This window comes from Streptomyces xanthochromogenes (genome assembly GCF_014650455.1).
Lineage (GTDB): Bacteria > Actinomycetota > Actinomycetes > Streptomycetales > Streptomycetaceae > Streptomyces > Streptomyces xanthochromogenes.
Map to the genome: position 1 here is coordinate 113,648 of NZ_BMUZ01000005.1, position 230,686 is coordinate 344,333.

A 230,686-nucleotide genomic window follows, 5' to 3' on the forward strand; every position below is an offset into this window, starting at 1 on the left:
GTCGGAGCTGAAACCGGCTCCGCGGCCGTCGGGGCACTCGGCGATGCGCGCCAGCGCGGCCTGGAGGAGGGGGTGGCGGGTCAATTCTGGTTCCCTGACCGTGCGTTGCGGAAGGGGCCCACGCGATTCGGCGGCGGTACGGGCCGGCCGCTTCGGCGGCGGGAGGGGGCCGTCCGGGAGCGGTCGCGGGGTGAACGGCGGGACGGCCCACATCAGCGCGTCACCACGGGCGTGGAGAGGATGAGCGCCCGCTCCAGCTCGCTCGGGGTCGGGTCCCGCAGCGCGTCCGGCGGGACGGCCCACTCCCGGCCGCCGCCGGGCGGCCGGAGGCAGACGCTCCCCGGATGGGTGCCGACCACCTCCCCGATCCTGCCGGATGCGTCCACCTTGTAGCGGGTGCCGTGTGCGGGTTCGTCCTGGACCACGGTTTGCCTCCTCGATCGCTGTCGGTGCTGACGACGCTATGGGCCGCCTGCTCCGGTAGTCCATGAGGTTGCATGAGCTTGCACGCCAACTTGCCTGATTCATAGGGCTGTTGACCATGAACCTGCTGCATAGTGGTGTGTGTGCAAGTATCAGCAAGCGCCCGAACCGAGGAGTCAGCCATGGCTGTTGTGTTCATCGGTATCGACCCCGACACCGACCGGGACCACTGCCCCACCGTGTGGGCGGACGCGGGAACCCAGGAGATCCTGCTCCAGGGATGGGAACCAGACGCCGAGACCCGAGCACGATAAGGCTCTGCTCGACCGCCTTCGAGGCCGTGTGGGAACGTGCGGTCCCGCACCACCTGTTCCACGTCTGACTAGGGTCAGCTCCATGCCGTCGAACCCCTCTTTCCGTATCCAACAAGCCCGTGACATCTTGGCGGGCCGCCTGCGGGACATCCGCAAGGACGCGGGGATCAGCGGCCGGGAGCTGGCTGTCAGGTGCGGCTGGTCGGAGTCGAAGTCCTCCCGGATCGAGAACGCCAGAACCCCTCCCTCCGACGCCGACATCAAGGCGTGGTGCCGTGCTTGCGACGCCGACGACCAGGTCCCCGACCTGATCGCCGCGAACCGGCAGTCGGCGGAAGCCCACGTCGAGTGGCGGCGGCTCCAGCGCGGCGGCCTCCGCCACCTTCAGGCATCCACGGGTGACCTGTACCAGCGCACCACCGTCTTCCGGGTCTACGTGTCCGACGTCATTCCCGGGTTCCTCCAGACCCCTGGTTACGCCACCGCTCTCCTGGGTTCCATCGCCGAATTCCGCGGCACCCCCGACGACGTGAGCGACGCGGTGAACGCCCGCATGAAACGCAACGCGGTCCTGGGGAACGGTGCCCTACGGTTCCGGTTCGTCCTGGAGGAATCCGTCCTGCGGCACCGGCTGTGCGGCGCCGACACCATGGCCGCCCAGCTCGGACACCTCCTGATGACCATGGACCTGCCCCATGTCGTCCTGGGCATCATCCCGTTCGCCCGGCAACGCACGGTGTGGCCGATGCCCACGTTCACCATCTTCGACGACCACCGCGTGCACGCGGACACCCTGGATTCGGCCTCCACCCTCACCCAGCCCAGCCAGATCGAGCTGTACGAGAGGGCCTTCGACCGGCTCACCCGGAATGCGGCACAGGGCTCAGCGGCCCGCGCCCTGGTGGCGGAGGCACTGGCGTCCCTTGGATGACCCAGCGAGGCCGCCCCAGGGGTACGCCACGCGAAGCGCCCCACCCCCGGCGCCCGGACAAGGGCGACAGAGGCGGGGCCGGGACTACACGGTCAACTTGGTCGTCAGAAAAGGCCGTTGTAGATGGACCAGTCCGAGCCGACCTTGGTGCGCGGGGCATAGGGGGCCAGGGGCTGGCCCGTACCCGCGTACAGCCACAGCGCGCCCGCCGCGTCGCGGCCGAGGATGTCGGCCCGGCCGTCGCCGGTCAGGTCGCCGGGGACGAGGAGCGCGTTGTAGAGGGACCAGTTCGTCCCGACCTTGGCACGCGGCGCGTACGGGGCCGAGGCCTTGCCCGTGCCCTCGTACAGCCACAGAACGCCCGAGGCATCGCGCGCCAGCAGGTCCGGGCGCCCGTCCCCGGTCAAGTCACCCTTTCCCGAAAGGGAGTTGTACGCATCCCACCCGGCGCCGATCTTCACCCGGGGGGCGAAGGGGGCCGTGGTGCTCGTGGTGCCCTGGTACAGCCACAGGACGCCCGAGGTGTCGCGGGCCAGCAGGTCGGCCCGTCCGTCACCGGTCAGATCGCCCGCACCCACCAGCGAGTCGTACATGTTCCAGCCGGCGCCGACCTTCACGGGAGCCGTGAACGGGACGGCGTCACCGCCGCCGCGGTAGTACCAGAGCCCTCCGGCGGCATCGCGGGCGACCACGTCACCGGAACCGTGCACGGTCAGGCCCGACAGTGCGGTGAGGGCGGTGTACCCCTGCCATCCGCCGCCGACCGCCACGCGGCCGCGGTAGGGAGCGGCCGCGTTCCCCGTGCCGTCGTAACGCCACAGCGTCCCCTGCGCGTCCCGCCCGAGGAAACGGGTTCCGGTGGGAACGGGGTACGGGCTGTTGACCACGAAGCCCCCCGTCGCCTTCGGGCTGAAGGCGCCCTCGTCCGACGCCTCGAAGCGGAGGTCCGTCTCCACCTGCCAGGCGTCTACGTACGCCCCGGCCGCGAGCGTGTAGGTGATCGTGTGATCGCCGGCCGGCAGGGTGCACGAGACCGCCGGGGACGCGGCGTTGACGGGTCCCGCCGTGCGACCGCAGGCCCCCGCGGGCCCGCCGCTCACCGACGCGACCTTGAGGTCCACCGCGCTCGCGTTCCAGTCGGGCTGCCCGTACTCGGGACGGAACGCGACCGTGAGCCGGCCCGTGCTCTCGGCGTGGACGCGCACGGTGTGGGTGGCCGTCGAGGACACGGCGAGGTCCGCGGTCGTGAGGTCGAGGGAGGTCTGGGTCTGCTCGATCAGGCCAAGCCCGGCGCTTACGTCGGAGGGGTTCGGCGCCGGAACCTGATACCCGCCGACCGCGAGGAGTCGGCTGCCGGGGGTGCCGTCGACGGGGGCGATGTCGTTCAACTCGTAGGAACGGGCGTTGGGTTCCGGCGCGGTGGCACCGGACCGCTTGGTCCATGCGGTTCCGTCGTAGTGCCAGAAGACCGGCGGCCGGTCGAGCGACGAGCCGTCGCTGCCCACGGCCCAGAGCCCGCCACGTCCGTCCGGCCGGATGGCGTTCACGATGAACCCGGCGAGCTCACCCGTGACATCGTGCCAGGCGGACCCGTCCCAGTGCTCGACCCGATTGTGGACCGGCTCCGCCGAGGACTGCCCCCAGCCGGCCACGTACACGCTCGTGGCGGACTCCACCGCGATGTGGGCCATGTTGGTGTCGTCGGGCGCGGACAGCTGCGGCATGAGCGTCCAGGTCGTGCCGTCCCAGTGGTACGTCACCGGGTGGCCGCCGTGCTCGGGGAACTGCATGCCCGTCGCATAGGCGTCGTTCGCGGACAGGGCGTCGATGCCCTGGATGTCCACGCCGTCGGGCAGCGCGAAGGTCCCCCAGGCACCGCTGCCGTAGGTGTAGAGGGCGTCGCCGCCCTTGAAGAGCCTGCCGGGGACCGCCTTGATCGGCACCTCGGGCCAGGACCGGTCGAGGGCGCCCGCGGCCGGTACGACGGTCCACTTCTCACCGTCGAAGTGGACGAGGAACTGCTGGGTGCCGGTCATCCCGTAGGCCCACACGTCGTCGGCCGACGCGGCGCTGATGCCCGACCACTCCATCACCTTCGGGAGCGCGGGGTCCGCGATCGGCGACCAGGTCTTCCCGTCCCACCGCAGGAGCAGGCCGTTCATGCCGTTCGCGTCGCTCTTCCAGCCGGCCGCCCAGGCGTGGTCGGCGTCCACGGAGGACACCGACTTGAGTACGTGCGCGACGGAGCCGCTGCCCGGGGCCAGTGCCCAGTCGGGCGTCGTGACGTGGTGCGGCGACGTGGGCGGCGGCGTCGGCGGTGTGTCGGCCGCCGCCACTCCCCCGGCGCCCACAAGTGCGGTGACCAGGGCGAGACTTGCCGTGCTTATCGCGGCGACGTGTCCGGACCGTCTGAGCCCGCTTGTCTTCATGCTGTTTTCCCCTCCCGAAGGGCGGTTGCCCTGTGCCGCATGGCCGGGTCGGGTCTGCACCACGCACAGTCCACACACAGGTACGGCACGCGCGCCGCTTTCGGCGGCATGGTGCCTGAACTGTGCGGTGTTGCCCCCCTGGCCGCTCCCCTGCGGTTTGGGCAGTGTGCCATATGGGGTTGAGGGGGCGTCCAGTGAGTTTGCCCTGGCGGGGCGGGGCGTCGTGGGGCTTCCGGGGGCGCGGCCCCGAGCCCCGAGAGGCCGCCCTTTCGCCTGCGGGCCGAGCCGGCTGTTCACGCAGTTCCCCGCGCCCCCAACCCCGTCTCCGCCTGCGGACCGCGGCCGCTTCTCGCGCAGTTCCCCGCGCCCCCACCCCCCCTTTTCGGCCTCGGACCGTGGGTGGCTGGTCGCGCAGTTCCCCGCGCCCCTTCACCCCGTCGTCGTCCGCGGACCGTGATCGCTTCTCGCGCAGTTCCCCGCGCCCCTGGCAGTACCGGTGCTGGCCGGCACCAGGCATTTCAGCCTGTCCGGCGATTGAGGACGAGCGCCGTTCAGGCGCGAACGGGGTCCGGGGCGGAGCCCCGAACGGGGGTGCAGGGGGCGGAGCCCCTTGCGGGGGTTCGAGGGGCGCAGCCCCTCAGGGGGTCTGGGGCGCAGCCCCAGGGCTCAGCCGGTCCAACCCGCCGCACGGGCGGGAGGGAGGGCAAACCCCCCGGGGTCTGGGGCGCAGCCCCAGGGGCCGGGACCATCCAACCCCGGGCAACGGGCGGGCGGGTGGGCAAACCCCCCGGGCTACTCCGCCGCGCGGATCGCGACCCGGTACGCCCGCGCAGCAGCCCGCAGGGCCGCCTCGGGGTCGACCCCGGACGCCTCCGCCGCCACCGCAAGCGCGAGCAGGCGATAGCCGACCCCCTCCCCGGAGGGGAGCGGCACGGACAGGCCGGCCGTGCGGGTCCGGGAGGCCAGCTTGGCCGCCAGGGCCAGGGCCGGCTGGCCCAGCGGCACGCCGTCCGTGACGGAGGCCCGCTGCTTCTCGACCGCCTTCATGCGGAGCCAGTGCTCCTTGACCTCCTCCGGCGTATCGGCCCGCTCCGAGCCGAACACATGAGGATGCCGGTGGATCAGCTTCTCCACGATGCCGCCCGCGACGTCGTCGATGGAGAACGGCTCCTCGCCGTCCTCCTCGGCGATCCGCGCGTGGAAGACGACCTGGAGCAGCACGTCCCCGAGCTCCTCGCGGAGCTCGTCCCGGTCACCCTCCTCCACCGCCTCGACGAGCTCGTACGCCTCTTCAAGGGCGTACTTGGCGAGCCCCTTGTGGGTCTGCTGCGAGGACCAGGGGCACTCGCGCCGGATGCGGTCCATGACCTGGACGAGGTCGAGCAGGCGGGCGCCCGGCAGGTCGTAGGAGCCGGGGAGCAGTTCCAGGTCCGGCATCTGGACCCGGCCGGACCCGGCGAGCCGGGCGAGTCCGTCGGTCAGGCGCCGGTCGCCCTCGCCGGAGGGCAGGACGACCACGGTACGCCCGCCCTCGCAGGCCTCGACCAGCTCCTGCGCATCCGGCGCCGAGATCTCCACCGGTACGCCGGCCTCGCGCAGATACGGCAGTTGCGGGTGCCCGGGGTCGGGGCACAGTACGAGGTCGGCGGCGCGCAGGGTCTCCCATGCCGGCCAGGACAGCAGGCCGGGGGCCACCCGGTGGCTCGCGGTGAGCAGAACGATGCGGCCGGGCAGACCGGGCTCTTCAACAGCAGTCACCCCACGAACCTACCCGGCGGCCCAACCGATCGACGGGGTCCCCCGGCTCACCCCTCAGCCCAGCCGGTCGACGGAGCCCGGCCCACCCCGCGGCTCAGCCGGTCGACGCGGAGTCCCCTGGGGCGACCTGCTGGTCCTCGGGCGAGCCCTGCGAGGGCGCACCCTGCGGGGGCGCGGCCTGCTTGGGCTTGGCGAGCCAGGGCGCCTGGTAGTCGGCGAGCTGGATCTGGCTCGCGTTCCAGCTGCCGTAGCGCGGGTTCACATCGACACCCAGGTCCTTGGACGCCTTGACCAGGACGGGCAGCAGGTCCTGCTGCGTACGCGCGCCGATCGCGCCGGCCAGCTTCTGCTCGGTGACCTGGCGCTGGACGTACGTGTCGATCTGGTCCGGGGCGAGCCCGCCGTTGGTCAGGGCCTGCTCGCGCAGCTGGGCCTCCCCGCCGGCCTGCTGGACCATCGCGGCCCGCGCGTCCTGGACCTCCTTGGGGGTCACGCTCACCCCGGCATGCTCGGCGGCGCGCGCGAGAACCCGGTCGAAGATCATGTTGCTGAGCTTCACCTTGCCGAGCTGACCGGAGTCCTTGATCAGCTGGGCGGACTGCGGGGAGTTCTGCTGGGCCGTCCGTACGTCCTTGACCTCGGCCTGGAGCGCGGAGACCTCGATCCGCTGCCCCCCGACGACGGCCGCGGCCCCCGGATGGGCCGTACTGCCGCAGGCCGCGAGCAGTGGGCCCGCGGCGAGCAGGGCGACGGAGACGGAGAGCGCGGTACGACGGCGGCGGTGCAAAGGAGCCTCCCGGCGGAGCAGATACGTGCGGCGTGGCGACGAACCTTGCTAAGACCTTGCGGTGATCGATGTTAGGCAGTCGGCGTGGCCGGGGCCACTGATTCGACCAACGATTCGCGACCCGCATCGGTCGCGGGGGTGAAGCCGGGTGAAGCCGCGCCGTCCATTGCGTGAACTGACGTGCGGGCCCGCTGTGTTGCCACGGCGGGTCCGGCATATTCGACGGCAGCGCACAGCAAAGGACCTCGATGCCGACCCTCGAAGCCGCCCCCGCCCCACCGGTGGCCCCGGTACGCGCCCCGGCCGCCCGCCGCCCCCGTGCCCGGGCCGCCGCCCTCTCCGCACTGATCACCCTGATCTCGGTGTGCGGCGCGGACGCGGTCGCCGGGGTGATCCCGCTCGGCCCGCTCCAGCGGCACACCCGCAGCATCAACGACCTGGGCAACCAGTTCGTCCCCTTCCACGAGCACCTGTGGGACCTGCTGCACGGCCGGGCCGAGGGCGGCCTGCTCCTCAACTGGCAGTCCGGGTACGGGACTTCGTTCCTGCCCGACCTCGGCACCTACCTCAGCAGCCCGTTCGCCCTGCTCATCGGGGTCTTCCCGCGCGACCGGATCGACCTCGCGGTGTACGTGATCACCGTCCTGAAGATGGCCGCGGCGGCCGTCGCCATGACGGTACTGCTGCTCGCCCTGCGTCCGGCCGTCCGGCACCGCTGGGTGGCCGGGGTGCTCGGCGCCTCGTACGCGCTGTGCGGCTGGTCGGTCCTGGAGTCGATCTACAACCCGATGTGGCTTGACGGTCTGATCGCCTTCCCGCTGCTGTGCCTGGTCGGACACTGGGCCAGGGCCGGCCGGCGGCCGGTGCTCGGCCCGCTCGTGGTGGCGCTCGCCTGGATCGCCAACTTCTACACCGCGTACATGGCGACGATCGGGGCCGGACTCGTCCTGCTCCTCCTTCTCTCCGTGGACCGCGGCACGGACGGGCGCGGGCGGGTGCGGGCCGTGCTCGTCGCGGCCCGCTCGGTCGCGATCGGCATCGGGCTCTCGGCGCCCGTCCTGTTCACCGTCTACCTCGGAACCAAGCACGCCCATCCGGGATGGGTGCGGGAGTTCGCGCCGGTGTCCTGGCCCGACTACCTGGCCCGCACCCTGCCCGGCACGTACTCCTTCTCCTCCCCCGCCGTCTTCCTCGGCACCGGCGCGCTGCTGCTCGCCTGCGCCCTCGGTTTCCACCGCGCGGTCCCGCGCCGCGAGCGGTACGCGTGGAGCGGGCTCGCCCTCGCCGTCGCGCTCTCCTTCCAGTGGAAGCCGACCCATCTGGCCTGGCACGCCTTCGTCACCCCCAACGGCAGCCCCTACCGCCAGACGTTCGTGCTGTGCGGCATCCTCGTCATCGCCGCCTGGATCTGCCTCTCGTACGGAATCCCCGGGCGCCGCGCGCTGCTCGGCGGGGGCGGTGTGCTCGCGCTCATCGCGCTGGGCGCGGCCTTCAGCGAGCTGGTCTCGGCGTGGACCTATCCGCTGCTCGCCCTCGGGGTCGCGGCGGCCGTCGGCGGCCTGCTCCTGGCACGGCCCGGCCGACGCGGGCTCAGCCTCCTCGCACTCGTGCTGCTCGCCGGGGCGCAGATCGCGCAGGCCGGTGTGACGGTCGCGTACGGGGACAAGGAGCGGGCCACCCGCATGGACGGCTATCCCGCCTGGGGCGACGAACACACGGCGCGGGCCGCCCTGGAGGCGGACGCCTCCGGCTGGCCCGCCTACCGCACCGACCCCGGCCAGCGCCAGATCACCAACAACGACCCGCTGCTGCTGGGGGGCGAGGGCGGGGCGTACTACTCCAGCCTCACCCCCGAGGTCCTGAACCGTACGATGACCGCGCTCGGCGGCGGGTGGACCTCGCGGGGGCGGGCCCTGCAGAGCCTGGACAACCCGGTGACCGATGCGATCTTCTCCGTGGGGGCGCGGGTCCGGGTCGCCCAGAAGGGCGGCCCCCCGGGGCTGGTCCGGGCCGGTGCGACTCCGCCGCTGGTCACTCTGCGGCCGCCCGGCGCGGAGCCGGTGTACGGCAACAACCCTTTCCGTAACCAGGAGTTGCTGCTCGGCGCGCGGGTCTATACGACCCGCACCCTCGCGCAGGGGTGCCCGGCCGGGACCGACATCTTCCTGTGGGCTCCGGAGCAGTTCGGCACGGCTCGTCTGGGCGACGGGCCCGTGGTCGAGATGCGCGGCGGCGCGCCCAGCCGGCGGGCCCCGCTGATCCCCTTCGGCCCCTCGGCGGGGCCGGGCCCGGCCTCCCGGATCACCCTTGCCCCCGCCAACCGCCATGCGGAGCTCGGCTGCCTCGACCGGGCCGCACTCACCCGGGCGGTGGCGGGCCTTCGCGCCACCGGCGCGACCCGGGTCACCGTCTCGGACAGCTCTGTCCATGCGGAGCTGCCTTCCGGGGCTTCGGGTACGGCGGTGTTCGCGATGCCCCGCATCGCGGGCTGGACGTGCGGGGTGAACGGCTCGGCACCGACCCCGGCGGCCGACCATCTGGGCCTGGTCGCGGTGCCGTTGCCCTCCGGGGCGCGGTCGGTGGACTGCGACTTCCGCCCGCCGGGGCTGCGTTCGGGAACGTGGGTGGGAGGGGCTGCCCTGCTCGCCCTCGTGGGAGTGGCGGGGTGGGGGCGGGTGCGACGCCGCTTCTCCTCGCGGGGGGATTAGCCCCCACCCCGCCCCTCCCCGAGACCCTCCGGGGGTGGTGAACTGGCCAGGGGGGGACCCCCTGACAGGCTGAAAGTGCCCCAGCACCGGAGCTTGAGGGCGCGAGAACCGGCGCGAACACCCCCACGCTCCGCAACCCAAGACGGCCCCCAAGGGGCGCGGGGAACTGCGCGAACGCCCCCCACCGCCCGCGGACGACAGCGGGCTCAGGGGCGCGGGGAACTGCGCGAACGCCCCCCACCGCCCGCGGACGACAGCCGGCTCAGGGGCGCGGGGAACTGCGCGAACGCCCCCCACCGCCCGCGGACGACAGCCGGTTTAGGGGCGCGAGGAACTGCGCGAACGGCCCCCACGGTCCGCAGATCAGGACGGGTTTCAAGGGGCGCGGGGAACTGCGCGAACGGGCACCCCGGGCCGGGGCCGAGGGCGGGCGGGGCCGCGCCCCGTGGGGCGGAACCGTCAGGTGCCCCGGAGTTCGCGTTGGTGGGCCAGCGCCCGCCGCAACTCCGCGGGAAAGGGGTGCTGAGGACCGTAGACCCGCTCCGCGTCCCACAGCAGAGCCTGCCCGTACTGGTGGGCCGCCCCGTGGTCGCCCACCGCGAGCAGCAGATGGCCGATCCGGTGGCGGACCGCGAACGGGCGGGCCGGGTCCGTCACCCCGTACAGGGACTCGAAGCCCGGCAGCACCGCCCGGTACTCGGCGAGGGCGGACGCCGCCTCGCCCAGCTGCTCCAGGCACTGGGCCACGTCGTGGCGGAAGTCCAGCGCCTGGGCGTCCCCGCCCCCCGCCTCCGCCGCGCGGTCCGCGGCGAGCCGGCGGAGCTCGGGCAGGGCGCGCCGGTACTGCCCGTCGTCCATCAGCGTCGCCGCGTACTGCTTGCGCAGAATCCGTACCACCGGCGAGCGTTCACCGTGCTCGGTGGCCGCCGCGGGCAGGATCGAGCCGAGGATGTCGACGGCCTGGGTGATGCGGCCCTCGCCGAGCAGCCGCTTGACCTCGTCGACCGCGCCTGCCACATCGGGCCGCGGCGGAGCGGGCGGAACCGCCGGCACCGGCGGGGCGGTGGTGACCCGGTCCGGCCAGGGCGCGTGCGGGCGCAGGAACGGGCGGGTCGGATCGAGCGGCCGCGTGGGGCCCGGCCCGCCCCGCGCCGGCAGGAGCGGCACCAGCGCCTCGTACACCTCCTGCGCACAACTCGGCCTGTCCTGCGGGTCCTTGGCGAGCAGTCGCAGCACCAGCGCTTCGAGCGGCTCGGGCACCTCGGGGCGCAGCCTGCGGACCGCGACCGGCGGCTCGTACAGGTGGCGGTGCAGCACGCCGAGCGCGGTGGAACCCGCGAACGGGACGTCCCCGCTGAGCAGTTCGTGCAGCAGAACGCCGAGGGCGTACAGGTCGGTGTACGGGCCGACGGCCCCGCCCATCGCCTGCTCGGGCGCCATGTAGGCGGGCGAGCCGATGGGTGAGCCGGTGTGCGTGAGGCGGGTCGTGTCCGAGTCCAGGACGGAGGCGACGCCCAGGTCGAGGACGGTCAGCGTGCCGTCGGGGCGCACCATCACATTGCGCGGCTTGAGGTCGCGGTGGACGATCGGCACCGCGTGCACGGCCGAGAGCACCGCGCACAGCTGGGCGGCGACGGCCACCGTCCACGGCCACGGGTAGGGCTCGTGCTCGGCGAGGTGGTCGGCGAGGTCGGAGCCCTCGACGTGCTGCATCACCAGGTACAGGTCGTCGCCGTCGCTGCCCGCGTCGTGCACGGTGACGAGCCCGGGGTGGTCGACCTGCGCGGTCACCCGGCACTCGCGCACGAAGCGGCGGCGCAGCTCCTCCGCGTCCCCTCCCGCACCCCCGCCCGCGACCCGGTCGGGCCGCAGCAGCTTCACCGCGACCCGGCGGTCCAGGCGTCGGTCGTACGCCGTCCACACTTGACCCATGCCACCCTGGCCGAGCAGCGCCGCCAGCTCGTAGCGTCCGGCGACGACCCGCCCCACGGTCATCGGCCCTCGCCCTGGGTCCCCTTGCGCAGGTACTGCGACAGCTCGTCCAGCTCGGCCCTGACCTGGTCGATCCTGGGCGCTGCCGGGGGGTGTTGGGTGTGCGGCTGCGGCGGAGCCGGGGGCCCGGCCGGTACCGGGGTGTCGGCGTACGGGTTCGCGTAGGGCCCGAACTGCGGGGCCGTGGCGCCCGGTATGTGCGGTGGCGCGTACCCGTGGGGCGGGTAACCGGCGTACGGGTACGGGACGGGCGTCGGCGCGGAGGCGTGCCGGATGTCGGCGTACAGGAAGAACGCGGTGCTGGCCACGGCGAGGCCGAGCAGGCCGGTCATGCCGACGTCCATCCGCCAGTCGTACTCGTCGGGCGCGCTCATGACGTAGCCGAAGAAGAAGACGAACACGGCCAGGGCGACCCAGAACAGCACCCAGTGCGCCCGGCGCCGGGTCACGATCGCGAGCCGCAGCAGTGCCGCCCACGACAGCATGCCGATGCTGAGCAGCGGCAGCAGCGCGAACAGCACGCGCAGCGCGATCTGCCCCGCCCCCGAAGGGCGTGGCTGCGGCGGTCCATAGCCGGGGCCGTGCATCGCTGCTCCTGGAACTGGGACGGGACGGGACGGAGGACATGAGCTCAGTGCCATGAGCGTATACACCGGCGCCGACAACGTCCCCCGCGATCCCCCGGCCGGTATCCAACCGTCATCCCGGGTCGGCCGCGCCCACTGTCCGCACCGTCGTCCCGGGTCGGCCGCGCCCGCCCTTCGCAGGGTCTACCCCCGTCGGCCGCGCCCGCCGTCCGCACCGTCGCCCGGATCGACCGTGCCGTCCGTCAGGCCGTCGTGCAGGCCTTGGACGAGCTGCTCGCCGAGCCGTCCCGCGAGCCTCAACGCGTCCTCGAACGCGGCGAGTTCACGAAAGCGCCTGCCGTAGCGGCGCTGTTCGGCGAGGGGCAGCCGGGGCAGCTGCAGCCTGCGCACATCGAGCCGGGAGGCGGTGGTGGCGTGGCTGCTGGCCTGGCGGTTGTTGGCGGTGCCGCGCAGATATCCGGCGAGGAACCACGGGTCGAGGGCTCCCGGGTCGGGCCGCAGGAGCTGGAGGTTGCGGCCGAGGGCCGCGCCCGCGCCCGCCTCGTCCACGACCCGGGCGACGGTGCCGCCGCCGAGTACGGGCACCACGACATCACCGGCCCGCGTCAACACCGGTTCCTCCGCGGGCCCTTCGGGCAGGGTGCCCGAGGGCGCCGTGCCGGCCAGCACGTCGTGTTCGGTGAGGACGACCGGCCCGGGCCCGGTGCCGGCGCCGCCCGAGCGCAGCACCAGGGCGCCCGCGCGGGCGAGTTCACCGACGGTGGCCAGCTGGCGGCGGGCGCCCTCGCCCGTGGTGGGCGCGGCGGGCGACGGGGTCAGCTCGGCGGTGCGCCGCAGGGTCTCGGCGAGGCGTTCGCGTACGTCGTCGAGCGCGGCGGTGCCGCCTTCGGCTGCGGGCGGCGGCAGATGGCGGGCCGGGGCGAGGTCGACGTCGTCGTCGAGGAGTTCGATGACGGGCACCGACCGACTGACTCCGGGCCGTTCGGCGACCGTGCCGTCGCGGTCGAAGGGGGCCCAGGCGTCGAGCACCGCGGACCGCAGGGCGCCCCAGGGCAGCCGGTCGCGGCCGCCGTCCACCGCGACGCCTTCGATGCCGGCGGTGTCGACCAGGAGCAGTTCGGGGGCGCCGCGCAAGGTGGTGTCCGGCTTGCGCAGCACCCACAGGTGCAGCGGGATGCCGTACGGGGGCGCGGCCCCGGCGGGCAGCGCGACGACCGCGCGCAGCGCGCCCCGGCGCAGCAGGTCGGCGCGGATACGGCGCCCCGAGCGGCGGGACGCGGCGGCGGGCGGCATCAGGAGCACGGCGGTGCCCCCCTCGCGCAGCCGGGCCAACGCGTGCTGCACCCAGGCGAGTTCGGACTCGGTGCGGGCCGGCAGACCGTACTCCCAGCGCGGGTCGTAGGCGAGTTCGTCATGGCCCCAGGCCCGCTCGTTGAAGGGCGGGTGGCACAGCACTGCGTCGGCGGCGAGGTCGCCGAAGGCGTCCGCGCGCAGCGAGTCGGCGGCCTCGGTGCGGATGGCGGCGGAGCCCGCCAGGGCGAGCCGGAGCCCGGTGAGCGCGGCGAGGTCGGGGTCGGTGTCCTGGACGTGCAGGGCGGTGGCGCCCCGCAGTGCGGACAGCAGGGTGCCGGTGCCGCAGGCCGGGTCGAGCACGCTCGCCGCGGGCCCCGCGAGTGCGGCCATCAGCGTCGCGGGGCCCGGCGGCGTGAGCGTGTACTGACGGGGGTTGGCGTCGAGATGGCGGCCGAGCAGGAACTCGAAGGCGGCCTGGGCACCATCCTCGTCGGCGAGCTCGGCGGCGCCGCGCAGGAGGGGCAGGGAGACGGCGAGCCCGACGGCACCGGGGCCGTTCACGAAGTGGCTCCGACCGGCCCGGCCGCCCTCGGCCCCGCCGGAACCGTCTCCTCGTCCGCCGAACCGTTCCCCCAGCACCCGCTCGACAAGCTCGGCCAGGGGCGCGGCGAGGGCCGCGTCGTCGAGCGCGGCCAACTCCCGCCACCGGTGCGGGTGTTGCTGTGCGGCGAGTAGGGCGCACCCCACGTGGACCAGGGCGGTGACGGCTCCCGCGGGGTGACCCGAGAGCTGCTGCCACACCCGTTCGCGCAGCGGCACCTCGGCCAACTTGCCCTGGGCGTGCAGCCATTGCTCGACCTCGTGCAGCGCGAAGGAGGGGCTGGTCTCGGTGCCCCCGACCGGCTTGGGGAAGTCGGCGTGCCTGCGGCGCCAGTTGCTGACGGCGGCGCGGCCCACCCCCGCGAGCCGCGCGATGGTGGCGGCGGTCACCTCTGCTGCGTGCTCCGGCACCTGACTGCTCCCCTCGTTGCCGTGTCACCGACCCTACCGAACAACACCGGAGCACTCCATTCACATCGTGAACGTTCGCAGTTCCGTGAACAGTGTTGACTCGGTTCACGGAACTCTGCTCTGATGTGCCCGGGCCCGCCACCTGCCGGCGCACCCGACCCGCCTCGCTCTACCGCCCTCAGGGGGAGTTCACGCCATGCGCCGCCGCACGATCGCCACCACCACGGCCCTGTTCACCTGTGTCGCCGCCATGGCCCTGACCGCCTGTTCGGGCTCCGGCTCGGGTTCGGACTCCGGTTCGGGTTCGGGTTCGGGCGCGTCCAACGCGCCGTCCGCCGCCAAGACTCCGGCCGCCGCGAAGGGCCCGTACGCCGACCTCACCGGCGGGCAGATAGTCACCAACTCGTTCCGGGCCACCCGGCAGGCCGGTTCGCTGCACCTCAAGGCGAAGATCGCCGACGCCAAGGAGGGCCCCAGCACGATGGACCTCTCCATGGACCACAAGGGGGACTGCACCGGCACCATGGGCCAGGGCAAGGACACCATCAGGATCATCAAGACCGGCAAGGTCATGTACCTGAAGACGCGCGACTCGGGCAACAAGTGGGTGAAGACGGACACGACGTCCGCGGACACCAAGGAACTGGCTTCGTCCTGCGACCTGAACAGCTTCCTGGACAGCTTCAAGGGCGACGACACCGACACCGAGGCCAAGAAGGGCGCGACCACCACGGTCGGCGGCCGAACCGCGATCGCGCTCACCGAGAGCGACGGCGCCGAGCACTACACGATCGACGTGGCCACCACCGGCAAGCCCTACCTCCTGAAGATGGTCACCACGGGCGGCGACAGCCCCGGCACCATGGAGTTCTCCCAGTTCGACCAGCCGATCCACGCGGTCGCCCCGCCGAAGTCCGCCGTCATCGCCGGCTGACACGCAGCTGACGGATCGTCACGCCTTCCGGCGGCTCACCCCGCCGGAAGCTTCTGGTCGCGGCACCCGTCCAGAACCGTCTTCATCGCCGACTTCTCCGCATCGGTCAGCCACACGCCGTACTTCTTCTTCACGGCCACCTGGTCCGCCACGTACGTGCAGCGGTACGCCTTGTACGGGGGAAGCCAGGTCGCCGCGTCGCCGTCGCTCTTGCGGCGGTTGGCGCTCGCGTCGACGGCGATCAGGTTGAGCGGGTCGTTGGCGAAGGCGGCCCTCTTCTGCTTGTCCCACTGCTGGGCGCCCTTCTGCCAGGCGTCCGAGAGCGCCACCACATGATCGATGTCGATCTTGCTGGCGCCACGCTTGAAGGTGATGGACTCCCCCGTGTACGGGTCGTGCACGAGCGTCCCCGACGTCACGTCGCACTTGTCCTTCAGCTTCACGTCCTTCAAGTCCCGCTTCAGTATGTCCTCGCGGGTCTCGCAGCCGTTGTGATCGGTGTCCGTCCAGCCCTTGCCGAACTGGTCGCGGGTGTAACCGGTCTTCGGCGCACGCCCCTTGACGGGAAGCGCGTCGACGGCGGCGAGCGCGGAACCGGCCGCACCCTTGGGGCCGGGGGCACCGCTCTTCCCGGTCCCCACGTCACCCCCGCAGCCGGTGAGCACGAGGGACGCCGCGAGGGCGGTCACGGGCAGGGCAATTCGGTACATACGCATCAAGGCGGGCCGTCCTGGCAGCAGTTGGCGGAACCTCGCAATCGTAGGTACTCCTACCCGGCATGCCGCGGGTCAACGGTCCCGAAAGGGACAGCCCTCCGCCCTTGATCAGCCCGGCTCGACCGGCGCACGGGCCCGGGCGCGGATCCCCGCCGACGGGCGCCGGGAGCGCCCGGACGCGCGAAGGGCGGGCGGCACCGATGGGAGCCGCCCGCCCTTCGCCCCGTACACCTACGCCCGGCTCAGGACCCCGGGATGGTCCCGACGCCTACATCTCAGGACCCCAGGATGGTCCCGACGCCTACGTCTCAGGACCCCAGGATCGTGGCGAGGAACTCGCCGGTCCAGGCGAGCAGCTCCCGTCCGACGACCGGCTTGCCGCCGATCTTCCCGGCGGTCGGGCGCGGCACCAGGATCTGCCGGGCGGGCGCCTTGATCACCGTACGGGGATAGAGCCGCTTGAGGCGGAGCTCCTGCGACTCCCTCAACTCCACCGGAGCGAAACGGATGTTGGGCCCCTGGAGCACGATCTCGCCGACCCCGCAGGCGCGGGCCAGCATGCGAAGACCGGCCACCAGGAGCAGGTTCTCGACCGGCTCGGGCAGCTTGCCGTACCGGTCGGTGAGCTCCTCGCGCACCGCCTTCACGTCCTCCTCGGAGTTGGCCGAGGCGATCGCCCGGTAGGCCTGGAGGCGCAGCCGCTCGCCCGGCGCGTAGTCGTGCGGGACGTGCGCGTCCACCGGCAGCTCGATCTTGACCTCCAGCGGTGCCTCCTCCTGCTCGCCGCCCTCCATCTGCGCCCGGTAGTCGGCGACGGCCTCGCCGACCATCCGCACGTACAGGTCGAAGCCGACGCCCGCGATGTGCCCGGACTGCTCGCCACCGAGCAGGTTGCCCGCGCCGCGGATCTCCAGGTCCTTCATCGCCACGTACATGCCCGCGCCCATCTCGGTGTGCTGGGCGATGGTGGCGAGCCGCTCGTGCGCGGTCTCCGTCAGCGGCTTCTCCGGCGGGTACAGGAAGTAGGCGTAGCCCCGGTCGCGGCCACGGCCGACCCGGCCGCGCAGCTGGTGCAGCTGGGAGAGGCCGAAGTTGTCGCCGCGCTCCACGATGAGGGTGTTCGCGTTGGAGATGTCGATGCCGGACTCGACGATCGTCGTCGAGACCAGCACGTCGAACTTCTTCTCCCAGAAGTCGACCACGACCTGTTCGAGCTGGCTCTCGCCCATCTGCCCGTGCGCGGTCTGGATGCGCGCCTCCGGCACGATCTCGCGCAGCCGGGCGGCCGCCCGGTCGATGGACTCGACCCGGTTGTGGATGTAGAAGACCTGGCCCTCGCGCAGCAGTTCACGCCGGATGGCCGCGCCGATCTGCTTCTCCTCGTACGGCCCGACGAAGGTGAGGACGGGGTGGCGCTCCTCGGGGGGCGTGGTGATCGTCGACATCTCGCGGATGCCGGTGACGGCCATTTCGAGCGTACGGGGGATGGGCGTCGCGGACATCGTCAGGACGTCCACGTTGGCGCGGAGCTTCTTCAGCTGCTCCTTGTGCTCGACGCCGAAGCGCTGCTCCTCGTCCACGATGACCAGGCCCAGGTCCTTGAACTTGGTCTCCGACGAGAACAGCCGGTGCGTGCCGATGACGAGGTCGACCGAGCCGTCCTTGAGCCCTTCTAGCGTCGCCTTCGCCTCGGTGTCGGTCTGGAACCGGCTCAACGCCCTTACGTTGACGGGGAATTGGGCGTACCGCTCGGTGAAGGTGCCGAAGTGCTGCTGGACCAGGAGCGTGGTGGGCACGAGGACGGCGACCTGCTTGCCGTCCTGTACGGCCTTGAACGCGGCGCGCACCGCGATCTCCGTCTTGCCGTAGCCGACGTCGCCGCAGATCAGCCGGTCCATCGGGACCGTCTTCTCCATGTCCTCCTTGACCTCGGCGATCGTGGACAGCTGGTCGGGGGTCTCCGCGTACGGGAACGCGTCCTCCAGCTCGCGCTGCCACGGGGTGTCCGAGCCGAAGGCGTGTCCGGGCGCGGCCATGCGCGCGCTGTACAGGCGGATCAGGTCGGCGGCGATCTCCTTGACGGCCTTCTTCGCGCGCGCCTTCGTCTTGGTCCAGTCGGCGCCGCCGAGCCGGTGCAGCGTCGGGGCCTCGCCGCCGACGTACTTGGTGACCTGCTCCAGCTGGTCGGTGGGAATGTAGAGCCGGTCGCCGGGCTGGCCGCGCTTGGCGGGCGCGTACTCGACGAGGAGGTACTCGCGGGTCGCGTTCTGCACCGTGCGCTGGACCATCTCGATGTAGCGGCCCACGCCGTGCTGCTCGTGCACGATGTAGTCGCCCACCTCCAGGGTGAGCGGGTCGATGGTCTTGCGGCGGCGGGCCGGCATCCGGCCGAGGTCCTTGGTGGCGCTGCGCTGGCCGGTCAGGTCCGTCTCGGTCAGGACGGCCAGCTTGAGCGCGGGGTCGATGAAACCGAAGTCGATGGCACCGCACGTCACATGGACGACGGACGGGACCAGCTCGTCCAGTTCCGCGTCGAGCCGGGCCGCGATGCCCTCGCCGCCGAGCACCTCGACGGTACGGGAGGCCGGGCCGTGCCCCGCCGTCACGTACACGGCACGCCAGCCGTCGGCCAGCCACTGCTTGGTGTCGGCGAGCGCGCGCTGGGTGTCACCCCGGTACGTCTCGGGAGCGTGCATCCCGAGCTTGAGGGTGTCCTCGTCGAAGTCCGCCTCGTCGGCGGCGAACGGGGACACCGACCACCACATCATGCCGAGCTCGCGGGCCCGGTCGCGGACGTCGGCGATGCCCCACAGGGACGCCGCGTCCACGTCGATGGGCGCCTGGCCCCCGCCCGCGCTGGCCGCCCAGGACGCCTGGAGGAACTCCTGGCTGGTGGCGACGAGGTCCGCGGCCCTGGTCCGCACCCGCTCGGGGTCGCAGACCACGGCCATCGAGCCCTTGGGCAATACGTCGACGAGGAGTTCCATCTCGTCGACGAGGACGGGGGCGAGGGACTCCATGCCCTCCACCGCGATGCCCTCGGCGATCTTCCCGAGCAGCTCGCCGAGCTCGGGGTGGCGCTCGGCGAGGGCGGCGGCGCGGGTGCGCACGTCGTCGGTGAGCAGCAGCTCGCGGCAGGGCGGCGCCCACAGGCCGTGCTCGGCGACTTCGAGGGAGCGCTGGTCGGCGACCTTGAAGTAGCGGATCTCCTCGACGTCGTCGCCCCAGAACTCGACGCGCAGCGGGTGCTCCTCGGTCGGCGGGAACACATCGAGGATGCCGCCGCGAACCGCGAACTCCCCGCGCTTCTCGACGAGTTCGACCCGGGAGTACGCTGCGGCGGCGAGCCCCTCGACGACCTCGCCGAGGTCGGCGCTCTGCCCGGTGCGCAGCGCCACGGGGACGAGCTCGCCGAGCCCCTTGACCTGCGGCTGGAGTACGGAGCGGATCGGCGCGACGACGACGCTGACCGGGCCGGCCGAGGGGTCGTCCTTGCTGGGGTGGGTCAGGCGGCGCAGCACGGCGAGGCGGCGGCCCACGGTGTCGCTGCGCGGGGAGAGCCGTTCGTGCGGCAGCGTCTCCCAGGAGGGGTACTCGGCGATCTCCTCGGCGGGCAGCATCGAACGCAGGGCGGCGGCCAGGTCCTCGGCCTCGCGGCCGGTGGCCGTCACCGCGAGCACGGGCCGGCCCGCCTCGCGGGCGAGGGCGGCGATCGCGAAGGGCCGGGCGGCGGGCGGGCCGACCAAGTCGATGTGCATCCGGTGGCCGTCGGTGGCGGCCTTCACCGCTTCGGCGAGCGCGGGGTCTCGTACGACGGCGTTCAGCAGACCGTGCAGGCTCATGAAGGGCTTCCATCCCGGGGAGTGGGCAACGCGAACCGCCCGACACGTCGTACGGGCCGGGGGCTTCCAGCGTACGACGCCCCGACCCCCCTCGCCCCCGGGATACCCCGGGCCCCGCCGCCCCTGCACCCCCCGCCCGGTGAGGCCCGTTCTGCGCAGTTCCCCGCGCCCCTAATCCTTTTTCGTCCGTCCACCGTGCGTGGTTGCTCGCGCAGTTCCCCGCGCCCCTGTAAGTGACCCGGTGTCCCCGGTCGCGCCCACCGCGGCGGAGCCGCGCAATGTCACAGCCCCGCGCCCCTGTAAGTGACCCGGTGTCCCCGGTCGCGCCCACCGCGGCGGAGCCGCGCAATGTCACAGCCCCGCGCCCCCAAATGCCTTGGTGCTGGCCGGCACCAAGGGCATCTTCAGCCCGTCATGGGGGTCCCCCCTGGCCCTTAAGGCCTTGGGGGAGATTGAGGACGAGCGCCGTTCAGGCGCGAACGGGGGTCTGGGGGCGGAGCCCCCAGACGGGCCGGTGCCGGGGGCTGGGAGAAAGTTGGGGGCAGGTGTCAACCGAGCGCGGCACCGGGGGCGTATACCCCGTGAGATCTATCCAGCCACAGGAGCCGCATTGACCGACGACGAGTTCGAGGAGTTCTACGCGCACTCCGTGAAACCGCTGGTCGGCCAGGTGTACCTGATGACCGGCGACCTCCACGAGGCCCAGGACGTGGTCCAGGAGGCCTTCGTCCGGGCCTGGGGCCGCCGCGGCGGGCTCGACAGGGGCGCCGGCCCCGAGGCGTGGGTCCGCACCGTGGCCTGGCGCCTCGCCGTGAGCCGCTGGCGCAGGGGCCGGCGCGCGGCCGAGGCCTGGCGGCGCCACAGCCACGCGCACACCGCCGAGGCCCCCGCCCCGGACCCCGGCACCGTCGCCCTCGTCGACGCCCTGCGCGGACTCTCCGACCGCCAGCGCCGCGTCGCCGTACTGCACTACGTGTGCGACCTCAGCGTGGACCAGGTCGCCCACGAGACCGGCATCTCCGCCGGCACCGTCAAGACGCACCTTTCGCGCGCCCGGGCCGCCCTCGCGCCCCGTCTCCAGGAGGAGGAACACGGTGTCTGACCTCGACGACGTGCATCGGGACGACGAACCCCTCGCCCGCGCCCTGAAGCGGGCCGCCGACGCGGCCGGCCGCGCCACGCTGCCCGAGCCCGCCGCCGTCGTGGCCGCGCGGGGCCTGCGGCGCCGGCGCCGCAACCTGGCCGCGGCCGCCGCCTGTGCGGTGTGCCTGCTCGCCGGGTCCGGCGCCGCGCTCGGCCTGCGCCTCCAGCAGAGCGGGCCCGTGCCGCCCGCCTCCGTTCCCACCTACGGCTCGCCCTCCCCCGCGGACGGCTCCGGCACGCCGTCCTACGCGCCGCCCCCGCCCTCCACCGCCACCCCGTCCGGCTCCCCCACCCCCTCGTTCCCACCCCCGCCGCCGCCCCCGTCCCCCTCCCCCTCTCTCTCCGTCTCCCTCTCCGTCACCCCGACCACTCCCCACCGCTGACCCCAAGGAGCACCACCCGTGTCCGGAGTCCTCCTCGCCCTGCCCGAGACCTCCACCCGGAAGGCGACGGCAGCGGAAAGGCCGAGCAGGAACGGCCCACCCGGGTCGCGAATACGCTTGCGGCCGGCCGCCGATCCCCATCTGCTGGCCGCCGCGCTCTTCGCCGCGTACACCGCACTCAGCGTCCTGCGCTACCGGCGGATGGAGACCCTGTCCTGGGACCTGGGGATCTTCGAGCAGGTCGTCCGCGCCTACGCGCACCTCCAGGCGCCCGTCGCCGATCTCAAGGGGCCCGGCGCCAATGTCCTCGGCGACCACTTCAGCCCGGCGACCGCCCTGCTCGCCCCCGCCTACCGGCTGTTCCCGACGCCCGTCACCCTGCTCGTCGCCCAGTCCGCGCTGTTCGCCCTCGCCGCCGTTCCCGTGGTGCGCGGCTCGGCCCGGCTGCTCGGACGGGGGCCCGGGCTCGCGATCGGGGTCGCGTTCGGGCTCTCCTGGGGGATTCAGCGGGCCGTCGACTTCGACTTCCACGAGATCTGCTTCGCCGTGCCGCTGATCGCGTTCAGCCTGGAGGCGGTGCTGCGCGGACGGTGGGGCGCGGCCCTGCTGTACGCGCTTCCCCTCGTTCTGGTGAAGGAGGACCTCGGCCTGACGGTGTCCGCCCTGGCCGTCGTGGTCGCGGTGCGCGCCCGGCGCGCCTCGCCGCGCGCGACGCGCTGGGCGCTCGTCGTGGCCGCGTTCGGGGCGGTGGCCGTCCTGGTCACGCTCACCCTCGTCATCCCGGCCTTCAACTCCACGGACAGCTACGACTACTGGACCAAGATGGACGGCGGCGCCGGCCCGCTGGCCGCCTGGGACGTCAAGCTCCACACCCTGCTGTGGACGCTGGTCCCGACCACGGGACTCCTCGCGCTGCGCTCCCCGCTGCTGCTCGCAGCCCTGCCCACCCTCGGCTGGCGCTTCCTGTCCTCGGACGACCACTACTGGTCGACGGACTGGCACTACAGCGCCGTCCTGATGCCCGTCCTCGCCCTCGCCCTCGCCGACGCGGTGGCCACCGCCCACACCAGCCCGCGCCCCTGGCTGCGTACGTACGCCCAGAACCTGCCCGCCTGCACGGCCGCCGCGGCCCTCGCCCTGACGACCTCGCTGCCGCTTTCGGCGCTGACCGCTTCGGCCACGTACCGCAAGAGCCCTCAAGTGGCCGCCGTGGAACGGCTGTTGGAGCGCGTCCCGGACGGAGCGACCGTCGAGGCGGACATCGGGCCGATCGCCCGGCTCACCTCCCGCTGCCGGGTCTTCTGGGTGGGCACCGCCCGCCCCGTGGTCCCGCACTACATCGCGATCGACAACTCCGACGGCTGGGCGGGCAACCCGGTCGAGTACGCGACGACCCTGCACCCCGGCGCCGTGTACACGATCACCGGGGTGGCAGGGGGTTACGTCTTGCTCAAGCTCCAGCCGCAGTAGGCCGGCCGCCCGCTCTAGCCGTCCGCGGCGATCGCGTTCAGGACGTTCATCCGGCCTGCCCGCCAGGCGGGTATCAGGGCGGCGAACAGGCCCACGAACGCGGAGCCCACGAACACGGTGAGGATGGTCGGCCAGGGGATCTCCAGGACGCCCATGCCCTCCAGGGCCAGCAGCTTCTGCGCCGTGGTGCCCCAGCCCATGCCGAGCCCGAGGCCGAGCAGCGCGCCGAACAGGGCGATCACCACCGACTCCAGGCGGATCATCCGGCGCAGCTGGCGGCGCGAGAGGCCGATCGCCCGCAGCAGGCCGATCTCCCGGGTCCGCTCGACCACCGACAGGGCCAGGGTGTTCACCACACCGAGCACCGCCACGATGATCGCGAGGGCGAGCAGCCCGTACACGATGTTCAGGAGCTGGCCGATCTGGTCCTTCAGGTCCTTCTTGAAGTCCGTCTGGTCCTGCACCTTGTACTGCGGATAGGCCTTCAGGGACTGCTTCAGGGAGGCGTAGGCGTCCTTGGCCCTCCCGTCGTCGGCCTTGGCGAACATCAGCATGTTCTTGGGCATCCGGTCGGCCGGCAGATACCGCTCGACGGTCGTGATGTTGGTGTACATCGCGCCCTTGTCGACGTTGGTGTCGTCCGAGGTGATCGCCGCGACCTTCAGCCGTGCGGTGGCGCCGCCCTTGAAGGCGACGGTCATCGTGTCGCCGACCTTGACCCCGTGTTCCTTGGCGTACGCGTCGCCGACCGACATCGCGTTCTCGCCGTACGCCGCCGCCAGGTCACCGGCGACGGTCTTGCGCCGCAGGTCGTCCTGGTAGCTGGGCTCGGCGGCGGTGACCTGGTCGTTCTGCGCCTTGCCGTCGGGGGCGGTCAGCTTGGCGTCCACCGGCCTGTAGTCGGTGACGTGCGCGATGCCCGGGGTCTTCCTGATGGCGTCGGCGGCCTGCGGCACGATCGGCTGGCCGGTGCCGGAGGAGACGATGAAGTCCGCGCCGACCGACTTGTCGAGCTCGCTGGTGGCCGAGGCGACCATCGAGGAGCCGACCACCGACAGGCAGGCCACCAGGGCGAGCCCGATCATCAGGGCGGCGCCCGTCGCCCCCGTGCGCCGCGGGTTGCGCAGCGCGTTGCGCTCGGCCATCCGCCCCACGGGCCCGAACATCCGCAGCACCAGCGCGCTGATCACCCGCACCACGAGGCCCGCGAGCAGCGGACCGACGACGACGAACCCGATCAGGGTGAGCACGACACCGAGGCCGAGCAGGCCCGAACCGGTAGCCGCCTTCGCAGCGTTGGCACTGGCGAACAGGGCGGCGGTGCCGACTCCGGTCAGGACCAGGCCGATGGCGGCCCGGATCACACCGGCCTTGCCGTCGGCGGGGGTGCCGGCGTCGCGCAGGGCGGCCATCGGCGAGATCTTCCCGGCACGGCGGGCCGGTACGTAGGCGGCGACGACGGTCACCACGACACCGAGGACCAGGCCGATGACGGGCGTCGTCCACGTGACGGTGAGGTCACCGGTCGACAGCTCCATGCCGATGGAGCTCATCACCTTCATCAGGCCCACCGCGAGGCCCACCCCCGCGCCGACCCCGAGGACCGAGCCGAACACGCCGAGCAGCAGGGCCTCCACGAGCACCGAGCGGTTGACCTGCTTGCGGCTGGAGCCGATGGCACGCATCAGACCGATCTCGCGGGTGCGCTGGGCGACCAGCATCGAGAACGTGTTGATGATGAGGAAGATGCCCACGAGGAAGGCGATCCCGGCGAAGCCGAGCATCGCGTACTTCATCACGTCGAGGAACGAGCCGACGCTGTCGCGGTTCGCGTCCGCCGCCTCCTTGGCCGTCTGCAGTCTGTAGGAGCCCGTACCGAGGGCGGACGTCACGTCCTGCTTGAGCCGTACGTCACTGACGCCGCTCGCCGCGGTGACGTTGATCTGGGTGAACCGGCCGGTGGCGCCCAGGAGTTCACGCTGGGCGGTCGCGGTGTCGAAGTAGACGACGGCCGCGCCGGGGTTGGTCACCTTGAAGGTGGCGATGCCGGTGATCTTCGCGGTGAAGTCGCCGGTGACGGCGATGGTGCGCAGCTCGTCACCGAGCTTGAGGTGGTGCTTGCCGGCGGTGTCGGCGTCGACCATCATCTCGGTCGGCCCGCGCGGGGCCCGGCCCGAGGTGATCTCCATCGCCTTGAGGTCGTTGTCGGTCCAGTTGCCGGCGATGGTCGGGGCGCCGGTGGTGGAGCCCATGTTCTCGTTCTTGGCGTTGACGACCGTGACGCTGCTGCTGCCGACGGCACCCTCGGCCCTGCGCACGCCGGGCACCTTCGCGACCTTGTCGACGAGGGACGCGGGCAGCGACTCGGGCTTGCCGGTCTGGGACGGGGCGCCGTCCCCGGAGGCCGACTTGGGGCTGACGGTCACATCGGCCGAGGTCGCCGCGAACAGCTTGTCGAAGGTGGTGTTCATGGTGTCGGTGAAGACGAGCGTGCCGCACACGAACGCCACCGACAGCAGGACCGCGACGGCCGAGAGCGCCATCCGCCCCTTGTGCGCGAGGAAGTTGCGCAGCGAGGTCCTGAGCACGCTCATGACGTACGCCCCCGCGCGTCGAAGTCCTTCATGCGGTCGAGGACGGCGTCGGCGGTCGGGCGGAACATCTCGTCCACGATGCGGCCGTCGGCCAGGTAGAGCACCCGGTCCGCGTAGGAGGCGGCCACCGGGTCGTGGGTGACCATCACGATGGTCTGGCCCAGCTCGTCCACGGACTGGCGCAGGAAGCCCAGCACCTCGGCGCCCGCCCGCGAGTCCAGGTTCCCGGTCGGCTCGTCACCGAAGATGATCTCCGGCCGGGCCGCCAACGCCCGTGCCACGGCGACGCGTTGCTGCTGTCCGCCGGAGAGCTGGGTCGGCCGGTGCTTGAGCCGCCCGGCCAGGCCCACCGTCTCCACCACGCGCTCCAGCCACCGCGCGTCCGGCCTGCGGCCCGCGATGTCCATCGGCAGCGTGATGTTCTCCAGGGCGTTCAGCGTCGGCAGCAGGTTGAACGACTGGAAGATGAACCCGATCCGGTCCCGGCGCAGCTGTGTGAGCTTCTTGTCCTTGAGCCCGGTGATCTCGGTGTCGTCCAGGAAGATCTGGCCACTCGTCACCGTGTCGAGCCCGGCCAGGCAGTGCATGAGCGTGGATTTGCCGGAGCCCGACGGGCCCATGATCGCGGTGAACTGCCCCCGGGCTATGTCCACATCGACCTGGTCGAGGGCGACCACCCGCGTCTCCCCCGACCCGTACGCCTTCACGACCTGGCGCGCCCGTGCCGCGACCGCCGCACGCCCTCCAGTGCCCTCGTGCCGAGGAATGGTCACAGCCGTAGTCACGGTGATTCTCCTAGGTGTCATTCCGGCCGGTCGCCCGCGAATGCGGCGCCCCCTTCGGCCTGGAACCAAGGTAGGGAACGGGCCACCGGCGCCACGTCCTCCGCCGGAACGAACCCGCCCTCCCCCCAAGTAGGGCCTACCCCCTAGGGGTCTCCACCCCGAGGACCAGTACGTGTCAGGGCCCCTCCACCCCTGCCGCCGCTCCAGCCCCCAGTGAGAAGGTGGGGCCCCCAGATGCATGCACAGTGAAGGGATCTCGGTGAGCGTCTCCGACGGAACACCCCACACCGAAGCGATATCCGGCGCGGCGCCCGCGGCCGTCGCCCCGCGCGGGCGCGGCCCGGTCGTCGCGGCCCTCATGATGGGCATGGCCCTGGCCGCCCTCGACGGCACCATCGTCTCGACGGCCGTCCCCCAGATCGTCGGGGACCTCGGCGGATTCGCCGTCTTCTCCTGGCTGTTCAGCGGCTATCTGCTCGCCGTGACCGTCACGTTGCCCGTCTACGGCAAGCTCTCCGACACCTTCGGCCGCAAGCCCGTCCTCGTCGTCGGCGTCGTCGTCTTCCTCGCCGGCTCCGTCCTGTGCGCGTTCGCCTGGAACATGGCCGCGCTCATCGCGTTCCGCATCGTCCAGGGCCTCGGCGGCGGCGCCCTCCAGGGCACCGTCCAGACGATCGCCGCCGACCTGTACCCGCTGAAGGAACGCCCCAAGATCCAGGCCAAGCTGTCCACCGTGTGGGCGACCTCGGCCGTCGCGGGACCCGCGCTCGGCGGACTCCTCGCCTCCTACGCCGACTGGCGCTGGATCTTCCTCATCAACGTGCCGGTCGGCGCCGTCGCCCTCTACCTGGTCGCCCGGTACTTCATCGAACCCGCCCGCGAAGCCCGCGCCACCCGGCCCCGCATCGACTGGGCCGGCGCCCTGTGCGTCTTCGCCACCGGCGCCCTGCTGCTCACCGCGCTCGTCCAGGGCGGCGTCGCCTGGCCCTGGCTGTCGGCGCCCTCGCTCGCCCTGCTCGCGGGCAGCGCCGCCTGCGCCGCCCTCACGGTGTTCGTGGAACGCCGGGCCGCCGAGCCCGTCATCCCCGGCTGGGTGTGGCGCCGGCGCACCATCGCCGCCGTGAACCTGGCGCTCGGCGGGCTCGGCCTGCTCATGGTCGCCCCCACCGTGTTCCTGCCCACCTACGCCCAGACCGTCCTCGGCCTCAATCCGACCGCCGCCGGATTCGTCCTGTCCGTGATGACGCTCAGCTGGCCGGTGTCGGCCGCCCTCTCCAGCCGCGTCTACAACCGCGTCGGCTTCCGCAACTCCGCGATCACCGGCATCGCGCTCGCCGCCCTGATCCTGGCCGCCTTCCCCCTGCTGCCCTTCCCCGGCCACGCCTGGCAGCCCGCCCTGCTGATGCTGCTCCTCGGCGGCGCGCTCGGCCTCTTCCAACTCCCGCTGATCGTCGGCGTCCAGTCGACGGTGGGCTGGGCCGAACGCGGCACCACCACCGCGTCCGTCCTGTTCTGCCGCCAGGTCGGCCAGTCGGTCGGCGCGGCCCTGTTCGGCGCCATCGCCAACGCCACCCTCGCGGCCCGCCTGGCCCACGCCCCGATGCCGGGCCTGCCCGGCGACCTCGACTCCGTCTCCCGCGCCCTGCACCACCCGGCATCCCTCACCGCGGATGCCGCCGACTACCTGCGCCGGGCGGTCGCGAGCGCCGTCGACCACGTCTACATCGGCGCCGCGATCGCGGCCGTCCTGTCCCTGCTCGTCCTGGTGTTCCTGGCCCCGCGCCGCTTCCCCGTCCTCACCGAAGCCGGAAAGGACTGAACTCCCTTTCCAGTAAAGGGAGTTGAGCTTCAGGCCTCGTTCTCCGCGGAGCGTCCGGTGAGCGTGGCCAGGCTGTTGCGCACATGCGTCATGTGCGCCTGCACCTCCTCGCGGGCCGCCGTGTGCTCACGCAGCACCCGGTCCGTCTCCGCCGCGATCCGGTCCTCGTTCGCCCGCGCCGCCGCCACCAGCTCGGCGGCCCGCGCCTCCGCGTCCTCCTGGCTGCGGTGCGCGTGCTCCTCGACCTCGGCGAACGCGCGCCGCGCCTCGTCGAGCCCCGCCTCCACGGTCGCCGTCAGCTCGGCGATCCGGGCCTCCAGCGCGGCCTCGCGCCCGGCCCGTTCCCGCTCATCGGCGGCGAGCGCATCGGCCCGCTCCTGATCCTGGCCGGCCAGATACGCCTCGCAGCGCCTGCGCATCCCGTCCAGGTCGCCGGCCGCCTCCTCGCGGCGCTCCTTGGCCTCGGTACGGGCCGCGAGCCGCAGCTCGTCCGCCGCGGTGCGGGCCGCGAGCAGCGTCTGCTGGACCTGCGCCTCGGCCGCCGCGAGCAGGGCCTCGCTCCGCTTGCGCGCCGCGTCCCGCAAGGCCCGGCCCGCCTCCTCGGCGGCGAGTACCTCACCGGCCGCCGACTCCTCGGCGCCGGTGCGCACCGCTTCGGCCTCCTCGACCGTCAGCGCGAACAGCGACGCGGCCCCGCCGCCGAGCACCTCGTACGTCTGCGGGGCGAGCGCGCCGACCTGCTCGGCGAGGACGGCCGCCTGGGCGCCCATCTGCTTGGCCAGCACGGTGAGCCGGGCCGCCCGCTCCCACGCCGCGTCCCGCTCCTGCGACAGCCGGGCCAGGGTGCGGTCGACCTGGTCCGTACGGTAGCCGCGGCCCCGGCCGACCCCGAACGGCTGCGCCGCCGGTGGCAACGATGCTGCGCTCATCCCTGAAGCCTCTCTCCCGCACCCACTGGCGCCCGGTACGCGCGTTCTGGCTGCCCGGCGCTCATCCTGGCCGATCGAAGCGAAATGGTCATAACGCGACACTCCGCCCACACGGCACGGTCAAGGATGCGTCAATCGGCGCCAGAACCCGGAATCACCCAGGTGCCACACACCAAAGGCGCCCACCGCGACCCGCACGGTGAGCGCCTCGGCACGGCCAGGGCGGCGCGACGCCACCGCTCAGAGCAGCCCGTCCCACATCTGCTCAAGCAGCACCGACCACCAGCTCTCCGGCGACGCGAGCGCCGCCGGATCGAGGGCCGCGAGCTGCGCCTGGAAGTCGACCGTCCAGCGGCCCGCCTGCTCCGGATTGAGCCCGAACCGCAGCCGCCACATCCGGCCGAGCAGCGCCAGCGAGCGGGCGAACTCGGGCAGCCCCGAGTTCACGAACTGCGGCGGCACCGACTGCCCGCCGGGACCCGCCTCCACCGGCACCGCCACGATGTTCGCGGTGCCGTACTGGACACAGATCGCCCGCCCGAAGTCCGAGCCCATCACCAGGTACGAACCCGCGTCCGCGGCCGGCTGCACCCCGCGCTGCTGCGCGAGCTCCGCCAGCGTCGGCACCGGCTGACCCGGCACGGCCTGCGCCCAGAAGAACGGCCCGAAGTCCACCGGAAGACCCGCCCACACCAGCGTGACCGCCACGGCCTCCGGCACGCCCTGACGCGACACCGCCCGCTGGTCGAAACGGAAGACGCCCTGGGGACCGAACGCGCCCGCCAGCTCGTGCGCCACGCCCTCCGGCGGCAACGCCGGCACCGGCTGCACCGCCGGAATCGGCGCCCGCACCGGCTGCGGCCTGGCCGGGCCGTCCGCGACCTGCGCCAACTCGCCCTGGTGGGTGAGCAGATGCCGGACGCCCTGCCGACGCGAGCCGTGGTCCTTGCCGTACGGGGCGACATGCGTGATCCGCACCTGCGGCCACTGCTCGCGGATCATCCGCGCACAGTAGCCACCCGGCAGCTCGCACGACTCCAGCTCCGTGTGCAGTTCGAGCACATGGTCGGCGGGCACGTTCATCGCCCGCAGCTCGTGGAAGATCTGCCACTCCGGGTGCGCGGTACCGGGCGCCGAGCGACGGATGAGCTGCTGCTCGGACCCGTCGGGCGCGCGGTAGCGCAGCACCGCCTGGTAGCCGGGGCCGACCGTCGGCAGCCCCGCAGGGGGCTGCTGCGGATAGCCGTACGCGGGCGGCGCCTGCGGCCCGGGACCGCCGGGTGCCATGCCGGGGGGACCCGGCGGCATCGGCGCACCGGGACCACCGGGCCCCATCTGCGCGGGCCCCGCCAGCATCGTGGCCGCATGGTGCACCCCGCCACCGGGAGCAGCGGGCGGCGGGCCGGGCTGCCCCGAGGGCATCGGCGCACCGGGGACACCGGGCGGACCCGGCGGCATCGGAACACCCGGGCCGCCCTGGCTCGGCGGGCCCACCCGGTTCGGGTCGGCGAACATCGTCGGCGCGTGATGCACCCCGCCCGGGGGCGTACCTCCGGGCGCACCCGGAGGGCCGGGCGGCATCGGGGCGCCGGGGCCGCCGGGAACACCGGGCGGGCCGGGGGGCATCGGCGCACCGGGGACACCGGGCGGACCCGGCGGCACCGGCGCACCCGGGCCGCCCTGGCTCGGCGGGCCCACCCGGTTCGGGTCGGCGAAGACCGTCGCGGCCTGATGCGCTCCGCCCTGCGCGGGCGGCGGCGTCGGCGGGGCGGCCGGACGCTGCCCCTCGGGGCCGAGCTGCGAGACCAGCTGCGTCGGCAGGTAACCGCCGGCCGGAGCACCGGGAGGCGGCGTCGCACCCGGGGCCGCCGCAGGCACCGGGGCACCCGGGCGGGCACCCGGAGTACCGGGCGCACCGGGCGGTGGCGGAGTCGTCGAACCCCCACCGCGCGCCGCACGCGCGGAGCGCGCACCCGGGGGCGGCCCAACCGCCTTGCTGGTGGCGGCATCCGCGATGTCCCCGGCACCGTCCGGCGCCGCAGGACCCGTCGACGGGACCGGCGCGGCCGGAGCACCCGGCGGCGGGGTCGAACCCTGCGGCGGCCCGGCCTGCGGGTCGTACGCGGGCGCGAGCGCGGTCGGCGGCAGCTGGCTGCCGCCCGCCATCAACGCCGTCTTCGCCTCCGGCAGCGCCCTCGGCGGCGCCTCGTCCTCACCGTCCGCACCGGACAGCGGGGGCGCGAACACCGTCGCGGGAAGCGGCACCGAGCCGTCGTCGGCCCCCGCGTTGGTGTCCGTCCCGGCCCACGGCGTGGCCCCGGCGGGAGCGCCGGCTCCCGCACCCTGGGCCGAGGCCGCGGGGGCGGGGGCGGGGGCGGGCCACGCGGGGGCGGCCGGCTCGGGAACGGGAGCCGGGGCGGGGGCTGCGGGGGCCGGGGCTGCGGGGGCGCTCTGCGACCCTGCGGAACCCGAGCCGGAACCGGAGCCGGATGCGGAACCCGCGGTCGAGGCGGAACCCGAACCCGAACCCGCCGTGGAGTTCTCACCCCGCCGGTCCGGGATACCCAGCTTGTCCGCCGCCTCCTGGAGCCACTCCGGCGGAGTCAGCAGGAACGACGTCTGGTTCAGGTCGATCCGGGCCGGCGGCTCCGGCGCCGGCGGCGCGTCCTCGGGAACCCCGTACTCCTCCTCGTACCGCCGGATCACCTCGCCCACCGGCAGACCCGGCCACAGCGTCGCCTCACCACTGTCCCGGGCGATCACCAGACGCTGCGCACCGCCACCGCCCGAAGGCCCGTTCTCCCGGTCCTCCGCCCACACCACGAAGCCCAGCTCGAACTCCCGCACCCGCACCTCACGGTGCTGGTACGCGGGCACATCGCCATTGATCCACTCTTCGGCACGCTCCTGCGCCTGAGCGAAAGTCACCATCGGCCGGCTCACTCCCCTACCGAGGTCGTCTCGACGGCACGCGCGAAGCCACCGTCCACCATCAGGTTCGCCACGGTCTCCAGCTCCGGCGGATTGCCCGCGAGCCGCGCCAGGAACGCATCGAAATCCTCACCACAGGGCAGCAGCAGCCGCTCCACCCGCTCGTTCACGCTCAGCCCGTCCCGGTCCCGCGCGTCGTCGTACGCGCAGAACCACACCGAACCGACCGCCGAACCCTTCACCTTCACCGCGAGCAGGCCGCCCTGTACGAAGGCGACACCCAGATAGTCCTTGGTGAGGTGGTCCCGCAAACACTTGTTGACATAGACGAGGTCGTTGACCGCCGCCTCGTCCCGCACCGTGAAGAACGGCTGGTCCACCAGAAGACCCAGCTCCGCGTCGAGCGCCGCACCCACCGGGGCACAACCCCCCGCCGCCTTCAGGAACGAACGGTAGGCACCCGGCAGGCGATAGCCCAAGTCCTCCTCCACACCCAGGAGTTGGGACTCCGTCACCGACACCGAGCCCTTCGGCAGACCGAAGTGCGCCGGCCGCGTCTCCTGCAACGGCCGCGTACCGCGCTTGTCGTGCTCGACCTGCGCCGTCGCCAGACCGCCGTAATGCCGCAGCAGCGCCTTCACCTCGACCGGCACCAGCTCCAGACGGCGGCCGCCGGGCACGTGGTGCCACGTCCAGCCGTGCGGCGTCGCCACCGGCGCCACCGTGTCCCACAACTCGTGCCCCGCCGCGGACAGCGCCGCATTCGCCGACACGTAGTCCGTCAGACGGAGCTCGTCCACCCCGAAACCCTCCGGCGGCTCCGCGATCTCCGCCGCCGCACGCGCGTACGCCGAGAAATCCGGGAAGCCGCTCTCGTCCACCCGCACCCCTCTGGGATGCCGGGAGGCCCGGACCGGATCCGGGAAGTGCACGACCTGCCCGGCATAGGCCGCGTTCGGTGGCGCGGCATGCTGCCCGAGCCGACCTGTCGTCATGGCGGTTGCCCCCTGCTGCGTGCTCTGCGTCTGGCTGGTGGGACCAGACTATGCGGTGCCGCAATACCGGCGACCGGCCCCGCAATTCGGTCACCAACCGTCACCCGCATATCACCCTGCGCCCGCGACGCGCGGCTTATCACGCCCCAGCTTCCGTATCAGCGCCCGCATTTGGCAGGCTGTCCCCGCAACTCGGGGGCGCTGACACGTGCGGCTGGAGCCGCCGCCAGTGGGAGGAACACAGCACCATGCACACCGCACCAGGCGAAACATCCGCAACAAGCGCGATAAATGAGACACCCGGCGATCCGCGTCTGCGCTGGAGCGCCACCCCCAGCACCGTCGCGCCCTTACTCAGACACCGCCGCGACGGCATCCTCCCCGCCATCGCCGCCGCCCTCTCCGTCCGCGGCGAAACCCTCACCTGCACCGCGGGCAAGGGCGAACAGCCACCCGCCCTGCACACCCTCGTCCAGGACTACCTGGACACCCTCACCAGCGGCCAACGCGAACGCTTCACCGGCCGCTGCCCCGAAGCGATCCTGCTCTCCCGACACCTGACCGCCGTCGAGACCGCACGCTCCAAACGCGCCCAGCGCAAGCCCCTCACCCACGGCGAAGCCCGCCGCGCCCTCAAACACGCCAAACTCACCGCCCGCCGCATACGCGAGGACGGCGACCCCCTCCACGGCAGCTACGCCCCGCCCTGCCGCTCCTGCACCGCCCTGCTCGACTACTTCGGCGTCCGCAGCGTCGAACCCTGACCCACCCCCACCCCGCCGAACTCACGGAAAGGCCGCGGCCGATGCCGGACGTCTCCACCACCCGCTTCCCCGTCCCCGTCGACGCCGCCCTGCGCACCGCCGGCTGGCAGCCCGGACGCTGGGACATCCGCCAGGCCGAAGCCTGGGCCGACGTCCTGCGCGCCCACACCTCCCCCGCCGGCCACCGCCACACCGTCTTCCCCGCCGCCGTCGAAGCCTGGGCCGAATTCGGCGGCCTGCGCCTCACCGCCCCGGGCCCCGGCCGCCGCAACGCCCCCGCCGCCCTGCGCTTCGACCCCCTCGCCGGCCTCCACCTCGCCCGCACCCTCGCCGACCTCGGCCGCGCCCTCGAAACCGACATCGCGCCGCTCGGCGAAGAAGGCGACCAGCAGGCCGTACTCGCCATCGACGCCGAAGGCCGCGTCTACTCCCTCGACCACACCGGCGACTGGTTCCTCGGCCCCGACATCGACCACGCCCTCAACACCCTGGTCACCGGAACCCAGCCCATCCGCCTCACCTCCGGCTGACCCAGGACCGACCCCTGGCCGCCACCGGCGCCGTCCGCCTCCGCCCGCGGACCGTGCACGGCCCATCGCACGCACGCGGCCGAGCCGCGAACGGCACGGCCCCGCACCCCCGCAAGCGAACCGGCCCGCCGGGAAAGCCCCGGAAATCCCCCGGAACTACGAGGCCACCGGGGCCCGGTCCGGCAGCACCGCGGACACCCGGAAACCGCCCGCGTCCGTCGTACCCGACACGAACACCCCGCCCAGCGCCTTCACCCGCTCCCGCATCCCCACCAGACCATTGCCCCCACTGGGCAACCCCGCATCCGCCGTGACACCGTCCGCCGGACCGTTCTCCACCTGCATCGCCACCTCGGCCTCCCGCCGAGCAAGACGCACCATCACCTTCGCGCCCGCCGCGTGCTTGTGGACGTTGGTCAACGCCTCCTGTACCACCCGGTAAGCGGTCTGCTCCACCAGCGCGTCGTACCCCCGCGCCTCCCCCTGCACCATCAGCTCCACCACCATCCCGGCCTCCCGGGACTGCCCCACCAACGCCTCGATGTCCTCAAGACATGGCCCCTCCTCCGCGGCCGCCGCGGCCGCGGCCGCCGCCGCACCCACCGCGGCCAACGGCACCGCATCCACCCGCACCGCCACCGGCTGCTGATCCGCCGCCCGCAACACCCCGAGCATCTCCCGCAACTCCGTCAACGCCTGCCGGCCCATGTCACCGACCAGCGCCGCGTTCTTCACCGCCTTCTCCGGATCCTTGCGCGCCACCGCCTGCAACGCCGCCGCGTGCACCACCATCAACGACACCCGGTGCGCCACCACGTCGTGCATCTCCCGCGCGATACGCGTCCGCTCCTCCGTACGCGCCCACTCCGCCCGCTCCTCGGCCCGGTCCGCGAGCAGCGACAACTCCCGCTCCAGCGAATCCGCCCGCTCCCGCAACGACTCCATCAACCGCCGCCGCGCCCCTATATACAGCCCGTACAACAGCGGCGGACCCGTGATCCCGAGCGACATCACCGCCGACATCAGCGGCACGTACCAGTACCCCGGGTCGTAATCACCCCGCGCCACGCTCTGATGCAGCCGCACGAACGTGACGATGAACGTCCCCACCACCGACATCCCCGCCAGCGCCGCCGTGATCCGGCGCGGCACCTCCGACGCGGCCAGCGTGTAGAGCCCCACCACGCTCAGCAGAAAACCCATGCTGGCCGGCGTCACCGCGACCGAGACGAGCACCACGGCGATCGGCCACCGCCGCCGCAGCGCCAACGAAGCCCCCGCCACCAGACCGAGCAACACCCCGGCCGGCACGGGCAACCCCGAGTCCCCCGCGAAACCCACACCCTCCAGCGCACACTCCAGCGCGGAGAACACCCCGAGCGAGACATCCAGCACCGCGCTGCGCCTGCGCTCCCACCACCACCAGCCACGGGAGGTCAACCCCGTGGCTTCCTGGTAAGCCCCCGTTGCGGTCATGGCTCCCAGACTAAGGGCGGGCGCGAACGATTTTCCTATGGCTTTCGTCCCGCGCGCGCTGCACAGAATCTCCCCCAACACGCCGCCAACCGGTGCGAATCCTACGATCCGGCGAATCGCCCGGATATTCGAGCGGACATCCGGATGCCGGACGAACGTGTCCGTATGACATCAGCCACACCCGGCAAGTACGCCGACTTCGAGGGCCTGCGGCAGCGGGCGATCGCGCTGCGGCGCGAGGGGCTCAGCCGCCGCCAGATCCGCGACCGCCTGTTCGTCGACAACAACGACCTCCTCAACCGCCTCCTGAACGGCGAGCCCGCCCCCGAGTGGACCAAGCGCCCCAACGCCAAGGACGACCTCCGCGACCGCGCGCGGGAGCTGCGCGCGCAGGGCCTGACATACGACGCGATCCAGGCCGAGCTCGGCTGCTCGAAGAGCTCGATATCGCTCTGGGTGCGGGACCTGCCGAAGCCGGCTCCGCGCACCCGCGAGGAGGCGTCGGCGATCGCCCGACGGGGGTGGGAAGCGACGCTCCAGCGACGGGAGGAGGAGCGGCGGGCGACGAAGGAGGGTGCCGCGAGCGCCGTCGGGAGCCTGTCCGACCGGGAGCTGTTCCTCGCCGGAGTGGTCCTCTACTGGGCGGAAGGCGCCAAGGACAAACCCTGGGACCGCCGGGAGTCCCTGAAGTTCATCAACAGCGACCCGAACGTGATCGCGCTGTACCTGAAGTGGCTGGACCTCCAGGGCGTCGCACCAGAGCGGCTGCGCCTGTGCGTCAACATCCACGAGTCGGCCGACGTCGAGGAAGCCACGCGCTTCTGGACCGAGCTGACGGGCCTCAGCCCGGCGAGCTTCAACAAGCCGGTGATCAAACGGCACAACCCGAAGACGCGCCGGAAGAACACCGGCGAAAGCTATCGGGGCTGCCTCGCGATCTATGTCCGGGATAGCGCCGATCTGTACCGTCGCATGGAAGGTGCCTGGTACGGCATAGTAGGGGCTGTCCTCTCGACCGAAGAGCCTAAACGGACATAGAGGGCAGACCATCCCAGGTCGTCTAATGGCAGGACAAATGGTTTTGGTCCATTGAATGAGGGTTCGATTCCTTCCCTGGGAGCTCAAAAGTTCGGGTCCTGACTGACACCAGTCAGGACCCGCCGCATTTCCCCAGCCCCCACCCCGATTTCATCCGCGAAACCCCCCGGTATCCTTCGGGTGTCCACCCCCCGAAGCCGAAGGGCACCTCCGTGAGCGCAACCCGCCCGGCCGCCGTCGTCGTCCTCGCCGCGGGTGAGGGCACCCGCATGAAGTCGGCCACTCCCAAGGTTCTGCACGAGATCTGCGGGCGCTCGCTCGTCGGGCACGTCGTGGCAGCCTCCCGTGAGCTGGACCCCGAGCACCTCGTCGTGGTCGTCGGCCACGCTCGCGAGCAGGTCTCCGCCCACCTCGGTGCGATCGACGCCTCGGTGCGCACCGCCGTCCAGTACGAGCAGAACGGCACCGGGCACGCGGTGCGGATGGCGCTGGAGGAGCTGGGCCAGTCCATCGAGGGCACGGTCGTCGTGGTGTGCGGCGACACGCCGCTGCTGACCGGCGCGACGCTGGCGGAGCTGACCCGTGCGCACGAGAACGACCGCAACGCGGTGACCGTGCTGACCGCCGAGGTCGACGACTCCACCGGCTACGGCCGCATCGTGCGGGACGACGCCTCGGGCGCGGTGACCGCGATCGTGGAGCACAAGGACGCGACCGAGGCGCAGCGCGCGATCCGGGAGATCAACTCGGGTGTGTTCGCGTTCGACGGCGCGCTCCTCGCGGACGCGTTGGGCAAGGTGCGTACGGACAACAGTCAGGGCGAGGAGTATCTGACGGACGTCCTGGGGATTCTGCGTGAGGCGGGGCACCGGGTGGGTGCGTCGCTGGCGGGGGACTTCCGGGAGATCCTGGGGATCAACAACCGGGTGCAGTTGGCTCAGGCGCGTCGGCTGTTGAACGACCGGCTGCTGGAGCGGGCGATGCTCGCGGGTGTGACGGTGGTGGATCCGGCCACGACGTTCGTGGATGTGCAGGTGACGTTCGAGCAGGACTCGGTGGTGCTTCCGGGTACGCAGTTGCTGGGGTCGACGCATCTGGCTTCGGGCGCCGAGGTGGGTCCCAACGCGCGGCTGACGAACACGGTGGTGGGCCGGGACGCGCGGGTCGACAACACGGTGTCGTTCGACTCCGAGGTGGGTGAGGGCGCGACGGTCGGCCCGTACGCCTATCTGCGGCCGGGTACGCGGCTCGGTGCGAAGGCCAAGATCGGTACCTATGTGGAGACGAAGAACGCGTCGATCGGTGCGGGGACGAAGGTTCCGCATCTGTCGTATGTGGGGGACGCGACGATCGGTGAGTACACGAACATCGGCGCGGCCAGTGTGTTCGTGAACTACGACGGTGAGGCGAAGCATCACACGACGATCGGCTCACACTGCAAGACGGGTTCGGACAACATGTTTGTTGCTCCTGTCACAGTGGGGGACGGTGCTTACACCGCTGCGGGTTCGGTGATCACGAAGGATGTGCCGCCCGGTTCGCTGGCCGTCGCCCGTGGCCAGCAGCGGAATATCGAGGGTTGGGTGGAGCGCAAGCGTCCGGGAAGTGCTGCCGCGCAGGCTGCTCAGGCTGCGGCCGAGCAGTCGGGCGGGGAGAACTGACCGGATTCGGGTGCACCTTTCTCGGGCTACCGTGATAGGTGCACATATTCGGCTGGCTCGCCGCGAAAGGGACCGCGCGGGTGCAGCAGCATCGAACACGTCTGAGGAGACTGTGCTGTGACCGGGATCAAGACGACCGGCGAGAAGAAGCTGATGCTCTTCTCCGGCCGCGCCCACCCCGAGCTGGCCGAGGAGGTTGCGCACCAGTTGGGTGTGGGCCTCGTGCCGACGAAGGCCTTCGACTTCGCGAACGGTGAGATCTACGTTCGTTTCCAGGAGTCGGCGCGTGGTGCGGACTGCTTCCTGATCCAGAGCCACACGGCTCCGATCAACAAGTGGATCATGGAACAGCTGATCATGATCGACGCCCTGAAGCGGGCGTCGGCGCGATCCATCACCGTGATCATTCCGTCCTACGGCTACGCCCGTCAGGACAAGAAGCACAAGGGCCGTGAGCCGATCTCGGCGCGTCTGGTGGCCGATCTGCTGAAGACCTCGGGTGCGGACCGCATCCTGACGGTCGATCTGCACACGGACCAGATCCAGGGCTTCTTCGACGGTCCGGTGGATCATCTGACGGCGCTGCCGGTCCTCGCGGACTACGTGGGCGCGAAGGTCGACCGTTCGAAGCTGACGATCGTGTCTCCGGACGCGGGCCGGGTGCGGGTCGCGGACCGCTGGTGCGACCGGCTGGACGCGCCGCTGGCGATCGTGCACAAGCGCCGTGACAAGGAAGTCGCGAACACGGTGACGGTGCACGAGGTCGTCGGTGATGTGAAGGGCCGTGTCTGCGTCCTCGTGGACGACATGATCGACACGGGTGGCACGATCTGCGCCGCCGCGGACGCGCTGTTCGCGCACGGTGCGGAGGACGTCATCGTGACGGCCACGCACGGCATCCTGTCGGGTCCGGCCGCGGACCGTCTGAAGAACTCCAAGGTGAGCGAGTTCGTGTTCACGAACACGCTGCCGGACCCCTCGGACCTGGAGCTTGACAAGATCACGGTGCTTTCGATCGCTCCGTCGATCGCCCGCGCGGTGCGTGAGGTGTTCGAGGACGGCTCGGTGACGAGCCTCTTCGAGGAGAACTAGCCTTCAGTTGCTGGGAGTTGGGGCCGCGTCCGGTATCGGACGCGGCCCTTCTTCATGCCCGCTCCCGGGTGTTGCGCAGCGCGTCGACGGCGATGCGGGCGGCGCGTCCGATGGCGGCGTCGGCGGCGGGCAGGGTGGCGGCGGTGGAGGCGGCGCGGGTGAAGACGGCGACGGCGTAGCGGCCGCCGTCGGGGTATTCGACGACGCCGGCCTCGTGGCGCTGGGTGGGCAGGGTGCCGGTCTTGCCGCTGACGCGTACGTCGTCGAAGGGGAAGCCGGAGGCGAGGCGGTGGCTCCAGGCCTGGACGCCGAGGACGGTGCGGAGTTCCTCGCCCCAGGCCCCGGCGCAGACCTCGTCGCGCCAGACGGCGGTGAGCAGGGCGGTGATCTCGCGGGGGGTGGAGCGGTTGGTGCGGGCGGGGTCGAGGACGGTGAGGCGGGCGACGGCGGCGGGGTCGACGAGGGCGGCGGGCCCGCTGTCGCCGGTGTCGGCGACCATCGTGGCGTAGAGGCCGGCCTGGTTGTGGACGGCGATGGTGCGGGTCAGGCCGAGGGCGTTCATGGTGGCGTTGACGGTGTCGAGGCCGAGGCGGTCCCAGAGAATGTCGGCGGCGGCGTTGTCGCTGACGGCGACGGCGAGCGAGGCGAGGTCGCGCAGGCTGAGGCGGGCGGCGTCGCGCATGACGGCGAGTCCGGTGGGCCCGGGTGCGCGGGCACCTGCGGGGATGTCGACGGGGGTGGTGGGGTCGAGGCGTCCGGCGGCGGCTTCGCGGTAGAGGGTGGCGACGAGGCACAGCTTGTGGACGCTGGCGGTGGATACGGGGGTGTCGGCGGCCAGGGCGACGGTGGCGCCGGTGTCGATGTCGGTGGCGCAGAGCGCCCCGCCGAGGCCGGCGTCGGTGAGGGCGGCGGTGATGCGGCCGCGTACGGGGGTGTTCACAGCGGGAACTCCGATGCGGGGCGGGGGAACAGGCGCCGCTGGGTGGCGGTGGGGAGGAGCCCGGCGTGTTCGCGCAGGACGTCGTGGGCGGCTTCGGTGAACAGGCGCACGGCGGGCCCGTCGCGTCCGGCGGGCCAGGCGGTGGAGGTGCGCCAGGTGAGGGGGTTGCCGCGCAACGGGCGCCAGGTGGTGCCGGGTTCGGGGGCGGACCGGGGCACGAGGGCGACGACGTGGGTGCCGGACAGGATGAGGGCGCGGGTGAATTCGATGCCGGCGACTTCGCGTACGGCGCTGGGCGTGCAGCCGTGGCGGGCGCAGGCGGTGAGGGTTTCGTCGTGCAGGGCGGGGGCGGTGGGGCGGGGGAAGAGGACGAGTTCGCGGCCGTCGAGGTCGGCGACGTCGATCTCGGGGTGTTCGGCGAGCGGGTCCTGGTCGGCGAGGAGGGCGCCGAGGGGCTGGTGGAGCTGGGGGCCGAAGCCGAGTCCGGTGGCGGGGCAGGGGTGGCGGACGATGCCGGCGTCGAGGGTGCCCGCGGCCAGTTCGGCGGTCAGCTCGGCGGTGGTGAGTTCGCGCAGGTCGAGTTCGCCGCCGGGGCTGCGTTCGCGGTAGGCGGTGAGCAGGGCGGCGACGGTGGCGCCGCCGAGCTGGGGCGGGACGGCGGCGCGCAGGGTGCCGGCGGCGCCGCCCTGGACGCGGCCGACGAGGGTGCGCAGCCGGTCGGCGGCGTCGAGCAGGGCGTCGGTTTCGGCCAGGACGAGGCGGCCGGCGGGGGTGAGGGTGGCGCCGGTGCGGCCGCGGTCCAAGAGGCGGACGCCGAGTTCGCGCTCCAGGCGCTGGATGCGCTGGGACAGGGAGGGCTGGGCGACGCGCAGGCGTTCGGCGGCGCGGCCGAAGTGCTGTTCTTCGGCGACGGTGCGGAAGTACCTGAGGTGCAGCAGCAGGTCCATGAACAGCAAGAATAGGCGAACGCCTATGGGGACGTCTTCGATAAGCGGGCTCGGGCGGCGGCCCGGCGTTGATCCAATTGGGCGGTCGGGGGGTGGCCGGGTATTCTGGGCCAGTTGCTCGGCGAGGGAGGCCGTACCTGAGGTACGGCGGTCCGTTATCGACGCGCTCTTCGTAGCAGGCCAGTCGTGGCCGGGTGACCACCTTTTCTGGATCACTTTTACGAGGAGTGCACATGTCCGAGGTCAAGCTCGCCGCTGAGGTCCGTAACAGCTTCGGCAAGGGCGCCGCGCGCACCATCCGCCGCGAGAACAAGGTTCCCGGCGTCATCTACGGTCACGGCACCGAGCCGGTCCACGTCACCCTGCCGGGCCACGAGCTGCTGCTCGCGCTGCGTACCGCGAACGTCCTGCTGTCCCTGGACCTCGACGGCAAGACCGAGCTCGCGATCCCGAAGGCCGTCCAGCGTGACGCCATCAAGGGCTACCTGGTCCACGTCGACCTGCTGCTCGTCAAGAAGGGCGAGAAGGTCACGGTCGAGGTCGCGGTCGAGACCGAGGGCGACCTGGCCCCGGGCAGCTTCCTCGTCGAGAACGTGCTGAACACGATCTCCGTCGAGGCCGAGGCCACCCACATCCCGACCTCCGTCTCCGTCTCCATCGAGGGCCTTGAGGCCGGCGCGGCGATCCACGCCAAGGACATCAAGCTGCCGGCCGGCACCACCCTGGCCACCGACCCCGAGGCCGTCGTCATCCAGATCCTGGCCGCCCAGGCCGAGGAGCCGGCTGCCGAGACCGAGGACGCCGAGGGCGCCGAGGCCTGAGCAGCACGCTCTGCCTGAGATCCGTGCCGGGCACGGACTCCGACGGGGCGGCGGGCCACACTTGGCCCGCCGCCCCGTTTTCTCTGTGTACGTGGTGTTCCCGCAGCACGTATCCGCGCTGTACATGACCGAGCTTGACGCGACCGAGCTGTACGTGACCGAGGAGACGCAGCCCCCATGACGACCGACGACGCGAACGCCCCCTGGCTGATCGTGGGCCTGGGCAATCCCGGTCCGGAGTACACCGCGAACCGGCACAACGTCGGGTTCATGGTTGCCGACCTGCTCGCCGAGCGGATGGGCGGCCGGTTCAAGGCGCACAAGGCGCGGGCGCAGGTGGTGGAGGGGCGGATCGGTCCGCCGGGCCCGCTGAACCGCCGGGTGGTGCTCGCCAAGCCGATGTCGTACATGAACCTGTCGGGCGGGCCGGTGACGGCGCTGCGCGACTTCTACAAGGTGCCGGTCGCCAACATCGTTGCGATGCATGACGAGTTGGACATCGACTACGGGGTGCTGCGGCTGAAGCTGGGCGGCGGGGACAATGGGCACAACGGTCTGAAGTCCATCACCAAGTCGCTGGGCGCGGACTATCACCGGGTGCGGTTCGGCATCGGGCGCCCGCCGGGGCGGATGCAGGTGGCGGACTTCGTCCTGAAGGACTTCTCCTCGACGGAGCGCAAGGAGCTGGGCTATTTCGTGGACCGGGCGGCCGATGCGGCCGAGGCCCTGGTGATCGAGGGCCTGGAGCGGGCCCAGTCGACGTACAACTCCTGACAACCGCTCCCAAAGGGGCCGCGGCTCGGGCCAGGGTTTGACCGTGCGCGGTCATTACCGCCAGGATCGCGCCCCATGACGAAGCGGAGCCGTACCTTCCTGCTGGTCGTGGTGCGGGCCGCGGCGGCCCTGGTCGCCGTGGTGCTCGTGGTGGCCGGGTTCTGGTCGTCGTGGGGCACCGCGCAGCACGTGATGCTGTCGAAGGGGCGCGATCACGGGCGGCTGACGGTGACGTCCTGTGCGGCCGATGTGTGCACCGGCCGGTACGCGCCCTCGCCCGGGTCCGCCGCGCACGCCCGGGTCACGATCGCGGAGTCGGTGGCGGCGCGGCGGGGCGACGACCTGCCGGTGGTCCTGAAGCCCGGCACGGACGAGGCGGTGCGCAGCGGCCTCGCGGGCCTGCTGTACGCCTGGCTCCCGTTGGCCGGAGCGCTGCTCCTGGCCTCGCTGCTGGTCGCGGGGGGCTTGCGGATGCCGCGGACGGCGTGGGCGGTGGGGCTGGTCGGCGCCGCCGCGATGGCCTGGGCGTTCATCGCCCTGTAGCCCCGCTCGCTCCCGGCCCGGAGCGGCTACCGCCCCCTCGCACCCCGCACACCCCGCGCGGGCCCACCGGATCGCGCAGTTCCTCGCACCCCTGAAACCCGCCTTCGTGCGCGGACCGTGCGTGGCTGATCGCGCAGTTCCTCGCGCCCCTGTAGGTGGACCGGCACCCACCGAACGCGCCCACCGCGGCGGAGCCCCGGGAACGGGCCCGCCCCCTCCCGCATCCCCCGGGGGGAGTGCGGGAAGGGGCGGGGTAGGACGGAGACCCGGGCCCGGGGCGGAGCCCCGAGGGTGGCCCGGGGCCGGGCTCAGCCCGTGTTGCGCAGGCCCGCGGCCACGCCGTTCACCGTGAGGAGCAGCGCTCGGGAGAGGAGCGGGTCCGGGGCCTCGCCCCGGTCGGCCGCCGCGCGCTGGCGTGCGAGGAGCGCGACCTGGAGGTAGGAGATCGGGTCCAGATACGCGTCCCGGATCGCGAACGTCTGCTGCAACGCCGGGCTGGCGCCGAGCAGTTCGTCCCGCCCGGTGATCCGCAGAACCTCCCGCACGGTGAGCTCGTGCTCCGCCTCGATCGCCGAGAACACGTGCTTCAGCTCGTCCGGCACGAGCGTGTCGACGTAGTGCCGGGCGATCCGCAGGTCCGTCTTCGCGAGCGTCATCTCCACGTTGGAGAGGAAGTTGCGGAAGAAGTGCCAGCGCTCGCTCATCTCGCCGAGCACCTCCTCGAGACCCGCCTCGCGCAGCGCCTTGAGTCCGGAGCCGACGCCGAACCAGCCCGGCACGATCTGCCGGGACTGGGTCCAGCCGAACACCCACGGGATGGCCCGCAGTCCGTCGAGGCCCGCACCGGAGTCGGGGCGGCGCGAGGGCCGCGAGCCCAGGTGCAGCTCGGCGAGCTGGTCGACGGGCGTGGACGCGAAGAAGTACGCGGGCAGGTCGGGGTCCTCGACCAGCTTGCGGTACGCCGAGTGCGCGGCGTCGGACACCGTGTCCATCGCCGCGTCCCAGCGCGCGAGGGCCTCGTCGGACTGGCGGGGCGCGGTGTGCAGGGCGGAGGCCTGGAGCGTGGCCGCGACGGTCAGCTCCAGGTTCTCCCTGGCCAGGGACGGGATGAGGTACTTGTCGGAGATGACCTCGCCCTGCTCGGTGACCTTGATCTCGCCTTCGAGGGTGCCCCAGGGCTGGGCGAGGATCGCGTCGTGCGAGGGGCCGCCGCCGCGGCCGACGGTGCCGCCGCGGCCGTGGAAGAGCCGCAGCCGTACGCCGTAGCGGTGGGCGACGTCGCGCAGTCGGCGCTGGGCGCGGTGGATCTCCCACTGGGAGGTGGTGATGCCGCCGAACTTGGAGGAGTCCGAGTAGCCGAGCATGACCTCCTGGACGTCGCCGCGCAGCGAGACGAGGCGCCGGTAGGAGGGGTCGGCCAGCATCTCGTCGAGGATGACGTCGGCGGCGCGCAGCTCGTCGGTGGTCTCCAGGAGCGGCACGATGCCGATCTTGGCCCAGCCGCCGTGCAGGTCGAGGAGGCCGGCCTCGCGGGCGAGGACGGCCGCGGCGAACACGTCGTCGGCGCCCTGGCACATGGAGATGATGTAGGACTCGATGACCTCGGGCCCGAACCGCTCGAAGGCTTCCTTGATGGTGCCGAACACACCGAGGGTCTTCTCGCCGGCCGCGTCCAGCGGGGCCGGCGTCGGGGCGAGCGGGCGGCGCGAGCGGAGCTCCTTGGCGAGGAGCTTCTGCCGGTAGTCGCGCGGCATGTCGGCGTAGCGCCAGGACTCCTCGCCGAGCCGGTCGAAGAGCTGGCCGAGCGCGTGGTGGTGGGCGTCGGCGTGTTCGCGTACGTCCATGGTGGCGAGCTGGAGGCCGAACGCCGCGAGGGTGCGGATCGTGCGGTCCATGCGGCCGTCGGCGAACAGGGCGCCGCGGTGGGCGCGCAGCGAGGTCTGGATGAGCGTGAGGTCGGCGATCAGGTCGGCGGTGCCGAGGTAGTCGCGGCCGGGCTGGTGGGTGGTGCCCTTGGCGAGCCGGTCCTTGGTGTGGACGAGCTTCTGCCGGATGGCGGTGGCCTTGAGCCGGTAGGGCTCCTCGGCGTTGAGGCGCTTGTAGCGGGGGCTGATCTCGGGGAGGGCTTCGAGGTCGGCCTGGAGCGAGCAGAGCAGCTCTTCGGTGGCGCCCGCGTAGCGGATGGAGTTGGAGAGCAGTCCGCGCAGGAAGTCGATCGTGTCGAGCGCGTCGTTGATGCCGTGCTCGTGCTGGAGGATCAGCACGTCCCAGGTGACCTTGGGGGTCACGTTGGGGTTGCCGTCGCGGTCGCCGCCGATCCACGTGCCGAAGGTGAGCGGGCGGGTGCCGGGCGGCAGCTCGACGCCGACGCGCTCCAGCTCGGCCGCGAGGTCCTCCAGTACGTCCCCGACGGCGCCGGCGTGCAGCTCGTCGAGGTAGTAGATGGCGTTGCGGGCCTCGTCGGCCGGTTCGGGGCGCACGACGCGGAGCTCGTCGGTCTGCCAGATCAGGTCGATGTTCTCGGCCAGGCGCAGGTCGTGCCGGCGCCGGTCGGACTCGACGACCGGGGTTTCCAGGAGTTCGGCGATGCGGCGCAGCTTGTTCAGGACGGAGCGGCGGGCGGCCTCGGTGGGGTGGGCGGTGAAGACCGGCCGCACGTTGAGGTTCTTGACGCTCTCGCGGACGTGCTCGGGGTCGCCGTCCTTGAGCATGTCGGCGGTGCGGGCGAGCAGGCTGCCCTCGGCTGCGCGGTGGGCGCGCAGTTCGCGCCCGCGGTGGACCTGCTCGGTGACGTTGGCGAGGTGGAAGTAGGTGGAGAACGCGCGCACCAGCTTGGCGGCGGTCTCGACTTCGGTGCCGCCGAGGAGTTCGGCGGCGGCTTCGCCGTCGCTCCGGGTCAGCGCGCGGACCCGCTCGACGAGCTCCAGGAGCTCGGGTCCCTCCTGTCGGACGAGGGTCTCGCCCAGGAGGTCACCCAGTCGGCGGATGTCGGCGCGCAGCTCGTTGCTGGCGGCGGGAGTCTGGTCGGCACTGCTCACAGGTGCGGCTCCTTGCAGTGTTTGAGCACGTCTGGAGGGTTCTGGAGGCTTGCGGACCGCGCTGTCCGACGACACCCAGGATAGGTGTCCCATTCCGCCCCGCCGTCACGGGCTCTTGTCCCCGGCCACGGCACTGCCATACTTACGTTGCCGTAGGTTACGCATCCGTAGCCAGGCAATTCCGCTCGTTTTCCTCACCCTGCCGGGGGTACTCCCCATGACCACCAGTCCCGATCTGCTTCCCTCGTCGGACGAGGACCCGCTGCCGTCCGCGACGCTGGGCGGCGAGAAAAAACGCAGCATCGAACAGATCGCCCTGCTGCTCTTCATCACCGTCCCCTTCGTGGCGCTCGTCCTCGCGGTGCCGCTCGCCTGGGGCTGGGGAGGGGTCAGCTGGCTCGATCTCGGCCTCCTCGTCTTCATGTACTACCTGGGCTGTCACGGCGTGACGATCGGTTTCCACCGGTACTTCACGCACGGCTCGTTCAAGGCGAAGCGCCCGCTGCGGATCGCGCTGGCGGTCGCGGGCTCGATGGCGGTGGAGGGGCCCCTGGTGCGCTGGGTGGCCGATCACCGCAGGCACCACAAGTTCTCGGACGCGGAGGGCGACCCGCATTCGCCGTGGCGCTTCGGCGAGACGCTGCCCGCGCTGATGAAGGGCCTGTGGTGGGCGCACATCGCGTGGATGTTCGACGAGGAGCAGACCTCGCAGGAGAAGTACGCCCCGGATCTGCTGGCCGATCCCGCGATCCGCCGCATCTCGCGCGACTTCGTGTGGTGGACGATCCTGTCGCTCGCGATCCCGCCGCTGGTGGGGGGTCTGGTCACGATGTCGTGGTGGGGCGCGTTCACGGCGTTCTTCTGGGGCTCGCTGGTGCGGGTGGCGCTGCTGCACCACGTGACGTGGTCGATCAACTCGATCTGCCACGCGGTGGGCAAGCGTCCCTTCAAGTCGCGTGACCGCAGCGGCAACGTGTGGTGGCTGGCGGTGCTCTCGTGCGGCGAGTCGTGGCACAACCTGCACCACGCGGACCCGACGTCGGCCCGGCACGGGGTGATGCGGGGGCAGATCGACTCCAGTGCCCGGATCATCCGCTGGTGCGAGCAGCTGGGCCTGGCGTACGACGTGCGCTGGCCGAGCGCGGCACGTATCGACTCCAAGCGGAACGAAGCCGACCGGTCCCGGCGCAAGGAGAAGGCCGCCGAGGCGGCATGATGGAGGACGTGGCGACCGACTCCAGCACCACCCGTACCACCAGCACCACTGGTTCCTCCCGCTCCGCCGGGGCCTCCGGCTCCGCCGAGAAGCCCCGACGCACCCGCCGGACCCGGATGACCGGGGCCGAGCGCCGGGAGCAGCTGCTGGACATCGGTCGCACGCTCTTCGCCGAAAAGGGCTTCGAGGGCACTTCGGTCGAGGAGATCGCCGCGAAGGCGGGCGTTTCCAAGCCGGTGGTGTACGAGCACTTCGGCGGCAAGGAGGGCCTGTACGCGGTCGTCGTGGACCGGGAAATGCGCTCGCTGCTCGACGGTGTGACGGGTGCGCTGACCGCGGGGCATCCGCGCGAACTCCTGGAACAGGCCGCATTCGCGCTGCTCGACTACATCGAGACGTATACGGACGGATTCCGCATTCTGGTGCGTGACTCCCCGGTCGCCCAATCGACCGGAACGTTCGCCTCACTGATCTCCGACATCGCCACCCAGGTCGAGGACATTCTGGGCCTGGAGTTCAAGGCGCGGGGCTTCGACGCGAAACTGGCGCCGCTGTACGCGCAGGCGCTGGTCGGCATGGTGGCGCTCACCGGGCAGTGGTGGCTGGACGTGCGCAAGCCCAAGAAGGCGGAAGTCGCGGCACATCTGGTGAATCTGGCGTGGCACGGCCTGGACGGTCTCGAACCCAAACCGCGACTTATAGGGCACCGGAAGAGCTGACTCTCTCCACGCGGTCAAGATCAATCAACACCGGCCCCAATTTTCACTTCAACTACACAAGAATCGGCGGTAGTCTTCACCCACAATCCCGGGGGGGATTCCCGCCATTCCTCGCGTGCCAGCACCCATGGCTGCCGTTTGTGCCGCCAAGGTGTACGAGCCGCGCACCCTTTTGCGCGCCCATGCGACGACGAATACGCAGCGACGCGATTCTCCCCGGGTCTACCCGCTTATTCCCATGGGGGGAATTTTGTCCTCTGTGCGCACCAAGCGCGCGAGCCGCCTCGCGGCCTGCACCGCCCTCGTCCTGTCCGCGGGCATGCTGCTCGCCGGTCCGGCCTCGGCCGACTCCACCCCGGCCGGCCCGCACGCCGTCGTGAAGGCACCCAGGCCGGCGTCCGGCCCGACCGACACGCCGTCCCGCACCAAGGCCCCGCTCAAGGCGCCGAACAAGGCGAAGCGTTCCCTGACCGCCGGCGCGGACGCGGCCGGAGTGGCGAAGCCCCGCTTCGACGTGTCCGGCACCGGATACTCCGGCACGCTGATCCGCGACGCCGACAGCAAGCTGTACCTGGAGTCCTGGGACGGCAAGGCCAACCCCGAGTTCACCAACTCCCTCGGGGCCTACAAGGACCTGATCCTGCCCGGCGACCTGGGCGGCGGCAGCGCCCCCGAGGTCCTCGAACTGTCCCCGACCGGCACCCTGACGCTCCACGCGGACACCGACGCCACCGGCGTCGGCTACAGCGCCTGGTACGGGTCCGGCTGGAACATGTTCAACAAGGTCGTCTCGGTCGCCGACGTCACCGGCGACGGCCACAACGACCTGCTGGCCCGCACCCCGGGCGGCGACCTCTACCTCTACGCGGGCACGGGCAACCTGAGCGCCCCGTTCGCGGCAGGCAAGAAGGTCGGGAGCAACTGGGGCATGTTCGACCAGATCGTCGGCGCCAACGACGTGAACGGCGACGGCCTGGGCGACGTCTACGGCCGCACCCCGAACGGCGACCTGTACTTCTACGCAGGCACCGGCAACGCCGCGAACCCGCTGAAGGCCGGCGTCAAGGTCGGCTTCGGCTGGGACATCTACAACCAGATCGTCGCCGTCGACGACCAGAACGGCGACGGGCGCGGCGACCTGATCGCCCGTGACCTGTCGGGCCACATCTGGACCTACTACGGCCAGGCCGACGGCAAGCTCACGGCCCGCGCCGCTCGCGGCCAGGGCTGGTACACCGTCCAGTTCTTCCCGTCCGGCGGCAACCCGACGTACGGCAAGCAGGACCTGTTCGGCCTCGACGGCTCGGGCACGCTCAACTACTACTGGGGCCAGGGCGACGGCTACCTGTCGAAGGTCAATCCCGGCAAGCCGGGCGGCTGGGACGGGGTGCACTACCTGTCCGCCCCCTCCTCGCTCAACACCTCCGAGCGCTGGGCCAGCATCCTGGAGATGGGCTCGGACGGCGAGCTGTACACCAACGGCAACCACGTCGGCGGCGGCTGGAACATCTACAACACCGTCATCGGCGTGGGCGACCTCACCGGTGAGGGCAACGGCGACCTGATCGCCCGTCAGGGCAGCAACGGCCACCTGTACCTGTACCCGGGCAACGGCCAGGCCACCGGCGTCTACTCGCGCATCGACGTGGGCGCGGGCTGGAACGCGTACGACAAGCTCTTCGGCGCCGGCGACATCAACGGCGACGGCCTGTCCGACCTGCTGGCCCGTACGCCCGACGGCACCCTGTACCTGTACGCGGGCACCGGCAACGCCAAGGCCCCGTTCAAGGGCCGGGTCAAGATCGGCACCGGCTGGAACATGTACAGCGCCAACAAGCTCGCCGTCCCCGGCGATCTGACCGGCGACGGCCGCTCGGACATCGTCGCGGTGGACTCCTCCGGCAACCTGTGGCGTTACGACGCCGACGGTTCCGGCGGGCTCAAGAGCCGGGTGAAGATCGGCTTCGGCTGGAACACCTACAAGTACGGCATCTACTAGGCCGACCCCTGCGGTACCGAGCGCCCCGCCCCCTCTTCGCGAGGGGGCGGGGCGTTCCCGTTTCAGGCGAGCGGCTCCAGGAACTCCAGGCGGTTGCCGACCGGGTCCTCGGAGTAGAACCGCCGGTGGCCGGGCAGGTTCTCGTCCCAGACGACCGGTGCGCCGTGTTCTTCGAGCCGCCGGGCGTACGCCTCGATCGAGGTGACCCGAAGACCGGGGTGGGCCTTGCGCGCGGGCCGGAAGTCCTCCTCGATGCCCAGGTGGAGCTGGACGTCCCCGTACCCGAACCAGCAGCCGCCGCGGGTGGCCAGCGGCGGGGGCTTGGGGATTTCGGTCATGCCGAGGACGTCCTCGTAATACGTCCTCAGCCGCGGCTCGCTGCCCGGTGGGGCGGCGAGTTGGACGTGGTCGACAGCGGCGAGCACCGCCGGGCTCCTACTTCTTCCTGGCGACGGCGAAGATCCGGCGGAAGGGGAAGACCGTGCCGTGCGGGCCCGGCGGGTAGGCCTCGCGCAGGCGGTCGCGGTATTCGGCGAGCAGGGCGTCAATGGCCTCCTGGTCGCCGTCGAGGGCGGTCAGGACGGGGCGCAGGGCGGTGCCCTTGACCCAGTCGAGGACGGGGTCGGGGCCGGTCAGCAACTGGCAGTAGACGGTTTCCCAGACATCGGTCTCGCAGCCGAGGTCGGCGAGGCGGGTCAGATAGTCGGCGGGCTCCAGGATGTGGACGTAGCGGCGGCCGTGGTCGTCGAGGCGGCTGCGCCAGCGCGGGGACTCGCAGAGTTCGGCGAGGATCGCGTGGCTGGGCGAGGTGAAATTGCCCGGGACCTGGAAGGCGAAGGTGCCTCCGGGCGTCAGCCCGTCGATCCAGGCCGGGAACGACTCGGGGTGGTTGGGGACCCACTGCAGGGCGGCGTTGGAGACGATCAGGTCGTACGGCTCGCCGGGCGTCCAGTGCGTGGCGTCGGCGACCTGGAAGTCGAGCCAGCCGCCGCCCGCGGTGGTGCCGGCGTAGTCCTTGTCGGCCTGGGCCAGCATCTGCGGGGAGAGGTCGAAGCCGGTGATGCGGGCATCGGGCCAGCGGTCGGCGAGACGGACGGTGACGTTGCCGGGGCCGCAGCCCAGGTCGGCGATCCGGGGCGAGAGGCCGCCGGTCGTGGGCAGGTCGGGTATCCGGGTGAGCAGGTCCAGGAACGGGCGGGTGCGGTGCCCGGCGTGACGCAGATACTGCTGTGGGTCCCAGACCGGCGGCCCGGGTGGTGTGGTCGACGATGAATCGGAATACATGTTCGAGCCCCCTTGCAGGTACGGCTGGGCGAAGCGGAACAGGGTCCCGGCCCCTCCATGCCCAATGGTGGCTCGATATATATCTTGACGTCAAGAGACTTCACATCGAGGGACCCTCTACACTGATCGACATGGAGGACGAGGTCGACCGATTGGTCGCTGCATGGCGCCGAGAGCGCCCGGACCTCGACGTGGAACCACTCGAGGTGCTCAGCCGGGTCAGCAGGCTGGCCCGCCATCTCGACCGGGCCCGCAGACTCGCGTTCGCGGAGCACAGCCTGGAGCCCTGGGAGTTCGACGTCCTGACGTCTCTGCGCCGCGCCGGGGCGCCCTACCAGCTCTCCCCCGGCCAGCTCCTGACGCAGACGCTCGTCACCTCGGGCACGATGACCAACCGGATCGACCGGCTCGCCAAGAAGGGCCTGGTCGAGCGGCTGCCCGACCCCAGCGACCGGCGCGGGGTCCTGGTGCGGCTCACCCCCGAGGGACGCGACCGCGCCGACCAGGCGCTCGCGGGGCTGCTCGATCAGGAGCGGGCCATCCTCGGCGAGCTCAGCCGTCAGCAGCGGGGTGAACTGGCCGCGCTGCTACGCCAGTTGACCGCCCCGTTCGACAACATCCCCGGCTAGGTCGACCGGGCCCACCCCGGCCCGGCGGGCCAGCGCGACCGCCGCGAGCGTGGAGTGCACCCCCAGCTTGCCCAGGACGTTCTGCATATGGGTCCGCACGGTGTGCGGGGACAGGAACAGCCGCTCGGCGACCGCCTTGCGCCCGAGCCCGGCCACCATGCAGCGCAGCACCTCGCGCTCGCGCGGGGTGAGCGACTCCACCAGCCGCTCGGACTCGGTGCGGTGCTTGCGCGCGGCCGTCAGCTCCCGCAGTACGCCGGTGAGCAGCGCGGGCGGCAGGTGCGTCTCGTCGCGCAGTACGCCCCGGATCACGGCGAGCAGCCGCTGCAGCGAGCAGTCCTTGGCGACCCAGCCGCACGCGCCGGCCTGCAGGGCGAGGGCGGCCCGGCGCGGGTCGTCCTTCTCGGCGAGTACGACGGTACGCACCGCGGGCTGGCCCGCACGGACGCCCGCGACCAGCGAGATGCCGTCGACCAGGCCGTCCGCACCACCGCCCTCGGGGACCACACGGGCGACCGGGACCGCGGCCGATGCGCCCAAGTCCGCGTCGACGAGCATCACATCGAATCTGCGGCCCTCGGCCGCGCCCCGCTCCAGGCAGCGCAGCGCCGCGGGGCCGCTGCCGGCCGCGGCGACGTCCACATCGGGCTCCGCGGCCAGGGCCGCGGCGAGCGACTCGGCGAAGATGCGATGGTCGTCCACCACGAGAACTCGGATACGTACCAAGTGACACCCCCAGGGTCCGGTGACGGACCGGTACGGGTACGCCGCCCGGAGCCGGGCGACCGCAGTCGCACGGCCGCCGCCGTGCACTGAGTTCTACCCCACCCCGGGCGACGTACCCGACTGTCTCGCCCCCTGATCAACACCGGCCCCCACCGGTGCTGTGCATCAGCGTAGGGCCGTGAGCTGTGAGCGGAAGGCACTTTGCCGAACTGAGGGAACCCGTCCGGCTACTTGGCGTGTGCGCCTGTTTAGGGTGAGTTCCATGTTTCGTCTTGAGACAGAAGTGGACAAGACCCGTCAGGCGCAGCTGGGGCAGCACCTGCGGAACACCAACACCGAGCGGTCACCGGCCCTGCGGGCCCTGCGGGGGACGCCGGCCGAGAAGGAAGTGCCGCTCCACGTCTGGGGGTTGACCGAGGAGGGCCTGCTGGCCGGGGGGCTGACGGGGCGGACCTGGGCGGGCTGGCTGCACGTCGACCTCCTGTGGGTCGACGCGGGGCTGCGGGCCGAGGGGCTCGGCACCCAACTGCTGGCCCGCGCCGAGGAGTTGGCGCGCTCCGAGCGGGGGTGCGGGTTTGCCCGGGTGGAGACGTGGGACTTCCAGGCGCCGGGGTTCTACCGGGGGCGGGGGTACGAGGTGGTGGCGGTGATCCCCGACTATCCTCCGGGGGCCACGGAGTACACCCTGACCAAGCGCCTCGCCTGACCAACCGGGGCTCCGCCCCGGACCCCTGGGGGGATTTGCCCACCCCCCCCATGACGGGCTGAAATGCCCTGATGTGGCCCAGCGCCGCTTCTTCAGGGGCGCGAGGAACTGCGCGAGAAGCGAGCACGGTCCGCGGCCGAGGACGGGGTTGGGGGCGCGGGGAACTGCGCGAGAAGCGAGCACGGTCCGCGGCCGAGGACGGGGTTGGGGGCGCGGGGAACTGCGCGACCAGCCACCCGCGGTCCGCACCCGAACCACCGGGCCCGGTCCGGGGCGGAGCCCCGGCGCACCCCGGGCGGCGGCCGAACCCACCTCCCCCCGGGCGGAGCCCCGGCGCATCCCGGGCCCGGTGGGTGCAGAGGCACCCTCAGGACAGGCGGTGCGCCCCCCGCGAGGGGACCGCCTCGAACAGTCTCGGGGCCGTCAGCGACGCCCGTTCGAAGGCCACGGCCAGGGCCTTCGAGACCGCGTCCAGCGCCGCCTCCTCGGCCAGGACGATCGCCGAGCCGCCGAAGCCCCCGCCCGTCATCCGCGCCCCGAGCGCCCCGGCCGCCACGGCCGTGTCCACCACCAGGTCCAGCTCCGCGCAGGACACCCGCAGATCGTCCCGGAGGGAGCCGTGGCCCTCGGTCAGCACCGCGCCCACCGCGCGGACGTCGCCCGCCGCGAGCAGCCCCGCCACCCGCGCCACTCGCTCGTTGTCGCTCACCACGTGCCGCACATACCCCCGGACCGCCTCGGAGGACAGCTCCCCCAGCGCATCGGGGAGTCGCGCGTAGGGGAGTTCGCGCAGGGTGCGTACACCCAGCTCCCGCGCGCCCTGCTCGCAGCCGGCGCGCCGCCGGGCGTACGCGCCGTCGCCCAGCGCGTGTTTCACGCGGGTGTCCACCACCAGGAGCCGCAGCCCCTGGGCGGGCAGGTCGAAGGGGATGTGACGCGTCGTCACGTCCCGGGCGTCCAGGTGCAGCACGTGGCCCTCCGTGCAGCACGCGGAAGCCGTCTGGTCCATGATCCCGCACGGCACGCCCGCGAACGCGTTCTCCGCCCGCTGTGCCAGCGCGGCCAACTCCGGCATCGAAAGCGGCAGTTCGTACAGGTCGCGCAGGGCGAGTGCCGTGACCACCTCAAGGGCGGCCGAGGAGGACAGGCCCGCGCCCGTCGGCACCGTCGACGTCAGGTGCAGGTCCGCACCCGGCACCGCGTACCCCGCCTCGCGCAGCGCCCACACCACGCCCGCCGGGTAGGCGGCCCAGCCCGCGCCGGACAGCGGCTCCAGCTCGTCTGCGCGGAGCTCCACGACGGGGCCCTCGACGTCGGCCGAGTGGATCCGCAGGACCCCGTCGGTGCGCCGGGCCACCGCCGCCACCGCCGTGTGCGGCAGGGCGAGCGGCATGACGAAGCCCTCGTTGAAGTCGGTGTACTCGCCGATGAGGTTGACCCGGCCGGGTGCGGCCCACACCCCTTCGGGCTCGTATCCGTACAACTCCCGGAAGGCGGCGCTCACTTCACTCACCGTCGTGCTCCGCCCTCTGGGCGAAGGCCCAGGCATCCGCCACGATCGCGGCGAGGTCGGCGCGCGAGGGCTGCCAGCCGAGACGCTCGTGGGCGCGCGAGGCGGAGGCCACCAGGACCGCCGGGTCGCCGCCGCGCCGGCCGGCGACGACCTCGGGGATCTCGTGGCCGGTCACCTTGCGCACGGTCTCGACGACCTCGCGGACCGAGAACCCGTTGCCGTTGCCGAGGTTGCAGACGAGGTGCTCGCCGGTGGTCGCGGCGTCCAGGGCGAGCAGGTGCGCCTCGGCCAGGTCGGCCACGTGGATGTAGTCGCGGACGCAGGTCCCGTCCGGGGTGGGGTAGTCGTCGCCGTAGATCGAGATGAACTCCCGCCGCCCCAGGGCCACTTGGAGAACCAGGGGGATCAGGTGGGATTCCGGGGCGTGCCGCTCCCCGCGGCTTCCGTACGCGCCCGCCACGTTGAAGTACCGGAGGGACACCGCGGCCAGGCCGTGGGCCGCGCACTCCCCGGCGATCATGTGGTCGACCGCCAGCTTGGAGGCGCCGTAGGGGCTGGTGGGGGCGGTGGGGTCGGTCTCGGTGATCGGGGTCGAGACGGGTTCGCCATAGGTGGCCGCGGTGGAGGAGAACACCAGCGTGCGGACGTCCGCGTCCCGCATCGCGGCGAGCAGTGCCATCGTGCCGCCGACGTTGTTGGCCCAGTACTTCTCGGGGACCACCACCGACTCACCGACCTGCGAGAACGCCGCGAAGTGGAGGACGGCGTCGAAGGACGCGTCGAGCCACTGGGCCGCGTCCTGGATGCGGCCCTCGACGAAATCGGCCCCGGCGGGCACGGCTTCGCGGAAGCCGGTGGAGAGGTCGTCGAGGACGGTCACCGCGTGGCCGGCCTCGACCAGGTGGGCCGCCACCACGCTGCCCACGTATCCCGCGCCACCCGTCACCAGGTACTTGCTCACTTGCTGGCCACCTCTCGCAGTCGCTCGGCCGCGGCCTCCGGCGGCACGTCGTTGATGAACACGTTCATGCCGGACTCGGAACCCGCGAGGTACTTCAGCTTGCCGGAAGTGCGGCGGATGGTGAAAAGCTCGAGATGGAGCCCGAACTCGTCCCGGTCGACGGCACCCTCGCCCCGGAACGGCGCCTGGTGCCAGGCGGCGATGTAGGGGGTGGGCGGCTCGTCGGGGCCGAAGATCCGGTCGAAGCGGCGCAGGAGTTCCAGGTAGATCCGGGGGAATTCGGCGCGCGCGTCCTCGTCGAGCGCGCGCAGGTCGGGCACGCGGCGCTTGGGGTGGAGGTGGACCTCGTAGGGCCAGTGGGCGGCGTACGGCACGAAGGCCACCCAGTGTTCGCCCTCCAGGACCACCCGGTCGCCCTCGGCGAGCTCGCGCCGGACCACGTCGTCGAAGAGGTTGCGGCCGCCGGTGCGCTCGCGGTGTTCGGCGAGCGAGCGGAGCATGAGGGCGGTGCGCGGGGTGGTGAAGGGATAGCCGTAGATCTGGCCGTGCGGGTGGCCGAGAGTGACGCCGATCTCGGCGCCCCGGTTCTCGAAGCAGAACACCTGCTGGACCTGCGGGAGTTCGGCGAGTTCGGCGGTGCGGTCGGTCCAGGCCTCCAGGACGAGGGCGGCCTGGTCCTCGGTGAGGTCGGCGAAGGACGCCTCGTGGTCGGGGGTGAAGCAGACGACCTCGCAGCGGCCGGAGTCGCCGGCGAGCGAGGGGAAGCGGTTCTCGAAGACGACGACGTCGTAGTCGTCCGCCGGGATCTCGCTGTCGCGCCCCTCGCGCGAGGGGCACAGGGGGCAGGCGTCGGCGGGCGGCAGATAGGTGCGGCCCTGGCGGTGCGAGGCGACGACGACCGTGTCGCCGAGCAGCGGGTCGTGGCGCAGCTCGGACGCGGTGCAGACCGGGTCGAGGGGGCGGCGGTCGGTCTCGTCCCGGACGAGGTCGTCCCGCGCGTCGTAGTAGAGCAGCTCACGTCCGTCGGCGAGCCGGGTCGACGTCTTCTTCACCTGCAACCTCCACCATCCAACAGAATCGCACACAACAAACCACAAGCCAACAGCGTGCGTCAATGGGCGCGCAAGCGGCTGCCCCGGCCCCAACGATCACTGCCAGCAAGGACACCGAAACGCACCCTCGATCACAATCAAACAAACAATCTCATCAAAACTGTTCAGTTTCTGAACATGGAGGCGTAGGTTCCCGTCCGGATCAGTAAGCGCGACGAAGCGAGTACGCATGCAATATCTGGCCGCGGGGCTCCGGCTCCCCACCAACGGGCTCGACTACACGATTCTGGCGATCTACTTCATCGTCGTTCTGGGCATCGGCTTCGCCGCCCGCGCCAGCGTGAAGACCAGCCTCGACTTCTTCCTCTCCGGCCGCTCGCTGCCGGCCTGGGTCACCGGCCTCGCCTTCGTCGCGGCCAACCTCGGCGCCACCGAGATCCTCGGCATGTCCGCGACCAGCGCCCAGTACGGCGTGGCGGTCGTGCACTGGTACTGGATCGGCGCGATCCCGGCGATGGTCTTCCTCGGGCTCGTGATGATGCCCTTCTACTACGGCTCGAAGGTCCGCTCCGTACCGGAGTTCCTGCTCCAGCGCTTCGACAGGTCGGCGCACCTGCTCGCCTCGGCGCTGTTCGCGTTCGCCGCGGTCCTGATCGCGGGCGTCAACCTGTACGCCCTGTCGATCGTGGTCGAGGCGCTGCTCGGCTGGCCGCAGTGGGTGGCGATCGTGGTCGCCGGGCTCTTCGTGCTCGCCTACATCACCATCGGCGGCCTCTCCTCGGCGATCTACAACGAGGTGCTCCAGTTCTTCGTGATCCTGGCCGCGCTCATACCGCTGACCATCCTCGGCCTCAAGCGGGTCGGCGGCTGGGACGGTCTGACCAGCTCGCTCAAGACCAGTCACGGCCACAACTTCCTGTCCGCGTGGGGCGGCACCGGCATCGGCCAGTCCAACCCGCTCGGCGCGAACTGGCTGACCATCGTGCTCGGCCTCGGCTTCGTGCTGTCCTTCGGCTACTGGACCACCAACTTCGCCGAGGTGCAGCGGGCGCTGTCCGCCAAGAACCTGAGCGCGGCCCGGCGGACCCCGCTGATCGCGGCGTTCCCGAAGATGTTCATCGTGTTCCTGGTGATGATCCCGGGCCTGGTCGCGGCCGTCCTCGTGCCGAAGATCGGCACCCCGGGCTCGTCCCTCACGTACAACGACGCGATCCCGCTGCTCATGCAGGACCTGCTGCCCAACGGTGTGCTGGGCATCGCCGTGACCGGTCTGCTCGCCGCGTTCATGGCGGGCATGGCGGCCAACGTGTCGTCCTTCAACACCGTGTTCACGTACGACATCTGGGCCAAGTACGTGAAGAAGGACAAGCCCGACAGCTACTACCTGCGCTTCGGGCGGCTGATCACGGCGATCGGGGTGCTCGCCTCGATCGGGACGGCGTTCATCGCCTCCTCGTTCTCCAACATCATGGGCTACCTCCAGACCCTGTTCTCCTTCTTCAACGTGCCGATGTTCGTGGTGTTCGTGATCGGCATGTTCTGGAAGCGGGCATCGGTGAAGTCCGGTGTGTGGGGCCTGTTCGCGGGGACCACGGCCGCGATGGTCAACTACTTCTGGATCTACAAGCAGGGCGTCATCTCGATCCCGACCGACCAGGGCGCCAACTTCGTCTCCGCGATCGTCGGGTTCGTGGCGGGCGCGGTGGTCATGGTGGCCGTCACCCTGTTCACCGCGCCGAAGCCCGCCGCCGAGCTGGCCGGCCTGGTGTACGGGACGAAGTCGCCGGGTGTCGAGGAGCCGCCCGCCGAGGGCGACAGCGCCTGGTACCGCAAGCCCGCCCTGCTCGGCTGGGGCGCGATCGTGCTCGCCGCGCTCTGCTACGTCCCCTACTCGTTCTGACCGGAGGCCAAGACATGTCCGAACTGCAGCGTGAAGTCTCCGAGTTGGAGAAGAAGTCGGCGTCGGCCGCGCGGCTCTTCGACATCCGCCGGATCATCGGCGGCCTGTTCACCCTGTACGGGGTGATCGTCGGCGCGGCGGGGGTCTTCGCCTCCGACGCGGATCTGAAGAAGGCGCAGGGCATCAACATCAACCTGTGGACCGGGCTCGGCATGCTGGTCCTCGGGGTGTTCTTCCTCGTGTGGCTGAAACTGCGGCCCACCGCTCCCCCCGTCCCCGAAGAGGGCTGAGCCCGAGCGGAGCCGGCCCGCGGCACGGCCGGACCCGAGGGCGGCCGAGCGATACCGGGGCGCCCCGGCCGGGGCCCGAAGTGGGGCCCGGCTAGGGCGCCTTGACGTGGGTGGCCCGGTCGAGCAGGCCCGTCCGCGCGGCGAGCGCCGCGGCCTCCAGGCGGGAGCCGACCCCCAGCTTCATCAGGACCCGCTGGACGTGGGTGCGGGCGGTGGAGGGCGCTATGCCCATGCCGGCCGCGATCAGACGGGTGTCCTCTCCGTCCGCGACGCGGACCAGGACCTCGACCTCGCGCGGGGTCAGCAGGCTCAGCAGCCGCTGGCCCTCGTCGTCGGGCTGGGCGGCGGGGTTGAGGAGTTCGGCGAAGGCGCCCTGCAGGAGCTGCGGGGCGACGGCCGCCTCCCCCGCCCTGGCCTTCACCATGGCCCGCTCGACACCCTCGATGCGCTCGTCGTGGCGCACATAGCCGGACGCCCCGGCCGCGAACGCCGCCGCGATCCCGCGCGGGCTCGGCACCGGGCCGAGCACCACCACGGCCACCTGCGGCCGCTCCCGTTTGATCCGCACGATCGGGTCGAACACACCGGGTTCGGCGGGCGCCGCCGTGCCGAGCAGGCACACCTCGGGTGCCCGGCTCACCACCAGGTCGGCGGCCCCGGCGACCGGAGCCGCCGCGGCGAGGACCCGGTGGCCCCGCAGTTTCAGCGCCGAGGCGAGTGCCTCGGCGAGCAGCCGGTGGTCGTCGACCACCATGAGCCGCACGCCCATCGAGCTACCCCCATCCCCCGGCCCCTCTTGCCCCGGCAAGCTACACGCTTGTTCGACGCCGCGCGCCGCTTACCTGTAAGAAGCCCCCAGAATGCCGAATTCTCCTGCATTCAGGCGTGGTTGAGGAAGTGCGAGGAGAGGCGAAACGACAGTCTCGGCCGTTTTCCGACGTCCCGCGCGCCCCCGACCTGCGGCGGGAAGGCCCGGGGAAGGGCGGCGGGAAAGAGGCGGGAAAAGGCGAAAGCCCCGCCGGACGGGAGCGGACTTCCGTCGGCGGGGCCTTCGTCGGGCGGCGGCTCAGCCGGTGCCGGTCGCCATGAACAGGAACTTCTTCTCGGAGTCCGTCGCCGAGTACGGCTTGCTCAGGAGCTGCGCGCCCAGGTACAGGCGGCCGTTGCCGTAGAGGATGTCGGCGTACTTCCCCGAGAACGACGTGATCGCGTCGCGGACGGACCGGTCGGCCGGGTTCTCCAGGAGCACCGTCGACTTGAGGGAGGCGCCGTCGATGCTGACGACCTGGGTGCCCTTGTCGTACGGGGCGTTCTTGTAGGCGATGACGTTGTTGCCGTCCATGCGGAGCGGGAACATCGTGTAGCCGTCGCCCGCGTCCGCCTTGCCGGGCACGGCCTGGCCGGTGGTCAGGTCGAAGGCGAGGATCTCGTTGGTGCGGCCGAGCGAACCGGAGGAGCCGCTCACGGCGTTCTCGTGCTCCTCGGTCGGCACGTACAGCTTGCCGCCGCCGGCCACCACCATCGTGCACTTCTCGACGGAGGTGCTGTCGCAGTCGGCCGAGTACTTGTCGCCGGGAGCCGGGATGCGCGCGAGGAGCTTGCCGGTCTTGTCGTCGACGGAGAAGAAGTCGGAGATGCCGCTGCCGTCGCCCGCGCTCTCACCGACGTCGGCGGCGAGCACCAGCGGCTTGGTGGAGACGATGTGGGCGTAGTCGATGCCGGGCATCATCTTGTACGTGGAGATCGGCTGGCCGCTCTTGGGGTCGAGGGGCTGCACGTTGATGGTGGGCTTGTCGTAGTCGCCGCACTTGCGGACGGCCACGAGCGCGTCCCCGCCGCCGTAGCCGACGTCCTTGCACTGGTCGGCGGTGGTGGTGGGCTTCCACAGTTCCTTGCCGGTGGTCAGGTCCCAGGCCGCGCCGCCGTCGAGGCCACCGGCCGCGACGGTGCCCGCCCCGACGGTGATCTCGTCGAACCTGGTCTTGCGGTCGCCGTTGGCGCCCTTGATGTCGGCCTGCCACAACAGCTTGCCGGTGTTGAGGTCGAGGCCTGCGACCTCGGTGCAGGAGGCGTACTTGGAGCCGCCGTCCTGGCTCTCGAAGGCGAACGCGGTCTTGCCGTCGGCCGAGGTGTGGGTGCTCGCCTCGCAGACGTTGCCGGTCAGCGGCAGCTTCCAGAGCTGGGTGCCCTTGGCGGGGTCGTAGCCGACGATCTCCTTGACGCCGGCCTTGACGTACACCTTGTCGGTGAGCCAGGAGCCGTGCACGGAGGTGAGGTCGGTGACCTTGGGCTGGGGGGTCTGGAAGAGCACCCTGGCGGCGGTGTTGGCGGGTGCCTTCTCCTTGCCGCCGCCCCCGGTCGCGGAGCCGCCGTCGCCCTTGGCCCCGCCGGTGTCGCCCTGGGCGCTGTTCTTGCCGTCGTCCTTGCCGGAGGCGTACCAGATGCCGCCGCCCACGATCAGCGCCACCGCGACGACCGCCGCGATGATGATCGTCAGCTGGGTGCTGGGCTTCTTGCCGCCGGGCTGCCCACCGGGGCCGGGCGCACCCGGCACCCCGTACTGCGGCTGCATCGGCTGGGTCGGGGGCTGGCCGGGATAGCCGTAACCGGCCTGCGCGGGCTGGCCCGGGTAGCCGTAACCGGCCTGCGCGGGCTGGGTCGGCGGCTGGCCCGGGTAGCCGTAGCCCGGCTGCGCGGGCGGTGTCTGCGGGTAGCCGTAGCCGGGCTGCTGCGCAGGTGCCTGGGGGTAGCCGTAGGCCGGGGGGCCGGCCGGCGGCGGGGTGTTCGGGGGGCCCGCCGGGGGCGGCGGGGTGGCGGCGCCGAAGCCGCCTGCGGGGGGCTCCTGGGGTGCTCCGAAGCCGGGGGCCGGGGGCTCCTTGGGGGCGCCGAAGCCCGGGGGCGTGTCCTCGGGGCGCGGGGGCTGCTGCGGTGGCTGGGGTGGCTGGCTCATGCCGGGGAACCTCTGACTGGAAGGCGGGGAAGGGGAGTTGGGGCGTTACTTGCCGAAGGACAGGAGTGCGTTGTCCTTCTTGTCGCCCTTGGGGCTGTTCACCCGCCCGTTGAGGATGAACACGCGTCCGCCCGCCCAGGTGATGCGGGGGCCGAAGAAGTACTCCTCGGTGCCGGCGGCCGCCGAGGGGCTCTGCAGCGTGATCTTAGGAGTGCCGCCGGCGGTGGGCAGGGTCGCGACCGCGGCCCCTTCCTCGTCGATGCCGGGCTCGATGTAGAGCACGACCTTGCCGTCCTCGACGGCGAGCGGCTGCGCCATGCGGCCCGTGGGCGCGGCCGCGTGCCACTTCTCCTTGCCCGTGCCGAGGTCGATGGCGACGATGTCGTTGCTGCGGCCCACCCCGAGCTCGCTGCTGTCCTTGCCCTCGGTGGAGATGTAGAGGGTGTTGGCGTCGGCGGCCGTGCCCGAGCAGTCCTGGAGCTGACGGTCGACGATGCCCAGGCCGCTGCAGTTCGCGGTCAGTTGGGACTTGGAGTCGACCTGCGAGCGGAGCTTGCCGTCAGCGGTGAAGGTGGAGATGTTCCACGACTTCTTGTCCTTGGTGGCGTAGACGACGAGCGGGTCCATCGAGTAGATGCGCTGGATGGACCAGCCCTTCTCGTACTGGAAGTTCCACTTGGTCTTGCCGGTGGCCGGGTCCAGCTCCTGGATGAGCTCCGACTGCGGGGCGTCCATGTCGGTGTTGTTGGGGTCGCGGCAGGTGCCGACGGCGATGAGCCGGGGGCCGCCCGCGAACGAGTCGGCGCCGCAGTTGCCGGTCTTCGGGGTGCCGAAGAGCTGCTTTCCGTCGGCCATGGAGTACGCGCTCGCGTTGCCCATGCGGCCGACGGCCACGGTGTTGCCGCTGATCGCCATGTCGAAGGTCACCATGGCGTCGAAGAGGTTCTCCTTCTTCACCGTGACCTTCCAGCCGGCCTTGGCCGCCGCCAGGTCGACCATCTGGACCTGGTTGCACTTGGCGTCCTTGTCGTTGTTCTCCAGGACGCCGAAGGCGATCTTTCCGTCCGACGTGGTGTCGTGCGGCGCGCCGCAGATGGGGGTGTCCAGGGGCACCTTCCACTTCTGCTTCCCGTCGGCGGCGCCGTAGCCGACGACCTCCTTGTACATGGCCTTCACGACGACGTCGCCGAGGCGCCAGGGGCCGTACTGCTCGGCGCCGTTCTGGGTCAGCGCCGTCTCGTTCTCGAGCAGCCACACCGGCGCCTCGCCGGGTTTGATCCCGCTGTTGATCCCGCCGTCGGACCCGGCGCGGCCGGTGCCCTTGCCGTCGCCCTCGTCGACGGACGGGGAGCCGGAGGGGGCCGCGCCGTGGCTCTTGTCGGCGACGGGCTTCTTGTCGCCGCCGCCGCTCGTCGCCAGGTACACGCCGCCGCCGACGACCAGGAGGCCGGCGACCGCCGCGGCCACGATCAGGGCGGGCCTGCCCTTGAACGGGTTCTTGCCGCCACCGCCCTGCGGCGGCATCGGGGCACCGGGGTACTGCGGCTGACCGGGGTAGCCGTAACCGCCCTGCTGCGTCTGCGCGTACGGGTTGGGCTGCGTCGGGGGCTGGCCCGGGTAGCCGTAGCCGCCCTGCTGGGGCGGGGCCGCCGGGTAGCCGTAGCCCGGCTGCTGCCCGGGAGCCTGCGGGTAGCCGTAGCCGGGCTGCCCGGCCGGCGGGGCCGGGGGCATCTGCGGCGGCTGGGCCGGCGGAGCGGCCGGCATCTGCGGCGGCGTGGCCGGCGGACCCGGCGGCTGCGCGGGCGGTCCCTGGGGCTTGTCCTGCGGTGCTCCGAAGCCACCCTGCGGTGGCTGCGAACTGGGCGGCTGCGTCACAGCGAGATACCCCCGAATTTGCGTCTTTGCGTCTTTACGCCAGTCGAACGGAGCTACTTTCTATCACTCGGAGCAGGACGTGCTACGGGCCGGTCGCCCCTGTTCCCAAGGGAGGACCGGCCCGTAATGCCGCCGTTACTGAGTCCGCACGCCGTCTCTACGCAAGCGCCGCAACACGTCCGCAGGGGCGGGCGTCAGGCGTCCTCGGCCAGTTCGAGCCAGCGCATCTCCAACTCGTCGCGCTCGACGATCAGTTCACGCAGTTCGGCATCCAGTTTCGCCACCTTCCCGAAGTCCGTGGCGTTATCGGCGATTTGCGCGTGCAGATGCGTCTCGCGCTCATTGATCTTGTTGAGCTGACGCTCGACCTTCTGGAGTTCCTTCTTGGCGGCGCGGGCGTCCTGGGCCGAAACGGCGCTCGTGGGCCGGGCGGCGGGGGCCGCGGCCGGCGCGGGCGCGGACTCGATCATCCGCTGCCTGCGCTCCAGGTACTCGTCGATGCCGCGCGGCAGCATCCGCAGCGCGGCGTCGCCGAGCAGCGCCCAGACGTGGTCGGTGGTGCGCTCGATGAAGAACCGGTCGTGGGAGATGACGACCATGGAGCCGGGCCAGCCGTCGAGGAGGTCCTCCAGCTGCGTCAGCGTCTCGATGTCGAGGTCGTTGGTGGGCTCGTCGAGGAAGAGCACGTTGGGCTCGTCCATGAGGAGCCGCAGCAGCTGGAGCCGCCTGCGCTCACCGCCGGAGAGGTCGCCGACCGGCGTCCACTGCTTCTCCTTCGAGAAGCCGAACTGCTCGCAGAGCTGACCGGCCGTCATCTCGCGGCCCTTGCCGAGGTCGACGCGGTCCCGGATCTGCTGGACGGCCTCCAACACCCGCAGCGCGGGCGGGAGTTCGGCCACGTCCTGGGAGAGGTAGGCGAGCCTGACGGTCTTGCCGACGACGACCTTGCCCGCGGCCGGCTGCGCCTCGCCCGCGGTGCGCCAGGCCTCGGTGAGCGCGCGGAGCAGCGAGGTCTTGCCCGCGCCGTTCACCCCGACCAGGCCGATGCGGTCGCCCGGGCCGAGCTGCCAGGTGAGGTGCTTGAGCAGCAGCTTCTCACCGGCCTGTACGGTCACGTCCTCCAGGTCGAAGACGGTCTTGCCGAGCCGGGCGTTGGCGAACTTCATCAGCTCGCTGGTGTCGCGCGGCGGCGGCACGTCGGCGATGAGCTCGTTGGCCGCCTCGATGCGGTAGCGCGGCTTGGAGGTACGGGCCGGGGCACCGCGGCGCAGCCAGGCCAGCTCCTTGCGCATCAGGTTCTGCCGCTTGACCTCTTCCGTGGCGGCGATGCGCTCGCGCTCGGCGCGGGCGAAGACGTAGTCGGAGTAGCCGCCCTCGTACTCGAAGACCGAGCCGCGCTGGACGTCCCACATCCGGGTGCAGACCTGGTCGAGGAACCAGCGGTCGTGGGTGACGCAGACGAGTGCGGAGCGCCGGGCCTGGAGGTGTCGGGCGAGCCAGCTGATCCCCTCGACATCGAGGTGGTTGGTCGGCTCGTCGAGCACGATCAGGTCGGGCTCGCCGATGAGCAGCTTGGCGAGCGCGATGCGGCGGCGCTCGCCGCCGGACAGCGGCGCGATGACGGTGTCCAGGCCCTGCGCGAACCCGGGCAGGTCGAGCCCGCCGAACAGGCCGGTGAGCACATCGCGGATCTTGGCGTTGCCGGCCCACTCGTGGTCGGCGAGGTCGCCGATGACCTCGTGCCGCACGGTGGCCTGCGGGTCGAGCGAGTCGTGCTGGGTGAGCACGCCGAGCCGCAGCCCGCCCACGTGGGTGACGCGGCCGGTGTCCGGCTCCTCCAGCTGCGCGAGCATCCGGATGAGGGTGGTCTTGCCGTCGCCGTTGCGCCCGACGACACCGATCCGGTCCCCTTCGGAGACGCCGAGGGAGACTCCGTCGAGCAGGGCACGGGTCCCGTACACCTTGCTGACTGCCTCGACATTGACCAGGTTGACGGCCATTTCACTCCTGAGCAGGGGGATGGATCGTCGTCCAGAGTAGTCGCCGCGCGGGGGTGGGCGGCCTGCGGTGGGCGATCAAGGGATCGCGCCCGGGCGGGCGCCGGGATATTGGAGGTGCGCATCCGGGGATCAGGGGCTTTGATACGAAATCCTGCGAGGCGGCGCGCGAGGGATGCCGCCGGGTTCCGCGCAGCACGAGAAGCAGCACGTAGAGCAGCACGTAGAGCAGCACCGTAAGCAGTGCCGGACAGCACGCGCAGCGGTGCGGAAAAAAAGGGGCGGGGCTCATGAAGCGGAATGTGATGCGGGGCGCGGCGACGGCGGCGCTGGCAGCGGCGGTCCTGACGGGGTGCGGCGAGGAGGAGAAGGCGAAGCCTGCCGCCGCGCCGGGGGCGTCGAGCCCGGCGCGGCCGTCCACGGCGGCGGGCGGGAGCGTGGGGGCGGCGGGCTCGGCCTGCGCCCTGCCCGCGTCGTTCGACCTGGTGGCGAAGTGGAAGCCGAAGGCGGTGGCGGCCGAGCCGGCCGACTCCCCGCTCGCGGGCCTCGCCCAGCAGGGCCCGTTCAGGATGGCCTGCGAGATCGACGCGAAGCCCGCGGGGAACATCGGCTTCCTGCGGGCGTGGACCGGTACCGCCGCCTCGGGCACGCCCCGCGCGGCCCTTGAGTCCTTCGTCGGCGCCGACAGGACGGCGAGCAGGGCGACGTACAAGGAGACCAGGGCGGGTTCGCTGCCCGCGGCGGAGGTCGTCTACGAGACGTACAGCAAGCTGATGGACGAGTCGAAGCAGGAACACGCCCTGGCGGTCGTCACCCCCAAGGGGACGCTGGTGCTGCACCTGGGCGGCCTGGACACGCAGGAACACCGGGCGATGCTCCCGGCGTACGAGCTGGCCAAGGGGAGCATGCGGCTCGTGTCGTAGGGGCGTACCTCCGCCCGGGCGGACCGCTGTCGAGCACGTCACCCCACCGTCGCCCTTCCTCGTGACGAGCCCGGACGGCGGCGGCGAGCTCCGGCTCAGTCCGTCAGCACCGTCGCCCCCGGGGCCGGGGACGTGGTGGCGCGGGCGGCGCGGCAGGTGCCGGAGGCCGTGAGGGCGGCGGCCACCTGGTGGGCCGCTTCGGCGTCCGCGCACAGGAAGGCCGTGGTCGGGCCCGAGCCCGAGACCAGGGCGGCGAGCGCGCCCGCCGCCGTGCCCGCCGCGAGGGTCTCCGCGAGCGAGGGGCGCAGGGAGAGCGCGGCGGCCTGGAGGTCGTTGGTGAGGGTGGCCGCGAGCGCCTTCGCGTCGCCGGTGCGCAGCGCGTCGAGCAGGGCCGGTGCGGCGGCGGGTTCGGGGGCGTCCGGGGTGAGGCGGTCGAACTCGCGGTAGACGGCCGGGGTGGAGAGCCCGCCGTCGGCGACCGCGAACACCCAGTGGAAGGTGCCGCCGACCTCCAGCGGGGTGAGCTTCTCGCCGCGTCCGGTGCCGAGCGCCGCGCCGCCGACCAGGCTGAAGGGGACGTCGCTGCCCAACTCGGCGCAGATGTCGAGGAGTTGGACCTGGCTCGCGCCCGTGCCCCACAGGGCGTCGCAGGCCAGGAGCGCGCCCGCGGCATCGGCGCTGCCACCGGCCATGCCGCCCGCGACGGGGATGTCCTTGTCGATGTGGATGTGCACGCGCGGCTCGATGCCGTGGCGGGCGGCCAGGAGTTCGGCGGCGCGGGCGGCCAGGTTCGTACGGTCCAGGGGGACCTGGGCGGCGTCCGGGCCGGTGCAGGTGATGCGGAGGTCGTCCGCGGGGGTGACCGTGACGGTGTCGTGGAGGGCGACCGCGAGGAAGACGTTGGCGAGGTCGTGGAAACCGTCCGGGCGGGCGGGGCCCACGCTCAGCTGGGTGTTGACCTTGGCGGGGACGCGGACGGTGACGGTGCGGGGGGTCACGGGGGGCGGGCTCCTTCGGCTGGGGCACCCTCATTTTCCCCCACCCCGCCCCTTCCCGAGACCCTCCGGGGGTTGAAAGGACCCTGGGGGCTCCTCCCCCGGACCCCCGCTCGCGCCTGAGGGGGGCTCGTCCTCAAACGCCGAACAGGCTGAGGACGCCCTGGCCCGGTACCGCTCAGGGGCGCGGGGAACTGCGCGAGAAGCGAGCACGGTCCGCGGACGAACCCGAACCCAGCATCTCCTCACCCACCCCCGGCGGGTTGCGGGAAGGGGCGGGGCGGGGCCAAAACCCGGGGCCCCGGGGCAGAGCCACAGCGCACACACGGCCCGCACCCGAAAGCGCACCCCACCACCCGGCACCCCCCGGAGGGATCAGCCCGGCCGGTGCTCCGCGATCGCGGCGAACTCCTCCACCGTCAGCGCCTCGCCCCGCGCCTGGGGCGAGACCCCGGCCGCGACCAGGGCCGCCTCGGCCGCCGCGGGCGAGCCCGCCCAGCCGGACAGGGCCGCGCGGAGCGTCTTGCGGCGCTGGGCGAACGCGGCGTCGACCACCGCGAACACCTCCGCCTTGGCGGCGGTCGTCACCACGGGGGCCGAGCGGCGGACCAGCGAGACGAGCCCGGAGTCGACGTTCGGCGCGGGCCAGAACACGTTCCGCCCGATCGACCCGGCGCGCTTGACGTCGGCGTACCAGTTCGCCTTGACCGACGGCACCCCGTACACCTTGTTGCCCGGCTTCGCCGCGAGCCGGTCGGCGACCTCCGCCTGGACCATGACCAAGGTGCGCTCGATGCTCGGGAAGCGGTCCAGCATGTGGAGGAGTACCGGGACCGCCACGTTGTAGGGCAGGTTCGCGACCAGGGCGGTGGGAGCCGGGCCCGGCAGTTCCTTGACGAGCATCGCGTCGGAGTGGACCAGCGCGAAGCGGTCGGCCCGCGCGGGCATCCGCGCCTGGATCGTGGCGGGCAGCGCCGCCGCGAGCACGTCGTCGATCTCGACCGCCACCACCCGGTCCGCCGCCTCCAGGAGCGCCAGGGTCAGCGAGCCGAGACCCGGCCCCACCTCGACCGCGACGTCGTCGGGGCGGACCTCGGCGGTCCGCACGATCCGGCGGACCGTGTTGGCGTCGATGACGAAGTTCTGGCCGCGCTGCTTGGTGGGGCGTACGCCAAGCGCTGCGGCCAGTTCGCGGACATCGGCGGGGGTAAGGAGTGCGTCGGGCTCAGTGGTGCTCACCGATACAGCCTACGGCCGCAGTGCGGCCACGGACTCGACCCCCGGCTCACGAAGAGCTTCTTCGCCCGGAACGTCTGCTCGGCGGCCGGTGCCTGCTCGGCCCGCCCGCTGCCGCCGAGCGCGTGCCAGGTGCCGGGGTCGAACTGGTAGAGCCCGCCGTAGGTGCCCGACGGGTCGAGGGCGCCGGGCCGGCCGCCGGACTCGCAGTGGGCCAGGCCACTCCAGTTGAGGTGGTCGGCGCCGCCCACCGAGGACGGCAGCGCCTTGGTGCCGATCCTGACCTGCTGGGTGACCGGCGCGCGGACGATCTCCTCGGCGATCTTCTTCGGCTTCTGCTTGACGCCGTTGACGGTGCGCAGCGCGTACGTGACCTTGCGGGCGCCCTTCTGGCCCTGGCGGACCACGACCTGGGTGCCCGCGAACAGGTTCGCGTCCTTGGCCTTCTCGACCCTGAAGGGGATGGGCTCCTCGCGCACCTCCTTGGTGCCGCTGATCCGCATCACGGTGACGGTCTGCCCGTCGCGCGGGAAGGAGGCGCCGGGCACGGAGGTGGTGTCCTGGCCCTGCAGCGAGATGCCCGCCTCTTGGAGCGCCTCGGCGACGGTGGCCGCGTTGGTGCGCAGGGTACGCTCGCGGCCGTCCGCGAGGAAGGTCACCGAGCGTTCGGTGCGTACGTCGAGGGCGAGACCGGCGCGGCCGATCTCCGAGGAGCGGGACGCCGACAGGTAGGCGCCCTCGGCGCGCACCCCGAGCTGGCGCAGGGCGCCCTCGACGGTGCCGGCCGTCGTCCACACCTGGCGGCGCTGTCCGTCGAGGGTGAGCTGGACGGGGCGGCCGTAGCGGACCACGACCTCGTCGCCGCCGGCCAGAGCGGCGTCGGGGCCGGGCGCCACGATGTCGTGCGCGCCGACCGGTACGTGTTCGTCGGCGAGGAGTTCCTCGACGCTGTCGGCGAAGGTGTGCATGGTGCGGGGCACGCCGTCGACGGTGAGTTTGACGGCCTTGTCGCTGACCAGGAACGCGGAGGTGCCACCCGCCAGGAACGCGACGACCAGGGCCTGCGGGATGAGCCGGCGCAGCCGGTCGGGCCCGGCCGCGGACTTGCGGCGCCGAGCCGCCCGGCGCGCCCCGGCCCGCCCGCCGGTGTCGGCGTCCGGGCCGGGCGCCGCTCCGGACGGCTCGGGGCCGCGCGGCTCGGGGACGGGGGCCACCGGCGCGATCTGGGTCTCGTGGTCGGCGTACACGGTGCCGTAGGGAGGCGGCGCCGTGACGGTCGCGGCGCGGTGGCCGCCGCGTGCGGCACGGTGACTGCCCTGCGAATTGCTCACGACGCTCCGGGGTCCGGTCCGATGGTGCGGGCCGGGACACTAGCGGAGCGACGGTCACTCTCCAAAGCAACTCGACTACGCAGTGTCGTGGCGTTACCCTGCCCGGCACCCCGGACCGGCCCGGGTGCGGCCGGATTCGTTATCGCTCAGTAATCAAATGCCCGCGCGGTGTTGTCGGCGATCGCCGCGGCCAGCACGTCTTCGTGCACACCCTTGACGGCGGCCATGGCGCGCACCGTGACCGGAATGAGATACGGCGCATTGGGCCGTCCGCGGTACGGCGCCGGCGTGAGGAACGGCGCATCCGTCTCGACGAGAACGAGTTCTCGCGGGGCGACCGCGAGAGCGTCCCGCAGCGGCTGGGCGTTCTTGAAGGTCATGTTTCCCGCGAAGGACATGAAGTACCCGGATTCTGCGCAGAGTTCGGCCATTTCCGCGTCGCCGGAATAACAGTGGAAGACGGTCCGTTCGGGGGCGCCTTCTTCGCGCAGAATACGCAGCACATCGGCGTGTGCCTCGCGATCGTGGATGACGAGCGTCTTGTTCTGCCGCTTGGCGATCTCGATGTGCGCCCGGAAGGACCGCTCCTGGGCCGCCTTGCCCTCGGGCCCGGTGCGGAAATAGTCGAGGCCGGTCTCACCGACGGCCTTGACCCAGGGCAGCGCGGCGAGGCGCTCGATCTCGGCGAGGGCCTCGTCCAGGGCCCCTTCGCCGCCGGGGCCGCGCGCGCCCTGGCGCGACCAGCCGTCCCGGTCGCCGTGGACGATCCGGGGGGCCTCATTGGGGTGCAGGGCGACGGCCGCGTGGACCGCCGCGTGCGCCTCGGCGGTGTCGGCGGCCCACTGGGAGCCCTTCACGTCACAGCCCACCTGGACGACCGTGGTGACGCCGACGGCCGCGGCCTTTTCCAGGGCCTGTTCGACCGTGCCGTCCTGCATGTCCAGGTGGGTGTGCGAATCGGCCACCGCCACGCCGAGGGGCTCGGGCAGCGGGGGCGGGGCGTCCTTCTTGGCGGCACTCATGCCGCCGATCCTACGAAAGGGCCCGCGCCCCCGGCGCCCTGGTGCCTACCCCGGCGCCTACTTGCGGTGGAAGGGGTGCAGGAGGTCGGACAGGTGCCAGTGGTGCTCCGGCTTCACGGTGGCGTCGGCCGCGTCCTGGGGCCCGGGCTGGGCCGGCGCGGACCCACGGCGCTGCACCTGCTGCGCGGAGGACACCCGTCCGGCGCGCATGATGCGCACCACGTGGCCGCCGCAGTTGAGGCAGGTGGGGGCGGACAGCGGGGAGGGCACCCGGTCGCCATTGGCCTTGTATATGACGAATGCCTGGCCCGTGGCGTCTACGTGGTGCTCTATCTCGTACGCCTGTTCCCAGCCGTATCCGCAGCGCATGCACGCGAAGGCGTACGCCTCGTGTGCCGTGGTCTCAGCGATCTCACTCATGTGCCGGCTCCTCTTGTCCGCTGGACAAGCTCTTGCGAGCGCTCTTGCGAGCGGGGGCGAAAGGTCCCCCGATCCAGGAGACGCCTTTCGCTGCCAAAACGCATCAGGTGCTGTCGAGAGTTGGCCCGGTCTTGGCCTTTCCTAGGGCTGCGTGCATTTCCCTGCCCCGGTGCGCGGCCTGCGTTTTACTTTTTACGATAGTCCTTTACCGTCCGCGGGGCTCTGACGTGCCGCGTTCTTTGCCGCGACCACCGCGTCGAAGACCTCTCGCTTGGGTAGACCGGTCTCGACGGCGACGGCCGCGATGGCCTCCTTGCGCCGCTCCCCCGCCTCTTCCCGCACCTGTACGCGCCGCACCAGCTCGGCCGCGTCGAGGTCGGCCGGGCCGCTCTCGGGCGCGCCCTCGACCACGACGGTGATCTCGCCGCGCACCCCCTCGGCCGCCCACACCGCGAGGTCCTTCAGCGGGCCGCGCTTGACCTCCTCGTACGTCTTGGTCAGCTCCCGGCACACCGCCGCGCGCCGCTCGGCGCCGAACACCTCGGCCATCGCGGCCAGGGTGTCGTCGAGGCGGTGCGGGGCCTCGAAGTAGACGAGGGTGCGCCGCTCCCCGGCGACCTCGCGCAGCCGCCCGAGGCGCTCGCCGGCCTTGCGCGGCAGGAAGCCCTCGAAGCAGAAGCGGTCCACGGGCAGCCCGGACAGGGCGAGCGCGGTGAGCACGGCGGAGGGGCCCGGCACCGCCGTGACCTTGATGTCCTTCTCGACGCAGGCCGCGACCAGGCGGTAGCCGGGGTCGGAGACCGAGGGCATGCCCGCGTCGGTGACGAGCAGCACCCGGGCGCCGCCTTCGAGCGCCTCGACCAGTTCGGGGGTGCGCGCCGATTCGTTGCCCTCGAAGTAGGACACGACCCGGCCCGTGGTGTGCACGCCGAGTGCCTGGGTGAGGCGGCGCAGGCGCCGGGTGTCCTCGGCGGCGACGACGTCGGCCCGCTCCAGTTCGGCGGCGAGCCGGGGCGGGGCGTCCGCGGTGTCGCCGATGGGGGTGCCTGCGAGTACGAGTGTTCCGGTCACACCGACCATCCTCGCAGCCCGCCGGGGCGGGGGCCGCCGGGCCCGGCCACGGGACTCCCACAGCGCGGTTCCCTACGATGGCGCGGTGACCAGTACTGCGCCACAGACCCTGCCGGGCCCCGAAGCCGGGGACGAGCCGCCCTCCTGGCAGCACCGCATGCGCCGGTTCGGCCATGTCGTGCGGCCGAGAACCGGGCTGCGCGAGCGCCTGGTGCCGCCCTTCGCCGAGCCCGCCGGCCAGCTGTGGACGGTCCTCGGCATCCCTCCCCTGTGGGCGGCGCGCATCGTGCGCTGGTCGGCGTGGGCGGGGCCGCTCCTGGTGACCCTGGTCGCGGGCCTGATGCGGTTCTGGCACCTGGGCTCCCCGCACGCGGTGATATTCGACGAGACGTACTACGCCAAGGACGCCTGGGCGCTCATCAACCACGGCTACGAGGGCGACTGGCCGAAGGACATCGACAAGTCGATCCTCGCCAACCCGGACCTCATCTCGGTGCCCACCGCGCCGGGTTATGTGGTGCATCCGCCGGTCGGCAAGTACCTGATCGGCATCGGCGAGAAGATGTTCGGCTTCACGCCGTTCGGCTGGCGCTTCATGGTCGCCGTCCTCGGCACCCTGTCGGTGCTGCTGATCTGCCGGATCGGGCGGCGCCTGTTCCGCTCGACGTTCCTGGGCTGCCTGGCGGGCGCGCTGCTCGCCGTCGACGGGCTGCACTTTGTGATGAGCCGCACCGCGCTGCTCGACACGGTCGTCATGTTCTTCGTCGTGGCCGCCTTCGGCTGCCTCCTGGTCGACCGCGACCGTACGAGAGCCCGGCTCGCGGCCGCGCTGCCCGAGGGCGAGGACGGGCAGCTGCGCCCGGACGCCGGGATCGCGGCGAGCCTGCGGTTCGGGTGGCGGCCCTGGCGGATCGGGGCCGGGATCATGCTGGGCCTGGCCTGCGGCACCAAGTGGAACGGCCTGTACATCCTGGTCTTCTTCTGTGTGATGGCCGTCCTGTGGGACGTGGGCGCGCGGCGCACGGCGGGCGCGGTCAGCCCCTATCGGGCGGTGCTCCGCCGGGACGCGTTCTGGGCGTTCGTGTCCACGGTGCCGGTGGCGATCGCCACGTACATGGTGTCGTGGACGGGCTGGTTCGCCACCGACAAGGGGTACGGGCGGCACTGGGCGGACGGCCGCGCGGGCCTGTCCCCCGACCACATCAAGCTCCCGGTCATCGGCACGATCAACCACCTGCCGCAGTTCGACCTGAGCTGGGTGCCGGCCTCGCTGCGCAGCTTCTGGCACTACGAGACCGAGGTCTACAGCTTCCACGTCGGCCTCACCGAGGGCCACACCTACCAGTCGAACCCGTGGAGCTGGCTGGTTCTGGGGCGGCCGGTCTCGTACTACTACGAGAGCCCCGGACCCGGCACCGACGGCTGCCCCTCGAACGCGGGCGGCAAGTGCGCGGCGGAGGTCCTGGCACTCGGCACCCCGCTGCTGTGGTGGGCCGCCTGCTTCGCGCTCCTGTACGTCCTGTGGCGCTGGTTCTTCCGGCGCGACTGGCGGGCGGGCGCGATCGCCTGCGGCATCGCGGCCGGATACCTGCCCTGGTTCATGTACCAGGAGCGGACGATCTTCTTCTTCTACGCGGTCGTCTTCGTGCCGTTCCTGTGTCTCGCGCTGGCGATGATGATCGGCGCGATCATCGGGCCACCGCACGTGACGCGCGGCGCGGCCGCGCCGGTGGAGCCGGGGCTTGCCCCCGGGGAACGGCGGCGGGCGGTGGGGGCGATCGGGGCCGGCGTGCTCGTGCTGCTCATCATCTGGAACTTCGTGTACTTCTGGCCGATCTACACCGGTACGCCCATCCCGCTGGACTCCTGGCGCAGCCGGATGTGGCTGGACAGCTGGGTGTGATGCCGGTCGCGTTCCGGTAACCGTTCGGACAACTGCGAGACCCGCTGTCACTCCTGTCCCGTAGAGTCGCCCCCAAGTAACTCCTTGAACACGTTCAAGGAGTTCGGGGGACTCCTGGGGAGGGGAACTGCGGGATGCGCAGTGGAGCGAAGGTCGCCATCGTGGGCGGGGTGTTCGTGGTGGTCGCCGGAGGTGTGGCGTACGGGGGCTACACGCTGGTCGGCGGGAGCGACGACAAGGGCCCCGGCGGTACGCACACGCAGGGCGCGCCCGCCCGCACCGGGCCGCCGGGGGCGGACGAGATCAAGGAGACGTCGACCGCCTTCCTGCAGGCCTGGGCGAAGGGCGACGCGGCGGGGGCCGCCGCCCTCACCAACAACCAGGCGGAGGCCGCCACGGCCCTGTCCGGCTTCAGCGACCAGGCCCACATCACGAACGTGACGGTCACGCCGGGCGCGCCGAACGGGGCGGTCGTCCCGTACACGGTGAAGGCCGACGTCTCGTTCGGGGGAAAGACGGCTCCGCTCGCCTACGCCTCCCAACTGACCGTCGTACGCGGCCAGTCCACGCACAAGCCGCTGGTCGACTGGCAGCCCGCGGTGCTCCACCCGCAGCTGAAGAAGGGCGAGCGCCTGGTGACCGACCAGGCGCAGAACCCGGAGATCCAGGCCGTCGACTACAAGGACCGCCCGCTGACCAAGGAGAAGTACCCCTCGCTCGGGGCGATCCTGGACGGGCTGCGCGAGAAGTACGGCACGAAGGTGAACGGCACACCGGGCGTCGAGCTCCAGATCCAGGGCAACGGCACCCCGGCGCGCACTCTGATCACCCTCCAGAAGGGCACGCCGGGCAAGCTGAAGACGACCCTCGACGCGGATGTGCAGGCCGCCGCCGAGCAGGCCGCGAAGCGCTTCGGTGAGTCCTCGGTGGTCGCCGTCAAGCCGAGCACCGGTGAGATCCGGGCGGTCGCGGACAACCGGAACGACAAGTTCCCCGCCTCGCTCCAGGGCCGGGTGGCCCCCGGCTCGACGATGAAGATCGTCACGGCGACGATGCTGATCGAGAAGGGCAAGGTCTCCGCCGACAAGCCGGCCGTGTGCCCCCCGGACGTGCAGTGGCAGGGCGTCACCTTCCACAACCTCGACAACTTCTCGCTCCCCAGCAGCGACCCCTTCTCGAAGAGCTTCGCCAAGTCCTGCAACACCGCGTTCATCAAGCACATCCGTGAGGTGAACGACGACGGCGCGCTGGGCCGGGTCGCCGCCAACTACTTCGGCCTCGGCCAGGACTGGAAGGTCGGCGTGCCGTCCTTCGACGGCAGCGTGCCCGCCTCGGCCGGGGCCGAGACGGCGGCGGCCTACATCGGGCAGGGCAAGGTCCAGATGAGCCCGCTCGACATGGCGTCGGTCGCGGCGACCGCGAAGTCGGGCCGCTTCCGCCAGCCGGTGATCGTGCCGCAGTCCCTCGACGGCCGCGAGCTGGCCCAGGCCGACCCGCTGCCCGCGGACATCGCCGCCCAGCTGCGCCAGATGATGCACATCACCGCGACCACCTCGTACGGGACCGCGACGGAGGCCATGGCGAGCGTCGGCGGGGTCAAGGGCGCCAAGACCGGCTCCGCGGAGAAGGACGGCCAGAACAAGTCGGACAGCTGGTTCACCGGCTACAGCGACGACCTCGCGGCCGCCGCGCTCGTGCAGTCCGGCGGCCACGGCGGGACCGCGGCGGGGCCCATCGTCGCGCAGGTCCTGCGCGCGGGCTGAAACCGGCCCGCCCGGCCCCTTCGCGCCCTTCGCGCGAGCGGGTCGGCGCCGGGGCCGCCCAGGCGGTCCCGGCCGCCGGGGGCCTCACACGCCGTGGTCCGTGCTCCGGAAGCCGGTGTTGACGGCGAGGATGCCGCCGTCCACGCGCAGGGTGGTACCGGTGATCCAGGACGCGTCGCGCGACGCCAGGAAGGCGACGGCCGCCGCGATGTCGTCGGGCTCGCCGACGCGGCCCAGCGGGTACAGCGCCGACAGCCGCTCCAACTGGGCCTCGCGGTCCCCCCACGCGGGGGTGCGGATGGTGCCGGGGTGCACGAGGTTGACCCGTACCCCGCGCGGCGCGGCGTGACCGGCGAGCGTACGGGTCAGGGAGGCCAGGCCCGCCTTGGCGGCGCTGTAGGCGTGGTTGCCGAAGTCCTGCTCGCCGTTGACCGAGCCGATGCTCACGATCGCGCCACGGCCGGAGGCCGCCAGGTGCGGGAGGGCGGCGCGGGCGCAGCGGTAGGCGCCGGTGAGGGTGACGTCGAGGTCGCGGGCCCACTCCTCGTCGTCCTCGTCCTCGAAGCGTTCGGCGTCCGGGGAGCAGGAGTACGCGTTGTTCACCAGGACGTCGAGCCGGCCGAACTCCTCGACGGCGAAGGCGACCGCGGCCTCCACCGAGGCGCGGTCGGACACGTCGCAGTGCCGGGCGACGGCGCCCTTCAGCCCGGCGGCGGTCTCCTCCGCGCTCGCCAAGTCGATGTCGGCGAGGAGGACTTGGGCTCCTTCGTCGGTCAGTCTGCGCGCGATGGCGGCGCCGATGCCGCGCCCCGCGCCGGTGACCAGCGCGGTGTGTCCTTCGAAACGTGCGGTGCGCGAAGGCAAGTGAGGATGCGTCATACGGTCGAACGTAGCGCCCTTACCAGGGCCTGGGCACGGGGGTCCGCGGTGACGCCCTTCTGCAGCCCGTTGGTCACGTAGCCGAAGGCGAGGCCCGACTCGGGGTCGGCGAAGCCCAGCGAGCCGCCGCGCCCGGGGTGCCCGAACGAGCCGGGGGCGAGCAGCGGGGCGGCCGGGCCGTGCAGCATGTAGCCGAGCCCGAAGCGGGTGTTCACGACCAGCACCCGGTCGGGCCCCGCGCTCTCCTCGGTGCGCGCCAGGGTGAGCGTGGCGGGCGCGAACAGGCGCTGCCCGCCGTCGACTTGGCCGATGGTGGCGGCGTAGAAACGGGCCAGCGCGCGGGCGGTGGAGATGCCGGCGGATGCGGGGAGTTCGGCCGCGCGGTAGGCGGGGTCGTTCTCGTCGGGCATCGGATCGATCGCACCGAACGCGCGGCGGGTCGGCGAGTCCGGGTCCGCGTAGGCCTCGCTGACGCTCCGCTTGGGCCGCAGCCGAAGGCCGCCCTCGCCCTCGGGCGCCTCGACCGGGCCGATGCGGCCCACCCGGTGCGCCTCGGTGTCCGGCACGCCCAGCCAGAAGTCCAGGCCGAGCGGTCCCGCTATCTCCTCGGCCAGCCAACGGCCGACGGTGCGTCCGGTGACGCGCCGGACCAGCTCGCCGAGCAGCCAGCTGTACGTCTGGGCGTGGTAGCCGTGTGCGGTGCCGGGCTGCCAGAGCGGGGCCTGGGCGGCCACGGCCGCGGGGCCGGTCTCGCCGTCGGCAGCCTCGGCGGGGGTGAGCGGACGGTCCAGTGCGGGCACGCCCGCCCGGTGCGCGAGCAGGTGCCGCACCAGGGTGCGCTCCTTGCCGGCCGCCTTGAACTCCGGCCAGTACGTCGACACGGGGGCGTCCAGGTCGAGGCGGCCGCGCTGGTGCAGGAGCAGGGGGACGGCCGCGGCCACGCCCTTGGTGGCCGAGCGCACGATCTGGGCGGTGTCCAGGGCCCAGGGGGCGGTGCCGTCGACGTCCCTGGTGCCGGCCCACAGGTCGACGACCTTCCGGCCGTCGCGGTACACGGCCACGGCCGCGCCGTGGTCGCCCCGGTGCGTGAAGTTCCGCACGAACGCGTCCTTCACCGGTTCGTAGCCCGGTGTTACGGCGCCCTGTACGTCGACCACGATCCGCTCCCCACGCTGCCGGGCACCCCACCGGCACCCCTCCCTATGGTGCCCGAACCCCTCCGGGGGGGCTTGCCCACCCGCCCGCCCGTTGCTCGGGGTTGGCTGGCTCCGGCTCCCTGGGGCTGCGCCCCAGACCCCGGGGGGTTCGCCCACCCGCCCGCCCGTGCGGCGGGTTGGAGCGGCTGAGCCCTGGGGCTCCGCCCCAGACCCCTGCGGGGGCTCCGCCCCCTGCACCCCCGTTCGCGCCTGAACGGCGCTCGTCCTCAAACGCCGGACAGGCTGTAGGTGCCCCCAGCGCCAGTACTGCCAGGGGCGCGAGGAACTGCGCGAGAAGCGACCACGGCCCGCGGCCGACCACGGTTTTTAGGGGCGCGAGGAACTGCGCGAGCAACCACCCACGGCCCGAGGACGTAAACGGGTTTCAGGGGCGCGGGGAACTGCGCAAGAAGCGGGCACGGTCCGCGGCCGACGACAGGTCTCAGGGGCGCGGGGAACTGCGCGAGAAGCGACCACGGTCCGCAGCCGTGAACGGGGCTGGGGGCGCGGGGAACTGCGCGAGCAGTCACCCGCGGCCCGCGGACGACAAAGGGGCGCAGCCCCGACTGCCGCAACCCCATAAGGAAAGCCCCGCGTTACGCGCCCGCCCGCTCCCGCGACGCACCCGTCGACAACGGGTCGAAGCCGAACGGCAGTTCAAGGCGGTGCGCGTGCATCAGGGCTCCGTCGGAGAGGACTTCCGCCGTGGGCCCGTCCGCCGCGATGACCCCGTCGCTGAGGATCACCGAACGCCCGCACAGCTCCAGCGCATAGGGGAGGTCATGGGTCACCATGAGCACCGTGACGTCCAACCCCCGCAGTACGTCGGCCAGTTCGCGCCGCGATGCCGGGTCGAGGTTGGACGACGGCTCGTCCAGGACCAGGATCTCCGGGGACATCGAGAGCACCGTGGCGACCGCGACCCGGCGCCGCTGTCCGAAGGACAGGTGGTGCGGCGGCCGGTCGGCGTACTCGGCCATCCCGACCTGGGCCAGCGCCCCCATCACCCGCTCCTCCAGCTCCGCCCCCCGCAGCCCGGACGCGGCCGGGCCGAAGGCGACGTCCTCGCGGACGGTCGGCATGAAGAGCTGGTCGTCGGGGTCCTGGAAGACGATGCCGACCCGGCGCCGGATCTCCGCGAGGTTCTTCTTGGCGACGGGGAGCCCGGCCACCTTCACCGACCCGGCACCCCCTTCGAGGATGCCGTTGAGGTGCAGGACGAGGGTGGTCTTGCCGGCGCCGTTGGGGCCGAGCAGCGCGACCCGCTCGCCGCGGCCCACCGTCAGGTCGACGCCGAAGAGCGCCTGGTGACCGTCGGGGTAGGCGAAGGCGAGCCCGGACACTTCGAGGGAAGGAACGTTCACGGTGGCCTCAGGAGTGGTCATGGGGGGCCTCAGCGGTCGTGGGGGCCCCGGGGTGAGAGGAGGCCCCGGGGTGCAAGGAGATGCCGGGATGCGGGGGAGTTTCGCGTGGCGCGGTCACAGCGTCCAGCCGAGCAGGCAGACGGCCAGCGCCGTCACGGGCAGGGCGGCGGCCCGCGTCCACTGGGCGCGGGTCGCCGTCACCTCGTCGATCACCGGCATGGACCCGGCGTACCCGCGGCTGACCATCGCGAGATGGACGCGTTCGCCGCGTTCGTAGGAGCGGATGAAGAGCGCGCCCGCCGACTTGGCGAGGACGCCCCAGGAGCGCACCCCGCGCGCCTCGAAGCCGCGCGAGCGCCGCGCGATGGACATCCGCCGCATCTCGTCGGTGATGACGTCCCCGTACCGGATCATGAACGAGGCGATCTGGACGAGCAGCGGCGGCAGCTTGAGGCGCTGGAGGCCGAGGAGCAGGGCGCGCAGTTCGGTGGTGGAGGCGAGGATCACGGACGCGGCGACGCCCAGGGTGCCCTTGGCGAGGACGTTCCAGGCGCCCCACAGCCCGTTCTCGCTGAGCGCGAGACCGAGGACGTGCACCTGCTCGCCGGGCACGACGAACGGCATGAGCACGGCAAACGCGACGAACGGGATCTCGATGAGCAGTCGCTTGAGGAGGTAGCCGGCCGGGATGCGGGCCGCTCCCGCCACGACGGCGAGCAGCACGGCGTACAGCGCGAAGGCCCACATCGCCTCGCGCGGGGTGGACACCACGACGACCACGAACAGGAACACCGCGGCGAGCTTGCAGTGCGGGGGCAGTTCGTGGACCGGCGAGTGGCCGTGCCGGTAGAGCCGGTGGGAGTGGCCCGCTCCCACGTCAGACCGCTTCCGGGGTGCGCTCGGGGGTGTCGGCGCCGCGGCGGCGGCGTACCGCCCAGAACACTCCGCTGCCCACCGCGACGGTGACGCCGACGCCGATCACCCCGGCGAGGCCGCCCGCCAGGCGGGCATCGCCGATGTCCTTGACGGAGTAGTCGGCGAGCGGGGAGTCGGAGGAGGCGTGCTGGGTGGTCTTGGTGTCGATGCCCTTGTCGTGGGCGACCTTCTCCAGGCCGTCGGGGCTGGCCGACGCGTAGAAGGAGACGAACCCGGCGAGCAGCAGGGCGGTGACGATGCCGAAGCCCCACACCTTGCGGGTCGACCCGGTGCGGGCCGGGGCCGGGGCCGCCGCGGGCGCGTCCACGAGTTCGCCCCCGACGCGCAGCTTGAGCGGCGCGGTCAGGCCGCGGGCGCCGTGCACGAGGTCGGGGCGCACCGCGAGGACGGCGCCGACCGTGAGCGCGGTGATGGCGGCTTCGCCGATGCCGATGAGGAGGTGGACACCGACCATGGCGGTGAGCACCTTGCCGATCGGCACGTCGGTGGTGCCGCCGAGCGCGTAGATAGCGGTGAAGACGAGGGCGGCGGCCGGCACCGAGACGAGCGCGGCCACGAAGGAGGCGGCGGTCACCGAGCGGCGGGTGCGGGGCAGCACCTTCACCAGGGTGCGGAACAGGACGTAGGCGACGACCGTGGTCGTGATCGCCATGTCGGTGATGTTGACGCCGAGCGCGGTGAGACCGCCGTCGGCGAAGAGGATGCCCTGCATGAGCAGGACCACGGAGACGCACAGCACACCCGTGTAGGGCCCGACGAGTATCGCGGCGAGCGCGCCGCCCAGGAGATGGCCGCTGGTGCCGGCCGCGACGGGGAAGTTCAGCATCTGCACGGCGAAGATGAACGCGGCGACCAGGCCCGCGAGGGGCGCCGTCTTCTCTCCCCCACTGCTCAATGCGTGGGAGGGGCCCCCAAGCTCGCGCCGCGCCCCGCGCAGACTGACGGCGACGGCTGCGGCGGCGACCACACCTGTGACCGCCGATACAGGTGCGTTGATGAATCCATCGGGTACGTGCATGGGTGGACTCCGATTTCCCGTTGGCGCCCTCTTCCCTGCGCGGTATGCGCAGAACCGTTTGATGATAGTGCCCTGTTGCGAACCTCTTGCAAGAGCGGCCGAGTGACACATGCCAAGCCGACTCGCCGAGGGCTTACCCAAAAATTATGGGACATTGGATAACAAATAACGCGTAACGGTATCCGTCAGCAGCACCCAGCGTGAGGAGCGATCGATGTCCCCCGCAGTCGAGGGCCACACCGAGGGCCACGCCGCCGATCGACCCTCCGTGGAGGATCACGCCCGGGCCAGAATCGTCACGGACGCCCCGCTCTCCAACCCGGTCCCGGTGGCGCTGCGCTACGACGCGGCCGGCTCGCCGGGCGCGGTCTGCTTCGCCTTCCCCGGCGGCAACGAGTGGATCTTCCCGCGCGACCTCCTCGAATCGGGCCTGCGCGCCCCGGCCCGCAAGGGCGATGTGAGCGTCTGGCCGTGCGGCCGGGCCCAGACGGTGCTGGAATTCCACTCGCCGGACGGCGTTGCGGTGGTCCAGTTCGACAGCTCGCCCCTGGTCCGCTTCCTGCGCCACACCTACGCCACCGACGCGCCCGCGGCCACCGCCCCGGCCGTCCCCCGGCGCTGAGCCCCGGGCCGGTCGAGGCCCACGCGAAGGCCCCCCGTGCGCGATGCGCACGGGGGGCCTTCGCGGCACAGGCGGTCCCGTCCCCACAGGCCGCCCGCACCGGCCGGGACCCACGGCCGCTCGGTTCGTGGGGTCCCGGCGTTCAGGGGGCGGGGGTCAGACCCGCGCCAGTTCGCGATCGCCGTCGGCGTCGCCGGCCTCCGTGTGCTTGCGCAGGCCCTCGCCCTCGACGTCGACGTTGGGCAGCACCCGGTCAAGCCAGCGCGGCAGCCACCAGGCCTTCGCACCGAGCAGCGCGAGCACCGCGGGCACGATCGCCATCCGGACGATGAACGCGTCGAAGAAGACCGCGATCGCGAGGCCGAAGCCGATCATCTTGATCATCTGCTCGCTGGAGCCGATGAAGCCGGAGAACACCGCGATCATGATCACGGCCGCGGCCGTCACCACCCGGGCGCCGTGCTTGAACCCGGTGACGATCGCCTGGCCCGGCCGCTCGCCGTGGACGTACGCCTCGCGCATCCGCGTGACCAGGAAGACCTCGTAGTCCATCGCGAGGCCGAAGACCACGCCCACCATGAAGATCGGCATCATCGACATGATCGGGCCGGTCTGCTGCACTCCGAACACCGAGCCGAGCCAGCCCCACTGGAACACCGCGACGACCGCGCCGAGGGCGGCGACCACCGAGAGCAGGAAGCCGAGGGCCGCCTTCAGCGGAACGAGGACCGAGCGGAAGACCACCATCAGGAGCAGGAAGGCGAGGCCGACGACCAGTGCCAGGTAGGGCAGCAGCGCGTCGTTCATCTTCTGCGAGAAGTCGATGTTCATCGCGGTCGAACCGGTCACCAGGAGCTTGGCCCCGGTGTCGGCCTTCAGGGTGGAGCCGGTGTCCCGGATCGAGTGGACCAGGTCCTCGGTCTCGGTGGAGGACGGCTTGGACTTCGGGATGACCGTGATGGTCGCCGTGTCGTTGCCCTTGTCCTTGTTGAACATCGGCGGGAGCACCGGGCCCGCGTCCGGCAGCTTCTTGATCGCGTCGACCGTCCGGTCCGCCGCGGCCTGCGGGTCCTTGCTGCCCTTGCCGTCGACGACGACCATGAGCGGCCCGTTGAAGCCAGGACCGAACCCCTCGGACAGGGTGTCGTAGGCGCGGCGCTGGGTGGTGGACGTCGGCTGCGAGCCGTCGTCCGGCAGGCCCATCTGCAGCGAGCTCGCCGGAAGCGCGATCGCGCCGAGGCCGATGACGCCGGCGAGCAGCACCCACACCGGCTTGCGCAGCACGAAGCTCGCCCAGCGGGTGCCCATGTTGGGCTTGCCCTCGGCGGCCTTCTCGCCCTGCACGTGCGCCTTGCGCGCCTTGCGGCCGAGCACGCGCTTGCCGGCGAAGCCGAGCAGTGCGGGTATCAGGGTGAGCGCGATGAGCACGGCGATGACGACGGTGCCGGCGGCGGCCGCGCCCATCTTGGTGAGCATCGGGATGTTGACGACGGCGAGGCCGACGAGCGCGATGACCACGGTCAGACCGGCGAACACGACCGCGGAGCCGGCCGTGCCCACGGCCCGTCCGGCCGCTTCCTCGCGTTCCCTGCCCTCGGCGAGCTCGGCCCGGTAGCGGGACACGATGAACAGGGCGTAGTCGATGCCGACCGCGAGCCCGATCATCATCGCCAGCGTGGACGTGGTCGAGCCGAGGTCGAGCACGTTGGCCAGCGCCGTGATGGTGGAGACCCCGATGCCGACGCCGATCAGGGCGGTGAGCAGCGGAAGCCCCGCCGCCACGAGCGAGCCGAAGGTGATCACCAGGACCAGGCCCGCGAGGACCACGCCGATGATCTCGCCGGAGCCCGTCTCCGGCATGGCCTGGAGCGCGTCACCGCCGATCTCGACCGTGAGCCCGGACTTCTTCGCCTCGTCGCCGCTCTTCTTGAGCGCGTCGCGGGTGTCGTCGGTCAGCTCCATCGCGTTGGTCTTGTACGAGACCTGGACGTACGCGATGGGGCCCTTGCCGTTCTGGGACACGGCGTTCGCGGTGAACGGGTCGGTGACCGAGGCGATCTGGTCGGAGCCCGACTTCAGGCTCGCGACGGTCTTCTCGACCGCGTCCTTGTTGGCCGGGTCGGCCATCTTCTGGCCGTCGGGCGCCTTGAAGACGATGCGGGCCGTGGCGCCGTCGGCGCTGGCGTTCGGGAACCGCTCCTTGAGCAGGTCGAAGGCGCGCTGCGCCTCGGTGCCCGGGATCGAGAACGAGGAGGAGGTGGCGGTGGTGGCGGAGGCCGCGCCGAACCCGGCGAGGGCGAGCAGTGCCACCCACACCAGGGCGACATAGCGGCGGCGCCGGAAGGCGAACCTGCCTAGGCGGTAGAGGAACGTGGCCACGAGGGCGTACTCCCGGTCAAGTCGTATGGAACAGCAGGGCATGGGGAACCAGCCCGACGACGAGAGCGGCGTGCGTCAGGTGGGGCGGGTACTGCGCGGGGAGCCGGGCGGGATGCCTAGCGCGGGTCGCCGAGGGCGGGGAGGACCACGGCGTCGAAGTAGTCGGCGAGGAAGGCCTGGTCGACCGGGCAGTCCTCGATGAACTGCCGGGCGGCGAAGGCACCGACCATCATGTGTACGACATAGGGAAGGGCGCGGTTGTCCGCGGCGACCTCACCGCGTTCCACCGCGCGCCGCAGCACCGTACCGAGACCGGTGATCTCCGGCTCGATCAGTACCTCGCGCAGCGCCTTGTGGAGCTCCGGGTTGTCATGGACGGCCCGCATCAGACCCCGCATCAGCGCGGAGTCCTTCTCCATCTGGCAGTCGTCCTCGCGGGCGACCATCGCCTGGAAGTCGCCGCGCAGCGAGCCCGTGTCGATCTCGGCGAGACTGACCGGCTTGTTGTGCCGCAGCGCCCGGGCGACCAGCTCCGGCTTGCTCCCCCACTGGCGGTAGAGGGTGGCCTTGCTGGAGCGGGTGCGGGTGGCGACGGCGTCCATGGTGAGGGCGTCGTAACCGACCTCGCGCAGCAGGTCGAGCACGGCTTCGTAGAGCTCCGCCTCGCGTTCCGGGGTGAGCCTGCCTGCCATGATCGACCTCCTCTCCTTCTTCGTACCGTACGAAGGTAACTCCGCCCCGAAGCGAAACGGAACCGTTTCGCTTGTGTCGTCGACCACAGGTGTCGGAGCGGGATAAGTGCGCGTATCCGAATGCGGGGGAAGCGCGGGCCGGAGTGCCGGGGAACCTCCGTACGAGAGCGCGGGGGAAGCGGGCGGGAGCGGAATAAACCCCTCCCACGAGTTGCCGCGCCCCCTCCCCGCGGAAAGCATTGGGGGGTGAGTGACGACGCCGCGTACCTCCGGTTCCCGCATCTGCACGACGACTTGCTCTGCTTCGCCGCCGAGGACGACCTCTGGGTCGCCCCTCTGGTCCCGGCCGGGCACAGCCCCTCGCGCGCCTGGCGGGTCACGGTCGACCGCACCAAGGTCGGCCACCCCCGCTTCTCGCCCGACGGCAGCCACATCGCGTACACGACCTGGCGCAGTCTCGACCCGGAGATCCACCTCGCCCCGGTGACCGGCGGACCGGCCCGCCGGCTCAGCTACTGGGGGTCGTCCGACGCCCGGGTGTGCGGCTGGACGCCCGACGGCCAGATCCTGGCGGTGTCCTCGCACGGCCAGCCGTTCTCGTACTTCTCCTGGGCCTACAGCGTGCCCACCGACGGCTCCCCCGGCGGAAAACTGCCCTGGGGCCCGGTCTCCGACATCGCCGTCACCGATGTCGAGGGCGAGCGGCGCACCCTGCTGCTCACCGGAAAGCCGCCGCACGAGCCGGCCGCCTGGAAGCGCTACCGCGGCGGCGCGACCGGTCGCCTGTGGCTGCACGGCGAGCGGCTGCTGCCCGACATCGGCGGCCATCTGGACGCGCCGATGTTCGTGGACGGCCGCATCGCCTTCCTCTCCGACCACGAGGGCGTCGGCAACCTGTACTCCTGTCTGCCCGACGGCAGCGATCTGACCCGGCACACCGACCACGACGCCTTCTACGCCCGGCACGCCTCCAGCGACGGCCGGCGAGTGGTCTACCAGTGCGCGGGCGACCTGTGGATCGTGGACTCGCTCGCCCCCGACTCCGTACCGCGCAAGCTGGACGTACGGCTCGGCGGGCCGCGCGCCGGGCGGCGCAGCTACCAGGTGCCGGCCGCCAACCACGTCGACTCGCTGTCCGTGGACACCACCGGCCGGGCCAGCGCCGTCGTGGTGCGCGGCAGCCTGTACTGGCTCACCCACCGCGACGGCCCGGCCCGCACCATCGCCGACACCCCGGGGGTGCGGGTGCGGCTGCCGGAGATGCTGGGCAGCAACGGCCAGGTCGCCTACGTCACGGACGCGGACGGCGAGGACGCGGTCGAGATCGCCTTCCTGCCGCGCGCCAGCGGCGAGCGCGAGCCGCGGCGTCTGGCGGCGGGCGAGCTCGGCCGGGTGCAGGAGATGGTGTCCGACCCGGACGGCGAGCGCCTGGCGATCGCCGCGAACGACGGCCGTCTGCTGCTCATCGACGTGACCGAGGAGTCCACCGGCGAGGTCACCGAGCTGATCCGCTCGGTCAACGGGCCGGTCCGCGACCTCGCGTTCTCGCCCGACGGGGCGTGGCTCACCTGGTCGCATCCGGGCATCGGCCGTTCGCTGCGCCAGATCAAGATGGCCCGGATCGCGGGGCCCGGCGGCCGCACGGTCGTGGACGTCACCAACGGCCGCTTCGAGGACGAGAACCCGGTGTTCACCAGCGACGGACGCTATCTGGCGTTCCTGTCCTGGCGCGGCTTCGACCCGGTCTACGACGTGCACACCGGCGACCTGTCCTTCCCGCTCGGCTGCCGCCCCTATCTGGTGCCGCTCTCCTCGGCGACACCCTCACCGTTCGCGCTCTCGCCGGACGGCCGCCCGGCCGCGGGCGGCCTCGACCCGCTGGACGACTCGGGCGACGGCACGGTGACGGTGGAGGTGGAGGGCCTGGAGAGCCGGGTCACCCCATTCCCGGTCTCCGCCTCCAAGTACTCGGCGCTGTACCCGGTCGCGGGCGGCGGCCTGGTCTGGCTGCGCTGGCCCATCTCGGGCGCGCTCGGCGAGACCTTCGCGAACCCGGCCGACACCTCGGGCCGCCCCACCCTGGAACACTTCAACATCTCCAAGGCCCGCAGGACCGAACTCGTCGACCACCTCGACTACTTCGCGGTCAGCGGCGACGGCAGCCGACTGGTCGTGGTGGACGAGGGCGAGCTGCGCGCGGTGCCCTCCACCGAGTCCGGCGACGGCGACTCGACGGTCTACCTCGACCTGCGCCGCATCCTGCACGACGTCGACCCGGCCCTGGAGTGGCGCCAGGCCTTCGACGAGGCGGGCCGCATCATCCGCGCGTACTTCTGGGAGCCCCAGATGTGCGGCATCGACTGGCCTGCAGTCCTGGAGCAGTACCGCCCGCTGGTCGACCGGGTCTCGTCCCCCGACGAGTTCGCGGACCTGCTCCGGGAAGTACTGGGCGAACTGGGCACCTCGCACGCCTATGTCACCGCCGCCCGCCGCAACGAGGGCCCCCCGCACTACCAGCGCGCCCAGGGCCTGCTCGGCGCCAACCTGGTCTGCCGGGACGGGAGTTGGCAGATCCGCCGCATCCTGCCGGGCGACTCCTCCGACTCCAAGGCCCGCTCCCCGCTCGCGGGCGCCGGCATTCGCGAGGGCGCGGTCCTGACCCATGTGGACGGCCGCCCCGTCGACCCGGTCACCGGCCCCTACCCGCTGCTCGCGGGCGCGGGCGGCACCACGGTCGAGCTGACGTTCCGCCCCAGCGAGGGCGAGGGCCGCTCGCGCCGGGTGGCGGTGGTCCCCCTCGTGGACGAACGCCCGCTGCGCTACCAGGACTGGGTGGCCAAACGCCGCGACGTGGTACGGGAGTTGAGCGGCGGCAAGTGCGGCTATCTGCACATCCCCGACATGGGCGGCTCGGGCTGGGCCCAGTTCAACCGCGACCTGCGCCTGGAGGTCAGCCGCCCCGCCCTGATCGTGGACGTGCGCGGCAACGCGGGCGGCCACATCAGCGAGCTGGTGGTGGAGAAGCTCACCCGGCGCATCCTCGGCTGGGACCTGACGCGCAACGCGGCGCCGGTCTCGTACGCGTCAAGTGCCCCACGGGGTCCGGTGGTTGCCCTCGCGGACGAGGCGACGTCCTCGGACGGCGACATGATCACGGCGGCGTTCCGGCTGTTGAAGCTCGGCCCCGTGGTGGGCCAGCGCACCTGGGGCGGGGTCGTGGGCATGACGGGCCGTCATGTCCTGGGCGACGGCACGGTCATCACCGTCCCGATGAACGCGGCGTGGTTCGACGAGTACGGGTGGGGGGTGGAGAACCACGGGGTGGAGCCGGACCTGGAGATCCTGCGGACCCCCCTCGACTGGGCGGAGGGGCGCCACGCCCAGCTGGACGACGCGGTCCAGCTGGCCCTGGACCTGCTTGCCCTCCACCCCGCGTCGACCCCGCCGGGTTACACCACGACCCCCAACCGCCAACGCCCCAAGCTTCCCCCGCGAGCCTTCTGACCCGGGGCACCCCCGGCCCCCCTTCCCGGCGGCTAGCCCTACGGGCGGGCGCCTTTCGTGTGCGGGCGGCACGTGGCTGGTCGCGCAGTTCCCCGCGCCCCTAGCGGTACTGGTGCCGGCCCGCACCGGGCATTTCAGCCCGTCCGGCGTTTGAGGACGAGCGCCCTTAAGGCGCGAACGGGGGTCTGGGGGCGGAGCCCCCGGGGGCCCGGAACCAACCAACCCCGGGCAAGGGGCGGGAGGGTGGGCAAATCCCCCGGGGCCGGGGAGCTCAGGGCCGGGCCGGGCGGGTTGCCCGGGACTGTTCGTCGGCGGAGCCACCCGCGCCGACCAGCCCCCGCGACACCGACCCGAGCCGCGGCTCGAACCGCCGCATCTCCCGCTGCCCCACCGCCCCGATCACCGCGGGCAGATACCCCCGCACGGACTGCATCCCCCGCAACCACCACTGCGCGTACACGTGCGAGGACCGCCGCTCGATCCCCGCGACGATGCGGTCGACCGCGGGCCCGAGCGGATACGTCCGGTTCGAGGGCCACGGCAGCCGCGAGCGGAGTTCCCGCATCACCTCGTCCTGGTCCGCCCCCCGCACCATGTCCGTGTCGGTCCACGACAGGTATCCGACCCCGACCCGCACCCCCTTGTAGCCGACCTCCGCGCGCAGGCTGTGCGCGAACGCCTCGACCCCGGACTTGGACGCGCAGTACGCCGTCATCATCGGCGCCGGCGTGATCGCCGCGAGCGAGGCGATCTGGAGGAAGTAGCCGCGCGACTCCATCAGGACCGGCAGGAACGCCCGCGCGGTGACCGCGCCGCCGATGAGGTTGACCTCGATGACCCGGCGCCAGGCGTCGGGGTCGGAGTCGACGAACGGCCCCCCGGAGGCGACGCCCGCGTTGGCGACGACGATGTCGACCTTCCCGAACCGCTCCTTCACCTCCACCGCGACCCGCGCCATCGCCTCGTGGTCGGTGACGTCCGCGTACCAGGACTCGGCCTCGCTGTGCAGCCGCGCCGCGACCCGCTTCAGCTCGTCCGGTTCGAGGCCGACGAGCGCGACCTTGGCGCCGCGCGCCGACAGCTTGCGCGCGAGCAGTTCGCCGACGCCCCGCGCCGCGCCCGTGACGACCGCGACCTGACCTTCCAGACTGACCCTGCTCATACGGCACGCTCCTCGGCGTCGACGGCGGCCGGGGCGGCGAGATGCTCGGCCACCAGCGCGCGGATCTTCTCGGTGATGAATGCGGGCGCCTCGATGGGCGTCATGTGCCCGACGCCGGTAAGCACGTCGAGCGATCGGCAGTCGGGCAGCAGGGCGGCGAGCCTGCGTGCGTGCACGGGCGGCGTGAGCCGGTCCGCACTGCCGCACACCACTGCCGTCGGCATCGCCAACTCCCTTACCTGTACGCCCAGTTCGAGCTCGGCCAGGACATGGGACCAGGCCCGGCGGACATCGCGCGGGCAGGCGTGCACGATGCGGGCGCAGGCTTCGACCCCGTCCGGGGCGGCTCCGGGCCCCATCGTCGCGTACCGCAGGACCTTCTTGGCGACCGGCGTGACCGGGCCGAGCGGGGCGCCTGATCCCAGGATCCGCCGGGTGAGCCCGGTCCGCAGCCGCCCGGCCCGCAGCGGCACCACCCGCGAGTCGGCGACGAGCTGGGACGCACCGGTGCTGCACAGCAGGACGGCCGCCGCGTGCTCACGCAGCCCCGCGCGTCCGGCGGCCGCCATGAGGGTCATGCCGCCCATGGAGTGCCCGGCGAGCACGGCCCGTTCCCCGGGCGCCAGCGTCGCGGCGAGCACCGCTTCGAGGTCGTCGGCGAGCGCGTCGGTGGAACAGACCTCGGCCGCGGCCGTACGTCCGTGGCCGCGCTGGTCGTAGGCGATGACCCGGCACTCCCCGGCAAGGGCCCGGATCTGCGCGGCCCAGAACGCGGTCGAGCAGGTCCAGCCGTGCGCGAGGACGACGGCGGGCGCGTCGGCCGGCCCGTGCACCTCGACGTGCAGCGGGCTGCCGTCGGCGGAGTGCGCGGTCAGGACGCGGTCCGGCGCGGGCGGCGCGTACCCGCCGTGCCGCACGAACCCGGCCCGGCTCACGCGGACACCGCCGCTTGCTCACCGGCGGCGGGCGCGACGTCGAGCGCGGGCGCCGCCTCGGCGGCCCGGGCCCGTACGACCTCGTACTCGCCGAGGTCCACCTCGCGCGTCAGCCGCCGGAACTCGCCGGTGGTGCCCGGCCAGGCGGTGGTGTTGCGGCCGTTGGCGTCCAGGTACCAGCTGGTGCAGCCGCCGGTGTTCCACACGGTCCGCTTCATGCGCTCCTGCACCTGCCGGTTCCAGGCGCCGACGGCGGACGGCCGCGGGGCGAGCGCGGTGCGGCCGCCGAGCACGTTCAACTGCCGCAGGTAGTCGGCCATGTAGTTGAGCTGGGACTCGATCATCAGGATCATCGAGGAGTTCCCGAGGCCGGTGTTGGGCCCGATGATGGTCATCCAGTTGGGGAATCCGGCCGCGGTCGCGCCGCGCAGCGACTGCATGCCGTCCTTCCACGACTCGGCGAGCGTGTGTCCATCGGCGCCGACGACCCGGTCGGCGATCGGCATGTCCGTGACGTGGAACCCGGTGCCGAAGACGATCGCGTCGACCTCGGTCTCGGTGCCGTCGGCGGCCACCGCGGTGGAGCCGCGCACCTCGGCGAGCCCGGAGGCGACGACGTCCACGTTGTCCTGGGCGAGCGCCGGGTAGTACGTGCTGGACAGCAGGATGCGCTTGCAGCCGATGCGGTAGTCCGGGGTCAGCTTCGCCCGCAGCACCGGGTCCTTGATGGCACGCGCCATGTTGGACTTGGCGAGCGATTCGACCAGGCCGAGCTCGTTGGGCCGCTTGGTGAACGCGCTGACCTGCAACTCCCTGATGCCCCACAGGAGTCCGCGCCGAGCGGCGCCGGTGAAGGGAAGCTGGCGGTGCAGCCAGCGCTCGACTCCCGTGATCCCGCGGTCCATCCGGGGCATGACCCACGGCGGCGTGCGCTGGAGGAGCGTGAGCCGCGCGACCTCGGGCTGGATGGCGGGCACGATCTGGATGGCCGAGGCGCCGGTGCCGACCATGGCGACGCGCTTGCCGCGCAGGTCGTAGTCGTGGTCCCAGCGCGCGGAGTGGAACACCTTGCCGGGGAAGGTGTCGAGCCCGGGGATCTCCGGCATCTTGGGGTCGGAAAGCGGCCCGGTGGCGGAGACGACGACGTCGGCGGTCAGGGTCCGGCCGCCCGCGATCTCGATCTCCCACCACAGCCGTTCGGTGTCCCAGCGCATCATCAGCACCTCGTGGTCGAGGCGGATGTGCGGGCGCAGCCGGAACACGTCGGCGACGTGTTCGAGGTAGGCGCGGATGTGCTCCTGGCCGGAGAAGGTGCGCGGCCAGTCGGGGTTGGGCGCGAAGGAGAAGGAGTACAGGTGCGAGGGGACGTCACAGGCGCACCCCGGGTAGCTGTTGTCGCGCCAGGTGCCGCCGACCGACCCGGCCCGCTCCAGGACGACGAAGTCGGTGATCCCCTCGCGGCGCAGCCGCACCGCCGCGCCGAGGCCGCCGAACCCCGAGCCGATCACCGCCACACGTACATGCTCGTCCTTGGCCATGCCACCGCCTCCACGGTCGGTCCCACAATGTTGCCAGCAATCACTGGCACTGTTGGGAGCGTAGAGCAGTCGCATACCGAGCGGTAGGGGTGCGGACGGGGAAAGTTACCGCCGGTACCACCCGTCGGGCACCGCATAGGCTGAGGCCCGTGGCAGCAGACCAGACAGGTAACGGCGATCCGGGTGTCCGCGAGTACCGCATGGCGGAGCTGGCCCGGGAGGCCGGCATCACCGAACGCACCCTGCGCTTCTACCGCGAGCGCGGACTGATCCCGCCGCCGCGCCGCCAGGGGCGGATCGCCTGGTACGACGACCACCACCTGGCCCGGCTGCGGACGATCTCGGCGCTTCTGGAACGCGGCCACACCTTGTCCGGCATCGCCGACCTGACCTCGGCCTTCGAGTCGGGCCGCGACGCCGGCGAAGAGCTCGGCCTGGTCGAGCCCACCGAGGAGACCCCGGTGCGCCTGACCCCGCAGGCGCTGGCGGACCACTTCGCCGGCCAGGTCACCCCGGAGAACCTGGCGGCGGCCCTCGACCTCGGCTATCTCGCGGTGTCGGGCGAGGAGATCGTCCACATCAGCCGCCGCCTCCTCGACGTCTCCGCCTCGCTGGTGCGCGAGGGGGTCCCGCTCGCGGCGGTGCTCGCGGCGGCACGCGAGGTCCGCGAGCACGCGGACGCCCTGGCCGCCCTGTTCACCGACCTCCTGCACACGCACACCACGGGGAAGGACGCCGACCGCATGCGCCCGCTGGCCAAGGCGGTGGTGGACGCGGAACTGTCCCTGGCCCTGGACCGCCGCCTGTCACAGGAACCCTGACCCGCCCGGGCGGCGTTGGGCCCGGTGAGCCCGGTGAGCCCGGTGAGCCCCTGCCCCTCGGGGCCCCTCGGGCCGTGGCCTAGAGGTCGTAGACCACCGTCACGGGCGCGTGGTCGCTCCACCGCTCGCCGTGCGTCGCGGCCCGCTCAACGAACCCCTTCACAGCCCGCCCGGCCAGACCCGGCGTGGCGACCTGGTAGTCGATGCGCCAGCCCGTGTCGTTGTCGAAGGCGCGGCCGCGGTAGGACCACCACGAGTACGGCCCCTCGACGTCCGGGTGCAGCGCGCGCACCACGTCGACGTAGCCGCCGTCCGCCGCGTCGAAGACCCGGGTCATCCACTCCCGCTCCTCGGGCAGGAAGCCGGAGTTCTTCTTGTTTCCCTTCCAGTTCTTGAGGTCGGCCTCCTGGTGGGCGATGTTCCAGTCGCCGCAGACCACGACCTCGCGCCCGTCGGCGGCGGCCCGCACCCTCAGCTCCTTGAGGTACTCCAGGAACTCCGCCATGAAGCGGATCTTCTCGTCCTGTCGCTCGGTGCCGACCTCACCCGAGGGCAGGTAGAGGGAGGCCACGGTCACGCCGGGCAGATCCGCTTCGAGGTAGCGCCCGCTGTCGTCGAACTCCGCGCTTCCGAACCCGGTCCGCACCCGGTCCGGCTCGCGCCGGGTGAGCAGGGACACCCCGGCCCGGCCCTTGGCGGCGGCCGGTGCATGCACCGCGAACCAGCCCTCGGGCGCGCCGGCCGCGGCGGGCAGCTGGTGCGGCTCGGCCCGCACTTCCTGCAGGCAGATCACGTCCGCCCCGGTCCCCGCGAGCCACTCCACGAAGCCCTTCTTGGCGGCGGCGCGCAGCCCGTTTACATTCACAGAGGTAACAGTGAGCATCCCGGCACCCTACCGACCCGGCAGAGCCCACCCTCCGCATAGAAGTACGATAGAGCGCATGATTATCCAGAACCTCGGCTACGACCACCCCGACGCCGTCAGGCTCAACGACGAGGTCCAGCTCGAATACGCCGAGCGGTACGGGGACGAGGGCGACATCACGCCCTTGGACGCGGCGATGTTCATGCCCCCGCGCGGCCTGTACCTGATCGCGTACGACCCCGAGGGCCGCCCGGTGGCGACCGGCGGCTGGCGCAGCCAGGACGCGAACGAGGAGAACTACCGCGACGGCGACGCCGAGCTGAAGCGCATGTACGTCGTCCCCGAGGCCAGGGGCAGAGGCCTCGCCCGCCGCATCCTGGCCGCGCTGGAAGCCGACGCCCGCGCGGCCGGCCGCACCCGCATGGTCCTGGAGACCGGCACCAAGCAGCCCGAGGCCATCACCCTGTACACCTCGACGGGTTACGAGCCCTGCGAGAAGTTCGGCCACTACCGCACGTACGACACGAGCCGCTGCTTCGCGAAGCCGCTGCGCGATTCCTGAGCGCGCGCCCGCCGCTTCCGGAAGCGGGGGCCCGCCCGGTACATGGGAAGAGCCCCTGCCGGATTTCTCCGACAGGGGCTCTTCCCTGTTGTTGTGGACCTGAGGGGATTCGAACCCCTGACCCCCTCGATGCGAACGAGGTGCGCTACCGGACTGCGCCACAGGCCCTTGCAACGAGTGAAACCTTAGCACCCGGAAGAGGGTGCTTGGAAATCGGTTCCTCGCTGGTCAGCGAGAGGGGGGTCATTCGTTGGCCGCGCGGGGCCGGTCGTCGTCCGCGTACTGGTCGAAGAGCGGCGTACGACGGCGACTTGAGCCCGAGCGCTGTCTGGGCGGCGGGTCGGCGGCGGGCGGCTCGGGGGTCGGCTCCGCCGTCGAGGAACGGGCCGAGGACCAGGTGTCCGGGGCGCCCAGGTCGATGCTGCCCGTCGCGCGCGGGGCGACCGGCGCGGTGACGTACGTCGGCAGCGGGACCGGCACCGGCTCCCAGCTCGCGCCGCGTTCGGGGCCGCGCTCGCGCTGCTGGTCGACCCACTCCTGGTGGTCGGTCTGCTCGACCAGCGCGCGCCGCCCGGCCTCCTGCGGGGACAGCGCGGGGGCGGGCGCGGGTTCGGGCACGGGGGCCGGGTGGTGGGGCTCGGGTTCGTCGTCGGTCTCAGCGCCCGGCGCGGTGGAGCGGGCACGCGGGCGGCTCTCGCGCAGCCGCTGGGCGGCGGCCTCCGCACGGCGGCGGTCCATGGTGAAGGCGAAGCGCCGCCGCTCCTGGATGCGCAGGTGCACGATGTACGCGCTGAGCAGGGCGGCCGGCACGGCCGGTGCCCACAGGAAGCCGAGCCCGCCGACCGCCGCGACGACCGCGCCGAGCGAGAAGGCGAGGAAGAGCACGACGGTGGTGCGCCGGCGCCGGGCGAGAACCGCACTGCGCTGGGCGCGCCGGGCACGCTCCGCCGAGGCGGCGTTCGTGGGACGCGGGCGCTCCTGGCGCTCCGGATGCGGCTCCGGGCGCGCGGGGCGCGGGGAGCGGGCCGGGGGCACGGCGGAGTGCCGGGCGCCCGTGGACTCCCCCGGGGTGTCGAGGGGTTCGGTCAGGGCGTCCGGAGGGGTCCCGGGTCCCGCCTCGGGCGATGCCTCCTCGGTGGCCCGCTGGCGCAGCTCCTTGGCGTACCGGCGCTCCATGGCCGACCGTCCGGACAGGAGCCGGATGGCGGTGCTGAAGCGTTCCGTCGGACGGGCCTCGTTGAGCTCGTCCTGCCTGCGGAGCCACATCGGCACCAAGTAGGCGGCCCAGGCCCCGACGATGACTGCGTAAATGAGGCCGCTGCTGCTCACACATCACACCGTAGAGGGAGGGGCGCGCGGGGATACGCCAATTGAGCCGGTGTGTCGCACGATCTGGCTGATATCACCGGCTTTTTTTGTGATTTCTCAGATCGTTCGATGTTCGTTCGATGTTCTGTCGACGATAGACAGCTCACCGATCCTGATCGAATTCGAACATTTATTTTATTTCTTGTGAGGGGACTGCCGGGCCCGGCGCCACCGGGCGAGCAGCCCGTCGGGCACTTCCTCCGCGGTGAGCGCGTACACCAGGTGATCGCGCCAGGCGCCGTCGATGTGGAGATAGCGCGGGCGCAGCCCTTCCTCGCGGAAACCGAGCTTTTCCACCACCCGCCGGCTCGGGCCGTTCTCCGGGCGAATGCACACCTCCATGCGGTGCAGCCCGACCGCGCGGAAGCAGTGGTCGACGGCGAGCGCGACGGCGGTCGGCATCACACCGCGGCCCGCCACCTCACGGTCCACCCAGTACCCGACGTGGCCCGAGCACATCGAGCCCCAGGTGATCCCGGCGACCGTCAACTGGCCCACCAGATGGCCCTGGTACTCGATGACGAACGGCAGCATGCGGCCCGCGTTGGCCTCGCCGCGCAGATGGCGGACCATCTGCCGGTAGGTGGGGCGCTGGGCGAAGGGCGCGCCGGGCGCGGGCGGCGGGATGGTCGCCTCCCAGGGCCGCAGCCAGTCGCGGTTGCGTCGGTTGACCTCGCGCCAGGCCCGTTGGTCGCGCAGCTTTATGGGGCGGAGGACCACATCGCCCTCCGCCAGCTCGACCGGCCAGGAAGGAACGTTCAGCTCGGGCTCCCCGCGGGTCTGGGGTGGTCGCCGCCGCGGATCTGGTCCACGGCGTGCCGCAGGATCCGCTCCAGGACGGCGATTCCGTCGCGTACGCCACCGGTGGAGCCCGGCAGGTTGACGATCAGGGTGCGGCCGCCGGCCACCCCGGCCAGGCCCCGGGACAGGGCCGCGGTGGGTACCTTGGCCAGGCCCTCGGCGCGGATGGCCTCGGGGATGCCGGGCACCTCGTAGTCGATGACGGACCGGGTGGCGTCGGGCGTGCGGTCGGTGGGCGAGAGGCCCGTACCGCCGGTGGTGACGATCACGTCGTACCCGGCGGCCGCTCCGGCCCGCAGCGCCTGCTCGACGGGGGCGCCGTCGGGCACCACGAGCGGCCCGTCCACGGTGAAGCCGATCGAGGCGAGGCCGCCCGCGAGGAGCGGCCCGCCGGTGTCGGCGTACACCCCGGCCGCCGCCCGGTTGGAGGCGGTGACGACGAGCGCCGCGTACGGCGCGAGCAGTGCCTGGCCGAGGCCTTCGCCGCCGGGCGGGAACGGCACCGCGGCCTGCGGCCCGGGCCGCGGCGGCACCGGGGCACGCTCCGGCTGAGGGGCCGTCATGCTCCGGCCGCCTCGGGCCGGTTCCAGTCGCCGGACTTGCCGCCGGTCTTCTCCTCGACCCGGATGCCGGTGATGACGGCGGCCTTGTCGACGGCCTTGACCATGTCGACGACGGTGAGCGCGGCCACCGACACCGCGGTCAGGGCCTCCATCTCGACGCCCGTGCGGTCGGTGGTCCGCACCGTCGCGACGATCTCCACGGCGTCGTCGGCGACCGACAGGTCGAGCTTCACACCGGACACCGCGAGCGGGTGGCACAGCGGGATGAGGTCGGGCGTGCGCTTGGCGCCCATGATCCCGGCGATGCGGGCGGTGGCGAGCGCGTCGCCCTTGGGGACGCCCTCGCCGCGCAGGAGTTCCACCACGCGCGGCGAGACGAGCACGCGTCCGCTCGCGCGGGCGGTGCGTGCGGTGACGTCCTTCTCGGAGACGTCGACCATGCGGGCCGCACCCGCCTCGTCGATGTGCGTGAGCCTGCCTTGCGTCGAACTCATTCGGTGGCGCTCCCGGTACGGCTTCTGTGGGCAGACACCGTACCCCCACCGGCCCTCGCTCAGCCGAGCAGGACCACTTCCACCTCGCTGTCGGGCTCCGCGGAGGTGGCCTCCTCGGGGATCACGATGAGGCAGTCGGCGAGGGCGAGCGCCGCGATCAGATGCGATCCGGAGCCGCCCACGGGGCTGACGGTGCCGGCCTCTGCGTCGTAGCTGCCACGCAGGAACTGGCGCCGGTCCGCGGGCGAGGACAGCGCCTTGTCGGCCTTCAGGACCGCACGTGCGGTGGGCCGGTTGACGTCGGGCAGGCCCATCAGGGTGCGGATCGCGGGGCGTACGAACAGCTCGAAGGAGACGTAGCTGGACACCGGGTTGCCGGGCAGGGCGAGCAGCGGGGTGTGGTCGGGGCCGATCGAGCCGAAGCCCTGGGGCTTGCCGGGCTGCATCTTCAGCTTGCGGAAGTCGATGCCGCTGCCCGGCTCGTCCGCGTCGCCCACCGAGGACAGCGCCTCCTTGACGACGTCGTACGCCCCGACGCTGACGCCGCCGGTGGTGACCAGGAGGTCGGCGCGGATCAGCTGGTCCTCGATGGTGTCGCGCAGCACCGCCGCGTCGTCCGTGACCGCGCCGACCCGGTAGGAGATGGCGCCCGCGTCCTTGGCGGCGGCCGCCAGGGCGAAGCTGTTGGAGTCGTAGATCTGGCCCTGGCCCAACTGCTCGCCGGGCTGCACCAGTTCACTGCCGGTGGAGAGCACCACCACGCGCGGGCGCGGCCGTACGGTCACGGTGCCGCGGCCGATCGCGGCGAGCAGACCGATCTGGGGCGGGCCGAGCACGGTGCCGGCCCGGAGCGCGAGGTCGCCGGCCTGGACGTCGCTGCCGCGCGCGCGGACGTGGGCGCGGGACTCGGCCCCGCGGTGCACCCGCACCTCGCCGCTCGCCCCTTCGGGCGCCTGGCCCGCCGGACGCATGGCGGTGGCGGCGCCCCGACCGGTCCCGCCGTCGGTCCACTCGACGGGCACGACGGCCTCGGCGCCGGGTGGCAGCGGGGCGCCCGTCATGATCCGGGCGGCCTGGCCGGGGCCCACGGTGGGCAGTTCGCCGCTGCCCGCCGCCACGTCACCGATCACGGTGAGCACGGCCGGGAACTCCTCGCTGGCGCCCGCGACATCGGCGACACGGACCGCGTACCCGTCCATCGAGCTGTTGTCGAAGGGCGGCAGTGCGGCCGGCACCGTGACGTCCTCGACCAAGACACAGCCCTGGGCGTCGGGCAGTTGGAGCTCGATGGGATCGAGCGGCCGGACCGCGGCGAGGATGTCGTCCAGGTGCTCGTCCACCGACCAGATCGTGTTGCTCACGGGGCCTACATCTCCTCGGTGACGTACCGGCGAAGCCAGGCCTTGAAGTCGGGGCCCAGGTCTTCACGTTCGCACGCCAGTCTGACAATGGCTCGGAGATAGTCTCCGCGATCGCCGGTGTCATAGCGACGGCCCTTGAAGACGACGCCGTGCACCGGGCCGCCGATCGACTCGTCCGCGGCCATCTGCTGGAGTGCGTCGGTCAGCTGGATCTCGCCGCCGCGGCCGGGCTCGGTGGTGCGCAGCACGTCGAAGACGGCCGGGTCCAGGACGTAGCGGCCGATCACGGCGAGGTTGGAGGGCGCATCCGCGGGCTCGGGCTTCTCGACGAGCCCGGTGACCCGTACGACGTCGCTCTCGGCGGTGGTTTCCACGGCCGCGCAGCCGTAGAGGTGGATCTGCTCGGGGTCGACCTCCATGAGCGCGATCACGCTGCCGCCCTCGTGCTCCTGGATCTCCACCATCCGCGAGAGCAACTGGTCGCGGGCGTCGATCAGGTCGTCGCCGAGGAGCACCGCGAAGGGCTGGCTGCCCACGTGCGGGGCCGCGCACAGGACCGCGTGGCCGAGGCCCTTGGGGTCGCCCTGGCGCACGTAGTGCATGGTCGCGAGGTCGCTGGACTCCTGCACCTTGGCGAGCCGGTCGGCGTCACCCTTGCGGGTCAGCGCCGACTCCAGCTCGTAGTTGCGGTCGAAGTGGTCCTCCAGGGGACGCTTGTTGCGCCCGGTGACCATGAGGACGTCCGACAGGCCCGCCGCCACCGCCTCCTCCACCACGTACTGGATGGCCGGCTTGTCCACCACCGGCAGCATCTCCTTCGGAGTGGCCTTCGTGGCCGGAAGGAACCGGGTGCCGAGCCCGGCGGCGGGGATGACAGCCTTGGTGATCCGTGGAGGCGACTGAGTCATGCGGGCACCCTATCCGCTGCGTATGTGTGGAAGATTGCCCTCCGGTGAATTCGCTCTCTTTCGCACACATTTGAGGGGTCGGCGCAAGTACGGTGAGTGATCACATGTCCGAAAAGGCGGTCTTGCGGCGCGGGCTGCTCGACGCCAGGAAGCGGCTGTCCGGCGACGAGCTCCTGACCGCGTCCCGGGCGCTTGCCGACCGCGCCCTGGCCCTGCCCGAACTCGCCGCCGCCAACACGGTGGCCGCCTACGTCTCGGTGGGCAGCGAGCCCGGCACCCGCGCCCTGGTCGACTCCCTGCACACCCGGGGCGTCCGCGTACTGCTTCCGGTGCTGCTCCCGGACAACGACCTGGACTGGGCCCCCTACGCCGGCCACGAACACCTGCGGCCGGCCGGGCGCGGGCTGCTCGAACCGGACGGCGAACGCCTGGGTCCGGACGCCGTGACGGCCGCGGACGCGGTCCTGCTTCCCGGCCTCGCCGTGGACGCGCGCGGCATGCGCCTGGGCCGGGGCGGCGGCTCCTACGACCGGGTCCTGGCCCGCATCGGGGCGGCGGGCCGCGCGCCGGCCCTGGTGGTGCTTCTGTACGCGAACGAGGTGGTCGCGCGGGTCCCGGAGGAACCGCACGACCACCCCGTGCAGGCCGTCGTCACCCCCCACGGGGTGACGCGCTTTCCCGCGTGAGCGCCTGTACTACGGCGTGAGCTCGGCTACGGCGTGAGCTTCAGCGTGTCGACGCTCGAACCGTCGACCGCCCGGCCGGTGAACGACCAGTCGAGCAGCTCGCCCTTGGCCCACTTCTCGGTCTGGTCCGAGTAGTGCGCGCTGTAGGCGTGGCCCGAGGCGCCGGTGAGATTGATCCACTTGGACTTGTCGAAGTCCTTGAGGTTCACGACCATCCGCATCGAGGGCACCCAGGTGACGCCGTAGTCGCCGCTCGCCGCGTTCCAGCCGGTCGCGTCCACCGCGGCCTCGCCGCCGCCCAGGTTCCACGGGCCTCGGTTGAGCATGTACTGCAGAACGCCCGGGCCCTCCTTGCCGAGGGTCTGGTTCTTCAGCACCATCTGGTGCAGCCGGCCCCACGACCAGGTCGTGGTGTCCTTGCCGAGCTTGGCGGTCAGCTCCCAGCGGGCGTCCTTCATGGCCCGTGCGAGCAACTGGTCGCGCGTCGCGGTGGCCTTGTCGAGCCGGGTCGCGGGCGCCTTCCACCAGCTGTTGTTCTGGTCGTTGAAGATCTTGCGCACGACCTCGAACCACCGGTCGCCGCCGTCGGGCTGCGCCGAGTCGCCGTCGCGCTCGCCGCATTCCCAGACCTTCTTGTCGGGATCGTCGACCGGTCCGGTGCCGGCCGGCGGCGTCACCAGCAGGCACTCGCCCTTGGGGCGCAGTTCCTTGGGCAGCTTGTTGCCGAAGGCCAGCTTCAGGACGTTGCGCCACACCGAGTTGAAGTAGGCGGCGGCCGCCGAGTCGTTCTCCTGGGTGTAGTCCCAGCCCTCAAGGAGCTTCTGCGCCTCGCGCACCGACGGGTCGGACACGTCGATCTTCAGCAGGGCGGGCGTCAGCAGCGCGGCGATCTCGCTGCTGTTGTCCATCTGCATCTTCTGCATGTCCTCGGTGGAGATCTTCCCGCCGCCCTTGATCTTCGACTCGATGAGGTCATTGATCCGCTGGCTGCGGGCGCCGTAGCCCCAGTCCTTGGTGAGCAGGTACGGGTACTTCTTCTCGTCGACCACGGCCTGGTTGGCGGTGACGATGAAGCCCCGCTTGGGGTCGTACTCGTAGGGCAGCGCGTCGAAGGGGACGTACTTCTTCCACGTGTACTTGGAGTCCCAGCCCGGTACCGGCATGGTGCCGTCCACGCCGTCCGCCCGCACCGGAATCCTGCCGGGCGCCTGGTAGCCGATGTGGCCCTTGGTGTCGGCGTAGATCAGGTTCTGCGAGGGGACCTCGAAGTCCTTGGCCGCGGCCCGGAAGGACTTGAAGTCCTTGGCCCTGTTCAGCTCGAACACCGCGTCCATGGACTTGCCCGGCTCCAGGGCCGTCCACTTCAGGGCGACCGCGTAGCCCGTGCCCCGGTCGGGGGCCGCCGAGTTCACGGGCGCCTTCTGGCCGACCTTGCCCAGCTCGTCGTCGCGGTCGGAGACGAGCGGGCCGTTGTTGCTCTCGCGGACCGTGATGGTCTTGCCGGCCCCGCCGGCCACCTTGATGACCTCCTCGCGGGTCGCGAGGGGCTTCTCCTGGTTGTCGTAGAGGTAGTTGGACCCGGAGATCTTCTCCAGGTACAGGTCGGTCACGTCGGCGCCGAGGTTGGTGAAGCCCCAGGAGACGTCCTGGTTGTGGCCGATGACCACGCCGGGCATGCCGGAGAAGGTGTAGCCCGCCACGTCGTAGTTGCACGTGCTGGAGACCGTCCGGCAGTGCAGCCCCATCTGGTACCAGAGCGAGGGCATCATCGGCGCGAGGTGCGGGTCGTTGGCGAGCAGCGGCATGCCGGTCGTCGTGTACTGGCCCGACACCACCCAGGAGTTGGAGCCGATGCCGCTGCCGCTCGGGCCGAGCAGCGAGGGGATCTTGTCGAGGGTGTCGGACAGCGCGCCGAGCTGGCTCTGCATGCCCTGCAGCGCGCCCTGCGCGGTGTTCGAGGTGCCGTCGGAGGCGCTCGCGGCCCGGCTCGGGTCGAACTTTCCGGTGGCCTTGCTGTACGAGCCCTCGTCGACGATGGGACGGTGGGTGGCCGTCGGGTAGGCCGGGTACAGGTCCTTGATCTGCTGCGGGCCGAGCCGGCTCGTCATCAGGGCGCGGTCGATCTCGTCCTGCATGTTGCCGCGCAGGTCCCAGGCCATCGCCTTGAGCCAGGCCACCGAGTCGACCGGCGACCACTGTTCGGGCTTGTAGTCGTTGGTGAGGTTGAGGGCCGCGTACTCGACGGAGATGTCCTTGCCGTCCTTGCCCTTGAGATACGCGTTCACCCCCGCCGAGTAGGCCTGGAGGTACTTCTTCGTGGCGGGCGACAGCTTGGTGTCGTACTCCTGCTGTGCGACCTTGCGCCAGCCGAGCGTGCGCAGGAAGGCGTCGGTGTCGACCTGGCCGCTGCCGAACATCTCCGAGAGCCGGCCCGAGGTCATGTGCCGGCGGACGTCCATCTCGTAGAACCGGTCCTGCGCCTGGACGAAGCCCTGGGCCATGAACAGGTCGGCGTCGCTGTCGGCGTAGATCTGCGGGACGCCGTAGTCGTCGCGCTTGACCTCGACCTGGCCGGTGAGGCCGGGGACCTTGAGGGTGCCCGTGGTCTGCGGGAAGGAGGCGCGCACGGTACTGACTCCCCAGTACGCGCCGTAGGCGACGCCCGCGACCAGCGCCAGCACCAGGACGAGGACGAACAGCCTCAGTCGGCGTCCCCTCTTCCTGCTCGTCTTGCCGGCCGTCGTACCGGCGGAAGGGGCGGTTGTGGTGGCGGGCATCGCTGTCCTTCGAGGGGCAGGGTGGTCCAGGAGTGCTGGGAGCAACCATAGGCGCAGCCGCTGAGAGCCCCTGACGCGGTGTCTGCGTTCACATACGGGGACGGCGTCCGTGGGAGCTTCCGCGTAAAGAAAGCGTCAAAGATTAGGTAAGGTAACGAAGTACCTTGGGGTGCCGGAACGTTTCATCCGGTGCGTTCCAGGAGTCCCCGGATGCGCACCAGGCGCTTGGGGATGCACGATTTTCAGGGGGTGCCTGGCGGCACCTGAGGGGAAGGATCGGCCACTGACTGTCCACCAGCTCAACGAACTCCTGCTCATCTGCTCGCTCGTCCTGCTCATCGCCGTCGCGGCGGTGCGCATCTCCTCCCGCAGCGGGCTCCCCAGCCTGCTCCTGTATCTCGGCATCGGGATCGCCATCGGGCAGGACGGCATCTTCAACGTCACGTTCAACGACGCCGAACTGACGCAGGTGATCGGCTACGCCGCACTCGTGGTGATCCTGGCCGAGGGCGGCCTGGGCACGAAGTGGAAGGAGATCAAACCGGCGTTGCCGGCGGCCGTGGTGCTGTCGCTCGTCGGCGTCGCGGTGAGCGTGGGCGTCACGGCGGCGGGCGCGCACTATCTGGTGGGCCTGGAGTGGCGGCAGGCGCTCATCATCGGCGCGGTGGTGTCGTCCACCGATGCCGCGGCGGTCTTCTCCGTCCTGCGCAAGGTGCCGCTGCCCTCGCGCATCACCGGCGTCCTGGAGGCCGAGTCCGGCTTCAACGACGCCCCCGTGGTGATCCTGGTCGTCGCCTTCTCGACGCCGGGGCCGGTCGACTCCTGGTACATGCTGGTCGGCAAGATAGCCCTGGAGCTGGCCATCGGCGCCTCCATCGGGCTCGCGGTGGGCTGGCTCGGCTCGTTCGGACTGCGTCACGTGGCGCTGCCCGCCTCCGGCCTCTATCCGATCGCGGTGATGGCGATCGCCGTGTCCGCCTACGCGGCCGGCGCGATGGCCCACGGCTCCGGATTCCTCGCGGTCTACCTCGCCTCCATGGTGCTCGGCAACGCCAAGCTGCCGCACTGGCCCGCCACCCGCGGCTTCGCGGACGGGCTCGGCTGGATCGCCCAGATCGGCATGTTCGTCCTGCTCGGCCTCCTGGTCACCCCGCACAACCTGGCCGCCGACTTCTGGCCGGCCGTGATCATCGGCCTGGTCCTGACCATGGTGGCGCGGCCGCTGGAAGTACTGCTGAGCCTGCTGCCGTTCCGCATGCCGTGGCAGGAGAAGGCCCTGATGTCCTGGGCGGGCCTGCGCGGCGCCGTGCCCATCATCCTCGCCACCATCCCCATGGTCTCCGGGGTCGACGGCAGCGAGAAGGTCTTCAACATCGTCTTCATCCTGGTCGTCGTCTACACCCTGATCCAGGGCCCGACGCTGCCGTGGCTGGCCCGCAAGCTCCAGCTCTCGGACTCCGACGAGGCCGCCGACCTCGGCGTCGAATCGGCCCCCCTGGAGCGGCTGCGCGGCCACCTGCTGTCCGTGGCGATCCCGCCGAAGTCACGGATGCACGGCGTCGAGGTGCACGAGCTGCGGCTGCCGCCCGGCGCCGCCGTCACCCTGGTCGTGCGGGACGGCAAGAGCTTCGTACCGGGGCCCACCACGGTGCTGCGCCAGGGCGACGAGCTCCTGGTCGTCGCCACCGACCCGGTACGGGACGCGGCCGAGTCCCGGCTGCGCGCGGTCGGCCAGGGCGGCAAGCTCGCGGGCTGGCTGGGCACCGGTGGCACGGAGGAGCCCGCCAGGAGCACGAGCAGGAGCGCGACCAAGAACGCGACCAAGAACACGGGCGGGGGCACGGGCAAGAACACGAAGCCCGGAAGAACGGCACATTAAGGCGCGTTGTGCGCTGTTAAGCCGCATGTCGGCCGCATAAACACAGGCCGAAAGTTGGCACTCCGTGCGGAATCGTAGGCACGGAGTGCCAAGACTCTGTATCATGAAGGCACACCACTGATCGACCAACTCTGCCTGACGCAGAGCTGGCGCGACCGTATGGCGGTCGGGGGCTCCCCGCAGCACCCCCGGCATCTACCGCAGTTCCGCGCAAGAGGACAGCTCTCGGCAACGCCCGCACCCACAGATCTGTGCATGGGGCGCGCTACCAGGCGGCAGAAAGGCAAGGGGCCGTGGCATCCACGGTCACTTCTGACAAGCGGCCCGGTTACGGCCAGCTGCTGCGCACACCCGGCGCACTGTCCTTCCTCCTGCCCGGCTTCGCCGCCCGGCAGCCCTTCGCGATGCTCACCATCGGCATCCTGCTCCTGGTCCAGCACACGACCGGCTCCTACGGCGGCGCCGGTGCGGTGGCCGCCTTCACGGGCGTGTCCATGGCGCTGTTCGCCCCGCAGAGCGGCAAGCTCGCCGACCGCTTCGGCCAGCGCGCCGTCCTGGTGCCCGGCGTTCTGGTCCACGCGGCCTCGGTGTCCACGCTGACCACGCTCGCCCTGGCGGGCGCGCCCCTGTGGGCGCTGTTCATCGCCGCCGTGCCCACCGGCGCCTCGGTCCCGCAGGTCGGGCCCATGGTGCGGGCCCGCTGGGCCAGCAAGCTCGACGGCTCGCCCCTGATGGCGACCGCCGCCGCCTTCGAGTCCGTGACCGACGAGTTCACCTTCGTCATCGGCCCGGTCCTCGCCACCGCCCTGTGCACCGGCGTGCACCCGGCGGCCGGCCTGATCGCCGAGGCCTCGCTCACCCTGATCGGCGGCCTGCTGTTCGCGGCCCAACGCGCCACCCAGCCGCCGGTGCGCAGCGCCGCGGAGCTGGAGCAGGCCGAGCACACCTCCGCGCTGTCCATCCCGGGCGTACGCGTCCTGGCGATGGCCTTCCTCGGCATCGGCGCGGTCTTCGGCGGCATGCAGGTCTCGCTCACCGCGTTCGCCGAGGAGATCGGCAACCCGGGCATCAACGGCGTCCTCTACGGCATCTTCGCGGCCGGCAACATGCTGGCCGGCATCGCCTGCGGCGCCATCGCCTGGAAGTCCGCTCCCCGCACCCGGCTGATCGCCGGTTACGCGGCGCTGACGCTGGCGGCCTCCGGCCTGTGGGCGGCGCACTCCGCGCTGCTGCTCGGCGGCCTGGGCCTGATCGTCGGCCTGTGCATCGCACCGGCCCTGATCACCGGCTACACGCTGGTCGAGTCGCTGGTCCCGTCGACCTCGCGCACCGAGGCGTTCACCTGGCTGACCGGCGCGGTCGCGCTCGGCCAGGCCGCCGCCGTCACGGTGGCCGGCCGGCTGACCGACGCCCACGGCTCGACGGCCGGTTTCCTGGTGCCGATGGCAGGCACCGCGCTGGCCCTGGTCACGCTCCTCGCGCTCCGTTCGCGGCTCACTCCGCGCCCGGCTGCACGTACCGTGGCGCGTGGCGTCGGTCACCGTGTTCCCGTCACGGTGGACTGATCCCGGGGAATACGTCACTATGGACCGTCGTTAGCACTCATCGAGTGAGAGTGCCAGGAGGAAGACAAGTGCCGACCTACCAGTATCAGTGCACCGAGTGCGGCGAGGGCCTCGAGGCGGTGCAGAAGTTCACCGATGACGCCCTGACCGTGTGCCCGAACTGCGAAGGACGCCTGAAGAAGGTGTTCTCGGCGGTCGGCATCGTCTTCAAGGGCTCCGGCTTCTACCGCAACGACAGCCGCGGCGCGTCGTCGAGCAGCTCGCCCGCGTCGTCCTCGGCCTCGAAGACCTCGACGTCGTCCGGCTCGGACGCCAAGCCCGCCGCCTCCTCGTCGTCGTCGAGCTCCGGCTCGTCCTCGTCGAGCGCCAGCCCGGCCGCCTGACCCAGCCTTCATTCGGGAACCCCCGCCGTACCACGGCGGGGGTTCCCGCGTTTTCGCCCCCGGTTAGTGTGACCGCCATGGTTAACGCAGAGATCGGCGTCATCGGCGGCTCGGGGTTCTACTCGTTCCTGGAGGACGTCACCGAGGTCCAGGTCGACACTCCCTACGGCTCCCCCAGCGACTCGCTCTTCCTCGGCGAGGTCGCCGGCCGGCGCGTGGCCTTCCTGCCCCGCCACGGCCGCGGCCACCACCTGCCCCCGCACCGCATCAACTACCGCGCCAACCTGTGGGCGCTGCGCTCGGTCGGAGTGCGCCAGGTGCTCGGCCCGTGCGCCGTCGGCGGCCTGCGCCCCGAGTACGGGCCGGGCACGCTGCTCGTGCCGGACCAGCTGGTGGACCGCACGAAGGCACGCGTACAGACCTTCTTCGACGGGCTGCCGCTGCCGGACGGCACGGTCCCCAACGTCGTGCACACCACGTTCGCCGACCCGTACTGCCCCAGTGGCCGCAAGGCCGCGCTGGCCGCCGCGGACGGCCGGGGCTGGCAGGCCGTGGACGGCGGCACCATGGTCGTCATCGAGGGACCTCGCTTCTCGACCCGCGCCGAGTCCCGGTGGCATGCGGCGAGTGGCTGGTCGGTGGTCGGCATGACCGGGCACCCGGAGGCCGTGCTCGCCCGCGAACTCGGGCTCTGCTACACCTCGTTGAGCCTGGTCACCGACCTGGACGCGGGCGCCGAGACCGGGGAGGGCGTCTCGCACACCGAGGTCCTGAAGGTGTTCGGCGAGAACGTGGCCCGCCTGCGCGAGGTGCTCTTCGACGTGGTCGGCGCCCTTCCGGCCACCGAGGACCGCGACTGCCTGTGCACCCACGCGCACGACGGCTGGGAGCTCGGCATCGAACTGCCGTGAGGGGCGGCTGCCGTGAGGGGCGGCTGCCGAGGGGGCGGGGCGGGGCGTTGGACGCCGGGGCGAGTCGGGTGCGTCGGGTCGTCGGGTGCGTCGGGTGCGTCGGGTGCGTCGGGTGCGTCGGGTGCGTCGGGTGCGTCGGGCAGTGAACTCCCCTTTCGGGTGAGCGAGTTGTCCACAAGCCGGGGGTCGTCCACAGGCCCCGGCGCAATCCCGCGGGGCAGGGGATCGTGAGGAGCGTCCGAGCAGCACAGGCTCTCCACGATCGGCAGTGATCGCCATGTCCACAGACCACGCGGCACCCTCCTCGCCCACTCCCCGCCCCCGCCCCTTCCTGCCTCCCGTGCCCGCGCCCGAGCCCGGCGGGGTGCCGTTCTTCCCGCCGCTGCGGGTACGCGGCGGGCGGCACGCCCTGCGCCGCGCGATGCGCAGGCGGCGGCGTGCCGTGGCCGCGGGCCTGGCCGTCACGGCCGCCGCCCTCGTGGTGTCCAGCCCGCAGGCCGCCGAGCGCCCGCATCCGCCCGCGGCCCCCGCGCCACGGGAACGCGGGCCCGCCCGGGAGACCCCGGTGGTGTCCGCGCCGGTACGGATCGCGGACGCCGAGACCGTACGGCTGCTGCGACCCGGCGACCTCGTCGATGTGATCGCCGCCGCCAACTCGCCCTCGCCGGGCGGAGGAGAGGCCCGGGTGCTGGCAACGGGCGCCAGGGTCCGGCGAGTTCCGGGGCCGAGCGCGGCCTCACCGGAGACGGGAGCATTGATCGTGCTCGCCGTGCCGCGCGAAACCGCGAGGGTGCTGGTGGGTGCCGGTACCTCGTCCCGATTGGCGGTGACCCTGTGCTGATTCGCACGGGCGAACGGTCAAGTCACCAGTTCGCGTGCATGGATTGGACAGCGCGACCCTGCCCTGTCCAAGGTGGCGCAGGAGTTTGCCCTACCCCCTGCACATGCGAAGAAAGGCTCATTGGTGAGCGAGGAGAAGACAGGCGTGCTGGCCGGCTTCAAGGCCTTCCTGATGCGCGGAAACGTGATCGACCTGGCCGTGGCCGTGGTGATCGGCGCCGCGTTCACCAACATCGTGAACTCGATCGTGAAGGGCGTGATCAACCCCCTGGTCGGCGCGCTCGGCACGAAGGACCTGGACCACTACAGCTCCTGCTTCAAGGCCCCCTGCACCGGCGACTCGGGGATTCAGATCCTCTGGGGCGGAGTGCTCAGTGCCCTGCTGAGCTTCCTCGTCACCGCCGCGGTCGTGTACTTCCTGATGGTGCTGCCGATGGCCAAGTACCTGGCCCGGCGGGCCCAGCAGCAGGGAGTGAAGGAGACGATGGAGGTCAGCGAGCTGGAGGTCCTCAAGGAGATCCGCGACACTCTGATCGCCCAGCGCGGGCCCGGTACGGGTACGGGCACGGGTGCCGGTCCCGGCAGCGGCCCGGGCACGGGCCCGAGCACTGGTCCGGGCGTGGAGTTCTAGGACCGGCTTCGACGGCTCAGATGTGGTGGGGCGGCTTCTCGTCGAGGAAGCGCGCCAGATCGGCGGCGCTGCCGGCGGACGCGGGCCGCTCGCCCCACCCGCGGTCGGTGTCGTCCGCCGACTGCTGGTCCAGCGGATCGTCGAAGACCAGCCTCGGCTTGGGCTTCGGCTGCTCCTTGGACGCCGATGCGGGCACTGATTCGGGGTCACGCGGTCCGTGGGCGGGGGCGGTGCTCATGCCTCCAGGGTACGGCGGGCGGCGGGGGCGCCCGGCCCGGCCGCGGGGCCGACGACCGGGGGTCCCGGGGTCGGCAGGGCTCGCACCGGCGATCCCGTGGCCGCGATCCGGGCCCCGGCCCAGGCCCAGGCCACGGTCCGGGCGGGCTTCGGCGGTCGGGCGGGGGTCAGCGGTCCTTCGGGTCGATGGCCCAGAGGCCCAGGACCGCCAGGAACGACAGACACAGGAAGCCCGCACCCCACCAGGCGGTGCCGGTATTGCCCCGCATCCATTCGTTGACCACCACGGTCAGCCCCCACAGCTGGCCGATGACCACGGTCATCGCGAGCGTGAGCCGGGCCGTCAGCTTCGAGGAGCGCTCCGGCTCCTGCTCGGTGCCCGCGCCCGGCCCGGGCCCGGTGTGCCGGGTCCGGGGGTCTCCGTAGCCACTGGTCGCGCGGATCTGCGGGTAGCGCTCGTGGACCGGCCGGTTGAGCCGTCGCTGTGCGGAGCCGGGGGTGTACGCGGGCCGCGGGGGAAGGCCGGGGTCATCGCCCGGCCGGGACCCCGCGGCGGGATCCGAGTGCCCGCCGGGTCCGGGCAGGCCGTCGGGACCGGGCGCCCCGCCGAAGCCGCCGTGCCCGTCAGCGCTGCCGTGCACGTCAGCGCTGCCGGGCCTGCCGGGGCCGGGGTTACCGGGGCCGGGGCTGCCGTGGGGGCCGGTCGGCCCGTCGGGGCCCAGGGGCGCACCGCCGTCGGGGGTCATGTCCGCTCGCTCCTCTCGGCCGGCCCGGATTTCGCGGCGGGGCAGCCTAGGCGGGCCGCCAAGTCGGGCCGCGCGTCGGCGAACTGGCGGCACATGGCGGCCTCCTCGCTCTCACCGGAGCGTGCCGTGGCCACCGCCCAGACGGCACCATCGGCCTCCTCGACGAGGAGCACCTTGGGCAGCGGGCGCGGCGGCGGCCCCGCGGTGACCTCCCCGGTACGGGCGTCGAACACGCCCTCGTGGCAGGGGCAGTACAGCTCGCCCTCGGTGCCGCGGTCCTCGCGCCACAGCACCCCGCAGGCCAGATGCGTACAGACCGCGGAGTATCCGACGAGGGTGCCGTCCTTGAGGCGGACGGCGACCGCGCGGTCGTCCTCGCCGGGGAAGCGGAAGGCCACGGACTCCCCGGGCGCGAGCACCTGGGCGACGCGCTTGGCGTCGGGCGGGCCGTCGCTGTCGCCGTGCCGGTGCAGCACTCCTCCGGCCACGGCGAGGCCGCCGACGGCGAGACCGCCCGAGACGGTGGCGACGATGCGCAGATAGTCGCGGCGGGTGGTGAGGGAGTCCGCGGCGATGCGGTCGTGGAGGGCGGCCTGGGCGGGGTCGGCGCCCGGGTCGGGAGCGACGGGGGACTGGTCGGTGACGCTCATCGAGTGACGTCCTTCCCGTCCGCCTGGCGCCCGCCGCCGGCCGTGCCGGAGTTCACTTGGTTCACGGCTTTTCCATTCACCTCGACGATCGGGAGCCCGCCGGGCACCGGCCACTGGACCTTGTCGGCGGGCACGACCATGGCCACGCCGGTGGAGACGACGACATCGCCGAACGTGAAGGAGTCGGCGACCTGGACCCCGGGGCGCTCGGCACGCAGCTCCTCGACGGTCCCGTAGAACAGCGCGCCGGTCGGGCAGACCGTGGCGCACATGGGCGCCAGACCGTAGGCGGTGCGGTCGTAGCAGAGGTTGCACTTCATCTGCAGCTTCGCCTGGAGGTCGATCTTCGGTACGCCGAAGGGACAGGCGTTGACGCAGTTGGCGCAGCCGATGCAGCGGGTGGTGTCGGCCTGCTGCACCACCCCGTCCGCGGTCACCAGGATCGCGTCGGCGGGACACACCTCGGCGCACGGCGCGACCGGGTCCTCGCAGTGCATACAGACGGTCGGAAGGGAGGCGACGGAATGACCCTCGTCGGGATAGTCGAGATGGATCATGGACTTGCCGCGGTGCGAGTCGCACTCGCGGCAGGCCGACACACAGGCCTGGCAGCCGATGCAGCGCCCCGGGTCGATGAAGATCGTTCTGCCCATCATGGCGGACGTCAGCTCCTCTCCGCGGTGCCACGGCCCTGCGGGGACGTGGGCGGCAGGGGGTCGGTGCGCGAGACCTGGGTCGCCGGATACGCCACCTGCCCCGGCGCGGTCGGCGGCGCCGGCACCTCGTCGATCCGCTCGGCGGCCTCGATGCGGCAGGCGCACACCTTGTACTCGGGGATCTTGGAACGCGGGTCGAGGGCGTCGATGGTGAGCGCGTTGGCGGCCGTCGGCACGGGCCAGTGGTACGGGATGAACACGGTGTCGGGACGGATGGCCTCGGTCACCAGGGCGGGAAAGACCTCGCTCCCCCGCCGGGTCACCACCCGCACCGGGTCGCCGTTGCGGAAGCCGTGCGAGGGGTGGACCTCGACCCAAGGGCGCGGGGTCTGCTCGACGAGCGCGCCGAGCCGGCGGGTCTGGTTGCCGGACAGGAAGTGCGCCACCGTACGGCCCGTCGTCAGCGACATCGGATGCTCTTCGTCGTACGGGTCCATCGGCGGGTGCCACTCGACGACCTGCATATGGATCTTGCCGTCCGGGTGCGAGGTCTTGCCGCCCTCGAAGAGGCGGGGCGTGCCCGGATGGTCGGTGGAGGGGCAGGGCCAGGCGATACCGCCGGTCTCCTCCAGACGCTCGTAGGTGATGCCGTAGTAGTCGTTGACCGTCCCGGCCGACGCGATGCGCAACTCCTCGAACACCTCGCGGGAGCCCGGATAGTCGAACTTGTCGCCCACCCCCAGACGCCCGGCCAGCTGACACATCACCCAGGTGTCGGTGCGCACCCCGGGCGGAGGCTCCTGCGCCTTGTTGTGCTTGACCACCCTCGCCTCGGCGTTGGCCATCACGCCCTCGTCCTCGGCCCAGGTGGTGACGGGGAAGACGACGTGCGCGTTGGCCGCGGTCTCGGAAAGGAAGAAGTCGAATTGAGCGTGGAACTCCAGAGTGTCGTAACCGTTCTTGACCGTCGCGTAGTTGGGCAGCGAGACGAACGGGTTGTTGCAGATGCCGATCAGGCCGCGGATCTCCTGGCGCTGCATCTGCCAGACCATTTCCATCATCGAGGTTCCCGCGGGCGGGAGTTCGCTCTCCTCGATGCCCCAGATCTCGCAGATCTGCCGGCGGTGTTCCGGATTCGAGATGGAACGGCCGCCCGGCAGGAGATCGGACTTCTGACCGTGCTCGCGTCCGCCCTGCCCGTTGCCCTGGCCGGTGATGGTGCCGTAGCCGGCGCCGGGCTTGCCGAGGTGGCCGGTGGCGGTGCACAGATTGATGACGGTCAGACAGTTCTCGACGCCCTGCGAATGGTGCTCGATCCCCCGGGCGTGCCAGGCCATCGCCCGCTTGGCGCCCGCGAAGGCCCGGGCCACCTGGACGACCTGCGAGGCGGGGATTCCGCAGATGTCGGCGGCCGTCTCGGGCGTGCAGTCGGCGACGGCGGCACGCACCTCGTCCCAGCCGGTGGTGTGCTCGGCGACGAACTCCTTGTCGACGAGGTTCTCCTCGATGACGACGTGGAGTACGGCGTTGAAGAAGGCCGCGTCGGTGCCGGGGCGCAGGGCGACGTGGATGTCGGCGGTGCGGGCGATGGCCGTCTCGCGCGGGTCGATCACGATGAGACTGGCCCCTCGGTCCCGGGCGCCCCACAGGTACTGGGTCATGACGGGGAAGCACTCCCCCACGTTCGACCCGGCGATCAGCAGGCAGTCGGTGAGCAGGATGTCGGAGAACGGATTGCCCGCCCGGTCGATGCCGAAGGCCAGCTTGTTGGCGCCGGCCGCGGACACCATGCACAGGCGGCCGTTGTAGTCGACGTGCCGTGTCTTGAGCGCGACCCGGCCGAACTTGCCGACCAGGTACGTCTTCTCGGAGAACAGGCTCGCCCCGCCGAGCAGCCCGAACGCGTCATTGCCGTACGCGCCCTGGATGCGGCGGATCTCGGCGACCGTGAAGTCGAGCGCCTCCTCCCAGGAGGCCTCGCGGAACGGCTCGTCGCGGGAGCGGCGCATCAGGGGCGCGGTCAGCCGGTCGGGGTGGTTGATCTGCTGGTAGGCGTTGATGCCCTTGGGGCACAGGCGCATCCGGTTGATGTCGTGGTTGCGGGGCTCGACCCCGAACACCTTGCCCGCCCGGTCGACCCGCAGATACATGCCGCACTGCACCCCGCAGAAGCAGCAGTGCGTGGGAACCAGGGTTTCGCCGTTCTGGTCGGCATGCCACTGGTCGGCGGGGATTCCGCCCGCGTCGCGGAAGTTGCGGGTGCCGGGCGGCGCGATCGAAGGGTCCAGCGGAATGGGGCTGCTCACTTGAAGCCCTTCTTGACGTGGCTGAGGTAGGCGGTGCCGCGCAGCACCCGCTTGCAGCGCGGGCAGTACTGGGCCCATGCGTCGAAGTCGAGCTTCAGATCGCGCATGGTGCCGCGCAGGTTCTCGACGTAGGGGGCGGTGTCGATGGGCTCACCGCAGCGCTTGCACGGGAAGACCTGCTCGTCCTGGCGGGTCGTGTACTTGAACAGCTGCATGCCGACCGCGGCCGGCCGCTGCACGATGTGGAAGAACTTCCCGAACGGGATGTAGATGAGCGTGAACACCACCGACACCATGTGCAGGATCGCCAGGAACTCGTAGCCGCCGCCGTGCAGGAAGATCGACGAGAAGGTGAGGAGGAGCCCGGTCACGGAGATGACGATCAGCGCGATCAGCGGGACGAGGTCGTAGCCGAAACGCTGGCCGGTGATGGCGCCGCGGTCCTTCATCCGCCGCCACAGGAAGTACGAGGCCCCCGGGATGACCAGGACGGCGGCGATGTCCAGACCGTGGAACATCAGCCAGCCGACCACGCTCAGCGCGTCGAACCCGAGGATCTTGAACCCCCAGATCCGCATCTCGTACCCCGGGCCCGAACCGGATCCCGAGGTGAAGGTGAACCAGCCCCAGGTCAGCGGGAACGTGATCGCGGCGGCCAGGATGCAGCCCCAGAAGATGAGCTGGTGGGCGGCCCAGCGGGCGTGCGAGCGGGCGCCGAGGAACTTCTGGAAGCCCAGGTAGGTGGCGATCATCTTCGGCAGGGCAGTGGGTGCCTTGCGGAAGTTGGCCACCGAGAACAGGCTGCGCCACCCCTGCTTGAACAGGCGGCGCGCGCCCGGAGAGGAGATCCACACGGTGTAGCGGTAGGCGACACCGAAGGCCAGGAAGACGGTGGCGACCGCGTACGGAAGGAGCGCGGAGTCGAAGTCCTTGAGCAGCCGGCTGCCGAACACGATGGCCAGGACCAGCAGCACGGAGACGGCCACACCGGCCAGGGTCGCGCGCAGCGCCACGGAACGCGGAGCACGCGCGACGGCAGCGGCCGTCACCGGTGGCGGCACGCCCGGTGAGGTCTCGTCCGGGGGTGCGGCGGGAGGCGCTGGGGGCTCGGTCACCTCCTCACGGTAGGGACATGAAGGGGTGGATCACCTGTTTTAGGGATCAACAGGGTGAGTCGTCGGCCTGGGCGAGTCCTCGGCCCGCGACCGGTCGTAGGCGTCGACGGCAGAGCGCGGACGGCAGTCGGACCGGGTTCTGAGCGGACTCAGACCGCGTTCAGGCCGTGCGAGGTGAAGATCTCGCGGGCCGCCGTCAGCGCGGCCGGGTTCGGTGACGGGGTGTCGTGGAGGGTGAAGTTCATGTCGAGGGCCTGCCACTTGCTCTCGCCCAGCTTGTGGAAGGGCAGGACGTCGACGCGGGACACATTGCCGAGGGAGGCGGCGAAGGAGGCGACACCGTCGACGTTGGCGGGGTCGTCGGTCAGCCCCGGGACCAGTACGAAACGGACGTGGACCTCCTTGCCGAGGTCCGCCAGCCGATGGGCGAAGTCCAGCGTCGGCTGCAGCGGCCGGCCCGTCACCTTCTGGTACGTCTCGCCGTCCCAGGACTTGATGTCGAGGAGCACCAGGTCGACGTCGCGCAGCAGCGCGTCGGTGGCCCGGGTGCCGAGGAAACCGGAGGTGTCCAGGGCGGTGTGCAGGCCCAGGTCGTGCTTGTAGCGGTGCAGCAGCTCGCCGGCGAAGACGGGCTGGAGCAGCGGCTCGCCACCGCTGACGGTGGCGCCGCCGCCGGCCGCCCGGATGAACGTCGTGTACTTGGCGGCCTCGGCGACCACGTCGTCCGCGGTGGTGCGCTTGCCGTTGCGCATCCGCCAGGTGTCGGGGTTGTGGCAGTACAGGCAGGTCAGCGGGCAGCCCGAGAGGAAGGTGACGAAGCGCGTGCCCGGGCCGTCGACGCCGGTCGACAGATCCCAGGAGTGCACCGAGCCGACGATCGGCCGCCGGGTGGCCGCCCCGGCGGGCGTGGTGGCGTCCTCGTCGCAACCGAAACGGGCCGGTCGGCCGACGGGGATCTCCGGGCTGAGCAGAACGGCCATGGCAGGACCTTCCTGGACTGGGACTGGCTGAGGTTGGAGCTGGGGGTGGGGGCGGGGGCGGGGTGGGGTGGGGTGGGGTGGGTGGGCGTGGGGGGGGTGGGGGGGAGGGGGCCCCACCCCCCCACGCCCGTTTTCTCAAAGCCCCCCGTGGAACGTCCGGTTGATGACGTCCAGCTGCTGCTCGCGGGTGAGGCGGACGAAGTTGACCGCGTAGCCGGAGACCCGGATGGTGAGCTGGGGGTAGTTCTCCGGGTGCTGCATGGCGTCTTCGAGGGTGGCCTTGTCGAGGACGTTCACGTTCATGTGGAAGCCGTTGCTGGCCATGAAGCCATCCAGGACCCCGGACAGGTTGTCGATGCGCTCGCGCGGGGTGCGGCCGAGGGCGTCGGGGGTGATGGTGTTGGTGAGCGAGATGCCGTCCTCGGCGTCGTCGTAGGGCAGCTTGGCGACGGACAGCGCGGAGGCGATGTAGCCGTGCTGGTCGCGGCCGTTCATCGGGTTCGCGCCGGGCGCGAACGGGGTGCCGGCCCGGCGGCCGTCGGGGGTGTTGCCGGTCTTCTTGCCGTAGACCACGTTGGACGTGATCGTCAGCACCGACTGGGTGTGGACGGCGTTGCGGTAGGTGGGGTGCTTGCGCACCTTCTCCATGAAGTCGTGCACGATCTTGGTGGCGATCTCGTCGGCGCGGTCGTCGTTGTTGCCGTACGCCGGGTAGTCGCCCTCGATCTCGTAGTCGACGGCGAGGCCCGTCTCGTCGCGGATGACCTTGACCTTGGCGTGCTTGATGGCGGACAGCGAGTCGGCGGCGACCGAGAGGCCGGCGATGCCGCAGGCCATGGTGCGCAGGATCTGCTGGTCGTGCAGCGCCATCTCGATGCGCTCGTAGGCGTACTTGTCGTGCATGTAGTGGATGACGTTGAGCGCGTGGACGTACGTCTTGGCCAGCCAGTCCAGCATCGCGTCGTACTGGGCGGCGACGGTCTCGTAGTCGAGGTGGTCGCCCTCGATGGGGGTGAAGCCCTCGACGACGAGCTTGCCGCTCTTCTCGTCGCGGCCGCCGTTGATCGCGTAGAGCAGGGCCTTGGCGACGTTGACGCGGGCGCCGAAGAACTGCATCTGCTTGCCGACGGCCATGGCCGACACGCAGCAGGCGATGGCGGTGTCGTCGCCGTACTTGGGCCGCATCAGCTCGTCGGACTCGAACTGGATCGCCGAGGTGTCGATGGCGACCTTGGACGCGAAGTCCTTGAATCCGGTGGGGAGTTCGCGGTCCCAGAAGACGGTGAGGTTGGGCTCGGGGGCGGGGCCGAGGTTGTAGAGGGTCTGCAGGGCGCGGAAGGTGGTGCGGGAGACGAGGGGGCGGCCGTCCTCGCCGATGCCGGCCATGGACCAGGTGACCCAGGTGGGGTCGCCGGAGTACAGCTCGTTGTATTCGGGGGTGCGCAGGAAGCGGACGATGCGGAGCTTGATGACGAAGTCGTCGATGAACTCCTGGGCCTGCTCCTCGGTGATGAGGCCGGCCTCGATGTCGCGCTGGAGGTAGATGTCGAGGAAGTTGTCGATGCGGCCGATCGACATGGCCGCGCCGTTCTGCTCCTTCACCGCGGCGAGGTAGGCGAAGTACAGCCACTGGACGGCTTCGCGGCCGGTGGTGGCGGGGCCGGAGATGTCGTAGCCGTAGGAGAGGGCCATGGCCTTGAGTTCGCCGAGTGCCTTGATCTGCTCGGAGATTTCCTCGCGGTCGCGGATGACGGTCTCCGTCGCCCAGGCTTCGCCGAGGCGGGCCTTGTCGGCTTCCTTGGCGGCGATGAGGCGGTCGACGCCGTAGAGGGCGACGCGGCGGTAGTCGCCGATGATGCGGCCGCGGCCGTAGGCGTCGGGCAGGCCCGTGATGATGCCGGAGGAGCGGCAGGCGCGGATCTCGGGGGTGTAGGCGTCGAAGACGCCCTCGTTGTGGGTCTTGCGCAGGTGGGTGTAGACGTCGCGGATCTCGGGGTCGGCCTCGTAGCCGTAGGCGTTGAGGGCGCCTTCGACCATGCGCCAGCCGCCGTTGGGCATGATGGCGCGCTTGAGGGCGCCATCGGTCTGGAGGCCGACGATGAGGTCGTTGTGGTCGGCGGGGGTGCCGTCGATGTAGCCGGGCTTGAAGGCGTCGATGCGGGACGGGGTCTTCACGTCCACGTCGTAGATGCCCTGCTCGATCTCCTGCGGGAACATCGACAGGAGCTTGTTCCAGACGGCGGTGGTGCGCTCGGTGGGGCCGGCCAGGAAGTCGGCGTCGCCCTCGTAGGGCGTGTAGTTCTGCTGGACGAAGTCGCGGACGTCGATGGCGTCGCGCCACAGTCCGCCCTTGAAGCCGTCCCAGGCTGCGCCGTTCTTCGTTGCCTCTGCGGGGGTCGCGGTCATGGCGGGCACCCTTCCGAATCGCCGTTGACGTGTCCTTCTGCGTCGTCGAGCGGTAGCTCTTCGACTGCTTCCATTCCACTCCTTTTGATCGATCAATTGCGGCGGCAGAGGTCACCAGATCCGGGCCGAAAGCCCCCTCCTTCACCTCCCCCATTTCTTGACACTGCCACTGACCTGCACATTCGGCCGGGACCTTGGGCCCTAGTTCGCTTGTGAAAGCATTCACAAGAATTTCCCCGCCGCGCACCTCCGGAACGCGAAGGGGCCCGCACGGAATGTGCGGGCCCCTTCGCCGTCGACCGAGAAGTCGACCGAGAAGTCGACCGAGAACCTGCCGCCTAGCTGGGCGCCTCCGCGCCCTTGCGGGCGTAGAACCACCAGGCGACCACGATGCAGCTGACGTAGAAGGCCACGAAGCCCCACATCGCGCTGGTCACCGCGAAGTTGGCGAACATCGCCGGGATGAAGAAGAAGCCGTACGCGGCGATCGCGGAGGTGAAGCCGGTGACCGCGCCCGCCTCCATCTCGGACTGCTTGAGCGCCTTGGCGTACTCGGGAGTGCCCTCGGTCAGACCCTTCAGGTGCTGGTTGCGGAAGATCACCGGGATCTGCCGGAAGGTCGAGCCGTTGCCGATGCCGGAGAAGAAGAACGCGGCGAGGAAGCAGCCGAAGAAGCCGAAGAAGTTGCCCGAACCCCCGCCGGTGGGAAGGAAGTTGATGACACCGATGATCGCGAGCGCCATGCCGACGAACGAGATGATGGTGACCTTCGCGCCGCCGAGCTTGTCGGCGATCCAGCCGCCGGCCCAGCGGGCCAGTGCGCCCAGGGCCGGGCCCATCCAGGCGTAGGTGGCGACGGAGTACGCCGGGAACGTCGTCTTGATCAGGAGCGGCAGGGCGGCGGCGAAGCCGATGAAGGAGCCGAAGGTGCCGACGTACAGCCAGGTCATCAGCCAGTTGTGCTTGCGCTTGAAGATGACCTTCTGGCGGCTGAACGGGGTGGAGGCGACCTTCAGGTCGTTCTGGCCGAACCAGGCGATCAGGGCGAGGACGATCAGGACCGGGACCCACAGGAACGCGGCGTTCTGCAGGTAGACCGGGGTGCCGTCCTTCTTGTGCTGGGCGGAGCCGATCGCGATGGTCGAGAAGGTGATGACGATCGGGGTCAGGAGCTGGACGACGGAGACGCCGAGGTTGCCGAGGCCGCCGTTGATCCCGGTGGCGTTGCCCTTCTCCTTCTTCGGGAAGAAGAAGCCGATGTTGGCGAGCGAGGAGGCGAAGTTGGCGCCGCCGATGCCGCAGAGCGCGGCGATGATCACCATGACGCCGTACGGGGTCGAGGTGTTCTGGATGGCGATACCGAGCCAGATCAGCGGCACGATCAGCACGACCGTCGACAGCGCGGTGAAGCGGCGCTGGCCGATCATCGGGCCGAGGAAGGTGTAGAGGATGCGGGCGGTGCCGCCGGTCAGGCCCGGTATGGCGGTGAGCCAGAACAGCTGGGAGGTGGAGAAGGTGAAGCCGACGTCCTTGAGGTTGGTCGCGGTGACGGACCAGACCTGCCAGACCACGAAGGCGACGAGCAGGGCGGGGACGGCGATCCACAGGTTCCGGGTGGCCACCTTCCGGCCGACCGACCGCCAGAAGACCTCGTTCTCCGGCTCCCATTCGGTGATGGTGCGGCCGGGACGATAGTTCGCCGGGTCGTACGAGCCTGTGGCGTCGGGGCCGGCGTCGTGCCGGGTGGATGGCTGGAGCGCGGAACTCATGGTGCTTCCCAGGGGGTTGAGACGAGTCCTGACATATCCAGGCTGCGCCTCACGCGCCCTCGCGGTGAGAGGCGAATGCCATGAGTGCGGGCGGCCCTAGGTCCCCGGGGCGGCGGCTGTACGGCCCGCGCCCGCCGCCGGAACCGGAAGCGGAACCGGGCCGGGCAGCCCCGGCCGACGGCCTCCCCGTACCGCCGGCGAACCGGCGCTAGAACCGGGAGACGGGGGCGTCGGCGAGGTCGACGACGGGGAGGCTGACGTCCGGGTCGTCCAGGCAGCGGCCGGTGCGCAGGTCGAACTCCTGCTTGTGCATGGGAGAGGCGACGACGGGGACGCCGTCGCGGCTGCCCATGATGCCGCCCGCGATGACGTCGGCCCCGGAGAACGGGTCGCGGTTGGAGACCGCGTACACCTGCCCCGTACGGGACTTGAAGAGCGCGGCCTCGCTGCCGTCGGGGAGCTTGGCGGGGCGGCCCCGGCCGGGTTCGAGGTCCTCGTGGGCGCCGAAGTCGACGTGGCCGAAGCGGTCGAGGGCGGCGGGGTCGGCGAGGACGGCGGCCCACTCGTCGCGGTAGGCGGCGACATGGCGGTCCATCTGCGCTTCGAGCTCGTCGCAGATGCCGAGGGAGTCGGCGAGCAGGACGTCCTTGAGGTGGTCGAGGCCGCCGTCGATGCGCTCGATCCAGGCCGCGGTGCGCTCCAGGCGTTCGGCGGTGCGCACGTAGTACATGAGGAACCGGTCGATCGTCTTGAACAGGTCGGCGGTGGACAGGTCGGCGGCCAGCAGATCGGCGTGCCGGGGCTGGGCGCCGCCGTTGCCGCAGACGTACAGGTTCCAGCCGCCCGCGGTGGCGATGACGCCGATGTCCTTGCCGCGTGCCTCGGCGCACTCGCGCAGGCAGCCGGAGACGCCGCCCTTGAACTTGTGCGGGGTGCGCAGGCCCCGGTAGCGGTTCTCCAGGTCGATGGCGAGCTGGATGGAGTCGCCCTGTCCGAAGCGGCAGAACCGGGCGCCGACACAGGACTTGACGGCCCGCAGCGACTTTCCGTACGCCTGGCCGGACTCGAAGCCGGCCGCGCCGAGGCGGCGCCAGATGTCGGGGAGCTGGTCGGCGCGGGCGCCGAAGAGGCCGATCCGCTGGGCCCCGGTGATCTTGGTGTAGAGGCCGTAGTCACGGGCCACCTCGCCGAGCGCGATGACCTGCGCGGGGGTGACCTCGCCGCCGGGGACGCGGGGAATGACGGAGTAGGTGCCGTCCTTCTGGAGGTTGGCGAGGAAGAGGTCGTTGGAGTCCTGGAGGGTGGCCTGTTCGCCGTCGAGTACGTGGCCGATGCCGAGTTCGGGGGCGAGGGTGCCGAGCACGTTGCCGACGACGGGCTTGCAGACGGCGCAGCCTTCCCCGCCCTTTCCGTGACGCTCCATCAACTCACTGAAGGACCGGATGTGTTCGCCCTTCACGGCGGCGTAGATCTCCGAGCGCGTGAGCTCGAAGTGTTCGCACAGGCCGCGCGCCTTCACGACGCCGGCGGCGGCGAGTTCGGCGTCGAGGACGGCCTGGAGCGAACCGAGGCAGCCGCCGCAGCCGGTTCCGGCCTTGGTGCAGCGCTTGACCCCGCCGATGTCGGTGAGCCCGTGCTCGGCGACGGCGTCGCGCACCTGCCCCTTGGTGACGTTGTGGCAGGAGCAGACGACGGCGTCGTCGGGCAGCGCGTCGGCGCCCGGCACTTCGCCGCCGGCCGGGGCGATGAACGCCGCTGCCGGGCCCGGGAGTTGGCGGCCGGTGTGCGGCTGGAGCGAGCCGTAGGCGGCGGCGTCGCCGACCAGGATGCCGCCGAGGAGGCGGCCGTCGGGGGCGAGCAGCAGCTTCTTGTAGACGCCCTCGCGCCCGTCGGAGAACAGCACCTCGACGGCGCCGCTCCCCGAGGCCGCGAAGGGGTCGCCGAAGGAGGCGACGTCGGCGCCCATCAGCTTGAGCTTGGTGGAGGTGTCGGCGCCGGTGAAGGTGAGGTCCGCGCCGCCCGCGAGGCGCTCGGCGACGGTCTCGGCCATCTGGTAGCCGGGCGCGACCAGGCCGTACACGCGGCCGTCGACGGTCTGGGCGCACTCGCCGATGGCGTAGATGTACGGGTCGGTGGTGCGGCAGTGCGCGTCGACGGCGACGCCGCCCCGGTCGCCGACGGCGAGCCCGCACTCGCGGGCGAGGCGGTCGCGGGGGCGCACCCCGGCGGAGAAGACCACGACGTCGGCGCCGATGCGGCGGCCGTCGCTGAGGCGCAGCTCGCGCACCCGGCCGGTGTCGTCGAGCTCGACCTCGTGGGCGCCGACGCCGGTGTGCACGGCGACGCCCATGGACTCGATGGTGGTGCGCAGGGCGGCGGCTCCGCCGTCGTCGACCTGGAGCGGCATGAGCCGGGGCGCGAATTCGACGACGTGGGTGCTCAGGCCGAGGGTGCGCAGCGCGCCGGCGGCCTCCAGGCCGAGCAGGCCGCCGCCGATGACGACGCCGGTGCGGGCGCCGTCCTGGGCGTAGCGGGTGAGCTGTTCGACGTCGTAGAGGGTGCGATAGGTGAAGCAGCCGGTGGCGTCCGCGCCGGGGATGGGCGGCACGAAGGGGTAGGAGCCGGTGGCCAGGACGAGCGCGTCGTAGGGGACGACGGTGCCGGAGGTGGTGGTGACCGTGCGGGCCGCCGGGTCGACGGCCTCGGCGGGGTCGCCGAGCCGCAGGTCGATGCCGTGCTGTTCCATGAACTGGGCGTCGGGCAGGGCGAGTTGGCCGGACGTGGCGCCGGTGAACGCGGACGAGAGGTGGACGCGGTCGTAGGCGGGGACGTCCTCCTCGGCGAGTACGGTGACGTGCCAGCCGGGGTCGCCGGGGCGGGCCAGGGCCCCGCGCTCGGCGAGGGCTTCCAGGAGGCGGTGGCCGACCATGCCGTGGCCGATCAGCACGAGGTTCTGCGCGGGCTGCGACATGGCATCGCTCCGGGGCTCGGGCCCGGCCCCTTCGACGGTGCTGGAGGTCCACACGGCGGGACTGGGCGGTCTACCCCCTCGACGCTAGACCGCCCGAACCCGCCCGGGCCCCCGAAAAAGCCCTCGCCACCAGGGACTTGCGGCCCCCGGGGGCGGGCAGTTGGACCCGGACCGTCCCGCTTCTAGGCGGGCGGGTTGAGCTTGCGGAAGTAGGTCCAGCTGGTCTCGTTGGGCTCGCTCCACTTCTCTGGGGCGTGCGCGTACTCCGGGTGGTGCTCGGCGATGTACGCGCGGGTGCGCTCGGGCACCTCGTCGTACGAGCCGAGCTTGCGGCCCCGGCAGTGGTAGGTGAGGCCGCCGGGCCGCTGGCCGCGTGCCATCCAGGGCAGCCACGGCGACATCCGGGTCCAGGACATGGTGGCCGGGACGCTGTCGGCGTCGCCCGCGAGGTCGGTGCGGTCGGCGAAGAACTGGAAGAGCTCCAGCGCCTTGTAGGTGTCCCCGGACGAGTGCAGGGGGTACTGGGCGACGGGCAGCGGCGAGGGGTAGGCGAGCGGGATCTCCAGGCTGAAGCAGACCTGTCCGCCGAGCTCGGTGGCCGGCACGGGGAAGGGGCGCCAGCGCTGGTTGGCCGGGTCGTTCCAGACGTGTACGACGGGCAGGTCCTGCCAGCTCTCCAGGATGTCCCTACTGATCGGGTCGAGGTAGAAGGCGGCCTCACGGGTGAGCAGCTGATACGCGTCCGGGCCTGCCTCGCCGTCCTGGACGAGGCGGGCCACGTTGACCCCCTCGAATCCGAAGAGCCGCGTGTACGGCTCGTCCGGCGCCCAGGAGTACACGTCCCCCGACCACCAGTAGGTGACCTCCTCACCGCCGAGGGAGGCACGGGTGCGGGCGAGGTCGCGGAGCTGCTGTGCGGGTGTGGTCATGCCCCCACTCTGCGCGGCTTCCCCACCCCGGGAAACCCCCACCCCCTTCTCCCCCTCACACCGCACGTGGCCACTCGCGCCCCCAACCCCCTTCTCCCCCTCGCGCCGCACGTGGCCACTCTCGCAGTTCCCCGCGCCCCTCAAACCCGCCTTCATCCGCAGGCCGTGCCCGCTTCTCGCGCAGTTCCCCGCGCCCCTGGCAGGACCGGTGCTGGGGCACCTACAGCCCGTCCGGCGATTGAGGACGAGCGCCCTTAAGGCGCGAACGGGGTCTGGGGCGGAGCCCCAGGGGCCGGAACCAACCAACGCCGGGCCACGGGCGGGCGGGCAAAAACCCCAGGAGGTTGCCCCGGACGAGCACAAAGGCCCCCCACCAGGGGACCTTGGCCGAGCCCGCCGCACGTGGACCCGCGTTAGCGTGAAGACGCCGGGGTGCCACGACACCACCCCGGCACCCACCACCCCCCACGGGAGGCCCGCGATGCTCGTGATCGCCGTACACGGCAGCTCCGCCCCGGGCGCGGGCGCCACCATCGCCCGTCTGGTGAGGGCACTGGACAGGCCCGCCCTGATCGCGCACCTGGACGTGCAGCGCCCCTCCCTCGCCGATGTCCTCGCGAGGAATCCCGGCGCCGTGGTCGTGCCGCTGCTCCTCGGCGAGGGCTACCACCGCCGCGTGGACGTCCCCGCCGTCGCCCGCCGCTTCCACTGCACCGTCACCGCCGGACTCGCGGGCGAGCCGGACGTGGCCCGCGCCGTGCACGACCGGCTGCTCGCGGCCGGCGGCCCCGGCGACGCGGTCGTCGTCGCGGGCGCGGGCTCGACCCGCCCGCACGGAAACGACGGAACCCGCGCCGTGGCAAGGGAGTTGAGCGCCGCCCACCCCGACATCCCCGTCCTCGACGCGTACTGCTCCGCCGCGCATCCCAGCGTCCGCGAGCGGGTCGAACAGCTCAGGGGTGCCGGGTTCCGGCGGATCACGATCGCCACGCACCTGCTGGCCCCCGGCCGCTTCACGCACGCGCTGGACGAGATCCGCGAGGCGATCCCCGGCGTCCACGCCGTGTCGGCCCCGATCGCCGACCACCCCCTGCTCGCGCGCCTTGTGCTGAACCGGTACGAATCCGTGCGCCCGGAAGTGTTGGCCGCCTAGCGCACCGGCCCGTCTGCTGTGCTGTGCGCATGCCCCGCATGACCGCACGCAGCCGCCACGAGGACCACCGCGCCTCGACCCCGCTGGAACTGTTCTTCGACCTGTGTTTCGTCGTCGCCGTCGCCCAGGCCGGCGCCCGGCTCGTCCACGCCCTGGCCGAGGGCCACGTCGGCGCGGGCCTGGCCGGGTACGCCGCCGTGTTCTTCGCGATCTGGTGGGCGTGGATGAACTTCTCGTGGTTCGCCTCCGCGTACGACACCGACGACGCGCTGTACCGGGTGGTGACCCTGATCCAGATCACCGGCGTCCTGATCCTCGCGGCGGGCGTGCCGCGCGCGTTCGACGACGGCGACTTCACGATCGGCGTCATCGGCTACATCGTGATGCGGCTCGCGCTCACCAGCCAGTGGCTGCGGGCCGCGTACAGCTGCCAGGACCCGGCCGAGCGCCGGGCGTGCCTGCGGTACGCGGCCGGGCTCGTGGTGTGCCAAGTCGGCTGGGTCGTCATGCTGTTCGTGCCGGACTCGGCGCGCACCTGGCTGTTCCCACTGCTGGCGCTCGCCGAGCTGAGCGTGCCGCTGGTCGCCGAACGCGACTACTCCACGAGCTGGCATCCGCACCACATCGCCGAGCGGTACGGCCTGTTCACCCTGATCGTGCTCGGCGAGACGGTGTCGGCGGCCACCATCGCCGTACAGGAGGCGCTGGACGAGCACGACGAACTCGGCGACCTCCTGCCGCTGGCGGCGGGCGGCCTGTTGATCGTGTTCGCGGCCTGGTGGATCTATTTCGCGGTCCCCATCCACGACCACCTCACCTCCAACCGGCAGGCTTTCGCGTGGGGTTACGGCCACTACGCGGTCCTCGCGTCGGCGGCGGCGATCGGCGCGGGCATGGAGGTGGCGATCGAGCAGACCGTCGGCAAGGCCCACATCTCGGCGAACGCGGGCGCGGCCGCCGTGACGGTGCCGACGGCCCTGTTCCTGCTGACGGTATGGCTCCTGCACTCCCGCCACTTCAAGCGCAGCACAGCCCAGCAACTGGTGCTGCCCGTCTCGGCGTTGGCTGTCCTTGCCTGCACCTTCACGGGCCACACGGCGGTCCCGCTGGCCGGAGCGGTGGCCGCCGTGACGGTCGCGATCGGCTGGACCCTCAACCGCGCCCGCCCCGAGACCCCCCGACCCGCGACCGCCCGGCCCTGAGACCGGCCGCCGTCAAACGGGCGGCCGGGCGGAACGCCCCCTGCGAGCGGGCAGGTTCTGGGACCAGCCCAGCCGCCTGAGCTCCGCCATGAACGCATACGGGCCCACCGTCATCGCCGTGTCGCAGACATGTGCCCCGTGCTCCTCCGCGATGGCCAGCGCCAGGCGGTACAGCGCGGCCGCCGACTCGTCCTGCGACAGGAATCCGGCGGCGCTCACCTCTCCCCCGCGCGGCTCGGCTCTCCCCGGTGGTCCGGGTGCGCCCGCACCTCGCGGGACGCCTCGTACCGCGCGGTCTGGTCACCGGCCCTCTCCGCCTCGGCGAGCCGCCCCATGGCCCGCGCACAGCCGTCGCACCCCTCGACGGGGTCGGCCTGGTACAGCCACGCGTCCAGGCTCGCCGAGGGCTGCACGGCCCACATCAGCGCTCACCCCCGACCGGGGTTCCGTACATCTCGGCCCGCCGACGCTCGGGCTCGGTGAGCGGCCGAAGCCGGTCCGGCGCCACGGCCCACTCCCTGCCGCCGCCGGGGGGCCGCAGAAACACCGACCCGGCGTGCCGGCTGACGATTTCCCCAACGCTGCCCGTGTCCATGTCGACTGCGTACCGCCCGTGTTGCATAGCGCTCGCCCTTCCCGCGTGCTCAAATCCTCTTCCAGGCAGCAGATTCACATCGGGATCGCTACCATCTGAAGCGTTTCAGCGCCCGACCAGGGATTTGGTCACGGCGGCATATGCCTGAGCAACTGACCTGTGTGCAGCGGACGTTGCCGAGTACGCCCACGACGGCGGGAACGCGAGTGAGATGACTGCCGAGCACGAGCCGGGCGGCGCAGACGCGCGTCGGCGGTTCGCCGAGGAACTGAAAAGCGCTCGGGAGCTCTACTCGGACGGCGCGATCACACAGACGGAAGCCGGCCGCCTCACCCGCACTTCCAAGAGCACGATCAGCCGAGTCGAATCGGGAACGGGGCGCATTCCTGATGAGCTTCCGGCCGCCCTTGACCGGCTGTTCGGGACCGACGGTCGATTCAAGCGCCTGTACGAGGAGGCAATCGCCTCCACCTTCCCCGTCCTGTATCAGCGCCGGATGGCGATCGAGCGGACCGCCATCGAAGTGCGGGAGTGGTCCCAGACGGTGGTTCCAGGACTGCTTCAGACCGCCGAGTACGCTCACGCCATCCTGCGCAAGGGCGACCCGAGGGCAAGCGACAGCGAGATCGCCAAATCCGTCCAGCTCCGGATCGCGCGGCAGGAAGTACTGCACGGGGCCGCACCACCGGTGCTGCGCGTGGTGCTGTGCGAATCAGTCCTGCGACGACAGCTGGCCCCTCGGGGGGTCATGAAGGCCCAGTTCGCGGCCCTGCTGGCCCAGGCCGCCCGGCCCACGACCAGCGTGCGCGTGCTGCCCCTGGACTCCGAGGCCCATTTGCTGCTGGAAGGCTCGGCCAGTTTTCTGACGACGCCAAACCATGTGACCGTGGTCTGTGTCGAGGCTTACCGTACGGCGGGAATCATCGACGATCCCGAACACGTCCGAAGGGCTGAGCACGCCTACGAGGAGATCACGGGTGAAGCGCTCACCAGACGGCAGAGCATGCACCTCATCCAGGCGCAGATGGAGAAGCTGACGTGAACAACCACACCCCCACCGAGTGGATCAAGTCCAGCCACAGCGGCCCCGAAGGGGGCAACTGCCTGGAATGGGCGCCCACTTACGCGCAGGCAACCGGCATCGTCCCCATACGCGACAGCAAGCACGGCCCCCGGGGCGGACCCACCATGACCACCACCCCCGCCGCCTGGGCGGCCTTCGTGACCGGGCTCAAGGCGTAGCGCCACTCGCATCCGCAACACCGAGCGCAGCCAAGGGGTTTCACCCCCCGGGGAGCGGCCGGGAGGCACGTGGTAGGGATGGCCACCATGACGAACCCCGCGCCCATGAACAACTCCCTCACCGACGTGCCCGGCTTCCGCGTCGGCCACGCCGCCGTACCCGGGGCCGACGCGCTGAGCGGTACGACCGTCGTCCTCGCGCCGCCCGGGGGTGCCGTCGCCGCCGTCGACGTGCGCGGGGGCGGCCCCGGCACCCGGGAGACCGACGCGCTCGATCCGCGGAACGTCGTCGAGCGGATCGACGCGGTGGTCCTGACCGGCGGCAGCGCGTTCGGCCTCGACGCGGCGGCCGGGGTGATGGCCTGGCTGGAGGAGAAGGGGCGCGGGGTGCGGGTGGGGCCCGAGCCGCACCAGGTGGTGCCGGTGGTGCCCGCGGCCTGCGTGTTCGACCTGGGACGCGGCGGCGACTGGCGGGCCCGGCCCGACGCCTCGGTGGGCCGGGCCGCGGCGGAGGCGGCCGGGGCCGCCGGTACCGAGGTCGCCCTGGGCAACGTGGGGGCCGGGACGGGCGCGGTGGTCGGCGCCGTCAAGGGCGGGGTCGGCACGGCGAGCGTCCGGCTCGCCTCCGGGGCGACGGTGGCGGCGCTGGTCGTCGTCAACGCCGTCGGCTCGGCGATCGACCCGCACAATGGGGCGCTGTACGGGGAGTACGGTGACGGGTCCCTTCAACTGCCGGGCGCAGAGGCACACTTGAGGGCCCAGGAGCTCATTGCCAGGTCCCGCGAGCGGATGGGGCTGCCGCCGCTGAACACGACGCTCGCCGTCGTGGCCACCGACGCCCCGCTCAGCCGGCCGCAGGCGCAGAAGCTCGCCGGGACCTCGCACGACGGCCTGGCCCGCGCCCTGCGGCCGGTCCATCTGATGCACGACGGGGACACGGTGTTCGCCCTGGCCACCGGGGCGCACGGCGACCCCGCGGACGGCCCGCTCGACTCCGCGGAGCTGAACCACGTCCTCGCCGCCGGGGCGGACGTCGTCGCGCGGGCGATCGCGAGGGGCGTGCGGGCCGCCGAAAGCATCGACGGGCCCGGAGGGACATTCCCCTCTTATCGTGATCTGTACGGGAGTTGAGCTCCCGAAATCCCTCATTGTGACCGCCGTCACAATTGAAAGTCGCAACCGGTTGGCCCATTTGGGTTCTCTATGCCCGTACTGGATTCAATTCGCAGTACATAGCGCAGACATGGAGCAGCCCGTGACACCGCCGGCGTCGGACAACGCAGCGCAGCCTCAGCAGTTCAGCACCCCGCGCACCGCGCGTCCGCTCGCCCGGCGTCGTGTCCGCCTCGTCGCGGGAGCGGCCGGCCTGCTGGTCGGCGCGCTCGCGCTGACCGCCTGCGGCGGCGACGCCAAGGCCAACGACGACGCCAAGAGCGGCAAGGGCGCCGACGCCTCGGCCGCCAAGGACGCCTCCACACTGAAGATCACCATCTCGGCGAAGGACGGCTCCACCAACGCCTCCATCAACGACGTCACCGTCAAGGCCGAGGGCGGCAAGCTCTCCGACGTGACGATGACCGAGGCGCAGGGCGGCAAGGCCGTACCCGGCACGCTGGCCGCCGACGGCCTGTCCTGGAAGCCGACCGGCAAGGTCGAGCGGGGCACCCAGTACAAGATCACCGCGAACGGCAAGGACGACAAGGGCCGGGCCGCGACGGAGAACTCGCAGTTCACCACCGTCTCGGCCAAGGACAGCTTCATCGGCACCTACACCCCGGACGACGGCTCCACGGTCGGCGTCGGCATGCCGGTGTCCTTCAACTTCAACAAGGCGATCACCAACAAGAAGGACGTCCTCTCCCACATCACGGTGACCAGCAGCAGCGGGCAGCAGGTCGTCGGGCACTGGTTCAACTCCCAGCGCCTGGACTTCCGGCCCGAGGAGTACTGGAAGGCCGGCTCCAAGGTGACGATGAAGATCGACCTGGACAAGGTCGAGGGCGCCAAGGGCGTCTACGGCGTGCAGAAGAAGAACGTCACCTTCACCATCGGCCGCAACCAGGTCTCCACCGTCGACGTGAAGACACAGGAGATGACCGTCCAGCAGGACGGCAGGACCATCAAGACGATCCCGGTCTCCACCGGCAGCGCCGAACACCCCACGTACAACGGGCAGATGGTGATCTCCGAGAAGTTCACCCAGACCCGGATGAACGGCGACAGCGTGGGCTTCGGCGGCGAGTACGACATCAAGGACGTGCCGCACGCGATGCGCCTGTCCACCTCCGGCACCTTCATCCACGGCAACTACTGGGGCGACCCGTCGGTGTTCGGCAACGAGGGCACCAGCCACGGCTGCGTCGGCATGCGGGACGTGAAGGGTGCCGCCGGTGACACCACGGCCAAGTGGATGTTCGACCACAGCATGATCGGTGACGTCGTCGTAGTGAAAGGCTCGCCCGACAAGACCATCCCGCCGGACAACGGCCTGAACGGCTGGAACCTGCCGTGGGCGCAATGGACGGCCGACAGCACCTCCTGACCAACTCCCCTTCTGTTGAAGGAACTTCACCGGCCGGTAACCCATGTGTGGGCTGCCGGCCGGAAAAGTTTCGGCCATGCCCGCTGCGCGGAACGCCCCCAGGGGCTACGTTGAGCACCTTCTACGTGACCAACAGCGACGGCCAGGAGAAGCCTTGGTGCTCCATGTGCCCCACCCGCTCGACGGCGAGCGCGGCCCCCATGAGGAATCGGCCCAGGAACAGCTGGCCGCGCTCCTGGGACGGGCCCTGAACTCCTTCGATCTGCCGGACGAACTCGTCGAGCGCCTGGGCCTGGCGCTGGCGCACACCACCTCGCTCCATTCCTCGCTGCACACCTCGGCGGCGGGAACCGGCGGCCACCGCCTGAGCCGCGAGACGTGGCGGCACTGCTATCTGCTCCTGGACGGCACCACCGTCACCCTGTGGGAGCTGACCCACCACGACGGCCGCGAGTACACCCACGAGGTGTACGCGACCGAGGACGACGCCCGACTGGCCGCCGCCCGGCTGCGCCGCAAGGCGCTCCCGACGGCCGGCGCGGACGACGAACTGGACGCCCTGGTGGCCGAGTTGAACGGCATCGGGATCGGACTCGGGATCGGGGGCCCCGACGGGCACCACCAGGACGTCGAGGGTTTGACCGGCGGCTGGGAGGCCGGGCCCGGCCCCGACGCCGCCATCGTCCGGGACCGCACCGCGCCCCCTTCCGGCCGCGCCCCGTACGCCCACGACGACTCGGCGGACCACGCGCGCCGACTGCTGCGGCGCGCCGAGAACCCGGACCGGCCCGACGAGCACGTCACGCTCAGGCTGCGGTCCGCGCACGGGCACCGCATCACCCAGGCCTTCGGCCGGCACTGCCGCACCGGTGGCCGCGACGCCGCGTTCACGCTGTACGAGCACGCGTTCCGGCTGCTCGACGGCGACGAGCTGAGCCTGTGGGAGGTCGAGCACACGGCGACGCCGGACGGCCGCCACATGTGCGAGGTGTACGCCACCGAGCAAGCGGCCCGGGCCGCCATGGAGCGCCGGGCGCACGTGGGTTGAGCCCCGCGCGGGGTCTGGGCGCAGGGCCGGGGAAGCGGTGCGGGACGGTCAGGAGCTGCGCGGGTCGAGCTGGCGGATCAGCCCCGCGAAGGCGTCCCGCTCGGCCTCGGTGAGGGCCACCGCCTCCCGGGCGGGCGGCCCGGCCTGCCGGCCCACCGCGCGCAGCGCACGCATCGAGTGCCACTCGGCCCGGTCGGCGCGCTCGCGGCGCAGTATGCGAACAAGTCCGACGACCCAGGCGACACTCGCCGCAGCGAGGACGGAAAGGCCTATCTGCTGAATGATCGTGATGTTCTGAGCCACGCGCCCCAGTAGACAACACCGGCCGGGACTTGCGGCAGGGGCTGAAGGGACTTTGGTCCTCAAGTGGTACATGTCACGTCATGGCAGCCGAAGACGCCCGGACCCCAAGGGCCGGGCGTCCCGTGCGGAAGGGCCGGGTCTCAGGCGGCCACCGCCACCTCCCGCTTCTCGGCGGAGCCGGCCGCCGCGCCCTCCGGCTCCGGGCGCTGCTTGCGCAGGCCCTTGAGGAGGACGACCAGGGCCGCGCTGACCACCGTGCCGGCCACGATGGCCAGCAGGTACAGGAGGGCGTTGCCGATCAGCGGGACCACGAAGATGCCGCCGTGCGGAGCCCGCAGGGTGCAGCCGAAGGCCATCGACAGGGCGCCGGTGACCGCGCCGCCCGCCATCGCGGAGGGGATGACCCGCAGCGGGTCGGCCGCGGCGAACGGGATCGCGCCCTCGGTGACGAAGGAGGCCCCGAGCACCCAGGCGGCCTTGCCGTTCTCGCGCTCGGTGCGGGTGAACAGGCGCCCCCGTACGGTCGTGGCCAGGGCCATCGACAGCGGCGGGATCATGCCCGCGGCCATCACGGCCGCCATCACCTTGAAGCTGCCCGCGGTGCCGTCCGCGAGCCCGCCGATCGCGAAGGTGTAGGCCACCTTGTTGAGCGGGCCGCCGAGGTCGAAGCACATCATCAGGCCGAGGATCACGCCGAGGACGATCACGTTGGCGCCGTTGAGCCCGTTGAGCCAACTGGTCAGCGCGGACTGGAGCTTGGAGATCGGCTCGCCTATGACGAGGAACATCAGGAAGCCGACCACCGCCGAGGAGATCAGCGGGATCACCACGACCGGCATGATGCCGCGCAGCGAGACGGGGATCTTCACCTTCTGGATCGCCATCACCACGGCGCCCGCGATCAGACCGGCCGCGAGGCCACCGAGGAAGCCGGCCTTGATGTCGAGGGCGATCGCGCCGCCGACGAAGCCGGGCACGAGACCCGGCCGGTCGGCCATCCCGTACGCGATGTAGCCGGCCAAAACCGGGACGAGGAACTTGAAGGCGACGCCGCCGACCTGGAAGAGCAGCGCGCCCCAGCTGCTCGTGTCGGTCCACAGGAAGTGGTCCATGACCGAGGGCGCGTCGCTGACCTTGTAGCCGCCGAGCGCGAAGCCGAGCGCGATGAGCAGTCCGCCCGCCGCGACGAAGGGGACCATGTAACTGACGCCGGACATCAGCCACTTGCGCAGCTTGGTGCCGTAGCCCTCGCCGGGCTCGCCGGCCGCCTCCACGGGGGACGGCTTGGCGCCCGCCTCGGTGATCTCGCCGCGGGCGGCCTTGTCGCGCACCTCGGCGATCAGTTCGGCGGGCCGGTTGACGCCCGCCTTCACGCCGACGTCCACCGTGGCCTTCCCGGCGAAGCGCTCCTTGTCGCGTACGGGCACGTCGTGCGCGAAGATCACGCCGTCCGCCGCCGCGATGACGTCCGGGTCGAGCCGGGTGAACCCGGACGAGCCCTGCGTCTCGACGCTGACCTCCACGCCCTCGGCGCGCCCGGCCCGCTCCAGGGACTCGGCCGCCATGTAGGTGTGGGCGATGCCGGTCGGGCAGGAGGTGACGGCCACGATCCGGAAGGGCCGGTCCGCGGCGGGGGCTGCGGGGGCCTGCGGGGCGGGCGCGGACGTGGGTTCCGGTACCGCCGCCTGCGGCGCCTCGTCCCGGGTGGCCGTGGCCGCCTCCTCGCCTGCGATCAGGGCCGCCGCCTCGCCGGCCGTCGTCGCCGCGCGCAGCGCTGCGGTGAAGTCGGCGTCCATCAGCTGGCGGGCCAGGTTGGACAGGATGGAGAGGTGGGCGTCGTCCGCGCCCGCCGGGGCCGCGATGAGGAAGATCAGGTCGGCCGGGCCGTCCGGCGCCCCGAAGTCGATCCCGGCGGCGCTGCGCCCGAAGGCCAGCGTCGGCTCGGTGACGTGGGCGCTGCGGCAGTGCGGGATGCCGATGCCGCCGTCGAGTCCAGTGGGCATCTGGGCCTCGCGGGCCGCCACGTCGGCGAGGAAGCCGTCGAGGTCGGTGACGCGGCCGAGCGCGACCATCCGCTCGGCGAGCGAACGGGCTGCGGCTTCCTTGGAGTCGGCGGCCCGGTCGAGTTCGAGGTCGACCAGTTCCGCGCTGATCATCTGGCTCATCGCGGGCTCCTTTGCGGGCGGTGAGGGCGGGCGGGGGTCACGGCGCCGGTTCGCGCGGGTTCCGTCAGGGGGCGGTCCGGCGGGGCGGGGGTCATGGCGCGGGTTCCGTCAGGGGCCGGTCCAGCGGTACGTCGTCGGTGACGGTGACGGACGCCGGGTCGAGGTCGCCGGGGGCGGGCATCACACTGCCGGGCAGCTGGACGGCGGCGGCGCCGTGCGCGACGGCGGCGGCGAGCGCCCGGGGTCCTTCGCCGCCCGCCGCGAGGAACCCGGCGAGCGAGGCGTCACCGGCTCCCACGTTGCTGCGGACGGTCGCCACGGGGGCAGAGGCGAAGTACGTACCGGAGGCGGTGACCAGCAGCTGGCCGTCGGCGCCGAGGCTGGCGAGGACGGCGCCCGCCCCCAACTCCCGTACTTCCTCGGCTGCCTTGACCGCGTCGCCGATGGTGGCGAGGGGACGGCCGACGGCCTGGGCGAGCTCCTCGGCGTTGGGCTTGACCACGTCGGGGCGTTCGCGCAGCGCGGCGATGAGGGAGGGCCCTGAGGTGTCGAGGGCGACCTTGGCCCCCGCGGCATGGGCGCGGGTGACGAGCTCGGCGTACCACTGGGGCGCGAGGCCGCGCGGGAGGCTGCCGCAGCAGGCGATCCAGTCGGCCCGGCCGGAGTGTTCGCGCACGGTGTCGAGCAGCAACTCGCTCTCGGCGGAGCCCAGTTCGGGACCCGGCGCGTTGATCTTGGTGAGGGTGCCGTCGGGTTCGGCGACGGAGATGTTGGAGCGGGTGTGCCCGGCCACGGGCACGGGGGCCACCTCGATGCCCTCGGCGCCGAGCAGTTCGGCGACCAGGGCGCCGGGGGCTCCGCCGAGCGGCATGACGGCGACCGTGCGGTGTCCGGCGGCGGCGACGGCGCGCGAGACGTTGACGCCCTTGCCGCCCGGGTCCACGCGTTCACCGGTGGCGCGCAGCACTTCGCCGCGCTGAAGGCCGGAGACCTCGTAGGTGCGGTCCAGGCTGGGGTTGGGGGTGACGGTGAGGATGTTCATACGGTGATCACGTCCGTGCCGGCGGCCTCGATGGCGGCGATGTCTTCGGGCGCGAGCCCGCTGTCGGTGATGAGGAGGTCCACGTCCGCCATGTCGGCGAAGCGGGCGAAGTGTTCCTGGCCGTGCTTGTCGGAGTCGGCGAGCAGCACCACGCGCCGGGCGGCCCCGATCGCGGCCCGCTTGACGGCGGCCTCGGCGAGGTCGGGGGTGGTCAGGCCGTGCGCGGCGGAGAACCCGTTGGTGCCGAGGAAGACGACGTCGGCGCGGATCTCGCCGTAGGCGCGCAGCGCCCAGGCGTCGACCGCGGCCCGGGTGCGGTGGCGGACCCGGCCGCCGACGAGGTGCAGGTCGATGGACGGGTGGTCGGCGAGCCGCGCGGCGACGGGCAGGGCGTGCGTGACCAGGGTGAGACCGCTCTCCAGGGGGAGCACGGCGGCCAGGCGCGCGATGGTCGATCCGGCGTCGAGGATGACGCTGCCCTCGGCGGGCAGTTCGGCGAGCGCGGCCTGGGCGATGCGGTCCTTCTCGTCGGCCGCGGTGGACTCCCGCTCGGCGAGGTCGGGCTCGAAGTCGAGCCGCCCGGCCGGGATGGCCCCGCCGTGCACCCGGCGGACCAGGCCGGCCCGGTCGAGGGCCTTCAGATCGCGCCGCACGGTCTCGGCGGTGACCTGGAACGTCTCGGCGAGCGAGAGCACGTCCACGCGTCCGCTCTCCCGCGCGATCCGCAGGATCTCCTGCTGGCGTTCCGGTGCATACATGTCTGGTTACGTCCGTTTCCCTACCCGAACCGGTGGTTACAGGGCCAGCGTACGGGCGGGCGGGACCCATGTAAATCGATTCGGGTCGATTCGGGCATCATCCGGACACAAACGGGCTTTGGTCCCGGCCCAGCAGAGCCCACCGGCCCCGGCCGAGCAGACCGATGTCCCGTCCCCCCCTCGGGGCTTCACCCCGAACCCCGTTCGCGCCTGAAGGGCGCTCGTCCTCAATCGCCGGACAGGCTGAAGATGCCCATGCGGGCCGGCACCGAGGCTCCTAGGGGCGCGAGGAACTGCGCAACCAGCCACGCACGACCCGCAGCCGAAAGGGGGTTGGGGCGCAGGGAACTGCGCGAAAAACGACCACAGCCCGCACCCGAAAGGGGGGTTGGGGGCGCGGGGAACTGCGCGAAAAGCGACCACGACCCGCACCCGAAAGGCGGTTGGGGGCGCGAGGAACTGCGCAACCAGCCACGCACCGCCCGCACCCGACGAACCGGGGTCCGGGGGCTGCCCCCGGGCACACCGGGGTCCGGGGCGCAGCCCCCGGCCGGGGTGGGGTGCCCGCAGCTCGCAAGGGGCCGGGCACGCCTCGTGCGGGCCCGGGCAAGCCGATGGCCCCGCACCTCGGAAGGTACGGGGCCATCGGGCGCGAGGCGGATCAGACCGGCTGGGCCGACTTCGTGAGGTCGAGCAGCTCGGCCTCGTCGATCGCACCCTCGACGTGCTGCCGCGGCCGGGCCGGCAACGCGAACATGACCACGAAGATCACCGCGAGGACCCCGGCGACGTACCAGAGCGAGTGCTCGAAGCCGTCCACGAACGCCTGGTTCAGCTGCGGCGGCACCAGGCCGTCACCGATCGAGCCGAAGAAGACCACCGACACCAGGCCGAGGCCGAGCGCGTTGCCCATCTGCTGCACGGTGTTGATCAGGCCGGAGGCGGAACCCGAGTGCTCCTTGGGGACCTCGGAGAGCACCGCGTCGGTGAGCGGGGCGACGATGAGGCCCATCCCGAGCCCCATCACGACCAGCGGGAGCGCCATCTGCCAGGAGGAGATGGCCATGCCGTAGTGGTCGGCCTCCCAGATGTAGATCAGCAGTCCGGCGACCATCGTCAGGGCGCCCGCCTGGAGGACCTTGCGGCCGAAGCGCGGGACGAGTTTCTGCACGGACAGACCGGCCGCGACCGACACCGCGATCGAGAAGGGCACGCCGGTCAGGCCCGCGCGCAGCGCGCTCCAGCCGAGGCCTATCTGCATGTAGAGCGTCCACACCAGGAAGAAGATGCCGAGCCCGACGCCGAAGGTGGCCTGCACGGCGATGCCGGCCGCGAAGCTCTTCACCTTGAACAGCGACAGCTCGATGAGCGGGGAGCCGTCCCGCCGCGCCTTCATCCGCTCGTACGCGATCAGACCGCCGAAGACCAAGACGCTGCCGGCCATCGAGAGGTAGCCCCACAGCGGCCAGCCGAGCTCGCGGCCGCGGGTCAGCGGGTAGAGCAGCATGAGCAGGCCGAGGGTCACCAGGACCACGCCCACGAGGTCGAGCTTGAGGGCGCGGGGAGCCTTGGACTCGCTGATGAACTTGGTGCCGAGGATCAGGCCCGCGATGCCGACCGGCAGGTTGATCAGGAAGATCGGGCGCCATTCGAGACCGAACAGGTTCCACTCGGTGAGCAGCGCGCCGAGCAGCGGACCGGAGACCGCGCCGAGCCCGACGACCGCGCCGAACAGGCCGAACACCTTGCCGCGCTCGTGCGCGGGGAAGGTGGCGTGCACGATCGAGAGGACCTGCGGCACCATCATGGCCGCCATCGCGCCCTGCAGGATGCGCGAGGCGACCAGCATCTCGGGGTTGGCGGCGAAGCCGCACAGCGCGGAGGCGAGCGTGAAGCCGCCGATGCCGAGCAGGAAGAGCTTCTTGCGGCCGTGGATGTCACCGAGGCGGCCGCCGGTGATCAGGCCCGCGGCGAAGGCGAGCGCATAGCCGGCGGTTATCCACTGGATCGAGGAGAAGCTCGCCCCGGTGTCCTTCTGGATGGACGGGATGGCGATGTTGACGATGGTGACGTCGACCAGGTCCATGAAGGCCGCGGTCATCACGATGGCCAGGGCGAACCACCGGCGGCGGTCTGCGGCGGCGCTCGCCGCGGTCTCTGGGTTACTGCTGGTCGCTGTGGAGGTCATACGAAGAAAGTTAGACCCCCTATAGGACAGAGCGTGTCCTCTTTCGCCGGGCATCCTGGAGACATGACCGACACCCCGGCACGGCTGCTGCAACTGCTCTCCCTGCTCCAGACCCCGCGCGAGTGGCCCGGCGGCGAGCTCGCCGACCGGCTCGGGGTGTCGCGGCGCACGGTGCGGCGCGACATCGACCGGCTGCGCGAGCTCGGCTATCCCGTCCAGGCGGCCCGCGGCGCCGACGGCGGCTACCGGCTCGTCGCGGGCAAGGCGATGCCGCCGCTGGTCCTGGACGACGAGGAGGCGGTGGCCATCGCGGTCGGGCTGCGGGCGGGCGCTGGCCATGCGGTGGACGGCGTGGACGAGGCCTCGGTGCGGGCGCTCGCCAAGCTGGAGCAGGTCCTGCCCTCACGGCTGCGGCACCGGGTCGCGAGCCTCCAGGCGGCGACGATGCCACTGGCCGGGCCCTGGCGCGGGGACGGCGCGACGGTGGACCCGCGCACCCTGACCACGCTCGCCTCCGCCGTCACCGGCGAGGAGCGGCTCCGCTTCGGCTACGTCTCGGGCGACGGCACCGCCACCAAGCGCCTGGTCGAGCCGTACCGCCTGGTGTCGACGGGGCGCCGGTGGTACCTGGTGGCGTACGACGTGGAGCGCGGCGACTGGCGGACCTTCCGGGTCGACCGGGTCGCCGAGCCGTTCGCGACCGGCGCCCGCTTCGCGCCGCGGGAGCTGCCCGAGGCGAACGCGGCGGAGTTCGTGCGGAACTCGATGAACCGGCTGCAGCCGGTCCTGGACGTGGACGTCACCTTCGAGGCGCCGGCCGACTTCGTGACCGCCCGGCTGCCCGCGACGCTCGGCGCGCCCGAGCCCCTGGGCGCCGGGCGCTGCCGCCTGCGCACCTCGTGCACCGACTCCCTGGAGTGGGTGGCGCTGCGGCTCGCCCTGGTGGACTGCGAATTCACCGTCAACGGGCCGCCCGCCATGACGGGCTATCTGCACGAGCTGGGCGAGCGCCTCACCCGGGCCACCACGGGCAGCGGCGAGGAGTGAGGAGAGAAGAACCCGGACGCGACCGGAGAGGCCGGACGGGACCGGACATGAGAGGGGCCCCGACACCAGGGGGGGAAGGTGCCGGGGCCGGGAGCCCCAGCACCAGGGGGGGGAGGGTGCCGGAGCTCGTCTTTGGGGGCGGGGCCTAGGCCGCCGCGTCGAAGCCCGTGTCGCGGGCCATCTTCTTCAGTTCGAGCAAGGCGTGCTTCTCGATCTGACGAATCCTCTCGCGGGTCAGACCGTGTTCCTTGCCCACCTCTGTCAGCGTACGCTCCCGGCCGTCGTCGATGCCGTAACGCATCTTGATGATCGAGGCGGTGCGCTGGTCGAGCTTGCCGATCAGGTCGTCCAGCTCCTCGCTGCGCAGCAGCGTGAGCACGGACTGCTCGGGCGAGACGGCGGAGGTGTCCTCCAGGAGGTCGCCGAACTGGGTCTCCCCCTGGTCGTCGACCGGCATGTTGAGCGAGACCGGGTCGCGCGCCCAGTCCAGGACGTCACCGACGCGCTCGGGCGTGGAGCCCAGCTCGGCGGCGATCTCCGTGTGCTCGGGGTCCCGCCCGTTCTCCCGGTTGAACTCGCGCTGGACCCGGCGGATGCGGCCCAGCTCCTCCACCAGGTGCACGGGCAGGCGGATGGTGCGGGACTGGTCGGCGATGGAGCGGGTGATGGCCTGGCGAATCCACCAGGTGGCGTACGTGGAGAACTTGAAGCCCTTGGCGTAGTCGAACTTCTCGACCGCGCGCACCAAGCCCGCGTTGCCCTCCTGGATGAGGTCGAGGAGCGGCAGGCCGGCCCTCGGGTACCGCCGGGCGACGGCTACGACCAGGCGGAGGTTGGATCGGATGAACAGGTCCTTGGCGCGCTCGCCGGCGGCGTACAGCGCCTCCAGCTCCTCCGGAGAGGCTCCTGCCGCCTTGCTCTGCACCTCGCCGTCGAGGATCTGGCGTGCGTACACACCGGCCTCGATGGTCTGCGAGAGCTCGACCTCCTTGGCGGCATCGAGCAGCGGCGTACGCGCGATTTCGTCGAGGTACATACCGACCAGGTCGCGGTCGGCGATCTCACCGCTGACTGCGCGGACCCTGCTTCCCGACTCTGAACCGCCGGTGGCGGACTGTCGGCGGGCGACGGCGCGGGTTGCCATGCGTGCTCCCTTACTGAGTGGTCGCGACACCCTCCCGGGTGCCCTGCATCCGATGGAAACAACGGCTGGAATCCGGACAGAATTCCCGTCCCGCCCATCGATTTTCGTGATCATGCAGTACCCTGTGCCGCCACGGGAGGGGGACAGGTGCCGCAGGAACGTACAGAGGTGCAGGTCAGAGCGGGTGTGGAGGGCGACCTGGAGGCCCTCACGGACCTTTACAACCACTTCATCCGTGAGACCGCCATCACATTCGACACGGCCGCCTTCACCGCCGAACAGCGCCGTCCGTGGCTGCACTCCCATCCTGAAGACGGCCCACACCGCCTTCTGGTTGCTCGCGATGACCGATTTGTCGGACCGCGGGGCCTCCTGGGCTACGCGACGAGCAGCCCGTTCCGGGCGAAGCCCGCGTATGCGACCTCCGTGGAGGTGAGCGTGTACTGCGCGCCCGAAGCGACCGGCCGGGGCGTGGGCAGCCTGCTGTACCGCTCGCTCTTCGACGCCTTGGCCGCCGAGGACGTGCACCGCGCCTACGCCGGGATCGCCCTGCCGAACGAGGCCTCGGTCCGGCTGCACGAACGCTTCGGCTTCGCACACGTGGGCACCTACCGCGAAGTGGGCCGCAAGTTCGGCCGCTACTGGGACGTGGCCTGGTACGAGAAGGAGCTCGGGGAGCGCTAGGGGCCGCCCGGCGGGTACGGTCCCGGACATCCGCCCCGGACGCACGCGAGGGGCGCAACTCCCTTGAGCCGCGCCCCTGTTCACCCCGGCCCGCCTCAGCCGTACTGCACCGACCGCTTGGCGAGCCCCATCCAGAACCCGTCGATGACGCTGCGCGCGCCGCCCGGCTCGCCCTCGCTCGCCCCCATCGTCACGAACAGCGGGGCGAAGTGCTCGGTGCGGGGGTGGGCGAGGCGCCCGGCCGGGGCCTTGTGCGCGAAGTCGAGCAGCGCGTCCACGTCGGCGGCGGCGAGCGCCCGTGCCCCCCAGTCGTCGAACTCGGCCGACCAGCTGGGAACTTGGCCGTCGGGATGGCGCAGCGCGGCCAGGTTGTGGGTGAAGAACCCGCTGCCGACGATGAGCACGCCCTCGTCCCGCAGCGGCGCCAGCTTGCGGCCGATGTCGTAGAGCCGCCGCGGGTCGAGCGTCGGCAGGGAGATCTGGAGCACCGGGACGTCGGCGTCGGGGAACATCTCGACGAGCGGGACGTAGGCGCCGTGGTCGAGCCCGCGGTCCGGGATGTCCTGCACCGGCATGCCGGGGGCGCGCAGCAACTTGCGTACGGAGTCGGCGAGTCGGGGCGCGCCGGGGGCGGCGTAGCGCACCTGGTAGTAGTGCTCGGGGAAGCCCCAGAAGTCGTACACGAGCGGCACGGTCTCGGTGGCACCGAGCGCGAGCGGGGCCTCCTCCCAGTGCGCGGAGACCATCAGGACGGCCGTCGGCCGGGGCAGGTCCGCGGACCAGGCCGCCAGCTCGGCGGGCCACAGCGGGTCGTCGGCCAGCGGCGGGGCGCCGTGCGACAGGTAGAGGGCGGGCATGCGCTCGGGGCGGGCGGCGGTCATGGCGACTCTCACGGTGCTCGAACGGGAAGGAATGCTTGAAGTCTCAAGCTTCTTGGGGCAGCCTAACCCGACCTAGTTCAACTTTCAAGAAGTGTCCGTACAGTAGATGCATGACCTCGGCACCTAATTGGCTCAGCGACGAGGAGCAGCGCACCTGGCGCGCCTACCTCCACGCCACCCGGCTCCTCGAAGACCACCTCGACCGCCAGCTCCAGCGCGACGCCGGGATGCCGCACATCTATTACGGGCTGCTCGTGCAACTTTCGCAGGCACCGCGCCGCCGCATGCGGATGACCGAGCTGGCCAAGAACTCCAAGATCACCCGATCCCGCCTCTCGCACGCGGTGACGCGTCTGGAGAAGAACGGGTGGGTCCGGCGCGAGGACTGCCCCTCCGACAAGCGGGGCCAGCTCGCGATCCTCACCGACGCCGGCTACGAGGTGCTGGAGCGGACCGCACCCGGGCACGTGGCCGCGGTGCGGCAGGCGATGTTCGACCGGCTCTCCCCCGTTCAGGTGGACCAGCTCGGCGAGATCATGCGGGTGATGGCCCAGGGCCTCCAGCCCACCGACGCCAAAGCGGACCTGCCCTGGCTCCGCTGAGAACAGCGGGGCCAGGGCAGGTCGTTGCGTCCGGGGTGCTACCGCGGGGTCAGTGCGCGACCACCGGGATGCGCACCTCGTCCTCGGCGTCCTCGCCGGCGCCCGATCCGGAGAGCGAACTCCCGCCCGGGCGGCCGGTGTTGATGAGCGTGACGGCGATGACGGCGGCGGCCGCCAGGATGCCGACGGCCCACCAGATGGCCGCGGTGAAGCCGTGCACCATGGCCTGGAGCTTGAGCAGCTCCGGGTTGGTGGCGCCGAGGGCCAGGTGGCCGGTGACGTAGGCCGTGGTCGCCGAGGCGGCGATGGTGTTGAGCAGGGCCGTGCCGATGGCGCCGCCGACCTGCTGCGAGGTGTTGACCATCGCGGAGGCCACACCCGCGTCGCGCGGCTCGACACCGATGGTGGCGAGCGACATGGCGGGCATGAAGGCGGTGCCCATGCCGAGGCCGAGCAGGATCTGCGCGGGCAGGATCACACCGGCGTACGACGTGTCGATGTCCAGCTGGGTGAGCAGCAGCATGCCGACGGCGGCGGTCAGGAAGCCCGGGCCCATGAGCAGCCGCGGCGGGACGCGGGTCATCAGACGGGCACCGATCTGGGTGGAGCCGGTGATCATGCCCGCGATCATGGGCAGGAACGCGAAGCCCGTCTTGACCGGCGAGAAGCCCTGCACGACCTGGAGGTAGTAGGTGAGGAAGAGGAACAGGCCGAACATCGCGATGATCGCGAGGCCGAGCGAGAGGTAGACGCCACCGCGGTTGCGGTTGGTGATGACGCGCAGCGGCAGCAGCGGGTGGCGCACCTTGGCCTCGACGGCGACGAAGGTCGCGAGCAGCACCGCGGAGGCGATGAACATCGAGATGGTCAGCGCGTCCGACCAGCCGGCCGACTCGGCGCGGGTGAAGCCGTAGACGAGGGCGACGAGACCGGTGGTCGACAGGATCACGCCGGGGACGTCGAGCGGCGAGCGGTTGCGGGTGCCGGCCGGCTCACGGATGACGAGGTAGGCGCCGACGGCCGCGACGATCGCGAACGGGATGTTGACGAAGAAGGTCCAGCGCCAGTTCAGGTACTCGGTGAGGAAGCCGCCGAGGATCAGGCCCACGGCGCCGCCGCCACCGGCGATCGCACCGTAGATGCCGAACGCCTTGGCGCGCTCCTTGGCGTCGGTGAACATCACCGCGAGCAGCGAGAGGGCGGCCGGCGCGAGCAGTGCGCCGAAGGCACCCTGGAGCGCGCGCGAGCCGAGCAGCATCGCCTCGCCGGTGGCGGCGCCACCGAGCGCGGAGGCCGCGGCGAAGCCGAGCAGGCCGACGACGAAGGTGCGCTTGCGGCCCCACAGGTCGGCGATGCGCCCGCCGAACAGGAGGAGACCGCCGAAGGCGAGGGCGTAGGCCGTGATGACCCACTGCTTGTTGGCGTCACTGATGTCCAGCGCGTGCTGCGCGGAGGGCAGCGCGATGTTCACGATGGTCGCGTCGAGCACGACCATCAGCTGGGCCAGGGCTATGAAGGCGAGCGCCTTCCAGCGACTGGGGTCCGGGGTGAGGGAGAACTGGTCCGGCTTGTCCAGACCGACTGTTTTTGACATGGGGGTAGCCACCTTGGGACGCGGTTTACCGACAAAAGTGTTCTAACGGGACTGCAACTACGGTGCGTTAACGGGGAGTTGAGGGCAGTTGAGGAATGAGGACGATCAACTCTTCCGAAGGTCGTCGAGGGTCGCCGCACTGCCCGGCAGCTCGGACCGCGCCGGGGCCTGAAGCCCGTCGAGGAACAGCTGCAGATGACGGTGGACGAACTGGTCGATGTTCGGGCACGGGGTGCCCGGCAGCGGCCTGGTCAGTTGGGAGAGGGCGACCATGAGGTCGCCGACGGCGACATCGGTACGGAGCCGGCCCGCCGCGCGGGCCCGCCCCATGAGCCCCTCGACGTCGTCTTCGAGGCGCTCGCGGGCCGCGTTCAGCTCGGCGTGGTCCTGGTCGAAGGTGTCGGAGAGCATCGGGCAGAGCGCCCCGATCCGCTCGTCGGCCGCCGCGTGCACGAAGCGCCGCAGTGCCTCGAAGGGATCGGACTCCTCGGCCGCGGCGGCCTCGGCCTGCGCCGAGACCCGGTCCATCACGGAGAGCACCACGCTCGTGATGAGCTCGGCGCGGTCCGTGAAGTGCCGGTAGATCGTGGCATTGCCGACGCCGGCCCGGCGCGCGATCTCGTCCAGCGGGCGCTCGGCGCCGTACTCGACGAACATCTCGCGTGCGGCGGCGATGATCCGCTCCCGGTTGCGCAGGGCGTCGGCCCGCGGGCGCGGGGCACGTCGCGGCTCTGCGGCTACGGAGGCGGCGGCAGTCTGCACGGCTCTTGCTCCTTCTGTACGTGGTCGAGCTTGGGCGGGGTCGGTTCTGTACGCAAACGGTTTTACGTGACCGGTTCACCGCCCGGGACCTGACCCAAGCGGGGAAGCACTCCCCGTTTCGCGGGGACGAAGGTTCAAACGGGGAAACCTTCCCCGGTTATTTCCCGGCCACCATGTGACCTGAGTCACACTCGCGCCCTTCGGGGTGGATGTCGGGAAAAACCCACATTTGGTCCACTCAGCGAGCGCACGCGACACGCCCGACACAGGGTGATCAGACGAGCGCAGCCAGGAACCGGCCTGCTGTCGCGTCCCCGAAGGCGAGCGCGTGCGCATGCAGGACGTCAGCCAGTCCCGCCCGGCTCGGGCACCAGGACGCCGGATATGCGGCCGGCGCCGGAACGGTTTTCTCGGCGCCGCCCTCGCGTCGGTCGCCCTCGCGGCACTGACCACCGGTTCCACCACCCTGTCGATCGCCGGCCGCGCCTCCGCGGGCCCGGCCGCCACCCCCGGCGACACCTCGCTCGGCACCTGCCGAATCCCGGCCGGCCTCGGCGTCCAGATGTCGGAGGGCCTGCCGACACCGCCCGGGTACGCGCACTCCACCGGCACGGTCCGGGCACTCACCCTCATGATCGACTTCCCGGACGCCGTCGGGACGGGCCCGGCGCTCAGCCGGTACAAGGAGTTCTTCCCGCAGACCAGCAACTGGTTCCGCAACGCCTCCTACGGACGGCTCGACTACCGCGCCGAGGCCCCGATCCCGAACTGGCTGCGGATGCCGAAGTCGTTCGCGGCATACGGGATCGAGCGCGGCTCCCCCTACGAGCCCGGCTACCACCGCCTGGTCCAGGACATGATCGCGGCGGCCGGACCGCGGGTGAACTTCTCGCAGTACGACCTGGTGAACGTCCTGGTCACACCGAACGCGGGCCCTTCCGCGCTCGACACGGTCCTGTCGGTGACGTTCTCCGGCAACGAGGACGCGCCGTACGCCGACGGGGTGCCGCTGTCCAACACCTCGTTCGTCTACAGCCGCCAGGACGACGGCTCCGGCTCCTACGGGGAGACCGGCTACCGGGTGCTGCCGCACGAGAACGGCCACGTCTTCGGGCTGCCCGACCTGTACACCGCGCAGGGCGGCGGGGCCGTCGGGCACTGGGACATCATGTCCGAGGACTGGGGCGCCAACAACGACATGCTGGGCTGGCACAAGTGGAAGCTGGGCTGGCTCGACAACAGCCAGGTGTCCTGTGCCACGGGCAGCGGGCCCGACCAGTACGTGCTGAGCCCGCTGGCCACCGAGGGCGGCCCGAAGCTGGTCTTCGTGCCGGTGTCGAAGGACAGCGGTTACGCGATCGAGGTCCGCACCCGCGCCGGCAACGACGAGGCGGTCTGCAAACCCGGCGTCCTGATCTACCGGGTGGACGCGACGGTCGACACCGGCCGCGGCCCGGTCAACGTCTCCGACAGCGCCCCCAACTCGGGCGGCTGCACCCGCCGCCCCAACGTCAACGCCGAACTCTCGGACGCCCCGTACGCGACGGGCGAGACGTTCGTGGACCGGGCGAGCGGGGTGCGGGTCGCGGTGACGGGAGTGGACGGGATGGGGAACTACCACGTACGCGTGACCCGCTCATGACGCACCGTCACATGACCTCGGGCCGCACCCCGACCCGGATTTCGGCCTCACACCGCGCGGGGTCACCCGCGCGCTTTCGCGCGCCCCTCGGCAGCATCGGCGCCGGGGCCAACCGGCCCCGGGTCACGGGCGAGCCGGTGGGAAAACGTCCCGGAGCTCCCGCTTCAGCACCTTTCCCGTCGCGTTCCGCGGCAGGGCGGCCTCCCGCACGACCACCCGCCCCGGCACCTTGAACCCCGCGAGCACCGCCCGCACGTGGTCCCGGAGCTCCTCCGGGGACACCGCGGCCCCGGCCCGCACCTGGACCACCGCCGCGACCTCCTCGCCCAGGACCGGATGCGGAACCCCCAGCACCGCCGCGTCGAGTACCGCGGGGTGGTCGTGGAGGACCCCCTCCACCTCCACGCAGTACACGTTCTCGCCGCCCCGGATCACCATGTCCTTGATCCGGTCGACGATCCCGACCCGCCCCGCGCCGTCCCGCACCGCCAGGTCGCCGGTCCTGAACCACCCGCCCTGGAAGGCCAGTTGCGTACCGGCGGGATCGTTCCAGTAACCCCGTACCAGCGACTGGCCGCGCAGCCACAGCTCCCCCACCTCACCGTCGGCGAGCGGAGCCCCGTCCGGCCCGGCGATGCGCACCTCCGTCACCGGCGTCGGCCGCCCCGCACTCCCCGGCCAACTCCGGTATTCCGTACCGAAGTTGGCGAGGACTCCCCCGCTCGTCTCGGTCAGCCCGTACCCGTTGCGCGGCTCGATGCGCGAGCCGTGCCGCGCGGTGAGACCGCCGACGAGGCCGGGCGGCGCCGCCGCACCCCCGGTGTTGAGCGCGGTGAGGCTCTCCAGGGCGTCCCCCGACTGCTCGGCGGCGTCCAGGAGTTGGAGGGCCGTCGAGGGCACCCCGGCGTAGTGCGTGACCCCGTGCTCGCGGATCAGCGCGAGCGCCCGTCCCGCGTCCCACTTGTGCATGAGGACGAGCGTGCCGCCCGCCCCCATCGCCGCGTACACCGAGGTGAAGGCGGCGACATGGAAGAAGGGAAAGGTCATGAGGGTGACGGGGGCGGGCCCCTGCCCCGGCACGACGCCGCGCCCCAACATCGAAGCGGCCGCCTGGAAGCGGGGGTTCATGGCCGCCCCGGCCTGCGCGAGCTGCGTGGCGACGGCACCCTTGGGGCGCCCGGTGGTGCCGGACGTGTAGATGATGGTGGCGTCCGCGTCCGGGGCGACGTCCACGTCGGGCGGCCCGGCCGCCGGGTCGGGCGAGGTGAGCCCGTCGAGGTCGGCGTACCGTTCGAACCCCTCGGGCAGCCCGCCCTCGTGGTGGAAGACCATGCCGCGCGCCCCGTGCGCACGGGCCCATCCGGCGACCCGTTCGAGACGCTCGCCGTCGACGAGCAGCACCCGCGGAGTGCAGTCGTCGAGGGCGTACGCGAACTCCTCCGCCGTCCACCACGCGTTCAGCGGCACCGCCACGAGCCCCGCCAACTGCGCTGCCCAGAAGGCGACTTGCCACTCGGGATGGTTGCGCATGGCGATGGCGGCCCGATCGCCCGGGCGCAGCCCGTGGACGTCGACGAGGTGCCGGGCCAGGGCGCAGGACGCGGCGAGGAACTCCTCGTAGGAGTAGCCGCCGCTCTCGGCGACCAGGAAGGGCCGCTCCCCGAAGGCCCACACCGTCTCGACGAACTCGCGCAGGGTACGTGGCCCGGTCGCGTACTCCAGGGCGCCCGACTCGCCGCGCACGACGGCGAACGGCGCACCTGGCGCGGTGAGCAGCGCTTCGGCGCGGCCCGGCTCGACACCCGCCCCGGCCGATCGCGCCGCGTCCGCCTGCGCCCCGCCCGGGACCGGACCGCCCAGCGGCTCGCGCAGCTGCGCTCCGTCCGGCACCGGTCCACCCGGTTGCGGCCCGGCCGGCCGCGCCGCCGCACCGCCCTGCGCCCCTGTCGTCGCCACGGGTAGCCCTCCTAAGCGTTCGCTCAGTCCAGTGCTCCCCGACGCTATGCGGCGGCCCCGCCGCGGTCAAGGTCGATGTAGAACGCAACCGCCTCCGGGGTCAGCCCGGCTGCACGATCTGGCCGATTCCGTTCGGTCCCGACGCCGTGCCGGTCAGCGCGTCGTCCGGTACCGGCTTGTCCGCTTTCAGCGCGGCCCAGAGCTTCGCCCCCTTGGCCGCGTCCGGCACCAGACGGTCCTCGTCGCCCTGCTCCAGCTGGGCCGGCAGGGTGACCATCTGCACGCTCGCGGCGCCGATCCCCTTCATCGAGTACGCGAGCGACGCCAGGCTGTCGACGCGGGCCAGGGACGAGTCGGTGGTCAGGGACTTCGTCGCGGCGTCGGCGGCCGTGAAGAGCCTGGCCGGATCGGTGAGCACGTTCTGGCCCGACACCTTGCCGATCAGCGCGGTGAGGAACTGGTGCTGGAGCTGGATGCGGCCGAGGTCGCTGCCGTTGCCCACACCGTGCCGGGTGCGGACGAGGTCGAGCGCCTGCTGGCCGTTCAAATGGTGCTTCCCGGCCGCCAGATGGATTCCGCTCTGCTTGTCGTCGATCGGCTTGACCAGGGTGACGTCGGTACCGCCGACCGCGTCCATCAGCTCCGCGAAGCCGTCGAAGCCGACCTCGACGTAGTGATTGACGCGCAGTCCGCCGCTCAGCGCCTCGACCGCGGCCACCGTGCAGCGGGCGCCGCCCGTCTCGTACACGGAGTTGAACATGACCCCCTCGCGGGCCGTCACCTTCTGGCCGGAAGCGGTGGTGCAGGCGGGGCGGTTCACCATGGTGTCGCGCGGGATGCTGACGACCGCCGCCTTCTTGCGGCCGCCGTACACGTGGAGCAGCAGGGTCGTGTCGGAGCGCCCGGTGTCGTCACCGCCGCCCGCCCGCGAGGCGTTCTTCCCGGCCCGCGAGTCCGAGCCGACGACCAGGATGTTGAGGTCGGAGGTGGCGGAGGCCGCCGGGGTGAGCAGCGAGCCGAGCTCGACGCTGCTGATGTTCCGGTTGAGCCGGTGCCAGGTGTACGCGGCGGCGCCGCCGCCCGCGAGCAGCAGGACCCCGAGGAGCGAGCAGAGAAGAATCCGGGCCCTTCGCGACCTACGGGGTATCCGGGAGGCCCCGGACAGCCGGGAGGCCCTGGATGCCCGGGATATCCGCCCCCGGCGGGGTCCGTACGTCATCCTTCGACTCCGTCCGTCGGCGGTCATCGGCGACCCAGAACTCCGCATGCGTACAAACAGGGCGTTACCGCACACTACAAGAGAGGTGCATAACCCCGCATAACGGGCATCGGGGTCGACAGGCCCCCAGAGGGGAGACGTCCAGGTGAGGACCACGTCCACAGGCAAGGGCCGCACGGGCCCGAAGGGCGGCCGCCGCCGCCCCCGCGTCACCCCGCTCCTGGCCCTGTGCGCGTCGGCCGCGCTGGTGCTGGCCGGCTGCTCCTCGGGCGGCGGCGGCAAGGACGCGCCGAGCCCGAGCCCGACGGTGTCGAAGGCTCGGATCACCACGACGCCCAAGGACGGCGCGGACCACGTCGGCATCACCGTCAAGGACGTCTCGGCGAGCGTCACCCAGGGCACCTTCACCTCCGTCACCCTGACGGCCCAAGGCGGCGAGGCGATACCCGGCGGCCTCGACGCGGCCCGCCGCAGCTGGCACCCCTCGGCGAACCTGACCCGCGGCACGGCGTACGTCCTGACGGCCCAGGCGAAGGACGCGGACGGCCGGAGCGCCACCAGGATCGCCCACTTCACGACGGTCTCCCCGAGCAACTCGGCGGTCGCCTTCTACACCCCCGAGGACGCCTCCACGGTCGGCGTCGGCATGGAGGTGTCGTTCAAGTTCGACAAGCCCGTCACCGACCGCAGGGCCGCCGAGTCCGCCGTGCGGATCACCTCCACCGGCGGGCAGCAGGCGGCCGGCCACTGGTTCGGCACCCAGCGCATCGACTTCCGCCCCCAGGAGTTCTGGAAGCCCGGCTCCAGGGTGACCGTGTCCTTCGACTTCGACGGGCTCGAACTGGCCAAGGGAATATACGGAGTTCAGGACAAGACCTTCTCCTTCACGGTGGGCCGCGAGCAGATCTCCACCGTGGACGCGGCCACCCAGGAGATGACCGTCCGGCGGAACGGGGCCGTCCTCAGGAAGCTGCCCGTCTCCACCGGCCAGCCCCAGTACGCCACGTACAACGGCACGATGGTCATCAGCGAGCAGGACCGGCAGACCAAGATGAACAGCACCACGGTGGGCCTCGGCGACGAGTACAACATCCCCGACGTGCCGCACGCCCAACGCCTCACCAATTCCGGCACGTTCATCCACGGCAACTACTGGGCCTCGCCCGCCACCTTCGGCGGCTCGGCCACCAGCCACGGCTGCATCGGCCTCCAGGACACCCAGGGCGGCGGCGACCCGGAGTCCCCCGGCGCCTGGTTCTACGCCAACTCGCTCCTCGGCGACGTGGTGATCGTGCAGAACTCCGCGGGCGGCGGCACGGTCGCCCCGGACAACGGCCTCAACGGCTGGAACCTGCCGTGGACGGCCTGGACCGCGGAAGCCCCGCCCGCCCCGACGCCCTCGTCCCCGCCCTCCACCCCACCCCCGCCCTCGATCCCGTCCTCGATCCCGCCCTCGACCCCGGCCGCGCCCCACCCCACCGCCCCCGCACCGGCGGGCCCGACCGGATAACCCGGGCCCCACCCGCATCCGCTACCCTGTCCAGGTCTGCCACTGGCAGCACGCCTCCGTAGCTCAGGGGATAGAGCACCGCTCTCCTAAAGCGGGTGTCGCAGGTTCGAATCCTGCCGGGGGCACCGAGAGAAGGGCCGGCTCGGGAGGGGTTCCCTCCCAGGTCGGCCCTTCGGCGTTCCGGGCGCCGGGTCACGCCCTGGCCTCATCCGTGGCAGCCCATCCGTGCGGGGCTCTTGTCGCCGTTGTCCGCCGCGGCGACGCTCCTGCCTCCGGTGGGAGATCAGCCGGCACCGAGTAGGCCGGGAGCGCTCAGAAAGCACGGGCCGGGCGGCTCATGGGGCGCTAAATCCCCCCGACCTCCCCGTTGTTAGCATTTAAAGTGATCAGCTACGGGGGGAGGGGCGCAGGTTCCGTCGGTTGTGGGGGGGGTCCCGCCCCGGCCGCTCTCCGATGCACACGTATCGCGCATCGCCTGGAGGGCACATGCACCACTCCGCCATATCGAGCCGGTCCCGCACGCCTCGGGCGTCCGGACGTTCCCGTCGGCTCGTCACCGCCGCGACCGCACTGGTCCTGGCCGTGACGGCCGGCCCGCTCGCCGCTCCCGCCCTGGCCGCGACGCCCGCGAAGCCTGCCGCTCCGGGTGCCCCCGCGGCCCCCGCCGCTCCGGCGCTGAAGATCGCCCCCGACGCGGAGGTCCTCGGTGCGGGCAGGACCGGCTTCCTGTCGATCGTCGGGGCGGGCAGCGCACGCGACGTGCAGTGGACGCGCTACGCGGACGGCGGCACGACGGTGCTGGCGCGGGAGGAGTCCAAGTACGGCCCCACGGAGATGGCCTACGGCGGCGCATCGGACGTCGTCGCGCTGAGCGGCGCCTCGGCCGTGGACGGCTACGCGAAGATCACCCTGCGCGACATGGCCACCGGCTCGTCGAGCGTCGTCGATCTCGGCACGTACGGCTACCGCTACCTGGGCACCCTCGGGTCGCGCATCCTCGCGTCCAAGGACACCGGCCAGGACACGGAGGTCCACGTCCTGGAGGCCGGGGACCAGGGTGGGGACCAGAAGGTGACCGACCGGGTCGTCACCGGCCTGCCCTCGGGCGCGCAGGACGTGACGCTGAAGTCCGGCGCGGGCGACCTGGCCGTGCTGCGGTACAGCCGCGCCCCGGGAAGCCTGGACTTCTGGTACCACACGGCGGCCGACCTCTCCTCCGCCAAGGTGGTCACCGGCAACGGCATGCTGGGCGACTTCGTGGCCCGGGCCGCCGTGTCGCCGACCCACCTGGCGGTCGTCGGCGGAGTGGTCATGGCCGACACCTCGTCGTCGGTGCGCACCAAGGAGCTCGGCGGCGAACAGAAGCAGTGGTCGCGCGAGATCGGCCCCCACGGCGGGGCGAACCTGGTGGGCCTGGTAGGCGGCTGGGCCGTGTACGGCGACCGGCACAGGCTCAACGAGGGCAATGTCTACGCGAGTTCGGCCTTGCGGGCCACGCCGATCGGCGGCGGCGCCGAGCGCAAGGTCATGGACCACGCCAGCTCGATCGCCCCCGCCCCGGACGGCAGTCTCCTGGTGATGGGCGGCACCGTCGCCGACGGCGAGGGCCTCTACCGGGTCTCCGCCGGAGCCGACGGCGCACCGGTCGCCGCACTCGTCGCGACCGCCGGCCACCCCACGGGGCTCGCCCTGGAGGAGTCCCAGGTCCCGCCGGTGGCCGAGCTCGACCAGGGCGCCTGGCAGCCGAAGTGGCGGCTGACCCACAACAACGCCGATGTGACCGTCACCCTGCGCCACACCGCCTCCGGCGCCCAGCGGGAGGTGGAGCTCCGCAACGAGCGCGGTTCGGAGTCCACCGAGCCCGCTTGGCAGGAACTGAAGTGGGACGGCCTGGTCGGCCCCTCGTACGCCCCGGACCGGTCGGCCCCCAACGGCGCCTACACCTGGACGCTGACGGCCAAGCCCCGCAACGGCATCGGCCCCGACCTGGTCGAGACCGGCACCTTCAAGGTGTCCCGCAAGGCCGCCCCGCACGACTACACGGACAACGGCTCCCCCGATCTGCTGCGCCGCAACAGCTGGGGCGACCTGACGCTCGAAGACACCTACCGCGAGCCGGACAAGGGACTCCTGAAGAGCGGGCCGGCGAAGTCCATCGGCACGAACTGGAACATCTACGACCAGGTCACGGCGGTCGGTGACGTGGCCGGCGCCTCCGCCGGTGACGTCGTGGGGCGGGACAGGGACGGCGTCCTGTGGCTCTACCTCGGCAAGGGCGACGGCACGCTCGACTCCCGCGTGAAGATCGGCGCCGGCTGGGGTCAGTACAACCGGATCACCGCCGGAGGTGACGTCAGCGGCGACGGCCGCGGCGACCTGCTCGCCCGGGACGGCGCCGGGGTGCTGTGGCTGTACAAGGGCACGGGCAACTGGCGGGCCCCCTTCGCTCCCCGGGTGCGGGTGGGCGGCGGCTGGGACGGCTACAACGAGATCACCTCGGTCGGTGACGTGGCCGGCGGCCCCGGCGGCGATGTCGTGGCGCGGGACAAGGACGGCGTCCTGTGGCTCTACCTCGGCAAGGGCGACGGCACCTTCGACTCCCGCGTGAGGATCGGCGCCGGCTGGGGCGAGTACGCGCAGATGGTCGGCATCGGCGACTCGGACTCCGACGGCAAGGCCGACCTGTTCGTCACCACGGACAAGGGCGACTCGTACGTCTACCGCGGTACGGGCAGCTGGCGGGCCCCCTTCGCGCCCCGCGAGCTGACCGGTCTGCACAGCACGTGGTCCAGCGGGACCATCAGCTAGTCCCTCCCGACGGGGCGTCCCGGCCGTCGCCATTCAAGCGACTCCCCCGTATCCATCCAACTCCCGTGCCCAGTACGGCAGTTCATGGACGCCCGGCCGGCCCGCCGCGACCCTGCGGCGGGCCGGCCGGGCACCCGCCTCACCCCCTCCACCCCGGCCCCGCCTCACACTCCCCGCCCCCACCCCGTGCGCCACGCGTAACCCCCCGCCCGCCCGGCCCGTGACGGCGGGGAAATCCGGGGTTTCTAGGCTGCTGGTACGTGGTGTCGGGCGAGGTGGGCGGAAGCGGGGTCGTGGTGGACGGCGGTGGAGTGCGTACGGTCTGTTCGTACTGCGGGGTCGGGTGCGGGATCGTGCTCGACGGGCGCCGGGACGCCGAGGCGCGGCGCGGAGTCGGCGAGGCGCCCGGGGACGCCCCCCACCGGAGCATCGAGGTCTCCGGGGACAAGGCGCACCCCGCCAATCTCGGGCGCCTGTGCACCAAGGGGGCGACCAGCGCCGACATGATGGCCGCGCCGGGACGGCTCGGGCGGGCCCTCGTGCGCGGCGAGCGCGGCGGGCGGGCGGTCGAGACGGATGTCGACGAGGCCGTCGCGGACGTCGCCGCCCGGCTGCGGGCCGTCCTGGACGCACACGGCCCCGACGCGCTGTCCTTCTACGTCTCCGGCCAGATGTCCCTGGAGGCCCAGTATCTGGCGAACAAGCTGGCCAAGGGGTTCGTACGGACGAAGCACATCGAGTCCAACTCCCGTCTGTGCATGGCCTCCGCGGCCTCCGGCTACAAGCTGTCGCTCGGGGCGGACGGCCCGCCCGGCTCGTACCAGGACTTCGACCACGCGGACGCGTTCCTCGTCATCGGCGCCAACATGGCCGACTGCCATCCCGTCCTCTTCCTGCGCATGATGGACCGGGTCAAGTCGGCCGGGGCCAGACTCATCGTCGTCGACCCCCGGCGCACCGCCACCGCCGACAAGGCCGACCTCTTCCTGCGGATCAGGCCCGGTACCGATCTCGCCCTCCTCAACGGCCTCCTGCACCTCCTCGTCGCGAACGGGCACACCGACGACGCCTTCATCGCCGAGTTCACCGACGGCTGGGCGGACATGCCCGGCTTCCTCGCGGACTACCCGCCGGACAGGGTCGCCGAGATCACCGGCCTGGCCGAGGAGGACATCCGGCAGGCGGCACGCTGGATCGGCGAGGCCGGCGCGTGGATGAGCTGCTGGACGATGGGGCTCAACCAGTCGACCCACGGCACCTGGAACACCAACGCCCTGGTCGATCTGCACCTCGCGACCGGCGCCATCTGCCGCCCCGGCGCCGGCCCCTTCTCGCTCACCGGCCAGCCCAACGCCATGGGCGGGCGCGAGATGGGTTACATGGGCCCGGGCCTGCCCGGACAGCGCTCGGTGCTCGTCGACGCCGAGCGCGCCTTCGTCGAGGAGCTGTGGCAGATACCCGGGGGCACCCTGCGCACGGACGTCGCGGGCGGCACCGTCGAGATGTTCGAGCGGCTGGCCACCGGGGACATCAAGGCCTGCTGGATCATCTGCACCAACCCCGTCGCCTCCGTCGCCAACCGCCGGACCGTCATCGCGGGTCTCGAAGCCGCCGAACTCGTCATCACCCAGGATGTGTTCGCCGAAACCGAGACCAACGCCTATGCCGACGTCGTCCTGCCCGCGACCCTGTGGGCCGAGTCCGACGGGGTCATGGTCAACTCCGAGCGCAACCTGACGCTCAGCCGCCGGTACGTCGACCCACCCCAACAGGCCCTGCCCGACTGGCAGTTGATCGCCAAGGTCGCCTGCGCGATGGGGTTCTCCGCCGGCTTCACCTACGCCTCGTCCGAGGAGGTCTTCGAGGAGCTCAAGCAGGCCTGGAACCCCAGGACCGGCTGGGACCTCCGGGGCGTGACGTACGAGCGGCTGCGCGGCACCCCCGTCCAGTGGCCCGCGGCGAGCGCCGACGGCCCCGACCGCAACCCCGTCCGGTACGTCAACGACGGGGTCAGCCAGGACCTCCTGGAGCGCCCGGACGGCACCCGGCCCCGGCTCGCCTTCCCCACCGCGAACGGGCGGGCCCAGTTCTTCGCCCGGCCGCACCTTCCGGCGGCCGAACTCCCCGACCGGGAGCACCCGTTCATCCTCAACACCGGCCGTCTCCAGCATCAGTGGCACACCCTGACCAAGACGGGGAAGGTCGCCCGGCTCACCAAACTCGACCCCGGCCCGTTCGTCGAGGTCCACCCCGAGGACGCCGCCGCCCTGGGGGTCGGGGAGGGCGACCGTCTGGAGGTCGTCTCACGGCGCGGGCGGGCTGTGCTGCCCGCCCGGCTCACCGACCGGGTCCGGCAGGGCGAATGCTTCGCCCCGTTCCACTGGAACGACCTGTTCGGCGAGCACCTCAGCGTCAACGCCGTCACCAACGACGCGGTCGATCCCCTCTCCCTCCAGCCGGAGTTCAAGGTGTGCGCCGTCTCCCTGGCCCGCGTCACCGCACCCGTCCCCACCCCACCGGAAGAGCCGGGGGCGGCCACGGCTCCGGGAGCGCCGGAAGGAGGGGCCGTGGCAGCCCAACTCGCCTCTCTTGAGCGCCTGTTCGGCGTCCGCGACGCCACCCCCGCACCGCTCACCGAACCCGAGCGGCGCTATCTGTCCGGCTTCCTCTCCGGGCTCGCCCTCGCCCCGCCCGACGGGCGCGTGCCCGTGCTGCCGCCCGGAGCGCCCCTCGACCCGGACCGGGCGCTGTGGGTCGACGGCGCCCTGGCCGGCCTCTTCTCGCGGGCCGCCCCGGCGGCGAGCGCTCCCCGCGCCCCCGCGGCTCCGTCCCGGCGCCTGCTCATCCTGTGGGCCTCGCAGACCGGCACCGCGGAGGCGTTCGCCGGGGCCGCCGCCGCGCGCCTCTCGGCGGCGGGCCGCGCGCCCGAGCTGCTCCCCATGGCGGAGGCGACCCCCGACCGTCTCGCCGCCGCTCCCGCCCCGGACGTGCTCGTCGTCACCAGCACCTTCGGCGACGGCGAAGCCCCGGACAACGGGGCCGAGTTCTGGCAGGCGCTCGCCGACCCCCAGGCGGCCCGGCTGGACGGAATCCGGTACGCGGTGCTCGCGTTCGGCGACTCCTCCTACGCCGACTTCTGCGGTCACGGCCGCCGCATCGACCAGCGCCTCGACGAACTCGGCGCCGCCCGCCTGCTGCCCCGCGCCGACTGCGAACCCGACTACGCGGAGGCCGCCGAACGCTGGCTCGGCGAGGTCTCGGCCGCCCTCGCCGAGGACCGGGCCACCGGAGCGGCGCCGGCCGCGCGCAGGACCGCGTACACGAAGGCCTCGCCCTTCGCCACGCTCCTGGTCGGCAACAGGCTGCTCAGCGGCCCCGGTTCGCAGAAGGAGGTGCGGCAGTTCGCCCTGGACACCCGGGAGGGCGAGCTCGCCTACGAGGCGGGGGACGCGCTCGGCATCCGGCCGGTCAACAGCCCGGGCCTGGTCGCCGAGTGGCTGGCCCTCACCGGTCTCGACCCCGAGGAGCCGGTGGAGGCCGGCGAGCCGGGCGAGCGCCTTCGGCTGCCGCTCGAAGAGGCGCTGCGCACCCGCCTCGACCTCACCCGGACATCCACCGACCTGCTCCGGTTCATCGTCGAGCGCACCGGCGCCCACGAGCTCAAGCGGCTCCTTCGCCCGGACAACAAGGACGCGCTGGCGAAGTGGAGTTGGGGCCGGCAGGCGGCGGACGTGGTCGGCGCGCACCCGGTGCGCGCGTCCGCGGCCGACTGGACCGACGTCCTCAAACCCCTTCAGCCCCGCCTGTACTCCGTCTCGTCCAGCCCGCTCGTCCACCCGGGCGAGGTGCGCCTGACCGTGTCCGTCGTCCGCTACACCAACGGCCTCGGCCGCGACCGCAAGGGCGTCTGCTCGACCTATCTGGCCGACTGCGCGGACGACGGCCCGGTGCAGGTCTTCGTGCGGCGCTCCGCGCACTTCCGCCCGCCCGCCGACCCGGCAACGCCCATGATCATGGTCGGCCCCGGCACCGGCGTGGCGCCCTTCATCGGCTTCCTCGAAGACCGCGCGGCCCGCGGCCACACCGGCCCCAACTGGCTCTTCTTCGGCGAGCAGCGCGCGGCGACGGACTTCTACCACCGCGAGGACCTGGCGGCGTACGTCTCCTCCGGCCATCTCACCCGGCTCGACCTGGCCTTCTCGCGCGACCAGCGCAACAAGGTCTACGTCCAGGACCGCATGCGCGAACACGGGCCGCGCCTGTGGCAGTGGCTCCGGGACGGCGCCCACTTCTACGTCTGCGGCGACGCCTCCCGCATGGCCAAGGACGTCGACTCGGCCCTCAGGGAGATCGTGGCGCTGCACGGCGGCCTGCCCGAGGACGAGGCGGCGGCGTACGTGCGGCGGCTCGCCACGGACAAGCGCTATGTCCGGGACGTCTACTGAGCGGGCCGCCGCCCACCGTGCCGCGCGCCGCCGGCCGGGCCGCGCGGGCGGCTCAGGGCGCCGCCAGCTCCGGCGGGCAGCCCGTGCCACGGGGGATGCTGTACGGGGCGGCCACGTGGTACGTGCCCGGCTTCGGCGCGAGGAGTTCGGTCCACTCGTCGCCCGAGGCGGTCGGCGCCGACTTGCGCAGGCAGCCGTTCGGGTTGGTGTACTCCTTCCGACCGTGGCCGCGGAGCTTGGACTCCGGGGTCTCCTGCGGCGGCACCACACCGTCGCCCTTGTCGTCGACCAGCTTCAGCCACGGCGAGTACGGGATGCGGATCAGGATCGTGCCCGGCGAGCGGACGTCCACGGTGACCTCGCCCTCGCCGGCGTGCTTGACCGTGGCGGGCGGGTCCGCGAGCGGGGTCGGGTTGTCGACGGCGAAGAGCCGCCAGTGCTCGTTCGACCACACCTGCTTCAGGTACGGCAGCCCCTGCTCGATCAGCTTGCCCTCCTGCACCGCGCCGTTGCGGTCGGCCGGGCCGAGCGGCAGCACCACGTACCGCACCGCCCAGCGGTCCAGCCAGGCGTGGTAGTTGTCCGCGTTCAGGGTGTCGTCGTAGAACAGCGGATTGCGCTGCATGTCCGCCTGGCGGTTCCAGCCGCGGGCGAGGTTGACGTACGGGGTGAACGCGGAGGCCTCGCGATGGCTGGAGGCGGGGACCACTTCGACCCGCCCGGTCGCGGCGTCGAGCCCCTGCAACTGGTCGACCAGGGGAGCCAGATCGCGTGCCCAGGTCGCGGCGGGGGCGGTGTGCACGATGTCGTCCACCGACTTGAAGCCGATCCACCCGTTGAGTCCGACGAAGGCGAGCACCACCGCGTACCACTTGCGGGACTTCGGCACCGTGTACGGCAGCGCGGCCAGGAGCAGCACGCCGGCGAACAGCATCGCGAGCCGGGTGATGTTGGAGCCGATCTGCGAGTTGATCGCGAAGCAGAGCAGCACCCCGACCCCGTACACCAGGGCGGCCGTGCGGACCGTCCGCCAGTCCTTCGGGACGAGGAAGAAGATGAGGGCCGCGAAGAGGAACGGCCCGGAGGTGGTGGCCAGCGACATCGGCTGGGTGCCCGAGAACGGGAACAGCCAGGCCGACAGGGCCACCACGGCGACCGGCGGCAGGCCGATCGCGTACGCGCCGGGGCGACGCTTGTTGAGGAACAGGGCGGCCGCGACGATGCCGAGGAAGAGTCCGGCGACCGGGCTGCTCGCGGTGGCGAGGGCGGCACAGGGCGCGGCCACGGCGGCCTTCGGCCAGCGGTTCTCGCGCTTGTTGTGCGGCCAGCAGAACACCGCGGCCACCGCGCCGAGCGCGAACATGGTGCCGAGCCCGAAGGTCACCCGGCCCGACATGGCGTTGCACAGGAAGGCGAACAGCGCGGCGAAGGAGCAGGCCAGCGGATTGCGGACGGCCTTCACGCGCACCAGGATCAGCGCGGTGAGCCCGGCCGAGACGGTCCCGGCGATCATCATCGTCGTCCGGACGCCGAGCACCGACATGAGATACGGCGAGACCACGCTGTAGGAGACCGGGTGCATCCCGCCGTACCAGGCCAGGTTGTACGCGGACTCCGGGTTGCGGCCGACGAACTCGGTCCAGGCGTCCTGCGCCGCGAGGTCGCCGCCGCTGTTGGCGAAGAGGAAGAACCAGAGGATGTGCGTGGCGGCCGCGACCGCCGTCACGAACGCGACGGGGTGCCGCTTGGGCCAGGAGTCCGGTCCGAGCCGTATTCGCGACAGCCGGGACGTTCCGGCCGGGCCGGAACCGGCGTCGGGTGCGGGGGCGCCGGAGCCCGAGGTGCCCGCGGCGTCCGGCCCGTTGTCGGCGTCCGGCCCGGGCCCGGCGGGGCTCGTGCGCGTACGCGCGCTCGACGTGCTCGTACGCGCGGTGCTGTCGGCGCGGGTGGGCGTCGGCTCAGCGGTGGTCACTGCGGCTCTCCCGGCTCACGCTGTCTCACCTGGCATGCGCGACCCTGTGCAATTGCACACGGTCCGCGCGGGGGCCGTCCGGCCGGCCCTTGCTCATGGATTGCTGGGTCCGGAAGTCTCTCCGGAAATTCTGCCCCGATTCCAAGGACGCCGTCCCCGCGTCCCCAGTTGCCCGAAGCTAGCACGAGGGCGCCCCGCAGGTCGGGGCGCCCTCGACGCGCTCGCGGCGGTCAGCCCAGTCGGGTGAGCTTGTCGCCCGTACCCGGCTCGGCCAGCGCGGTCTTCAGCTGGACCGGCGCGGTCAGCTTTCCGTTGCCGGTGCCGATGGACAGCTCGCCGACGACGTCGCCCGCCTCCGCGGTGTGCGGGACGGGCTTGCCGCCGTTGCCCAGGGCGACCTCGACCTTCAGGCCCGGCCAGCCGACCGCCTTGAGGTCCTTGGCGGCCACGACCGGGGTCTTCCCGCCGAGCCCGTCGTCCACGTACCCGACGACATCGCCCTTCTTGACGACGGTCGCCGAGGTCACGGCGTTCTGCACGGACTTGATCAGCGTGTAGCTGCTGTTGATCGCGGCCTTCAGCTTGTTGTCGAGCGTGGTGCCGGTCCGCTGGCCCATCACGACGCCGTAGATCCGCTGGTTCTTGCCGTCGACGATCGTGTCGGCCGCCCACAGCAGGTTCCCGCCGGCCGGTGTCGAGGAGCCGGTCTTGATGCCGCTGACACCCGGCTTGAGCAGGATCGTGTTGTTGTTGTAGATCATCGAGTCGATGCCCGGGATCTTGATCTGGGGCGTGTTGACGATGCCCCGGAACACGTCGTTCTGCATGACCGCCTGGGCCAGCTTGAGCTGGTCGGTCGGCGTGGAGACCGTGGTCTCCTTCAGACCGCTGGGGTCGGTGTACGTCGTGTTGGTCATGCCGAGCGACTTCGCGGCGTCGTTCATCTTCGCGATGAACGCCTCCTCGCTGCCCGCGTCCCAACGGGCCAGCAGCCGGGCCGCGTTGTTGCCGGACGGGATCATCAGCAGTTCGAGCATCTGCTTCTCGGTGAACTGCTGGTTCTTGCGGATCGGCGCCGTCGACTCGTCGGGCTTCTTCGCGTCGTCCTCGGCCTGCTGGTCGACGGTGATCTTGTCGCCCTCCTGCTTCCCGCTGATCGGGTGGCCCTTGAGGATCACGTAAGCCGTCATCGTCTTGGCCACGCTCGCCAGCGGCGCGGGCTTCTGCTCCCCGTGCGTGCCGATGGTGCCCACGCCGTCCACGGCGACCGCCGACTGGCCCTCGGCGGGCCACGGCAGGTTGAGCGTGCCCCCGTCGAAGGAGTACGTCGCCGACGAGGTGAGGGTCAGCTTCGGGTCGGGCAGCGGACGCATGATCTGTACGACCGCAAAGACGACCAGGAGCAGCAGGACCAGCGGAGTCCAGATCTTGAAGCGCCGCACCGTGGAGCGGACCGCGGTCTGCGCCGGGGGCGGGGTGTTCGTCAGCTCGGCAAGCAGGTCGAGCGGGGGCTTCGGCGGCAGCGGCTGCTGCCGCGTCCGCTCGGCGCGGTCCGGTGCGGGTCCGGTGGCGCTCGGGGCCGGCGCCGCGCCGAAGGCGGCGGGCGGCGGCGGGGTCACCTTGGGCGCCTCGGGCCGCCTGGCGGGGGTCCCGGGCTTCTTCGTGCCGGTCCCCGCGTCGTCCGAGCGCAGCGGCACGAACTGGCTGGTCCGCTCGGCGGCCCGCTCCCCGGTGCGCTCGGCCTCGGGCTCCCGCTGGGGTGCGGGCAGCTTGAGCATGGCCGTCGGCTGGTCGACGGCCGGGGGCTTCGGGGCCTTGAAGACGGCGGTGGGGTGATCGATGCCTTCGCCCGCCCCGGGCTTGTCCGCCCCGGCGGACCCACCGGCCACGGCGGTCCCGGCAGCCTCGGGCGCCTTCGCGGCTTCGGGCACCTTGGGGGCGTCGGCCGCCCTGGCGGCGTCGCTCGTCTTGGCGGCGCCGGACGTCTTCGCGGGCCCGGGCTTGTCCGCCGCGGAGGCCTTGTCCGCTTCGGAGGCCTTGTCCGCTTCGGAGGCCTTGTCCGCCCCGGAGGCCTTGTCTGCCCCGGAGGCGTCGCCCGGCTTCGCGGCGTCGGCCGCCTTCGCCTGTTCGGGCTTGGCGGCGTCCTTGGGCTCGGGCTCGGCCGGGGACTCGGGCTCGGCGGGGCTCGGCGCCGCGGCAGCATCCGTCGCCGCGGCGGCCTTTTCCGGCTCGGCGGAGGCATCCTTCGTCGCGGCGGCCTTCTCCGGCTCGGCGGAGGCATCCGAGGAGCCGCTCTCCTCGTCGGCGGACGCGTCGGCGCCGGAGGTGTCCTCGACCGGGGCGCCGGAGCCCGGCGCGGCCGGGGACTCCTCGGCCTTGCTGCCCGGCTCGGCGGGCTTCGCCGGCTTCTCGGCACCCTCGGCCTCGGCGACAGCGTTGTCCGCCTTCGACTCGCGCGGCGCGGAGTCCGGCGCGGGATCGGCCGTCCTGTCGTCCGCGTCCTGGTCGACCCAGGCCGCGACCGCCGCGCGGAGCCGGGAGTCGCCGTCTTCCTGGCGCGGGGCCCGGAAGACCGCGGTCGCCTGGTCCACGGAACCCGAACCGGCCCCGGAACCGTTGGCCGACCGGGCGGCGTCCTCCCCCGTGCCGGACGAACCCGACGACTGCTGCTGCTCCGACTTGTCGGGGGACTCGCCCGCCACCGATGCCTCCTCCAGACGCCGGGTGGCGTCATTCGAAACTGTCCGAACCATGTACCAGTGTCCCGTGTGCCGGGTAGGCCCCCGCGGCTAGACGAGAACGACATACCTGTCGGTTCCCGTACGAACCGCCCAGGCGCTCTCGACAGATGAATGTGAGAGGGGTCACCCTGTCATTCATCCACGCGGGGAGGCATGGATGGGCAGGAGCCGCAGAACTATTCCGGAAGAGCTGTTGCTGCTCGCTCTGGACCCGGCCACGGGTACCACAGCGCAGCCGCAGTCGCTCGACCTCGGCCTCGCCGGAGCACAGCTAGTGGAGCTGGCTCTGGCAGGACGGATAGCCCCAGACGGGGATCGTATCGCCGTGGTGATGGCACGGCCGACAGGAGATCCGACCTTGGACTCCGCACTGGAACTGCTGCGCAGGCGCGGCAGCCCGGTACGGGCCGTCCACTGGATCGGCGGACCCCGCCTCGGGCTCCGCCAGATTTACCTCGCGCACCTGGAGCGCTGCGGCATGGTCCATGCCGTGTCGGGCCAGATGTGCGGGGTGCTGCCGACGACCCGCTACCAAGCGACGGAGACAGCGATCAGCCGGGACATCAGGGCCCGGCTGGACAGTGCGATCCGCACCGGCGTACCGCCGGACCCGCGGACCGCGGCGCTCGCCGCGCTGGCCCACGCAGTCGGGCTCGGCAAGCACCTGTACCCCGGCAACGAGGGGCGGTCATCGCGCTCCCGGCTAAGGGACCTGATCAGGCACGACCCCATGGGCGGTCTCGTCGCGCACGCCGTGATGGACGTCCAGAACGGTGTGGCCGCTCAGCCGCGCCGCAACGGCCAGGCCGGCACCGCCGCGCCGGACCCCGGGAGTCGCCACGCGGCGGCGGCCGGCGTCCCGATGCAGCCGCATCACGGGGTGATGGCCAGGGCCGTGGCTCACCACTAGCGGAACCGGCACCAGACACCACCGGCACCAGTAGTCGCACCACCGCCGCACCGACGTCCCCATGACCCGGTTCGGGAGCCGCATCCAGGAACGCGCGGGGCTGTCCCAACAGCCCCGCGCGTTCGCATAGTCGCTGTGTGTGGCCATTTTCCAGCGCGTGCCGGGATGTTGGTGGCAGTCTGCTGAGCAGAAGAACAGAAGAGCCGTGAGCCGGAGGTGCGTTACCCGTGGCGTCCAACGTCAATCCCACCGTCAGGCGGCGCCGACTGGGCCAGGAGCTGCGCAGACTCCGCGAGCTGAAGGGCATGACGGCCGAAGAGGTCGCCGAGCGCCTGCTGGTGTCCCAGTCGAAGATCAGCCGCCTGGAGAACGGCCGCCGTTCGATCAGCCAGCGCGATGTGCGCGATCTGTGCGGGGTCTACGAGGTCGAGGACCACCGGATCGTCGACTCGCTGATGCAGATGGCCAAGGACTCCCGCCAGCAGGGCTGGTGGCACGCCTTCGGCGACATCCCGTACAGCGTCTACATCGGTCTGGAGCCGGACGCGGCGAGTCTGCGCGTCTACGATCCGCAGGTCGTGCCCGGGCTGCTGCAGACCCGGCAGTACGCGGAATCCCTCATCGCGGGGGCGCTGCCGGAGACCGCCCCGACCGACGTCGAGAAGCGGGTCAACGTCCGCCTGCGACGGCAGGAGCGGGTGAAGGCGACGGAGAACCCCCTGCGCCTGTGGGTGGTCATCGACGAGGCGGCGCTGCGCCGCAGGGTCGGTGACAAGCAGCTGATGATCGACCAGCTGGAATTCCTCATCGACCAGTCCCAACTCCCGCACGTCACCGTGCAGGTGCTGCCGTTCAGCATGGGCGCGCATCCGGGAATCAACGGCCAGTACGCGATTCTGGAATTTCCGGACGCCTCGGACTCCAGCGTCGTCTACATCGAGGGCGTCACCAGCGACCTCTACCTGGAAAAGGCCAATGATGTCCAGAAATACAGCGTGATGTACGAGCACTTGAGGGCGCAGGCGCTGAATGTGGACCAGACCCGGGAATTCATTACGAAGGTCGCCAAGGAATACGCCGACGGCACGGCAGGCTGATCGAGGCGCGGCACGGTACACCCCACGCGTACCGCGATGGAAGAGCCAACCGGAATATGCCATCCGGTCGAGTGAATGGCCCCCGCACACTACGAGACCTGCGAGTAGCGTCGATCACGTCAACGAAGACCGTTGGGCGGGAACGACCAACTGGCAGGAATCGGAGCGATCATGGCCATTCTTCAGGGCGCCACGGACACTTGGACGAAGTCCTCGTACTCCACCGGAAACGGCGCATGTGTCGAAGTCAAGTCCCCCGAGACGCACGCCATCGCCGTGCGGGACTCCAAAGTGACCGCGGGCCCCTCGATCTCCTTCGCCCCCGGCGCGTGGAACGCGTTCGTGGCCGAGGTGACCCGGGACTCCCTCAGCTGACGACCGCCGCAGCCATCGTGATACCCGTCTTATCGACAAGAGCCCTCTCGACTGGTCCGCCGTCCCGGCCGAGGGGGCTCGGCCATGCCCGCGGCACCGGACCCGCTAGCGGAGTTCGTCCACGTAGCGGTCGGTGCCCGGCACGGTGGGAAGGAACGGCGCCGCCAACTCCAGCCTCCCCAGACCCGTTTCGGCCACCGCGGCGTCGAGTCCGGTGAAGTGGTCCGCCCAGACCTCGCGCGGATCCCGCTCCAGGAACCAGAGGAGCGTGAGCCGGGTGCCGACGCCCTCGACCTGCTTCACATACGTCATGCGGTCGCCCGGCAGCGGGGTCGGCCGGAACACGGTCACCATCGCCGCGGGCCCCCCGGAAAGCCGCCGGGGCAGCTCCTTCGAGCGCAGCCACTCCAGCAACTCCGGCCGGGCGTCGGCGCTTTCGGCGTCGACGACCTGGAGGACCAGGCCCGCGTAGGGGTGGTCGAGGGCGTGGTAGTCGCGCGGGCCGGCCGCGCCGTCGCGGTAGACGGTCGCCTCGTGGTCCTGGAACGCGGTGAAGACGTGGGTGCGGTCCTGATAGACCCGGCCGTCGCGGTTGAGGCGCTTGTTGATGCCGACGGTCCACTTCATGTGCTCGTCGTAGCGCCCGTCGGTGATCCAGTACGTCGAGAGGTAGCAGCCCGCGCCGACCGGCTGGGCGATCGCGGACTTCTCCGGGTAGCGCAGCTCCTGGAGCTCGCGAGTGGCGACCCAGCGGCGTCCCGCGTACATCCAGGGCATGGCCATCGCGCCGGCGTAGTAGTGGTCGTCCTCGTACCAGCGGTTGTAGGCGTACTCGTGCCCCGGGTGCGGCTCCACCATGGTGATCAGCGCGTGCCCCGGGCGCACCCCGTAGGGGCCCACCGACGCCAGCTCCGCGTACGCCCCGGGCCGTGTGTCCTCCGTCATGCCGCATCCCTTCCTTCCGTCACCGGACGCCCTTACTCTGACGCCCCGTCAGAAGATGTGCCAGAGCCGGGAGGCGACCGGATGTTGCTGAGTGGGAAGACCGTCATCGTGTCCGGGGTCGGGGCCGGGCTCGGGCACCAGGTCGCCGCCGCCGTGGTGCGCGACGGGGGCAACGCGGTGCTCGGCGCACGCACCGCGGCCAACCTCGCCAAGTCCGCGGCCGAGATCGACCCGGACGGCACCCGCACCGCCCACCTGCCGACCGACATCACCGACGAGTCCCAGTGCGAGGCGCTCGCCGCGCTCGCCGTGGAGCGCTTCGGCGCGGTCGACGCGGTCGTCCATGTCGCCGCCTGGGACAGCTACTTCGGCGGGCTTCGGGACGCGGACTTCGCCACCTGGCAGCAGGTCATCGACGTGAACCTGCTCGGCACCCTGCGCATGACCCGGGCCTGCCTGCCCGCGCTCAAGGCGCGCGGCGGCTCGGTGGTCGTCATCGGCACGCAGTCGTCGGTGGCGGCGCCCTCCCAGGTGTGGCAGGCGGCGTACGCGGCGTCCAAGGGGGCGCTCACCTCCGCGATGTACTCCATGGCGCGCGAGCTCGGCCCGGACCGGATACGGGTCAACACGGTGCTGCCGGGCTGGATGTGGGGGCCGCCGGTGCAGGCGTACGTGCAGTTCACCGCGCACACCGAGGGCGTGCCGGAGGAGGAGGTGCTCGGGCGGCTCACCGAACGTATGGCACTGCCGGAGCTGGCCACGGACGGCGATGTGGCGGACGCCGTGGTCTTCCTGGCGTCGGACCGGGCCCGCGCGATCACCGGCCAGTCGCTCCTGGTGAACGCCGGCGAGCTGATGCGGTGACCGACGAGCACCGCAACTGATGGACGAACAAAGCCAGTTGGGCCTGCTTTCCCGACCGCACGGGACCCGCATCCCGTGCGGTCGTTCGCGTCTGTACGCGCCGGGGTGGCGGAGTCTGACGAAGCGCCCGCCCATCGTGTGGCTGCCGTCACATGCGCGACAACACCCTCAAGGGTAAAGATGGAGCAAAACCGTTCGGCTTCATGACCGTCGTTCATATCCATGACCGGCAGATGTCTTGACCGGCCCCTCGGGCAAGGGGTTCAATCCCCCAAGTCCCCGCTCCCGCACGGGGCGCCGCTGAACCGGACCACTGACGAAGGCATCCGAGTTCCTCGACGTCGTTCAGCGACGTTCACAAGGCGGACCCCTGGGAGGGGGCACATGAACAGTCTCGACTGGGCCGTGCTCATCGGTTACTTCGGCGTGATGGTCGCGATCGGCATCTGGTCCCACAGGCGGGTCGACAACGTCTCCGACTTCTTCACCGCCGGCGGCAGGATGCCGTGGTGGCTGTCCGGCATCTCGCACCACATGTCCGGCTACAGCGCGGTGATGTTCACCGGTTACGCCGGCATCGCCTACCAGTACGGCGTCACGTCGTTCGTGACCTGGTCCTTCCCGATAGCCGTCGGCATCGGCATCGGCGCCAAGCTCTTCGCGCCCCGGCTCAACCGGCTGCGCTCCAGGCTCCTGGTGGCCTCCCCGCTCGAATACCTCAAGAACCGCTACAACGTCTCCACCCAGCAGGCGCTGGCCTGGTCCGGGCTGCTTCTGAAGATCGTCGACGTGGGCGCCAAGTGGGCGGCGATCGCCACCCTGCTGTCGGTGTTCACCGGCATCTCGATCACCCAGGGCATCTTCATCACGGGCTGCATCACCGCCGTGTACTGCACGGTCGGCGGCCTGTGGGCCGACGCGCTCACCGAACTCGGCCAGTTCGTCATCCAGTTGTTCGCCGGGCTCGCGATGCTGATCGCCGTCATGGGCAAGCTGGACGGCGTCTCCACGCTGTGGACGGTGTGGGACAAGCTGCCCAGCGGCCACGGCCACGCCACCGCCGGCCCGTACACCGTCACGTTCCTGATGGCGTTCCTCTTCATCAAGACCTTCGAGTACAACGGCGGCATGTGGAACCAGGCCCAGCGCTACATGGCCACCGACTCGGCCCGCTCGGCGACCCGTTCGGCCTGGCTGTCCGCGGTCCTGTGGGCGGTGTGGCCGACCGTGCTCTTCTTCCCGATGTGGTGCGCGCCGCTGCTCGTGCACGCCAAGAAGCCCGACGGGTCGGACAGTTACGCCCTGATGACCGAGACGCTGCTGCCGCACGGCATGCTCGGCCTGGTAGTCGTCGGCTTCTTCTCGCACACGATGGCCATGTGCTCGTCGGACGCCAATGCCATCGCGGCCGTCTTCACCCGGGACATCATGCCCGTCCTGTCGAAGTCGGCCCGGGCCTGGAACGCGCGCGCGGGGCTGGTCGCCGCGCGGCTGTCGACGCTCGTCTTCCTCGGCCTGTCGATGACGGTCGCCACCCAGGTCAGCTCGCCCGCGTTCAAGGACATCATCACCGTGGTGATCAAGTGGGTGGCCGGACTCATGGGACCGATCGCGATCCCGTTCATGCTCGGCCTGCTCAAGTCGTTCCGCAGGTCCGGTCCGACGGCGGCGCTCACCAGCTGGGCGGCCGGGCTGCTCGCGTTCTTCTTCGTCAACTACGACCTGGACGGCTCGCAGAAGACCGATGTGGCCCTGCAGTGGCAGGTGTCGGTGCCGCTCGCGATCTCACTGGTCCTGTACGTCGTGGTCGGCCTGCTCAAACCGGAGGACACCCCGGGGCGGGACGCGCTGCTCGCGCTCGTCAACTCCGATGGGGACGGGCCGGGTTCGGGTCAGCCGACGATGTCGGGCTCGTCGTCCGCGGAGCCCGCGCCGGAGTCCGAGACCGAGTCCGCGCCAGAGCCGTCGTCGCCGCCGGTCGCCGGGTAGGCCGCGTCGCGGTGCGGGCCCCAGCGGTCCCACTCGACCTGCCCGTCCTCGTCGCGCTGCGGCGGACAGTGCTGGCCGTCGGCGTCCTCGCGCTCGTCCATCACCATGTCGTCGACGGCCTGCTGGGCGTCCCGGGCGTCGTACGGAGGGAGTTCGTCGCCGCGTGCCGAGGGGTCGGTGAAGGCGGGCTCGTCCTCGTTCTGGACGTACTGGGACTGCTCGGTGTCGTCGGAGGGGGCCGCGTGCGAGGATCCGGCGCCGGTACCGAGCAGCGCGAGAGCGATCAGCGGAGCCGTGAACCAGCGGGCCGCCAGGGGGCGGCGGCCGCACGCGGTGCGGGCGGAGGGAAACGGGGTCATGACGACGACACTGGCGAACCCCCTCGCGTGCGCGCGAGGGACACGCGGCATTTGAGCCATTCCTTCGTCCTTACGAGTGGTTTCAGCCCCTCGGGTAGCGCAGCAGCCAGCCCGCCGTGTTGACGGCGGGACCGTGCAGCGCGGGCCCCTGCGTCATCTCCATCGCGAAGTCGTCGGCGAGTTCGAGCAGCGTCGCGCGGCCTTCGAGCTGGGCGAGCCAGGCGGGCGGCAGCGCGGTCTCGCCGTGCATCGCGCCCAGCAGGCTGCCGCAGACGGTGCCGGTGGCGTCCGAAGGCCCGTCGTGGTTGACCGAGAGCAGCAGGCCGTGCCGGATGTCCTCGCCTACGAGCGCGCAGTACACGCCGATCGCGAGGGCCTCGGGCGCGCTGTGGCCGGTGCCGAGGGTGGCGACCAGGGCGGGGCTCGGCATGCCCTGGCGTACGGCCCCGAGCGCATGCTGGAGCGACTCGGTGACCCGCTGGTGCCCGGGGCGCACCGCGAGCTGGGCCAGGGTGCGCTGGACGGCGCCGTCCATGGACTCGCCCCGGGCGAGCCCGTGCACGATGACGGCGAGGGCGCCCGCCGCCAGGTAGGCCGCCGGGTCGCCATGGGTCTGGGCCGCGCACTCCACCGCCAGCTGGAGCACCAACTGCGGCTCCCAGCCCACCAGGAGCCCGAACGGCGCGGACCGGGTGAGGGCCGCGGGGTCGTCCGCGTTCGGGTTCTTGGGCTGGTCCAGGGTGCCCATGATGTCGTCGCCGAGCCCCACCAGACAGGCCTTGGCCGGGTCGCGGCGGGCGTAGAGCCACTCCTCGCGGGCCAGCCAGCCGTTGTCCTCGCGGCGCTCGTCGGGCCCCCAGTCGCGCTGGGTCGCGGCCCAGCGCAGATGCGCCCGGTGCACATCGGTGGGCGGGTGCCAGGCACCGGTGTCGCGGCGCACCTGGGCGCGTATGAGGCCGTCGACGGTGAACAGGGTGAGCTGGGTGGCCGCGCTCACCGCGCCGGGCCTGCCGTACACGGGGACGAGGTCGCCGAGCGCGTCCGGGCCGTACCGCTCGCGGATCTCGCCCAGTGCGAGGGCGGCGACGCCCGCGCCCAGCGTGTCCCCGATCGCCCCGCCCAGCAGAGCGCCCCGTACCCGGCTACGGAAGTCCTGCTGTTCGGCGCGACCCCAGACGGGTGCGGTGGCTCCGGCTGCTGCGCTCATGCCGCAGCACGGTACCTGAACGGATGCGCCCGTTTAAGAGGGCAGATTTGACCGGCCCGGTACGAGGGCCGATCACTCGCGGGGTGCCGGCCCGGGCTCGGGCCGGCCGGCCGGATAGCCGGGGTCGCCCTCGTCGGCGGGCAGCGGGCCGCGCGGGATGCCCCGGGCCGCGTCCGCCTCGGCGGCGCGCGCCAGGTCGGCGAGCGCGTCCCGCTCCCGGCCCTCGGCGCGGTGCAGCCGGGCCCGCTGCTCGTACGCCCACCGGTAACCCGGCACCAGCGTCACCGCCCGGTCCAGATCGGCGAGCGCCTCGGTGCGCCGGCCCAGCTCGGCGAGCGCCACCGCCCGGCTGCCGAACGCCCACGCGTACCCGGGGTCGAGCGCGAGGGCCCGCCCGTAGGCGGCGACGGCCTCCTCGTAGCGGGCCGCGAACCGGTAGACGTCACCGCGCTCCCCCAGCACCCACGCCCACGAAGGCGACAGCCGCTCGGCCCGGTCGAGGTCGGCGAGCGCGCCCTCGGTGTCCCCCAGCTGCCCCCGCACATGGGCCCGGCGCACCAGCGCCCAGCCGTAGTCGGGATCGATGAGGAGCGCCCGGTCGAAGTCCTCCAACGCCGCTACCGCACGCCCGAGTTGGGCGTGGGCCTGACCGCGGCTGCCGAGCGTGAGGGCGTCGGAGGGGTCGAGCACGAGGGCCCGGCAGAGCTCGGTGACCGCGTCCTCGTAACGGCCCGCGCGCCGGTGGGTCTCGCCGCGCTCGCGGGGCGCACGGGCGCGGCCGGGCTCCAGTTCTTCGAGCCGGTCGAGGTCCGCGAGGGCCGCCGCCCAGTCGCCGACCGCCCGGTACGCCACGGCCCGGCCGTGGTGGGCGTCGGCGCTGGACGCGTCCAGGGTGAGCGCGCGGCGGTAGTCGGCGAGGGACTCCTCGTACGCCTCGGTCCTGAAGTGACCCCAGGCGCGGGCGATGTGCACGGCGACCCGGTCCGCGTCGGTGAGTTCGGGACGGGCCAGCATCATGCCGAGGACGTCGACGCCGTGCCTGCGCTCGGCGGCGAGCGCGGTGAGGCAGGCGGCGCCCCACTTGCGCAGCGCCTCGCGGTTGCCGTCCTCGCCGGCCTCGGCGATCACGCGGGCCCAGCGGCGCGCGGTGACCGTGCCCTGGCGGCAGGCCTCGATGCCGTCGCGCAGCACGTCCTCGAACGCGCCGGCCGGGTCGGCGCACAGCCGGTGGTAGAGCTCCTCCAGGCGCGGCTCACGCCAGGCCTCGTCCCGCCAGCGTCCGCCGGAAGGGCCTTCGGCCGCGGCCCGCTCGCGCCCGTACCAGGCGGCGAGCCGCTCGTGCCCGGCCCGCCAGCGCTGCGGCGACGAGGTGCGCTGGAGGCGCTGCATCGGGGCGCGGACGACCTCGTGGTACTTGATGCGGCCGCCCTGGTCCCGCACGAACGGCAGGGAGCGCAGCCAGTCGAAGAGCCCGGCCGCGTCCCCGGTCACGGCCGCCCGGAAGACGTCCTCGTCGAGGCGGCGCGGGAGCGCGCCTTCGAGCGCGGCGGAGCGGCGCACCGGGTCGGGCTCCCACTTCAGGAACCGCTCCACCGCCGTGGCGCTGGGGTCACCGATGTCGCCCCGGGTCGCGGGACTGCTGCCGGCCAGGGTGCTCACCAGGACCGGCAGCCGCCCGGAGAGGCGCAGCACGTCACGGACCACCTCCTCCTCCAACACCCCTTTGGTGGCGAGAAGTTGGCGCGCCTCGTCCTCGGTGAAGGGTTCGAGCGGCAGGTCGATGGCGTAGTCCGTGGCGGCCGGCCAGCTCAGCGGGTCGGGCCGGCCCTGGCCGGACAGGGTGAGGACGGTGTTGGCGGGCAGCCCGCCGTACCGGTCGGTGGTGACCAGATCGCGCAGCCAGCCGTCGAGGAAGGCGCCGGTGCGCTCGTAGGTGTCGAAGAAGAGGGCGATCCACGGGACCTGGGCGGCCACCCGGCCGAGCTCCTCGACGAACACGGGGGTGAGCACGCGCAGCGGGTCGAGGACGAGCTGCACGTCCTCCTGGCGGCCGAGGCGCGCACTGAGCGCGGCCCTCAACCGCTCGGCGCCTTCGGCGAGTTGGGTCGCGTCCACGGTGGTCGCGAGCACCCCGACCCCGGGCACGAGCCCGATCCCGGCGAGGCTCGCCTGCGCGGCGACGACCGCCCCCGCGGAGGGCCCCGACCCGGTCCCGCCGCCCGCGCCGGCCGCCTCGGCCTCGTAGCGGCGCTGGCGGTAGGTGGCCAGAATGCGATCGAGCGCCTTGAGCGGCCACCCCTGCCGGGCGAACCGGGCACTGATCGCGCCCATGACCTCGGGGACGCCGTCCACGCTCTCGTCGGTGTAGGCGGTCAGCGCCCCGCGCTCGCCGGCCGCCTGCTCCAGCTCCCGGACGAGGAACGTCTTGCCGACCCCGGCGTTGCCGTGCACCCGGAACACGAACCGGTGCCGCTCGTCGTCGACGGGAATGTCGAAGTTGCGCCGGAACAGGGCGAGTTCGGTCCGTCGCCCCACGAACCCGGCGCGCTTGCGCCGCCGGATGAGCTCCTGCATCGAAGGCCGCACGCCCCCCACCTTTCCCCCCGTTCCCGCCGGCCGAGGCCGGGTCGCTCCCCACCTCGACCATATCGGGCGGCGGCGGACCCCACCTGTCCGAAATCAGCCTGGTCCGCGCCGCCCGACCGCGGTCCTCAGCTGTCCAACACCGGCAGCAGCTCCGGCAGATGACCGTCCGAGGTGTGCGCGGCCGACACCCGCTCCCGCGGGACCTCGCCGTACAGCGTGGTGCGCGGACGGGACGGCCGGCCCGCCGCGTCCGCGATGGCGACCAGGTCCTTGACGGAGCGGTAGGAGCCGTAACTGGAGCCTGCCATACGGGAGATGGTCTCCTCCATCAAGGTTCCGCCCAGGTCGTTGGCGCCCGAGCGCAGCATCTCGGCCGCGCCCTCCTGGCCCAGCTTCACCCAGCTGGTCTGGATGTTGGGGATGTGCGGGTGCAGGAGCAGGCGGGCCATGGCGGTCACCGCCCGGTTGTCGCGGGCGGTGGGGCCCGGGCGGGCGATGCCGGCCAGATACACCGGGGCGTTGGTGTGGATGAACGGCAGTGTCACGAACTCGGTGAATCCGCCGGTCTCCTGCTGGATGCGGGCCAGCGTGCGGAAGTGCCCCAGCCAGTGGCGGGGCTGGTCGACATGGCCGTACATCATCGTGGAGGAGGAGCGCAGGCCCAGCTCGTGGGCGGTCTTGACGACCTCGATCCAGGTGGCGGTCGGCAGTTTTCCCTTGGTGAGGATCCAGCGGACCTCGTCGTCCAGGATTTCGGCCGCCGTGCCCGGGATGGAGTCCAGACCGGACGCCTTCGCCTCGGTCAGCCACTCACGGATCGACATCCCGGTGCGGGTCGCGCCGTTGACGACCTCCATCGGCGAGAACGCGTGGACGTGCATGCCGGGCACGCGCTCCTTGACCGCCTTCGCGATGTCGAAGTAGGCGGTGCCGGGCAGGTCGGGGTGGATGCCGCCCTGCATGCAGACCTCGACCGCGCCGACGTCCCAGGCCTGTTCGGCCCGGTCGGCGACCTGCGAGAGCGAGAGCGTGTACGCGTCCGCGTCCGTGCGGCGCTGCGCGAAGGCGCAGAACCGGCAGCCGGTGTAGCAGACGTTGGTGAAGTTGATGTTCCGCGTGACGATGTACGTCACCTCGTCGCCCACCACCGACTTGCGGACGTCGTCCGCGACCTTGCACAGCGCGTCGAGGGCCGCGCCGTCGGCGTGCAGCAGCGCGAGCGCCTCGTCGTCGCTCAGCTTCGTCGGGTCGTCGGCGGCGACCGAAAGGGCCTGGCGCACGTCCGCGTCGATGCGCGAGGGCACCATGCCCGGGGCGGCCGCCTCGCGCAGCGCCGCCCAGTCGCCGTACACGGAGTCGAAGTCCTCGCGGCGGTCGCCGGTGCGGCCCTCGGTGTCGATGGTGCGGTGCAGATCGGTGCGGCCACTGGCGGCGAAGCCCTCGTCGGGCTCCTGCCAGGGCAGCCCGCGAACCTCTGCCTCCTCGTTCGCGAGGCCGGTCTCCGGGTCGGCGAGCGCGCGCAGGTGCGGCAGCAGCCGGGGGTCGAGCCACGGCTCGCCGCGCTGGACGAACTCCGGGTAGATGCACAGGCGTTCGCGCAGCGAGAACCCGGCCGCGCCGGACTTCTCGGCGAGCTCGTCGATGCGCGGCCAGGGCCGCTCGGGGTTGACGTGATCGATGGTGACCGGCGAGACCCCGCCCCAGTCGTCGATGCCCGCCCCGATCAGCCGGCCGTACTCGCCCGCGACCAGGTTCGGCGGCGCCTGGAGGCAGGCCGACGGGCCCATGATGTGCCGGGCGACGGCGACCGTGGCGACCAGGTCGTCGAGTTCGGCGTCGGGCATGCCGCGCATCGCCGTGTCCGGCTTGGCGCGGAAGTTCTGGATGATCAGTTCCTGGATGCCGTGGTACGAGCGCGCGATGCGGCGCAGCGCGAACAGCGAGTCGGCGCGCTCCTCGTACGTCTCGCCGATGCCGATGAGCAGCCCGCTGGTGAACGGCACCGACGAGCGGCCCGCGTCCTCCAACACCCGCAGCCGCACGGCCGGTTCCTTGTCCGGGGAGCCGTGGTGCGGGCCGCCGGGCTCGGACCACAGCCGGGTCGCGGTCGTCTCCAGCATCATGCCCATGGAGGGCGCGACGGGCTTGAGCCGCTGGAAGTCGGTCCACGAGAGCACCCCGGGGTTGAGGTGCGGAAGCAGGCCCGTCTCCTCCAGGATGCGGATCGCCATGGCCCGTACGTAGGCGATCGTGTCGTCGTATCCGTGCGCGTCGAGCCACTCGCGCGCCTCGGGCCAGCGGTCCTCGGGCTTGTCGCCGAGGGTGATCAGGGCTTCCTTGCAACCGAGTTCGGCGCCCTTGCGCGCGATGTCGAGCACCTCGTCGGGGGACATGAACATGCCGTGGCCGGCCCGGCGCAGCTTGCCGGGCACGGTGACGAAGGTGCAGTAGTGGCACTTGTCCCGGCACAGCCGGGTGAGCGGGATGAAGACGCTCTTGGAGTACGTGATGACGCCCGCCCGGCCGGCCGCTTCGAGTCCGGCGTCACGGACGCGGGCGGCGGAGGCGGTGAGGTCGTCGAGGTCGTCGCCGCGGGCCTGGAGCAGCACGGCCGCCTCGGCGACGTCGAGCGCCACCCCGTCCCTGGCGCGTTTCAGCGCGCGCCGCATCGAGTTGGCGGTCGGTGCGGCGGGGGGCCCGGGGGCCACGTCCGGTCCTTCTGCCTGCGGGGGCTGCGCACTGGAAGTCATCCTCCGAGGATACGAGCGCGCCCTCGCGGCGGGGCGCCCGGCGTCACGTCCGACCCTCCGGCACCAGGCAGGGGGCGTTTCCGGCCGATCCCCGCGAAAAGCCCTCAATACGCTGCGCGTTCGCCTGGATACTGGGAGTCGCTCCGGGCCCGAGCGGCGACACCCGTGCAACGACACCCGTGCAAGTCGACGAACTGGAGTGGGACCGACGTGACTTCAAAGGGAACGCAACCGGACGCCGTCATCAGCCTCTACCCGGAACTGGACGAAGGGGCGCTCGCGCAGATCGTCCGGGCGCTGCGCACCGGCGACACCTCGAAGCTCTCCCCCGCGCGGGCGGCGGAGGTCGCCGAGGCACGCGAGGTGGCGACGTTCCAGGACGGGGTGAGGGTGCCGGTCGGCGAAGGCGTGGAGCTGGACGCCGCGTTATGGCTGCACAACGGCGAAGGGCCGCACCCGCTGATCGTGATGCCCTCGCCGTGGGCCAAGCAGGGCTGGACCGTGTACGCGGTGCAGGCGATGCGCTTCGCCCGGCGCGGCTATCACGTACTGGCCTACACCGCGCGGGGCTTCGGCGAGTCCGGCGGCGAGGTCGAGGTGGCCGGCGAGGCCGACATCACCGACGGCATCAAGGCCCTCGACCACCTCATCGAGCAGACCTCGGGCGCGATCGGCCGCGTCGGCTTCCTCGGCGACTCCTACGGCTCCGGCATCAGCCAGCTGGTCGCCGCCGAGGACCCGCGGGTGCGGGCCGTGGTCGCGCTCAGCACCTGGGGCGATCTGGGCGAGGCGTTCTACGAGAACGGCACCCGGCACGTGGCCGCCGTGCGCACCCTGCTCGGCGCGGCCGCCACGGCCCGGCTCAGCGAGCGCACCCAGCAGGCGTTCGACGACGTCCTGGCCAACGAGAACGTCGAGGAGACGCTGCGGTGGGCGGCCGACCGCTCGCCGTTCCACCGCGTCGAGAAGCTGAATGAGCGTCAGGTCCCGGTGCTCTTCTCGCAGGCCTGGCACGAGACGCTGTTCCCGGGCAACCAGACCCTGAAGACGTTCAACGCGCTCAGCGGCCCCAAGCGGCTGCTGTGGTCGATCGGCGACCACTCGGGCCCCGAGATGACCGGCATCCTCGGCCTGCCCAACCGGATCTGGCAGGAGGCGCACCGCTGGTTCGACCAGCACCTCCTGGAGGCGGACGACGACGAGAGCGCGGCCGCCGCCTTCGACGAGACGTCCGGCGCCGAGGACCAGGTGGTCAGCGAGATCATGTGGGGCCGGGCCCTGGAGTCCCGGCCGACCTGGGACGCGGCCACCGGCACCCCCGAGCGCTTCTATCTGACCGGCCCCGCCGAGGGCGGCAAGGACGGCGGGCTCCTGGACAAGCCCACCAACGGCTGGCACACCACGTTCAGCACCGGCACCGACACCCCGGCCACGGTCGCCGACCAGATCCTGGTCACCGGCTACGCCGAGCTGGCCGGCCTGCCCAAGGCGTACCGCACCGGGAAGATCGACCGGAACGCGGCCGGGGTCTGGACGACCGCCCCGCTGCCCTCGCGCCAGCTGCTGCGGGGCGTACCGCGGCTGCGGCTCACGGTGGCGCCGAGCGCGGCGGACTCGACGTTCGTGGCGTACCTCTTCGACGTCAACGCGCTCGGGATCGCCCGCATCGTCACGCACGCCCCGTACACGCTCCTCGGGGCCGCCCCCGATGAGCCGGCCACCGTCGACATCGCGCTCCAGGTCACGGGGTACGACGTGAAGGCCGGGCACCGCCTGATGCTGGTCCTGGACTCGGTGGACCCGTTCTACGGCCCCGCCGCCGAGACCCCCGGCACGATCACGGTCACCTCGCCCGACGAGGACCCGTCGTACCTGGAGATCCCGCTGGGCTGAGCGCGGACCGGGGGCGGTCCCGCGCTCCGGGGCCGCCCCCGCCCCGCTCCCCGCCACGGACGCCGGGCCCTCTACAGGTACCGGGCGTACTCGTCGAGCACCTTCAGCACCGAGGCCTCGTCGGCGGACGGCAGTTGGAGCACGACCTCGTCGATGCCGAGGTCCGCGTAGTGCGCCAGCTTGCCGGCCTCCGGCAGGACCGCGTACGGGACGACCTGGAGGTCGGCCTCCGCGCGCCCGGCGTCCGCCCACACCTGTCGCAGCACGGGCAGCGACTCGCTCAGACCGCGCCCGCCGATGGGCAGCCAGCCGTCCGCGTACTCGGCGATGCCCGCGAACAGCTTCGGCCCCGCGGCCCCGCCGACCAGGGTGCGCGGCGCGCCGCCGCGGTGCGGCTTGGGGTAGGCGTACGAGGCCCTGACCGACCCGAACTCGCCTTCGTACGCGGTCGGTTCATCGGCCCACAGGGCGCGCATGAGCGCCATCCGGTCCCGGACGAGGTCGCGCCGGGTCGTCCACTCGACGCCGTGGTCGGCGGCCTCCTCCTTGTTCCAGCCGTAGCCGAGCCCGAGCGTGAAGCGCCCGCCGGACAGCTGGTCCAGGGTGGCGATCTGCTTGGCGAGGTCGATCGGGTCGTGCTGGGCGACCAGGGTGATCCCGGTGCCGAGACGCAGATCTTCGGTGACGGCCGAGGCCTGGCCGAGCGCGACGAACGGATCGAGGGTGCGCCCGTACTCCGCCGGCAGCTCCCCGCCCGCCGGGTAGGGGGTGGCCCGCTCGACCGGGATGTGGGTGTGCTCGGGCAGGTAGAGCCCTGCGAAGCCGCGCTGCTCCAGCTCGCGGGCGAGGCGGACGGGGGTGACGGTCTGGTCGGTCAGGAAGACGGTGACGGCGATGCGCATCGGCATACCTTCCGGTCGGTCTGCGGTGGGGATCACTTCCTATCCCCACCGCCGCGAGGCCGCAAGGGATGCCCCCGGCCGTGTCCGCGCGGCGCGTGAATCGGACACGGTCCCTCAACTCCAGGACTCCCGCTGTTCACGCGCGGGTACGACAGTGGGCAGGCACCCGGCAGGGGCGTACACCCCCCTCCCCCCTCTCGACCCGTTGGGAGCTCAGCTCATGACCGAGAACGGATCCGGATCCATCGGCAGACGCGGCCTCATCGTGACGGGCGCGGCCACCGCCCTCACCCTGGGAACCGTGAGCTTCGCGAGCGCGGCGCCGAGCGGTGGGGCCGCGGGCGGCCGCCCCGACGAGACCCGGGTGGTGCGCGGCACCCTCCCGGCCGGCTCGCCCGACTTCGTGTACCTCCCGGTCGAAGTTCCGCACGGAGTAAGGGAGTTGGCGGTCTCGTACGCGTACGAGAAGACCCCGGTACCGGCGGGCACCCAGGGCAACGCGCTCGACATCGGCATCTTCGACGAGCGGGGCACGGCCCTCGGCGGGGCCGGGTTCCGGGGCTGGTCGGGCGGAGCGCGCAGCGCGTTCTTCATCCGCGCCGACGACGCGACCCCGGGGTATCTGCGCGGCCCGGTGCGCGCCGGGACCTGGCACATCGCGCTCGGCCCCTACACGGTGGCCCCGCAGGGCCTGCCGTACACGGTGACGGTCACCCTGAAGTACGGCGAGCCCGGCACGACCCCGGCGCCGGTCTACCCGCCGGTCCGGGCCAAGGGCCGGGGCCGGGCCTGGTACCGGGGCGACTGCCATCTGCACTCGGTGCACTCGGACGGCGGGCGCACCCCGGCCGAGATCGCGGCGCTCGCGCGCGCGGCGGGCCTGGACTTCATCAACACCTCGGAGCACAACACGACGTCGGGCCACCGGGCCTGGCAGGGCCTGTGGGGCGACGACCTGCTGATCATGACGGGTGAGGAGATCACCACCCGCAACGGCCACGTGGTCGCCCTCGGCACCGAGCCCGGCCACTTCGTCGACTGGCGCTACCGGGCCCGGGACAACCGTTTCGGCCACTTCGCGCGCGAGGCCCGCGCGGCGGGCGGCCTGGTGGTCCCGGCCCACCCGCACGCCACCTGCGTCGGCTGCGGCTGGAAGTTCGGCTTCGGCGACGCGGACGCGGTGGAGGTGTGGAACGGCCCCTACACCCCCGACGACGAGGTCACCCTCCAGGAGTGGGACAACTCCCTTGCCGTGGCGGCCCGTTCGGGCAAGCCGTGGCTCCCGGCGATGGGCAACAGCGACGCCCACCGCGACCCCGACCGGGTCGGCGGCCCGCAGACGGTGGTGCTGGCCGAGGAGCTCTCCCGCGCGGCGATCCAGGCCGGTCTGAAGGCGGGCCGCTCCTACGTGGCCGAGTCCGCGGCGGTGTCGCTCTCGTTCTCGGTCTCCGGCGGCCACGGCCAGCACGCGGGCATCGGCGAACGCCTGCGGGCCCGCGCCGACGAGCCGGTGACGGCCCGCCTGGAGGTGACCGGCGCCCCCGGCTGCTCGGTGTCCTTCGTCACGGACCAGGGCACTCTGTACACCGCCCAGCTCCCCGCATCGGGCACGGGCACGGCCCAGTGGGAGACCACCCCCTCGTACGCCACCTACATCCGCGCCGAGGTCCGTCACGCCCCCGTGACACCGGGCCTGCCGGGCCCCCTGACGGCGTTCACGAACCCGGTGTTCCTGGTCGCGTCGTAGCCGTGCGGGGCGCGGGCGGTGCGCCCGCCCCCGCCCCGCATGGCCGTGTTCGTACCCGGGGGTCCCATTTGCAACCGAACGGCCCGCCCGGCACGGTAGGGGCATGATCTTCATCGCCGTCAGGTTCACCGTCCGCCCCGAGCACGCCGACAACTGGCTGACCATCGTCGACGACTTCACCCGTGCCACCCGCGCGGAGCCGGGCAACCTGTTCTACGACTGGTCGCGGAGCGTGGACGACCCCCACCAGTACACCCTGCTCGAAGCCTTCGCCGACGACGCCGCGGGAGCGGCGCACGTCGACTCCGACCACTTCCGGGCCGGGATGGAGTCGATGGCCGGTGCCATCGCCGCCACCCCGGACATCATCAACGTCCAGGTGCCCGGGCAGGGCTGGAACAAGATGGCCGAGCTCCAGCCCAAGTAGCCTCCGGGGAGCGGCTAGCCGGGCCAGACGATCGACTGCAGTTCGCTGTACGCGTGCAGCGCGTACGAGCCGACGTCGCGGCCCACCCCGCTCTTCTTGAAGCCGCCGAACGGCGCCTCCATGTTGCGGCCGATGGTGTTGACGCCGACCCCGCCCGCGCGCAGCCGGCGCGCGACGCGGAAGCCGCGGGCCACGTCCCCGGACCACACGTAGTCGAGCAGTCCGTAGTCACTGTCGTTGGCCAGCGCGACGCCCTCCTCCTCGTCGTCGAAGGGGATCACCACGACGACCGGGCCGAAGATCTCCTCGCGGGCCACCCGCATGTCGTTGGTGCAGTCCGCGAGGAGGGTGGGGGCCACATAGAAACCCCGGTCCAGTGGCGGGCGCTCTCCGCCCGCCACGACCGTCGCCCCCTCCTTGCGGCCCAGCTCCACATAGGACTCCACGCGGTCGCGGTGCGCGGCCGAGATCACCGGGCCGACCACCGTGTCCCGCGCGGTCGGCTCGCCGACCTTCAGGTACCCCGCATACCCCGCCAGCTTCTCCACCAGCCGGTCGTGCACACCCCGCTGCACCAGGACCCGGGTCGGGGCGGTGCAGATCTGGCCGCTGTAGAAGGAGAAGGTGGTGCCGATGCCCATGACCGCCGAGTCGAGGTCGGCGTCGTCGAAGACGAGGGCCGCGCCCTTGCCGCCCAGCTCCATCAGCTGCCGTTTCATATGGCGCCCGCACACCTCGGCGATGCGCTGCCCCACGGCCGTGGAACCGGTGAAGGACACCATGTCGACGTCCGGCGAGTCGACCGCGGCCTCCCCCACCGCGGGCGAGGCTCCGGTGACCACGTTCACCACCCCGCGCGGCACCCCCGCCTCCGCCAGCGCCTCGGCCATCTTGAACACCGACAGCGGGTCCTGCGGGGCGGGCTTCACCACGACCGTGTTCCCCATGGCGAGCGCGGGCGCCACCTTGCCCGCCGGGTTGGCCCACGGGTTGTTGTACGAGGTGACACAGGTGACCACCCCCACCGGCTGACGCACGGCGAGCGCACCGAACACCCCGGCCCTGCCCATCGGCCCGGCCTCGTTGATCTGCGGCGCGAGCGGCTGCTCCACCGGCTCGAACGCGCCCTTGGCATAGCGCCGGAACCGCGAAACGCCCACCGCGACCTGCATGCCGCGGGCGGTGGCGGTGGTGGCGCCGGTCTCCGCGCGGGCGAGTTCGGCGTTGGCGACGAAGTCGCGCTGCATGAGGTCGGCGGCACGGTCCAGGATCGCGGCCCGCTCCTCGGGGCGCGTACGCGACCACGGGCCGAAGGCCTCCCGCGCGGCGGCGGCCGCTTGGTGGACCTGTTCCCGGCCCGCCTCGGGCGCGAGCCCGACGACCTCCTCGGTGGCCGGGTCGACGACGGGGTAGTGCCCCCCGTCGGGCGCCACCCACTCCCCACCGATGAACAACTTGCCCTCGGCCGACGTCACTTGGTGCTCACCGTCCTGGTGTCACGGCCCGAACGCAGCACCGTGCCCGGCACGGCCCCCGTCACCCGGTCGTCGCGGAGGGTCTCGACGCCGTTGACCCGGACCGAGACGACGCCGATGGCCTTGGAGTCGAGCCGGGGGCTGTCGCCCGGCAGGTCGTGCACGAGGGTGGCGGGCCCGGCCTCGATGCGCTCGGGGTCGAACAGGACGAGGTCGGCGTGGAAGCCCTCCTCGACCCGGCCGCGCTCGCGGAGCCCGAAGAGCCGGGCGGGATCGTCGGTGAGCATCTGCACGGCCCGCTCGACGGGCACGAGCTTGCGGCCCCGCAGACAGTCCCCGAGGAACCGCGTGGTGTACGGGGCGCCGCACATCCGGTCCAGGTGCGCCCCCGCGTCGGAGCCGCCGAGCAGCACGTCCTCGTGCTCCCAGGTCTCGCGTCGCAGCGCCCAGGTGGCGGGGTCGTTGTCGGTGGGCATGGGCCAAAGAACCGTCCGCAGGCGGTCGTTGGCGCAGATCTCCACGAGGCAGCGGAAGGGGTCGATCCCGCGCTCGGCGGCGATGTCCTGGACCACCCGACCGGAGAGCCCCTCGTTCTCGGCACTGTAGGTGTCGCCGATGACGTACCGCCCGAAGTCGGCGAGGCGGCGGAAGATCCCGGCCTCCTTGCTGTCGGCGCGGCGCAGCATCTCCGCCCGTACGTCCGCGTCGCGCAGCCTGTCGATGCGCTCGGGGACGGGCAGGGCGAGGATCTCTCCCCAGCCGGGGATCAGGTTGAGGGCGCAGAAGGTGCCGAGCGACATGTTCATCGGCGTGAGGATCGGCATCGTCAGGGCGACGATGCGGCCACCGGCCTTGCGGGCGCGCTCGCTCGGGATCAGCTGGCGCGGTACGCGTTCGGGTACGGCGGCGTCGATGGTGAGGACGTTCCAGTTGAGCGGGCGCCCGGCGGCGGCGCTCATCTCGACCAGCAGGTCGATCTCCTCGTCCGCGAACTGGTCGAGGCACCCGGCGACGATGGCTTCGAGCTGGGTCCCCTCGTGCTCCCCGACCGCCCTGCTGAGAGCCAGCAGTTCCTCCGGTGTGGCGTGCCGCGAGGCGACGGGCTTCCCGTCGCCGTCGGAGTGGGTGGAGGACTGGGTGGTGGACAGCCCCCAGGCCCCGGCGTCCATGGCGTCGTGGAGCAGCGCGAGCATGGCGTCCAGCTGCTCGGGGGTGGGCTGCCCGCCGACGGCGTCCGGACCCATGACGTGCCGGCGCAGGGCGCAGTGGCCGACCATGAAACCGGCGTTGACGGCGATCCGCCCGTCGAGCGAACGGAGGTACTCGTCGAAGCTGGCCCACCCCCAACTCACGCCCTCCTCAAGGGCCTTGAGGGCCATTCCCTCCACCTTGGACATCATGCGGCGGGTGTAGTCGGCGTCTTCGGGGCGCTCGGGGTTGAGCGGGGCGAGGGTGAATCCGCAGTTGCCCCCGGCGACGGTGGTGACGCCGTGGTTCATGGACGGGGTGGCGTACGGGTCCCAGAAGAGCTGGGCGTCGTAGTGGGTGTGCGGGTCGACGAACCCGGGGGCGAGCACGAGGCCGGTGGCGTCCTCGCTGCTCGTGGCCTCCTCGGTGACGGTGCCGGGCGCCGCGATGACGGCGATCCGGCCGCCCCGTATCCCCACGTCGGCGCGGCGGGCCGGGGCGCCGGTCCCGTCCACGAGGGTGGCGCCCTTGATCAGGTGGTCGAGCATGGGTTCCCTTTCTCGGTGGGTCCTGCCCCGGGGGTACGGGGTCCGCCCCCGGCCGGAGGCCGCCGCGAATGGCCTCCGGCCCGGGGCGGCTACGGGGCGGCGGTCCGGGAAGACACCGCCCCGCGCCTATCCCCTCCGGGGGGTGGGGTGCTGGGTACGCTTTTCGACCGCGAGCCGGCGGGCCCCTTCGCGCAGTTCCCCGCGCCCCTGAGCCTCTCCCCACCCCGCGGCTGCGGGCCGCGCGCAGCTGGTCACCAGCTGGCCGCGCCCCCTAAATCCGCCTTCATCCGCAGGCCGTGCCCGCTTCTCGCGCCGTTCCCCGCGCCCCTAAAAGCCTCGGTGCGGGGGCACCTACAGCCCGTCATGGGGGTCCCCCCTGGCCCTTGAGGCCTTGGGGGAGTTTGAGGACGAGCGCCGTTCAGGCGCGAACGGGGTCCGGGGCGGAGCCCCGAACGGGGGTGCAGGGGGCGGATCCCCCGCCCGGGGTTCGAGGGGCGGAGCCCCTCAGCGGGTCTGGGGCGCAGCCCCAGGGCTCAGCCGATACAACCCGCCGCACGGGATGGGGGTCCCCCCTGCTCATTAAGAGCTTGGGGGAGGGTGGGCAAACCCCCCGAAGGGCCGGGCCGCAGCCCGTTAAGAGGCTGCGCGGAAGCGGGACGTACGGTGCACCGGATCCGTATCGATCCGCGGAATCACATGCTCCCCGATCAACCGGATCGTCTGCATCGTGTCCTCGAACGGCACCCCGATCGGCAACCCGAACGAGAGCTGATCGGCCCCCGCCTGCTCCCACCGCTTGCACTGCGCGGTCACCTCGTCCGGATCGCCGCAGATCATCAGCTCCTCCGCGATGAGCAGCTCGATGATCTCCGCGTTGTACTCCGGCAGCAGCTCCGGCCACTCCGGAATCCCCTCCGGCCGGGGGAACGTGTCGTGGTAGCGGAACACCAGCGACTGGAGCCGGTTGAGGCCGCCCTCGACGGCGATCCGCACCGCCTCGTCGTGCGTCGGCGCACAGATCGCCGTGGACGTCACCATCACGTTGTCGTTGACGAAGTCACCGATCGGCTCCGCCTCCTGGATCGCCGTCTTGTACTGCTCCAGGACCCACTCCATGTCGGAGACCTTCTGCACGGAGAACCCGAGCACCCCCAGCCCCTTGCGCGCCGCCATGGCGTACGAGGGAGGCGACCCGGCCGCGTACCACATGGCCGGATGCGACTTCCCGTACGGCTTGGGGAAGATCTTGCGCGGCGGGAGCGACCAGTGCTTGCCCTGGAACCCCGGGTACTCCTCCTGGAGCCACATCTTGGGGAACTCGGCGATGGTCTCTTCCCAGATCTCCTTGGTGTAGTTCATGTCGGTGACACCGGGTATGAACCCGAGGATCTCGTGGGAGCCCGCTCCCCGGCCGCTGCCGAACTCGAAGCGCCCCTCCGAGAGGTGGTCCAGCATGGCCACCTTCTCGGCGACCTTGACCGGGTGGTTGACCTGGGCGAGCGGATTGAAGATGCCCGAGCCGAGGTGGATGCGTTCGGTGGCGTGGGCGAGGTAGCCGAGGAAGACCTCGTTGGCCGAGAGGTGCGAGTACTCCTCCAGGAAGTGGTGCTCGGAGGCCCAGGCGTACTTGAAGCCGGACTTGTCGGCCTGGATGACGTACTTCGTCTCCTCCATCAGCGCCTTGTGCTCCGCCATGGGGTCGACCGCGGACCGTGCTGCCGGCACGTATCCCTGCACAAAGAGTCCGAATTCCAAGGGACTTCTCCTTCATGGGAATCACTTGTTTCTGACGCATCGTCAGATTGTGACGAGCTCGACTGTTCCACCGGCCGCGAGGGCCGTCAATACCTGACGCATTGTCAGACAGCGCCCCGGGGGGCCGGGCCCGGCCCGCCTCAGAAGAGCGAGACGCCGGCCAGCCAGCCCCCGTCGATGACGAACGGCTGGCCGGTGATGTACGAGGAGTCCCCGGCGGACAGGAACAGGGCGAGCGCCGCCACCTCCTCGGGCCTGCCCACCCGCCCGAGCGGCACCAGCTTGCGGTAGAGGCCGTCCAGGGCGGCCGAGGTCTCCGCGGCGTCCGCCGTCGGGTCCAGCTGGGCGGGGTTGGACATCGCGGTGTCGATGGCCCCCGGGCACACCGCGTTGACCCGTATCCCCAGATGTGCGAGTTCCATCGCGGCGACCCGGGTGAGTCCGAGGATGGCGTGCTTGGTCGCGGCGTACGTCCCCACCGCGCTCATGCCGGTCAGCGCCGTGTACGAGGCGGTGTTGACGATGGTGCCGCCGCCCGCCGCGCCGATCTCGGGGGCCACCGCCTTGATGCCGAGGAAGCAGCCGACCTGGTTGACCTGGACCACCTGCATGAACTCGTCGAGCGGGGTGTCGACGAGCGCGTTGAACCGCAGGATGCCGGCGTTGTTCACCAGACCGTCGATCTTCCCGAAGGCGTCCTTCGTGGTGGCGACGGCGGCCGCCCACTCCTCCTCCCGGCTCACGTCGAGGTGGACGAAGAGCGCGTTCCGCTCCCCCAGTTCCTTGGCCAGCGCCTCGCCCTGCCCGTCGAGCACATCGGCGACGACGACCTTGGCCCCCTCGGACACGAAGAGCCGGGCCTCCTGCTCGCCCTGGCCACGCGCGGCACCGGTGATGAAGACGACCCGACCATCGAGCTTGCCCATGCGGTCCTCCTGTTCGTCGAGGTGTACTGGACGTGCGTGAGGTGTGTGACCGGCCTGCTCAGTCGTTGAGGTGCGGGGCGACCTCGGCCCCGAACGCGCCCATCTGGTCGACGAGTTCGGGCCGCGAACGCGAACGGAAGCGCACCTGGATCTGGTCCACGCCCATCGCCCGGTAGGCGCGCAGCGACTCGGCGAGGACCTCCGGCTTGCCCGTGAGGGCGCGGCGCCCGGTGTCCCAGCCGGGGTCGCCGACGTACAGCACCTCGGTGATCGCGCCGACGGTGATCGGATCGACGATCCCGGCCTGCTCGCGCAGGGCCTTCAACTTGGCTATTTGAGAGGGGAGTTCACTTCTGGGATCGCCCTGCGGAAGCCAGCCGTCGCCGCGCAGGGCGGCCCTGCGAACGGCGGCGGGGGACGAGCCGCCCACCCAGATCGGCACCTGGCGCTGAGCGGGCCGGGGCCGCTGCCCGAGCCCCTCGAAGGCGAAGCGTTCACCCCGGAAGGAGGGGTACTCCTCGGGCCCGAGCGCGGCCCGGAGCGCATCGATGGTCTCGTCGAGGACGGGCCCCCGGCGCTCGAAGTCCGCCCCGACCGCCTCGAACTCCTCCCGTACGTGCCCGGCCCCGACCCCGAGGATCAGCCGTCCCCCGCTGAGGTGGTCCAGGGTCGCGTACTGCTTGGCGGTGACGAGCGGATGACGCAGCCCGACGACCGCGACGTGGCTCATCAGCAGGACCCGGTCCGTGATGCCCGCGAGGAAGGAGAGGGTGGCGACCGGGTCGTACCAGATGGTGCTCATGGGGCCCGCGAGCCGTCGCGGGACGCCGACGTGGTCGCAGCTCGCGAGGTAGGCGAAGCCGGCCCGGTCCGCGGCCCGGGCGATCTCCGCCAGGTCCTCCGGGCCGGCGTCGGCCTCCCATGCCTCCGCGTAGATGGTGCTCTGCGACTGGACCGGGAGCTGCATCCCGTACACCAGTCGCCCGTTCGGCAGTATCGGCACCGCGCGCCCGCCTCCACCCTGATCTGACGATCCGTCACCTGAGTTGGTGGCCCCATCGTCATAGCTGACGCATCGTCAGGCAAGGGTCGTGCGGGTCGCGGTGGATTCAGCAGGGCGGCGCGAGCGGTCCCGTCGCCGGTCCCGTCCGGAGGCAGCCGACCGCCTCGGTCCGGAACCGGATGCTGAGGAGCCGGTCGGGCGAGCCGGCACCGGCCCTGGTGACGAGGCCCGTCGTGGCCGAGCCGGTCAGGGCGGAGGCGACCTGGGCGGGCCGCGCCTTGGGATGGCCGGCCAGGTAGAGCGCCGCGGCACCGGCCGCGTGCGGTGCCGCCATGGACGTACCCGAGTCGGAGAGGCTCGCGGTGTCACTGCTGTTCCCGGCCGAGGTGATGAACTCCCCGGGGGCGAACAGGTCCAGCGCCGCACCGTAGTTGGAGAGACTGTCCCGGGCGTCACGCTCGTTGGTGGAGCCCACCGTGAGGGCCTCGCGGACCCGGGCCGGGGAGTGCAGGGAGGCGTCCTCGCCGTCGTTGCCCGCCGCGACGGTGTACGTCACCCCGGAGGCGATGGACTTCCGCACGGCCTGGTCGACCACCGCGTCCGCGCCGCCGCTGAGCGACATGTTGGCGACGGCCGGCTTGACCGCGTTCCGCGTCACCCAGTCGATGCCCGCGACGATCTGTTCGGTGGTGCCGGACGCGGAGTCGTCGAGCACCCGTACCGCCACGACCTTCGCCTTCTTGGCGACGCCGTACCGGCTGCCCGCGACGATGGCGGCGACATGGGTGCCGTGGCCGTTCCCGTCCTGGGCGGTGTTGTCGCGATCGACGGCGTCGTAGCCGTTGACGGCTCGGCCGCCGAAGTCCTGGTGGGTGATGCGGACTCCGGTGTCGATGACGTACGCGGTCACACCGGCTCCGGCGCTGCCCGGGTAGGCATAGCTCCGGTTCAGCGGGAGCTTGGCCTGGTCGATGCGGTCCAGACCCCATGAAGGCGGCCGGGCCTGCGTACCGGCGATGTGGAAGGTGCGGTTGGCGGAGACCGACGCGACCGCGGGGTCCCCGGCGAGCCGCTCGGCCTGCGGCCCGGATGCCTGGACCGAGTAGCCGTTGACGGCGTGGCTGTAGGTGCGCCTGATGGTCGCCCCGTACCGGCCGGCCACCGCGCGGCCCGCGGCGGAGTCGGCACGGGCGGCCGAATCCTTGAGGGTGACGATGTAGCTGCCGGGAACGGAGTCGGCGGCACCGGCCTTCGCCACGCGGCTCTGCCCGACGGGGGCGGCCGGGGCCGCGGCCGCGGTGACGGACGGCAGGTTCAGGGTGAACATGCCGAGGGCGGTCAGGCCCACGGCGACACGTCGCGCCCATGGCATGACGGGGTACCTCCTGGATCAGGGAACGGAAAGAGGGCGGGAGCCGCGGAGGACGGGACGCTGGCGGCGGGGCGTCACAGGCGGGACGAGCGGGGACGAGTACCGTTCCCCGGGACGGTTATTGACGCTCCGTCAAGTGTCGGTGACGTCCCTGCGCCGGTACGCCCACAGCCCGACGGCCGCGACCGCCGCCGCATACAGGAAGAACACTCCCGACGCGGCCGGCGTGGACAGATGGGAGCCGACCAGCGCCTGCGCGAAGGGCCGGTCGTCGGCCGCGTACGCCGAGACGTCGGTCAGCATGGCCCGGCCCGCCGCGAACGGCAGCCAGTCGCTCGCCCCGTCCAGACCCGGCAGACGCCCGAGCAGCATGCCTACGAGGCGCTCGCCGAGCAGCGGCCACAGGACCAGGAACAGGACGGCGACGACCCGGCTGCGCAGGACCACGGCCAAGGCCGTGCAGAGCACCGACCAGCAGGCCATCCATCCGACGAACCTCAGCGCCGGCGCCACGACTTCACTCCAGGCGGGCTGAGCGGCGCCGGCCACCGCCAGGGACACCGCACAGGAGACCGACCCGAGGAGCGCGCTCGCGGCCGCCGTGCCGGCGCCGGTGAGGCAGCCGACCAGGCACTTGGCCGCGTAGGCGGTGCCGCGGCCGTTCACGGCCAGCCAGGTGGTCCGCGCGGCTCCCGACACCAGGTCGGTCGAGACCGGCCCGGTCGCCAGCACCAGGGAGAAGAAGCACAAGGTCGGCACCTGCGTCGCCAGCGGGGACCACGCGATCGCGTCGGCCACCGCCACGGAACCGACCGCGTGCCGGGTGTCGAGGTCGAGCAGGACCGTGACGCCCAGGAGCAGGCTCAGCGCCGCCACCACACCGAGCAGGATCCAGGTCGAGCGCAACGCGCCCAGGTGGCGCGCTTCGTAGCGGCAGGCCCGGAAGAACGCCTCGACGGGCCCCACGGACGCCGGGGGCGTCAGCACGGGAGCGGTCATGGGATCGGCGGTCATGAGATCGTGAACTCCTCTTCGGCGATGCCCAGGTAGAAGTCCTCCAGCGAGGCCCGCTCCTCGTGCAGCCAGTACAGGGGCACCCCGGCCTGCAGCGCGAGCGTTCCGACGCGCACGCGGTCCAGTCCCGTGACGATCGCGCTCTGCTCGCCGGTCGGCGTCAGCCGACCGCCCCCATCGCCCAACGCTCTTGCCAACAGGGGCAGATCGGGCGCTTCGAGGGTCAGCGCACGCCGGGCGGCCGCACGCTCCATGACCTCCGCCATCGAGGCCTGTGCAACCACCCGTCCGCGGCTCAGCACCACCACCCGGTCGGCCAACTGCTGCATTTCGCCCAGGAGATGGCTGGACACCAGCACGGCACGGCCCAACGCCGCCTGCCCGCGAAGGAACTCGCGCAGCCACCGCAGGGAATGGGGATCGAGTCCATTGGCGGGCTCGTCGAGGACGAGTACGGGCGGATCGCCCAGGAGCGCCTGCGCGATGCCCGCGCGCTGCGCCATGCCCAGCGACAGCTCGCCGAGGCGCAGCCGGGCGGCGCCGGTCAGCCCGACGGTCTCCAGGAGTTCGTCGACGCGCCCGTCCGGCACCGCCGACCCGGCGGCCACCATGCGCAGATGCGCCCGCAGCCGGTGCCGAGGATGCCCCGCGACGCCTCCGAGCACCGCCCCGACCACGGTTCCGGGGGCGCCATGGGCGTACAGCGGGCGGCCGAGGAAGAGGGTGTGCCCCTCTCCCCGCACCAGACCCAGCATCACATGGATCGCCGTGGTCTTTCCCGCCCCGTTGGCGCCCACGAAACCGGTCACCTCACCTGCCCGCAGGTCGAGCGAGACACCGTCCAGGATGCGTTTGGAGCCAAAGGACCGGCCGAGGCCACGGGCCTCCACCAGCGGGTCGCCCTTCTTCACTGCGTGTTTCCTTCACCTGGCCGGGCGGGGCCGGCCGACGAGCCGAGAGGGTCCGGAAGGCAGCCGTACGTGGGCATCCGGATTCGGGTAGGGTTCCCTTGTGTTATCGCAAGGGGGAGGAAGTCTTCACGGGCGGCCTGAACAGGCGTGGAAACCGAAAGTCCGCCCGCGGACTTCTTCCCCCGATTACGTCATTCGCATTGCACGGCACAATGGGAGTGCCGTACGAATTCCGCACCTTGTTCGGCTATTGCCGCATAAGGGCGATCAACTGCCAGGCCAGTACGGCGTGGACAAGAACGCACATGCCCCATTGCGCGGGCCGGCGCGTTCTGTGGCGGAGCACCGCCGCCCACTCGACCGCCACCAGGACGACGGACAGCGCCCAGAGCACCCAGGAAATGACATTCCACGTGGTGGATGTCCGTTCCGTCAGAATGCCGATGGCCGCCAGCGGTGCCAGCGCCACCAGGGGTAGGGCCCAGGTGCCTCGCGCGGCGTTGCGGGGAGTCTTGACGTCGTTCATCCAGGACGCTCCGTCTCTGCTTGTGCGTCGGGGTGCCGGCCGGGTCCGTCGGGACGGACCCGGCCGGCACCCCGGCGGTCATCAGTGCAGGGCGTTGTAGATGTCGAGGATCGTCAGGCCCGGGCTGACGGCCGCGAGCGGGGCCTTCACCCACCAGGACAGGCCGTCGTACCACTTCTTGAAGTCGCTGTACTTGCCGCCGATGGCCTTGGCGAAGCCGCCGACCTTGCTGAAGGCCGCCTTGATGGCGGTCCACTTGCTGGCGGCCGTGAAGTCGCCGCTCGCGATCTGCTTCATCTCGGTCTGCTCGGCCGGCGAGAGGTGGGCCGCCAGCGGGCTCGCCAGCAGGGCGCTCGCGGCCTGCTGCGCCTCAGCCTGCTGGGTGACGGCGACCGCCCGGGGCGCGGCCGGGGCTTCGGAGGCCTGGGCCAGGCCGGCGGCCCCGCCGAGGGTGACGGCGGCGATGGCGGACACAGCGGCCATCCGCAGAGAGTTGCGGTTCATTCGATTCTTCCCTTGCGTCGTCGCAAGGGGGAGGAAGCCCCGACGGGCAACCTGAACAGGCGTGGAAACCGAAAGGTCCCCCCGGACTTCTTTCCCCCGATTACTTGGCGGTCGTTTCCCCGTGGTCAGGAGGTGCACGACGTGCCGGCGCCCGGCCTTTCGGTTCCGGACACGCCTGAACGTAACACGGGAAACGATCACTTGGCCATCGATCCCAGCCACGCAATTGGCAACCCTCGGGCACCCTCTGGGGTTTAGCGCCGGTAATGCGCCGGTCAAGCCCGGGCATCGTGACTCAATCCACAAGCGCGCGCCATCAACTGACGGCTCGTCATGCCGACATGCCGCTCGCTCGGTCTCAGCCGAGGAGTGCGTACACCGTGGAGGCCCGGGCGGCGGGCTCCTCCGCGCCCTCGGCGGTGAGGGTGATCTCGGCGAAGGCCATCCGGCGGCCGAGCTTGGTGACGCGGGCGTCGACGAGTACGTCCGCGCCGCTCAACGGGCGCTGAAAGGTGGTCGACTGCTGCACGGTCGTCATCGGCCCGTACGCCCCGCGGGCGCAGGCCACCGCGATGACGGTGGCGGTGTCGGCCGCGGCCATCAGCGCCTGACCGCTGATGCCCCCGCCGTCCCGCGCGAGCCGCCCGGACCAGGGCAGCCGCAGCACGGCGTGCCGCTCGCCCGTCTCCTCGACGGCCAGCCCGAGGTCGAGCACCCAGGGTGCGAAGTTGTCCGCGAGGACCTTCTCTGCTTCTGCAAGGGTCAGCGCCATGGGGACCATGGTGTCGGGGCCCGGGACAAATGTCAGCGCCGTCTCCCCACGGACCGCCCTGCCGGAGCCCACGCCCGCCCCGTCATGCTGGGGGCATGACCCTCCACACGGTGATCCTCTACGGCTGCGCGGCGGCCGTCGTGCTGCCCGGCGTACGGATCGTCCAGGCCGAGGCGGACGGCCGCCGCGTGAGCCCGGCCGCGTTGCTGCGCGTTCTGTGGCGGCGGCCGGTGCCGTGGACCGCGGCCGCCATGGTCGCCGTGATGACCGCGATGGCCGTCGTGCAGACGGCGGCCCCCTCCGTCGTGGACCACCTCCAGCGCGAGCCCGGCGCCCCCTGGTGGCGGGCGGTGACGGCCCTGCTCGTGCAGACGTCCGGCTGGGTCCAACTCGCTTTCAACCTGGCTGCGTTGATCGCCATCGCCCCGGTTGCCCAGCGCGTGCTCGGCCCGGTCCGGATGCCGCTGGTGTTCCTGGCGAGCGGGGTCGCCGCGCAGGCGGTGAGCATGGCCGGCTGGAGCCCCACGGGCGGCGGCGACTCGGTGGCCGTGTGCGGCCTGATCGGTGCCCTCTCGATCTCCCACGCCCGACACCCCGGCCCCGGCCCGACCCGCCTCCTCCTGATCCCGGCAGCGGGCCTGGTCCTGTGCGTACTGGGCAACAACCACGGCGTGGGGGTTCTGGCGGGGTTCGTGCTGGGGGCGGTACTTGCCGCCTGTGGCCGACCCGGCTATCGCCCCCTGCCGCCGCCGAAGACGTCTGTCGACGCCAACGCTCCTGTCCAAAGGCCTACTTGACGCCCCCGCCCCTCCCTGGCTCAAAACCTCTCGATCTGCTTCCCGTCCGGGATCTGGTAGCAACCGGACACGACCATCAAGCCCAGCGAGGGCGGGTTGTCCTTGGCATGGGCGCCGAGCTTGACGCTGACCTTCTTCTCGTCGTTGTCGGCCGTCAGACTGAGGTTCTTGTTCATACTCGTGTCCCGGCCGTACTCCACGACCTTCCAACCGTGCTGGGGCAGCTCCTGCTTCAAACGTTCCAGCACGCCTTCGAGCTCGGCGGTGGAGGTGGAAGCCGGGGTGAGGTCCCAGGGATGGAAGATGGAGAAGTACTTGTCGCGGTCCTTGCCGCCGCATTCCTTCACCCCGGGCTGGGTATTGGCCGTCCTTCCCTTGATGCCGATCAAGTCGTAGAGCTCGCTGGACACCTTCTCCATGGCATCGGCGGCGTCGCGGGAGGTACTGACGCCCGCGGAGGGGATCTCGTGGGAGTCGCGGGAGTCGCTCATGCTGCATCCAGTAAGGGTCGTGAGAACAAGGGACACGAGGAGCGCGGGGGCGCCCGACTTCATCTTCACCACGGGAGCCTCAATCGGTCGGGCCGGGAGGGGCCCCGGACGATTCTGTGACGTCGTCGTGCGGCCCGTTGCTACACCGGCCTGCCGCGCCACCCATGGGCAACGTCACCGCATGTGCTCCCAGTGCTTCGGCGGCGCCTTCAACTCCGCATCACCACCGCGTCCCGCCACGACATAGCCCTGGTTCAGGAGACTGGTGCTGTCGGCGTCCCAGTATTCACTGTGCCCGTGAACATTACCGGTGACCATCTGGTTGGCGCCGAACTCCTCGTCGCTGGGAATGATCCACGGACCGTCCCAGTCCGTTCCACCGTGACCGAAGCGGCCGATGTCCGGGACAGGATCACCATCGGCCTCCAAGTTCCAGACGTGTCCCTTGGGCACGTCCATTTGCTCTGCCTTGGGTACCTGGACACCGGGGCTGCCCGCGAGGATCACGTCGTCGGCATTCAAGGTTCCCTGCCGGGCGGCCGAGCCGATGAGGGTCGTGCCGTACGAGTGGCCGATCGCGGTGCGGTGCGGCTCCGAGTCGCCGGTGTGTGACGCGTCGAGGCCGTCCATGAACCGGTTGAACGCCGGGGCGCCGTCGTCGGCATAGTGGCTGAAGGGCGAGTCCTTGACGATGTCTTGCGGGGCGTCGTAGCCGAGCCAGGTGATCGTGGACACCGGCTGGCCGCCGGACTTTCCGTCGGCCACACGCCAGACGTTGCCCATCCGGTCGATGTCCCCACCGATGCTGCCCAGGTTCGCCGTGGTGCCGGGCACGTACACGGCCTGGTGAACAGCGGTGTCCGGGTTCCCGTTGGCGACGATCGCCCGACCGTTGCCCTCGGCGCTATAACCCAACAGGTAGGCCTCGGGCAGATCGTTCTGACCGACCGCGTCGAAGCGCTTCTGAATGCTTTCCATCCCCTTGAGCGAATTCGTGAGGTGCTCGTACCTCTCACCATGAGCCTTGTACCAGTCCATCCACTCATCGGTGTGTACCTTCGACGCGTACCCGCCCGCATTGATCCACGTCCACTCGTTGGCGGGCGGTTTCGGCATGGCGTCGAGCTCTGTCCGGTACTGGCCCCGGCTCTCGTCCAGAACAATGCGGTTGGCCTCGTCTCGGACTGTCGCGGGTACGCCGTCGAGCGCACCCACCACGTCCGGGTGGAGTGACGTCCAGGCCTGCTGCTGACCCGGGTCGAGCCCCTTCCACCAGGCCGCGTTGTCCTTCGGACTGCCGTCCTTCGGGGGCTGCGGCAACGAGTCCGAGTAGTGACGACCTGCCTCACGGACGCCCTCGCCGTCCTTCTGCACATCCGCCCAGTCCCCGTCGGACACCGTCAGGTCATCGTCCACCTTCAGTCCGCGCAGCTGCGGCGCCCACTTCTGGTCCGCGTCCGTGGCCTCCTTCAGGGCCTCCGCTATCCGGTTGGCGATGTCCTGGGCGATCGCGTAGTTCGGGTTGGGGTCGAAGTTGCCCGCCTGCCGTTGGAGCGCCCGGGCCTGTTCGGAAAGGGTGCCGTTCGCGGAGCCGGGCGCCGTGGGCGGGCCGCCCGGGTTCTGGCCGGCCGCCGGATACGACACCGAGCCGTTCGCGCCCACGGCGAACCTGTGCGCATCCGCGTCCGAGAGCGCCTGCTCCAGCTTGGTCTTCGCCGGGCGTACGTCCGCCGCGAAGGCGTTCAGGGCCGTGCCGATCAGACCGCACTCCACCTGGACGTAGTGGAAGTCCTTCGTCAGTTCCCGGAGTTGGGCGACCGCCGCGTCGGCCGCCTCGCCGTTCAGTGCGCCCCGCAGCTGCGGGGTGATCCGCTGCTCCAGTGCGTCCTTCGCCTGGGCGGCCATGTCGCTGGTGGTGCGGTACCCGAGAGCCGCCTCCTCGAACTCGTGCGGCTTGAGGGCCTTGAGTGCTTCCACGTCCACGACTCGGATCACCGCCCCTGTCCGCCGACTGCGGGGGTGTCCTCGTCATGCGTCTTGATCGCGTCGAAGAGGCCCAGCACCCCCTTGTCCGTCAGGAACAGGTCACTGCCCGCGCGCTCCAGGCCGCCCCCCAGCCGGCCACACCGGCCCGCGACCATGTCGAGGTAGGTCTTCCAGCTCTGGTAGAGGTCGGACTGGGCCGCCGCGCTCTCCACCCCGCCGCCGGTGACCAGGCCCTGCTGTCCCCGGTCCAGCGCGCCCTGTGCCCGTCGCACATCACCCGCGAGTCCCTCGACGGCGTTGCCCGCCGTCGTCCACGCGCTTCGGGAGCCCTTGACGTCCGGCGTCCCCGCGCCGCCCTGCCCCGCGCCGGCAAGCCGCATCGCCACCGCATCGCGCTTGAGCTGCGCCCACTCCTCCTCGAACGACCCCACGCCTGACTTCTCCCTCGCCCGCCCCGCCCCGATCATGGCCAGGCTAGGAGGAAGAGGGGCGGGCTCTCATGAGTACGCGTACTCAATCGGGAGGGCCGGCCCCGGCGGGGCGGCGTGCGGGCTCGGGGCGGGGTAGGGGCAACTGGGCGCTCGGCGCGAGACGTTCACGCGCCGGGCCACAGGCCATCGCCCGTGAGTCCCAGCAGTTCGATCGCGTTGCCCCGTACGATCCGGTCCACCACGTCCGGCGACAGGTGGCCCATCTGCGCCTCGCCGACCTCCTTGGACTTGGGCCACGTCGAGTCGGAGTGGGGGTAGTCGGTCTCGTACAGGACGTTGCCGACGCCCACCGCGTCCAGGTTCTTCAGGCCGAACGCGTCGTCGAAGAAGCAGCCGTACACGTGCTCCGCGAAGAGTTCGGACGGCGGACGGTGGACCTTGTCGGCCACCCCGCCCCACCCGCGGTTCTCCTCCCAGACCACGTCCGCGCGTTCCAGGATGTACGGAATCCAGCCGATCTGGCCCTCGGCGTACATGATCTTCAGGCGGGGGAAGCGCTCGAACTTGCCGCTCATCAGCCAGTCGACCATCGAGAAGCAGCAGTTGGCGAAGGTGATCGTGGAGCCGACCGCCGGCGGGGCGTCCGCCGAGGTGGAGGGCATGCGGCTGGAGGAGCCGATGTGCATGGCGATGACCGTGCCGGTCTCGTCGCAGGCGGCGAGGAAGGGGTCCCAGTCGTCGGTGTGGATGGAGGGCAGGCCGAGGTGCGGGGGTATCTCGGAGAAGGCCACCGCGCGCACCCCGCGGGCGGCGTTGCGGCGGACCTCGGCGGCGGCCAGCTCCGCGTCCCACAAAGGGATGAGCGTGAGCGGGATGAGGCGGCCGTGCGCCTCGGGGCCGCACCACTCGTCCACCATCCAGTCGTTGTAGGCCCGCACCGAGAGCAGCCCGAGTTCGCGGTCGCCGGCCTCGGTGAAGGTCTGGCCGCAGAAGCGGGGGAAGGTCGGGAAGCAGAGCGCGGACTGGACGTGGTTCACGTCCATGTCGGCGAGCCGGGCCGGGACGTCGTACGAGCCGGGGCGCATCTGCTCGTACGTGATGACCTCAAGCCTTATCTCGTCCCTGTCGTAGCCCACCGCCGTGTCCAGGCGGGTCAGCGGACGGTGCAGGTCCTCGTACACCCACCAGTCGCCGATCGGCCCGTCGTCGCCCTTGGCACCCATGACCGGAGCGAACTTGCCGCCCAGGAAGGTCATTTCCTTCAGGGGGGCCCGAACGATGCGCGGTCCGATGTCGCGGTACTTCGACGGGAGGCGGTCCCGCCAGACGTTGGGGGGCTCCACCGTGTGGTCGTCCACCGAGATGATCTTCGGGAAAGTCTCCATGTCGTTTACGGTAGACCTGATCTGACGATCCGTCAGCTAGTTGCGCGGCCCCTCCTGCCCCACCCCGGCCGCCACAACCGCCCGACGGGGCTTGCGATGAGTGTGCAGACCATGTGTCGAAGCCTTGTGCAGAGCATCACCCGTAGCTGACGCGACCCCTCCGGACAGGGCAGACTGGCGGGGAGCAATCCAGGAGTACGGGGGTACAGGGGGCAGCTATGGACCGTGACGGCGGGCCGCGCGTACCGGAGCAGCGCGCTCCGGTACCGCCGCCGCAGCACGCGACGGGGCGGCTCGGCGAGCAGGCACCCGAGCAGGGCCCGGAGGCCTCCGGCACCGGGCTCCGCTTCGGCGTGCTCGGACCCGTACGGGCCTGGCGGGGCGACCAGGCCCTGCCGTCCGGCTCCCCGCAGCAGCGCGCCCTGCTCGCCGCCCTGCTGCTGCGCGACGGCCGCACCGCCACCGCCGCCGAACTCATCGACGCCATCTGGGGCGAGGACCCGCCCTCGCAGGCGCTGGCCGCCATCCGCACGTACGCCTCCCGGCTGCGCAAGGTCCTCGACCCGGAGGTCCTGGTCAGCGAGTCCGGCGGCTACGCGATCCGGCCCGGGGCCGCCACCCTCGACATCACCGGGGCGCAGGAGCTCGCGACCGCCGCCGAGAAGGCGCGGGCCGGCGGCGAGAAGGGCCGCGCCCGCGATCTGCTGAACGCCGCGCTCGCGCACTGGGACGGCGAACCACTGGCCGGCGTGCCGGGCCCGTACGCCGAGAACCAGCGCACCCGGCTCGCCGAGTGGCGCCTCCAGCTGACCGAGGCGCGCCTCGACCTCGACCTGGAGGCGGGCTGCCACGCCGAGGCCGTCTCCGAACTGACCGCGCTCACCGCCGCCCACCCGCTGCGCGAGCGGCTGCGCGAACTGCTGATGCTGGCCCTGTACCGCAGCGGCCGCCAGGCCGAGGCCCTCGCCGTGTACGCGGACACCCGGCGGCTGCTCGCCGACGAACTCGGCGTCGATCCCCGGCCCGAGCTGGCCCGCCTCCAGCAGCGCATCCTGCGCGCCGACCAGGACCTGGCGCGCCCGCCCGCCGACGCGCCCGCGGCCGCCGCGCCCGCGCCGGTCCGCCCGGCCCAACTCCCCGCCTCCGTACCGGACTTCACGGGCCGTGCGGCCTTCGTGCGCGAACTCACCTCGCGGCTCGCGGGCGCCGAGACGACCGTGATGGCGGTCTCCGCGCTGGCCGGCATCGGCGGCGTCGGCAAGACCACCCTCGCCGTGCACGTGGCGCACGCGGCCCGCCCCTACTTCCCCGACGGCCAGCTCTACGTCGACCTCCAGGGCGCCGGCCAGCACTTCGCCGAGCCGGGCACCGTGCTCGGCGCGTTCCTGCGCGCGCTCGGCACCCCGGACTCGGCGATCCCCGAGTCGATGGAGGAACGGGCCGCGCTGTTCCGCTCCACCCTGGACGGCCGCCGGGTCCTGGTGCTGCTCGACAACGCCCGGGACGCGGCCCAGATCCGGCCGCTGCTTCCGGGCACGGCGGGCTGCGCCGCCCTGGTCACCAGCCGCATCCGCATGGTCGACCTGGTCGGCGCGCACCTCGTCGACCTGGACGTGATGTCCCCCGACGAGGCGCTCCAGCTGTTCACCAGGATCGTCGGCGAGGAGCGGGTGTCGGCCGAGCGCGAGGCCGCCCTGGACGTGGTGGCCGCCTGCGGTTTCCTGCCGCTCGCCATCCGCATCGCCGCGTCCCGGCTCGCCTCGCGCCGCACCTGGACGGTCTCCGTGCTCGCCGCCAAACTCGCCGACGAGCGCCGTCGCCTGGACGAGCTCCAGGCCGGCGACCTCGCGGTCAAGGCCACGTTCGAGCTCGGCTACGGCCATCTGGAGCCCGCCCAGTCCCGCGCCTTCCGGCTGCTCGGCCTGCCCGACGGGCCCGACATCTCGCTGGCCGCCGCGGCCGCCGTCCTCGACCTCCCCGAGCAGGAGACCGAGGACATCCTGGAATCACTGGTCGACACCTCCCTGGTGGAGTCGGCCGCGCCGGGCCGCTACCGCTACCACGACCTCGTACGCCTCTATGCGCGCTCCTGCGCCGAGCGCGACGACCTGCCGCCGGCGGAGCGCGAATCGGCCCTCTCGCGCCTGCTCGACTTCTATCTGGCGACGGCCTCGGGGGTGTACGCCCTGGAGCGCCCGGGCGACCGCCTCGTGGACCACCTGGAGCCCACCACCTACCGGGGGCTCTCCTTCGGCGACCGCCACCGCGCGCAGGACTGGCTGTACGCCGAGGCCGACCCGCTGCTCGCCTGCGTACGCCAGCTGTCGGGTCCGGCCACGCTGCGGCGTGCCGTCGACCTGCTGTACGCGGCGCTCGACCTCGGCGAGTCCGGCGCCAACTCGCGGCAGTACGAGGCGACCGCCGAGGCCGTCCGCGAGGCCGCGCGCACCCGGGGCGACACCCAGGCCGAGGGACGCGCGGTGATGACGCTCGCCAACGTGCACCAGCTGGCCGGCCGGTTCGAGCCCGCCGACCGCGAGGCCCAGGAGGCCATGCGCCTCGCCGGGCCCACGCACGATCCGCTGCCGCTGTGCTGGGCCTCCAACGCGCGCGGCATCATCGCGCTCTACCAGAACCGGCCCACCGACGGCGAAGGTCATCTGCTGCGCGCCATCGAGGCGTTCCGCGCCGACGCCAACCGGCCCGGCGAGGCCAGCGCGCTGTGCAACCTGTCCCGCATCCACCTGGCGATGGGCCGCACCGCGAGCGCGGTCACCCTCGCCCAGGAGGGCATCGACATCTACGACGCGATGGGCCACGAACTGCGCGGGGCCAACGGCCGTTACGCGCTGGGCCTCGCGCTCACCAAGAGCGGCCAGCTGCGCGCCGCGGCGGACCGGCTCCACGAGGCGCTGGCCGTCTTCCGCGACAGCCGCCAGCGGCTGTGGGAGGGCATGACGCTGTTCCGGCTCGCGGAGGTGGACCTCGCGGGCAGGCGGCCCGCGCAGGCGGCGGCCAACGCCGAGATGGCGCTCACGGTGCTGCGCGGCATCGGCGGGGAGTGGCGGCGCGGCAATGTGCTCACCGTGCTCGGCCAGGCCCTGGCCGGCATAGGGCACGCGGGCCGGGCGCAGGTCTGCTGGCGCGACGCGCTGGTCATCTTCGAGGAGCTCGGATCGCCGGAGGCGGTCCAGGTACGCGCTCTGCTCAGCCCCGTGGCGGCCGCATAACGCCCCTGGTCAGCACGTTCATTGAACGTTTATCGGGACCCGTCATTGTCTTACGTGTCGGCCCGCCGCGTCGGGGGGCGCGCAAGCCGACTGGAAGGCCGGACACCAACCTGTCGGCCCTGGCAAGTCCGTCCGGCCACCCTCGGGGGAGTGGCCGGACGGTTTCGCCTCTTCCATCAGGCAGCGTCATCAACGGGAGATGAGAAACATGGGCGACGTGAAGAAGAACGAGCCGCCGATCGTCACGCCGCAGGACCAGCACGCCACGGACGAGCCCGCCATCGCCACGCTCGACCAGCACGCCACCGGCACGCCGGTCGCCACGTTCGACCAGCACGCCACGGACGAGCCGGCGATCACCACCATGGACCAGCACGCCACCTCCGAGCCCTTCAAGGCGAAGGCCCAGTAGGGCCGCCCGAGCGGGGGACGGCCTCGGCGGCACGGAGGGGAGCCGCCGCGGCCGGGGGGAAATTTCGGGGGAACGACGCGGTGCGGATCCGCTGGGGGGCGGGTCGGCACGGCAACACAACGCGGTGCGGGCCCGCTGGGGGGGCGGGTCGGCACGGCAACACAACGCGGTGCGGGCCCGCTGGGGGTGGGTCCGCACCGCGGCACGTCAGGGCGTGGTGCGGCCGGGAGGTACGGTCACCGCCCCCGCAGCTCCCCCTTCACCACCTTCCCGCTCGCGTTGCGCGGGAGGCCGGCCACGAACTCGACCTCCCTCGGCACCTTGTAGTTGGCCATCTCGCGGCGGGACCAGGCGATCAGGTCGTCGGCCGTCAGGGGCGAGCCGGGGCGGCGGACGACATAGGCGCGGCCCACTTCGCCCAGGCGCGGGTCGGGGATGCCGATCACCGCCACATCGGCCACCTCCGGGTGCAGGCCGAGGAGTTGCTCGATCTCCGCCGGGTAGGCGTTGAAGCCGCCGACGATGAACATGTCCTTGATCCGGTCGGTGACGCGCAGGTTGCCGTCCTCGTCCAGGACGCCGATGTCCCCCGTGTGCAGCCAGCCGTCCGGGTCGATCGCCCGGGCCGTCTCCGCCGGGTCCTCGAAGTAGCCCCGCATGACGTTGAAGCCCCGCACCACGATCTCGCCGGGCTCGCCCGGTTCGGCCAGGACGCGGACCTCGGTGCCGGGTATCGCGCGGCCGGAGGTGGCGGCGATGACGCCCGCCGGGTCGCCGCGACGGCACATCGTGACGATGCCGCTCGCCTCGGACAGGCCGTACGCGGTCAGGACGGTGTGCACGCCCAGCTCGCCGCGCAGCCGCTCGACCAGACGCAGCGGCACCACCGCCGCCCCGGTCACCACCAGGCGCAGGGCGCTGAGGTCGTGCTGGTCGCGGGTGGGGTGGTCCAGGAGGGACTGGTGGAGGGTGGGCGGGCCCGGGAGCACGGAGATGCGCTCGGCGGCGATGTTGGCGAGCGCGGTGTCGACGTCGAACACCGGCTGCGGCACCATCGTCGCGCCCCGCATCAGACAGGCGATGATGCCCGCCTTGTAGCCGAAGGTGTGGAAGAACGGGTTCACGATCAGGTACCGGTCGCCCTCGCGCAGGCCCGCGAGCTCCGACCAGATCGCATAGCCGCGCAGTGTCTGGGCGTGGGTGATCACCGCGCCCTTGGGGCGGCCCGTGGTGCCCGAGGTGTAGACGATGTCGGAGGGCGCGTCCGGGGCGATGGCGTCCGCGCGAGCCGTCACCTCCGCACCCGAGACCCCCTCCCCGCCCGCCAGGAAGTCCTTCCAGGTACGGAAGTTGTCGGGGGCGTCGTCCGAGAGGACGACCACCTGCTCCAGGTGCGGGAGCGAGGGCAGCGGACCGGGACCCGTGCCCTCGGCGGTCGCGCGGCGCAGCGAGGCCACGTAGGAGGTGCCGAGGAAGGTGCCGGTCACGAACAGCAGCTTCGCGCGGCTGCTTTCGAGGACGTACGCCGCCTCCGCCCCCTTGAACCGGGTGTTCAGCGGGACCAGGACCGCTCCCGCGGTGACCGCGCCGAGCGCCGAGACGATCCAGTCACCGGTGTTGGGCGCCCAGATGGCGACCCGGTCGCCGGACTCGACACCGGCCGCGATACAGGCGGCGGCCGCGCGCTCCACCCGCTCCCCGAGCTCCGCGTACGAGAGGCGGCCGCGGCCCTCGACCACGGCCTCGCGCTCGCCGTGCCGGGCGGCGGCGCCGCGTACCAGCTTCGCGATCGTGCCCCACTCCAGGTCCCCGCGCATCGGAAAGCCCCCTCCGCCAGTAGCTGACTAACCGTCAGATTAGCTGTAGCCTCCTCCGCTGTCAGTACTGGTGACGCTCGTGGAGGTGGGGCCATGGCCACCCTGAAGGACGCGACAGCCATAGTCGGGATCGGGCAGACGCCGTTCGCCAAGCAACTGCCCGAGTCCGAGAAGACGTTGGCGTGCCGGGCGATCCTCGCCGCGCTCGACGACGCGGGCATCAGCCCGGCCGAGGTGGACGCGTTCGCCTCGTACACGATGGAGGAGACCGACGAGGTCGAGGTCGCCAAGGCCATCGGCGCGGGCGACGTGACCTTCTTCAGCAAGATCGGCTTCGGCGGGGGCGGCTCCTGCGCCACCGTCGGCCATCTCGCCTCCGCCATCGCCACCGGACAGGCGAGCGTGGGCGTGGCCTGGCGCTCCAGGAAGCGCGGCAGTGGCCCAAGACCCTGGAAGAACACGACCGTTCAGCTGCCGACCCCGGCCCAGTGGACCCGCCCCTTCGGCCTGCTCCGGCCCGCCGACGAGATCGGCATGCTGGCCCGCCGCTACCTCCACGAGTACGGCGCCACCCGCGACCACCTCTTCAACGTGGCCCTCGCCTGCCGCAACCGCGCCAACCAGAACCCGGCCGCGATGATGTACGAACGCCCGCTGACCCGCGAGATGTACATGACCTCGCGCTGGATCAGCGATCCGCTCTGCCTCTTCGACAACTGCCTGGAGACGGACGGGGCGTTGGCGTGCGTCGTCGTATCCGCCGAGCGGGCCCGCGACTGCCGGCAGAAGCCCGTGTACGTGCACTCCGCCGCCCAGGGCCTGCCCTCCCAGCACCACGGCATGGTCAACTACTGGAACGACGACCCGCTGACGGGACCTGCCTGGACCGCCGCCCGACACCTGTGGAAACAGGCCGACTTCGGTCCGGACGACGTCGATGTGGCGCAGATCTACGACGCGTTCACCCCGCTCATCCCGCTCTCCCTGGAGGGCTACGGCTTCTGCGGGCGCGGCGAGGGCGCCGCGTTCACCGAGGGCGGCTCCCTGGAGATCGGCGGCCGACTGCCCATCAACACCGGGGGCGGCGGCCTCAGCGAGGCCTATGTGCACGGCTTCAACCTCATCAACGAGGGCGTGAAACAGCTGCGCGGCGTCAGCACCGCCCAGGTCCCGAACGCCGCCACCTGCCTGGTCACCGCGGGTGAGGGAGTCCCCACCTCCGCCCTTCTGCTGAGGAGTTGAGAGATGCTGTCACCCGTTGTGGACGACGACGGCGCCCCGTTCTGGGAGTACGCGGCCCGAGGCGAACTCCGCGTCCAGGCCTGCGCCGCTCCCGACTGCGGCCGGCTCCGCTTCCCGCCCCGCCCCTGCTGCCCGCACTGCCAGTCCTTCGACAGCGAGTGGCGCCGGGTCTCGGGCCGCGGCCGCATCTGGTCGTACGTCTTCCCGCACCCTCCGCTGCTCCCCGACTACGCCGCCCAGGCCCCCTACAACGCCGTCGTCGTCGAGCTCGCCGAGGACCCGCTGATCCGGCTGGTCGGCAATGTGGTCGCCGACCCGGACGCGGCCCTGGACTCCGTCGAACCGTCCCGGCTGCGGATCGGCGCCCGGGTGCAGGTCGCGTTCACCGAGGTCGACGGGGTGACCGTGCCGCGCTGGCTCCTGGAGCGCGCGTGAGCGTCCTGGTGACCCGCGACAAGGAGACCGGCGTCGCGGTCGTCACCCTGAACCGGCCCGATCGCCTGAACGCGATCGACCTGCAAACGGTGAATCAACTCCGCCTGACATGGCGTGAGTTGAGGTTCGACGACAGCGTACGGGCCGTCGTTCTGACCGGCACAGGCGAGCGGGCGTTCTGCACCGGGATCGACCGCTCGGCCGAGGTGCCGCAGCCCCCGTCCCCGTACTCCACGGACGACCCGCTGATCGCGATCGGACCGAAGGCGAACGACCTGTGGAAACCGGTCGTCGCGGCCGTGCGCGGGATGGCCTGCGGCGGGGCGTTCTACCTCCTGGGCGAGGCCGAGTTCCTGATCGCCGCCGAGGACGCGGCGTTCTTCGACCCGCACACCACGTACGGCATGGTCAGCGCCTACGAGTCCATGTACCTCGCGCTGCGGATGCCGCACGGCGAGGCGGCCCGGCTCGCCCTGATGGGCACGGCCGAGCGGATGTCGGCACGGCGGGCGTACGAGATCGGCTTCGTGAGTGAAGTCACCGCCCCCGGAGGAGAGTTGACGGCCGCCGTGCGGTGCGCGGAGACCATGGCCTCGTTCCCGACCGAGGCCGTGCAGGGAACGGTGCGCTCGCTGTGGGCGGCGCGGGAGGCCACCCTCGCCCAGGCCCACTCCCGCGCCCCGGCCTTCGTGGCGCTCGGCAACCTGCCGCCGGAACGGCAGGCCGAACTGTTCGGCGCGCGCCGGTCGAAGGACTTCCGGGTGCGGTGAGGCGCGGATCGCCCACGGGTCCAGAGGCCCAGGGGTCCTGGAGCCCAAGACCCCTGGAGCCCACGGGGTGGGCTACGGGTGGGCGAACAGCCTCCCGTAGCCGAGGATGTCGTCCAGCGGGGCACCCGCCGCGCGCAGGGTCCCCCACAGCACGACCTGGTTCGCGGTGAGCACCGGCAGGCCGAGGGCGGTCTCCAGGGCCTCGATCACGCCGACGGCACGGAAGCCGTTCCCGCCGATCACCACCGCCTCCGCCGCGTCGGGCACATGGGCCACCACCCAGTCGTGCAGGGCCGCCGGCTCGATCCGGGTCTGGTCGCTGGGAAGGCCGCACGGGCCGGAGTGCACGACGTCCAGGCCGCAGTCCTCGTAGTAGCGCCGCCCCAGGCCGCTCAGCTCGGCGTCGAACCACGGCGGGTCCACGAGCGCGATCCGCCCGGCGCCCAGGACGCGCAGCGCCTCGACGGCGGCCGCACAGGTGGCGACCACCGGCAGGCCGTGCGCCCGCTCGCCGAGCCGGGCCACCATGTCCGCCTCGCCGCGCGGCCCGATGACGTACGAGGACGAGGTGAAGGCGAAGGCGATCGCCGCCACCGGCGCGTCGGCCAGCACCCCGGTCGCCTCGTCCACGTCCGGCGGCTCGGCGAAGGCCCGCACGGGGGCCAGCGGAATGGTGTCGTCCATGACGCCCCCGCGCCGGATCGCGCCGAACGGCACCCGGGCGGCGTGCAGCCCCACATCGGCCGGGACCATGGCGCGCAGCTCCGACTCGGGGCCGACATCGCCGTGCGGGGTGAGGATTCCGAGGCGGACGCGTACGTCCCACCCGTCGGGCTGCCACATCACACATTCCTCTCGGGGAACCGGCCGGGCCCCCACTGTGACAGCAGCGCCGCCCGGGCCGGGGCCCGGCGGCGCCCGTTGGCTAGGCCGTCGCCTGGACGGCGCAGCGGCTCACCCGGGAGGCGATCGCGGGCCTGCTCATCTTCACGTCGAGGCTCCGGGCGGCGTTGGAACCCAGGGTCACCGAGGTGGAGGCCTGGTCGACGGTGGCTCCGGCCGTGTCGTAGAAGGAGACCGTGACCCGGTAGCTGTGGCTGCCGCTGCCCGCGCCGGTGCTCACCCGCACCGTGGAGATGCCCTTCGTGTCCACCGAGGCGCAGGTGGTGACGGACGCGGTCGCGCCGGCCGTGGAGCCGGACGCGCCCCTGCTGGACGAACCGGTCGTGCTGCCCGTGGTGTTGTTGTAGCCGGAGCCGTAGCGGTTGCCGTTGTAGCCGCCGGTGCTGGTGCCGGAGCTGGTGCTGGTGGCGCCGCTGCCGTCCGTACTGCCACCACTGCTGCTACTACTACTGCTCGAACTTCCGTTGCTCTTGTGCGAGTTGGAGCAGCCGCCGCCCGAGCTGTGACTCGTCCCGTGACCGCCGTGCCGGGAGAACCCCGTCAGCGCGAGTGCCAGACCTGCCGCGATGGCGGCGCACTTCATCCCGCGACGTATCACCGTCGCACCCCCTCCGAAGACCGGCCGATACTTTAACAGCGCCTGACCAACCGATCCGGCCGATCAACCATCAGGCCCCGGAGCCGAGTTCGGCGATTCTCGGAGCCCTGGCCTTGGGGGAATCCAGGCTGAATCCCCGCGCATCGCCCAGCTCGTCACGGACAAATGCCGTGACCCGGTCGATCTCGGAGCGCAGGGCCGCATCCGGCTTCCCGAACGCCTGCCACACGATCTCCCCGCCCTCCACGTCGTACTCCCACAGCCCGACGATCCGCCCCCGGTCCACGATCGCGTGCGCCGGCAGATCGGGGCGCGCGTTCAGCGCCTTCTTCTGGAAGATCCGCTCGCCGTCCGCCGGGTCGAGCAGCCGGGGCAGGTCGCGGTGGAGCAGATGGATGCCGTCGATCCCCGCGAGCAGGGCGTACGCCGGCTTCGCCGGCCGTTCGTACGCGGCGAACTCCGCGCGCAGTGAACCGGGCAGCAGCAGCTCGCTGCCTGCGGCCACCGGCTCAAGGCCGAGGTCGGCGACCGCTGCCTTGGCGACGGCGGCGGTGAACCCGCTGAACCACCGGAAGTGCTGGAGGGAGGCGGGGGCAGCCCAGTCGAAATAGCGCCGGGCCAGCTCGGCGGAGGCCCGCTCGCGCGTCCACTCCGTCGTGTCGAGACCCCAGCGGACATAGCCGTAACGCTGTTGGTCCAAGCGGCCGTTGACCGGAACCCGCCGGATCGCGCCGCTCGCCTGCAGTCGGCCGAGGGCGAGCGGCAGCGGGGTGCCGAGGCTGCGCTTGCGGCCCTCCTCCCCCAGGTTCCGCACGGCGCCCCCCAGGGCGGTCTTGATCGCGGCCGGGTCGAGCGGGGTGTCACCGAGCACACCGACGACGGCCGCGCACAGCTCGTCGACCTCCTGGGCGGTGACTCCGAGATGCTTGGCAGCGGCCCGGATCTCGGCCTCCGGAGGACCGGCCGCGAGGGCGAGGCCGAGCGCGAAGTCCTGGGCGGGCAGCACATACGTACAACCCCGGGCGGAGGGCAGCTCGTGGAGGTCCAGCCGGGCGACCGCCTCGTCCACATCAACCCGGCTCGCGCCGCAGCGGGCGTACAGACCGAGGTAGGGAGCCGAGCCGCCCACCGAGCGCGCCCAGCCGGTGCGCGCGAGCACCTCGGCCGGGGCCCGCCCGGACAGCGCCCCGTCGAGCCCCTGCCGGTGCGCCCACCAGGCACGCAGCCGCGCGCCCTCCGCCGTCGTCCCGTCCACCGTCGCCTTCGTCATGTTCGTCAGTGTCGCGCGCGGCACTGACAACGGGCGATCGAGCCGGACCGTCCGCCGGGTAGCGGCGGGCGGGCGCCGGGCGTAGCGTCGGCAGCGAGAGCCGCTCTAGTGAGGAGGGCCGAGATGGCCCGCAACGTCTTCGGCTCGATCCTCGCTCTCATCGGAGCGACGGCCGCCGTCTGGAGCCCCTTCCGTGCCTGGTACGACGGCCGTCACGGGAGCACCTACCGCATCGACGAACTGTTCTCGGGCATCTCGGCCGACAAGGCCGCGGTGGCCGGCTCGGTGCTGCTCCCGCTCGCCTTCGCGGCGCTGGTGACCCTGGTGGGTCTGCTGCTGCGCTCCCGTGTGCTGGTCGCCGTCGCCGGTCTCGTCGTGCTCGGCTTCACCATCCTGTGGATGGTGCGGCAGGGGCAGGCGGCGGGCAGTCTGACGGTCGACTCGTCCGGGAAGGGCCTCGGCCAGGGCGTGGCGATGGCCCTGGGCGGCGGTGTGCTGCTGCTCCTGGCGGCGGCCCTGATGTCGGGGCGTCGCCGGACCGTACGGGAGCCGACCGGCTACGGGGTGCCGACCACGGACGCCGCGCAGCACCGCGCCCCCGCCGAGCACCGGCCCGAGCCGCCCGCCGAGGAGCGCCCCGCTTACGGGGGTCCCGGTTACGGAAGTCCCGCTCACGAAGGCCCGGATTCCCGGGGCCAGGGCCCCGCTCACCAGGGCGCCCCCTACGGGAACCCGCAGGGGCCGCCCGCTCACGGGGACCCGCACGAAGGCACCCGTGAGTTCCCGCGGTACGGGGCCACGGACGAGGAACCTCCCCGCGGGGGCCCGCGCGAAGACCCGGCCCCGGGCACCCGGCCGGGCCCGTACGAAGGCCCGCCCCGAGGCCCCTACGAGGGCCCGCACGGACCCCCGCCGCGCAACTGACAGGCGAGTACGCGGCGGTGGGTACGCGACGGACCGAGCGGCAGACCCTTCTGAGCGGCAGACCTTCGTCACTCCCGTACGCCGGTCACCACGTTCGCGTACAGCTCGTCGGACGTGACCAGGCGGGCCCTCAGGCCGCCCGCGGACACCGCTGCGAGGGCGCCGGGCACCTGCCGCTCGCTGGTCTCGGTGAGCAGCACGCCGCCCGGGGCCAGCCAGTCGGGGGCGGCGAGAGCGACCCGGCGCATGATGTCGAGCCCGTCCGAACCGCCGTCGAGGGCAACCAGGGGCTCGTGTTCGCGGGCTTCCGCGGGGAGCAGACCGACCTCGTCGGAGGGGACGTAGGGGACGTTCGCGGTGAGGATGTCGATCCGGCCGCGCAGCCCGGCGGGGAGCGCGGCGAAGAGGTCGCCCTCGTGGACCCGGCCCCCGAACGGGGCCACGTTGCGCCGGGCGCAGCGCACCGCGGCCGGTTCGATGTCGGCGGCGTGCAGCTCGGCCCCCGGCAGCGCCGCCGCGAGTGCCGCGCCGAGCGCGCCCGAACCGCAGCACAGGTCCACGACGACGAGTGGCCGGGAGGCGTCGGCGGCGGCGAGTGCCTGGTGCACCAGGAACTCGGTGCGGCGCCGCGGCACGAAGACCCCGGGGTCCACGGCCACCCTCAGGCCGTGGAACTCGGCCCAGCCCAGGACGTGTTCGAGCGGAAGGCCCGAGGCCCTGCGCTCCACCATCGAGGCGACCTCAGCGGGCCCGTCGGCCGTACCGAGTATCAACTCGGCCTCGTCCTCGGCGAACACGCACCCGGCGGCGCGCAGCCGGGACACGACGTCCGCCACGGAGACCGGCTCAACTGTCATACGGGACAAGCCCTTTCAACCCGTGCGGAAGCAACGCCCCGAAGGGCCTGCGGGACTGTGACATGTGCGGCGCCGCCGCGGGGCGCGACGGCGGACACCGGGGCACCTGCGGGGTGCGGGGCACTGTGCGAGAAGCCATCGACGGCCCGCGGCAGAAGAACAACGGGGCGCCCCCGCGCCTAACGGGCTCCGGCAGTGGCCGTCCCCTTCACCGCGTCCAGCGCGTACACACACCGGTCCTTGCTGCATGCGTAGACGACCCCGCTGCGGACCACGGGCGACCCGGTGATCTCACCCCCCGTGGCGAGCTTCCAGCGCAGCTGGCCCCCCGCCGCGTCCAGGGTGTACAGGCAGTGGTCGGCCGAGCCGAAGTGGATGCGGCCGTCGGCGACGACGGGCGTGCCCACGACCTCCCCGCCCGCGGCGAAGCGCCACTTGGGGGTCGAGGTGACCGCGTCCAGGGTGTACAGCGCGTTCCCGCTGCCCACGTGGACGTTGCCGTCGGCGACCAGGACCGGCTCGACGGAGTTGCGGGACTCGGTCGCGATGCGCCAGCGGTCCTTGCCGGTGGAGGCGTCCAGGGCGTACACCGTGCCGAGGTAGTCGGCGAGGTACACCCCGCCGCCCGCCACCGCGGGGCCGGGCGCGAACGTGGGCGGGCACAGGAAGACCGCGGGGGCCTCGAAGTGCCAGCGGACGCGCCCCGAGGCGACGTCGACGGCCAGGACCCGGGTGCCGGCCGACACGTAGACATAGCCGTCCTGCGCGGGCGCGACCCGGACCGGGACGCCGCCGCAGGAGGCCGCGTCGCCGACCGGGTAGGACCAGCGCTCGGCGCCGGTACGGGCGTCGAGCGCGCGCAGCCGCGCGTCCTGCCACACGTAGACCGTGCCGTCGTGGACGGCCGGGCCGGCCTCGGGGGTCTCGAAGTCGCTCTGGGCGCCGGAGAGCTCCCACAGCTTCTCGCCGTTCGCCGCCTCCCAGGCCTGTACGCCGCCACCGCGGGTACCGGTGACGATCGTGCCCCGGTCGGCCTTCAGGGAGTACACCCAGGCGTCCGCGGACAGCCGCCACAGCTCACCGCCGTCGCTCGCGTCCAGGGCGTACAGGCTGGGGCCGTCGGAGGCGTGGATGCGGCCTGCCTCGACGGCCATCGCCCAGGCGACGTCGCGCGTCTTGAACTGGCGGCGGCCGGTGCCCACGTCCAGGGCGTGCACCTCGAAGGACGTCACGTACAGGAGGTCGCCGGCGACGGCGGGGGTGCCCCACACGTCGTTCGACATCCGGAAGCGCCAGGGGCGCCAGCGGCCCGGGACCTCGGGCGGCTGGGCCGGCGGCGGCACGGGCGCGGCCTGGGTGCCGACGGCGGCGGCCGCGCCGGGCCTGCGCACCCAGCCGGTCGCGGAGCCGGCGTCCACGGCGACCCGGGACGCGTCGGCGGCCCGGGGGCCGGGACCGATCGGCACCTTCGCGCCGGGCAGCCGCACCGGCTCGTCGGTGCGGACGGGCGGATAGGTGACGGCGGAACCGGCGTGCCGGGCCGCGTACGGGGGATCGGCGGGGCGGGGCGGGGCGGGGTGGCCCGTGCGGCCGGAGCGCGGTGCCGGGTTCGGCGCGGGCTCGGCGGGCGGCAGGACGTGCATGCGGCCGCCGCCCCTGCGCTGTTCGATCATGGCGACCGAGCGCGGCGGCAGCCAGGCCGACGCGGTGCCGCTGTCGTCCGAGCCGGAGGCGAAGAGGTGCGGTGCGAGCTGGGCCTGGAGGTCTTCCGGCGAGGGGCGGTTGGGGTGCTCCATCTGCATGCAGGACTCGATGAGCGGGCGCAGCTCGTCCGGCAGGCCGGTGATGTCGGGGCCCTCGCGCAGCAGCATGAAGACGGTCTCGACGGGGTTGGCGCCGTGGAAGGGCGCGTGTCCGGTCGCGGCGAAGACGAGCGTCGAGCCGAGCGAGAACACGTCGGACGCGCCGGTGACGCTCCGGGAGTCCTTGGCCTGCTCGGGCGACATGTAGGCGGGGGTGCCCACCGCCACGTTCGTCATGGTCAGGCGGGTGTTGGAGACCCCGGACGCGATGCCGAAGTCGATCACCCGGGGCCCGTCCTCGACGACCAGGACGTTGGACGGCTTCAGGTCACGGTGGACCAGGCCCGCGCCGTGGATGGACTGGAGGGCCTCGGCGATGCCGGCCGCGAGCCAGCGCACGGCCTGGGCCGGCAGCGGCCCGCACTCATTCACTATTTCTTCGAGGGAGGGCGCCGGTACGTAGGCGGTGGCGAGCCACGGCACGGGGGCGCGCGGGTCGGCGTCGACGACGGCGGCCGTATAGAAGCCGCTGACCGCGCGGGCCGCCTCCACCTCGCGCGTGAAGCGGACCCGGAACAGCTGGTCCTCGGCGAGTTCGGTGCGCACCGTCTTGATGGCGACGCGGCGGCCCGACGCCGAGCGCGCCAGGTAGACGAGGCCCATGCCCCCGGCGCCGAGCCGGCCAAGGACCTCGAACGGGCCGATCCGCCTCGGGTCGTGCTGCGTCAGCTGCTCCACTTGCCTGCCACCTCCCCGTACGGGCCGTGCCTGAATGCGGCCCCGTGCAGCGTCTCACGCGGCACCCCGATTCTCCCTGCCGGAGGTGGCCGGTGGCCAACCCGGGTCGAGACCGGGAGGTCCCCGCCCCATCCGGGACACCTCGGACAGGCGCGCGGCTGTTTCGGGCGTCTTTACGCGCCCTGACCCTGCAGGACGGCGAAGGCGGCGCCCTGGTTGTCGGTGAGGACGGCCATCCGCCCGTACGGAATGTCGAAGGGAGGGGCGGTGACCCGGCCGCCGAGCCGGGTGCAGGCGGCGGCCGCGGCGTCGCAGTCCTCGACGCCGAAGTAGACGAGGAAGTGGTCGGGAAGCGCCGCGGGGAAGGCGTCCGACATCAGGCTGCGGCCGCCGATCGCGCTGTCGGGGCCCGGCTCGGTGCCGGGCAGCGACCAGGTGCGGAAGTCGGCGCCGATCTCGTCGGGGGCGCCCGGGTCGCCGCCGAGGTAGCCGAAGACGGACTCGTAGAACGCGTCGGCCTGGTCCTTGTCGCGGGTGTAGACCTCGGTCCAGCAGTACGAGCCGGGCGCGCGGGTCAGCTCGAAACCGGTGTGCCCCTCGCCCTGCCACAGGCCGAACACGGCGCCGCCCGGGTCGGCGGCGACCGCCAGGGTGCCGTGCGGCGGCACCGGCAGCGGGTCGGTGATCAGCCGGCCGCCGGCCTCGCGGATGCGGGCGGCGAGCGCGCGGGCGTCGGGGGTGGCGAGGTAGACGGTCCACGAGGTCGGCATCCGGCCGTCCCGCTTGGGCTGGAGGGCCGCGACGCGTCTGCCGTCCTTGTAGGCGCCGGTGTAGCGCCCGTGCCGCTCGGCGGTGTCCTCGTCGAAGACCCAGCCGAAGAGCTCCCCGTAGAACCGCTTGCCGGCCGCCAGGTCGGCCAGCGAGACATCGGCCCAGCACGGCGCGCCTTCCGGATATCCGCCCATATGCGCCTGTTTCCTTCCTGAGGTGCCCCGCCGTGGGACCGTCGTGGGACCGCGTCGCGGCCAAGCTAACGAGCCGGCACGTCCGGCGCGGACGCACAATTCGAACATATGGCCAGATTGCGGCGCGCGGCGGGGCATCCGGTCAAGTCCCGCACGGGTTGTCCACCAAAGTTGTCCACAGGGTGTTGATAACACCATTCGAGTGGCACGTCCGGTCCTGGAGGGCCCGGCCGGGGTTCCCGCGGGCCGACGACCAGCCGGGCGCGTACCGGCCACGGGCCGGGCGCATACCGGCCACGGACCGAGCCCGGACGGACCGCCGGACGATCGGGCGGCCGACCCCGCGGACGACCGGACGGACGGTCACGCGGGGCGACCGGTTCCCCGCGCTCATCGGCACATACCGCCCCCGGGCCCCCATTTGCACTCGGCCGAATCGCGCTCCGATCACCCCTCGGTAAGCTGACGGCATGACAGGACAAGTACGCACCGTCGACGGCCGCGTGGCCGGCCGACGCGGGCAGGCGACACGGCAGAAGCTGCTCGACTGCCTCAGTGAAATGCTCAGCTCGTCGCCGTACCGGGACGTCAAAGTCATCGACGTGGCCCGGAAGGCGGGCACTTCGCCCGCGACCTTCTACCAGTACTTCCCCGACGTCGAGGGGGCCGTTCTGGAGATCGCGGAGGAAATGGCCAAGGAGGGCGCCGGGTTGACCGCTCTGGTCGAGGGCCGCTCCTGGGTCGGGCGCGCGGGCTGGCAGACGGCGGAAGAACTCGTGGAGGGCTTCCTCGACTTCTGGCGCAAGAACGACGCCATCCTCAGGGTCGTCGACCTGGGCGCCGCCGAGGGCGACAAACGCTTCTACAAGATCCGCATGAAGATCCTGAACTCGGTCACCAACTCCCTTACGGACGCGGTCACCGAGCTCCAGGCCAAGAACAAGGTCGACAAGGACGTCAGCCCCGCGGCGATGGCGGGCTCGCTCGTCGCGATGCTCGCCTCGGTGGCCTCGCACCAGAAGGGCTTCCAGACCTGGGGCGTCAAGCAGGCCGAACTGAAGCCGAACCTGGCGCTGTTGGTCCACCTGGGCATCACGGGCAAGAAGCCGACCAAGTAGCCCCGAGCACGTCGGTCGATACCCAAGTCCTGTCGCGCCGACGGCGGTTCACCCCCAACCGGGGGCAACCGCCGTCGGCGTTCCCGTCCCGAGGGCCGAACGCGCCTCAGGCCCCGCGCCGCTCCAGCCGGAAGAGCCGTATCTCGCGCTCGATCCGGGACTGGTAAGTGGCGTACGGGGGCCAGAACTTGAGGGCCGCCTCCCAGACGGCCGCCCGCTCCTCCCCTTCGAGCAGCCGGGCCCGCACCGCTATGTCCCGGCCCTTCCAGCTGATCTCGGCGTCCGGATGCGCGAGCAGGTTCCCGGTCCACGCCGGATGCCCGGGCCGCCCGAAGTTGGACCCGATCAGCACCCATGAGGCGCCGCCCTCCTCCGGCATGCAGGCCAGCGGAGTGGTGCGCGGCAGGCCCGACTTGGCGCCGTACGCGGTCAGTACGACACCGGGCAGCATCTGTGCGCTGAGGATGACCCGGCCGCGGGTGAGGCGGTGCACCGCGCGGTCCATCGCGGGCACGAAGTGCGGGGCGATCCTGGCGAACGCCCGCGTCGAGGACACCTTCTGCATGAGCCGCACTCCGGGCGCGGGCCTGGCGGTCCCGGCACTCATGCCCGCACCTCGGGAGCGGCCGGGTCGAACAGGCCGGCCAGTTCGGCGGCGTGGCCGCGCAGCCGGTGCACCGGCCCGAAGAGCAGCTCGTCGGACGCGGCCCGCTTGAAGAAGAGGTGTGCCTCGTGCTCCCAGGTGAAGCCGATGCCGCCGTGCAGCTGGACGGCCTCGGACGCGGCCGCCCGCAGCGCTTCGAGCCCCTGGGCGAGCGCGAGCGCTCCCGCACCGGGGTCCCAGGCCGCGTAGTACGCCGCCGACCTGGCCGCCTGCACCTGGACGTACAGATCCGCGAGCCGGTGCTTCACCGCCTGGAACGACCCGATGGCCCGCCCGAACTGCTCCCGCTCCTTGACGTACGCGACCGTCCGCTCCAGCGCCTCGCCCGCCGCCCCGACGGCCTCGGCGGCGAGGCAGGCGGCGGCGGTGCGCCCGGTGGCACCGAGCGCGCCATGGACGTCGGCGGATGCGTCTCCGCCCAGCAACTCGCCTTCCACGTCCCGCAGTTGTACCCGCGCCTGGGTCCGGGTCTCGTCGAGGGTGGTACGCCGGGTGCGCCGCAGCCCGGCCGCCTCCGCGGACACCACGAAGAGGAGGGCGCGGCTGCGGGCGAAGCCTCCGGTGTGGGCGGCGACGAGCAGCAGCTGGGCGCTGTGCCCGTCGAGGACCTGGTCGGCCTCGCCGTACAGCCGCCAGGTTCCGTCCGGCATGCGTCTGCCCTGCACCCCGCCCGCCCGTCCGCCGCCGGCCCAGTCGCCGTCCTCGTTCGCCCCGGTGAGGCCGAGCGCGAGCGCGAGGCCGGTGCCGGGCACGGCGAGGGTGGCGGTCCGCTCGCCGCGGGCGATGAGCGGGAGCAGGGCCCGCTTCTGGGCTTCGGTGCCGAGGGCGGCGATGAGCGGAGCCGCGAGGACGGCGGTGGCGAGCAGCGGGGAGGGCAGCAGGGCCCGCCCGGTCTCCTCGCAGGCGAGGACGAGTTCGGCGGTGGTGCACCCCACTCCCCCGTACTCCTCGGGCAGCGCAAGTCCCGGCAGTCCGAGCTCGGCCGCGAGGCGTCCCCAGAGCGCCCCGTCGTGCCCGACGGGGGTGCGCACCGCGCTCTTCACGTCCTGCGGGCCGCAGTGCTTGGCGAGCAGTTCGTGCAGGGTGCGGCGGATCTCGTCCTGTTCCGCGGTGAAGGCGGCGTCCATCGGCGGTCTCCTCCCCCAGAGGCGAGGCCTCTGAACTGACGGTGCGTCATGTTAGGTGCGCGGACGCCAAATGCACAGGCTGTGCGCGGAGTTGCCGGGTAAGGAGCGCCAGCGTCCGTCACCCACTCCGGGAACCGCATATCTGATGTACCGTCAGATTCATGTCATCACCCTCAACGCGCCGCCCCCGCAAGGTCGCTGTGGTCGGGGTCGCGCTTTCCGACACGGGACGGGTGGACGAAGCCACCCCCTACGCCCTGCACGCCCAGGCCGCCCGGCGGGCGCTCGCGGACTCCGGGCTCGACCGGTCGGTCGTCGACGGGTTCGGCTCGGCGGGGCTCGGCACGCTGGCGCCGGTGGAGGTGGCGGAGTACCTGGGGCTCCGCCCGACCTGGGTCGACTCCACCACGGTCGGCGGCGCCACCTGGGAGGTCATGGCCGCGCACGCCGCCGACGCGATCGCGGCCGGGCACGCCAACGCGGTGCTGCTCGTGTACGGCTCGACCGCGCGCGCGGACATCAAGGCGGGGCGCCGCACCTCCAACCTGTCCTTCGGCGCGCGGGGCCCGCTCCAGTTCGAGGTGCCGTACGGACACACGCTGATCTCCAAGTACGCCATGGCAGCACGCCGGCACATGCACCAATACGGCACGACAGTCGAACAGTTGGCGGAAGTGGCGGTGCAGGCACGGGCGAACGCGGCGGCCAACTCGGACGCGATGTTCCGCGATCCGATCACGGTCGACGACGTGCTGTCGGGGCCGATGATCGCGGACCCGTTCACCAAGCTGCACTGCTGCATCCGCTCCGACGGGGGCTGCGCGGTACTGCTCGCGGCCGAGGACTACGTGCCGGACACCGCCAAGTCGCCGGTGTGGGTGCTGGGTTCGGGCACGGCGGTGTCGCACACGACGATGTCGGAGTGGGAGGACTTCACGGTGTCCCCGGCGGCGGTCTCCGGGCGCCTCGCCTTCGAACGGGCCGGGGTGGGCCCGGCGGACATCGACCTGGCCGAGATCTACGACGCGTTCACCTACATGACGCTCGTGACCCTGGAGGATCTCGGCTTCTGCGCCAAGGGGGAGGGCGGCCCGTTCGTGGAGAAGGGCCGTCTGCTGCGGACCGGCGAACTCCCGGTCAACACCGACGGCGGCGGCCTCTCGGCCTGTCACCCCGGGATGCGGGGCCTGTTCCTCCTGGTGGAAGCGGTGCGGCAGCTGCGCGGGGAGGCCGGGGCGGGCCAGGTGCGCAAGCCGGGAGGCCGTCTCCCGTCGCTGGCGGTGGCGTCGGGGACGGGGGGCTGGTTCTGTTCCTCCGGAACGGTGGTGCTGGGCCGCGCTTGAGGGCACCCGCCCCCTCCCGTCCGCCGTTCGGTTGCGGGCCCTGGAGGAGAAAGCGGAGGAGAAAACGGGTGGCGGGGTCCGGCCCGCGCGCCCAGGATCAACCCATGCGCCCGTACCTCACCACCCCCCGCCTGACCCTGCGCCCCTTCGCCGACACGGACGCCGACCTCGACCTGGTGGTCGACCTGGACAGCGACCCGGAAGTCATGCGCTACCTCACCGGGGGCCGCCCGATGACCCGCACCGAGATCCGCGCGGACTCCTTCGCACGGATGCTGCGGACGTATCCCGTGGGCGGGTTCTGGGCGACGCACCTGCGCGACACCGGCGAGTTCATCGGCTGGCACTGTCTGCGCCGCTTCGGCGACGCCCCACCCCGCTCGGCCGACCTCGGCTACCGGCTGCGCAAGTCCGCGTGGGGCCGCGGCTACGCCACGGAAGGCTCCCTCGCCCTCATCGAGAAGGGCTTCACCGAGCTGGGCCTCGACCGCATCACCGCGAACACCATGTACGTGAACGCCCCCTCCCGGAAGGTCATGGAGCGCTGCGGGCTGAGCTACGCGCGGACGTACTTCGAGGAGTGGGCGGAGCCGGTGGAGGGCGCCGAGCACGGCGAGGTGGAGTACGTACTGACGAAGGACGAGTGGTCCGGGACCGCGGGGCCAAGGCGGATCGGGAGGCCCACGGACCACCCGGACCAACCTGGGACTCCGGACCACCCGAACCACCCCGGGACCGGACGATGACCGGAGAATGACCGGTATGGAATTCCAGGACTTTCTGCACACCCTCCGCGTCTGGGACGTGGAGCTCCCGCACTTCGACCCGGCCGCCGCTCCCGCCGCCCCCCTCCCCCTCTTCCAGGAGTGGCTGATGCACGCGGCGCGGGCGGGCCAGCTGGAGCCGCACACGATGTCGCTCGCGACGGTCGACACCGAGGGCCGCCCGGACGTCCGCACGCTCATGCTGCACGACGCAGACGACGCCGGCTGGCACTTCGCCTCGCACTCCACCAGCGCGAAGGGCCACCAGCTGGCCGCCCGCCCCGTCGCCGCCCTCGGCTTCTACTGGCCCGCGGTGGGCCGCCAGGTCCGGCTGCGCGGAGCCGTCACCCCGGCATCCCCGGCCGCCTCGCAGGCCGACCTGCACGCCCGCTCCACGGGAGCCCTCGCGGCGGCACTGGTCGGCAGGATGAGCGAAGTCCTGGACGAGTACGGCCAGTTGGCGGCGGAGTCCGCGGCGGCCTGGGAGCGGGCAGAGGCGGACCCCGAGGCTCCGGTCCCCACCTGGACCCGGTACGTAATGGACCCCACGGAGGTCGAGTTCTTCCAGGGGGACGCCCGCCGCCGCCACGTACGCCTGCGCTATCGCCGCGAGGCCCCCACCGCCTGGACCCGCGAACTGCTCTGGCCGTGACCCGGAACGGACGGGACGGGTACGGTCACGGTCACCGCGGGGCGGGGCCGAACACCGGGACGCTCACACCGTCCTCGGGACCCGGACGGAACGTCACGTACAGCTCCATCCCGATCCGCAGTTCCGCCTCGGGGCAGCCGACGATCTCCGTCATCATCCGGGGGCCCTCGGCCAGGTCGACGACGGCGGCGACGTAAGGGACCCGGTCGCCGAACGGCGGCAGGTCGTTGCGGTGCACGACGGACCAGGTGTAGAGCGTGGCCCGGCCGCTCGCGGGACGCCAGTGCACGTCCTCGCTCCAGCAGTACGGGCAGAACTCGCGGGGGTAGTGGTGCGGGCGGTCGCAGGCCGCGCAGTGCCGGACGAGGAGGCGGCCCTCGGCGGCCGCCTCCCAGTACGGGCGGGTGAAGGCGTCGGCCTCCGGGGTGGCGGCAGTCATCGGAACAGTCCCATCGCGTCGTCCAGGGACCAGGTCTGCCACGACATCGCGCCGAGGGCGACCAGCGAGATGAGCGCCATCATCGCGTTCTGGCCCTGCTCGGCCCAGTCGTGGATCATCAGGACCAGGTACAGGAGGTTGAGGAGCAGCCCGCAGACGAGGGCGACCGGGGTCAGGAGTCCAGCCACCAGGCCTAGCCCCAGGGCGAGTTCGGCGTACACGACCACGTACGCCATCGTCTTCGGGCGGGGTTTGACCACGACGTCGAAGCCGCTGCGGACGGCGTTCCACTTGTGCTTGGCGGCAACGTCGGACGCCCAGGCGATGCCCGTGCCGCGCTCGAACCAGCCCTTCTTGTCCTTGTGGCGCCAGCTCTCCAGCCACCACAGGCCGAGGCCGATGCGCAGGACGGCGAGCCACTCGGCGCCGCTGAGCCAGATCGAGTCCACGTCGGGCGTCCTTCCCCGTGCATCCCGTTGCCACGCTTGATTTCTGACGGTACGTCAGTTCAGCGGATCCGGGGCGCATGCGCAAGAGGTGGGCGCATGGACGGGCTCGGGCGGGCGGGTGCGGGCCGGTATGGCCGGGTGCGGACGGGCATGGCCGGGCCGCGGGCACGAGGGGTGGCCGCACGGAGGCGTGATCAGATCGCAACCGATTCCGGTCTTGACCGAGACCCATCAAGTATTCACGCCGTTACGCTCAGCGTTCATGGTCGACACCACCACGCCCGCCAGCCCCGTCTATGTGATCGGCGCCGGTCCCGGCGGACTCGCGGTCGCCGCCGAGCTGCGCGCGCGGGGCGTGCGGGCGGTCGTGCTCGAGAAGTCCGACGCGGTCGGCGCTTCCTGGCGCCGCCACTACGACCGGCTGCACCTGCACACCACGCGCCGCCTGTCCGCACTGCCGGGACTGCGGATGCCGCGCCGGTTCGGGCGGTGGGTCTCGCGCGACGACGTGGTGCGCTATCTGGAGAAGTACGCCGATGTCCACGAGCTGGAGATCGTCACCGGGGTCGAGGTCGACCGGGTCGAGCGCGGGCCCGGCGGCGAGGGATGGGTGCTGTACGCGACCGGGGGCCGACGGCTCTCCACGCCGGCGGTGGTGGTCGCCACCGGGTTCAACCACACGCCGTACGTTCCCGCGTGGCCCGGCGCCGAGTCGTACGTGGGTGAGCTGCTGCACGCCGGCCAGTACCGCAACCCCGCCCCCTTCGTCGGGCGGGACGTGCTCGTCGTCGGGGCCGGGAACACCGGGGCGGAGATCGCGGCCGACCTCGCGGAGGGCGGGGCGGGGCGGGTACGGCTCGCGGTGCGGACACCGCCGCACATCCTCCGCCGGTCCACCGCGGGGTGGCCCGCGCAGGCCACCGGCATCCTGGTGCGCCGGCTTCCGGTACGCCTGGTGGACGCGGCGGCGTCGGTGACCGAACGGCTCTCCGTGCCGGACCTCTCCGCGTACGGCCTGCCGCGGCCGGCCAAGGGGCTGTACTCGCGGGCGCGGGAGGGTGCGATCCCGGTACAGGACGTGGGGCTGATCGACGCGGTGCGGAATGGTCGGGTCGAGCCGGTCGCGGCGGTCGAGTCCTTCGACGGCACCAAGGTCGTCCTCGCGGACGGCACGCGGGTCTCGCCCGAGGTGGTCGTCGCGGCGACGGGCTACCGCCGGGGCCTTGAGGGTCTCGTCGGCCACCTCGGGGTGCTGGACCAGCGGGGCCGGCCCCGGGTGCGGGGTGCGCGTACGGTGCCGGGGGCTTCGGGGCTGTACTTCACCGGGTTCACGAATCCGATCAGCGGGATGCTGCGCGAACTCCGCCTGGACGCGGCCCGCATCGCCCGCAGCCTCGCCCGCTGACCCCAAGCCCCGAGCCCCGAGCCCCGAGCCCCGAGACTCCGCCCCGGCCCCCTGACCCCGCGGGCAAACCCCGCCGCCGGGCGATCGGAATGCGCCAGGGGGGCGCCGCGGGGGTTTGGGAGGGGCCGGGTTCGGGGGAGGCCCAGCCCACACCCCCGGTCCCGCCCGCGCCGCAGGGTTCAGGCTTTGCCCGCAGAGCCATTCCTGACAGACCGTCAGTTCTGTAATCTGACTGTGCGTCAGCTGACATCGGCACGGCTCAGTCAGGCAGGCCAACGACCAGGAGCGGGCGGAACGATGCTTGGATCGACTCACGGCACCCTCACGACCGACTTCCGCGCGCGCGTGGTCGCCTGCGGCGAGCAGCCCGCCCCCGGCGCCGTCCACGGCAGAGCCGCGGGCGAGGGCGACCTCGACGTCAGCGGGCGCCCGCTGTACGCCGACGTACCGGACCTGGACCGCTTCTTCCGGCCCGAGTCCGTCGCCGTCGTCGGCGCCTCCGACGCCGAGGGCCGGCCCAACACCGGCATCACCCGCCAACTCCTGGACTGGGCGCGGCGCGTCGGCGCCCGCATCCATCCCGTCCACCCCACCCGGGACACCGTCTTCGGGCTGCCCTGCGTGGCATCCGTCGCGGACCTGCCCGAACAGGTCGACCTCGCCGTGCTCCTGGTCGGCGACCCGATCCCCGTCATCGAGGAACTCGCCGAGTCCAAGGTGAAGTTCGCCGTCGCCTTCGCCTCCGGCTTCGCCGAGACCGGCGAACAGGGCGCCGCCGCACAGGAGCGGCTCGCCTCCGCCGTCAAGCGGTCCGGCATCCGGCTGCTCGGCCCCAACACCAACCTCAACGCCTTCGAGCGCTTCCGGGACGACCTCGACGGGCCCGCCATCGCGCTGATCACCCAGTCCGGCCACCAGGGACGGCCCGTCTTCACGCTGCAGGAACTGGGCGTGCGGCTCTCGCACTGGGCACCCACCGGCAACGAGGCCGACCTGGAGACCTCCGACTTCATCTCCTACTTCGCCGAACGCCCCGAGGTCGGCGCCATCGCCTGCTACGTGGAGGGCCTCAAGGACGGCCGCGCCTTCCTGCTCGCCGCCGACCGCGCGGCCCGCGCCGGCGTCCCCGTGGTGGCCGTCAAGGTCGGCCGCACCGAGGCGGGCGCGCGCATGGCGGCCTCACACACCGGCAAGCTGACCGGCGCGGACGACGTCGTGGACGCCGCCATGCGCCAGTACGGCGTCATCCGCGTCGACGGGCTCGACCAACTCCAGGACACCGCAGCCCTGTTGGCCCGCGCCCGCACGCCGCGGGCGGACGGCGTCGTGGTGTATTCGATCTCCGGCGGCACCGGCGCGCACTTCTCCGATCTGGCCACCGCCGCCGGGCTGCGCCTGCCGCCCCTGTCCGCCGCCAAGCAGGCCGAACTCCACGAGTGGATACCGCCGTACCTCAACGTCGCCAACCCCGTCGACAACGGCGGCCACCCCGTCGGCGACTGGCGCGGCCGCAAGATCATCGACGCGATCCTCGCCGACCCGTCCGTCGGCGTCCTCATCTGTCCGATCACCGGCCCCTTCCCGCCCATGAGCGACAAGCTGGCCCAGGACCTGGTGGACGCGGCGGAACAGACGGACAAACTGGTGTGTGTGGTGTGGGGCTCCCCGCTCGGCACCGAGGCCGCCTATCGCGAGACGCTGCTCGGCTCGGACCGCGTCGCCACGTTCCGTACGTTCGCCAACTGCATCGGCGCCGTCAAGGCCTACCTCTCCCACCACCGGTTCACCACCGGCTACCGCTCCCCCTTCGACGAGGCACCCCGCGTGCCCTCCCCGTCCTTCCGCAAGGCACAGGCCCTGATGCGCCCGGGCCAGCAGCTCAGCGAGCACGCGGCGAAGCAGCTCCTTCGCGCGTACGGCATCCGGGTGCCGCGTGAGCAGCTCGTGACCAGTGCGGCGGCCGCCGTACGGGCGGCGGGGCTCGTCGGCTACCCCGTGGTCATGAAGGCCTCCGGCGCCCGCCTCGCCCACAAGACCGAACTCGGCCTGGTCAAGGTCGGGTTGACCTCGGCCAGTCAGATCCGGGACGCCTATCGCGAGCTCACGGACATCGCCCGGTACGAGGGTGTCGACCTCGACGGCATCCTGGTGTGCCAAATGGTCGAGCGGGGCGTCGAGATGGTGGTCGGCGTCGGGCACGACTCCCTGTTCGGGCCCACCGTGACCGTCGGCCTCGGCGGTGTCCTGGTCGAGGTGCTCGGCGACTCCGCCGTCCGCGTGCCCCCCTTCGGCGAGGGCCAGGCCAGGGACATGCTCGACGAGCTCCGGGGGCGGGCGCTGCTCGACGGCGTACGCGGCGGGCCCCCGCTGGACGTGGACGCCCTCGTCGAGGTCGTCCTGCGCGTCCAGCGCATGGCCCTCGAACTGGGCGACGAACTCTCCGAGCTGGACATCAACCCGATCATGGTGCTGCCGCGCGGCCAGGGCGCCGTCGCGCTCGACGCGCTCGCCATCTGCCGCTGACCCCCGTCGCCGCCACCACCGCCCCATCCCCCGCACGCTCCCCACGCCGCTGCCCTGGAGCCCCGCATGGACCCCCTGGACTCATTGGTACTGCACGCCACTGACAACGGCGTCTCATGGATCACGCTCAACCGCCCCGAGGCCATGAACGCGGTCACCTGGGACCAGCGGGAACGGATCATCGCGCTGCTCGGCGAAGCCTCCGCCGACCCCGCCGTACGGGCCGTCGTGATCACCGCCACCGGGCGGGGCTTCTGCGCGGGAGCCGACCTGCGGGGCGCCCCCGTGACACGGACCGACGCCGACGGCGAGCGCGTCACGGGCGACGTCGCCCGCACCATCCGGCAGGGCGCGCAGCGGCTCGTCACCGCCGTACTCGACTGCGAGAAGCCGGTGATCGCCGCGGTCAACGGCACCGCCGCCGGACTGGGCGCACATCTCGCGCTCGCCTGCGACCTGGTCCTGGCCGCGGAGTCCGCCCGGTTCATCGAGGTGTTCGTCCGCCGGGGCCTGGTGCCCGACGGCGGCGGCGCCTACCTGCTGCCCCGCCTGGTGGGGCCGCAGCGCGCGAAGGAGCTGATGTTCTTCGGCGACGCGCTGGCGGCGGCCGATGCCGAGCGGATGGGCCTGGTCAACCGGGTCGTCGCGGACACCGAACTCGCCGCCACCGCGAAGGAGTGGGCCGAGCGGCTCGCCGCCGGCCCGACGCGCGCGCTCGCCCTCACCAAACACCTGGTGAACGCCTCTCTGGACGCCGACCGCACCACCGCCCTCGCGGCCGAGGCCTGGGCCCAGGAGATCAACATGAGCACCCGGGACGCCAACGAGGGAGTGGCGAGCTTCGTCGAGCGCCGCACCCCCAAGTACCGCGGTCTGTAAGCTGGTTGGGGACCGGGCTGTCAGTCCGACCCGCCCTCGACCCTTCCTATCTGACAGACCGTCAGGTTCAATGTGTTGCGTGATGGGACACGCAGGGATGGCGGCCACCGTCGTCCGATACCTCAGGTCCGTCGGCGCCGCCACGGCTGCCGAGCCCGTCGAATTCCTGCCCCGGCCGGACCTCAGGGCCGTACGGGACGACGAGCGGGCGCCGGTCGATCCCGGCGAGTTCCGGCGGGTGCTCGGGGGGTTCGCGAGCGGGGTCACCGTCATCACCGCCGAGGACGTGGCCGGCCCCACCGGCTTCGCCTGCCAGTCCTTCGCCTCGCTCTCCCTCGACCCGCCCCTGGTCGCCTTCATGGTGGCCCGTACGTCGACGACCTGGCCCCGCATCGCCCGGGCCGGGGTCTTCTGCGTGAACGTCCTCGGCGCCGAACAGGGCTCGCTGTGCCGGGGGTTCGCGGTCAGCGGCGCCGACAAGTTCGCCGGTGTCGCCTACGACGCGGCACCCGCGACCGGCTCGCCGCGGCTCGACGGCGTACCGGCGTGGATCGACTGCCGCATCCACACCGTGCACACCGGCGGGGACCACCTCATCGTGGTCGGCCGCGTCGAGGCCCTGGGGGCCACCGACGACGCGGACCCGCTCCTCTTCCACCGCGGCAGGTTCGGCCGCTTCGGCGAGTGAGGCCGCCGACCGGTTCCGGTTCCAGATCCGGTTGCGGTTCCGTACGTCTCCGGGTCACCACGACCCGTCGGTGATCAGGCCCCCACTGCGGGTTTCCACGCGCAGAGTGCCCCGGTCGTCGTACACCGCGTGCCGCCAGTCCGCGAAGACCTCGGCCACCCTGCGGCCCTGCCAGTCACTGGCGCCCGGCGGCGGCGCGAAGTTGACCGTCACCACGGCCCGTTCGGCCCCGCCGTGCCGCTCCTTGCGTACGCGTACCGCCACGATCGACGGCCACATCCCGTCATCGGCCTTGGTGAGGTGCTGGGAGTAGTAGTCGACGAAGTCCCGCGTCATGTCGAACCACCCGGCGGGAAGGCAGGGCACGGCGGTGCCGTCGGTGGGCGGACCGGGCGTCCCAGGATCAGCGTCCGTCGGAGGACCGGGCGTCCCGGGATCGGCATCCGTCGGAGGACCGGGCGTCCCAGGATCAGCGTCCGTCGGAGGACCGGGCGTCCCAGGATCAGCGTCCGTCGGAGGACCGGGCGTCCCAGGATCGGCATCCGTCGGAGGACCGGGGGTGCCGGGATCGGCATCCGTCGGCGCCTCGTCCGCGGAGGTCGTGTCGCCGCCGCACGCCCGCCCCGCCGTCGCGGACGGCTTCGCCGCCGGGGCCACGGACGCCGGGTCGCCCGGCCGGGCCGTTCCGCAGCCGGTCACGGCGGCGCACAGCAGGGCCGCGACCAGCGCGGCGCGCGGCACCGCACTCCGTACGCCCGTCGCACCGATGGCGTTCACGGCATCCCCCTCACCCCTGGGCGGAACCCGGGCCCCGTACGGGCCGCTCCCCCGCACAGGAAGAGGGGATCAGGCGGGGAGCGGTTCCCCCGCGGGGTCCCGGCGCCGGATGACCAGGGCCATCAGCGCGGCCGCCGCGCACATCGCGCCCGAGGCGTACCAGACGACGTCGTAGCTGCCGAAGACATCGCGGGCCACCCCGCCGAGGAAGGCGATGACGGCCGCGCCCACCTGGTGCGAGGCGAGCACCCAGCCGAAGACGATCGCGCTGTCCTCGCCATAGTGGTGTCGGCACAGGGCGATGGTCGGCGGCACGGTGGCCACCCAGTCGAGCCCGTAGAAGACGATGAAGAAGATCATCGGCGGGTGGACGGCCGGTGCGAGCAGCATCGGCAGGAAGAGCAGCGAGATGCCGCGCAGCGCGTAGTACGTGGCCAGCAGCCGGCGCGACTCGAAGCGGTCGGTGAGCCAGCCGGAGAAGATCGTGCCGACGACGTCGAAGACGCCGACCACCGCGAGCAGCCCCGCCGCGGCCGTGACCGGCATGCCGTGGTCGTGCGCGGCCGGTACGAAGTGCGTCTGGACCAAGCCGTTGGTGGAGGCGCCGCAGATCGCGAAGGTGCCCGCGAGCAGCCAGAACGGCCCGGTGCGGGCGGCCTTCACCAGGACGGTGAGGGTACGGCGGGCGGCCCCGGTGACCGGGGCGGGCTTGGGGACGTACGCGGTCGAGCCGTACGGCGCGAGGCCCACGTCCGCCGGGTGGTCGCGCAGGAGCAGCCAGACGAACGGGACGACGGCGAGGGCCGCCAGGGCCACGGTGACGGCCGCCGGGCGCCAGCCGTGTGCCTCGACCATCCAGGAAAGCAGCGGCAGGAAGATCAGCTGGCCGGAGGCGGAGGCCGCGGTCAGGACGCCGGTGACCAGGCCGCGGCGCTCGGTGAACCAGCGGTTGGTGACGGTCGCGGCGAACGCGAGGGCCATCGATCCGCTGCCCAGACCCACCAACAGGCCCCAGTACAGCATGAGTTGCCAGGCGGAGTGCATGAAGACGGTGAGCCCGGAGCCCACCGCGATCACGGTCAGGGCGACCGCGACGACCTTGCGGATGCCGAAGCGGTCCATGAGGGCGGCGGCGAAGGGCGCGGTCAGTCCGTACAGCGCGAGGTTCACCGAGACCGCGGCCCCGATCGTGCCGCGCGACCAGTGGAACTCGTTGTGCAGCGGTTCGATGAGGAGCCCGGGCAGCGAGCGGAAGGCCGCCGCACCGATGATCGTGACGAAGGCGACGGCCGCCACGTACCAGGCTCGGTGGATTCGGGGCGCGGCCTCGCGCTGCCGGGTGGGCCCGGCGGGCCGGTTCGTTGTCTGGGTCACGTCATCCAGGCTGGCCGGGGGCGGGCGATCGCACGAGTGGCCCGAAGGTCACCCTTCGCAGGGATCGGGCCACGGCTCGGACCGAATCCGGCGCAGGCGGCTGATCCCGGGGACCGCGAGCAGGACGAACGCGGCGATCGGCCCCATCCAGGCGCCAAGGGCGTGTCCGACGGAGGAGGCGGGCCAACCGGCCCCGAGCAGCCCGGCGGCGAGCGCGACCGGAACCATGCCGTCGCCGAACGGGGCGACCGTGCGGGCCGTGAAGAAGAGCCGGAAGCCGTGGTTCCAGAGGGCCGCCCCGGCGGGGGCCGCCTGCGACGGGACCCGCGTCCGGGGAGCGGCCGCGGGCACGGTTTCGTGGGTGGCCTCGGGAATGCCCTGGCCGATCGGGGACTTGTCCATCACAGGACGGCAGGTCTATCAGCTCCACCGGCTAGTGGTCTGTACCACCGGCCCCTTTGTCGCGGAGGGACGAGATGAACCCGGACCATGGACGTGACGGCACCCTTCCCCACCGGGTCGTGGTGCTCGCGCTCGACGGGCTGCTCCCCTTCGAACTGGGCATCCCCCAGCGGATCTTCGGCCGCGCCGCCGACCGCGTACGCGGTCCGCTGTACGAGGTGGTGACGTGCTCGGTGCGCCCGCCGGGCCCGGTGCGCACCGACGCGGACTTCGCGATCCTGGTCGAGAACGGGCCCGAGGCGCTGGCCACCGCCGATACGGTCGTCGTCCCCGCCTCGTACGAACTCGGCCCGGTCTTCGAGGAAGGCGTACTCACGCCCGAGCTCGCCGCGGCCCTCGCCCTGGTGCGACCCGGGACGCGCATGGTGTCCATCTGCACCGGCGGCTACGTCCTG

General features: G+C 72.0%; 188 protein-coding genes, 3 tRNA genes and 1 pseudogene (2 of these 192 cut by a window edge). 77 read left to right on the forward strand and 115 right to left on the reverse strand.

The window, feature by feature from the left end; all coding sequences use genetic code 11:
* Together IE267_RS14750 and IE267_RS14755 are read right to left on the reverse strand one after the other, a co-directional pair.
* On the reverse strand, positions 1-84 hold the start of the coding sequence (locus IE267_RS14750) for a hypothetical protein (protein ID WP_189763544.1). 201 nt of this gene lie to the left of the window's left edge; the window shows 84 of its 285 coding nt (coding positions 1-84); it begins with the start codon at positions 82-84; its stop codon lies beyond the left edge, outside the window.
* A 128-nt stretch (positions 85-212) separates the two neighbouring features.
* Complete coding sequence (locus IE267_RS14755; protein WP_189763545.1) at positions 213-425, reverse strand: hypothetical protein; 213 nt, start codon at positions 423-425, stop codon at positions 213-215.
* Positions 426-605: 180 nt separating this feature from the next.
* Between IE267_RS14755 and IE267_RS40135 the strand changes: the two genes are divergently transcribed.
* On the forward strand, positions 606-737 hold the full coding sequence (locus IE267_RS40135; RefSeq protein WP_268251557.1) for a hypothetical protein: 132 nt from the start codon (positions 606-608) through the stop codon (positions 735-737).
* Positions 738-819: 82 nt separating this feature from the next.
* Positions 820-1,668 (forward strand): helix-turn-helix domain-containing protein, encoded by an 849-nt coding sequence (locus tag IE267_RS14760; RefSeq protein WP_189763546.1) that lies wholly within the window; start codon positions 820-822, stop codon positions 1,666-1,668.
* A gap of 104 nt (positions 1,669-1,772) precedes the next feature.
* Here the strand turns inward: IE267_RS14760 and IE267_RS14765 are convergent, their stop codons facing one another.
* The 3 genes from IE267_RS14765 to IE267_RS14775 all read right to left on the reverse strand — a co-directional run bounded on the left by IE267_RS14765 (position 1,773) and on the right by IE267_RS14775 (position 6,642).
* Entirely contained in the window at positions 1,773-4,097 is a 2,325-nt protein-coding gene (locus IE267_RS14765) for an FG-GAP repeat domain-containing protein (protein ID WP_189763547.1), read from the reverse strand.
* Positions 4,098-4,889: 792 nt separating this feature from the next.
* Positions 4,890-5,855: a nucleoside triphosphate pyrophosphohydrolase gene (locus IE267_RS14770; RefSeq protein ID WP_189763548.1), complete on the reverse strand. Its 966-nt coding sequence runs from the start codon at positions 5,853-5,855 to the stop codon at positions 4,890-4,892.
* Positions 5,856-5,949: 94 nt separating this feature from the next.
* Positions 5,950-6,642, reverse strand: coding sequence for a SurA N-terminal domain-containing protein (locus tag IE267_RS14775; protein ID WP_167159408.1), 693 nt, complete (start codon positions 6,640-6,642; stop codon positions 5,950-5,952).
* A gap of 248 nt (positions 6,643-6,890) precedes the next feature.
* Between IE267_RS14775 and IE267_RS14780 the strand changes: the two genes are divergently transcribed.
* Positions 6,891-9,350 (forward strand): YfhO family protein, encoded by a 2,460-nt coding sequence (locus tag IE267_RS14780; protein ID WP_189763549.1) that lies wholly within the window; start codon positions 6,891-6,893, stop codon positions 9,348-9,350.
* 459 nt (positions 9,351-9,809) lie between these two features.
* Here IE267_RS14780 and IE267_RS14785 read toward each other — a convergent pair whose 3' ends face one another.
* The 3 genes from IE267_RS14785 to IE267_RS14795 all read right to left on the reverse strand — a co-directional run bounded on the left by IE267_RS14785 (position 9,810) and on the right by IE267_RS14795 (position 14,233).
* Positions 9,810-11,345: a serine/threonine-protein kinase gene (locus IE267_RS14785; RefSeq protein WP_189763550.1), complete on the reverse strand. Its 1,536-nt coding sequence runs from the start codon at positions 11,343-11,345 to the stop codon at positions 9,810-9,812.
* The gene (locus tag IE267_RS14790; RefSeq protein WP_167159401.1) at positions 11,342-11,929 is read right to left on the reverse strand and encodes a hypothetical protein; all 588 of its coding nucleotides are present in this window, start codon (positions 11,927-11,929) and stop codon (positions 11,342-11,344) included. The genes IE267_RS14785 and IE267_RS14790 overlap by 4 nt, the downstream gene beginning before the upstream one ends.
* 183 nt (positions 11,930-12,112) lie before the next feature.
* Positions 12,113-14,233 (reverse strand): N-6 DNA methylase, encoded by a 2,121-nt coding sequence (locus IE267_RS14795; RefSeq protein WP_189763551.1) that lies wholly within the window; start codon positions 14,231-14,233, stop codon positions 12,113-12,115.
* A 196-nt stretch (positions 14,234-14,429) separates the two neighbouring features.
* Between IE267_RS14795 and IE267_RS14800 the strand changes: the two genes are divergently transcribed.
* Positions 14,430-15,167 carry a hypothetical protein gene (locus tag IE267_RS14800; RefSeq protein WP_189763552.1) on the forward strand — a complete coding sequence of 246 codons (738 nt, stop codon included), beginning with the start codon at positions 14,430-14,432 and terminating at the stop codon, positions 15,165-15,167.
* 35 nt (positions 15,168-15,202) lie between these two features.
* Here IE267_RS14800 and IE267_RS14805 read toward each other — a convergent pair whose 3' ends face one another.
* Positions 15,203-15,883, reverse strand: a complete 681-nt coding sequence (locus IE267_RS14805; RefSeq protein WP_161249660.1) for an HNH endonuclease family protein — start codon at positions 15,881-15,883, stop codon at positions 15,203-15,205.
* A gap of 308 nt (positions 15,884-16,191) precedes the next feature.
* Positions 16,192-19,725, reverse strand: coding sequence for a transcription-repair coupling factor (gene mfd, locus IE267_RS14810; RefSeq protein ID WP_189763553.1), 3,534 nt, complete (start codon positions 19,723-19,725; stop codon positions 16,192-16,194).
* A gap of 610 nt (positions 19,726-20,335) precedes the next feature.
* Between mfd and IE267_RS14815 the strand changes: the two genes are divergently transcribed.
* The 3 genes from IE267_RS14815 to IE267_RS14825 are packed head-to-tail and all read left to right on the forward strand — an operon-like array spanning position 20,336 to position 22,721.
* Complete coding sequence (locus tag IE267_RS14815) at positions 20,336-20,827, forward strand: SigE family RNA polymerase sigma factor (protein WP_167159395.1); 492 nt, start codon at positions 20,336-20,338, stop codon at positions 20,825-20,827.
* A complete protein-coding gene (locus IE267_RS14820; protein WP_189763554.1) occupies positions 20,820-21,251 on the forward strand; it encodes a hypothetical protein in 432 nt (143 codons plus the stop codon). The genes IE267_RS14815 and IE267_RS14820 overlap by 8 nt, the downstream gene beginning before the upstream one ends.
* An 18-nt stretch (positions 21,252-21,269) precedes the next feature.
* On the forward strand, positions 21,270-22,721 hold the full coding sequence (locus IE267_RS14825; protein ID WP_373304551.1) for a DUF2079 domain-containing protein: 1,452 nt from the start codon (positions 21,270-21,272) through the stop codon (positions 22,719-22,721).
* 14 nt (positions 22,722-22,735) lie between these two features.
* Here the strand turns inward: IE267_RS14825 and IE267_RS14830 are convergent, their stop codons facing one another.
* Both IE267_RS14830 and IE267_RS14835 read right to left on the reverse strand, forming a co-directional pair.
* Positions 22,736-25,315 carry an ABC transporter permease gene (locus IE267_RS14830; protein WP_189763555.1) on the reverse strand — a complete coding sequence of 860 codons (2,580 nt, stop codon included), beginning with the start codon at positions 25,313-25,315 and terminating at the stop codon, positions 22,736-22,738.
* Positions 25,312-26,100 carry an ABC transporter ATP-binding protein gene (locus IE267_RS14835; protein WP_189763556.1) on the reverse strand — a complete coding sequence of 263 codons (789 nt, stop codon included), beginning with the start codon at positions 26,098-26,100 and terminating at the stop codon, positions 25,312-25,314. The genes IE267_RS14830 and IE267_RS14835 overlap by 4 nt, the downstream gene beginning before the upstream one ends.
* Before the next feature lie 238 nt (positions 26,101-26,338).
* Here IE267_RS14835 and IE267_RS14840 point away from each other — a divergent pair, with 238 nt between their 5' ends.
* On the forward strand, positions 26,339-27,919 hold the full coding sequence (locus IE267_RS14840; RefSeq protein WP_189763557.1) for an MFS transporter: 1,581 nt from the start codon (positions 26,339-26,341) through the stop codon (positions 27,917-27,919).
* Between the two features lie 29 nt (positions 27,920-27,948).
* On the opposite strand, the gene IE267_RS14845 is transcribed toward IE267_RS14840, so the two are convergent.
* The 3 genes from IE267_RS14845 to IE267_RS14855 all read right to left on the reverse strand — a co-directional run bounded on the left by IE267_RS14845 (position 27,949) and on the right by IE267_RS14855 (position 32,774).
* Positions 27,949-28,848 (reverse strand): cellulose-binding protein, encoded by a 900-nt coding sequence (locus IE267_RS14845; RefSeq protein ID WP_189763558.1) that lies wholly within the window; start codon positions 28,846-28,848, stop codon positions 27,949-27,951.
* Positions 28,849-29,088: 240 nt separating this feature from the next.
* Positions 29,089-31,779, reverse strand: a complete 2,691-nt coding sequence (locus tag IE267_RS14850) for an SUKH-4 family immunity protein (RefSeq protein ID WP_189763559.1) — start codon at positions 31,777-31,779, stop codon at positions 29,089-29,091.
* Between the two features lie 8 nt (positions 31,780-31,787).
* On the reverse strand, positions 31,788-32,774 hold the full coding sequence (locus tag IE267_RS14855) for an SMI1/KNR4 family protein (RefSeq protein WP_161249465.1): 987 nt from the start codon (positions 32,772-32,774) through the stop codon (positions 31,788-31,790).
* A 248-nt stretch (positions 32,775-33,022) separates the two neighbouring features.
* Here IE267_RS14855 and IE267_RS14860 point away from each other — a divergent pair, with 248 nt between their 5' ends.
* Together IE267_RS14860 and IE267_RS14865 are read left to right on the forward strand one after the other, a co-directional pair.
* A complete protein-coding gene (locus IE267_RS14860; protein WP_189763560.1) occupies positions 33,023-33,538 on the forward strand; it encodes a YwqJ-related putative deaminase in 516 nt (171 codons plus the stop codon).
* Positions 33,539-33,579: 41 nt separating this feature from the next.
* On the forward strand, positions 33,580-34,068 hold the full coding sequence (locus IE267_RS14865; protein ID WP_161249461.1) for an SUKH-3 domain-containing protein: 489 nt from the start codon (positions 33,580-33,582) through the stop codon (positions 34,066-34,068).
* A 156-nt stretch (positions 34,069-34,224) separates the two neighbouring features.
* On the opposite strand, the gene IE267_RS14870 is transcribed toward IE267_RS14865, so the two are convergent.
* Positions 34,225-35,544: a sensor histidine kinase gene (locus tag IE267_RS14870; RefSeq protein ID WP_189763561.1), complete on the reverse strand. Its 1,320-nt coding sequence runs from the start codon at positions 35,542-35,544 to the stop codon at positions 34,225-34,227.
* A gap of 165 nt (positions 35,545-35,709) precedes the next feature.
* Here IE267_RS14870 and IE267_RS14875 point away from each other — a divergent pair, with 165 nt between their 5' ends.
* From IE267_RS14875 to IE267_RS14890, 4 genes are all read left to right on the forward strand, one after another.
* The gene (locus tag IE267_RS14875; RefSeq protein WP_189763562.1) at positions 35,710-36,582 is read left to right on the forward strand and encodes a hypothetical protein; all 873 of its coding nucleotides are present in this window, start codon (positions 35,710-35,712) and stop codon (positions 36,580-36,582) included.
* Positions 36,583-36,593: 11 nt separating this feature from the next.
* Positions 36,594-36,664: transfer RNA gene (locus IE267_RS14880), tRNA-Gln, on the forward strand.
* 130 nt (positions 36,665-36,794) lie between these two features.
* Positions 36,795-38,243, forward strand: a complete 1,449-nt coding sequence (gene glmU, locus IE267_RS14885; protein ID WP_167159381.1) for a bifunctional UDP-N-acetylglucosamine diphosphorylase/glucosamine-1-phosphate N-acetyltransferase GlmU — start codon at positions 36,795-36,797, stop codon at positions 38,241-38,243.
* A gap of 117 nt (positions 38,244-38,360) precedes the next feature.
* Positions 38,361-39,335: a ribose-phosphate diphosphokinase gene (locus IE267_RS14890; RefSeq protein WP_161249455.1), complete on the forward strand. Its 975-nt coding sequence runs from the start codon at positions 38,361-38,363 to the stop codon at positions 39,333-39,335.
* Between the two features lie 52 nt (positions 39,336-39,387).
* Here the strand turns inward: IE267_RS14890 and IE267_RS39630 are convergent, their stop codons facing one another.
* Together IE267_RS39630 and IE267_RS39635 are read right to left on the reverse strand one after the other, a co-directional pair.
* A complete protein-coding gene (locus tag IE267_RS39630) occupies positions 39,388-40,275 on the reverse strand; it encodes a serine hydrolase (protein WP_229861179.1) in 888 nt (295 codons plus the stop codon).
* The gene (locus IE267_RS39635) at positions 40,272-41,222 is read right to left on the reverse strand and encodes a LysR family transcriptional regulator (RefSeq protein WP_229861181.1); all 951 of its coding nucleotides are present in this window, start codon (positions 41,220-41,222) and stop codon (positions 40,272-40,274) included. Before IE267_RS39635 ends, IE267_RS39630 begins: the two co-directional genes overlap by 4 nt.
* A 233-nt stretch (positions 41,223-41,455) precedes the next feature.
* On the opposite strand from IE267_RS39635, the gene IE267_RS14900 reads away from it, so the two are divergent.
* The 3 genes from IE267_RS14900 (at position 41,456) to IE267_RS14910 (ending at position 43,360) form a co-directional block, all read left to right on the forward strand.
* The gene (locus tag IE267_RS14900; RefSeq protein WP_167159376.1) at positions 41,456-42,043 is read left to right on the forward strand and encodes a 50S ribosomal protein L25/general stress protein Ctc; all 588 of its coding nucleotides are present in this window, start codon (positions 41,456-41,458) and stop codon (positions 42,041-42,043) included.
* A gap of 177 nt (positions 42,044-42,220) precedes the next feature.
* The gene (pth, locus tag IE267_RS14905; protein ID WP_189763563.1) at positions 42,221-42,817 is read left to right on the forward strand and encodes an aminoacyl-tRNA hydrolase; all 597 of its coding nucleotides are present in this window, start codon (positions 42,221-42,223) and stop codon (positions 42,815-42,817) included.
* A 75-nt stretch (positions 42,818-42,892) separates the two neighbouring features.
* Entirely contained in the window at positions 42,893-43,360 is a 468-nt protein-coding gene (locus tag IE267_RS14910; RefSeq protein WP_189763564.1) for a hypothetical protein, read from the forward strand.
* A gap of 308 nt (positions 43,361-43,668) precedes the next feature.
* On the opposite strand, the gene ppc is transcribed toward IE267_RS14910, so the two are convergent.
* On the reverse strand, positions 43,669-46,398 hold the full coding sequence (gene ppc / locus IE267_RS14915) for a phosphoenolpyruvate carboxylase (RefSeq protein WP_161249441.1): 2,730 nt from the start codon (positions 46,396-46,398) through the stop codon (positions 43,669-43,671).
* Positions 46,399-46,615: 217 nt separating this feature from the next.
* On the opposite strand from ppc, the gene IE267_RS14920 reads away from it, so the two are divergent.
* From IE267_RS14920 to IE267_RS14930, 3 genes are all read left to right on the forward strand, one after another.
* On the forward strand, positions 46,616-47,614 hold the full coding sequence (locus tag IE267_RS14920; RefSeq protein WP_161249439.1) for an acyl-CoA desaturase: 999 nt from the start codon (positions 46,616-46,618) through the stop codon (positions 47,612-47,614).
* The gene (locus tag IE267_RS14925; protein WP_161249437.1) at positions 47,611-48,333 is read left to right on the forward strand and encodes a TetR/AcrR family transcriptional regulator; all 723 of its coding nucleotides are present in this window, start codon (positions 47,611-47,613) and stop codon (positions 48,331-48,333) included. The genes IE267_RS14920 and IE267_RS14925 overlap by 4 nt, the downstream gene beginning before the upstream one ends.
* A gap of 259 nt (positions 48,334-48,592) precedes the next feature.
* Entirely contained in the window at positions 48,593-50,332 is a 1,740-nt protein-coding gene (locus IE267_RS14930) for an FG-GAP repeat domain-containing protein (RefSeq protein WP_229861182.1), read from the forward strand.
* A gap of 62 nt (positions 50,333-50,394) precedes the next feature.
* Here the strand turns inward: IE267_RS14930 and IE267_RS14935 are convergent, their stop codons facing one another.
* Both IE267_RS14935 and IE267_RS14940 read right to left on the reverse strand, forming a co-directional pair.
* Entirely contained in the window at positions 50,395-50,757 is a 363-nt protein-coding gene (locus tag IE267_RS14935) for a VOC family protein (protein WP_167159368.1), read from the reverse strand.
* A 10-nt stretch (positions 50,758-50,767) separates the two neighbouring features.
* Complete coding sequence (locus IE267_RS14940; protein WP_167159366.1) at positions 50,768-51,616, reverse strand: trans-aconitate 2-methyltransferase; 849 nt, start codon at positions 51,614-51,616, stop codon at positions 50,768-50,770.
* A gap of 131 nt (positions 51,617-51,747) precedes the next feature.
* Here IE267_RS14940 and tamR point away from each other — a divergent pair, with 131 nt between their 5' ends.
* Positions 51,748-52,245 (forward strand): MarR family transcriptional regulator TamR, encoded by a 498-nt coding sequence (gene tamR, locus IE267_RS14945; RefSeq protein WP_161245849.1) that lies wholly within the window; start codon positions 51,748-51,750, stop codon positions 52,243-52,245.
* Here tamR and IE267_RS14950 read toward each other — a convergent pair.
* A complete protein-coding gene (locus tag IE267_RS14950) occupies positions 52,204-52,971 on the reverse strand; it encodes a response regulator transcription factor (protein WP_161245848.1) in 768 nt (255 codons plus the stop codon). The genes tamR and IE267_RS14950 overlap by 42 nt on opposite strands.
* Positions 52,972-53,233: 262 nt before the next feature.
* Between IE267_RS14950 and IE267_RS14955 the strand changes: the two genes are divergently transcribed.
* Complete coding sequence (locus IE267_RS14955) at positions 53,234-53,677, forward strand: GNAT family N-acetyltransferase (protein ID WP_189763565.1); 444 nt, start codon at positions 53,234-53,236, stop codon at positions 53,675-53,677.
* Positions 53,678-54,044: 367 nt separating this feature from the next.
* Here the strand turns inward: IE267_RS14955 and galK are convergent, their stop codons facing one another.
* From galK to galT, 3 genes are read right to left on the reverse strand one after another with little or no spacing between them, the layout of a single operon-like run.
* Positions 54,045-55,226, reverse strand: coding sequence for a galactokinase (gene galK / locus IE267_RS14960; RefSeq protein WP_189763566.1), 1,182 nt, complete (start codon positions 55,224-55,226; stop codon positions 54,045-54,047).
* A complete protein-coding gene (gene galE / locus IE267_RS14965; protein WP_167159360.1) occupies positions 55,183-56,151 on the reverse strand; it encodes a UDP-glucose 4-epimerase GalE in 969 nt (322 codons plus the stop codon). Before galE ends, galK begins: the two co-directional genes overlap by 44 nt.
* The gene (gene galT, locus IE267_RS14970) at positions 56,148-57,203 is read right to left on the reverse strand and encodes a galactose-1-phosphate uridylyltransferase (RefSeq protein ID WP_189763567.1); all 1,056 of its coding nucleotides are present in this window, start codon (positions 57,201-57,203) and stop codon (positions 56,148-56,150) included. Before galT ends, galE begins: the two co-directional genes overlap by 4 nt.
* A gap of 229 nt (positions 57,204-57,432) precedes the next feature.
* On the opposite strand from galT, the gene IE267_RS14975 reads away from it, so the two are divergent.
* Together IE267_RS14975 and IE267_RS14980 are read left to right on the forward strand one after the other, a co-directional pair.
* Positions 57,433-59,103 (forward strand): sodium:solute symporter family protein, encoded by a 1,671-nt coding sequence (locus IE267_RS14975; protein ID WP_167159355.1) that lies wholly within the window; start codon positions 57,433-57,435, stop codon positions 59,101-59,103.
* Positions 59,104-59,117: 14 nt separating this feature from the next.
* The gene (locus IE267_RS14980) at positions 59,118-59,393 is read left to right on the forward strand and encodes a hypothetical protein (RefSeq protein WP_161248531.1); all 276 of its coding nucleotides are present in this window, start codon (positions 59,118-59,120) and stop codon (positions 59,391-59,393) included.
* A 91-nt stretch (positions 59,394-59,484) separates the two neighbouring features.
* Here the strand turns inward: IE267_RS14980 and IE267_RS14985 are convergent, their stop codons facing one another.
* From IE267_RS14985 to IE267_RS15000, 4 genes are all read right to left on the reverse strand, one after another.
* Positions 59,485-60,162 carry a helix-turn-helix transcriptional regulator gene (locus tag IE267_RS14985; RefSeq protein WP_161248529.1) on the reverse strand — a complete coding sequence of 226 codons (678 nt, stop codon included), beginning with the start codon at positions 60,160-60,162 and terminating at the stop codon, positions 59,485-59,487.
* A gap of 297 nt (positions 60,163-60,459) precedes the next feature.
* Positions 60,460-62,343, reverse strand: coding sequence for an outer membrane protein assembly factor BamB family protein (locus tag IE267_RS14990; protein WP_189763568.1), 1,884 nt, complete (start codon positions 62,341-62,343; stop codon positions 60,460-60,462).
* Positions 62,344-62,388: 45 nt separating this feature from the next.
* Complete coding sequence (locus IE267_RS14995) at positions 62,389-64,107, reverse strand: outer membrane protein assembly factor BamB family protein (RefSeq protein WP_229861186.1); 1,719 nt, start codon at positions 64,105-64,107, stop codon at positions 62,389-62,391.
* Positions 64,108-64,412: 305 nt separating this feature from the next.
* Positions 64,413-66,218 (reverse strand): ABC-F family ATP-binding cassette domain-containing protein, encoded by a 1,806-nt coding sequence (locus tag IE267_RS15000; protein WP_167159351.1) that lies wholly within the window; start codon positions 66,216-66,218, stop codon positions 64,413-64,415.
* Between the two features lie 287 nt (positions 66,219-66,505).
* Here IE267_RS15000 and IE267_RS15005 point away from each other — a divergent pair, with 287 nt between their 5' ends.
* Positions 66,506-67,138: a lipoprotein gene (locus tag IE267_RS15005; protein ID WP_229861188.1), complete on the forward strand. Its 633-nt coding sequence runs from the start codon at positions 66,506-66,508 to the stop codon at positions 67,136-67,138.
* Between the two features lie 95 nt (positions 67,139-67,233).
* Here the strand turns inward: IE267_RS15005 and IE267_RS15010 are convergent, their stop codons facing one another.
* The 6 genes from IE267_RS15010 to rsmI all read right to left on the reverse strand — a co-directional run bounded on the left by IE267_RS15010 (position 67,234) and on the right by rsmI (position 73,222).
* Positions 67,234-68,136 (reverse strand): 4-(cytidine 5'-diphospho)-2-C-methyl-D-erythritol kinase, encoded by a 903-nt coding sequence (locus IE267_RS15010; RefSeq protein ID WP_189763570.1) that lies wholly within the window; start codon positions 68,134-68,136, stop codon positions 67,234-67,236.
* A 372-nt stretch (positions 68,137-68,508) separates the two neighbouring features.
* On the reverse strand, positions 68,509-69,372 hold the full coding sequence (gene rsmA, locus IE267_RS15015; protein WP_189763571.1) for a 16S rRNA (adenine(1518)-N(6)/adenine(1519)-N(6))-dimethyltransferase RsmA: 864 nt from the start codon (positions 69,370-69,372) through the stop codon (positions 68,509-68,511).
* A complete protein-coding gene (locus IE267_RS15020) occupies positions 69,369-70,700 on the reverse strand; it encodes a resuscitation-promoting factor (protein ID WP_167159345.1) in 1,332 nt (443 codons plus the stop codon). Before IE267_RS15020 ends, rsmA begins: the two co-directional genes overlap by 4 nt.
* A 146-nt stretch (positions 70,701-70,846) precedes the next feature.
* Positions 70,847-71,722, reverse strand: a complete 876-nt coding sequence (locus IE267_RS15025) for a TatD family hydrolase (RefSeq protein WP_167159342.1) — start codon at positions 71,720-71,722, stop codon at positions 70,847-70,849.
* A 57-nt stretch (positions 71,723-71,779) separates the two neighbouring features.
* Complete coding sequence (locus IE267_RS15030; protein ID WP_167159340.1) at positions 71,780-72,142, reverse strand: hypothetical protein; 363 nt, start codon at positions 72,140-72,142, stop codon at positions 71,780-71,782.
* A gap of 192 nt (positions 72,143-72,334) precedes the next feature.
* On the reverse strand, positions 72,335-73,222 hold the full coding sequence (gene rsmI / locus IE267_RS15035) for a 16S rRNA (cytidine(1402)-2'-O)-methyltransferase (protein WP_167159338.1): 888 nt from the start codon (positions 73,220-73,222) through the stop codon (positions 72,335-72,337).
* Positions 73,223-73,298: 76 nt separating this feature from the next.
* Here rsmI and IE267_RS15040 point away from each other — a divergent pair, with 76 nt between their 5' ends.
* Both IE267_RS15040 and IE267_RS15045 read left to right on the forward strand, forming a co-directional pair.
* Positions 73,299-75,116: a dolichyl-phosphate-mannose--protein mannosyltransferase gene (locus tag IE267_RS15040; protein ID WP_167159336.1), complete on the forward strand. Its 1,818-nt coding sequence runs from the start codon at positions 73,299-73,301 to the stop codon at positions 75,114-75,116.
* A 134-nt stretch (positions 75,117-75,250) separates the two neighbouring features.
* On the forward strand, positions 75,251-76,879 hold the full coding sequence (locus tag IE267_RS15045) for a penicillin-binding transpeptidase domain-containing protein (protein ID WP_189763572.1): 1,629 nt from the start codon (positions 75,251-75,253) through the stop codon (positions 76,877-76,879).
* An 84-nt stretch (positions 76,880-76,963) separates the two neighbouring features.
* Here IE267_RS15045 and IE267_RS15050 read toward each other — a convergent pair whose 3' ends face one another.
* The 5 genes from IE267_RS15050 to IE267_RS15070 all read right to left on the reverse strand — a co-directional run bounded on the left by IE267_RS15050 (position 76,964) and on the right by IE267_RS15070 (position 82,272).
* Positions 76,964-77,758, reverse strand: a complete 795-nt coding sequence (locus IE267_RS15050; RefSeq protein WP_167159331.1) for an SDR family NAD(P)-dependent oxidoreductase — start codon at positions 77,756-77,758, stop codon at positions 76,964-76,966.
* The gene (locus tag IE267_RS15055; protein WP_189763757.1) at positions 77,755-78,918 is read right to left on the reverse strand and encodes a serine hydrolase domain-containing protein; all 1,164 of its coding nucleotides are present in this window, start codon (positions 78,916-78,918) and stop codon (positions 77,755-77,757) included. Before IE267_RS15055 ends, IE267_RS15050 begins: the two co-directional genes overlap by 4 nt.
* 632 nt (positions 78,919-79,550) lie before the next feature.
* A complete protein-coding gene (locus IE267_RS15060; RefSeq protein WP_189763573.1) occupies positions 79,551-80,339 on the reverse strand; it encodes an energy-coupling factor ABC transporter ATP-binding protein in 789 nt (262 codons plus the stop codon).
* Between the two features lie 93 nt (positions 80,340-80,432).
* Positions 80,433-81,194 carry a cobalt ECF transporter T component CbiQ gene (gene cbiQ / locus IE267_RS15065; protein ID WP_161258258.1) on the reverse strand — a complete coding sequence of 254 codons (762 nt, stop codon included), beginning with the start codon at positions 81,192-81,194 and terminating at the stop codon, positions 80,433-80,435.
* A 1-nt stretch (position 81,195) separates the two neighbouring features.
* A complete protein-coding gene (locus IE267_RS15070) occupies positions 81,196-82,272 on the reverse strand; it encodes an energy-coupling factor ABC transporter permease (RefSeq protein ID WP_167159325.1) in 1,077 nt (358 codons plus the stop codon).
* A 214-nt stretch (positions 82,273-82,486) separates the two neighbouring features.
* On the opposite strand from IE267_RS15070, the gene IE267_RS15075 reads away from it, so the two are divergent.
* Positions 82,487-82,894, forward strand: a complete 408-nt coding sequence (locus IE267_RS15075) for an SsgA family sporulation/cell division regulator (protein ID WP_167159323.1) — start codon at positions 82,487-82,489, stop codon at positions 82,892-82,894.
* Between the two features lie 156 nt (positions 82,895-83,050).
* Here the strand turns inward: IE267_RS15075 and IE267_RS15080 are convergent, their stop codons facing one another.
* Positions 83,051-85,273, reverse strand: a complete 2,223-nt coding sequence (locus IE267_RS15080) for an MMPL family transporter (protein ID WP_161258268.1) — start codon at positions 85,271-85,273, stop codon at positions 83,051-83,053.
* Positions 85,274-85,389: 116 nt separating this feature from the next.
* Positions 85,390-85,965: a TetR/AcrR family transcriptional regulator gene (locus tag IE267_RS15085; protein WP_202520170.1), complete on the reverse strand. Its 576-nt coding sequence runs from the start codon at positions 85,963-85,965 to the stop codon at positions 85,390-85,392.
* A 246-nt stretch (positions 85,966-86,211) separates the two neighbouring features.
* Here IE267_RS15085 and IE267_RS15090 point away from each other — a divergent pair, with 246 nt between their 5' ends.
* On the forward strand, positions 86,212-89,469 hold the full coding sequence (locus IE267_RS15090; protein ID WP_189763574.1) for a S41 family peptidase: 3,258 nt from the start codon (positions 86,212-86,214) through the stop codon (positions 89,467-89,469).
* Between the two features lie 271 nt (positions 89,470-89,740).
* Here IE267_RS15090 and IE267_RS15095 read toward each other — a convergent pair whose 3' ends face one another.
* Genes IE267_RS15095 through IE267_RS15105 form a run of 3 tightly spaced genes read right to left on the reverse strand, consistent with a single transcriptional unit; the run spans position 89,741 to position 93,104 of the window.
* Positions 89,741-90,631: an SDR family oxidoreductase gene (locus tag IE267_RS15095; RefSeq protein WP_161254931.1), complete on the reverse strand. Its 891-nt coding sequence runs from the start codon at positions 90,629-90,631 to the stop codon at positions 89,741-89,743.
* On the reverse strand, positions 90,628-91,566 hold the full coding sequence (locus IE267_RS15100; RefSeq protein WP_189763575.1) for an alpha/beta fold hydrolase: 939 nt from the start codon (positions 91,564-91,566) through the stop codon (positions 90,628-90,630). The genes IE267_RS15095 and IE267_RS15100 overlap by 4 nt, the downstream gene beginning before the upstream one ends.
* Positions 91,563-93,104 carry a flavin-containing monooxygenase gene (locus IE267_RS15105; protein WP_189763576.1) on the reverse strand — a complete coding sequence of 514 codons (1,542 nt, stop codon included), beginning with the start codon at positions 93,102-93,104 and terminating at the stop codon, positions 91,563-91,565. Before IE267_RS15105 ends, IE267_RS15100 begins: the two co-directional genes overlap by 4 nt.
* A 200-nt stretch (positions 93,105-93,304) precedes the next feature.
* Here IE267_RS15105 and IE267_RS15110 point away from each other — a divergent pair, with 200 nt between their 5' ends.
* On the forward strand, positions 93,305-93,925 hold the full coding sequence (locus tag IE267_RS15110) for a MerR family transcriptional regulator (RefSeq protein ID WP_167159851.1): 621 nt from the start codon (positions 93,305-93,307) through the stop codon (positions 93,923-93,925).
* A gap of 79 nt (positions 93,926-94,004) precedes the next feature.
* Here IE267_RS15110 and IE267_RS15115 read toward each other — a convergent pair whose 3' ends face one another.
* Entirely contained in the window at positions 94,005-94,808 is an 804-nt protein-coding gene (locus IE267_RS15115) for an exodeoxyribonuclease III (protein WP_189763577.1), read from the reverse strand.
* A 58-nt stretch (positions 94,809-94,866) separates the two neighbouring features.
* On the opposite strand from IE267_RS15115, the gene IE267_RS15120 reads away from it, so the two are divergent.
* The gene (locus tag IE267_RS15120) at positions 94,867-95,352 is read left to right on the forward strand and encodes a GNAT family N-acetyltransferase (protein WP_189763578.1); all 486 of its coding nucleotides are present in this window, start codon (positions 94,867-94,869) and stop codon (positions 95,350-95,352) included.
* Positions 95,353-95,446: 94 nt separating this feature from the next.
* Here the strand turns inward: IE267_RS15120 and IE267_RS15125 are convergent.
* The 7 genes from IE267_RS15125 to galU form a co-directional block, all read right to left on the reverse strand.
* Positions 95,447-95,520, reverse strand: a tRNA-Ala gene (locus IE267_RS15125).
* 75 nt (positions 95,521-95,595) lie between these two features.
* Entirely contained in the window at positions 95,596-96,681 is a 1,086-nt protein-coding gene (sepX, locus tag IE267_RS15130) for a divisome protein SepX/GlpR (RefSeq protein ID WP_189763579.1), read from the reverse strand.
* Between the two features lie 174 nt (positions 96,682-96,855).
* Positions 96,856-97,482, reverse strand: a complete 627-nt coding sequence (locus tag IE267_RS15135; protein WP_167159849.1) for a GNAT family N-acetyltransferase — start codon at positions 97,480-97,482, stop codon at positions 96,856-96,858.
* On the reverse strand, positions 97,479-97,985 hold the full coding sequence (locus IE267_RS15140; RefSeq protein WP_161247339.1) for a MogA/MoaB family molybdenum cofactor biosynthesis protein: 507 nt from the start codon (positions 97,983-97,985) through the stop codon (positions 97,479-97,481). Before IE267_RS15140 ends, IE267_RS15135 begins: the two co-directional genes overlap by 4 nt.
* A 95-nt stretch (positions 97,986-98,080) precedes the next feature.
* Entirely contained in the window at positions 98,081-98,578 is a 498-nt protein-coding gene (gene moaC / locus IE267_RS15145; RefSeq protein ID WP_161247335.1) for a cyclic pyranopterin monophosphate synthase MoaC, read from the reverse strand.
* Between the two features lie 59 nt (positions 98,579-98,637).
* A complete protein-coding gene (gene glp, locus IE267_RS15150; RefSeq protein WP_167159308.1) occupies positions 98,638-99,939 on the reverse strand; it encodes a molybdotransferase-like divisome protein Glp in 1,302 nt (433 codons plus the stop codon).
* A gap of 5 nt (positions 99,940-99,944) precedes the next feature.
* A complete protein-coding gene (gene galU / locus IE267_RS15155) occupies positions 99,945-100,847 on the reverse strand; it encodes a UTP--glucose-1-phosphate uridylyltransferase GalU (protein WP_189763581.1) in 903 nt (300 codons plus the stop codon).
* Between the two features lie 104 nt (positions 100,848-100,951).
* Here galU and IE267_RS15160 point away from each other — a divergent pair, with 104 nt between their 5' ends.
* A complete protein-coding gene (locus IE267_RS15160; protein WP_189763582.1) occupies positions 100,952-101,533 on the forward strand; it encodes a 5-formyltetrahydrofolate cyclo-ligase in 582 nt (193 codons plus the stop codon).
* 26 nt (positions 101,534-101,559) lie between these two features.
* On the opposite strand, the gene IE267_RS15165 is transcribed toward IE267_RS15160, so the two are convergent.
* A complete protein-coding gene (locus tag IE267_RS15165; protein WP_167159301.1) occupies positions 101,560-104,310 on the reverse strand; it encodes a penicillin acylase family protein in 2,751 nt (916 codons plus the stop codon).
* Between the two features lie 310 nt (positions 104,311-104,620).
* On the opposite strand from IE267_RS15165, the gene IE267_RS15170 reads away from it, so the two are divergent.
* The 6 genes from IE267_RS15170 to mscL all read left to right on the forward strand — a co-directional run bounded on the left by IE267_RS15170 (position 104,621) and on the right by mscL (position 110,519).
* A complete protein-coding gene (locus IE267_RS15170) occupies positions 104,621-106,189 on the forward strand; it encodes a potassium/proton antiporter (protein ID WP_229861251.1) in 1,569 nt (522 codons plus the stop codon).
* A 293-nt stretch (positions 106,190-106,482) separates the two neighbouring features.
* Positions 106,483-107,754 carry an MFS transporter gene (locus tag IE267_RS15175; RefSeq protein ID WP_189763583.1) on the forward strand — a complete coding sequence of 424 codons (1,272 nt, stop codon included), beginning with the start codon at positions 106,483-106,485 and terminating at the stop codon, positions 107,752-107,754.
* 68 nt (positions 107,755-107,822) lie between these two features.
* Positions 107,823-108,137 carry an FmdB family zinc ribbon protein gene (locus IE267_RS15180; RefSeq protein WP_167159297.1) on the forward strand — a complete coding sequence of 105 codons (315 nt, stop codon included), beginning with the start codon at positions 107,823-107,825 and terminating at the stop codon, positions 108,135-108,137.
* Between the two features lie 77 nt (positions 108,138-108,214).
* Positions 108,215-109,048 (forward strand): S-methyl-5'-thioadenosine phosphorylase, encoded by an 834-nt coding sequence (locus tag IE267_RS15185; protein WP_189763584.1) that lies wholly within the window; start codon positions 108,215-108,217, stop codon positions 109,046-109,048.
* A gap of 277 nt (positions 109,049-109,325) precedes the next feature.
* Positions 109,326-109,889, forward strand: coding sequence for a hypothetical protein (locus IE267_RS15190; RefSeq protein WP_229861190.1), 564 nt, complete (start codon positions 109,326-109,328; stop codon positions 109,887-109,889).
* Between the two features lie 123 nt (positions 109,890-110,012).
* A complete protein-coding gene (mscL, locus tag IE267_RS15195) occupies positions 110,013-110,519 on the forward strand; it encodes a large conductance mechanosensitive channel protein MscL (RefSeq protein ID WP_161244140.1) in 507 nt (168 codons plus the stop codon).
* Between the two features lie 16 nt (positions 110,520-110,535).
* Here the strand turns inward: mscL and IE267_RS15200 are convergent, their stop codons facing one another.
* The 11 genes from IE267_RS15200 to IE267_RS15250 all read right to left on the reverse strand — a co-directional run bounded on the left by IE267_RS15200 (position 110,536) and on the right by IE267_RS15250 (position 125,284).
* A complete protein-coding gene (locus IE267_RS15200; RefSeq protein ID WP_167159293.1) occupies positions 110,536-110,757 on the reverse strand; it encodes a hypothetical protein in 222 nt (73 codons plus the stop codon).
* A gap of 166 nt (positions 110,758-110,923) precedes the next feature.
* Positions 110,924-111,340 carry a hypothetical protein gene (locus IE267_RS15205; RefSeq protein ID WP_373304555.1) on the reverse strand — a complete coding sequence of 139 codons (417 nt, stop codon included), beginning with the start codon at positions 111,338-111,340 and terminating at the stop codon, positions 110,924-110,926.
* Between the two features lie 158 nt (positions 111,341-111,498).
* Positions 111,499-112,152: a QcrA and Rieske domain-containing protein gene (locus tag IE267_RS15210; RefSeq protein ID WP_167159291.1), complete on the reverse strand. Its 654-nt coding sequence runs from the start codon at positions 112,150-112,152 to the stop codon at positions 111,499-111,501.
* Entirely contained in the window at positions 112,149-112,808 is a 660-nt protein-coding gene (locus tag IE267_RS15215) for a 4Fe-4S dicluster domain-containing protein (protein ID WP_167159289.1), read from the reverse strand. The genes IE267_RS15210 and IE267_RS15215 overlap by 4 nt, the downstream gene beginning before the upstream one ends.
* 8 nt (positions 112,809-112,816) lie before the next feature.
* The gene (locus IE267_RS15220; protein ID WP_229861193.1) at positions 112,817-115,114 is read right to left on the reverse strand and encodes a molybdopterin oxidoreductase family protein; all 2,298 of its coding nucleotides are present in this window, start codon (positions 115,112-115,114) and stop codon (positions 112,817-112,819) included.
* The gene (locus IE267_RS15225; protein ID WP_167159285.1) at positions 115,111-116,229 is read right to left on the reverse strand and encodes an MFS transporter; all 1,119 of its coding nucleotides are present in this window, start codon (positions 116,227-116,229) and stop codon (positions 115,111-115,113) included. The genes IE267_RS15220 and IE267_RS15225 overlap by 4 nt, the downstream gene beginning before the upstream one ends.
* A 149-nt stretch (positions 116,230-116,378) precedes the next feature.
* Positions 116,379-117,209 (reverse strand): pyruvate formate-lyase-activating protein, encoded by an 831-nt coding sequence (pflA, locus tag IE267_RS15230; RefSeq protein ID WP_189763585.1) that lies wholly within the window; start codon positions 117,207-117,209, stop codon positions 116,379-116,381.
* Positions 117,210-117,344: 135 nt separating this feature from the next.
* Positions 117,345-119,615 (reverse strand): formate C-acetyltransferase, encoded by a 2,271-nt coding sequence (gene pflB, locus IE267_RS15235; RefSeq protein ID WP_189763586.1) that lies wholly within the window; start codon positions 119,613-119,615, stop codon positions 117,345-117,347.
* A gap of 338 nt (positions 119,616-119,953) precedes the next feature.
* On the reverse strand, positions 119,954-121,384 hold the full coding sequence (locus IE267_RS15240; protein ID WP_167159279.1) for a NarK family nitrate/nitrite MFS transporter: 1,431 nt from the start codon (positions 121,382-121,384) through the stop codon (positions 119,954-119,956).
* Positions 121,385-121,592: 208 nt separating this feature from the next.
* A complete protein-coding gene (nirB, locus tag IE267_RS15245) occupies positions 121,593-124,355 on the reverse strand; it encodes a nitrite reductase large subunit NirB (RefSeq protein ID WP_189763587.1) in 2,763 nt (920 codons plus the stop codon).
* Between the two features lie 182 nt (positions 124,356-124,537).
* Positions 124,538-125,284 carry a DUF1838 family protein gene (locus IE267_RS15250; RefSeq protein ID WP_189763588.1) on the reverse strand — a complete coding sequence of 249 codons (747 nt, stop codon included), beginning with the start codon at positions 125,282-125,284 and terminating at the stop codon, positions 124,538-124,540.
* Between the two features lie 481 nt (positions 125,285-125,765).
* On the opposite strand from IE267_RS15250, the gene IE267_RS15255 reads away from it, so the two are divergent.
* On the forward strand, positions 125,766-126,437 hold the full coding sequence (locus IE267_RS15255; protein ID WP_189763589.1) for a sirohydrochlorin chelatase: 672 nt from the start codon (positions 125,766-125,768) through the stop codon (positions 126,435-126,437).
* 29 nt (positions 126,438-126,466) lie between these two features.
* Positions 126,467-127,639 carry a low temperature requirement protein A gene (locus IE267_RS15260; protein WP_189763590.1) on the forward strand — a complete coding sequence of 391 codons (1,173 nt, stop codon included), beginning with the start codon at positions 126,467-126,469 and terminating at the stop codon, positions 127,637-127,639.
* 12 nt (positions 127,640-127,651) lie between these two features.
* On the opposite strand, the gene IE267_RS15265 is transcribed toward IE267_RS15260, so the two are convergent.
* A complete protein-coding gene (locus tag IE267_RS15265) occupies positions 127,652-127,858 on the reverse strand; it encodes a hypothetical protein (RefSeq protein WP_167159269.1) in 207 nt (68 codons plus the stop codon).
* The gene (locus IE267_RS15270; protein ID WP_167159267.1) at positions 127,855-128,061 is read right to left on the reverse strand and encodes a hypothetical protein; all 207 of its coding nucleotides are present in this window, start codon (positions 128,059-128,061) and stop codon (positions 127,855-127,857) included. The genes IE267_RS15265 and IE267_RS15270 overlap by 4 nt, the downstream gene beginning before the upstream one ends.
* A gap of 384 nt (positions 128,062-128,445) precedes the next feature.
* On the opposite strand from IE267_RS15270, the gene IE267_RS15275 reads away from it, so the two are divergent.
* The 5 genes from IE267_RS15275 to IE267_RS15295 all read left to right on the forward strand — a co-directional run bounded on the left by IE267_RS15275 (position 128,446) and on the right by IE267_RS15295 (position 133,066).
* On the forward strand, positions 128,446-129,276 hold the full coding sequence (locus IE267_RS15275; RefSeq protein WP_189763591.1) for a helix-turn-helix domain-containing protein: 831 nt from the start codon (positions 128,446-128,448) through the stop codon (positions 129,274-129,276).
* Positions 129,273-129,476, forward strand: a complete 204-nt coding sequence (locus tag IE267_RS15280) for a DUF397 domain-containing protein (protein WP_189763592.1) — start codon at positions 129,273-129,275, stop codon at positions 129,474-129,476. The genes IE267_RS15275 and IE267_RS15280 overlap by 4 nt, the downstream gene beginning before the upstream one ends.
* A gap of 87 nt (positions 129,477-129,563) precedes the next feature.
* Positions 129,564-130,607 carry a P1 family peptidase gene (locus IE267_RS15285; RefSeq protein WP_189763593.1) on the forward strand — a complete coding sequence of 348 codons (1,044 nt, stop codon included), beginning with the start codon at positions 129,564-129,566 and terminating at the stop codon, positions 130,605-130,607.
* Positions 130,608-130,719: 112 nt separating this feature from the next.
* A complete protein-coding gene (locus IE267_RS15290) occupies positions 130,720-132,018 on the forward strand; it encodes a L,D-transpeptidase (RefSeq protein WP_189763594.1) in 1,299 nt (432 codons plus the stop codon).
* A 157-nt stretch (positions 132,019-132,175) separates the two neighbouring features.
* Positions 132,176-133,066, forward strand: a complete 891-nt coding sequence (locus tag IE267_RS15295; protein WP_373304552.1) for a DUF6227 family protein — start codon at positions 132,176-132,178, stop codon at positions 133,064-133,066.
* Positions 133,067-133,114: 48 nt separating this feature from the next.
* On the opposite strand, the gene IE267_RS15300 is transcribed toward IE267_RS15295, so the two are convergent.
* The 5 genes from IE267_RS15300 to IE267_RS15320 all read right to left on the reverse strand — a co-directional run bounded on the left by IE267_RS15300 (position 133,115) and on the right by IE267_RS15320 (position 139,522).
* The gene (locus IE267_RS15300) at positions 133,115-133,369 is read right to left on the reverse strand and encodes a hypothetical protein (RefSeq protein ID WP_161256030.1); all 255 of its coding nucleotides are present in this window, start codon (positions 133,367-133,369) and stop codon (positions 133,115-133,117) included.
* 140 nt (positions 133,370-133,509) lie between these two features.
* Positions 133,510-135,534 carry a PTS fructose transporter subunit IIABC gene (locus IE267_RS15305; RefSeq protein ID WP_189763595.1) on the reverse strand — a complete coding sequence of 675 codons (2,025 nt, stop codon included), beginning with the start codon at positions 135,532-135,534 and terminating at the stop codon, positions 133,510-133,512.
* Positions 135,535-135,625: 91 nt separating this feature from the next.
* Positions 135,626-136,576 (reverse strand): 1-phosphofructokinase, encoded by a 951-nt coding sequence (pfkB, locus tag IE267_RS15310; protein WP_189763596.1) that lies wholly within the window; start codon positions 136,574-136,576, stop codon positions 135,626-135,628.
* Positions 136,573-137,334 (reverse strand): DeoR/GlpR family DNA-binding transcription regulator, encoded by a 762-nt coding sequence (locus IE267_RS15315; protein WP_167159253.1) that lies wholly within the window; start codon positions 137,332-137,334, stop codon positions 136,573-136,575. Before IE267_RS15315 ends, pfkB begins: the two co-directional genes overlap by 4 nt.
* 661 nt (positions 137,335-137,995) lie before the next feature.
* Positions 137,996-139,522, reverse strand: coding sequence for an MFS transporter (locus tag IE267_RS15320; RefSeq protein ID WP_189763597.1), 1,527 nt, complete (start codon positions 139,520-139,522; stop codon positions 137,996-137,998).
* Between the two features lie 63 nt (positions 139,523-139,585).
* Between IE267_RS15320 and IE267_RS15325 the strand changes: the two genes are divergently transcribed.
* A complete protein-coding gene (locus IE267_RS15325) occupies positions 139,586-140,569 on the forward strand; it encodes a helix-turn-helix transcriptional regulator (RefSeq protein WP_167159248.1) in 984 nt (327 codons plus the stop codon).
* Between the two features lie 145 nt (positions 140,570-140,714).
* Here the strand turns inward: IE267_RS15325 and IE267_RS15330 are convergent, their stop codons facing one another.
* Positions 140,715-141,713 (reverse strand): sigma-70 family RNA polymerase sigma factor, encoded by a 999-nt coding sequence (locus tag IE267_RS15330; protein WP_161244495.1) that lies wholly within the window; start codon positions 141,711-141,713, stop codon positions 140,715-140,717.
* 147 nt (positions 141,714-141,860) lie between these two features.
* On the opposite strand from IE267_RS15330, the gene IE267_RS15335 reads away from it, so the two are divergent.
* Entirely contained in the window at positions 141,861-142,397 is a 537-nt protein-coding gene (locus tag IE267_RS15335; protein WP_189763598.1) for a GNAT family N-acetyltransferase, read from the forward strand.
* A gap of 95 nt (positions 142,398-142,492) precedes the next feature.
* On the opposite strand, the gene IE267_RS15340 is transcribed toward IE267_RS15335, so the two are convergent.
* The gene (locus IE267_RS15340; protein ID WP_189763599.1) at positions 142,493-143,278 is read right to left on the reverse strand and encodes a dioxygenase family protein; all 786 of its coding nucleotides are present in this window, start codon (positions 143,276-143,278) and stop codon (positions 142,493-142,495) included.
* 110 nt (positions 143,279-143,388) lie between these two features.
* Here IE267_RS15340 and IE267_RS15345 point away from each other — a divergent pair, with 110 nt between their 5' ends.
* Entirely contained in the window at positions 143,389-143,880 is a 492-nt protein-coding gene (locus IE267_RS15345) for a MarR family winged helix-turn-helix transcriptional regulator (protein ID WP_167159242.1), read from the forward strand.
* Between the two features lie 49 nt (positions 143,881-143,929).
* On the opposite strand, the gene IE267_RS15350 is transcribed toward IE267_RS15345, so the two are convergent.
* Positions 143,930-145,474, reverse strand: a complete 1,545-nt coding sequence (locus IE267_RS15350) for an MFS transporter (RefSeq protein WP_189763600.1) — start codon at positions 145,472-145,474, stop codon at positions 143,930-143,932.
* Positions 145,475-145,579: 105 nt separating this feature from the next.
* Positions 145,580-146,236 carry a TetR/AcrR family transcriptional regulator gene (locus IE267_RS15355; RefSeq protein ID WP_189763601.1) on the reverse strand — a complete coding sequence of 219 codons (657 nt, stop codon included), beginning with the start codon at positions 146,234-146,236 and terminating at the stop codon, positions 145,580-145,582.
* A gap of 334 nt (positions 146,237-146,570) precedes the next feature.
* Here IE267_RS15355 and IE267_RS15360 point away from each other — a divergent pair, with 334 nt between their 5' ends.
* Complete coding sequence (locus IE267_RS15360) at positions 146,571-147,878, forward strand: M6 family metalloprotease domain-containing protein (RefSeq protein WP_167159839.1); 1,308 nt, start codon at positions 146,571-146,573, stop codon at positions 147,876-147,878.
* Between the two features lie 123 nt (positions 147,879-148,001).
* Here IE267_RS15360 and IE267_RS15365 read toward each other — a convergent pair whose 3' ends face one another.
* Positions 148,002-149,738 (reverse strand): class I adenylate-forming enzyme family protein, encoded by a 1,737-nt coding sequence (locus IE267_RS15365; RefSeq protein WP_373304556.1) that lies wholly within the window; start codon positions 149,736-149,738, stop codon positions 148,002-148,004.
* A gap of 196 nt (positions 149,739-149,934) precedes the next feature.
* Positions 149,935-151,053: an LCP family protein gene (locus tag IE267_RS15370; RefSeq protein ID WP_189763602.1), complete on the reverse strand. Its 1,119-nt coding sequence runs from the start codon at positions 151,051-151,053 to the stop codon at positions 149,935-149,937.
* A gap of 145 nt (positions 151,054-151,198) precedes the next feature.
* On the opposite strand from IE267_RS15370, the gene IE267_RS15375 reads away from it, so the two are divergent.
* The 4 genes from IE267_RS15375 (at position 151,199) to IE267_RS15390 (ending at position 159,816) form a co-directional block, all read left to right on the forward strand.
* Positions 151,199-152,563: a L,D-transpeptidase gene (locus IE267_RS15375; RefSeq protein WP_189763603.1), complete on the forward strand. Its 1,365-nt coding sequence runs from the start codon at positions 151,199-151,201 to the stop codon at positions 152,561-152,563.
* Positions 152,564-152,615: 52 nt separating this feature from the next.
* A tRNA-Arg gene (locus tag IE267_RS15380) sits at positions 152,616-152,688 on the forward strand.
* Between the two features lie 361 nt (positions 152,689-153,049).
* Positions 153,050-155,371, forward strand: a complete 2,322-nt coding sequence (locus IE267_RS15385) for an FG-GAP repeat domain-containing protein (RefSeq protein ID WP_189763604.1) — start codon at positions 153,050-153,052, stop codon at positions 155,369-155,371.
* A gap of 260 nt (positions 155,372-155,631) precedes the next feature.
* A complete protein-coding gene (locus IE267_RS15390; RefSeq protein WP_229861194.1) occupies positions 155,632-159,816 on the forward strand; it encodes a bifunctional nitrate reductase/sulfite reductase flavoprotein subunit alpha in 4,185 nt (1,394 codons plus the stop codon).
* A gap of 52 nt (positions 159,817-159,868) precedes the next feature.
* On the opposite strand, the gene IE267_RS15395 is transcribed toward IE267_RS15390, so the two are convergent.
* Together IE267_RS15395 and IE267_RS15400 are read right to left on the reverse strand one after the other, a co-directional pair.
* Positions 159,869-161,788 carry a DUF8823 domain-containing protein gene (locus IE267_RS15395; protein WP_189763605.1) on the reverse strand — a complete coding sequence of 640 codons (1,920 nt, stop codon included), beginning with the start codon at positions 161,786-161,788 and terminating at the stop codon, positions 159,869-159,871.
* 230 nt (positions 161,789-162,018) lie between these two features.
* A complete protein-coding gene (locus IE267_RS15400; RefSeq protein WP_229861197.1) occupies positions 162,019-164,541 on the reverse strand; it encodes a serine hydrolase in 2,523 nt (840 codons plus the stop codon).
* Between the two features lie 145 nt (positions 164,542-164,686).
* On the opposite strand from IE267_RS15400, the gene IE267_RS15405 reads away from it, so the two are divergent.
* The 3 genes from IE267_RS15405 to IE267_RS15415 all read left to right on the forward strand — a co-directional run bounded on the left by IE267_RS15405 (position 164,687) and on the right by IE267_RS15415 (position 166,911).
* Positions 164,687-165,439: a GOLPH3/VPS74 family protein gene (locus IE267_RS15405; protein ID WP_161249872.1), complete on the forward strand. Its 753-nt coding sequence runs from the start codon at positions 164,687-164,689 to the stop codon at positions 165,437-165,439.
* Between the two features lie 227 nt (positions 165,440-165,666).
* Positions 165,667-166,536, forward strand: a complete 870-nt coding sequence (locus IE267_RS15410; protein WP_189763606.1) for a helix-turn-helix domain-containing protein — start codon at positions 165,667-165,669, stop codon at positions 166,534-166,536.
* Between the two features lie 171 nt (positions 166,537-166,707).
* A complete protein-coding gene (locus IE267_RS15415; protein WP_100574276.1) occupies positions 166,708-166,911 on the forward strand; it encodes a DUF397 domain-containing protein in 204 nt (67 codons plus the stop codon).
* A 105-nt stretch (positions 166,912-167,016) separates the two neighbouring features.
* On the opposite strand, the gene IE267_RS15420 is transcribed toward IE267_RS15415, so the two are convergent.
* Positions 167,017-167,856, reverse strand: coding sequence for a hypothetical protein (locus IE267_RS15420; protein WP_161249868.1), 840 nt, complete (start codon positions 167,854-167,856; stop codon positions 167,017-167,019).
* Positions 167,857-167,937: 81 nt separating this feature from the next.
* Between IE267_RS15420 and IE267_RS15425 the strand changes: the two genes are divergently transcribed.
* Together IE267_RS15425 and IE267_RS15430 are read left to right on the forward strand one after the other, a co-directional pair.
* Complete coding sequence (locus IE267_RS15425) at positions 167,938-168,720, forward strand: SDR family oxidoreductase (RefSeq protein WP_167159200.1); 783 nt, start codon at positions 167,938-167,940, stop codon at positions 168,718-168,720.
* A gap of 384 nt (positions 168,721-169,104) precedes the next feature.
* Positions 169,105-170,709, forward strand: a complete 1,605-nt coding sequence (locus IE267_RS15430; RefSeq protein ID WP_167159198.1) for a sodium:solute symporter family protein — start codon at positions 169,105-169,107, stop codon at positions 170,707-170,709.
* Here IE267_RS15430 and IE267_RS15435 read toward each other — a convergent pair.
* The 4 genes from IE267_RS15435 to IE267_RS15450 form a co-directional block, all read right to left on the reverse strand.
* Positions 170,613-171,119: a hypothetical protein gene (locus IE267_RS15435; RefSeq protein ID WP_189763607.1), complete on the reverse strand. Its 507-nt coding sequence runs from the start codon at positions 171,117-171,119 to the stop codon at positions 170,613-170,615. The two genes, IE267_RS15430 and IE267_RS15435, sit on opposite strands and share 97 nt — an antisense overlap.
* A gap of 31 nt (positions 171,120-171,150) precedes the next feature.
* Positions 171,151-172,275, reverse strand: coding sequence for an ADP-ribosylglycohydrolase family protein (locus tag IE267_RS15440; RefSeq protein ID WP_161249859.1), 1,125 nt, complete (start codon positions 172,273-172,275; stop codon positions 171,151-171,153).
* A 72-nt stretch (positions 172,276-172,347) separates the two neighbouring features.
* Positions 172,348-174,861: a tetratricopeptide repeat protein gene (locus tag IE267_RS15445; protein WP_308428808.1), complete on the reverse strand. Its 2,514-nt coding sequence runs from the start codon at positions 174,859-174,861 to the stop codon at positions 172,348-172,350.
* Between the two features lie 125 nt (positions 174,862-174,986).
* Positions 174,987-177,611 (reverse strand): bifunctional FO biosynthesis protein CofGH, encoded by a 2,625-nt coding sequence (locus IE267_RS15450; protein ID WP_268251551.1) that lies wholly within the window; start codon positions 177,609-177,611, stop codon positions 174,987-174,989.
* 210 nt (positions 177,612-177,821) lie between these two features.
* Here IE267_RS15450 and IE267_RS15455 point away from each other — a divergent pair, with 210 nt between their 5' ends.
* Positions 177,822-179,504 carry a CocE/NonD family hydrolase gene (locus tag IE267_RS15455; protein WP_167159193.1) on the forward strand — a complete coding sequence of 561 codons (1,683 nt, stop codon included), beginning with the start codon at positions 177,822-177,824 and terminating at the stop codon, positions 179,502-179,504.
* 71 nt (positions 179,505-179,575) lie between these two features.
* Here the strand turns inward: IE267_RS15455 and IE267_RS15460 are convergent, their stop codons facing one another.
* Positions 179,576-180,406 carry an LLM class F420-dependent oxidoreductase gene (locus IE267_RS15460; RefSeq protein ID WP_167159191.1) on the reverse strand — a complete coding sequence of 277 codons (831 nt, stop codon included), beginning with the start codon at positions 180,404-180,406 and terminating at the stop codon, positions 179,576-179,578.
* A gap of 220 nt (positions 180,407-180,626) precedes the next feature.
* Between IE267_RS15460 and IE267_RS15465 the strand changes: the two genes are divergently transcribed.
* Entirely contained in the window at positions 180,627-182,153 is a 1,527-nt protein-coding gene (locus tag IE267_RS15465) for a CehA/McbA family metallohydrolase (RefSeq protein ID WP_189763608.1), read from the forward strand.
* Positions 182,154-182,256: 103 nt separating this feature from the next.
* Positions 182,257-182,580: a putative quinol monooxygenase gene (locus IE267_RS15470; RefSeq protein WP_161258372.1), complete on the forward strand. Its 324-nt coding sequence runs from the start codon at positions 182,257-182,259 to the stop codon at positions 182,578-182,580.
* Positions 182,581-182,594: 14 nt separating this feature from the next.
* Here the strand turns inward: IE267_RS15470 and IE267_RS15475 are convergent, their stop codons facing one another.
* The 11 genes from IE267_RS15475 to IE267_RS15525 all read right to left on the reverse strand — a co-directional run bounded on the left by IE267_RS15475 (position 182,595) and on the right by IE267_RS15525 (position 194,574).
* Complete coding sequence (locus tag IE267_RS15475) at positions 182,595-184,055, reverse strand: aldehyde dehydrogenase family protein (RefSeq protein WP_189763609.1); 1,461 nt, start codon at positions 184,053-184,055, stop codon at positions 182,595-182,597.
* Positions 184,052-185,791 (reverse strand): N-acyl-D-amino-acid deacylase family protein, encoded by a 1,740-nt coding sequence (locus IE267_RS15480; RefSeq protein WP_189763610.1) that lies wholly within the window; start codon positions 185,789-185,791, stop codon positions 184,052-184,054. Before IE267_RS15480 ends, IE267_RS15475 begins: the two co-directional genes overlap by 4 nt.
* 633 nt (positions 185,792-186,424) lie before the next feature.
* Positions 186,425-187,546: an LLM class flavin-dependent oxidoreductase gene (locus tag IE267_RS15485; RefSeq protein WP_161246037.1), complete on the reverse strand. Its 1,122-nt coding sequence runs from the start codon at positions 187,544-187,546 to the stop codon at positions 186,425-186,427.
* Between the two features lie 140 nt (positions 187,547-187,686).
* Complete coding sequence (locus IE267_RS15490) at positions 187,687-188,472, reverse strand: SDR family NAD(P)-dependent oxidoreductase (RefSeq protein ID WP_189763611.1); 786 nt, start codon at positions 188,470-188,472, stop codon at positions 187,687-187,689.
* Positions 188,473-188,530: 58 nt separating this feature from the next.
* Complete coding sequence (locus IE267_RS15495) at positions 188,531-189,439, reverse strand: LLM class F420-dependent oxidoreductase (protein ID WP_189763766.1); 909 nt, start codon at positions 189,437-189,439, stop codon at positions 188,531-188,533.
* A gap of 142 nt (positions 189,440-189,581) precedes the next feature.
* Positions 189,582-190,847, reverse strand: a complete 1,266-nt coding sequence (locus tag IE267_RS15500) for a S8 family peptidase (RefSeq protein WP_189763612.1) — start codon at positions 190,845-190,847, stop codon at positions 189,582-189,584.
* A 132-nt stretch (positions 190,848-190,979) separates the two neighbouring features.
* Positions 190,980-191,861: a hypothetical protein gene (locus IE267_RS15505; RefSeq protein WP_189763613.1), complete on the reverse strand. Its 882-nt coding sequence runs from the start codon at positions 191,859-191,861 to the stop codon at positions 190,980-190,982.
* On the reverse strand, positions 191,858-192,772 hold the full coding sequence (locus IE267_RS15510; RefSeq protein WP_189763614.1) for an ABC transporter ATP-binding protein: 915 nt from the start codon (positions 192,770-192,772) through the stop codon (positions 191,858-191,860). The genes IE267_RS15505 and IE267_RS15510 overlap by 4 nt, the downstream gene beginning before the upstream one ends.
* Before the next feature lie 247 nt (positions 192,773-193,019).
* Positions 193,020-193,298 carry a hypothetical protein gene (locus IE267_RS15515; RefSeq protein ID WP_189763615.1) on the reverse strand — a complete coding sequence of 93 codons (279 nt, stop codon included), beginning with the start codon at positions 193,296-193,298 and terminating at the stop codon, positions 193,020-193,022.
* Between the two features lie 81 nt (positions 193,299-193,379).
* On the reverse strand, positions 193,380-193,802 hold the full coding sequence (locus IE267_RS15520) for a hypothetical protein (RefSeq protein WP_167159172.1): 423 nt from the start codon (positions 193,800-193,802) through the stop codon (positions 193,380-193,382).
* 358 nt (positions 193,803-194,160) lie between these two features.
* Positions 194,161-194,574: a PaaI family thioesterase gene (locus IE267_RS15525; protein WP_161246024.1), complete on the reverse strand. Its 414-nt coding sequence runs from the start codon at positions 194,572-194,574 to the stop codon at positions 194,161-194,163.
* A 95-nt stretch (positions 194,575-194,669) separates the two neighbouring features.
* Between IE267_RS15525 and IE267_RS15530 the strand changes: the two genes are divergently transcribed.
* A complete protein-coding gene (locus tag IE267_RS15530) occupies positions 194,670-195,371 on the forward strand; it encodes a rhomboid family intramembrane serine protease (RefSeq protein ID WP_189763616.1) in 702 nt (233 codons plus the stop codon).
* Between the two features lie 20 nt (positions 195,372-195,391).
* Here the strand turns inward: IE267_RS15530 and IE267_RS15535 are convergent, their stop codons facing one another.
* From IE267_RS15535 to IE267_RS15550, 4 genes are all read right to left on the reverse strand, one after another.
* Positions 195,392-195,862: a hypothetical protein gene (locus IE267_RS15535; RefSeq protein ID WP_229861198.1), complete on the reverse strand. Its 471-nt coding sequence runs from the start codon at positions 195,860-195,862 to the stop codon at positions 195,392-195,394.
* Between the two features lie 174 nt (positions 195,863-196,036).
* Entirely contained in the window at positions 196,037-197,845 is a 1,809-nt protein-coding gene (locus tag IE267_RS15540; protein WP_189763617.1) for an alpha/beta hydrolase, read from the reverse strand.
* 8 nt (positions 197,846-197,853) lie between these two features.
* The gene (locus IE267_RS15545; protein ID WP_189763618.1) at positions 197,854-198,279 is read right to left on the reverse strand and encodes a hypothetical protein; all 426 of its coding nucleotides are present in this window, start codon (positions 198,277-198,279) and stop codon (positions 197,854-197,856) included.
* A gap of 164 nt (positions 198,280-198,443) precedes the next feature.
* Entirely contained in the window at positions 198,444-199,664 is a 1,221-nt protein-coding gene (locus tag IE267_RS15550; protein WP_167159162.1) for an amidohydrolase family protein, read from the reverse strand.
* A 218-nt stretch (positions 199,665-199,882) separates the two neighbouring features.
* On the opposite strand from IE267_RS15550, the gene afsR reads away from it, so the two are divergent.
* Positions 199,883-202,894 (forward strand): SARP-family global regulator AfsR, encoded by a 3,012-nt coding sequence (afsR, locus tag IE267_RS15555; protein WP_167159160.1) that lies wholly within the window; start codon positions 199,883-199,885, stop codon positions 202,892-202,894.
* 208 nt (positions 202,895-203,102) lie between these two features.
* Complete coding sequence (locus tag IE267_RS15560; RefSeq protein WP_189763619.1) at positions 203,103-203,306, forward strand: hypothetical protein; 204 nt, start codon at positions 203,103-203,105, stop codon at positions 203,304-203,306.
* 236 nt (positions 203,307-203,542) lie between these two features.
* On the opposite strand, the gene IE267_RS15565 is transcribed toward IE267_RS15560, so the two are convergent.
* Positions 203,543-205,123 (reverse strand): FadD3 family acyl-CoA ligase, encoded by a 1,581-nt coding sequence (locus IE267_RS15565; protein ID WP_189763620.1) that lies wholly within the window; start codon positions 205,121-205,123, stop codon positions 203,543-203,545.
* Positions 205,124-205,216: 93 nt separating this feature from the next.
* Between IE267_RS15565 and IE267_RS15570 the strand changes: the two genes are divergently transcribed.
* From IE267_RS15570 to IE267_RS15580, 3 genes are read left to right on the forward strand one after another with little or no spacing between them, the layout of a single operon-like run.
* Positions 205,217-206,365 carry a lipid-transfer protein gene (locus IE267_RS15570; RefSeq protein WP_161253165.1) on the forward strand — a complete coding sequence of 383 codons (1,149 nt, stop codon included), beginning with the start codon at positions 205,217-205,219 and terminating at the stop codon, positions 206,363-206,365.
* Between the two features lie 3 nt (positions 206,366-206,368).
* Positions 206,369-206,800, forward strand: coding sequence for a Zn-ribbon domain-containing OB-fold protein (locus tag IE267_RS15575; protein WP_189763621.1), 432 nt, complete (start codon positions 206,369-206,371; stop codon positions 206,798-206,800).
* Positions 206,797-207,570 carry an enoyl-CoA hydratase/isomerase family protein gene (locus tag IE267_RS15580; RefSeq protein WP_189763622.1) on the forward strand — a complete coding sequence of 258 codons (774 nt, stop codon included), beginning with the start codon at positions 206,797-206,799 and terminating at the stop codon, positions 207,568-207,570. Before IE267_RS15575 ends, IE267_RS15580 begins: the two co-directional genes overlap by 4 nt.
* Positions 207,571-207,642: 72 nt before the next feature.
* Here IE267_RS15580 and IE267_RS15585 read toward each other — a convergent pair whose 3' ends face one another.
* The 3 genes from IE267_RS15585 to IE267_RS15595 form a co-directional block, all read right to left on the reverse strand.
* A complete protein-coding gene (locus tag IE267_RS15585) occupies positions 207,643-208,413 on the reverse strand; it encodes a maleate cis-trans isomerase family protein (protein ID WP_189763623.1) in 771 nt (256 codons plus the stop codon).
* 82 nt (positions 208,414-208,495) lie between these two features.
* The gene (locus tag IE267_RS15590; RefSeq protein WP_189763624.1) at positions 208,496-209,056 is read right to left on the reverse strand and encodes a hypothetical protein; all 561 of its coding nucleotides are present in this window, start codon (positions 209,054-209,056) and stop codon (positions 208,496-208,498) included.
* 85 nt (positions 209,057-209,141) lie between these two features.
* Positions 209,142-210,341 (reverse strand): DNA glycosylase AlkZ-like family protein, encoded by a 1,200-nt coding sequence (locus IE267_RS15595; protein ID WP_189763625.1) that lies wholly within the window; start codon positions 210,339-210,341, stop codon positions 209,142-209,144.
* 123 nt (positions 210,342-210,464) lie between these two features.
* On the opposite strand from IE267_RS15595, the gene IE267_RS15600 reads away from it, so the two are divergent.
* Positions 210,465-211,265, forward strand: coding sequence for a hypothetical protein (locus tag IE267_RS15600; RefSeq protein ID WP_189763626.1), 801 nt, complete (start codon positions 210,465-210,467; stop codon positions 211,263-211,265).
* A gap of 68 nt (positions 211,266-211,333) precedes the next feature.
* Here the strand turns inward: IE267_RS15600 and IE267_RS15605 are convergent, their stop codons facing one another.
* The 3 genes from IE267_RS15605 to IE267_RS15615 form a co-directional block, all read right to left on the reverse strand.
* Positions 211,334-212,122 carry a putative protein N(5)-glutamine methyltransferase gene (locus IE267_RS15605; RefSeq protein WP_189763627.1) on the reverse strand — a complete coding sequence of 263 codons (789 nt, stop codon included), beginning with the start codon at positions 212,120-212,122 and terminating at the stop codon, positions 211,334-211,336.
* A 179-nt stretch (positions 212,123-212,301) separates the two neighbouring features.
* On the reverse strand, positions 212,302-214,662 hold the full coding sequence (gene afsK / locus IE267_RS15610; RefSeq protein WP_189763628.1) for a protein serine/threonine kinase AfsK: 2,361 nt from the start codon (positions 214,660-214,662) through the stop codon (positions 212,302-212,304).
* Positions 214,663-214,835: 173 nt separating this feature from the next.
* Positions 214,836-215,627: a VOC family protein gene (locus IE267_RS15615; RefSeq protein WP_189763629.1), complete on the reverse strand. Its 792-nt coding sequence runs from the start codon at positions 215,625-215,627 to the stop codon at positions 214,836-214,838.
* 470 nt (positions 215,628-216,097) lie between these two features.
* On the opposite strand from IE267_RS15615, the gene IE267_RS15620 reads away from it, so the two are divergent.
* Entirely contained in the window at positions 216,098-216,745 is a 648-nt protein-coding gene (locus tag IE267_RS15620; protein ID WP_100573995.1) for a TetR family transcriptional regulator, read from the forward strand.
* Between the two features lie 106 nt (positions 216,746-216,851).
* Here IE267_RS15620 and IE267_RS15625 read toward each other — a convergent pair whose 3' ends face one another.
* Positions 216,852-217,352, reverse strand: a complete 501-nt coding sequence (locus tag IE267_RS15625; RefSeq protein ID WP_167159139.1) for a nitroreductase/quinone reductase family protein — start codon at positions 217,350-217,352, stop codon at positions 216,852-216,854.
* Positions 217,349-218,536 (reverse strand): acyl-CoA dehydrogenase family protein, encoded by a 1,188-nt coding sequence (locus tag IE267_RS15630; RefSeq protein ID WP_189763630.1) that lies wholly within the window; start codon positions 218,534-218,536, stop codon positions 217,349-217,351. The genes IE267_RS15625 and IE267_RS15630 overlap by 4 nt, the downstream gene beginning before the upstream one ends.
* A gap of 161 nt (positions 218,537-218,697) precedes the next feature.
* Here IE267_RS15630 and IE267_RS15635 point away from each other — a divergent pair, with 161 nt between their 5' ends.
* The 3 genes from IE267_RS15635 (at position 218,698) to IE267_RS15645 (ending at position 221,295) form a co-directional block, all read left to right on the forward strand.
* Positions 218,698-219,879: a thiolase C-terminal domain-containing protein gene (locus IE267_RS15635; RefSeq protein ID WP_189763631.1), complete on the forward strand. Its 1,182-nt coding sequence runs from the start codon at positions 218,698-218,700 to the stop codon at positions 219,877-219,879.
* A gap of 104 nt (positions 219,880-219,983) precedes the next feature.
* Entirely contained in the window at positions 219,984-220,625 is a 642-nt protein-coding gene (locus IE267_RS15640) for a GNAT family N-acetyltransferase (RefSeq protein ID WP_189763632.1), read from the forward strand.
* 16 nt (positions 220,626-220,641) lie between these two features.
* On the forward strand, positions 220,642-221,295 hold the full coding sequence (locus IE267_RS15645; RefSeq protein WP_373304553.1) for a pyridoxine/pyridoxamine 5'-phosphate oxidase: 654 nt from the start codon (positions 220,642-220,644) through the stop codon (positions 221,293-221,295).
* Positions 221,296-221,326: 31 nt separating this feature from the next.
* On the opposite strand, the gene IE267_RS15650 is transcribed toward IE267_RS15645, so the two are convergent.
* Together IE267_RS15650 and IE267_RS15655 are read right to left on the reverse strand one after the other, a co-directional pair.
* Positions 221,327-221,734, reverse strand: a complete 408-nt coding sequence (locus tag IE267_RS15650; protein WP_189763634.1) for a Zn-ribbon domain-containing OB-fold protein — start codon at positions 221,732-221,734, stop codon at positions 221,327-221,329.
* A complete protein-coding gene (locus tag IE267_RS15655; protein WP_189763635.1) occupies positions 221,731-222,183 on the reverse strand; it encodes a DoxX family protein in 453 nt (150 codons plus the stop codon). Before IE267_RS15655 ends, IE267_RS15650 begins: the two co-directional genes overlap by 4 nt.
* A gap of 262 nt (positions 222,184-222,445) precedes the next feature.
* Here IE267_RS15655 and IE267_RS15660 point away from each other — a divergent pair, with 262 nt between their 5' ends.
* The 4 genes from IE267_RS15660 to IE267_RS15675 all read left to right on the forward strand — a co-directional run bounded on the left by IE267_RS15660 (position 222,446) and on the right by IE267_RS15675 (position 227,678).
* On the forward strand, positions 222,446-223,588 hold the full coding sequence (locus IE267_RS15660; RefSeq protein WP_189763636.1) for a flavin-containing monooxygenase: 1,143 nt from the start codon (positions 222,446-222,448) through the stop codon (positions 223,586-223,588).
* A gap of 297 nt (positions 223,589-223,885) precedes the next feature.
* Positions 223,886-226,111 (forward strand): acetate--CoA ligase family protein, encoded by a 2,226-nt coding sequence (locus IE267_RS15665; protein WP_189763637.1) that lies wholly within the window; start codon positions 223,886-223,888, stop codon positions 226,109-226,111.
* A gap of 66 nt (positions 226,112-226,177) precedes the next feature.
* The gene (locus IE267_RS15670) at positions 226,178-226,990 is read left to right on the forward strand and encodes an enoyl-CoA hydratase/isomerase family protein (RefSeq protein WP_167159119.1); all 813 of its coding nucleotides are present in this window, start codon (positions 226,178-226,180) and stop codon (positions 226,988-226,990) included.
* A 97-nt stretch (positions 226,991-227,087) separates the two neighbouring features.
* Positions 227,088-227,678 (forward strand): flavin reductase family protein, encoded by a 591-nt coding sequence (locus tag IE267_RS15675; RefSeq protein ID WP_189763768.1) that lies wholly within the window; start codon positions 227,088-227,090, stop codon positions 227,676-227,678.
* Positions 227,679-227,732: 54 nt separating this feature from the next.
* Here IE267_RS15675 and IE267_RS15680 read toward each other — a convergent pair whose 3' ends face one another.
* From IE267_RS15680 to IE267_RS15690, 3 genes and pseudogenes are all read right to left on the reverse strand, one after another.
* A complete protein-coding gene (locus tag IE267_RS15680) occupies positions 227,733-228,014 on the reverse strand; it encodes a hypothetical protein (RefSeq protein ID WP_189763638.1) in 282 nt (93 codons plus the stop codon).
* 510 nt (positions 228,015-228,524) lie between these two features.
* The gene (locus IE267_RS15685; protein ID WP_189763639.1) at positions 228,525-229,829 is read right to left on the reverse strand and encodes an MFS transporter; all 1,305 of its coding nucleotides are present in this window, start codon (positions 229,827-229,829) and stop codon (positions 228,525-228,527) included.
* A gap of 120 nt (positions 229,830-229,949) precedes the next feature.
* Positions 229,950-230,231: pseudogene (locus IE267_RS15690) on the reverse strand (MFS transporter); the annotation flags it as partial.
* Positions 230,232-230,305: 74 nt separating this feature from the next.
* Between IE267_RS15690 and IE267_RS15695 the strand changes: the two are divergent.
* A protein-coding gene (locus IE267_RS15695; protein ID WP_189763640.1) for a GlxA family transcriptional regulator crosses the window boundary here: on the forward strand, positions 230,306-230,686 show its 5' end (the start). Its footprint extends 624 nt past the window's final position; only the first 381 of its 1,005 coding nucleotides appear in the window; it begins with the start codon at positions 230,306-230,308; its stop codon lies off the right edge, out of view.

Bases quoted from the DNA above. Each gene is read 5' to 3' on its own strand.
- IE267_RS40135 (WP_268251557.1), top strand. From the start codon at position 606: ATGGCTGTTGTGTTCATCGGTATCGACCCCGACACCGACCGGGACCAC.
- IE267_RS14760 (WP_189763546.1), top strand. From the start codon at position 820: ATGCCGTCGAACCCCTCTTTCCGTATCCAACAAGCCCGTGACATCTTG.
- IE267_RS14765 (WP_189763547.1), bottom strand. From the start codon at position 4,097: ATGAAGACAAGCGGGCTCAGACGGTCCGGACACGTCGCCGCGATAAGC.
- IE267_RS14780 (WP_189763549.1), top strand. From the start codon at position 6,891: ATGCCGACCCTCGAAGCCGCCCCCGCCCCACCGGTGGCCCCGGTACGC.
- IE267_RS14785 (WP_189763550.1), bottom strand. From the start codon at position 11,345: ATGACCGTGGGGCGGGTCGTCGCCGGACGCTACGAGCTGGCGGCGCTG.
- IE267_RS14790 (WP_167159401.1), bottom strand. From the start codon at position 11,929: ATGCACGGCCCCGGCTATGGACCGCCGCAGCCACGCCCTTCGGGGGCG.
- IE267_RS14800 (WP_189763552.1), top strand. From the start codon at position 14,430: ATGCGCCGCCGCACGATCGCCACCACCACGGCCCTGTTCACCTGTGTC.
- IE267_RS14805 (WP_161249660.1), bottom strand. From the start codon at position 15,883: ATGCGTATGTACCGAATTGCCCTGCCCGTGACCGCCCTCGCGGCGTCC.
- mfd (WP_189763553.1), bottom strand. From the start codon at position 19,725: ATGAGCCTGCACGGTCTGCTGAACGCCGTCGTACGAGACCCCGCGCTC.
- IE267_RS14830 (WP_189763555.1), bottom strand. From the start codon at position 25,315: ATGAGCGTGCTCAGGACCTCGCTGCGCAACTTCCTCGCGCACAAGGGG.
- IE267_RS14840 (WP_189763557.1), top strand. From the start codon at position 26,339: ATGCACAGTGAAGGGATCTCGGTGAGCGTCTCCGACGGAACACCCCAC.
- IE267_RS14845 (WP_189763558.1), bottom strand. From the start codon at position 28,848: ATGAGCGCAGCATCGTTGCCACCGGCGGCGCAGCCGTTCGGGGTCGGC.
- IE267_RS14850 (WP_189763559.1), bottom strand. From the start codon at position 31,779: ATGGTGACTTTCGCTCAGGCGCAGGAGCGTGCCGAAGAGTGGATCAAT.
- IE267_RS14855 (WP_161249465.1), bottom strand. From the start codon at position 32,774: ATGACGACAGGTCGGCTCGGGCAGCATGCCGCGCCACCGAACGCGGCC.
- IE267_RS14860 (WP_189763560.1), top strand. From the start codon at position 33,023: ATGCACACCGCACCAGGCGAAACATCCGCAACAAGCGCGATAAATGAG.
- IE267_RS14865 (WP_161249461.1), top strand. From the start codon at position 33,580: ATGCCGGACGTCTCCACCACCCGCTTCCCCGTCCCCGTCGACGCCGCC.
- IE267_RS14870 (WP_189763561.1), bottom strand. From the start codon at position 35,544: ATGACCGCAACGGGGGCTTACCAGGAAGCCACGGGGTTGACCTCCCGT.
- IE267_RS14875 (WP_189763562.1), top strand. From the start codon at position 35,710: ATGACATCAGCCACACCCGGCAAGTACGCCGACTTCGAGGGCCTGCGG.
- IE267_RS39635 (WP_229861181.1), bottom strand. From the start codon at position 41,222: ATGGACCTGCTGCTGCACCTCAGGTACTTCCGCACCGTCGCCGAAGAA.
- IE267_RS14900 (WP_167159376.1), top strand. From the start codon at position 41,456: ATGTCCGAGGTCAAGCTCGCCGCTGAGGTCCGTAACAGCTTCGGCAAG.
- pth (WP_189763563.1), top strand. From the start codon at position 42,221: ATGACGACCGACGACGCGAACGCCCCCTGGCTGATCGTGGGCCTGGGC.
- IE267_RS14910 (WP_189763564.1), top strand. From the start codon at position 42,893: ATGACGAAGCGGAGCCGTACCTTCCTGCTGGTCGTGGTGCGGGCCGCG.
- IE267_RS14920 (WP_161249439.1), top strand. From the start codon at position 46,616: ATGACCACCAGTCCCGATCTGCTTCCCTCGTCGGACGAGGACCCGCTG.
- IE267_RS14925 (WP_161249437.1), top strand. From the start codon at position 47,611: ATGATGGAGGACGTGGCGACCGACTCCAGCACCACCCGTACCACCAGC.
- IE267_RS14940 (WP_167159366.1), bottom strand. From the start codon at position 51,616: ATGTATTCCGATTCATCGTCGACCACACCACCCGGGCCGCCGGTCTGG.
- tamR (WP_161245849.1), top strand. From the start codon at position 51,748: ATGGAGGACGAGGTCGACCGATTGGTCGCTGCATGGCGCCGAGAGCGC.
- IE267_RS14955 (WP_189763565.1), top strand. From the start codon at position 53,234: ATGTTTCGTCTTGAGACAGAAGTGGACAAGACCCGTCAGGCGCAGCTG.
- galK (WP_189763566.1), bottom strand. From the start codon at position 55,226: ATGCCTGGGCCTTCGCCCAGAGGGCGGAGCACGACGGTGAGTGAAGTG.
- IE267_RS14975 (WP_167159355.1), top strand. From the start codon at position 57,433: ATGCAATATCTGGCCGCGGGGCTCCGGCTCCCCACCAACGGGCTCGAC.
- IE267_RS14980 (WP_161248531.1), top strand. From the start codon at position 59,118: ATGTCCGAACTGCAGCGTGAAGTCTCCGAGTTGGAGAAGAAGTCGGCG.
- IE267_RS14985 (WP_161248529.1), bottom strand. From the start codon at position 60,162: ATGGGCGTGCGGCTCATGGTGGTCGACGACCACCGGCTGCTCGCCGAG.
- IE267_RS14990 (WP_189763568.1), bottom strand. From the start codon at position 62,343: ATGAGCCAGCCACCCCAGCCACCGCAGCAGCCCCCGCGCCCCGAGGAC.
- IE267_RS14995 (WP_229861186.1), bottom strand. From the start codon at position 64,107: ATGCCGGCCGCTCCGCCGGCCCAGCCGCCGCAGATGCCCCCGGCCCCG.
- IE267_RS15000 (WP_167159351.1), bottom strand. From the start codon at position 66,218: ATGGCCGTCAACCTGGTCAATGTCGAGGCAGTCAGCAAGGTGTACGGG.
- IE267_RS15005 (WP_229861188.1), top strand. From the start codon at position 66,506: ATGAAGCGGAATGTGATGCGGGGCGCGGCGACGGCGGCGCTGGCAGCG.
- IE267_RS15025 (WP_167159342.1), bottom strand. From the start codon at position 71,722: ATGAGTGCCGCCAAGAAGGACGCCCCGCCCCCGCTGCCCGAGCCCCTC.
- IE267_RS15030 (WP_167159340.1), bottom strand. From the start codon at position 72,142: ATGAGTGAGATCGCTGAGACCACGGCACACGAGGCGTACGCCTTCGCG.
- rsmI (WP_167159338.1), bottom strand. From the start codon at position 73,222: ATGGTCGGTGTGACCGGAACACTCGTACTCGCAGGCACCCCCATCGGC.
- IE267_RS15045 (WP_189763572.1), top strand. From the start codon at position 75,251: ATGCGCAGTGGAGCGAAGGTCGCCATCGTGGGCGGGGTGTTCGTGGTG.
- IE267_RS15050 (WP_167159331.1), bottom strand. From the start codon at position 77,758: ATGACGCATCCTCACTTGCCTTCGCGCACCGCACGTTTCGAAGGACAC.
- IE267_RS15060 (WP_189763573.1), bottom strand. From the start codon at position 80,339: ATGACCACTCCTGAGGCCACCGTGAACGTTCCTTCCCTCGAAGTGTCC.
- IE267_RS15070 (WP_167159325.1), bottom strand. From the start codon at position 82,272: ATGCACGTACCCGATGGATTCATCAACGCACCTGTATCGGCGGTCACA.
- IE267_RS15075 (WP_167159323.1), top strand. From the start codon at position 82,487: ATGTCCCCCGCAGTCGAGGGCCACACCGAGGGCCACGCCGCCGATCGA.
- IE267_RS15085 (WP_202520170.1), bottom strand. From the start codon at position 85,965: ATGGCAGGCAGGCTCACCCCGGAACGCGAGGCGGAGCTCTACGAAGCC.
- IE267_RS15095 (WP_161254931.1), bottom strand. From the start codon at position 90,631: ATGAGCAGGGTCAGTCTGGAAGGTCAGGTCGCGGTCGTCACGGGCGCG.
- IE267_RS15105 (WP_189763576.1), bottom strand. From the start codon at position 93,104: ATGGCCAAGGACGAGCATGTACGTGTGGCGGTGATCGGCTCGGGGTTC.
- IE267_RS15110 (WP_167159851.1), top strand. From the start codon at position 93,305: ATGGCGGAGCTGGCCCGGGAGGCCGGCATCACCGAACGCACCCTGCGC.
- IE267_RS15115 (WP_189763577.1), bottom strand. From the start codon at position 94,808: ATGCTCACTGTTACCTCTGTGAATGTAAACGGGCTGCGCGCCGCCGCC.
- IE267_RS15120 (WP_189763578.1), top strand. From the start codon at position 94,867: ATGATTATCCAGAACCTCGGCTACGACCACCCCGACGCCGTCAGGCTC.
- moaC (WP_161247335.1), bottom strand. From the start codon at position 98,578: ATGAGTTCGACGCAAGGCAGGCTCACGCACATCGACGAGGCGGGTGCG.
- galU (WP_189763581.1), bottom strand. From the start codon at position 100,847: ATGACTCAGTCGCCTCCACGGATCACCAAGGCTGTCATCCCCGCCGCC.
- IE267_RS15160 (WP_189763582.1), top strand. From the start codon at position 100,952: ATGTCCGAAAAGGCGGTCTTGCGGCGCGGGCTGCTCGACGCCAGGAAG.
- IE267_RS15165 (WP_167159301.1), bottom strand. From the start codon at position 104,310: ATGCCCGCCACCACAACCGCCCCTTCCGCCGGTACGACGGCCGGCAAG.
- IE267_RS15185 (WP_189763584.1), top strand. From the start codon at position 108,215: ATGGTTAACGCAGAGATCGGCGTCATCGGCGGCTCGGGGTTCTACTCG.
- IE267_RS15190 (WP_229861190.1), top strand. From the start codon at position 109,326: ATGTCCACAGACCACGCGGCACCCTCCTCGCCCACTCCCCGCCCCCGC.
- IE267_RS15200 (WP_167159293.1), bottom strand. From the start codon at position 110,757: ATGAGCACCGCCCCCGCCCACGGACCGCGTGACCCCGAATCAGTGCCC.
- IE267_RS15210 (WP_167159291.1), bottom strand. From the start codon at position 112,152: ATGAGCGTCACCGACCAGTCCCCCGTCGCTCCCGACCCGGGCGCCGAC.
- IE267_RS15215 (WP_167159289.1), bottom strand. From the start codon at position 112,808: ATGATGGGCAGAACGATCTTCATCGACCCGGGGCGCTGCATCGGCTGC.
- pflA (WP_189763585.1), bottom strand. From the start codon at position 117,209: ATGGCCGTTCTGCTCAGCCCGGAGATCCCCGTCGGCCGACCGGCCCGT.
- pflB (WP_189763586.1), bottom strand. From the start codon at position 119,615: ATGACCGCGACCCCCGCAGAGGCAACGAAGAACGGCGCAGCCTGGGAC.
- IE267_RS15240 (WP_167159279.1), bottom strand. From the start codon at position 121,384: ATGAGTTCCGCGCTCCAGCCATCCACCCGGCACGACGCCGGCCCCGAC.
- nirB (WP_189763587.1), bottom strand. From the start codon at position 124,355: ATGTCGCAGCCCGCGCAGAACCTCGTGCTGATCGGCCACGGCATGGTC.
- IE267_RS15250 (WP_189763588.1), bottom strand. From the start codon at position 125,284: ATGACCACACCCGCACAGCAGCTCCGCGACCTCGCCCGCACCCGTGCC.
- IE267_RS15255 (WP_189763589.1), top strand. From the start codon at position 125,766: ATGCTCGTGATCGCCGTACACGGCAGCTCCGCCCCGGGCGCGGGCGCC.
- IE267_RS15260 (WP_189763590.1), top strand. From the start codon at position 126,467: ATGCCCCGCATGACCGCACGCAGCCGCCACGAGGACCACCGCGCCTCG.
- IE267_RS15270 (WP_167159267.1), bottom strand. From the start codon at position 128,061: ATGTGGGCCGTGCAGCCCTCGGCGAGCCTGGACGCGTGGCTGTACCAG.
- IE267_RS15275 (WP_189763591.1), top strand. From the start codon at position 128,446: ATGACTGCCGAGCACGAGCCGGGCGGCGCAGACGCGCGTCGGCGGTTC.
- IE267_RS15285 (WP_189763593.1), top strand. From the start codon at position 129,564: ATGACGAACCCCGCGCCCATGAACAACTCCCTCACCGACGTGCCCGGC.
- IE267_RS15290 (WP_189763594.1), top strand. From the start codon at position 130,720: ATGGAGCAGCCCGTGACACCGCCGGCGTCGGACAACGCAGCGCAGCCT.
- IE267_RS15305 (WP_189763595.1), bottom strand. From the start codon at position 135,534: ATGAGCCAGATGATCAGCGCGGAACTGGTCGACCTCGAACTCGACCGG.
- pfkB (WP_189763596.1), bottom strand. From the start codon at position 136,576: ATGAACATCCTCACCGTCACCCCCAACCCCAGCCTGGACCGCACCTAC.
- IE267_RS15315 (WP_167159253.1), bottom strand. From the start codon at position 137,334: ATGTATGCACCGGAACGCCAGCAGGAGATCCTGCGGATCGCGCGGGAG.
- IE267_RS15320 (WP_189763597.1), bottom strand. From the start codon at position 139,522: ATGACCTCCACAGCGACCAGCAGTAACCCAGAGACCGCGGCGAGCGCC.
- IE267_RS15325 (WP_167159248.1), top strand. From the start codon at position 139,586: ATGACCGACACCCCGGCACGGCTGCTGCAACTGCTCTCCCTGCTCCAG.
- IE267_RS15330 (WP_161244495.1), bottom strand. From the start codon at position 141,713: ATGGCAACCCGCGCCGTCGCCCGCCGACAGTCCGCCACCGGCGGTTCA.
- IE267_RS15340 (WP_189763599.1), bottom strand. From the start codon at position 143,278: ATGACCGCCGCCCGCCCCGAGCGCATGCCCGCCCTCTACCTGTCGCAC.
- IE267_RS15345 (WP_167159242.1), top strand. From the start codon at position 143,389: ATGACCTCGGCACCTAATTGGCTCAGCGACGAGGAGCAGCGCACCTGG.
- IE267_RS15350 (WP_189763600.1), bottom strand. From the start codon at position 145,474: ATGTCAAAAACAGTCGGTCTGGACAAGCCGGACCAGTTCTCCCTCACC.
- IE267_RS15360 (WP_167159839.1), top strand. From the start codon at position 146,571: ATGCAGGACGTCAGCCAGTCCCGCCCGGCTCGGGCACCAGGACGCCGG.
- IE267_RS15370 (WP_189763602.1), bottom strand. From the start codon at position 151,053: ATGACGTACGGACCCCGCCGGGGGCGGATATCCCGGGCATCCAGGGCC.
- IE267_RS15385 (WP_189763604.1), top strand. From the start codon at position 153,050: ATGCACCACTCCGCCATATCGAGCCGGTCCCGCACGCCTCGGGCGTCC.
- IE267_RS15400 (WP_229861197.1), bottom strand. From the start codon at position 164,541: ATGGTTCGGACAGTTTCGAATGACGCCACCCGGCGTCTGGAGGAGGCA.
- IE267_RS15405 (WP_161249872.1), top strand. From the start codon at position 164,687: ATGGGCAGGAGCCGCAGAACTATTCCGGAAGAGCTGTTGCTGCTCGCT.
- IE267_RS15415 (WP_100574276.1), top strand. From the start codon at position 166,708: ATGGCCATTCTTCAGGGCGCCACGGACACTTGGACGAAGTCCTCGTAC.
- IE267_RS15420 (WP_161249868.1), bottom strand. From the start codon at position 167,856: ATGACGGAGGACACACGGCCCGGGGCGTACGCGGAGCTGGCGTCGGTG.
- IE267_RS15425 (WP_167159200.1), top strand. From the start codon at position 167,938: ATGTTGCTGAGTGGGAAGACCGTCATCGTGTCCGGGGTCGGGGCCGGG.
- IE267_RS15430 (WP_167159198.1), top strand. From the start codon at position 169,105: ATGAACAGTCTCGACTGGGCCGTGCTCATCGGTTACTTCGGCGTGATG.
- IE267_RS15435 (WP_189763607.1), bottom strand. From the start codon at position 171,119: ATGCCGCGTGTCCCTCGCGCGCACGCGAGGGGGTTCGCCAGTGTCGTC.
- IE267_RS15440 (WP_161249859.1), bottom strand. From the start codon at position 172,275: ATGAGCGCAGCAGCCGGAGCCACCGCACCCGTCTGGGGTCGCGCCGAA.
- IE267_RS15450 (WP_268251551.1), bottom strand. From the start codon at position 177,611: ATGACTTCCAGTGCGCAGCCCCCGCAGGCAGAAGGACCGGACGTGGCC.
- IE267_RS15460 (WP_167159191.1), bottom strand. From the start codon at position 180,406: ATGCGCATCGCCGTCACCGTCTTCCTGACCGACCAGACCGTCACCCCC.
- IE267_RS15465 (WP_189763608.1), top strand. From the start codon at position 180,627: ATGACCGAGAACGGATCCGGATCCATCGGCAGACGCGGCCTCATCGTG.
- IE267_RS15470 (WP_161258372.1), top strand. From the start codon at position 182,257: ATGATCTTCATCGCCGTCAGGTTCACCGTCCGCCCCGAGCACGCCGAC.
- IE267_RS15480 (WP_189763610.1), bottom strand. From the start codon at position 185,791: ATGCTCGACCACCTGATCAAGGGCGCCACCCTCGTGGACGGGACCGGC.
- IE267_RS15490 (WP_189763611.1), bottom strand. From the start codon at position 188,472: ATGGGCAAGCTCGATGGTCGGGTCGTCTTCATCACCGGTGCCGCGCGT.
- IE267_RS15495 (WP_189763766.1), bottom strand. From the start codon at position 189,439: ATGCAGCTCCCGGTCCAGTCGCAGAGCACCATCTACGCGGAGGCATGG.
- IE267_RS15500 (WP_189763612.1), bottom strand. From the start codon at position 190,847: ATGCCATGGGCGCGACGTGTCGCCGTGGGCCTGACCGCCCTCGGCATG.
- IE267_RS15505 (WP_189763613.1), bottom strand. From the start codon at position 191,861: ATGACCGCCGATCCCATGACCGCTCCCGTGCTGACGCCCCCGGCGTCC.
- IE267_RS15515 (WP_189763615.1), bottom strand. From the start codon at position 193,298: ATGAACGACGTCAAGACTCCCCGCAACGCCGCGCGAGGCACCTGGGCC.
- IE267_RS15520 (WP_167159172.1), bottom strand. From the start codon at position 193,802: ATGAACCGCAACTCTCTGCGGATGGCCGCTGTGTCCGCCATCGCCGCC.
- IE267_RS15525 (WP_161246024.1), bottom strand. From the start codon at position 194,574: ATGGCGCTGACCCTTGCAGAAGCAGAGAAGGTCCTCGCGGACAACTTC.
- IE267_RS15530 (WP_189763616.1), top strand. From the start codon at position 194,670: ATGACCCTCCACACGGTGATCCTCTACGGCTGCGCGGCGGCCGTCGTG.
- IE267_RS15535 (WP_229861198.1), bottom strand. From the start codon at position 195,862: ATGAGCGACTCCCGCGACTCCCACGAGATCCCCTCCGCGGGCGTCAGT.
- IE267_RS15550 (WP_167159162.1), bottom strand. From the start codon at position 199,664: ATGGAGACTTTCCCGAAGATCATCTCGGTGGACGACCACACGGTGGAG.
- afsR (WP_167159160.1), top strand. From the start codon at position 199,883: ATGGACCGTGACGGCGGGCCGCGCGTACCGGAGCAGCGCGCTCCGGTA.
- IE267_RS15560 (WP_189763619.1), top strand. From the start codon at position 203,103: ATGGGCGACGTGAAGAAGAACGAGCCGCCGATCGTCACGCCGCAGGAC.
- IE267_RS15565 (WP_189763620.1), bottom strand. From the start codon at position 205,123: ATGCGCGGGGACCTGGAGTGGGGCACGATCGCGAAGCTGGTACGCGGC.
- IE267_RS15570 (WP_161253165.1), top strand. From the start codon at position 205,217: ATGGCCACCCTGAAGGACGCGACAGCCATAGTCGGGATCGGGCAGACG.
- IE267_RS15575 (WP_189763621.1), top strand. From the start codon at position 206,369: ATGCTGTCACCCGTTGTGGACGACGACGGCGCCCCGTTCTGGGAGTAC.
- IE267_RS15585 (WP_189763623.1), bottom strand. From the start codon at position 208,413: ATGTGGCAGCCCGACGGGTGGGACGTACGCGTCCGCCTCGGAATCCTC.
- IE267_RS15590 (WP_189763624.1), bottom strand. From the start codon at position 209,056: ATGAAGTGCGCCGCCATCGCGGCAGGTCTGGCACTCGCGCTGACGGGG.
- IE267_RS15595 (WP_189763625.1), bottom strand. From the start codon at position 210,341: ATGACGAAGGCGACGGTGGACGGGACGACGGCGGAGGGCGCGCGGCTG.
- IE267_RS15600 (WP_189763626.1), top strand. From the start codon at position 210,465: ATGGCCCGCAACGTCTTCGGCTCGATCCTCGCTCTCATCGGAGCGACG.
- IE267_RS15605 (WP_189763627.1), bottom strand. From the start codon at position 212,122: ATGACAGTTGAGCCGGTCTCCGTGGCGGACGTCGTGTCCCGGCTGCGC.
- IE267_RS15615 (WP_189763629.1), bottom strand. From the start codon at position 215,627: ATGGGCGGATATCCGGAAGGCGCGCCGTGCTGGGCCGATGTCTCGCTG.
- IE267_RS15620 (WP_100573995.1), top strand. From the start codon at position 216,098: ATGACAGGACAAGTACGCACCGTCGACGGCCGCGTGGCCGGCCGACGC.
- IE267_RS15625 (WP_167159139.1), bottom strand. From the start codon at position 217,352: ATGAGTGCCGGGACCGCCAGGCCCGCGCCCGGAGTGCGGCTCATGCAG.
- IE267_RS15630 (WP_189763630.1), bottom strand. From the start codon at position 218,536: ATGGACGCCGCCTTCACCGCGGAACAGGACGAGATCCGCCGCACCCTG.
- IE267_RS15635 (WP_189763631.1), top strand. From the start codon at position 218,698: ATGTCATCACCCTCAACGCGCCGCCCCCGCAAGGTCGCTGTGGTCGGG.
- IE267_RS15640 (WP_189763632.1), top strand. From the start codon at position 219,984: ATGCGCCCGTACCTCACCACCCCCCGCCTGACCCTGCGCCCCTTCGCC.
- IE267_RS15645 (WP_373304553.1), top strand. From the start codon at position 220,642: ATGGAATTCCAGGACTTTCTGCACACCCTCCGCGTCTGGGACGTGGAG.
- IE267_RS15650 (WP_189763634.1), bottom strand. From the start codon at position 221,734: ATGACTGCCGCCACCCCGGAGGCCGACGCCTTCACCCGCCCGTACTGG.
- IE267_RS15660 (WP_189763636.1), top strand. From the start codon at position 222,446: ATGGTCGACACCACCACGCCCGCCAGCCCCGTCTATGTGATCGGCGCC.
- IE267_RS15665 (WP_189763637.1), top strand. From the start codon at position 223,886: ATGCTTGGATCGACTCACGGCACCCTCACGACCGACTTCCGCGCGCGC.
- IE267_RS15670 (WP_167159119.1), top strand. From the start codon at position 226,178: ATGGACCCCCTGGACTCATTGGTACTGCACGCCACTGACAACGGCGTC.
- IE267_RS15675 (WP_189763768.1), top strand. From the start codon at position 227,088: ATGGCGGCCACCGTCGTCCGATACCTCAGGTCCGTCGGCGCCGCCACG.
- IE267_RS15680 (WP_189763638.1), bottom strand. From the start codon at position 228,014: ATGACGCGGGACTTCGTCGACTACTACTCCCAGCACCTCACCAAGGCC.